The 226,321-nt window shown below is 70.4% G+C and carries 196 protein-coding genes, 4 tRNA genes and 1 pseudogene (2 of these 201 cut by a window edge); 113 read left to right on the plus strand and 88 right to left on the minus strand.

All coding sequences use genetic code 11. The annotated features are described in order from the left end of the window. Positions 1–1,341: the 3' portion of a bifunctional lysylphosphatidylglycerol flippase/synthetase MprF gene (locus tag AC1DCT_RS14385; protein WP_477429995.1), read on the plus strand. 1,122 nt of this gene lie to the left of the window's left edge; 1,341 of the gene's 2,463 nt are visible here — the last part of the coding sequence; the start codon falls outside the window, past its left edge; it ends in the stop codon at positions 1,339–1,341. Positions 1,342–1,469: 128 nt separating this feature from the next. Here the strand turns inward: AC1DCT_RS14385 and AC1DCT_RS14390 are convergent, their stop codons facing one another. The 4 genes from AC1DCT_RS14390 to AC1DCT_RS14405 are packed head-to-tail and all read right to left on the minus strand — an operon-like array spanning position 1,470 to position 5,441. Next, the gene (locus AC1DCT_RS14390; protein ID WP_477429997.1) at positions 1,470–2,558 is read right to left on the minus strand and encodes an ABC transporter ATP-binding protein; all 1,089 of its coding nucleotides are present in this window, start codon (positions 2,556–2,558) and stop codon (positions 1,470–1,472) included. Continuing rightward, positions 2,555–3,352, minus strand: a complete 798-nt coding sequence (locus tag AC1DCT_RS14395; RefSeq protein WP_440734898.1) for an ABC transporter permease — start codon at positions 3,350–3,352, stop codon at positions 2,555–2,557. The genes AC1DCT_RS14390 and AC1DCT_RS14395 overlap by 4 nt, the downstream gene beginning before the upstream one ends. Then, a complete protein-coding gene (locus tag AC1DCT_RS14400; protein WP_477429999.1) occupies positions 3,349–4,299 on the minus strand; it encodes an ABC transporter permease in 951 nt (316 codons plus the stop codon). Before AC1DCT_RS14400 ends, AC1DCT_RS14395 begins: the two co-directional genes overlap by 4 nt. After that, positions 4,296–5,441, minus strand: a complete 1,146-nt coding sequence (locus tag AC1DCT_RS14405; RefSeq protein WP_441975665.1) for an ABC transporter substrate-binding protein — start codon at positions 5,439–5,441, stop codon at positions 4,296–4,298. The genes AC1DCT_RS14400 and AC1DCT_RS14405 overlap by 4 nt, the downstream gene beginning before the upstream one ends. A 274-nt stretch (positions 5,442–5,715) precedes the next feature. Here AC1DCT_RS14405 and AC1DCT_RS14410 point away from each other — a divergent pair, with 274 nt between their 5' ends. After that, positions 5,716–6,177: a hypothetical protein gene (locus tag AC1DCT_RS14410; RefSeq protein WP_440734901.1), complete on the plus strand. Its 462-nt coding sequence runs from the start codon at positions 5,716–5,718 to the stop codon at positions 6,175–6,177. Between the two features lie 16 nt (positions 6,178–6,193). Here the strand turns inward: AC1DCT_RS14410 and AC1DCT_RS14415 are convergent, their stop codons facing one another. Both AC1DCT_RS14415 and aspS read right to left on the minus strand, forming a co-directional pair. Continuing rightward, on the minus strand, positions 6,194–6,712 hold the full coding sequence (locus AC1DCT_RS14415) for a GNAT family N-acetyltransferase (protein WP_477430001.1): 519 nt from the start codon (positions 6,710–6,712) through the stop codon (positions 6,194–6,196). A gap of 117 nt (positions 6,713–6,829) precedes the next feature. After that, positions 6,830–8,629, minus strand: coding sequence for an aspartate--tRNA ligase (gene aspS / locus AC1DCT_RS14420; protein ID WP_441975667.1), 1,800 nt, complete (start codon positions 8,627–8,629; stop codon positions 6,830–6,832). Between the two features lie 137 nt (positions 8,630–8,766). Here aspS and AC1DCT_RS14425 point away from each other — a divergent pair, with 137 nt between their 5' ends. Then, positions 8,767–9,162 (plus strand): DUF5684 domain-containing protein, encoded by a 396-nt coding sequence (locus tag AC1DCT_RS14425; protein ID WP_440734904.1) that lies wholly within the window; start codon positions 8,767–8,769, stop codon positions 9,160–9,162. A gap of 19 nt (positions 9,163–9,181) precedes the next feature. Next, positions 9,182–9,805: a histidine phosphatase family protein gene (locus AC1DCT_RS14430; RefSeq protein ID WP_440734905.1), complete on the plus strand. Its 624-nt coding sequence runs from the start codon at positions 9,182–9,184 to the stop codon at positions 9,803–9,805. Positions 9,806–9,844: 39 nt separating this feature from the next. On the opposite strand, the gene AC1DCT_RS14435 is transcribed toward AC1DCT_RS14430, so the two are convergent. Together AC1DCT_RS14435 and AC1DCT_RS14440 are read right to left on the minus strand one after the other, a co-directional pair. Beyond that, positions 9,845–10,753 carry an amidohydrolase family protein gene (locus tag AC1DCT_RS14435; RefSeq protein WP_477430003.1) on the minus strand — a complete coding sequence of 303 codons (909 nt, stop codon included), beginning with the start codon at positions 10,751–10,753 and terminating at the stop codon, positions 9,845–9,847. After that, positions 10,750–11,544 carry a tryptophan 2,3-dioxygenase gene (locus AC1DCT_RS14440; protein ID WP_477430501.1) on the minus strand — a complete coding sequence of 265 codons (795 nt, stop codon included), beginning with the start codon at positions 11,542–11,544 and terminating at the stop codon, positions 10,750–10,752. Before AC1DCT_RS14440 ends, AC1DCT_RS14435 begins: the two co-directional genes overlap by 4 nt. Before the next feature lie 304 nt (positions 11,545–11,848). On the opposite strand from AC1DCT_RS14440, the gene AC1DCT_RS14445 reads away from it, so the two are divergent. After that, positions 11,849–12,739 (plus strand): EamA family transporter, encoded by an 891-nt coding sequence (locus AC1DCT_RS14445; RefSeq protein WP_477430005.1) that lies wholly within the window; start codon positions 11,849–11,851, stop codon positions 12,737–12,739. A 31-nt stretch (positions 12,740–12,770) separates the two neighbouring features. Here the strand turns inward: AC1DCT_RS14445 and AC1DCT_RS14450 are convergent, their stop codons facing one another. Then, positions 12,771–13,517, minus strand: a complete 747-nt coding sequence (locus AC1DCT_RS14450; protein WP_441975672.1) for a GntR family transcriptional regulator — start codon at positions 13,515–13,517, stop codon at positions 12,771–12,773. A gap of 173 nt (positions 13,518–13,690) precedes the next feature. Between AC1DCT_RS14450 and AC1DCT_RS14455 the strand changes: the two genes are divergently transcribed. From AC1DCT_RS14455 to AC1DCT_RS14490, 8 genes are all read left to right on the plus strand, one after another. Then, positions 13,691–14,617 carry a phosphate/phosphite/phosphonate ABC transporter substrate-binding protein gene (locus AC1DCT_RS14455; protein WP_477230387.1) on the plus strand — a complete coding sequence of 309 codons (927 nt, stop codon included), beginning with the start codon at positions 13,691–13,693 and terminating at the stop codon, positions 14,615–14,617. 75 nt (positions 14,618–14,692) lie between these two features. Then, a complete protein-coding gene (gene phnC, locus AC1DCT_RS14460) occupies positions 14,693–15,550 on the plus strand; it encodes a phosphonate ABC transporter ATP-binding protein (protein ID WP_477430007.1) in 858 nt (285 codons plus the stop codon). Next, entirely contained in the window at positions 15,547–17,286 is a 1,740-nt protein-coding gene (gene phnE, locus AC1DCT_RS14465; protein ID WP_477430009.1) for a phosphonate ABC transporter, permease protein PhnE, read from the plus strand. The genes phnC and phnE overlap by 4 nt, the downstream gene beginning before the upstream one ends. Next, positions 17,283–18,554, plus strand: a complete 1,272-nt coding sequence (locus tag AC1DCT_RS14470) for a TIGR03364 family FAD-dependent oxidoreductase (RefSeq protein ID WP_441975676.1) — start codon at positions 17,283–17,285, stop codon at positions 18,552–18,554. The genes phnE and AC1DCT_RS14470 overlap by 4 nt, the downstream gene beginning before the upstream one ends. Next, on the plus strand, positions 18,551–19,273 hold the full coding sequence (locus tag AC1DCT_RS14475) for an HAD-IA family hydrolase (RefSeq protein WP_477430011.1): 723 nt from the start codon (positions 18,551–18,553) through the stop codon (positions 19,271–19,273). Before AC1DCT_RS14470 ends, AC1DCT_RS14475 begins: the two co-directional genes overlap by 4 nt. 1 nt (position 19,274) lies before the next feature. After that, on the plus strand, positions 19,275–20,432 hold the full coding sequence (locus tag AC1DCT_RS14480) for an alcohol dehydrogenase catalytic domain-containing protein (RefSeq protein WP_477430013.1): 1,158 nt from the start codon (positions 19,275–19,277) through the stop codon (positions 20,430–20,432). 123 nt (positions 20,433–20,555) lie between these two features. After that, positions 20,556–21,488, plus strand: coding sequence for an EamA family transporter (locus tag AC1DCT_RS14485; protein ID WP_477430015.1), 933 nt, complete (start codon positions 20,556–20,558; stop codon positions 21,486–21,488). A gap of 157 nt (positions 21,489–21,645) precedes the next feature. After that, on the plus strand, positions 21,646–22,689 hold the full coding sequence (locus AC1DCT_RS14490; protein ID WP_477430017.1) for an NAD(P)H-dependent flavin oxidoreductase: 1,044 nt from the start codon (positions 21,646–21,648) through the stop codon (positions 22,687–22,689). A 15-nt stretch (positions 22,690–22,704) separates the two neighbouring features. Here the strand turns inward: AC1DCT_RS14490 and purU are convergent, their stop codons facing one another. The 3 genes from purU to AC1DCT_RS14505 all read right to left on the minus strand — a co-directional run bounded on the left by purU (position 22,705) and on the right by AC1DCT_RS14505 (position 27,356). Further along, the gene (purU, locus tag AC1DCT_RS14495; protein WP_440734918.1) at positions 22,705–23,568 is read right to left on the minus strand and encodes a formyltetrahydrofolate deformylase; all 864 of its coding nucleotides are present in this window, start codon (positions 23,566–23,568) and stop codon (positions 22,705–22,707) included. 177 nt (positions 23,569–23,745) lie between these two features. Continuing rightward, positions 23,746–26,145, minus strand: a complete 2,400-nt coding sequence (locus AC1DCT_RS14500; protein ID WP_477430019.1) for a discoidin domain-containing protein — start codon at positions 26,143–26,145, stop codon at positions 23,746–23,748. Positions 26,146–26,327: 182 nt separating this feature from the next. After that, a complete protein-coding gene (locus tag AC1DCT_RS14505) occupies positions 26,328–27,356 on the minus strand; it encodes a LacI family DNA-binding transcriptional regulator (protein WP_440734920.1) in 1,029 nt (342 codons plus the stop codon). Between the two features lie 119 nt (positions 27,357–27,475). Here AC1DCT_RS14505 and AC1DCT_RS14510 point away from each other — a divergent pair, with 119 nt between their 5' ends. Next, positions 27,476–27,961, plus strand: coding sequence for a glutaminase (locus AC1DCT_RS14510; RefSeq protein ID WP_477430021.1), 486 nt, complete (start codon positions 27,476–27,478; stop codon positions 27,959–27,961). 99 nt (positions 27,962–28,060) lie between these two features. Here AC1DCT_RS14510 and AC1DCT_RS14515 read toward each other — a convergent pair whose 3' ends face one another. Then, positions 28,061–28,789 (minus strand): glutamine amidotransferase-related protein, encoded by a 729-nt coding sequence (locus tag AC1DCT_RS14515; RefSeq protein ID WP_441975683.1) that lies wholly within the window; start codon positions 28,787–28,789, stop codon positions 28,061–28,063. Positions 28,790–28,907: 118 nt separating this feature from the next. On the opposite strand from AC1DCT_RS14515, the gene AC1DCT_RS14520 reads away from it, so the two are divergent. Next, on the plus strand, positions 28,908–31,460 hold the full coding sequence (locus AC1DCT_RS14520; RefSeq protein WP_477430023.1) for an ATP-dependent Clp protease ATP-binding subunit: 2,553 nt from the start codon (positions 28,908–28,910) through the stop codon (positions 31,458–31,460). Positions 31,461–31,611: 151 nt separating this feature from the next. On the opposite strand, the gene AC1DCT_RS14525 is transcribed toward AC1DCT_RS14520, so the two are convergent. Further along, positions 31,612–32,391 (minus strand): LysR family substrate-binding domain-containing protein, encoded by a 780-nt coding sequence (locus AC1DCT_RS14525; RefSeq protein ID WP_477230379.1) that lies wholly within the window; start codon positions 32,389–32,391, stop codon positions 31,612–31,614. A 152-nt stretch (positions 32,392–32,543) separates the two neighbouring features. Here AC1DCT_RS14525 and AC1DCT_RS14530 point away from each other — a divergent pair, with 152 nt between their 5' ends. After that, the gene (locus AC1DCT_RS14530) at positions 32,544–32,951 is read left to right on the plus strand and encodes a transferase (protein ID WP_440734925.1); all 408 of its coding nucleotides are present in this window, start codon (positions 32,544–32,546) and stop codon (positions 32,949–32,951) included. A gap of 198 nt (positions 32,952–33,149) precedes the next feature. On the opposite strand, the gene AC1DCT_RS14535 is transcribed toward AC1DCT_RS14530, so the two are convergent. The 3 genes from AC1DCT_RS14535 to AC1DCT_RS14545 are packed head-to-tail and all read right to left on the minus strand — an operon-like array spanning position 33,150 to position 39,680. Next, positions 33,150–33,923: a DNA-formamidopyrimidine glycosylase family protein gene (locus AC1DCT_RS14535; protein ID WP_440734926.1), complete on the minus strand. Its 774-nt coding sequence runs from the start codon at positions 33,921–33,923 to the stop codon at positions 33,150–33,152. After that, a complete protein-coding gene (locus AC1DCT_RS14540; protein WP_477430025.1) occupies positions 33,916–34,725 on the minus strand; it encodes an EI24 domain-containing protein in 810 nt (269 codons plus the stop codon). Before AC1DCT_RS14540 ends, AC1DCT_RS14535 begins: the two co-directional genes overlap by 8 nt. Positions 34,726–34,772: 47 nt before the next feature. Further along, positions 34,773–39,680, minus strand: coding sequence for an Lhr family ATP-dependent helicase (locus AC1DCT_RS14545; RefSeq protein WP_477430027.1), 4,908 nt, complete (start codon positions 39,678–39,680; stop codon positions 34,773–34,775). A 118-nt stretch (positions 39,681–39,798) separates the two neighbouring features. Here AC1DCT_RS14545 and AC1DCT_RS14550 point away from each other — a divergent pair, with 118 nt between their 5' ends. After that, a complete protein-coding gene (locus tag AC1DCT_RS14550; protein WP_477430029.1) occupies positions 39,799–40,227 on the plus strand; it encodes a DUF6157 family protein in 429 nt (142 codons plus the stop codon). A 19-nt stretch (positions 40,228–40,246) separates the two neighbouring features. On the opposite strand, the gene AC1DCT_RS14555 is transcribed toward AC1DCT_RS14550, so the two are convergent. The 3 genes from AC1DCT_RS14555 to AC1DCT_RS14565 form a co-directional block, all read right to left on the minus strand. Next, positions 40,247–40,429 (minus strand): PspC domain-containing protein, encoded by a 183-nt coding sequence (locus AC1DCT_RS14555; protein ID WP_477230373.1) that lies wholly within the window; start codon positions 40,427–40,429, stop codon positions 40,247–40,249. A 150-nt stretch (positions 40,430–40,579) separates the two neighbouring features. Next, on the minus strand, positions 40,580–41,221 hold the full coding sequence (locus tag AC1DCT_RS14560; RefSeq protein ID WP_477230372.1) for an NADPH-dependent F420 reductase: 642 nt from the start codon (positions 41,219–41,221) through the stop codon (positions 40,580–40,582). Positions 41,222–41,341: 120 nt separating this feature from the next. After that, a complete protein-coding gene (locus AC1DCT_RS14565; protein WP_477430031.1) occupies positions 41,342–43,078 on the minus strand; it encodes an ABC-F family ATP-binding cassette domain-containing protein in 1,737 nt (578 codons plus the stop codon). A 364-nt stretch (positions 43,079–43,442) separates the two neighbouring features. On the opposite strand from AC1DCT_RS14565, the gene AC1DCT_RS14570 reads away from it, so the two are divergent. Beyond that, complete coding sequence (locus tag AC1DCT_RS14570; RefSeq protein WP_477430033.1) at positions 43,443–43,709, plus strand: hypothetical protein; 267 nt, start codon at positions 43,443–43,445, stop codon at positions 43,707–43,709. Here the strand turns inward: AC1DCT_RS14570 and AC1DCT_RS14575 are convergent. Continuing rightward, a complete protein-coding gene (locus AC1DCT_RS14575; RefSeq protein ID WP_477430035.1) occupies positions 43,673–44,350 on the minus strand; it encodes an alpha/beta hydrolase in 678 nt (225 codons plus the stop codon). The genes AC1DCT_RS14570 and AC1DCT_RS14575 overlap by 37 nt on opposite strands. Positions 44,351–44,455: 105 nt before the next feature. Between AC1DCT_RS14575 and AC1DCT_RS14580 the strand changes: the two genes are divergently transcribed. Further along, positions 44,456–45,079, plus strand: coding sequence for an NUDIX hydrolase family protein (locus AC1DCT_RS14580; RefSeq protein WP_440734935.1), 624 nt, complete (start codon positions 44,456–44,458; stop codon positions 45,077–45,079). 42 nt (positions 45,080–45,121) lie between these two features. Here AC1DCT_RS14580 and AC1DCT_RS14585 read toward each other — a convergent pair whose 3' ends face one another. Then, complete coding sequence (locus AC1DCT_RS14585; protein WP_441975692.1) at positions 45,122–46,189, minus strand: threonine aldolase family protein; 1,068 nt, start codon at positions 46,187–46,189, stop codon at positions 45,122–45,124. A gap of 105 nt (positions 46,190–46,294) precedes the next feature. Here AC1DCT_RS14585 and AC1DCT_RS14590 point away from each other — a divergent pair, with 105 nt between their 5' ends. After that, entirely contained in the window at positions 46,295–47,731 is a 1,437-nt protein-coding gene (locus tag AC1DCT_RS14590) for an MFS transporter (protein WP_477430037.1), read from the plus strand. 60 nt (positions 47,732–47,791) lie between these two features. Further along, on the plus strand, positions 47,792–48,502 hold the full coding sequence (locus AC1DCT_RS14595; RefSeq protein ID WP_477430039.1) for a TMEM175 family protein: 711 nt from the start codon (positions 47,792–47,794) through the stop codon (positions 48,500–48,502). A gap of 63 nt (positions 48,503–48,565) precedes the next feature. Here AC1DCT_RS14595 and AC1DCT_RS14600 read toward each other — a convergent pair whose 3' ends face one another. Beyond that, positions 48,566–49,255: an SDR family NAD(P)-dependent oxidoreductase gene (locus AC1DCT_RS14600; RefSeq protein ID WP_477430041.1), complete on the minus strand. Its 690-nt coding sequence runs from the start codon at positions 49,253–49,255 to the stop codon at positions 48,566–48,568. Between the two features lie 218 nt (positions 49,256–49,473). Beyond that, entirely contained in the window at positions 49,474–50,904 is a 1,431-nt protein-coding gene (locus AC1DCT_RS14605) for a DUF6421 family protein (RefSeq protein WP_477430042.1), read from the minus strand. A gap of 72 nt (positions 50,905–50,976) precedes the next feature. Here AC1DCT_RS14605 and AC1DCT_RS14610 point away from each other — a divergent pair, with 72 nt between their 5' ends. Further along, positions 50,977–51,435, plus strand: coding sequence for an Lrp/AsnC family transcriptional regulator (locus AC1DCT_RS14610; protein WP_440734941.1), 459 nt, complete (start codon positions 50,977–50,979; stop codon positions 51,433–51,435). A gap of 90 nt (positions 51,436–51,525) precedes the next feature. Here AC1DCT_RS14610 and AC1DCT_RS14615 read toward each other — a convergent pair whose 3' ends face one another. Beyond that, a complete protein-coding gene (locus AC1DCT_RS14615) occupies positions 51,526–51,828 on the minus strand; it encodes a hypothetical protein (protein ID WP_477430044.1) in 303 nt (100 codons plus the stop codon). A 110-nt stretch (positions 51,829–51,938) separates the two neighbouring features. Then, entirely contained in the window at positions 51,939–53,330 is a 1,392-nt protein-coding gene (locus AC1DCT_RS14620) for an HNH endonuclease signature motif containing protein (RefSeq protein ID WP_477430046.1), read from the minus strand. 233 nt (positions 53,331–53,563) lie between these two features. On the opposite strand from AC1DCT_RS14620, the gene AC1DCT_RS14625 reads away from it, so the two are divergent. The 9 genes from AC1DCT_RS14625 (at position 53,564) to AC1DCT_RS14665 (ending at position 63,270) form a co-directional block, all read left to right on the plus strand. Beyond that, a complete protein-coding gene (locus AC1DCT_RS14625) occupies positions 53,564–54,868 on the plus strand; it encodes an aminotransferase class I/II-fold pyridoxal phosphate-dependent enzyme (RefSeq protein ID WP_477430502.1) in 1,305 nt (434 codons plus the stop codon). Positions 54,869–54,909: 41 nt separating this feature from the next. Next, a complete protein-coding gene (locus AC1DCT_RS14630; RefSeq protein WP_477430047.1) occupies positions 54,910–55,893 on the plus strand; it encodes a 1,4-dihydroxy-2-naphthoate polyprenyltransferase in 984 nt (327 codons plus the stop codon). Between the two features lie 152 nt (positions 55,894–56,045). Further along, entirely contained in the window at positions 56,046–56,666 is a 621-nt protein-coding gene (locus AC1DCT_RS14635) for a TlpA family protein disulfide reductase (protein ID WP_440735085.1), read from the plus strand. A 91-nt stretch (positions 56,667–56,757) separates the two neighbouring features. Continuing rightward, positions 56,758–57,519 carry a cytochrome c biogenesis CcdA family protein gene (locus tag AC1DCT_RS14640; RefSeq protein WP_440735086.1) on the plus strand — a complete coding sequence of 254 codons (762 nt, stop codon included), beginning with the start codon at positions 56,758–56,760 and terminating at the stop codon, positions 57,517–57,519. A gap of 117 nt (positions 57,520–57,636) precedes the next feature. Further along, complete coding sequence (gene resB, locus AC1DCT_RS14645; RefSeq protein WP_477430050.1) at positions 57,637–59,523, plus strand: cytochrome c biogenesis protein ResB; 1,887 nt, start codon at positions 57,637–57,639, stop codon at positions 59,521–59,523. Positions 59,524–59,532: 9 nt separating this feature from the next. After that, a complete protein-coding gene (gene ccsB, locus AC1DCT_RS14650; protein WP_440735088.1) occupies positions 59,533–60,528 on the plus strand; it encodes a c-type cytochrome biogenesis protein CcsB in 996 nt (331 codons plus the stop codon). Between the two features lie 25 nt (positions 60,529–60,553). Further along, positions 60,554–61,732, plus strand: coding sequence for an SLC13 family permease (locus AC1DCT_RS14655; RefSeq protein WP_477231108.1), 1,179 nt, complete (start codon positions 60,554–60,556; stop codon positions 61,730–61,732). A 27-nt stretch (positions 61,733–61,759) separates the two neighbouring features. Then, positions 61,760–62,056, plus strand: coding sequence for a DUF2277 domain-containing protein (locus AC1DCT_RS14660; protein WP_233310275.1), 297 nt, complete (start codon positions 61,760–61,762; stop codon positions 62,054–62,056). A gap of 92 nt (positions 62,057–62,148) precedes the next feature. Continuing rightward, on the plus strand, positions 62,149–63,270 hold the full coding sequence (locus AC1DCT_RS14665) for an AI-2E family transporter (RefSeq protein ID WP_440735090.1): 1,122 nt from the start codon (positions 62,149–62,151) through the stop codon (positions 63,268–63,270). A gap of 66 nt (positions 63,271–63,336) precedes the next feature. Here the strand turns inward: AC1DCT_RS14665 and AC1DCT_RS14670 are convergent, their stop codons facing one another. Beyond that, positions 63,337–65,325 carry a YhgE/Pip domain-containing protein gene (locus tag AC1DCT_RS14670; protein WP_477430052.1) on the minus strand — a complete coding sequence of 663 codons (1,989 nt, stop codon included), beginning with the start codon at positions 65,323–65,325 and terminating at the stop codon, positions 63,337–63,339. Further along, positions 65,322–68,114: an MMPL family transporter gene (locus tag AC1DCT_RS14675; protein ID WP_477430054.1), complete on the minus strand. Its 2,793-nt coding sequence runs from the start codon at positions 68,112–68,114 to the stop codon at positions 65,322–65,324. Before AC1DCT_RS14675 ends, AC1DCT_RS14670 begins: the two co-directional genes overlap by 4 nt. A gap of 140 nt (positions 68,115–68,254) precedes the next feature. Here AC1DCT_RS14675 and AC1DCT_RS14680 point away from each other — a divergent pair, with 140 nt between their 5' ends. Beyond that, positions 68,255–68,875: a TetR/AcrR family transcriptional regulator gene (locus AC1DCT_RS14680; RefSeq protein ID WP_477231105.1), complete on the plus strand. Its 621-nt coding sequence runs from the start codon at positions 68,255–68,257 to the stop codon at positions 68,873–68,875. A gap of 89 nt (positions 68,876–68,964) precedes the next feature. Here the strand turns inward: AC1DCT_RS14680 and AC1DCT_RS14685 are convergent, their stop codons facing one another. Next, positions 68,965–69,948, minus strand: coding sequence for an o-succinylbenzoate synthase (locus AC1DCT_RS14685; RefSeq protein WP_441977093.1), 984 nt, complete (start codon positions 69,946–69,948; stop codon positions 68,965–68,967). Positions 69,949–69,975: 27 nt separating this feature from the next. Next, positions 69,976–70,989: an N-acetyltransferase family protein gene (locus AC1DCT_RS14690; protein ID WP_477430056.1), complete on the minus strand. Its 1,014-nt coding sequence runs from the start codon at positions 70,987–70,989 to the stop codon at positions 69,976–69,978. Between the two features lie 71 nt (positions 70,990–71,060). Between AC1DCT_RS14690 and AC1DCT_RS14695 the strand changes: the two genes are divergently transcribed. The 6 genes from AC1DCT_RS14695 (at position 71,061) to AC1DCT_RS14720 (ending at position 76,586) form a co-directional block, all read left to right on the plus strand. Then, positions 71,061–71,408: a PadR family transcriptional regulator gene (locus AC1DCT_RS14695; RefSeq protein WP_477430058.1), complete on the plus strand. Its 348-nt coding sequence runs from the start codon at positions 71,061–71,063 to the stop codon at positions 71,406–71,408. Further along, the gene (locus tag AC1DCT_RS14700; protein ID WP_477430060.1) at positions 71,405–72,427 is read left to right on the plus strand and encodes a permease prefix domain 1-containing protein; all 1,023 of its coding nucleotides are present in this window, start codon (positions 71,405–71,407) and stop codon (positions 72,425–72,427) included. The genes AC1DCT_RS14695 and AC1DCT_RS14700 overlap by 4 nt, the downstream gene beginning before the upstream one ends. Before the next feature lie 30 nt (positions 72,428–72,457). Beyond that, the gene (locus tag AC1DCT_RS14705) at positions 72,458–73,393 is read left to right on the plus strand and encodes a 1,4-dihydroxy-2-naphthoyl-CoA synthase (RefSeq protein WP_477430062.1); all 936 of its coding nucleotides are present in this window, start codon (positions 72,458–72,460) and stop codon (positions 73,391–73,393) included. Positions 73,394–73,493: 100 nt separating this feature from the next. Then, positions 73,494–74,639: an AMP-binding protein gene (locus AC1DCT_RS14710; RefSeq protein WP_477430064.1), complete on the plus strand. Its 1,146-nt coding sequence runs from the start codon at positions 73,494–73,496 to the stop codon at positions 74,637–74,639. Then, positions 74,636–75,868, plus strand: a complete 1,233-nt coding sequence (locus AC1DCT_RS14715; RefSeq protein WP_440735097.1) for a sensor histidine kinase — start codon at positions 74,636–74,638, stop codon at positions 75,866–75,868. The genes AC1DCT_RS14710 and AC1DCT_RS14715 overlap by 4 nt, the downstream gene beginning before the upstream one ends. Positions 75,869–75,947: 79 nt before the next feature. Continuing rightward, positions 75,948–76,586 carry a response regulator gene (locus tag AC1DCT_RS14720; RefSeq protein WP_441977098.1) on the plus strand — a complete coding sequence of 213 codons (639 nt, stop codon included), beginning with the start codon at positions 75,948–75,950 and terminating at the stop codon, positions 76,584–76,586. Between the two features lie 40 nt (positions 76,587–76,626). On the opposite strand, the gene AC1DCT_RS14725 is transcribed toward AC1DCT_RS14720, so the two are convergent. Next, positions 76,627–77,496 carry a LysR family transcriptional regulator gene (locus AC1DCT_RS14725; protein WP_477430066.1) on the minus strand — a complete coding sequence of 290 codons (870 nt, stop codon included), beginning with the start codon at positions 77,494–77,496 and terminating at the stop codon, positions 76,627–76,629. 86 nt (positions 77,497–77,582) lie between these two features. Here AC1DCT_RS14725 and AC1DCT_RS14730 point away from each other — a divergent pair, with 86 nt between their 5' ends. The 3 genes from AC1DCT_RS14730 to AC1DCT_RS14740 all read left to right on the plus strand — a co-directional run bounded on the left by AC1DCT_RS14730 (position 77,583) and on the right by AC1DCT_RS14740 (position 79,355). Further along, complete coding sequence (locus tag AC1DCT_RS14730) at positions 77,583–78,083, plus strand: carboxymuconolactone decarboxylase family protein (protein WP_440735100.1); 501 nt, start codon at positions 77,583–77,585, stop codon at positions 78,081–78,083. A gap of 137 nt (positions 78,084–78,220) precedes the next feature. Further along, positions 78,221–78,565 (plus strand): helix-turn-helix transcriptional regulator, encoded by a 345-nt coding sequence (locus AC1DCT_RS14735; RefSeq protein ID WP_477430068.1) that lies wholly within the window; start codon positions 78,221–78,223, stop codon positions 78,563–78,565. A 1-nt stretch (position 78,566) separates the two neighbouring features. Then, positions 78,567–79,355, plus strand: coding sequence for a hypothetical protein (locus tag AC1DCT_RS14740; RefSeq protein ID WP_477430070.1), 789 nt, complete (start codon positions 78,567–78,569; stop codon positions 79,353–79,355). Between the two features lie 60 nt (positions 79,356–79,415). On the opposite strand, the gene AC1DCT_RS14745 is transcribed toward AC1DCT_RS14740, so the two are convergent. Then, a complete protein-coding gene (locus AC1DCT_RS14745; protein ID WP_477430072.1) occupies positions 79,416–80,267 on the minus strand; it encodes a helix-turn-helix domain-containing protein in 852 nt (283 codons plus the stop codon). 101 nt (positions 80,268–80,368) lie between these two features. Between AC1DCT_RS14745 and AC1DCT_RS14750 the strand changes: the two genes are divergently transcribed. The 3 genes from AC1DCT_RS14750 to AC1DCT_RS14760 all read left to right on the plus strand — a co-directional run bounded on the left by AC1DCT_RS14750 (position 80,369) and on the right by AC1DCT_RS14760 (position 84,173). Continuing rightward, complete coding sequence (locus tag AC1DCT_RS14750) at positions 80,369–81,808, plus strand: MFS transporter (protein WP_477430074.1); 1,440 nt, start codon at positions 80,369–80,371, stop codon at positions 81,806–81,808. Positions 81,809–81,921: 113 nt separating this feature from the next. Continuing rightward, positions 81,922–82,716 (plus strand): ABC transporter ATP-binding protein, encoded by a 795-nt coding sequence (locus AC1DCT_RS14755; protein ID WP_440735105.1) that lies wholly within the window; start codon positions 81,922–81,924, stop codon positions 82,714–82,716. After that, positions 82,713–84,173, plus strand: coding sequence for an ABC transporter permease (locus AC1DCT_RS14760; protein ID WP_477430076.1), 1,461 nt, complete (start codon positions 82,713–82,715; stop codon positions 84,171–84,173). The genes AC1DCT_RS14755 and AC1DCT_RS14760 overlap by 4 nt, the downstream gene beginning before the upstream one ends. 23 nt (positions 84,174–84,196) lie before the next feature. Here the strand turns inward: AC1DCT_RS14760 and AC1DCT_RS14765 are convergent, their stop codons facing one another. From AC1DCT_RS14765 to AC1DCT_RS14780, 4 genes are all read right to left on the minus strand, one after another. Then, complete coding sequence (locus AC1DCT_RS14765; RefSeq protein ID WP_477430078.1) at positions 84,197–84,715, minus strand: hypothetical protein; 519 nt, start codon at positions 84,713–84,715, stop codon at positions 84,197–84,199. Then, a complete protein-coding gene (locus AC1DCT_RS14770; protein ID WP_440735108.1) occupies positions 84,712–85,200 on the minus strand; it encodes a SprT-like domain-containing protein in 489 nt (162 codons plus the stop codon). The genes AC1DCT_RS14765 and AC1DCT_RS14770 overlap by 4 nt, the downstream gene beginning before the upstream one ends. Positions 85,201–85,306: 106 nt before the next feature. Next, entirely contained in the window at positions 85,307–85,834 is a 528-nt protein-coding gene (locus AC1DCT_RS14775) for a hypothetical protein (protein ID WP_477430080.1), read from the minus strand. A gap of 164 nt (positions 85,835–85,998) precedes the next feature. Continuing rightward, complete coding sequence (locus tag AC1DCT_RS14780) at positions 85,999–86,865, minus strand: spermidine synthase (RefSeq protein ID WP_477430081.1); 867 nt, start codon at positions 86,863–86,865, stop codon at positions 85,999–86,001. Between the two features lie 156 nt (positions 86,866–87,021). Here AC1DCT_RS14780 and AC1DCT_RS14785 point away from each other — a divergent pair, with 156 nt between their 5' ends. From AC1DCT_RS14785 to rpoC, 3 genes are all read left to right on the plus strand, one after another. Continuing rightward, positions 87,022–88,530 (plus strand): glycoside hydrolase family 3 N-terminal domain-containing protein, encoded by a 1,509-nt coding sequence (locus AC1DCT_RS14785; RefSeq protein ID WP_477430083.1) that lies wholly within the window; start codon positions 87,022–87,024, stop codon positions 88,528–88,530. 241 nt (positions 88,531–88,771) lie between these two features. Continuing rightward, positions 88,772–92,272 (plus strand): DNA-directed RNA polymerase subunit beta, encoded by a 3,501-nt coding sequence (rpoB, locus tag AC1DCT_RS14790; RefSeq protein ID WP_440735112.1) that lies wholly within the window; start codon positions 88,772–88,774, stop codon positions 92,270–92,272. Between the two features lie 80 nt (positions 92,273–92,352). Next, positions 92,353–96,219, plus strand: coding sequence for a DNA-directed RNA polymerase subunit beta' (gene rpoC, locus AC1DCT_RS14795; RefSeq protein WP_440735113.1), 3,867 nt, complete (start codon positions 92,353–92,355; stop codon positions 96,217–96,219). 179 nt (positions 96,220–96,398) lie between these two features. Here the strand turns inward: rpoC and AC1DCT_RS14800 are convergent, their stop codons facing one another. After that, entirely contained in the window at positions 96,399–97,022 is a 624-nt protein-coding gene (locus AC1DCT_RS14800) for a hypothetical protein (protein ID WP_441977108.1), read from the minus strand. Between the two features lie 96 nt (positions 97,023–97,118). Here AC1DCT_RS14800 and AC1DCT_RS14805 point away from each other — a divergent pair, with 96 nt between their 5' ends. Further along, positions 97,119–97,850 carry a hypothetical protein gene (locus AC1DCT_RS14805; RefSeq protein WP_441977109.1) on the plus strand — a complete coding sequence of 244 codons (732 nt, stop codon included), beginning with the start codon at positions 97,119–97,121 and terminating at the stop codon, positions 97,848–97,850. A 101-nt stretch (positions 97,851–97,951) separates the two neighbouring features. Here AC1DCT_RS14805 and AC1DCT_RS14810 read toward each other — a convergent pair whose 3' ends face one another. The 4 genes from AC1DCT_RS14810 to AC1DCT_RS14825 all read right to left on the minus strand — a co-directional run bounded on the left by AC1DCT_RS14810 (position 97,952) and on the right by AC1DCT_RS14825 (position 105,488). Beyond that, positions 97,952–99,376, minus strand: coding sequence for a rhamnulokinase (locus AC1DCT_RS14810; protein WP_477231091.1), 1,425 nt, complete (start codon positions 99,374–99,376; stop codon positions 97,952–97,954). Between the two features lie 64 nt (positions 99,377–99,440). Beyond that, positions 99,441–101,492 (minus strand): bifunctional aldolase/short-chain dehydrogenase, encoded by a 2,052-nt coding sequence (locus AC1DCT_RS14815; protein ID WP_477430086.1) that lies wholly within the window; start codon positions 101,490–101,492, stop codon positions 99,441–99,443. Between the two features lie 52 nt (positions 101,493–101,544). Then, entirely contained in the window at positions 101,545–102,711 is a 1,167-nt protein-coding gene (rhaI, locus tag AC1DCT_RS14820) for an L-rhamnose isomerase (RefSeq protein ID WP_477430088.1), read from the minus strand. After that, complete coding sequence (locus tag AC1DCT_RS14825; RefSeq protein ID WP_477430090.1) at positions 102,708–105,488, minus strand: family 78 glycoside hydrolase catalytic domain; 2,781 nt, start codon at positions 105,486–105,488, stop codon at positions 102,708–102,710. The genes rhaI and AC1DCT_RS14825 overlap by 4 nt, the downstream gene beginning before the upstream one ends. A gap of 225 nt (positions 105,489–105,713) precedes the next feature. On the opposite strand from AC1DCT_RS14825, the gene AC1DCT_RS14830 reads away from it, so the two are divergent. The 4 genes from AC1DCT_RS14830 to AC1DCT_RS14845 all read left to right on the plus strand — a co-directional run bounded on the left by AC1DCT_RS14830 (position 105,714) and on the right by AC1DCT_RS14845 (position 110,576). Then, entirely contained in the window at positions 105,714–107,021 is a 1,308-nt protein-coding gene (locus AC1DCT_RS14830) for an MFS transporter (RefSeq protein ID WP_477430092.1), read from the plus strand. Between the two features lie 40 nt (positions 107,022–107,061). Beyond that, positions 107,062–109,305 (plus strand): alpha-L-rhamnosidase, encoded by a 2,244-nt coding sequence (locus AC1DCT_RS14835; protein ID WP_477430094.1) that lies wholly within the window; start codon positions 107,062–107,064, stop codon positions 109,303–109,305. Between the two features lie 74 nt (positions 109,306–109,379). After that, on the plus strand, positions 109,380–110,384 hold the full coding sequence (locus tag AC1DCT_RS14840) for a LacI family DNA-binding transcriptional regulator (RefSeq protein ID WP_477430096.1): 1,005 nt from the start codon (positions 109,380–109,382) through the stop codon (positions 110,382–110,384). Between the two features lie 110 nt (positions 110,385–110,494). Beyond that, positions 110,495–110,576 (plus strand) — tRNA-Tyr (locus tag AC1DCT_RS14845). Between the two features lie 51 nt (positions 110,577–110,627). Here AC1DCT_RS14845 and AC1DCT_RS14850 read toward each other — a convergent pair. Further along, a complete protein-coding gene (locus tag AC1DCT_RS14850; RefSeq protein ID WP_477430098.1) occupies positions 110,628–111,182 on the minus strand; it encodes a Dps family protein in 555 nt (184 codons plus the stop codon). Positions 111,183–111,607: 425 nt separating this feature from the next. Between AC1DCT_RS14850 and AC1DCT_RS14855 the strand changes: the two genes are divergently transcribed. The 7 genes from AC1DCT_RS14855 (at position 111,608) to AC1DCT_RS14885 (ending at position 115,768) form a co-directional block, all read left to right on the plus strand. Next, the gene (locus AC1DCT_RS14855) at positions 111,608–111,919 is read left to right on the plus strand and encodes a DUF7882 family protein (RefSeq protein WP_477231083.1); all 312 of its coding nucleotides are present in this window, start codon (positions 111,608–111,610) and stop codon (positions 111,917–111,919) included. Positions 111,920–112,059: 140 nt separating this feature from the next. Further along, positions 112,060–112,551, plus strand: coding sequence for an FBP domain-containing protein (locus tag AC1DCT_RS14860; protein ID WP_477430100.1), 492 nt, complete (start codon positions 112,060–112,062; stop codon positions 112,549–112,551). A 138-nt stretch (positions 112,552–112,689) separates the two neighbouring features. Further along, positions 112,690–113,481, plus strand: coding sequence for an enoyl-CoA hydratase/isomerase family protein (locus AC1DCT_RS14865; RefSeq protein WP_477231081.1), 792 nt, complete (start codon positions 112,690–112,692; stop codon positions 113,479–113,481). A gap of 149 nt (positions 113,482–113,630) precedes the next feature. After that, entirely contained in the window at positions 113,631–114,698 is a 1,068-nt protein-coding gene (locus AC1DCT_RS14870) for a hypothetical protein (RefSeq protein ID WP_477231080.1), read from the plus strand. Then, entirely contained in the window at positions 114,695–115,489 is a 795-nt protein-coding gene (locus AC1DCT_RS14875) for an inositol monophosphatase family protein (RefSeq protein WP_477430102.1), read from the plus strand. The genes AC1DCT_RS14870 and AC1DCT_RS14875 overlap by 4 nt, the downstream gene beginning before the upstream one ends. 109 nt (positions 115,490–115,598) lie before the next feature. Beyond that, a tRNA-Thr gene (locus AC1DCT_RS14880) sits at positions 115,599–115,670 on the plus strand. A 24-nt stretch (positions 115,671–115,694) separates the two neighbouring features. After that, positions 115,695–115,768: transfer RNA gene (locus AC1DCT_RS14885), tRNA-Met, on the plus strand. An 80-nt stretch (positions 115,769–115,848) separates the two neighbouring features. On the opposite strand, the gene AC1DCT_RS14890 is transcribed toward AC1DCT_RS14885, so the two are convergent. The 3 genes from AC1DCT_RS14890 to AC1DCT_RS14900 form a co-directional block, all read right to left on the minus strand. Next, positions 115,849–118,425: a PEP/pyruvate-binding domain-containing protein gene (locus AC1DCT_RS14890; protein ID WP_477430104.1), complete on the minus strand. Its 2,577-nt coding sequence runs from the start codon at positions 118,423–118,425 to the stop codon at positions 115,849–115,851. Positions 118,426–118,507: 82 nt separating this feature from the next. Next, positions 118,508–119,338 (minus strand): class I SAM-dependent methyltransferase, encoded by an 831-nt coding sequence (locus tag AC1DCT_RS14895; protein WP_477231077.1) that lies wholly within the window; start codon positions 119,336–119,338, stop codon positions 118,508–118,510. A gap of 121 nt (positions 119,339–119,459) precedes the next feature. After that, positions 119,460–120,683 carry a DNA polymerase domain-containing protein gene (locus AC1DCT_RS14900; protein ID WP_477231076.1) on the minus strand — a complete coding sequence of 408 codons (1,224 nt, stop codon included), beginning with the start codon at positions 120,681–120,683 and terminating at the stop codon, positions 119,460–119,462. 136 nt (positions 120,684–120,819) lie between these two features. Here AC1DCT_RS14900 and AC1DCT_RS14905 point away from each other — a divergent pair, with 136 nt between their 5' ends. Further along, positions 120,820–121,704 carry an alpha/beta hydrolase gene (locus tag AC1DCT_RS14905; RefSeq protein ID WP_477231075.1) on the plus strand — a complete coding sequence of 295 codons (885 nt, stop codon included), beginning with the start codon at positions 120,820–120,822 and terminating at the stop codon, positions 121,702–121,704. Between the two features lie 53 nt (positions 121,705–121,757). Here AC1DCT_RS14905 and AC1DCT_RS14910 read toward each other — a convergent pair whose 3' ends face one another. After that, positions 121,758–121,937, minus strand: a complete 180-nt coding sequence (locus tag AC1DCT_RS14910) for a hypothetical protein (protein ID WP_440733590.1) — start codon at positions 121,935–121,937, stop codon at positions 121,758–121,760. 234 nt (positions 121,938–122,171) lie between these two features. Here AC1DCT_RS14910 and AC1DCT_RS14915 point away from each other — a divergent pair, with 234 nt between their 5' ends. Further along, entirely contained in the window at positions 122,172–122,813 is a 642-nt protein-coding gene (locus AC1DCT_RS14915) for an MIP/aquaporin family protein (protein ID WP_477231074.1), read from the plus strand. A 73-nt stretch (positions 122,814–122,886) separates the two neighbouring features. On the opposite strand, the gene AC1DCT_RS14920 is transcribed toward AC1DCT_RS14915, so the two are convergent. Next, a complete protein-coding gene (locus AC1DCT_RS14920; RefSeq protein WP_477231073.1) occupies positions 122,887–123,558 on the minus strand; it encodes a TetR/AcrR family transcriptional regulator in 672 nt (223 codons plus the stop codon). Positions 123,559–123,702: 144 nt separating this feature from the next. Here AC1DCT_RS14920 and AC1DCT_RS14925 point away from each other — a divergent pair, with 144 nt between their 5' ends. From AC1DCT_RS14925 to AC1DCT_RS14945, 5 genes are all read left to right on the plus strand, one after another. Beyond that, positions 123,703–124,890, plus strand: coding sequence for a thiolase family protein (locus tag AC1DCT_RS14925; RefSeq protein WP_477430106.1), 1,188 nt, complete (start codon positions 123,703–123,705; stop codon positions 124,888–124,890). After that, positions 124,890–125,645, plus strand: coding sequence for an enoyl-CoA hydratase/isomerase family protein (locus tag AC1DCT_RS14930; protein ID WP_477430108.1), 756 nt, complete (start codon positions 124,890–124,892; stop codon positions 125,643–125,645). The genes AC1DCT_RS14925 and AC1DCT_RS14930 overlap by 1 nt, the downstream gene beginning before the upstream one ends. Next, positions 125,642–126,526: a 3-hydroxyacyl-CoA dehydrogenase family protein gene (locus tag AC1DCT_RS14935; RefSeq protein WP_477231070.1), complete on the plus strand. Its 885-nt coding sequence runs from the start codon at positions 125,642–125,644 to the stop codon at positions 126,524–126,526. Before AC1DCT_RS14930 ends, AC1DCT_RS14935 begins: the two co-directional genes overlap by 4 nt. Position 126,527: 1 nt before the next feature. After that, positions 126,528–128,582 carry a phenylacetic acid degradation bifunctional protein PaaZ gene (gene paaZ / locus AC1DCT_RS14940; protein WP_477430110.1) on the plus strand — a complete coding sequence of 685 codons (2,055 nt, stop codon included), beginning with the start codon at positions 126,528–126,530 and terminating at the stop codon, positions 128,580–128,582. Between the two features lie 151 nt (positions 128,583–128,733). Continuing rightward, positions 128,734–129,021 (plus strand): GIY-YIG nuclease family protein, encoded by a 288-nt coding sequence (locus AC1DCT_RS14945; RefSeq protein WP_440733583.1) that lies wholly within the window; start codon positions 128,734–128,736, stop codon positions 129,019–129,021. Positions 129,022–129,177: 156 nt separating this feature from the next. Here AC1DCT_RS14945 and paaK read toward each other — a convergent pair whose 3' ends face one another. After that, positions 129,178–130,479, minus strand: coding sequence for a phenylacetate--CoA ligase PaaK (paaK, locus tag AC1DCT_RS14950; protein ID WP_477430112.1), 1,302 nt, complete (start codon positions 130,477–130,479; stop codon positions 129,178–129,180). After that, positions 130,476–130,898 carry a hydroxyphenylacetyl-CoA thioesterase PaaI gene (gene paaI / locus AC1DCT_RS14955; protein ID WP_441977135.1) on the minus strand — a complete coding sequence of 141 codons (423 nt, stop codon included), beginning with the start codon at positions 130,896–130,898 and terminating at the stop codon, positions 130,476–130,478. Before paaI ends, paaK begins: the two co-directional genes overlap by 4 nt. A 136-nt stretch (positions 130,899–131,034) precedes the next feature. Between paaI and paaA the strand changes: the two genes are divergently transcribed. From paaA to AC1DCT_RS15035, 16 genes are all read left to right on the plus strand, one after another. Further along, positions 131,035–132,003 carry a 1,2-phenylacetyl-CoA epoxidase subunit PaaA gene (gene paaA / locus AC1DCT_RS14960; RefSeq protein ID WP_477430114.1) on the plus strand — a complete coding sequence of 323 codons (969 nt, stop codon included), beginning with the start codon at positions 131,035–131,037 and terminating at the stop codon, positions 132,001–132,003. Then, the gene (gene paaB / locus AC1DCT_RS14965; protein ID WP_233310351.1) at positions 132,000–132,305 is read left to right on the plus strand and encodes a 1,2-phenylacetyl-CoA epoxidase subunit PaaB; all 306 of its coding nucleotides are present in this window, start codon (positions 132,000–132,002) and stop codon (positions 132,303–132,305) included. The genes paaA and paaB overlap by 4 nt, the downstream gene beginning before the upstream one ends. Further along, positions 132,302–133,162: a 1,2-phenylacetyl-CoA epoxidase subunit PaaC gene (gene paaC / locus AC1DCT_RS14970; RefSeq protein ID WP_477430116.1), complete on the plus strand. Its 861-nt coding sequence runs from the start codon at positions 132,302–132,304 to the stop codon at positions 133,160–133,162. Before paaB ends, paaC begins: the two co-directional genes overlap by 4 nt. 53 nt (positions 133,163–133,215) lie before the next feature. Then, positions 133,216–133,752 carry a 1,2-phenylacetyl-CoA epoxidase subunit PaaD gene (gene paaD / locus AC1DCT_RS14975; protein ID WP_477430503.1) on the plus strand — a complete coding sequence of 179 codons (537 nt, stop codon included), beginning with the start codon at positions 133,216–133,218 and terminating at the stop codon, positions 133,750–133,752. Continuing rightward, positions 133,752–134,975 (plus strand): 1,2-phenylacetyl-CoA epoxidase subunit PaaE, encoded by a 1,224-nt coding sequence (gene paaE, locus AC1DCT_RS14980; RefSeq protein WP_477231066.1) that lies wholly within the window; start codon positions 133,752–133,754, stop codon positions 134,973–134,975. Before paaD ends, paaE begins: the two co-directional genes overlap by 1 nt. A 66-nt stretch (positions 134,976–135,041) precedes the next feature. Next, positions 135,042–135,812, plus strand: coding sequence for an enoyl-CoA hydratase/isomerase family protein (locus AC1DCT_RS14985; RefSeq protein WP_477231065.1), 771 nt, complete (start codon positions 135,042–135,044; stop codon positions 135,810–135,812). Between the two features lie 218 nt (positions 135,813–136,030). Further along, a complete protein-coding gene (locus tag AC1DCT_RS14990; protein ID WP_477430504.1) occupies positions 136,031–136,807 on the plus strand; it encodes a sulfite exporter TauE/SafE family protein in 777 nt (258 codons plus the stop codon). 82 nt (positions 136,808–136,889) lie between these two features. Beyond that, the gene (locus AC1DCT_RS14995) at positions 136,890–137,831 is read left to right on the plus strand and encodes an Lrp/AsnC family transcriptional regulator (protein WP_441977140.1); all 942 of its coding nucleotides are present in this window, start codon (positions 136,890–136,892) and stop codon (positions 137,829–137,831) included. 205 nt (positions 137,832–138,036) lie between these two features. Then, positions 138,037–139,458: an amidase gene (locus AC1DCT_RS15000; protein WP_477430118.1), complete on the plus strand. Its 1,422-nt coding sequence runs from the start codon at positions 138,037–138,039 to the stop codon at positions 139,456–139,458. A 74-nt stretch (positions 139,459–139,532) separates the two neighbouring features. Continuing rightward, the gene (locus AC1DCT_RS15005) at positions 139,533–139,850 is read left to right on the plus strand and encodes a hypothetical protein (RefSeq protein ID WP_441977142.1); all 318 of its coding nucleotides are present in this window, start codon (positions 139,533–139,535) and stop codon (positions 139,848–139,850) included. After that, positions 139,847–141,292 carry a sodium:solute symporter family protein gene (locus AC1DCT_RS15010; protein ID WP_441977143.1) on the plus strand — a complete coding sequence of 482 codons (1,446 nt, stop codon included), beginning with the start codon at positions 139,847–139,849 and terminating at the stop codon, positions 141,290–141,292. The genes AC1DCT_RS15005 and AC1DCT_RS15010 overlap by 4 nt, the downstream gene beginning before the upstream one ends. Before the next feature lie 17 nt (positions 141,293–141,309). Then, the gene (locus AC1DCT_RS15015; RefSeq protein WP_441977203.1) at positions 141,310–142,455 is read left to right on the plus strand and encodes a CaiB/BaiF CoA transferase family protein; all 1,146 of its coding nucleotides are present in this window, start codon (positions 141,310–141,312) and stop codon (positions 142,453–142,455) included. After that, positions 142,452–143,966 carry a carboxyl transferase domain-containing protein gene (locus AC1DCT_RS15020; RefSeq protein ID WP_477430120.1) on the plus strand — a complete coding sequence of 505 codons (1,515 nt, stop codon included), beginning with the start codon at positions 142,452–142,454 and terminating at the stop codon, positions 143,964–143,966. The genes AC1DCT_RS15015 and AC1DCT_RS15020 overlap by 4 nt, the downstream gene beginning before the upstream one ends. A gap of 48 nt (positions 143,967–144,014) precedes the next feature. After that, positions 144,015–144,485 (plus strand): FAS1-like dehydratase domain-containing protein, encoded by a 471-nt coding sequence (locus AC1DCT_RS15025; RefSeq protein ID WP_477430122.1) that lies wholly within the window; start codon positions 144,015–144,017, stop codon positions 144,483–144,485. Next, complete coding sequence (locus tag AC1DCT_RS15030) at positions 144,482–144,883, plus strand: MaoC/PaaZ C-terminal domain-containing protein (protein ID WP_441977146.1); 402 nt, start codon at positions 144,482–144,484, stop codon at positions 144,881–144,883. Before AC1DCT_RS15025 ends, AC1DCT_RS15030 begins: the two co-directional genes overlap by 4 nt. 1 nt (position 144,884) lies before the next feature. Next, positions 144,885–146,021: a UDP-N-acetylmuramate dehydrogenase gene (locus AC1DCT_RS15035; RefSeq protein WP_477430124.1), complete on the plus strand. Its 1,137-nt coding sequence runs from the start codon at positions 144,885–144,887 to the stop codon at positions 146,019–146,021. A gap of 69 nt (positions 146,022–146,090) precedes the next feature. On the opposite strand, the gene AC1DCT_RS15040 is transcribed toward AC1DCT_RS15035, so the two are convergent. The 4 genes from AC1DCT_RS15040 to AC1DCT_RS15055 are packed head-to-tail and all read right to left on the minus strand — an operon-like array spanning position 146,091 to position 150,960. Next, entirely contained in the window at positions 146,091–147,788 is a 1,698-nt protein-coding gene (locus tag AC1DCT_RS15040; protein ID WP_477231056.1) for a glycoside hydrolase family 36 protein, read from the minus strand. 8 nt (positions 147,789–147,796) lie between these two features. Then, entirely contained in the window at positions 147,797–148,639 is an 843-nt protein-coding gene (locus tag AC1DCT_RS15045) for a carbohydrate ABC transporter permease (protein ID WP_477231055.1), read from the minus strand. Next, positions 148,636–149,562: a carbohydrate ABC transporter permease gene (locus AC1DCT_RS15050; RefSeq protein WP_477231054.1), complete on the minus strand. Its 927-nt coding sequence runs from the start codon at positions 149,560–149,562 to the stop codon at positions 148,636–148,638. The genes AC1DCT_RS15045 and AC1DCT_RS15050 overlap by 4 nt, the downstream gene beginning before the upstream one ends. 51 nt (positions 149,563–149,613) lie before the next feature. Then, positions 149,614–150,960 carry an ABC transporter substrate-binding protein gene (locus AC1DCT_RS15055; protein ID WP_477231053.1) on the minus strand — a complete coding sequence of 449 codons (1,347 nt, stop codon included), beginning with the start codon at positions 150,958–150,960 and terminating at the stop codon, positions 149,614–149,616. A 129-nt stretch (positions 150,961–151,089) separates the two neighbouring features. On the opposite strand from AC1DCT_RS15055, the gene AC1DCT_RS15060 reads away from it, so the two are divergent. Together AC1DCT_RS15060 and AC1DCT_RS15065 are read left to right on the plus strand one after the other, a co-directional pair. Then, entirely contained in the window at positions 151,090–153,213 is a 2,124-nt protein-coding gene (locus AC1DCT_RS15060; RefSeq protein ID WP_477430126.1) for an alpha-galactosidase, read from the plus strand. Between the two features lie 2 nt (positions 153,214–153,215). Next, complete coding sequence (locus AC1DCT_RS15065; protein ID WP_477231051.1) at positions 153,216–154,601, plus strand: hypothetical protein; 1,386 nt, start codon at positions 153,216–153,218, stop codon at positions 154,599–154,601. 70 nt (positions 154,602–154,671) lie between these two features. Here AC1DCT_RS15065 and AC1DCT_RS15070 read toward each other — a convergent pair whose 3' ends face one another. The 3 genes from AC1DCT_RS15070 to AC1DCT_RS15080 all read right to left on the minus strand — a co-directional run bounded on the left by AC1DCT_RS15070 (position 154,672) and on the right by AC1DCT_RS15080 (position 159,662). Then, on the minus strand, positions 154,672–155,721 hold the full coding sequence (locus tag AC1DCT_RS15070) for a LacI family DNA-binding transcriptional regulator (RefSeq protein WP_477231050.1): 1,050 nt from the start codon (positions 155,719–155,721) through the stop codon (positions 154,672–154,674). Between the two features lie 81 nt (positions 155,722–155,802). Beyond that, entirely contained in the window at positions 155,803–156,747 is a 945-nt protein-coding gene (locus tag AC1DCT_RS15075; RefSeq protein WP_477231049.1) for an aldose 1-epimerase family protein, read from the minus strand. Continuing rightward, a complete protein-coding gene (locus AC1DCT_RS15080) occupies positions 156,744–159,662 on the minus strand; it encodes a DUF5107 domain-containing protein (RefSeq protein ID WP_477231048.1) in 2,919 nt (972 codons plus the stop codon). The genes AC1DCT_RS15075 and AC1DCT_RS15080 overlap by 4 nt, the downstream gene beginning before the upstream one ends. A gap of 85 nt (positions 159,663–159,747) precedes the next feature. Here AC1DCT_RS15080 and AC1DCT_RS15085 point away from each other — a divergent pair, with 85 nt between their 5' ends. Beyond that, positions 159,748–160,635, plus strand: a complete 888-nt coding sequence (locus tag AC1DCT_RS15085) for an AraC family transcriptional regulator (RefSeq protein WP_477430128.1) — start codon at positions 159,748–159,750, stop codon at positions 160,633–160,635. Between the two features lie 47 nt (positions 160,636–160,682). Further along, positions 160,683–161,081: a VOC family protein gene (locus tag AC1DCT_RS15090; protein ID WP_477430505.1), complete on the plus strand. Its 399-nt coding sequence runs from the start codon at positions 160,683–160,685 to the stop codon at positions 161,079–161,081. Between the two features lie 48 nt (positions 161,082–161,129). Here the strand turns inward: AC1DCT_RS15090 and AC1DCT_RS15095 are convergent. The 5 genes and pseudogenes from AC1DCT_RS15095 to kynU all read right to left on the minus strand — a co-directional run. Beyond that, positions 161,130–163,544, minus strand: a pseudogene (locus tag AC1DCT_RS15095) (glycoside hydrolase family 32 protein); the annotation flags it as partial. Between the two features lie 136 nt (positions 163,545–163,680). Then, the gene (locus tag AC1DCT_RS15100; protein ID WP_477430130.1) at positions 163,681–164,721 is read right to left on the minus strand and encodes a LacI family DNA-binding transcriptional regulator; all 1,041 of its coding nucleotides are present in this window, start codon (positions 164,719–164,721) and stop codon (positions 163,681–163,683) included. A gap of 6 nt (positions 164,722–164,727) precedes the next feature. Beyond that, the gene (locus tag AC1DCT_RS15105) at positions 164,728–165,930 is read right to left on the minus strand and encodes a pyridoxal phosphate-dependent aminotransferase (RefSeq protein ID WP_477430132.1); all 1,203 of its coding nucleotides are present in this window, start codon (positions 165,928–165,930) and stop codon (positions 164,728–164,730) included. A 164-nt stretch (positions 165,931–166,094) separates the two neighbouring features. Further along, positions 166,095–166,544: a hypothetical protein gene (locus tag AC1DCT_RS15110; protein WP_477430134.1), complete on the minus strand. Its 450-nt coding sequence runs from the start codon at positions 166,542–166,544 to the stop codon at positions 166,095–166,097. A gap of 114 nt (positions 166,545–166,658) precedes the next feature. Further along, a complete protein-coding gene (gene kynU, locus AC1DCT_RS15115; RefSeq protein ID WP_477430136.1) occupies positions 166,659–167,924 on the minus strand; it encodes a kynureninase in 1,266 nt (421 codons plus the stop codon). A 164-nt stretch (positions 167,925–168,088) separates the two neighbouring features. Between kynU and AC1DCT_RS15120 the strand changes: the two genes are divergently transcribed. Next, positions 168,089–168,559 (plus strand): Lrp/AsnC family transcriptional regulator, encoded by a 471-nt coding sequence (locus AC1DCT_RS15120; RefSeq protein WP_477430138.1) that lies wholly within the window; start codon positions 168,089–168,091, stop codon positions 168,557–168,559. Here the strand turns inward: AC1DCT_RS15120 and AC1DCT_RS15125 are convergent. From AC1DCT_RS15125 to aceB, 6 genes are all read right to left on the minus strand, one after another. Then, positions 168,546–169,301, minus strand: a complete 756-nt coding sequence (locus AC1DCT_RS15125) for a methyltransferase family protein (protein ID WP_477430140.1) — start codon at positions 169,299–169,301, stop codon at positions 168,546–168,548. The genes AC1DCT_RS15120 and AC1DCT_RS15125 overlap by 14 nt on opposite strands. Before the next feature lie 22 nt (positions 169,302–169,323). After that, a complete protein-coding gene (locus AC1DCT_RS15130) occupies positions 169,324–170,931 on the minus strand; it encodes an HD domain-containing phosphohydrolase (RefSeq protein ID WP_477430142.1) in 1,608 nt (535 codons plus the stop codon). Further along, on the minus strand, positions 170,931–171,695 hold the full coding sequence (locus AC1DCT_RS15135; RefSeq protein ID WP_477430144.1) for a hypothetical protein: 765 nt from the start codon (positions 171,693–171,695) through the stop codon (positions 170,931–170,933). Before AC1DCT_RS15135 ends, AC1DCT_RS15130 begins: the two co-directional genes overlap by 1 nt. 88 nt (positions 171,696–171,783) lie before the next feature. Further along, positions 171,784–172,248 carry a ribonuclease E activity regulator RraA gene (rraA, locus tag AC1DCT_RS15140; RefSeq protein WP_477430146.1) on the minus strand — a complete coding sequence of 155 codons (465 nt, stop codon included), beginning with the start codon at positions 172,246–172,248 and terminating at the stop codon, positions 171,784–171,786. Positions 172,249–172,400: 152 nt separating this feature from the next. Continuing rightward, entirely contained in the window at positions 172,401–173,996 is a 1,596-nt protein-coding gene (locus AC1DCT_RS15145; protein WP_477430148.1) for an isocitrate lyase, read from the minus strand. Between the two features lie 44 nt (positions 173,997–174,040). Next, complete coding sequence (gene aceB, locus AC1DCT_RS15150) at positions 174,041–175,726, minus strand: malate synthase A (RefSeq protein ID WP_477430150.1); 1,686 nt, start codon at positions 175,724–175,726, stop codon at positions 174,041–174,043. A gap of 162 nt (positions 175,727–175,888) precedes the next feature. Between aceB and AC1DCT_RS15155 the strand changes: the two genes are divergently transcribed. The 7 genes from AC1DCT_RS15155 (at position 175,889) to AC1DCT_RS15185 (ending at position 185,125) form a co-directional block, all read left to right on the plus strand. After that, positions 175,889–177,340 carry a helix-turn-helix domain-containing protein gene (locus AC1DCT_RS15155; RefSeq protein WP_477430152.1) on the plus strand — a complete coding sequence of 484 codons (1,452 nt, stop codon included), beginning with the start codon at positions 175,889–175,891 and terminating at the stop codon, positions 177,338–177,340. 480 nt (positions 177,341–177,820) lie between these two features. Further along, the gene (locus AC1DCT_RS15160) at positions 177,821–178,801 is read left to right on the plus strand and encodes an ABC transporter substrate-binding protein (protein WP_441977160.1); all 981 of its coding nucleotides are present in this window, start codon (positions 177,821–177,823) and stop codon (positions 178,799–178,801) included. A gap of 55 nt (positions 178,802–178,856) precedes the next feature. Further along, a complete protein-coding gene (locus AC1DCT_RS15165; RefSeq protein ID WP_441977161.1) occupies positions 178,857–180,422 on the plus strand; it encodes a sugar ABC transporter ATP-binding protein in 1,566 nt (521 codons plus the stop codon). Beyond that, positions 180,419–181,519: an ABC transporter permease gene (locus AC1DCT_RS15170; protein ID WP_441977162.1), complete on the plus strand. Its 1,101-nt coding sequence runs from the start codon at positions 180,419–180,421 to the stop codon at positions 181,517–181,519. Before AC1DCT_RS15165 ends, AC1DCT_RS15170 begins: the two co-directional genes overlap by 4 nt. Then, on the plus strand, positions 181,519–182,538 hold the full coding sequence (locus AC1DCT_RS15175; protein WP_477231033.1) for an ABC transporter permease subunit: 1,020 nt from the start codon (positions 181,519–181,521) through the stop codon (positions 182,536–182,538). Before AC1DCT_RS15170 ends, AC1DCT_RS15175 begins: the two co-directional genes overlap by 1 nt. Positions 182,539–182,583: 45 nt before the next feature. Continuing rightward, the gene (locus tag AC1DCT_RS15180; RefSeq protein ID WP_441977163.1) at positions 182,584–184,098 is read left to right on the plus strand and encodes a sugar ABC transporter ATP-binding protein; all 1,515 of its coding nucleotides are present in this window, start codon (positions 182,584–182,586) and stop codon (positions 184,096–184,098) included. A gap of 1 nt (position 184,099) precedes the next feature. Further along, positions 184,100–185,125, plus strand: a complete 1,026-nt coding sequence (locus AC1DCT_RS15185) for a LacI family DNA-binding transcriptional regulator (protein WP_440733549.1) — start codon at positions 184,100–184,102, stop codon at positions 185,123–185,125. A 91-nt stretch (positions 185,126–185,216) separates the two neighbouring features. Here the strand turns inward: AC1DCT_RS15185 and phoA are convergent, their stop codons facing one another. The 3 genes from phoA to AC1DCT_RS15200 all read right to left on the minus strand — a co-directional run bounded on the left by phoA (position 185,217) and on the right by AC1DCT_RS15200 (position 188,580). Beyond that, positions 185,217–187,094 (minus strand): alkaline phosphatase, encoded by a 1,878-nt coding sequence (phoA, locus tag AC1DCT_RS15190; protein ID WP_477430155.1) that lies wholly within the window; start codon positions 187,092–187,094, stop codon positions 185,217–185,219. Between the two features lie 191 nt (positions 187,095–187,285). Further along, positions 187,286–187,942, minus strand: a complete 657-nt coding sequence (locus tag AC1DCT_RS15195; RefSeq protein WP_477231030.1) for an amino acid deaminase — start codon at positions 187,940–187,942, stop codon at positions 187,286–187,288. A gap of 74 nt (positions 187,943–188,016) precedes the next feature. Next, positions 188,017–188,580 (minus strand): TetR/AcrR family transcriptional regulator, encoded by a 564-nt coding sequence (locus AC1DCT_RS15200; protein WP_477430157.1) that lies wholly within the window; start codon positions 188,578–188,580, stop codon positions 188,017–188,019. Between the two features lie 95 nt (positions 188,581–188,675). Between AC1DCT_RS15200 and AC1DCT_RS15205 the strand changes: the two genes are divergently transcribed. Further along, positions 188,676–189,374, plus strand: a complete 699-nt coding sequence (locus AC1DCT_RS15205) for an MBL fold metallo-hydrolase (protein ID WP_477430159.1) — start codon at positions 188,676–188,678, stop codon at positions 189,372–189,374. A 600-nt stretch (positions 189,375–189,974) separates the two neighbouring features. Here AC1DCT_RS15205 and AC1DCT_RS15210 read toward each other — a convergent pair. Continuing rightward, a complete protein-coding gene (locus AC1DCT_RS15210; protein WP_441977168.1) occupies positions 189,975–191,468 on the minus strand; it encodes a helix-turn-helix domain-containing protein in 1,494 nt (497 codons plus the stop codon). 109 nt (positions 191,469–191,577) lie between these two features. On the opposite strand from AC1DCT_RS15210, the gene gabT reads away from it, so the two are divergent. From gabT to AC1DCT_RS15235, 5 genes are all read left to right on the plus strand, one after another. Further along, positions 191,578–192,951: a 4-aminobutyrate--2-oxoglutarate transaminase gene (gene gabT / locus AC1DCT_RS15215; protein WP_440733543.1), complete on the plus strand. Its 1,374-nt coding sequence runs from the start codon at positions 191,578–191,580 to the stop codon at positions 192,949–192,951. Between the two features lie 123 nt (positions 192,952–193,074). Continuing rightward, on the plus strand, positions 193,075–194,475 hold the full coding sequence (locus tag AC1DCT_RS15220; RefSeq protein WP_440733542.1) for a flavin monoamine oxidase family protein: 1,401 nt from the start codon (positions 193,075–193,077) through the stop codon (positions 194,473–194,475). After that, entirely contained in the window at positions 194,475–195,359 is an 885-nt protein-coding gene (locus AC1DCT_RS15225; protein WP_477231025.1) for a universal stress protein, read from the plus strand. Before AC1DCT_RS15220 ends, AC1DCT_RS15225 begins: the two co-directional genes overlap by 1 nt. A gap of 56 nt (positions 195,360–195,415) precedes the next feature. Then, positions 195,416–196,879, plus strand: a complete 1,464-nt coding sequence (locus AC1DCT_RS15230) for an NAD-dependent succinate-semialdehyde dehydrogenase (protein WP_477231024.1) — start codon at positions 195,416–195,418, stop codon at positions 196,877–196,879. 85 nt (positions 196,880–196,964) lie between these two features. Beyond that, a complete protein-coding gene (locus AC1DCT_RS15235; RefSeq protein ID WP_441977170.1) occupies positions 196,965–198,326 on the plus strand; it encodes an NAD-dependent succinate-semialdehyde dehydrogenase in 1,362 nt (453 codons plus the stop codon). A 110-nt stretch (positions 198,327–198,436) separates the two neighbouring features. On the opposite strand, the gene AC1DCT_RS15240 is transcribed toward AC1DCT_RS15235, so the two are convergent. After that, a complete protein-coding gene (locus AC1DCT_RS15240) occupies positions 198,437–199,084 on the minus strand; it encodes a hypothetical protein (RefSeq protein WP_477430161.1) in 648 nt (215 codons plus the stop codon). A 60-nt stretch (positions 199,085–199,144) separates the two neighbouring features. Beyond that, positions 199,145–199,747, minus strand: coding sequence for a TetR/AcrR family transcriptional regulator (locus tag AC1DCT_RS15245; protein WP_477231022.1), 603 nt, complete (start codon positions 199,745–199,747; stop codon positions 199,145–199,147). Positions 199,748–199,799: 52 nt separating this feature from the next. Between AC1DCT_RS15245 and AC1DCT_RS15250 the strand changes: the two genes are divergently transcribed. Continuing rightward, on the plus strand, positions 199,800–200,423 hold the full coding sequence (locus tag AC1DCT_RS15250) for an NAD(P)-dependent oxidoreductase (RefSeq protein ID WP_477231021.1): 624 nt from the start codon (positions 199,800–199,802) through the stop codon (positions 200,421–200,423). Positions 200,424–200,491: 68 nt separating this feature from the next. Next, entirely contained in the window at positions 200,492–202,216 is a 1,725-nt protein-coding gene (gene poxB, locus AC1DCT_RS15255) for a ubiquinone-dependent pyruvate dehydrogenase (protein WP_477231020.1), read from the plus strand. Positions 202,217–202,264: 48 nt separating this feature from the next. Here the strand turns inward: poxB and AC1DCT_RS15260 are convergent, their stop codons facing one another. Beyond that, positions 202,265–205,087 carry a hypothetical protein gene (locus AC1DCT_RS15260; RefSeq protein ID WP_477430163.1) on the minus strand — a complete coding sequence of 941 codons (2,823 nt, stop codon included), beginning with the start codon at positions 205,085–205,087 and terminating at the stop codon, positions 202,265–202,267. 81 nt (positions 205,088–205,168) lie between these two features. Then, positions 205,169–207,031, minus strand: coding sequence for an HSP90 family protein (locus AC1DCT_RS15265; protein ID WP_477430506.1), 1,863 nt, complete (start codon positions 207,029–207,031; stop codon positions 205,169–205,171). Positions 207,032–207,288: 257 nt separating this feature from the next. Here AC1DCT_RS15265 and AC1DCT_RS15270 point away from each other — a divergent pair. The 5 genes from AC1DCT_RS15270 (at position 207,289) to rplA (ending at position 210,253) form a co-directional block, all read left to right on the plus strand. Next, positions 207,289–207,361, plus strand: a tRNA-Trp gene (locus AC1DCT_RS15270). Positions 207,362–207,400: 39 nt separating this feature from the next. Further along, positions 207,401–207,676: a preprotein translocase subunit SecE gene (gene secE, locus AC1DCT_RS15275; protein ID WP_045250801.1), complete on the plus strand. Its 276-nt coding sequence runs from the start codon at positions 207,401–207,403 to the stop codon at positions 207,674–207,676. Positions 207,677–207,731: 55 nt separating this feature from the next. Beyond that, the gene (nusG, locus tag AC1DCT_RS15280) at positions 207,732–208,862 is read left to right on the plus strand and encodes a transcription termination/antitermination protein NusG (protein ID WP_477430165.1); all 1,131 of its coding nucleotides are present in this window, start codon (positions 207,732–207,734) and stop codon (positions 208,860–208,862) included. Between the two features lie 258 nt (positions 208,863–209,120). Next, positions 209,121–209,552 (plus strand): 50S ribosomal protein L11, encoded by a 432-nt coding sequence (gene rplK, locus AC1DCT_RS15285; RefSeq protein ID WP_045250755.1) that lies wholly within the window; start codon positions 209,121–209,123, stop codon positions 209,550–209,552. Positions 209,553–209,563: 11 nt separating this feature from the next. Then, positions 209,564–210,253 carry a 50S ribosomal protein L1 gene (gene rplA, locus AC1DCT_RS15290; RefSeq protein WP_440733532.1) on the plus strand — a complete coding sequence of 230 codons (690 nt, stop codon included), beginning with the start codon at positions 209,564–209,566 and terminating at the stop codon, positions 210,251–210,253. 96 nt (positions 210,254–210,349) lie between these two features. Here the strand turns inward: rplA and AC1DCT_RS15295 are convergent, their stop codons facing one another. Next, a complete protein-coding gene (locus tag AC1DCT_RS15295) occupies positions 210,350–210,823 on the minus strand; it encodes a DUF1772 domain-containing protein (protein ID WP_477430167.1) in 474 nt (157 codons plus the stop codon). A gap of 56 nt (positions 210,824–210,879) precedes the next feature. Between AC1DCT_RS15295 and AC1DCT_RS15300 the strand changes: the two genes are divergently transcribed. Beyond that, a complete protein-coding gene (locus tag AC1DCT_RS15300) occupies positions 210,880–211,446 on the plus strand; it encodes a TetR/AcrR family transcriptional regulator (RefSeq protein WP_477430169.1) in 567 nt (188 codons plus the stop codon). 18 nt (positions 211,447–211,464) lie between these two features. On the opposite strand, the gene AC1DCT_RS15305 is transcribed toward AC1DCT_RS15300, so the two are convergent. Genes AC1DCT_RS15305 through idi form a run of 7 tightly spaced genes read right to left on the minus strand, consistent with a single transcriptional unit; the run spans position 211,465 to position 217,071 of the window. Beyond that, complete coding sequence (locus AC1DCT_RS15305) at positions 211,465–212,358, minus strand: prenyltransferase (protein WP_477430171.1); 894 nt, start codon at positions 212,356–212,358, stop codon at positions 211,465–211,467. Beyond that, on the minus strand, positions 212,355–212,720 hold the full coding sequence (locus AC1DCT_RS15310) for a lycopene cyclase domain-containing protein (protein ID WP_441977179.1): 366 nt from the start codon (positions 212,718–212,720) through the stop codon (positions 212,355–212,357). Before AC1DCT_RS15310 ends, AC1DCT_RS15305 begins: the two co-directional genes overlap by 4 nt. Beyond that, positions 212,717–213,046, minus strand: a complete 330-nt coding sequence (locus tag AC1DCT_RS15315; protein WP_441977180.1) for a lycopene cyclase domain-containing protein — start codon at positions 213,044–213,046, stop codon at positions 212,717–212,719. Before AC1DCT_RS15315 ends, AC1DCT_RS15310 begins: the two co-directional genes overlap by 4 nt. Then, positions 213,046–214,593 (minus strand): phytoene desaturase family protein, encoded by a 1,548-nt coding sequence (crtI, locus tag AC1DCT_RS15320; protein WP_477231014.1) that lies wholly within the window; start codon positions 214,591–214,593, stop codon positions 213,046–213,048. Before crtI ends, AC1DCT_RS15315 begins: the two co-directional genes overlap by 1 nt. Beyond that, positions 214,590–215,468, minus strand: a complete 879-nt coding sequence (locus AC1DCT_RS15325; protein ID WP_477430173.1) for a phytoene/squalene synthase family protein — start codon at positions 215,466–215,468, stop codon at positions 214,590–214,592. Before AC1DCT_RS15325 ends, crtI begins: the two co-directional genes overlap by 4 nt. Next, entirely contained in the window at positions 215,465–216,520 is a 1,056-nt protein-coding gene (locus tag AC1DCT_RS15330) for a polyprenyl synthetase family protein (protein WP_477231012.1), read from the minus strand. Before AC1DCT_RS15330 ends, AC1DCT_RS15325 begins: the two co-directional genes overlap by 4 nt. Then, a complete protein-coding gene (gene idi, locus AC1DCT_RS15335; protein WP_441977205.1) occupies positions 216,517–217,071 on the minus strand; it encodes an isopentenyl-diphosphate Delta-isomerase in 555 nt (184 codons plus the stop codon). The genes AC1DCT_RS15330 and idi overlap by 4 nt, the downstream gene beginning before the upstream one ends. Positions 217,072–217,183: 112 nt before the next feature. Here idi and AC1DCT_RS15340 point away from each other — a divergent pair, with 112 nt between their 5' ends. Next, on the plus strand, positions 217,184–217,705 hold the full coding sequence (locus tag AC1DCT_RS15340; protein WP_477430175.1) for a MarR family winged helix-turn-helix transcriptional regulator: 522 nt from the start codon (positions 217,184–217,186) through the stop codon (positions 217,703–217,705). A gap of 53 nt (positions 217,706–217,758) precedes the next feature. Here AC1DCT_RS15340 and AC1DCT_RS15345 read toward each other — a convergent pair whose 3' ends face one another. After that, positions 217,759–218,451 (minus strand): LysE/ArgO family amino acid transporter, encoded by a 693-nt coding sequence (locus AC1DCT_RS15345; RefSeq protein WP_477430177.1) that lies wholly within the window; start codon positions 218,449–218,451, stop codon positions 217,759–217,761. A 71-nt stretch (positions 218,452–218,522) separates the two neighbouring features. Between AC1DCT_RS15345 and AC1DCT_RS15350 the strand changes: the two genes are divergently transcribed. Beyond that, positions 218,523–219,413: a LysR family transcriptional regulator ArgP gene (locus AC1DCT_RS15350; RefSeq protein WP_477430179.1), complete on the plus strand. Its 891-nt coding sequence runs from the start codon at positions 218,523–218,525 to the stop codon at positions 219,411–219,413. 68 nt (positions 219,414–219,481) lie between these two features. Further along, positions 219,482–220,543: a non-homologous end-joining DNA ligase gene (ligD, locus tag AC1DCT_RS15355; protein ID WP_477231008.1), complete on the plus strand. Its 1,062-nt coding sequence runs from the start codon at positions 219,482–219,484 to the stop codon at positions 220,541–220,543. A gap of 9 nt (positions 220,544–220,552) precedes the next feature. Here ligD and AC1DCT_RS15360 read toward each other — a convergent pair whose 3' ends face one another. Further along, the gene (locus tag AC1DCT_RS15360; RefSeq protein ID WP_477430181.1) at positions 220,553–221,596 is read right to left on the minus strand and encodes an ATP-dependent DNA ligase; all 1,044 of its coding nucleotides are present in this window, start codon (positions 221,594–221,596) and stop codon (positions 220,553–220,555) included. Positions 221,597–221,636: 40 nt separating this feature from the next. Next, positions 221,637–223,100 (minus strand): phytoene desaturase family protein, encoded by a 1,464-nt coding sequence (locus AC1DCT_RS15365; protein WP_477430183.1) that lies wholly within the window; start codon positions 223,098–223,100, stop codon positions 221,637–221,639. 60 nt (positions 223,101–223,160) lie between these two features. Between AC1DCT_RS15365 and AC1DCT_RS15370 the strand changes: the two genes are divergently transcribed. Beyond that, positions 223,161–223,664, plus strand: a complete 504-nt coding sequence (locus tag AC1DCT_RS15370; protein WP_440733518.1) for a hypothetical protein — start codon at positions 223,161–223,163, stop codon at positions 223,662–223,664. A 42-nt stretch (positions 223,665–223,706) separates the two neighbouring features. On the opposite strand, the gene AC1DCT_RS15375 is transcribed toward AC1DCT_RS15370, so the two are convergent. Together AC1DCT_RS15375 and AC1DCT_RS15380 are read right to left on the minus strand one after the other, a co-directional pair. Then, positions 223,707–224,939, minus strand: a complete 1,233-nt coding sequence (locus tag AC1DCT_RS15375; protein ID WP_477430185.1) for an acyl-CoA dehydrogenase family protein — start codon at positions 224,937–224,939, stop codon at positions 223,707–223,709. A gap of 125 nt (positions 224,940–225,064) precedes the next feature. Beyond that, on the minus strand, positions 225,065–225,736 hold the full coding sequence (locus AC1DCT_RS15380; RefSeq protein ID WP_477430187.1) for a TetR family transcriptional regulator: 672 nt from the start codon (positions 225,734–225,736) through the stop codon (positions 225,065–225,067). 198 nt (positions 225,737–225,934) lie between these two features. Between AC1DCT_RS15380 and sucC the strand changes: the two genes are divergently transcribed. Then, on the plus strand, positions 225,935–226,321 hold the beginning of the coding sequence (gene sucC / locus AC1DCT_RS15385; protein WP_440733515.1) for an ADP-forming succinate--CoA ligase subunit beta. It continues 780 nt past the right edge of the window; the window shows 387 of its 1,167 coding nt (coding positions 1–387); the start codon lies at positions 225,935–225,937; the stop codon falls past the right edge of the window.

The following is a 226,321-nucleotide window of genomic DNA, read 5'->3' on the forward strand; positions in this document are numbered from 1 at the left end:
CGCCGGTTCGCGGTGCGCGCATCGCGCCGCGCGGTACGGCGGTTCTCGCTCACGATCGGGATCGCCTTCGTCGTGCTGGCCACCGCGAACATGATCCTGGTGTCGGTCGTCTCGCACTCGCCGTCGTTCTGGTCCGCCCTGGGCACCACGCTGCGTCGCTTCCTGCCCACCATCATCGGCCACCCCGGCGGGCGCACTCCGCTCACCGGATTCGCGCTCGCGCTGCACCGCGATGTGGGAGCGCTGTTCTGGCTCGTCTTCGCGATCGCCATGGTGGGGCTCCTGCTCGGACGCTCGCGCAGGACGGCGGACCACGCGGAGCGCTTCCGCACCCAGCTGCGCACCACGGACGGCGGCACCCTCGGGTTCATGGGCACGTGGGAGGGCAACGAGCACTGGTTCACGGCGGACGGCCGCGGTGCCGTGGCCTACCGCGTGGTCAACGACATCGCGATCGCGGTGGGGGATCCGGTCTGCACCGCGGGAGACACCGCGCAGACCATCCGCGGGTTCCTGGACTTCTGCGACGCGAACGCCTGGACGCCCGTCTTCTACAGCACGCATGAGGAGTTCGCCCCGGCCTTCCGGGAGCTCGGCTGGAAGAGCATCTCGGTGGCCGAGGAGACCGTGGTGCCGCTCGAGCGCTTCGAGCTCACCGGCAAGGTGTGGACCAAGGTGCGCCAGCCGTACAACCGCGGACAGCGCGACGGGCTGACCACGCTGTGGACCACGTGGGAGCAGCTGCCCGCCGGGCTGGTCGCCCAGTTGGACGCGCTCAGCGAGCAGTGGATCGCGGAGAAGGCGCTGCCGGAGATGCGCTTCACCCTCGGCGGCATGGACGAGCTCAGGGATCCGGAGGTCGAGATCCTGCTCGCGATCGGACCGGAGGGCGAGCTGCAGGCGGTGACGAGCTGGATGCCCGTATGGCGCGAGGGGCGGCTGATCGGACGCACCCTCGACTTCATGCGCCGCGCGGATGGTGCGATGCCGGGCGTGATGGAGTTCGCGATCGCCTCGGCGGCGCTGCACATGAAGGAGCAGGGGCTCGAGGTCATGAGCCTCTCCGGTGCGCCGCTCGCGCAGACCGTCGACGGCGACGCCGACGCGGACCCCGCGATCACCCGGCTGCTGGGCTGGTTGAGCCGGGTGCTCGAGCCCGCCTACGGCTTCGCCTCGCTGCTGCGCTACAAGGGCAAGTTCAACCCCGAGTACCGCCCGATGCGTCTGTTCTACGCCGACAACGGGCAGCTGCCCGCGATCGGCCTGGCGATCGGCCGTGCGTACCTTCCGAACGCGTCGCCGGCCGAGTACATGGCGCTGGCGCGGTCGCTCGCGGGCTGAACCTCGGGCGGATTCGAGACGCAGGTGTTCACGGTCCCGGGGGAGGACCACGTCGGATCTCTCCCCCAGGGGCTGCTGATGACGTTCGGCGCGCTCTACCCGCACCTCGGCCTCGCGCCTGCCGCAGGCTAGCCGGCCTGACGCACCGCCACCGGTTCGGGATCGACCGCGAGTCCCACGATGTCGCCGTACTGCGGGTGGATCCGCGCCGCGTGCTGCACGCGCACGAGCAGGCCGTCCTCGGTGCGCACCAGCGTGCGTCGCATGCTCCCGAGGAACATGCTCTCCTCGACCGTTGCGGTCACGGCGGCCCCGGCGGGCTCGACCAGGCGCACGTTCTCCGGCCGCAGCAGCACGTCCACCTCGCCGGTCGCCGGGAGCTGCAGCGGGATCTCGGCGCCCCACACCCGCACGTTCGCGCCGTCGGCGACACCGCGCGCCACGCTGGACAGCCCGACGAAGGATGCGACGTGCGCCGTGGCGGGGCGCAGGTAGAGCTCCTCGGGTGTGCCGATCTGATCGATCCGGCCGGCGTTCATCACGGCGATCCGGTCGGAGACGCTCAGCGCCTCCTCCTGGTCGTGCGTGACGAACACCGTCGTGATCCCGAGTCGCAGCTGCAGCCGGCGGATCTCGTCGCGCAGCTGCACGCGCACCTTGGCGTCCAGCGCCGAGAGCGGCTCGTCCAGCAGCAGCACGCGGGGCTCGGTCACGAGCGCCCTGGCGAGGGCCACGCGCTGCTGCTGACCGCCCGACAGCTGGTGCGGGTACTTGTCGGCATGCGCGTCGAGCCCGACCAGGGCCAGCGCATCCAGAGCTCGCCGCCGGGCCTCGGCGGTGGCGACCTTGCGCCGGCGCAGGCCGAACGCGGTGTTGTCCACCACGCGCAGGTGCGGGAAAAGCGAGTACGACTGGAACACCATGCCCAGGTCGCGCTTGTTCGTCGGCACGCCGGAGACGTCCTTGCCGCCGAGCAGCACGGCGCCGCCGTCCGCCTCCTCGAGGCCTGCGAGCACGCGCAACAGGGTGGTCTTGCCGCAGCCGGAGGGGCCGAGCAGGGAGACGAACTCGCCGGGCGCGATGTCGAGGTCGATGCCGTGCAGCACCTGGGTGCGGCCGTAGCTCTTGACGATGCCGTCGAACTGGACGCGGGTGCCGTCGGCTCGATCCGCGAGCAGGGGGTTGTCCGCGGTGCGGGGGAGCGCGATGTCGCTCATGAGTCGGCCTTTCCAGACCGGCCGCGGGCGGCCCGTCCGATGATGAGGAGCAGGAGGAAGCTGAACGTCAGCGCCATCAGGGCGAACATCGCCGGGGCCCAGCCGTCCTGCTTCTGCACGACGACGAGCGCGGTCTGCAGCACATCGCGGTTCAGCAGCGACGCGATCGTGAACTCGCCGAGCACGACCGCGATGGACAGGAGGGATGCGGCGAGCAGACCCTGGCGCAGATTCGGCGCGAGCACGCGCAGCACGACCGTGCCCCACCCGGCGCCCAGGGAGCGGGCCGCCTCGGCGAGGGTGGTCATGTCGACGGCGTCGATCGACGCCTGGATGGAGCGGTACGCGAAGGGCAGCACGGTGATGCCGTACGCGAACGCGAGCGTCCAGGCGCCGGTGCCGAAGGAGCGTCCGATCTGCAGGTAGATCGGCGTGAGGCCGACCACGAGCACGATCGCCGGTATCGAGAGCGGCAGCAGCACGACGAACTCGAACACCGGACGCAGCCGGGGGAACCGCAGGTTCACCAGGATCATCGTCGGCGCGAGCACGAGCAGCACGATGAGGACGGTGACGATCGCGAGGATCAGCGAGTTGCCGAGGCCCGTCCAGATCGGCTGGTAGACCGCAGCCTTCGCGGGATCGCCGAGGCCGGCCCAGTGCGCGAAAGTGAACGCGCCGTCCTCGCCCCGGAACGTGTAGGCGAGCGTCGCGACGAGCGGGATGAGGAAGAACAGCCCGACCAGGATCCCGATGATCCATCGGGTGAGCGCGGATGGGGCGAGCCGGTTCATGCCTGCCACCTCGCTGCCCGGCGCTGGACCAGTGAGTACAGCCACATGACGATCCCGACGACGACGATCATGCCGAGCGCCAGGGCGCCGGCGAGGTTCTCCCTGCCCAGCACGGTCTCGCTCGTGAGCGCGGCGCGGATCTGCAGCGGCACGATCTGCGATCCCTGGCTCGCGAGGGCGGCCGCCGTCGCGTAGGACGAGAACGCGTTGGCGAACAGCAGCAGGAAGCTCGCGAGGAACGACGGGGCGAGCACGGGGATCCCGATGCGGAGCCAGAAGCTCGCGCGGGTGCCGCCGAGGGTGACGTTGGCCTCGGCCCACTGCGGCTTCAGCGCCGAGAGGGCGGGCATGAACGTGATGACCATGAGCGGGATCTGGAAGTAGAGATAGGGCAGGATCAGTCCGGGCAGCTCGTAGATCCATGGGCCCCGGGCGAACAGGTCGATGCCGAACGCGTCCTTCATGAGCCCGGTGAGCACGCCGCGCAGTCCGAGGGTGGCGATGAACATGAACGCGAGCATGACGCCGCCGGTCTGCGCCAGCACGCCGCTCGCGGCATCCACCACCGTGCGCACTCCGCTGTCTGCGCGCAGACCCAGCAGGGCGTAGCAGACGAGGGCGCCGACCACCGCGCCGATCGCGGCAGTGAGCAGGGAGAGCCCGGCGGAGTTCGCGAAGGTGAGCATCACCGTCGGATCCCACAGGGCGGAGACGTTGCTCCACGTGAACGCTCCGGCCCGGGTGAAGAATCCCGTCGCGACGGCGAGGATGGTCGGCAGCACGAGGAACAGCAGCAGGTAGGCGGCGAAAGGTACGAGCCCGATGGCGGCGAGGCCGCGACGGAACAGGCTCGTCCAATGCCTTCCGGACGACCCGTGCCGGGCCGGAGCGCGCAGCTCCGACCCGGCACGGGATGCGGCGGGTGCCGCAGCGGTGTCGGAGATCACTGGACGGCCGCAGCCCACTTCTCGCCGAGGAGCTTGCCGGCAGCGGTGCTCTGCGCCTCCGTCGGCACGACCGTCTCCTTGGGAGCGGCGGGCAGGGCGGCGGCGAGCGTCTTGTCGACCGTGCCGGCCTTGGTCATCGCGTCCATGCGCACGGGGCGGGCGCCGCCCTTGAGCCAGAGGTTCTGGCCCTCGTCGCTGTAGAGGAACTCCTGCCACAGGCGCGCGGCGGCCGGGTGCGGGGCCGCCTTGTTGATCGCCTGGTTGTAGTAGCCGGCGTAGCCGGTGCCGGGCAGGACGACCGTCTTCCAGTTCTTGTTGTCCTTGACGTGCGCGGCGTTCAGGTAGTCCCAGTCGAAGACGACAGGGGTCTCGCCACTGGCGACGGTCGCCGTGGTGACGTCCACCTTGAGCAGGTTGCCGGCCTTCTGCATCTCGGAGAAGAAGTCGATGCCCTTCTGGTAGTCGTCGAGCTTCCCGCCCGACTGCACCGTGGCGAGGCCCACGGCGGCGAAGGCGGCGCCGGCCTGGGTCGGGTCGCCGTTCAGCGCCACGGCGCCCTTGTACTCGGACTTCTTCAGGTCGGCCAGAGTCTTCGGCTCCGGGAACTTCGAGGAGTCGTAGCCGATCGACATGTAGCCGCCGTAGTCGCCGGTGAACAGGCCGTCCTTGTCCTTCAGCTCGGCCGGCACCTCGTCCCACTTCTCGACCTTGTAGGCGGCGAACTTGTCGGTGTTCTGCAGGGTCACGGTGAGACCGAGGTCGAACACGTCGGGAGCCGTGTCCAGGCCTTCGTTCGTCTTCGCGGCCTGGATCTCTTCGGCGCTGGACGCGTCGGGGGTGGCCTCGTTCACGGTGATCTTCGGGTACTTCTTGGTGAAGGCCGCGAGGATCTCGCCGTAGTTGGCCCAGTCGTGGGGGAGTGCGATCACGTTGAGCTTGCCCTCGGCCTCGGCGGCCTTCTCGAGGTCGGCCAGGGTGCCGAAGTCCTTGAGGGAGGTGGCGGTGGCGGCCTTGACGCCCGAACCGCCCGAGCTGGTCGGGTCGGCGGAGGCGGATCCGGAGCAGGCGGAGAGCAGGAGCGCGGCGCTGGTCGCGAGCGCGATGCCGGCGCCGATGCGCGCACGACGGTTGCTGATGAGCATGTTTTCCTCTCGGTGTCCGGCGCAGCCGCCGGGGTCGGGTCGAGAGGGAATGTACGGCGGTGGAGTTACCGGTGAGGCGGACCGGGGTGAATGCGGGGTGAACGATTCGAGTCCAGGGCGGGTGGGACCCGGATCCGTCGTCGTGCCTGATCCTTCGTCGGGCCGGGTCCGTTGTCGGGCCGGGTCCGTTGTCGGGCCGGGTCCGTTGTCGGGCCTGATCCGTTGTCGGGAACGGCGCACTGCATGTCGGGGCCCGGTCTGGTTGGATCGGAGCATGAGCACTCTTCCCGACGCCATCGAGCTCGACGGCGCCACCCTGATCCGGATCGACGCGCCGGAGGACATCGCCTGCTGGACCGCGGGGGTCGAGGGCGGGGAGGGCGGCTGGACGGTGAGCATCATCGCGGAACCGGCCGAGGAACCCAGCGCGGAGGCGCGCGAGACGGCCCAGGGCGTCGTGACGGAGTTCGCGGCGCTCACCGAGTCCGCGATCCGCTACCTGGTGGACGAGTTGGCGGGGCCGCGCGGCGCGCTGTCGGACGCCGATCGGGCGCGGCTCGCAGAATCGGAGCCGCCGTTCGGTGCGCCCGAGGCGGTCGTGTGGCAGGACGGGACGTGGATGATGCGGTTCGCGGAGTGCGGCCTGAGCATCGGCGACGAGTACGGCGTGGGCGTCATGTTCGCCGGCCGCACCCCCGTCGCGGTCGAGGACCTGTCGGATCCGGACGAGGCCTGAGCGCCGGTCGTCTTCGTCACCCCCTGAGGGGTGCGTTGTACTTGAAGCCCTTGTGGGATCCGGCGAATCCGAGGCGCTCGTAGAAGCGGTGCGCCTCGACGCGCTGCGCATCCGAGGTGAGCTGCACCAGCGGGCTGCCCAGCTCGACGGTCGCGACTTCCATGATCCAGCGCATGAGGGCGGATCCGACGCCGCTCGAGCGCAGATCGGAACGCACCCGCACCGCCTCGACCAGCAACCGGGTTGAGCCGCGGCGGGACATCCCGGGGATGCGCGTCAGCTGGAAGGTGCCGACGACCGCGCCATCGTGCTCGGCCACGAGCAGGTCGTTGGAGTCGTCGGCGAGCACCGACTCCAGGCCCGCCGCGTAGGCAGGCAGGTCATCGTCGGAGGCGGTGTCGCCGCGCGCCGCGCTGATCGCGTCGTCGGCGAGCAGTGCGACGATCGCGCTTGTGTCGTCCGTGTGCGCCCGGCGCAGCGTCACCGGCCCGATCCGGGTGTCGAGCGGGACCGGAAGCGTCAGATCGGCGAGCATGGTCCGATCCTTTCACGCCCGATCGCGGGCGCTCTGCACGGAGAAAAGCGCTTCGCTCGGACGGAATCCGGGGATCCGTCCGAGCGAAGCGCGCAATTCCGCTGTGAAGCGACCGGCTCAGGCCTCCGCGAGTGCCGGTGCGTCGACCGGCTCGGCCACGGCGTCGACGCCGGCCTCCTTGCGCTGTTCCGGGGTGATCGGCGCCGGGGCTGCGGTCAGCGGGTCGAAGCCGTTGCCGGTCTTCGGGAACGCGATGACCTCGCGGATCGACTCGGTCTTGGACAGGTGCTGCAGCACGCGGTCCATGCCGAGGGCGATGCCGCCGTGCGGCGGAGCGCCGAACTTGAACGCGTCGAGCAGGAAGCCGAACTGCTCCTGCGCGACGTCGTCGGCGAGGCCCATGACCTCGAAGACGCGCTTCTGGATGTCCTCGCGGTGGATGCGGATGGATCCTCCCCCGAGCTCGGAGCCGTTGCAGACGATGTCGTACGCGTAAGCGAGAGCGGATCCGGGGTCGGTGTCGAAAGTGGCCTCGAACTCCGGCTTCGGCCCGGTGAAGGCGTGATGCACGGCGGTCCAGGCGCCGGCACCCACGGCGACGTCGCCCGAGGCGACCGCGTCGGCGGCCGGCTCGAACATCGGCGCGTCGACGACCCAGGTGAAGGCGAAAACGTCGGGGTCCAGCAGGCCCAGGCGGCGGCCGATCTCGACGCGTGCGGCGCCGAGGAGGGCGCGGGAGTCCTTGACCGAACCGGCGGCGAAGAACGCGCAGTCGCCGGGCTTCGCGCCCACGAACTCCGCGAGACCAGCCTGCTCGGCCTCGCTCAGGTTCTTCGCGACCGGGCCGCCCAGGGTGCCGTCCTCGTTGAACAGGACGTAGGCGAGGCCGCGGGCGCCGCGCTGCTTGGCCCAGTCCTGCCAGGCGTCGAGCACCTTGCGGGGCTGCGAGGCGCCGCCGGGCATCACGACCGCGCCCACATAGTCGGCCTGGAAGACGCGGAACGTGGTCTCGGAGAAGTACTCGGTCGCCTCGACGAGCTCGAGTCCGAAGCGCAGGTCGGGCTTGTCGGACCCGTACTTCGCCATCGCATCGGCGTAGGTCATCCGCGGCAGCGGGGTCTGCACCTCGACGCCGATGGTGGCCCACATCGCGCGGATGACGGCCTCCATCATCTCGATGACGTCCTCCTGGTCGACGAAGGACATCTCGATGTCGAGCTGGGTGAACTCGGGCTGCCGGTCGGCGCGGAAGTCCTCGTCGCGGTAGCAGCGCGCGATCTGGAAGTACTTCTCAACGCCGCCGACCATGAGCAGCTGCTTGAACAGCTGCGGGCTCTGCGGCAGGGCGTACCAGCTGCCCGGGTGCAGGCGCGCGGGCACGACGAAGTCGCGGGCGCCCTCCGGGGTGGAGCGGGTCAGCGTCGGCGTCTCCACCTCGACGAAGTCGCGCTCGTGCAGCACATCGCGCAGGGCCTTGTAGACCTTCGAGCGCAGCTGCAGCGGCGCGATCGCGGCGGGGCGGCGCAGGTCGAGGTAGCGGTGCTTGAAGCGCACGTCCTCGCCGACCGGGTCGGTCTCGGCGAGGCCCGTGGAGACCTGGAACGGCAGCGGCGCCGATTCGTTCAGCACGACGACGTCCTGCGCCACGATCTCGATCTCGCCCGAGGGCAGGTTCGGGTTCTCGTTTCCGGCCGGGCGGCGCGACACCTCGCCGGTCACCTGCAGCACGAACTCGCTGCGCAGCGGGTGCGCGATCTCCTCGTCGCGGATCACGATCTGGGCGATCCCGGATCCATCCCGAAGATCGATGAAGGCCACTCCTCCGTGATCACGACGGCGATCGACCCACCCCGCAAGGGTGACGGTCTGACCGATGTGCTCGGCTCGCAGTGAGCCTGCCGTGTGGGTGCGAAGCACGGAATACGCCTCCAACTAGGGAAAAGGGAACCCCGCCATTCTACGGGGACGCGAGGAATCCCTCGTGGGGAGGACGAGCGCATCACTAGACTCGCGGCAGGCACCACCCATCGAATCGACCCTGGAAGGCGCTACACATGCACATCCTCCCCACCGAAGACCCGACCGACGCCGCAGGCAACATCTACGCCGCGCTGTTCTCCGGCGCGAATATCACGGTCTCGCTGATCTTCTACGTGATCGTCGTGATCGCGCTGTGGAAGGTCTTCACCAAGGCCGGTCACCCCGGCTGGCTCGCGATCATCCCGATCGTCAACCTGATCTTCCTCATCAAGATCGCGGGCCTGAGCGGCTGGTTCGTGCTGCTCTACCTGATCCCGATCGTGAACATCGTGATGTCGATCATCGTGGCGATCAAACTCGGCAAGAACTTCGGCAAGAGCGGCGTGTTCTCGTTCTTCCTGCTCTGGCTGTTCTCGTTCATCGGATACTTCATCATCGGGTTCGGTTCGGCTCAGTACCGCCGCGCCTGAGCGGACGTCATCCGAGCTGATGCCCGCGGAACGTCTGCACCTCGTACGGCACGGCGAGGTCTTCAACCCTGCGCACGTGCTGTACGGGCGACTGCCCGGCTATCACCTCAGCGAGGCGGGTCGGCGGATGGCCCAGGCCGCCGCCGACCACGTCGCGGCGATGGACCGTCCTGTGACCGCGCTGCGGTGCTCACCGCTCGAGCGCACGCAGGAGTCGGCCGAGCCGTTCACCGCCCGTTTCGGACTGGTTCCAGGGCTCGATGAGCGCATCATCGAGCCCTGGAACGTGTTCGAGGGCACGCAGATGCGCCGCGCCCTGATGAACCCCTGGAACTGGCGGCATCTGCGCCGACCCTCCGTGCCGAGCTGGGGCGAGCCGTACGTCGCCGTGGCCGCACGGATGCGCGCCGCCATGGACGAGGCGTGGCACGAGGCCCCGGGCGGCGACGTGGTGTTCGTCTCGCATCAGGCGCCGATCTGGATCACGCACCTGTCAGTCGCGGGTCTGCCGTTGCGGCACGACCCGCGCACACGCCGGTGCGCGCTGTCGAGCGTCACGTCCTTCGAGCGCGTCGGCGACGTGTGGCGCGAAGTCGCCTACGCGGAGCCGGCCGCGGCCGGCATCGACCTGGGGGCGGTCTGACCCACGCCTGCGGCGTCGCCCGAAGCGCGGGCTGGGCGACTACCGGGCGCCCTCAGGCGATGTCAGATGCTCGGACCGCGTAGGTCCGTACGCGTGGGTGCGCCCGTGTGGGCGCGCCGCCCCGTGCGGGTGCGGCACGGGCTCGAGACCGAACGGATCCGCGTCGCGGGCGGGAAGCAGGAACCGGCGTTCCGTGGTCGCCGCGACCGGGACGAGCGCGCGGATCAGGGCAGCCCCGCGCACGCCGGCCTCGCGCAGCGCCTCGACCTCGGCGGGGTTCAGGCCGACCGGCTGATCGCCGTTGCCGAGATCGGTCCCGTAGCGCACCGTGCCCCCGTGCGCGTGGAAGCGGCGCAGGTTGTCCAGGGCGATCGCGCGGGCCTCGCCCTCGTGGATCGCCAGTGTGGAGATCCACGCGATCCGGCCGGCCTGGGCGGACACCTCGGCGTTGCTCAGTCTCTCGGTGAACGGGGTGTGCGCGAGGGCTCTGACGCCGAGCCGCGGCATGCGCTGCGCCTCGCCGGGGCCCTCGGCATGCGCGACCACCGGCAGGCCGTGACGATCGGCGATGCGCACGATCGTCTGGAGCAGGTCATCGCCGAAGACGGGGCCGGCCGTGCTGTTGCTGGCGACCTTGATGACGGAGGCTCCGGTCGCCTTCATCAGGGCGACGGCGGCTTCGGCCGCGTCGGTGTCGGCGATCTCGCGGAAGGATCCCTCCGGCGCCCAGCTCCGGTCGGAGGGGTACCCGCCGACCGGGGTCAGGAACGCTCCGGCGAAGGAAACCGCGACGCCCGGCGGATCGGCGGCGATCGACGCGATCGTCGCGGGAGCGGATCCGAGATCCAGCACCCGGCCGAGCAGACCGCCCCTGAGGCGTTCGTGATCGGCCAGTTGCAGGTGCACGTGGTGGTCGGTGAAACCGCCGATGTAGGAGCCCTCGGTCACGGCTGCCTGATCTCCGTGCGCACCGCGTAGAGCTCGGGGAAGAACGTCAGATCGAGGGCGCGCTGCAGGAAGTCGACGCCGCTGGACCCGCCCGTGCCGACCTTGCGTCCGATCGTGCGGGTCACCGTGCGCAAGTGCCGGAAGCGCCAGAACTGGAAGTTGTCCTCGACATCGACGAGCTCTTCGCACGCCTCGTACAGATCCCAGTGATCGTGCGGGTTCTCGTAGATCTCGGTGAGCACCGGCACCAGCGAATCGTGCATGCGGTACGGCTGGCGCACGTCGCGATCGAGGATCTCCGTGGGGATCGGCAGGCCGCGGCGCGCGGCGAACCGCAGGAACTCGTCGTACAGAGTCGGTCGCTCGAACTCCGCGGTGAGCATCGCGAGGTTCTCGGGGTGGAAGCGGAACACGCTCAGCATCCGCTCGTTCTTGTTGCCGAGCGCGAACTCGACGGCGCGGTACTGCACGGACTGGAACCCCGAGGAGTTGCCGAGGTCGCCGCGGAACTGCGCGTACTCGGTGGGCGTGAGCGTCGCGAGCACCGACCACTGCTGGGTGAGCACCTCTTGGATGTGCTTCACCCGCGCCATGTGCTTGAGAGCCGAGCGCAGGTCGTCCTCGGCGAGCCGGTCGCGCGCGGTGCCGAGCTCGTGCAGCACGAGCTTCAGCCACAGCTCGGTGGTCTGATGCTGGATGATGAACAGCATCTCGTCATGGTGCTGGGGCACGCTGACCGGGTGCTGCGCGCCGAGAAGGCGATCCAGGTCGAGGTAGGACCCGTAGGTCATCCGATCCTTCAGATCGGTGACGATGCCCTCTTCGAGCGCGCGCTCGTTCTCGGTCCTCGTGTCCGGCACAGGGCGACCTCCTTGTCGTGGAACCTGTTCAGTATTTCACCGGCGGTTCGGAAGCGTCTGTGACCGGTGCCTCCGGCGCGGCTAGGCTGATCTCGACAGCGCCTAGGGTTCCGGGGTCCGCCCGACTGGTCCGAGCGGCGCCACGTCGGGCCTTCGTGGGCCTGGCGTCATCTGAACGGACAAAAGCCTGGAGGAACCACGTCCGTCGCGCCCGCGCCGGACCGAAGGTTCCCCCATGTCTCTTCTCGCATTCGTCCTCGTCTTCTCCGCGGCTGTCGCGCACGCGAGCTGGAACGTGCTCGCCCACGGCGTGAGCCGCGCCGGCTACCCGTTCCTGTGGTGGGGCGCGGTCTCCAGCACCCTCGTCTGGCTCGGCGCCGTGCCGCTCACCGGCGGCATCGGCACGGGGGATCTCGGCGGGTTCGTGCGGGGCGTACTCGTGTCGAGCGTGCTGCACGTGGCCTACATGGTCGTGCTGCAGCACGGCTACCGCGTCGGCAACCTCTCGACGGTCTATGCCACGGCGCGCGGGACGGGGCCGTTCCTGTCGGTCATCATCGCGATGGTGCTGTTCGGCGAGCGGCCCGCGCCGATCGCGCTGGTCGGCGTCGCCGTGGTCATCGCAGGGATCGTCGCGATCGGCTTCGTGGATCGGGCGGGATCGGCCGACTTCGGCAACTCGGGCGTGCGTTTGGCTCGCCGCCGGATCGATCCCGGGCTGCTGTTCGGCCTGCTCACCGGAGTCGCGATCGCGGTCTACACGATCTGGGACGCCTTCGTCGTGCGCTCTCTGGCGCTGAACCCGGTGGCCTTCATGGTCGGCACCACCCTCGTGCAGATCCCGTTCTACACGGTGGCGGTGCGCGGGCGCTGGGCGGCGCTCGCCGCCTTCGGGCGCAGGGAGTGGCGCCGGATCCTGGCCTTCGGGATCCTCTCGCCGCTGTCCTACATCCTCGTGCTCCACGCGATCAGGATCGCCCCTGTCGCCCTCGTCGCACCGCTGCGCGAGGTGAGCGTGGTGCTGGTGAGCCTGTTCGGCGCGTTCGTGCTGCGCGAAGGACGCCCGGGTTGGCGGGTCGGCGCCTCGGCCGTCGTCGTCGTCGGGATCGCGCTGCTCGCCGTGTGAGGCCGCGCGGTCTCGACCGTCGGCGACGCGCTCAGCCACCCACCGCGCGGAGATACTGGCCGTCGGGGGAGATGCCGGATCCGGAGACCGTGAACCGTACGATGCTGGAGAGGTAACGGTCCTCGCTGGCCTCGAAGATGCGGCCTTCCGCATCGCGCGAGGTGCGGCTGAGGCGCAGGATCGGAGTGCCCTGCGGCACCTCGAGCAGCGCCGCGTCCTGTTCGTCGGCGGCGACGGCGTCGATCTCGTGCTGGAGGCCCACGATCGGGTGGCCCTGCGAACCCAGGAACTCCGTGATCGAGATCGCATCGGTGTCGACGCTGAAAAGCAGGCGGCCGACCTCCTCGGTGTAGAACAGTCGCTCGAGCATCGTGGGGCGGTCGTCGAGGAAACGGAGCCGCACGACGCTCACGATCGTGTCGCCGGGGTCCACGCCGAGGGCCTGGCCCTTCTCGGTTCCCGCCCTCCGCAGACTCAGCTCCTGGGTGCGGGCTCCGGGCCGGGCGCCCAGATCGCGGGCCCAGCGCGTGAACGGCACGGACACGTCGACGGCCTGCGTCGCCTTGCGCTCCACGACGCGCGCGGGCCTTCCTCGGGCGGTTTCGATGAGCCCCTCCGCGCGGAGAGCGGCGAGAGCGTTGCGGATCGGGCCGCGCGACGTGCTCCAGCGCTCGGCGAGCTCGGCCTCGGTCGGCACGGCATCGCCGGGGCGCAGCGCACCGGACGCGATCCGGGCGCGCAGATCGTCGGCGATCTGGGTGTAGACAACTTCAGGCACGTAGGCATACTACTTCGTCGCGCCGGCCGGGCGCGCCCCTGTTCCTGTGGAGTTCACTCAAGCGAATCGCGGGTGAACAGTCGGCGAACAGTGCCGAGGTAGGTATACATCTCGGCCGCGGCCTTGAGAGAGTCTTCGAGGATTCCCTCCGCACCTGAACCCGAAAGGTCCTCATGAAGCTTCGCGCTCTCACCGTCGCGGCCGGCGCCGCCGTGCTCGCTCTCGGTCTTGCCGCGTGTTCCGGCACCGCCGGCGCCGCCACGGGCACCGATGCGCCCGCCGCCGCGAACGGCGGCTACGCCGTCGACGCGAACACCCTCGTCTTCGGTGTCGTGCCCGACTCGGTCGACACGCAGACCAACTACCAGCCGCTCATGGACTACATCGCCAAGGAGACCGGCAAGAAGGTCGAGTACCACGAGTCGACCGACTACGCCGCGCTCATCGAGGCCGCCGTCGCCGGCAAAGTCGACGTCGCGTCCTTCTCCGGCTTCACCTACATCACCGCCACCAACGCGGGCGCCAAGCTGACCCCGATCTCCTCGATCGTCACCAAGCAGGGCCAGGAGCCGGGCTACTACTCCGAGGCGATCGTGCCGAAGGGATCCTCGATCACCTCGATCAAGGACTTCAAGGGCAAGAAGGTCTGCTTCGTCGATCCGTCCTCGACCTCGGGCTACCTGTTCCCGAGCTACAACCTGCTCAAGGACGGCATCGACCCGAAGACGGGCGTCTCCCCGGTCTTCGCCGGAAAGCACGACGTCAGCGTGCAGAAGGTCGGCGAGGGCACCGAGTGCGAGGCGGGCTTCGCCGAAGACTCCGAGGTCGCCAAGAGCGACAAGGTCACCGTCGTCGACAAGACGATGGTCCCCGGCGCCCCGCTGGTCTACAACTCGGCCCTGCCGAAGGAGACCGCCGACAAGGTCGTGACCGCCCTCAAGGAGATCACGATCGACGACATCGTGAAGGCCGGGATCAAGGGCGCGGACAGCGACGCGTTCAAGGCGACCTTCTACGCCACCAAGCCGGTCGACGACAAGTACTACGACATCATCCGCGACATCTGCGAGAAGACGAAGGCCGACCAGTGCAAGAAGTGATCTGAGGATCCCTTCCCGGGCCGCCGGCATCGTCCGGCGGCCCTCCTGCCTACCCCGAACCAGGAGCGCAACATCATGAGCACCCCCGCCTCGTCCGAGCCGGTCATCCACCTCGCCGGCGTCACGAAGCAGTTCGGCGCCACCACCGCCCTCAAGGGTGCGGACCTCGAGGTCGCGCGCGGCGAGATCGTCGTGCTCCTCGGGCTCTCCGGATCCGGCAAGTCGACGCTGCTGCGGCACCTCGACGGCCTGGAGACTCCGACGTCCGGCACCGTCGAGGTGCTCGGATCCTCCGTGCCCGTGCCCGCGCTCAAGGGCAAGGCGCTGCGGAGCCTGCGCAGCCGGGTGGGCTTCATCTTCCAGCAGTTCGAGCTGGTGCCCTCGCTGACGGTGCTGGAGAACGTGCTGACCGGCTCGCTCTCGTCCGTGCGCGGCCCGCGTCTCGGCCTCTGGGGTTATTCGAAGGATGCGAAGCTGCGCGCCCTCGGCCACCTCGAGCGCGTGGGCCTGCTCGATCGGGCCTACCAGCGCAGCGACACCCTCTCCGGCGGCCAGCAGCAGCGTGTGGCCATCGCCCGCGCACTCATGCAGCGTCCCGAGATCCTGCTCGCCGACGAGCCGGTCGCCTCGCTCGATCCCGAGTCCAGCGACCAGGTCATGGCGCTCATCCGCGAGATCGCCGCCGACCAGGGCCTCACCGTGGTGTGCAGCCTTCATCAAGTCGACCTCGCGATCAGCTGGGCCGACCGCATCGTGGGCCTCCGTCATGGCGAAGTCGTGCTGAACACCTCGACCAACGGTCTCAGCAAGGCCGAGGTGATGGAGATCTACGGCCGCGTCGCCACCACCACGGCCGACCTCACCGCGGTGACCACCGAGCTCATCGAGCAGGGGATTGCGACGCCCGCTGCGCCTTCCGGAGCGCGCTCGTGACCGCAGTCGCAGCCCCTCGTCGCGAGGGCTATGTCGGCGGCCTGCTGGCGCGCGCGCCGAAGCGCCCGGTGTCGCCGGAGCGCATCGCGGCGGCGCTCACACTCATCGTGCTGGTCGGGCTCGGCATCGCCTCGCTGGTGCAGAGCGGCTTCTCCCTCGCCGGCGTCTTGTCGAGCTGGGGGAATGCGCAGCGCTTCATGACCCGTGTGGGGGCCCTGACGTTCCCCGCACCGCTCGACCTGCTCTGGCTGATCGCTCTCACGGTGGGCCTGGTGCTGGTCGGCACGCTCGTCGCCGCGGCGCTCTCGGTGCCGATCGCCTATCTCGCCGCCTCGAACACCACTCCCGGCCCCGTCTGGCGCGGCATCGCCCGGTTCATCGGCGTGCTCACGCGCTCGATCCCCGACGTGGTGCTGGCGATGGCCTTCGTGCTCATGTTCTCGCTCGGCACGCTGCCCGGCATCCTCGCGATCGGGATCCACTCGATCGGGATGATCTCCAAGATGTTCGCCGACGCGATCGAGCAGATCGACGAGGGCCCTCGCCTCGCGATCCGCGCCGCCGGAGGCACGAAACTGCAGCAGTTCACGGCGGGCGTGCTGCCGCAGGTGCTGCCCAGCTGGGTCGCGACCGTGCTGCACCGCAATGACATCAACCTGCGCGGCAGCGTCGTGCTCGGTTACGTCGGCGTCGCGGGCCTGGGCCTGGAGATGTCGTACGCGTTCAAGGCGCTCAACTACGGCCGCGGACTGGGCATCGCGCTCGTGATCTTCGTGCTCTGCGTCGTCATGGAGATCGTCTCTAGCGCCGTGCGCGGCGCGATGCTCGGCGAGACGGCGCAGACGCGTTCGTGGATCGACCGGATCCTGCACCCGCGCCTCCGCGCGGAGGCCGGGAGCGGGGCGGCCACCGCGACTGCGGCCAAGCCCGCCTGGGCAGCGTCACCGGCGACCGCCGTGCGCCGCCCCTGGACCCGCGAGCGCCGCCGCAACGCCATCGCCGGCTGGGTCGCCGTCGCGATCGTGATCGGCAGCCTGATCGTGTGCCAGATCCAGTGGGGCGACCTGATCACGGTGTGGGCGAAGATCCCGGAGACCGCAGCGAAGTTCTGGCCGCCCGACTTCGGCAACTACGACACGGCCGTGATGCTCGGCGCCATGCGCGACACGATCGCGATCGCGCTCGCCGCCACCGTGCTGACGCTGCTGCCCTCCCTGCTGCTCGGCTCCTTCGCCGCCCGCAACGTCGCTCCGAACGGCACCGTGCGCGGCATCGCCCGGTTCCTGCTCGTCGGCATCCGCGGCATCCCCGAGCTCATCCTGGCGATCGTGCTGATCGTGGTCACCGGCCTCGGGCCGACCGCGGGCATCGTGGCGCTGGCGATCGGTGGCATCGGCCTGCTCGGCAAGCTCGTCGCCGACTCGTTCGAGGAGGTCGACCGCGGCCCCGAGCGCGCGCTCCGCGCGGTCGGCGCGACCCGGATGCAGACCTACGCCGCCGCGACCGTGCCGCAGGGCACGCGCGCGCTCATCGGGCACAGCTTCTACATGCTCGACACGAACATCCGCGCGGCGACGATCCTCGGCATCGTCGGCGGCGGCGGGGTGGGCTACTACCTGCTGAACGCCGGGCAGGGCTCGCGCTACGAGGTCGTCACGGCGATCGTGCTGATGATCCTCGCCACGGTGCTCGTGGTCGAGGGCCTCGCGATGTGGATGCGGCGGGTCTTCCGATGAGGGACGTGAAGGCCATGACCGTCACGCCGGACGATCGGTTCGACGTCGCGATCGTCGGATCCGGCATCGTGGGCCTCGGCGCGGCGTATGCCGCGGTGCGTCGCGGGTTGCGCGTCGTGGTCGTGGACCGCACCGACCGGCCGGTGGGTGCCACGATCCGCAACTTCGGCCACCTCTGCATCGGCGCGCAGGACGGACCCGCCCGCGTCTACGGTGAGGCGTCGCGCAGCATCTGGTTGCGCCTCGCGGCCGACGCCGGCTTCTGGGCGCGGGAGAGCGGCACGCTGGTCGTCGCGCGTGCGCAGGACGAGCTGGCGCTGCTGGAGGAGGCCGCCCGGGCGGAGGATGACGAGGCCGCGGGGATCCGCGTGCTCTCGCCCGCCGAGGTGACCGCGCTCGCCCCCGTGCGCCCGGAGGTCGTGCGCGGTGGTGCGCTCGTGCCCGGCGATCTGCAGGTGAACCCGCGTGAGGCCGCCGGTGCGATCGTGCGGCACCTGGCCGCTCTCGGCGTCGAGTTCCGCTTCCGTACCGCGGTCACCGCGGTGCAGACAGGGCTCGTGCGCACGACCCGCGGCGACATCGCGGCGGCCGACGTGGTCGTGGCCGTGAACCACGACGTCGACCAGCTGCTGCCTGCTCTCGCCGAGCGCGCGGGTGTGGTCCGCTGCGCGCTGGACATGATGCGCGTCTCGGCCGATCTGCCGTCGCCGCTGCAGGCGCCTCTGCTCACCGGCTGGTCGCTCGTGCGGTACCGCCGCTTCGCCGGTCTGGGTTCGGCGGCGGGGCTGCGCGAGCGTCTGCACGCCGAGCGCCCGGAGCTGGCCGCGCTCGATCTGAACCAGATGTACACCCAGCTGCCCGACGGGACGCTGCTGCTCGGCGACTCGCACCACAAAGCCGTGCAGCCGGATCCGTTCCAGCCCGAGGCCGCGTTCGACGCGTTCCTCGCGGAGGCGCGCGAGCTCTTGGACGTCGGCGGCATGCGCGTGCTCGAACGCTGGCAGGGGGTGTACGCCGCCGCGGCCGAGGAGTTCCTCATCGAGGAGGTCGCACCGCGCGTGCTCGCGCTCGCCGCGACCACCGGCATCGGCATGACCACCGGGCTCGGCCTCGCCGAGATCGAGACCGCCCGCGTCTTCGGCTGGGGCGGATCCGGATCCGCGAATGTCGGCACGTCCGCCCTCGGCGGCACCCAGACCCCCGCCATCGTCGGCGGCGCAGGAACGACCGCCATCGTCGGCGGCATCGCACAGGAGGAGAACGCATGAACCCGCACACCCCGATCGAACTGGTCGTGCTCGACATGGCAGGGACCACCGTGCTCGATGACGGCGTCGTGGAGCAGGCGTTCCAGCGCGCTGCCGAGCGCACCGGGGTGGCCGCGCGGATCGGCTGGGACGAGGCGCTGCAGTACGTGCGCGACACCATGGGGCAGTCCAAGATCGACGTGTTCACGCACCTCGCCGACGGTGACGTGGAGTCCGCCGAGCGCGCCACGGCCCAGTTCGAGGCCGCCTACGCCGAGATCGTGACCGAGCAGGGCGCGACCGCGATTCCCGGTGCGGCCGACGCCATCCGCGCGCTGCGCGCCGCCGGCCTGAAGGTCTGGCTGACGACCGGGTTCGCCCCGGTCACCCGCGATGCGCTCCTGGATGCGCTGGCCTGGCACGACCTCGTCGACGGCGTGCTGAGCCCGGTCGACGCGGGCCGCGGTCGCCCCGCGCCCGACCTGGTGCTCACCGCGCTGCTGCGCGCGGGCGTCTCCTCGGTGCAGGCCGTCGCGGTCGCCGGCGACACCGTCAGCGACGTGCAGTCGGGTCGGCGTGCCGGCGCCGGCTTCGTGGCCGGCGTGCTGAGCGGCGCGCACGACGCCGTGGCGCTGGAGAGCGCCGACCCGGATGTGGTGCTACCCGACGTGACCACGCTGCTCGCGGCGCTCACCGAGCGCGGGCTCGTCCCGGCTCTCGCGCCGATCGCGGCCGGCTGACATGCGTGCGGCGCTGGTCCGCCCCGCCGACGAGGTGCATCGGCACGACGTACCGCTGCGCCCTGCCGCCGTCGCGATGGCCTGGCTCGGCGTCGGCCTCCCGCATGAGGCGCTGGCCGTGCCCGGCGTCGCCCTGGCACCGCACGACGTGCTCGTGGCGGTGGAGATGTCGACGATCTGCGGATCCGACATCCACACCGTGCAGGGCCGCCGCCATGCGCCGACGCCCCTCGTGCTCGGGCACGAGAGCGTCGGCCGCATCATCGCGATCGGTGACGAGGGCGCACGCGCGGTCGACGGCGGGGAACTGCACGTCGGCGATCGCGTGGTCTGGTCGGTGACCGTCTCGTGCGGGCACTGCGACCGCTGCCTCGCGGGGGTCACGCAGAAGTGCCGCCATCTCGCGAAGTACGGGCACGCACGCATCGAACCGCGGTGGGAGCTCACCGGCGGCTTCGCCGGGCACGTGCACCTGCGCGCGGGCACCGGGATCGTGCGCGTGCCGGAGGCGCTGCCGGCCGCCGCGCTCGCACCGGTCTCGTGCGCCACGGCGACCGCCTGGGCGGGCGTCGCGCGCGGGGTTGCGCTGCGCGGACGCCGGCTGCCGGATCCGTCCCCCACCGCGGGGGAGGACGCGGAGGTGCTCGCGTGCGAGCGGGTGCTGGTGCTCGGTGCGGGCCTGGTCGGGCTGACCGCGGCGGTGATCGCCGCGGAGCTGGGCGGCCGCGTGCAGATCGCGGATCCGGATCCGGCTCGGCGCGCGTTCGCCGAGCGGTTCGCGCTCGCTGCGCTCGCCCCGGACGATGTCACGGAGGAAGGGTTCGATCTGGTGATCGAGGCTTCGGGGCACGCCGTGGGGGCGGCGCTGGACGCCGTCGATGTGGGCGGCGCCGTGGTGCTGCTGGGCAGCGTCTTCCCCGCGGACCCGGTGCCGCTCGACGCCGAGCGCATCGTCCGTGGGCTCGTGACGGTGGCGGGGGTGCACAACTACACCGGTGCCGAGCTGCATGCCGCGGCTGCGTTCATGGCGGGCCGCGGGCGCGCGCACCCGTTCGCCGACGCCGTGGGGGTCGTGCATCCGCTTGCCGCGGTGGACACCGCCCTGGTGCAGGCCGCTGCGCCGGGGGCTCCGCTGCGGGTCGGGCTCACTCCGCGCTGAGAGCCGGCTCGCTGCGCCGCTCCCGGTTGCGGGCGGGCGATCGCGGGCGGCGTCACGGGCGACTCGGCGGGTGCGGCGGGTGCGGCGGCGTGGTGCGGGCCCGGACCGTGCCAGGCTTGAGAGGTGAACTCCCCGGAACCGCGGCAGCAGCCTGCGCTCGGCGTGCTGCTGGTCGTCGGATCCTGCCTCTCCCTGCCGTTCGGCGCGGCTGTCGCCACGACCATCTTCCCCGCCCTCGGATCCTGGGGTGTCACCGGCCTGCGCGTGCTCATCGCCGCGGTCGTGGTGTGGATCATCGCGCGCCCGCGCCTGGGCCGGTGGAACCGCGCGCAATGGACTGCCGCAGTCCTGTTCGGCGTCTCGATCGCCGCCATGAACGGCACCTACTACGCCGCGATCGACCGCATCCCGCTCGGGCCCGCGGTCGCGATCGAGTTCCTCGGCCCGCTCGTGCTGGCCGCCCTTCTCACGCGCCGCCTGGCCGACGCGATCTGGGTGGGGATCGCCCTGGTCGGCATGGCGCTGCTCGGGGTCGACGGGCTCACCGGCGCGGAGGCGCTGGACCCCTGGGGCGTGCTGTTCGCCCTGGTCGCGGCGGGGTTCTGGATCATGTACATCCGGATGAGCACCCGCGTCGGCGCGCTCACCACAGGGACCGAGGGGCTGGCGGTCGCGCTCGCCGTGGCCGCCGTACTGCTGCTGCCGTTCGGCGTGCCGGCTGCCGTCACCGCGGTCGGCGATCCGCGGGTGCTGGGCCTCGCCGCGCTCACCGCGCTGCTGGCGTCGGTCATCCCGTACATCCTCGAGCTGGCGGCCCTGCGCCGGCTGCCGCAGCGGGTGTTCGGGATCCTGCTCAGCCTGGAGCCGGTCTTCGCGACGATCGCCGGGCTGCTCGTGCTCGGCCAGCAGGCGTCGCCGCTGCGGCTCGCCGCGATCGCGCTGGTCGTGGTCGCGAGCATCGGGGTCACGGCGGGTGCGCGGCGTCGTCGCGGCGCCGGACCCGACGAGGAGCCGCCGTCGCCGCTGACCGGATCCATCTCGGTGGTGCCGGACTGAACCGACCGTGGGCGACGATCGCCGCCGGTCTGCTCGCTGGTCGCAGAATGCGGTTCTGGCGGCCGGATGACCGCACTTCGCGACCAGTGAGCGGAGGGGAAGCCGCCGTGCCGTCACACTCGCCGAGGCGCCCACGGCCAGGCGTAGCCTCGGGAGCATGACCTCCCTGACCGACGTCCTCGGCATCCGCACGCCCATCCTGCTCGGGCCGTTCGGCGGGCTCAGCTCGATCCCGCTCGTCGCGGCGGTCAGCGCCGCGGGAGGCCTCGGAGCGTACGGGCTGTACGGCTACGACAGCGAGCGGATCCGCACGACCATCGCGGGGATCAGGGCGGCCACCCGCCGGCCGTTCGCGGTGAACATCTGGCTGCCCCGGGGCAACGAGGTCGAGCCCGGTGCCGAGCACGACGACTATGCGGCGGCGCTCGCTCCGTTCTTCGCCGAGGTCGGCGTCGAGGTTCCGGCCCGTCCCGAGGCGTATCTGCCCTCGCTCGACGAGCAGCTCGGCGCGATCCTCGAGACGGCCCCCGCCGTGCTCAGCGTCGTGTTCGGCGTGCCCTCGGCGTCGCTCGTCGACGACGCGCACGGCCGCGGGATCCGCGTCGTCGGCACCGCGACCACGGTCGCCGAGGCGCGCGCCCTCGCCGAGGTCGGGGTGGACGCGATCGTCGCCACGGGCGCCGAGGCCGGGGGACACCGGGTGTCGTTCCTGCGGCCGGCCGAGGAATCGCTGGTCGGGCTGTTCTCGCTGCTGCCGCAGGTCGTCGACGCGGTCGACGTGCCCGTGATCGCCGCCGGCGGGATCTCGGATCGGCGCGGTGTCGCCGCCGCCTTCGCGCTCGGCGCACAGGGCGTGCAGGTCGGCACCGCCTTCCTCGGCACGGCGGAGTCGGCCGCGAACGAGGCGCATCGGGCGGCGATCCGGGCGACGCCCGCGGAGGGCACCATGCTCACCCGCGCGATGAGCGGCCGGCTCGCCCGTGGCGCACGCAACAGGGTGGTCGCCGAGATCGAGGCCGCCGGATCGATCGCCCCGTTCCCGGCGCAGAACTGGATCACCGGCCGCTTCCGCACCGCTGCCGGGCAGCAGAACAAAGGAGAGCTGCAGTCGCTGTGGATGGGGCAGTCGGCGTCGCTGGCCCGTTACGAGACCGCCGCGGAGGCGTTCGCCGAACTGGCTGCAGGGGTGCCGAGCGTCTGAACGAGGCGTCCGGCCTCAGAGGATGACGGTCGAGCGGCCGTGCACGATGACGCGGTCGTCGGCGTGCCACTGCACGGCGCGCGCGAGCACCAGGCGCTCCACATCGGCGCCGCGGGCCTGCAGCTCGGCGGCCGAATCGGCGTGGGTCACGCGGGTGACGTCCTGCTCGATGATCGGCCCCTCGTCGAGGTCGGCCGTGGCATAGTGCGCGGTGGCGCCGATCAGCTTGACGCCGCGGTCCTTGGCGCGGGCATAGGGGTTCGCCCCGATGAACGCCGGCAGGAACGAGTGGTGGATGTTGATCACCGGGGCGCCGAGGCTCCCGATGAAGTCGTCGGTGAGGATCTGCATGTAGCGCGCGAGCACGACCAGATCCACGTTGCCCTGCAGCAGCTCGAGCTGGCGCCGCTCCATCTCGGCCTTGCCCTCGGCACCCGAACCGGACGGGATGTGCACGAACGGCACGCCGAACGAGCGCACCGATTCGGCCAGATCCGGATGGTTGGAGACGACCATGGTGACGTCGATGTCGAGCTGGCCGCGCTGCGTGCGCCAGAGCAGCTCCATGAGGCAGTGGTCGTACTTGGACACGAAGATCGCGACGCGCTTGCGCTTGGAGGCGTCGTGCAGCGACCACTCCATGCCGAAGCGCTCGGCGACCGCAGCCAGGTCCGCCTCGAGCGCCGGGCGTGCGGCGGCGAGCCCGTCGCGGTGGATCACGGTGCGCTGGAAGAAGCGTCCGCCGGCCGCGTCTGTCGAGTGCTGATCCAGGGAGATGATGTTCGCCTCATGCGCGGCGAGCACTCCGGCGACGGCGGCGACGATTCCGGGCTGGTCGTCGCACGCGATGAGCAGTCGTGCGGTATCGGGCTGCGCCATGGCGTCGTCTCCTTGCAAGCGGGTGTGCGTCGATTCTGCCGCGCCCCGGGGCGCGAGGCGAATCGTGCCCGCCCTTCGCGTGCCGAGTGCCGGGGCGGATCCGCAGACGCAGAGGGGGCCCGAGCGCATGGCCCGGGCCCCCTCCGTCGAGGATCCTTCGTCAGAGCACCTCGCTGATCAGTTCCCGCCGCCGGTGAACTCCGCGAGGCTCAGCGTCTGGTCGCCGGGCCGGGTGAACAGCCCCGCCTGCGCGGTGCTCGAGGCACCGTGCGACGCCGGCTTGTCCCAGGTGCGGCCCGGGGTCGTCGCCGCGGCGGAGGTGTCGATGCCCAGCACGAGCCCCGAGTAGCGGTTCACGAGCCGGACGGATCCGGTCGCCTCCCCGCTGGTCGGATCGGTGTTCGGCACGACGAACCACTGCTGCCCGATGCCGGCCGCCGCCTTGTCGGTGAGCGTCAGCCCGGCGCCCCATGCGCGACCGACGGTCGAGGAGGCATCGACGCCCAGGAGCGAGCCTGCCTGCGTCGCGATCGTGTACGCGCCGTCGCCGGTCGCCGTGAAGGTCCAGGCGCCGTTCTTGCGGTTCACGGATCCGGCCGTCGTCACCTTCTTTCCGTTGCCGGACGCGGAGAGCTTGCGCCCGTCCGCGTTGGCGATCGTGTACGCCTTCGTCGTGTCGACCGCAGACGCAGGCGAGACCGAGGAGCCGGCGTCGATCGTGACGTTGGCGAGCTGTGCGTAGGCATCGCCCATGCACCCGAACGAGCAGTACGACCGGAAGGACTTGCCCACGATCGCCGAGCTCGTCTTGTTGGCAGGATCCACGAACCATCGGTACCAGGAGGCCGTGGTGTACGCGGATCCGGTGTCGCCGAGGCGGAACCACTTCTGCGTCGCCAGATTCTTCGTGGCGTAGAACTCCTGCGGTGCGTTGCCCGACTGGTCGGGGTTCTGCGGCTGTCCGATGTACAGCCCGAGGTAGGCGTCGTAGGTGATATCCATCACGAACAGCGGCGAGGTCGGGGGCATCTGCCCCTTCTTGATCTGCTGCTGCGCGGTGCCGGGCGTGTTCGGGTCGTACTCCTCGTCGACCGGCGTGTAGCCGGTCTCGGTGTCGTCGGCGACCGGGACCATGTTGCTCTCCTTGCCGGAGATGCCGGGCTCGGTCCAGGCGCCGTCGTACCACTTCTGCCAGGTGCCGGTGGCCATCTTGCCGGAGATCGGGGCACGGGCGACGTGCTCGTAGAAGGCCACCCACCCGCCGGTCTTGTTCACGACGCGGGAACCGTAGAACGCGTAGAAGTACCCGGAGGCGTGGTCGACGTAGAGGCGGGGATCGCCGTCGCCGTAGTAGTAGGTCTGCTGCGGGAACGCCGCGGTGTCGCCGCGGGTCGTGCTGTACGGCGAGGTGATCGCGTGACCGGGGATGGTCCAGGTCTTGCCCTGGTCGGTCGAGACGGCGTAGTCGATCGCGTCGTAGTGCAGTCCGTCGCCGAAGGGCTTGGGGGTGAACTCGTTGTGCACGAGGCCGTACCAGTCGCCCGAGTCGGGGTCGACCCACATCTGGGTGATGTCGCAGTAGTTCGGCTGCGTGTAACTGGATCCGGCCGGCGCCTTGGTCGACTCCACCCCGGTCGGGCTGGCGTTGCAGAAGTCCGTGGTGTCCGGGTTGGTGCCCGCGGCGTTGAGCGCGCCGTTCGGCTTCGCTGTGTCGAAGTTCGTGCCCGTGTACCAGTTCCACTGGCGGATGTCGCCGTTGCTGCCGTCGGGCTCGTTGTAGTAGTTCGCGTGAGACTCACCGAAATGGAACGTGCCGTCGGCATCGATGAACGGGCTGGCCGGCGTGTCGTCGGGGTACTGCCACGTGCTGTCGTCGACCGAGTCGGTGGTGACCGTCGCGGCGGTGGGCTTGGGCGTGGGGGTGGGAGTCGGCGTCGGGGTCGGCGTGACGATCGGGTCGGTCGTGTAGACGACGATCTCGGAGGCCGAGGCGTTGTTCGACCCGTTCACGGCGTCGAGGACCTTGAACTCGACGTAGCGCGCCGACACCGGGTGGGCGAAGGCGACGTACTGGATCTGCGTGTTGCTGGTCGGCTGCGAGAACGTTGCCGTTCCGGCGGGTGTCCAGCCGCTGTTCCTGCCGTCCTTCGCGACCGCCGGGTCGTTCGTGGTGAGCACCTGGACGTCCTTCGCGGGACCGTTGCCCTGCACCTTCACCGAGTACCCGAGGCCGGTGAGGGGGTGCTCCGCGCCGATGTCGAACGTGAGGTAGTGCGGCATCGGATCGGGTGTGCCGCCGTTGTAGTTCGACGCCCACTGGGTCGAGTAGTCGCCGTCGAATGCGCCCTTCGCGGTGCCGTCCAGAGAGGGCGGCGCGGGGTACGGCGCGGACTCGGAATCGACGTCGAGCAGGGTGTAGCCCGCGTCGGGGATCGCGGCGCCGGCGGGCGGGGAGGTGTCGGCGTGCGCCGAGGAGACGGCGCCGAGGCTCAGCGTCGTCGCGGCGATCGCGAGCGCGGCCGCACCGGCGAGGAGGCCTCGCGAGGTTCGGGGGAGGGACAGGATCTGTGGGGGCATCGGTCTTCCTTGCTGCGTCGTCGAGGCGGGGAGAACATCGGCCACGGTACCTGCAAGTTATCGCTAACATCAAGGATATTCTGAGAATTGCGCCGCAGCTTGGTCGTAACGAGATAGCGCAAACATCACCGCGTGCGCCGTGTCGGCTGCGCGCAGGGTGCGGACGCGGCCGCGGTGCGCGGTCAGTGACGAGGAGCCTGGGTCGAGCTGCGCACGACGAGGCGAGGCGTGATCGACTCCACCGGCGGTACCGCGCCCGGGTGTGAGATCGCGTGCAGCAGGTGCTCCACGGCGATGCGGCCGACCTCGCCGAACGGCTGCGCGACCGTGGTGAGCGCGGGGGAGCAGAACTCGGCGAGCGGGATGTCGTCGACACCCACGATCGACACGTCGTCAGGGATCGACCGGCCCAGCTCGGCGAAGGCGCGGGCGAGGCCGAACGCCATTTCGTCGCTCGACACGAACACCGCGGTGGCCTCGGGGATGCGTGCGAGGATCCGGCCCGCGCGATGGCCCGACTCCGGGGACCAGTCCCCGTCGATCTCGGGCGGTGCCTCCCGGCCGGCATCGGCGAGCGCCTCACGCCAGCCCTGGGTGCGGCTCGAGGCATCCAGCCACTGCTGCGGACCCGCGACGTGCCAGACAGTCTCGTGGCCGAGATCCAGCAGGTGGCGGGTCGCGATCCGTCCCACCTCGCGCTGGTCGACGGCCACCACCTGGGTCGACGCCGTGCGCGAACCGTCGATCGTGATCGTCGGCAGCGTGCGCGTCAGCTCGTCGATCGCGCGCGTGGTCGAGATCAGCGGCACCGCGAGCACGATGCCCTCGACGCCCTGGTCGGCGAGACGCGACATGGCGCGCTCGATCTCGCCCGCATCGAGGGAGGGCGTCGTGACGGAGTTCACGATATAGCCGGCCTCGGACGCGGTGGTCTCGATGCCGACCGCCACCGCTGTGCGCGAGTAGAAGCCCGTGCGCAGCGATACGACGCCGATCGCCCTGCTCCGCCCGGACGACAGTGCGCGGGCGGCGTTGTTGCGGCGGTAGCCGAGCTGCTCGACCGCCGCGAGCACCTTCGCTCTGGTCTCGGGCTGCACGCTCGGGTTGCCGCTCAGCGTGCGGGACACGGTCTGCGCCGAGACCCCGGCCAGGCGCGCGACGTCGGCCATTCCCGGGATGCGGCGGGGATCCGGCGTCGCTGCGGTCGTCATGGGGTCCGATCGTGGGTGGGCGCGGGCGGTCGTCCCGGCACACGTGCATGATATCGATCACATGCGCGGAGGTGTGCGACGCCGGACGGTGGTCGCCGCGCGGGCATAGCCTTGAGCGCGTGATCTCCTCCGAACCGGACGCCCCGCTCGGCGCGCTCCTGGATGACGCGCGCACCGCTCTCTCCGGCGTGCCGCAGGAGGCGCTCGGGCGCGAGAAGACCGGGCGGTGGCGGGCACCGCGCATCGTGCGGGTCGGATCCGCCTGGCACGTCGGCGTGCTGCTCATCGCCGGTGATGCCTTGTACGCCACGGCCGAGGTGCTGCGCGCCGCAGCCCCGGTGCGTCGGGGCTATGCGGCCGAGTCGGCACGAGCCAGGGCGGAGCGCCGGGCGGAGGCCTCCCGCGGTGGCTTCGACGACGGCGAGACCGTGCACGTGGGCTGGACGCCGATCGACCTGGACGCCGTGGCGGCCGGGGGATCCTCCGGCCCGCTCGCGCTGGTGGACGGCGTGCCGTCGGTGCGGTGGTCCGCGGCCGGTTCCCTCATGCCGCTCTCCGCCTACCTCGACGACCGCATCGCCCTCCTCCGTTCCGCCTCCCTTTAGACCGCGAGACTCCATCTCCGCGACGAGACTGCGCTGATTTGGTGCAGTCTCGTCGCCCAGTTGCAGTCTCGCGGTCAGAGGTCAGAAAGCGGCGGCGGGTCAGCGGGCCAGTGCGCGCTCGCCGAAGCGGTGCAGGATGCGCGCCGGCTCGGTGACGACGGATTCGAGCACGGCCTCCTGCACGGTGTGGAAGGCGTCCGGATCGAAGTAGCCGGTGGTGCGGTAGAAGACCATCCGATCGGCGAAGTCGCGCGGCGACGGCTCGGGATGGAACTGCGTGGCGTACAGGTCCGCACCCACGCGGTACGCCTGCACGGGGCAGGTGTCGTTGCCGGCGAGCAGCACCGCGCCCGATGGCACGGCGACAGCGCTCTCCTTGTGCGCGGTGAAGGCGTGGAACACAGGCCCGGCAGGACCGAACAGCGGATCCGCGACGGCGTCGGCCGTGGTGCGGATCTCGGCCGCGGTCGCCTCCTCGGGGTTGTCCATGCCGACTTCTCCGCCGAGGAGGCGCGTGATCACGCCGATTCCGAAGCAGGTGAAGAACGCGGTGGTGGCGCCGTCGATCGCGCGCTCCGCGATGCGCTCCAGGTCCGATTCGACCCGCCGCTGGGTCTCGGACTTGCGAACGTCGGTGACGTTGAACGGAGAGCCGCCGATCACGAAGCCGGCGTAGCGGTCGAAGACGTCCTCGGGCAGGGCGGTGGTGGTGAGGTCGATGCGGTCCAGTGCGTCAGCATCGACGCCGAGGGCGACACGGAACGACGCGCGCTCCGCCGTCGCCGCATCCAGCTCAGGGCGCACGCCGACATACAGGAGCGAGGCCATCCCTGGATTCTAGGCGAGCGGCGGAGGCCGTCGAGGTCCGGATGCAACGGACGGGAATATGAAGGAAGGAGTCGCGTTGAACTTGACAGCACAACGCTCAAGTTTGAGAGGAAGCGAAATGCCCAACGATTTCACCGACGCGGGTTCGGGCTCGTTCGACGAGTTCCTCGCCCGCTACCTGGCCGGTGAGCAGGCCCGGCAGACCCGGTCCATCGACCTCAGCCGGTTCCTGACCGTGCGCACCCAGCGCATCCTGCAGCGCGCCGGCCGCTTCGCGCTCGAGCGCGGCCAGACCGAGCTCGACGCCCTGCACGTCCTGCGCACCATCGTCGAGGACGACGCCGTCGACCAGGCGATCCGCAACATCGGGGTGACCCCGCAGGCCATCGTCGACGCCGTCGGCACCCGCCTGCCCGCCCCTGGCGACGCCTCTGACATCGACGCCGCGACCATCACCCCGAGCGCCAGCCGCGCGCTGTTCCACGCCTACCAGGTGGCGCGCTCATCGGGTGCGACCTACATCGAGCCGGAGCACGTCTTCTTCGCGCTCGTGCTCGGACAGGACGCCCCCGCGGGCCAGATCCTCGCGCGTGCCGGCGTCACCGCCGAAGCGCTCACCCAGAGCCTGCGCGAGCCCGTGACCGCGGGCGCCGCGCCAGAGGCAGAGAACACCCAGTCGGCGTCCGAGACCCCGATGCTCGACCGGTTCGGTCTCGACCTCACGGCCCGTGCCCGCTCCGGCGAGCTCGATCCGGTGATCGGCCGGGCCTCGGAGATCGAGCAGACGATCGAGATCCTCAGCCGGCGCACCAAGAACAACCCGGTGCTGATCGGCGAGGCGGGCGTCGGCAAGACCGCGATCGTCGAGGGCCTTGCGCGCGCGATCGTCGACGGCGCCGTGCCCGCGCAGCTCAAGGACCGTCGCGTCGTGGCGCTCGACCTGCCCGCGATGCTCGCCGGCACCCGCTACCGCGGCGACTTCGAGGAGCGTCTCACCCAGACCATGGACGAGATCGCCGCGCACAAGGGCGAGATCATCGTCTTCATCGACGAGGTGCACACCGTCGTCGGTGCGGGCGGATCCGGAGAAGGCGGCGGCATGGACGCCGGCAACATCCTGAAGCCGCGCCTCGCGCGGGGGGACCTGCACCTGGTCGGCGCGACCACGCTCGCCGAGTACCGCCGGATCGAGAAGGATCCGGCCCTCGAACGCCGGTTCCAGCCGGTCAAGGTGGCCGAGCCCTCGATCGAGGACGCCGTGCGCATCCTCGAAGGGCTCAAGCCCGCGTACGAGCAGCACCACGCCGTCGCCTACACGGACGACGCGATCCGCGCCGCCGTCGAGCTGAGCGCGCGGTACCTGCCCGACCGGGTGCTGCCGGACAAGGCGATCGACCTCATCGACCAGGCCGGCGCCCGTTTGCGCCTCCGCCTGGGCGTCGTGACCGATGTGGCGGCGCTGTTCGCCGAGCTGGCTGACCTCGAAGCGCGCAAGAACGCCGCGGTCGGCGCCGAGCACTACGAGGAGGCCTCGCGGATCCGCGACGAGATCGCCGCGGTCCAGGCGCGGATCGACGACGCCGGCAGCACCGCGCGCCTTGTCGACGCCGAGCCCGCTGTCGTCGGCGAGGCCGAGATCGCCGCGGTGATCGCGCGCGCCACAGGGATCCCGGTCAGCCGGGTCTCCGAGAGCGAGCGGGAGCGTCTGGCGGGCCTCGAGGCCGACCTGCACGCTCGCGTGATCGGGCAGGACGACGCGGTCGCCGCCGTGGCACGGGCCGTGCGCCGCAGCCGTACCGGCATGGGCGACGCGCGTCGGCCGGTCGGATCCTTCCTGTTCCTCGGCCCCACCGGTGTCGGCAAGACCGAGTTGGCCAAGGCGCTCGCCGACCGTCTGTTCGACGACGAGACCGCCGTGATCCGCTTCGATATGAGCGAGTTCGGCGAGCGGCACACGGTGTCGCGGCTCGTCGGCGCCCCTCCGGGATACGTCGGCTACGACGAGGCGGGGCAGCTCACCGAGCGCGTGCGGCGCAACCCCTACGCGATCGTGCTGTTCGACGAGATCGAGAAGGCGCACCCCGACGTGTTCAACCTGCTGCTGCAGGTGCTCGACGACGGTCGCCTGACCGACGGTCAGGGGCGCACGGTCGACTTCCGCAACACGGTGATCGTGATGACCTCGAACATCGGATCCGAGTTCCTCGCGTCGCGCTCCGGTGCGCTCGGGTTCGTGGCCTCGCAGGACGGATCCGCGAACGGATTCGCCTCGCAGGAGGATCTGCGCGCCCGGGTGATGGGCAAGCTCCGCGAGGCCATGCGGCCGGAGTTCCTGAACCGCATCGACGAGATCGTGCTGTTCCAGAAGCTCAGCCGGGAGGAGCTGGGTCGCATCGTGCGGCTCCTGCTGCAGGCGACGTCTCGCCGCCTTGCCGGCCGCGACGTGACGCTGGACGTCACCGACGCGGCCGTGGCCTGGCTCGGCGAGCACGGCTACGAGCCCGAGTACGGTGCGCGGCCGCTGCGCCGCCTGATCCAGCGCGAGGTGGACGACCGCATCGCGGACCTGTTCGTCTCGGGCGAGCTGGGTGACGGCGGCCGTGTGGTCGTGGACGCGACGGGCGACGTGCTGCAGGTCACCGCGACCGCGGAGCTGGCGCAGGCGGCCTGACCGCAACGGTCGTTGAGCGAGGACGGCGAAGCCGACCGAGACGAAACGCGGTGCTCTTTCGAGGGCGCCGCGTTTCGTTTCGCGGAGACCCGCACTGAGCGAGCGCAGCGAGTCGAAGTGTCGCTCGACGGCCCTAGGACTGGCCGCCGAGTCAGCGGGACGAGTTGGCGCGGCGGCCGCGCACAACCCCCACGAACGCCTCGATGTCGGGCGTGGTGGCGTCGGCCGGCCAGGCCAGCAGCACCTGGGAGACGGGAGCGTCCCGCAGGATCCGGTATTCGACGTCCTTGCGGTGATGCAGGCGCGCGAGCGACATCGGCGCGACCAGGATCCCGGCGCCCGAGGCGACGGTCTCGACGGCGTCCGCCACGGTGTCCAGCGGGGGGATCCGCGACGGGACGGTCGGCAGGTCGAGGTCGCCCAGCACGTCTTCACGTGTGGCGAGCAGCGTCTCGCCCTCCAGGTCTGCGGGGGAGAGCTCCTCGGCGGCGAGGAGATGCGACTCGGCCGAGGCGATGACCACGGGGAGCTCCTCGTAGAGGGGGATCGCGTGCATGCCGTCCTTGTCGAACGGGGCGCGCACGAGCGCGAGGTCGACGACGCCGTCGGTCAGCGCTGAGCGCTGCGCGTCGAACGCGACCGGCACGAGCTCGAGGGTCACGAGCGGCATCCGCTCGTTCCACGTGTCGATCCAGCGTCCCGGGGTGGCACCGGGGACGGCGCCGAGGCGCAGCGTGCGTGGCTCCTCCGCGATCGGGGCCGGAGCGTCGAAGACGACCTTCTCCGCCTTCTTGCCGCGAGACGCGGACTTGCCGGATCCTTTGCCCGCGCTCTTGCCCTTACCGGCCGGACCTGCGGCCGTACTGCGGGCGCCGCCCTTGGCGGAGCGCACCGCGGGCTTGCGTCCGCCGGATGCGCCTCGCTTGCTCATGCGTTCAGCGTACCGGCGGGTGCGCGACGATCTCGGCGGGATCGCGACCACAGCCCCGCAGCGACACGCGCGAAGTGCGTGCGCGGGAATAGATCCGCCTCGTTCGCGGTTGCAGATGTATCCGGGGAAAGTCCCGGGCACGGGAGGTTTTCGTGGGTAAGAACTACGTCGACATCGAGGACGGCCGCGGCGGCACCTTGCGCTATCGCAAGCACGCCAACGGCCGTGGTCTGATCGCGCACGGTGCCAAGGTGCACCCGCAGGCGGTCGTGGAGGCCGGCGCCTATGTCGAACCGGGTGCGAAGGTCGGTGCCGGAGCGCATGTCGCGCGCGGCGCCTGGATCGAGCCCGAGGCGATCGTGGGCGTGAACGCCCGGATCGAGGCCCATGCCCACATCGGGCAGGGGTCGGTGATCGGCGACGGCGCCACCATCGGGGTGCGCACCGAGGTCGGGGCCGGCGCGCACATCGCGCGCGGCGCGAAGATCGGCGACGACGAGACGGTCGCCGCCGGCATGACGCTGGACACCGACCGCAAGGGCCTGTGGCTCGCGGCCTGAACACCGCGGCCTGGCCGTGGTGAGAACCGACGGCACCGTCGCAGGCACAAGACGCGCATCTCCCAGAGGGGTGCGCGTCTTCGCGTTCCGGCCGCCGCCGGCCTGCTCAGTGGTGCAGATTGCGGTTCTGCTGTGGCGATGACCGCAACCTGCGACAAGTGAGCGGATGGGATCCGGCAGGCGCAGCCGGCGTCCTGCTCAGCGCTGGCAGCGGGGGCACCAGAAGGTGCGGCGCTCCTCGGTGGGATCCGCGCCGAGCTCGCCGCTCTCGATGAGCGCGCCGCAGCGTCGGCAGGTGCGGTGCGCCCGCCCGTACACCCAGGTCGTGCGCCCGCGCTGGGCGACGCCGGTGAAGGTGCGGTCGAGCCGGTCCCTGTTGGCGCGGATCGTGCGCGCCCCCAGCTCCAGCAGCGGGGTGACGTCGACCTCGTTCGCGGGCGTCGTGGGGCGCACCCCGCGCAGGAACAGCAGCTCGGCGGCGTACTCGTTGCCGAACCCGGCCACGTTGCGCTGGTCGAGGAGGGCGACGTGGATCGGCCGCCGGTCCGCGCCGAGGCGTCGTGCGGCCTCGTCCAGGTCCCAGTCGGCAGAGAGCGGATCCGGTCCGAGGTGCGCCACGAGCGTGTCCTCCTGCGCGGTGGGGACGAGCGCCAGCATCGAGACGTCGAAGCCGACCGCCTCCGCCTCCGCCGTGCTCACGATCGCGCGGGCGGTGTAGCCGGGCGCTCGCCAGCGCTCGCCGGGGCGGTACAGATGCCAAGCGCCATCCATGCGCAGGTGCGAACGGAGTGTGGAGTCGCCGATCCGCATGAGGATGTGCTTGCCGCGCGGCACCACGGCGTGCACGACGGATCCGGTGAGGTCGGCGGTCGCCAGCTCGGGCACGCGCAGGTCGAAGCGGGTGACGACGCCGCCCCGCAGCGCGGCGTCGAGGCGCTGCGCCACCCGGTAGACGGTGTCGCCCTCAGGCATGCGCGGATGTCCCTCCGCTGGCACCCGCGGGCCGGACCTCGTCGGCGGGCGCGGAGATCTCCGCACCGCTCGCGGCGCGGTCGGTCAGGGTCCTGGCGAGCATGGTGGATCCCGCGACAGCGGCCGGCATGGTGATGACCGCTCCGAGCGGCACCCGGTAGCAGAGCTGCGTGGCGACGCCGAAGCCGAGAACGCGCCCCCTTCCGGAGGCGAGGAGCCGCTGCCGTTCGTCGTGGCTGAGGCCACGGGCGTCGAACGCGCGCCCGGTCAGCTCCCGTGCGAGCAGCCGCCCCGACAGCAGAACGCCGACGACGGTTGCGATCGCTCCGCCCACGAGCGGGATGAAGCCCAGGACGAGGGTGAGCAGGGCGACGAGAATCCCCAGCACGATCAGCCGCAGGCCTTCGCCGACCGTGGTCCAGAACCCGGTTTCGCCCACAGGCGCCGCGCCGCCCAGCGACTGTTCCACCCCTCGCCAGATGCGCTGGTAGAACGGGTCGCCGATCGTCAGCGTCAGAGCAGTGAAGACGAGGCCCGACAGCACCGCGGCGGCGACGAACAGCACGATGCCGATCGCGATGCGCAGCGCCTCGCGCCATCCTGCGATCCATCCATCGGCGAACGGCGTCATCCAGGCGGTGATGGAGCCCAGCGAGAAGCCGAACGGGATGAGCACGGCGACCAGGACCGCGAAGCTGATCAGGGCAGGGACGAGCCCGAGCGCGAGCAGCCGCGGGTGCGTGCGCCACAGACCGAATCCCCGTATCAGGGTGCCGAATCCAGCGGCGAACTCACGGATCATGCCACCAGAGTAGGCGTCCCGCCGACCCGCAGCGGATCCGGGTCGGCTCACAACGTCTTCCGCAGGGTGTAGCCACGTGGAGTCGCGACGAATCCTGCCTCCTGCAGCAGCCGTCCGAGCAGAGTTCCCGCGGCGGTGCCGTACATGCCCTCGCCGTTCACCTTCTCGATGGTCAGCGTCTCGAGCCGGCGTGCCTTCGCGGTCGCAGCGAGGTCGGCCGCCGCGGCGCGCAGCTCGTCCTCGTCGTCGGTGAAGGCGAGCACGGTCTTTCCGCCGCGTTCGAGATAGAGGGCGAGTGCTCCGTCGACGAGGACCACGAGAGCGCCCGCCTTGCGGCCGGGCCGGTGCGAGACGTCGTCCCTGCGGGGCCAGCCGAGAGCGGCGCCGTAGGGGTTGGCCGGATCGGTCGCGGCGAGGGTACGCGCCGTGCGCGGCGGCGGATCGGCGAGCCCGGCGAAGGTGCGGAGCCGGTCGATCGTGGCGGAGGCGGCGAACTGGGCGGCGCCGAGCTTCTCGATCACGTAGCCGCGCCGGCAGTGCCCTGCCTCCTCGAACCCCGCCAGCACGCGGTACGCCTGCGCGAACCCGCCCGGCAGCCCCTCCGATTGCACGGATCCACGTGTGACCACGCCGTAGCGGTCCAGCAGCAGGCCCGCCGAGACCGTGGCGCGCCGGGCCGGATCCGTCTCCGCCTCCGGAAGCAGCGACCAGCGCCCTCCGACGTTCAGAGGTCGCGGCGTGGAGGCGGGGCGGGCGAGCGACATGCCACGGAACGTGCGCGTGCGCGGGGCGCGGCGCGCCACCTTGTGCGCCTGGTTGCCACCGCTCAGCAGAGACCGGATCGGAGCGAAGGTGTCGTTCGTGACGTGGCCCGACCAGGCGAGGTTCCACAGCGCCTCCACCACGGAGGCCTCGTTCTCAGCCCCGGTGGCCTCGCGCAACTGGGCGGCGAAGTATGCGCCGCCCGAGGCCAGGGCGGCCAGCAGCTGGGCGTCGAGGGATCCGGGCTCAGGGGCCTCCTCGGCGAACGGCACCGTGAACGGCGCGAGGTCGACGGGGTGCAGCGAGACCCAGCCGTCCCGGCCGGGCAGGGCTCCGTGCCCGGCCCAGACGACCTCGCCCGAACTGGTCAGCTCGTCGAGCATCGCCGGCGTGTAGTCGCGCACGCGCTGGGAGAGCACGAGCGACTCCCAGGCGCTGGCCGGGATCGGCACGCCCGCGAGCTGCTCGATCACGGTCGCGACGCCGTCGATGCCTTCGAGGGGCCGCGACAGGTGCTGCCATTCCGGGAGGAACCGGGCGAACGCTGCGGGCGGCACCGGCTCGACACTGCCGCGGATCGCCGCGAGCGAGCGCATCCGCAGCCGGCGCAGCACCTCGGTGTCGCACCACTCCGTCTCATCGGGCCCGGCGGACGTCGCGGATGCCCGCGGTCCGGTCTCTCGAGCACTCGACGGGTCCGGCAGGAAGTACCCGCTCGTGACCCGTCCGTCGGCCTCGAGCCGCTGCAGGGTCTGCCGCACGATCGCGGTGCCGAGTCCGAATCGGGTGGCGACGACGGATCCGAGGAACGGTCCGTGCGTGCGGGCATGCCGGGCCACGAGGTCGCCGAGCGGGTCCGTGACGGGCTCCAGGAACGCCACAGGGATCCCCACGGGCAGGGGAACGCCGAGGGCGTCGCGCAGACGTCCAGCATCCTCGATCGCGGCGACCCGTCGCGCGCCGCCGATCGTGACCTCGATGGCGCGGCGGGCGTCGACGAGGGCGGCGAGATGAGCGGCGGCCTGATCGGTCGTTGAGCGAGCGAAGCGAGACGAAACGCGGTGATCCGACAGAGGCAGCGTTTCGTCTCGGTCGGCTTCGCCGTCCTCGCTCAACGACCCGGAGGGATCCGACGCTTCCGTGGGTTCGAGCCGCTCCGCGACCTCGGTCGCGTCCAGCGGCCCGAGGAGTCGCAGCAGATCCGCGACGCCCTCGACGCCTCGCGCCCGCCGGGTCGGATCCAGCCGCTGCGCCTCGCGCTCGAACTGGGCGATGACCTCGGGGTCCAGCAGCTCGCGCAGCTCGACCGTGCCGAGCAGTTCGCCGAGCAGGGCCGGATCCACCGACAGCGCAGCGGCCCGGCGCTCGGCGAGCGGGGAGTCGCCCTCGTACATGAACGCGCCGACGTAGCCGAACAGCAGGTCGCGGGCGAAGGGCGAGGGCTGCGCGGTCTGCACCTCGACGAGCCGGATGCGCCGCTCGGCGATGCCGGTCGCGAGACGTCGCAGCGAGGGCAGATCGTAGACGTCCTGCAGCACCTCGCGCAGCGTCTCCAGGATGATCGGGAACGTCGGATGCTTGCGGGCGACCTCGAGCAGCTGCGCCGAGCGCTGCCGCTGCTGCCACAGCGGCGTGCGCCGGTTGGGGTTCATCCGCGGCATCAGCAGCGCGCGCGCCGCGCACTCCCGGAAGCGCGAGGCGAAGAGTGCGGATCCGCCCACCTCGTCGGTCACGATCCGCTCGAGCTCCTCGGGCTCGAACACGAACAGCTCGGCGCCGGGCGGCTCCGCGTCGGCGTCGGGCACGCGCACGATGATGCCGTCGTCGCTCGCGACCGCCGAGCCCTCCACGCCGAGGCGCTCCCGGATGCGCGCGTTCACGGCGAGGGCCCACGGTGCGTGGACCATCTGCCCGTAGGGGGAGTGCAGGATCACGCGCCAGTCGCCGATCTCGTCGCGGCTGCGCTCGACCGTCAGGGTGCGGTCGGTGGGCAGCGTGCCCGTCGACTCCTTCTGCTCGTTCAGATGCGCGAGGAGGTTCGCCTGCGCCAGCTCGTCCAGCCCCGCGGCCGCGAGACGCTCCCGGGCCTTCGCGGGTGTTGCGCCGTGCACCTCGCGGTTGAAGACGCCGAGCGCCTCACCGAGTTCGAACGGTCGGCCGAGGCCGTCGCCGTGCCAGAACGGCACCTTGCCGGGCTGCCCGTACGCGGGGATCACGTTCACCCGGTCGTGCGTGATCTCGGCGATCCGCCAGCTCGTGGTGCCAAGGGTGAACACGTCGCCGACGCGCGACTCGTAGACCATCTCCTCGTCGAGCTCGCCGACGCGGGCGCCCGTGGTCTCGCCGGCCACGAAGACGCCGAACAGGCCGCGATCGGGGATCGTTCCGCCGCTCGTGACCGCGATCCGCTGCGCGCCGGGGCGTCCGGTGAGCGTGCCGGCCTCGCGGTCCCAGACGAGGCGCGGGCGCAGCTCGGCGAACTCGTCGGAGGGGAAGCGCCCGGCGAGCAGGTCGAGGGTCGCCTCGTACGCCGAGCGGGGGAGGGCGGCGAAGGGCGCGCTGCGGCGCACCGTGTCGAACCACTGCTCGACGTCGAGCGGTTCCAGCGCGCAGGCGGCGACGGTCTGCTGCGCCAGGATGTCCAGCGGGTTCCGGGGCACGCTGATCGACTCGATCTGCCCGGCGAGCATGCGCTCGGTGACGATCGCGGTGTGCAGCACATCGCCGCGGTGCTTGGGGAACAGCGACGCGCGGCTGATCTCGCCGACCTGGTGCCCGGCGCGGCCCACGCGCTGCAGTCCGGAGGCTGCCGAGGGCGGCGCCTCCACCTGGATCACGAGGTCCACCGCGCCCATGTCGATGCCGAGCTCGAGACTGCTCGTCGCAACGACGCAGCGCAGCACGCCCGACTTCAGCTCCTCCTCGACGATCGCCCGCTGCTCCTTGGAGACCGAGCCGTGGTGCGCCTTCGCGAGCACCGGATCCGCACCGGCGGTGGATCCTGCCTGCGCCATCATCGCGGCCGGCGGTCCCTGAGCCGGGGCCCCGCGCCCCGGAGGCTCCGGGCGACGCGAAGCGGCGTTTGGAGTGGGGCGGGGGGAGCGAAGGGCCGCCGCCGGCAGATCGAGTCCGATGCGCTCGCTGTAGATCTCGTTCAGCCGCCCCGTGAGTCGTTCGGCGAGGCGCCGTGAGTTGGCGAACACGATCGTCGAGCGGTTCTGCAGGATCCGGTCGACGATCGCCTCCTCGACGTGCGGCCAGACGGATCCGGTCATCTCGGTGTTCTCGCCGAACGCGTCCGCGCCGCCGACCGCCGGGTCGATCCGATCCGCCCCGAACGGCCGCGGCGTCTCCTCCGTGCCCGGAGGCGGCGGCGGGTTGAGCATGTCCTCGATCGGCACGACGACCTGCAGGTCGAACGTCTTCGACGCGGGCGGTGCCACGATCTGGACCGGCTGCGCGCCGCCGAGGAAGCGCGCCACCTCGTCGATCGGGCGCACCGTCGCAGACAGGCCGATCCGCTGCACGGGCGTCTCCGCTCCCGCCGCCCGTCGCAGCTGGTCGAGCCGCTCCAGGCTGACCGCGAGATGGGCGCCGCGCTTGGTCGCCGCGACGGCGTGCACCTCGTCGATGATGACCGTGTGCACGTCGCGCAGGGTGTCGCCGGCGCGGCTCGTGAGCATGAGGTACAGCGACTCGGGAGTGGTGATCAGGATGTCCGGCGGATCCACGACGAGCCGGCGCCGGTCGGACGAGGTGGTGTCGCCCGAGCGCACGCCCACCGTCACCGCGGGCGCGGGGATCGCGAGCCGTCGGGCCGACTGACCGATGCCGATGAGGGGCGAGCGCAAGTTGCGCTCCACGTCGACGCCGAGGGCCTTGAGCGGCGAGATGTAGAGGATCCGGGTGCGTCCTGGTCGCTCGGCGTCGTTCTTCTTGCGACCTTTCGCGCTGGCGGGCGCCGGCGCCGCAGGCGCGGATCCTGCCTCCGCGGCGCGCTCGCGGAACACCCGGTCGATCGCCCAGAGGAACGCCGACAGCGTCTTTCCCGACCCGGTCGGGGCGACGACGAGCGCGTGCTTGCCGCCGGAGATCGCCTCCCATGCGCCCGTCTGCGCCGCTGTGGGTGCGCTGAACGCCCCGCGGAACCAGTCCTGGGTCGCCGGGGTGAAGCGGTCGAGCACATCGCTCATCCGTCCATCTTCGCGGCTGCCGCGGACATTAGGGGGCGGATCCGCCCTCGGCGCAACGACGAGGGATCTGACGCGGATCTCCAAGCCCGGCGCCGCCGGCGGATGCGAGCATGGATGCATGGCCGAGCACACGACGAACTACATCAGCACGTTCATCGAGGTGGCCGAGGACTGTCCCGTGGAGCACGCACAGGAGCCGCCGGCGGGCCCTTCGACGAGCTCAGCGACCGTCCCCACGATCGCCGCGCTGCACTACCGGATGATCGCGGAGCACCCTTTCGAGCGCACCTCCGATGACGTCATCTTCTCCACGTGGGCGCTGCGTCGGGGCATCGATCCGGATGACAGCGGGGCGCGGGAGGAGTTCTTCGCGAAGGGGCAGGCCTGCCTGCGCGCCTCGCCGTTGGGCAAGCGCTACGGCTGGGGCGTGCTCAGCGACGCGGAGGGACGGGTCGCTCTGGTGCCGCGGGAGTCGGAGGAGTACGCCCTGCTCGCGGCGGACCCGGCGCTCGGGCACACCCGGGCGATGCGGTCGAGGCGCGCCTGAATCGCAGGAGCCGGGGAGGTCACTTCTCCTTCGGGATGAGGATCCACAGCACGATGTAGACCCACAGCGGAAGGCCCGCGAACACCATCAGCAGGATCGCGAGCAGACGCACGAGGAGGACGGGCCAGCCGAACCGGTGCGCGAGAGCGGCGCAGACGCCGGCGATGATGCGGCCCTTGCGAGGGCGGACCAGGGTGCTCATGCCCTCATCCTGCCCCCGTGCCCTGGACGCCCGCTGGATGCACGTCTGGTTTCGAAGCGCGCAAATGGCCGCATTTCGAGGTGAAATCGAGCCATTTGCGCGCTTCGAAACGAGGTCACCGATCAGGAGCCACGCCGAGCCGCCGGCGCGTCAGGGCAGGCGGTTCGCGATGGCGAGGTTGGCGCGCAGCTCCTCGGCGTTCTGCCGCGTGACGTAGGCGGGACGGTCGCGTTCGAGGCGCCACGACTCGCTCAGCGGGCCGGCGCTCACGGTGTCGAACCCGAGCCGGTCGTAGAGGTCGGTCACGAACGCGATCGCGTCATCGTCGTCACTCGCCGTGCCGAGAGCGCGCCGATCTGGTGAGCCGGCCGGAGCTCCGGTCGTCAGGATCTCGGCGGCCCGGATCTGGTTGAACGCCTTCACGACCTTCGAGTCGGGAAGGTGGTCCTGCAGGAGCTGCGACGTGGTGGTCTCGCCGCGGTCGAGGGCCTCGATGTGCCCGTCCCGCTCGAAGTAGTAGTTGTTCGTGTCGAGCACGATCTTCCCGGCGAGCGGCGCCACGGGAATATCGTTCACCGCCTTCAACGGGACGGTGACCACCGCGATGTCTGCGGCCTCGGCGGCTCCGGTCGCGGTGGATGCCGTGACGCGCGGCCCGAGTCGCGTCACGAGCGCGTCGAGGGTCTCCGGACCGCGCGAGTTCGCGATCACGATGTCGTAGCCGAGACCCGCCAAAGCCTCTGCGACGGCGCTGCCGATGTGTCCTGCTCCGATGATTCCGATTGTCGTCATGACGAGCGCAACAGCGGGATCAGGCGGCCGCATTCCCGATGTGTCGGAGATGCGTTCACGGGGCGCACCCGACCGGCCCCGAGGGATCCGGCCGGGTGCGCCTCGCGTCGGGCCGCGCCGTCAGGCTCCGAGCGCGACTTCCGTGAGCGAACCTTCGGCGTCGAGCTCGAGCGTCAGATCCAGGTCCAGGCGCCGCAGGAACGCGTCGTCGTGGCTCACGATCAGCACCGCCCCACGGAACGCGCGCAGCGCCTGCACGACCTGGCCGACGGTGTCGAGGTCCAGGTTGTTCGTCGGCTCGTCCAGCACCACGAGGTGCGGTGCGGGGTCGGCCAGCAGCAGCGTCGCCAGGGCGACTCGGAAGCGCTCCCCGCCGGACAGTGCGCCGACCTGACGGTCCATGGCCGCGCCGCGGATCAGGAACCGGGCCAGCCGGTTGCGCAGCTCCTTCTCGGGGATCTCCGGGGCGCGCTCGGCGACGTTCTCCACGACGGTCGCGGTCTCGTCGAGCCCGTCCATCCGCTGCGGCAGGTATCCGATGCGGTCCGTGTGCGCGACGCAATTCAGGCTGGATTCCGTGGATCCGCGGAAATCCGCGGTTTCATCCGCTGAATCGGCAATCGAACCTGAATTCGGGACGGGCACCGGATCCGCGACTGGGACGGTGGTCCAGCCTGAGCTCGGCGCGCCGTCGTCCGGAGCCTTGCGGGCGCCGTCGACGAGCCGCCGCAGCAGCGTGGTCTTGCCGACCCCGTTTCGTCCGATCAGAGCCACCCGCTCCGGGCCCTGGATCGTCCAGGACCGCTCGGCGTCGCCGATCGTCGCGATGCGGCGGCTCCGGGAGACGCCCGGATCCGGCAGCTCGATCTTCATCGTGGCATCGTCGCGGATCCGCCGTCCGGCCTCGTCGAGCGCGGCGCGGGCCGAGCCCTCCTTCTCGGCGACCTCGGTGCGGAGCTTGCCGGCCGAGACCTGTGCCGCCATCTTCCGGCCGTTCATGACGATCTTCGGTTCGCGCTTCTCCTCGAAGGCCTTCTTCGCCATCTGGGATCGGGTCGCGAGCTTCAGCTCGGCCTCGATGCGCTGCCGCTTCTCTTTCTTGAAGGCCTGCTTGGCGTCCCTCTCGGCCTGCCGGGCGGAGTCCTGCTCGGCGTCCAGCCAGGCTCGCCACTGCGAGTACGGACCGCCGAACACGCTGAGTTCGCGGCCGTACAGCTCCGCGGTATCGTCCATGAACTCGAGCAGCCCGACATCGTGGCTGACCACGATGAGCGTGCCGCGCCAGGAGCGCACCATCTCGCCGAGCCGCGCCCGCGCGTCGCGATCGAGGTTGTTGGTCGGCTCGTCGAGCAGGGTGATCGGGGCTCGCCGTGCGCGGATCCCGGCGATCGCGACGAGCACCGCCTCGCCGCCGGAGAGCTCGCCGACGGTTCGGTCGAGGAAGGACGGATCCAGGCCCGCTTCGGCCAGGGCCGCGGCGGCGCGGGCCTCCACGTCCCAGTCGTCGCCGACCTCGTCGAACCGGTCGGGGTCGACGTCGCCGGCCGCGATGGCGCGCACGGCGTCGAGCGCACGGGCGACGCCCAGCAGCTCGGCGACGCGTGCGTGCGTGTCGAGCGTGAGGCGCTGCGGCAGGTACGCCACGTCGCCGTTCGCGCTGATGTGGCCGGACGTCGGCGTGAGCTCTCCCGCGATGAGGCGGAGCAGCGTCGACTTTCCGGATCCGTTGCGTCCGACGAGTCCTGTGCGGCCCGCACCGAAGGCGCCGGAGACGGCGTCGAGCGCCGTGGATCCGTCGGGCCAGGTGAAGGTGACGCGGTCGAGCACGACCGCGGAGGAGGTGGTGAGCAATGACATGGGCGGCTCCCTGAAGATGTTCGGGTGCGCTGATGCCGGACCGGTTCGTGAGCCCGTCGAGGGGCGGGACCGTCGCAGAAGGACGGATCCGGAGGACCGGAGATGCCTGTGCCGAGAAGTGCGAGGGCAGGAAGGAGTGTCGGATCAGCGCGTGGATGGAACGCGGAGGCGACGACTCAGATCAAGGGACTTCCTTACACGGCGGACAGGACCCGGACGACGATACCGGGCCCCCGGGATTCGTGCAACCCGGGCGTGTCGCGAGCATCTAACCGCGTCGATCGAGCCCCGACAGTGGCGGATCCGGATCAGGATCCGTCCTACGGCGGATGCCGGCCCGCCGCAGGAGATCTAGCCTGGAGGCATGGAAGAACAGCGTCCGGCGTCCGGTGAGACGCTCCGCCGTGTGGGGCTCGGTGCCGGGCTCGCGATCGGCATGGGCGTCGGGGTGGCCCTCGGCGTCGCGCTGCACAACATGGGCACCGGGATCGCACTCGGACTCGTGATCGGCGCCGCCGTCATGGTGCTGTTCACCTGGGCGGGCATGCGCATGCAGCGCGAGGAGCAGCGGCGTCGAGCCGGTGAGCAGCCGGATCAGCCCTCCGGCGACTCCGGCGCCTCCGGAGTCTGAAGGCTCTCCAGCCAGCCGTCGAGGAACCGGCGCACGTCGGCCAGCTCCTCCTCGGACACGCTGTGCGTGAGACCCGGATACACGCGCCCGGTCAGCTCCGCATGATCCGGCAGCCACTGCGCGGTGTGCACGATGAGGGCGGGCGGGATGACGTCATCCCGCGAGCCGCGCCCCCAGAACATCGGGGTGCGCCGCTCGCGCAGCTCGGCGTCGCCCGGCAGATCCCCGGGGGCCGCGTAGCCGCTGAGGTTCACCACCGCGGCGATCCGCTCCGGATCCTGGCGGGCCGCCTGTAGCGCCACCGATGCGCCCTGCGAGAACCCGAGCAGCGCGATCGACGACGCATCGGCGGCCTCGGCGTCGATCCAGCGCAGCACGGCATCCGCAGCGGCGGTCACGGAGGCCGGGTCGCGTCGCTCCAGTTCGTCGATCGAGTACCAGGACCGTCCGGACATCGGCCACGGTGCGGGCAGCGGTGCGGGCAGCGACGCCACGGTCGCACCCTCGGGCAGGAACGGCACGAGCGAGAACAGGTCGCGCTCATCGGATCCGTACCCGTGCAGCAGCAGGAGCAGTGGCAGCTCCTCGCCCTGTCGCGCCCAGTGCACGGCGCTGCGATCGATCTCCACGGATTCGGCCATGGTTCCATCCTGCCGCAGGCAGCGACAGGGCGGATGCGGCACCCGCCTCGGACGAGAAACCGCGGCAGTCCGACACTCACGGGGAGACGCTGGTAGAAAGAGACCATGGCGGTACGCACACCCGATCCCGATCCGGCCGACGACGACGGTCTCCCCGACGCGCTGTCCGGGCTGTCCGGCGGGCTCGACGGCCTCGGAGCGTCGGGCGGGGCGAATCCCGGCTGGCTGACCGACTTCGAACTCGCCCAGGCGCGTCGCCGCCTGCCGATGCTCTACGTCGAGGCGGTGCCGGTGCGCACCGACGGAGCAGGCGTGGTCACCGACATCGGGATCCTGCTGCGCGCGACACCGCTCGGCGAGATGACCCGCACGATCGTGTCCGGTCGTGTGCGCTACGGCGAGACCGTGCGCGATGCGCTGTTCCGGCACCTGGAGAACGATCTCGGTCCGATGGCGTTCCCGATGCTGCCGCCGTCGCCCGCCCCGTTCACCGTCGCCGAGTACTTCCCGCTCCCCGGTGTGAGCGCGTATCACGACGACCGCCAGCATGCGGTGTCGCTCGCGTTCGTGGTACCCGTGACCGGCACCTGCGAGCCGCGTCAGGACGCGCTCGAGGTGACCTGGTTCAGCCCCGAGGAGGCGGCCAGCGATGCGCTCGCCGCCGAGATGGAGGGCGGTCGCGGCACGCTCATCCGCCAGGCGCTCGCGCACCTCGGCCTGCTGCGCTGAGCGTGCTGCGCTGAGCCGACCGAGGCGCGCGGATCCGGATCCCTACCGGCTGGTCTCCTGCGCGACGAGCGCGACGAGCGCGTCGATGTCGGACTCGGCGGTGTCGAAGCCGCACATCCAGCGCACCTCGTTGCGAGCGGCATCCCAGTCGTAGAACCGGAACGTGTCGCGCAGGCGGTCGGCGACGCCGTCGGGCAGCGTCGCGAAGACGCCGTTCGACTGCGTCTGCTGCGTGAAGCCCACGCCCTGGATGGATCCGTCGGCGATGCCCGCTTCGAGCGAGGAGCGCAGCCGCTGGGCCATCGCGTTGGAGCGGCGGGCGTTGCGCAGCCACAGGTCGCCTTCGAGGAGCGCGATGAGCTGCGCCGACACGAAGCGCATCTTCGAGGCCAGCTGCATGTTGAACTTGCGGGAGTAGACCAGGCCGTCGGCGGCCCCCGGGGTGAGGACGACGATCGCCTCGCCGAGCATCGCGCCGTTCTTGGTGCCGCCGAAGCTCAGCACGTCGACGCCGGCGTCGCGCGTGAAGGCGCGCAGCGGCAGGTCGAGGGCGGCGGCGGCGTTCGAGAGGCGGGCGCCATCGAGGTGCAGCTTCATGCCGCGTTCGTGCGCGTGGTCGGCGAGCGCCCGGATCTCGTCCGCGGTGTAGAGCGTGCCGACCTCGGTGGACTGCGTGATCGAGACGACCAGCGGCTGGGCGCGGTGCTCATCGCCCCAGCCCCAGGCCTCCCGGTCGACGAGCTCGGGCGTGAGCTTGCCGTCCTCGGTGGGCACGGAGAGGATCTTGAAGCCGCCGATGCGCTCCGGCGCCCCGCCCTCGTCGACGTTGATGTGCGCGGTCGACGCCGAGATCACGGCGCCCCAGCGGGGCAGCATCGCCTGCAGGCCGGTCACGTTGGCGCCCGTGCCGTTGAAGACGGGGAAGGCCTCCACGCCCTCGCCGAAGTGCTGCCGGAAGACCTCCTGCAGCCGCTCGGTGTACTGATCCTCGCCGTAGGCGATCTGGTGGCCGTCGTTGGCCTCCACGATCGCCGCGAGCACCTCGGGGTGGATGCCGGAATAGTTGTCGGACGCGAAGCCGCGCAGGGCTGTATCGTGCAGAACGCTCACCGCCCCAGTCTATTCTGCGGCGGTCCGCTCAAGAGGCCGCGGGGCGCTGCCACCGAAGCGCTGCCTGGGTTCCGGATGTCCCCACCCCGCCCTACGCTCGAGCACATGAAGGGCACCGTCGCCTCACGGGCATTCGTCAGCGTGCTCGTCAACACGCTGATCGCCAACGTGACGACCAGCTTCCTCTGGTTCGCCCTCACGTTCTGGGTCTACATCGAGACGCGCTCGGTGCTCGCCACGGGCGTCATCGGCGGCGCGTACATGCTCTTCATCGCGTTCTTCGCCATGGTGTTCGGCACGATCGTCGACCGGCACCGCAAGCACACGGTGATGGTGCTGTCGAGTGTGGTCTCCGCCGCGGCCTTCCTCGTCGCGGGAGCCATCTACCTGGCGCGCCCCGAGGCCTCGCTGCTGGACCTCGGCGGACCCTGGTTCTGGCTGTTCTCCGCGGTGATCCTGTTCGGCGGAGTGATCGAGCAGCTGCGCAACATCGCCCTCTCCACCACGGTCACGCTGCTCGTACCGACGGAGAAGCACGCCAACGCGAACGGGCTGGTCGGCACCGTGCAGGGCATCGCCTTCCTCGTCACGAGTGTGTTCTCGGGCCTGTCGATCGGCTTCCTCGGCATGGGATGGACCCTCGCGATCGCGATCGCCGCGATGGTGCCCACCCTGCTCCACCTGCTGTTCGTCCGGATCCCCGAGGATCGGCCGCAGCAGGATCCTGACGCATCCGGCGCGCTCGACTTCCGCGGCAGCGCGAAGGCGATCCGTCAGGCTCCCGGACTGTTCGCGCTGATCGTGTTCTCCACGTTCAACAACCTCATCGGGGGCGTCTATATGGCGCTCATGGATCCCTACGGTCTGACCCTGTTCGATGCGCAGACGTGGGGCTTCGCGCTCGCGTTCTCGTCGACGGGCTTCCTGATCGGCGGTGCCGTCGTGGCGAAGTACGGGCTCGGCACGAAACCGATGCGCACCATGCTGCTGGTCGTGATGGCGATGGGGCTGCTCGGAGCGATCTTCATGCTGCGGGAGTGGTGGCCGCTGTACTTCGTCGGCATGTGGATCTACATGGCCCTGGTGCCGCCGGTCGAGGCCGCCGAGCAGACCGTGATCCAGAAGGTGGTGCCGTTCGCGCGCCAGGGGCGCGTGTTCGGGGTCGCGGCCGCGATGGAGGCGGCGGCCGCTCCCATCACGGCGTTCCTGATCGCCCCACTGGCGGAGTTCGTGATCATCCCCTATATGAAGGGCGACGCCGGGCAGCGGCAGTGGGGATGGCTGCTCGGAGAGGGCGAGGCTCGCGGCATCGCCCTGATCTGCCTGTGGGCGGGACTCATCATGGTGCTGGCCGGCGGGCTCGCCTTCTTCACGCGCTCGTACCGCAGGCTCACCGAGCTGTACGCACAGGCTCCTGAGCAGGCGCCTTCCACGGAGCGTCCTCTGGACGGCCCCGCGACCGATAGCGGTCCTGCGGTTGCGCGCGATGACGGAGCCGGGACCGGAACACCCGTGACCGAGGACGCCGATGAGCGAGGGTGACGACATGGCGGGCGGGCGCGGCGCCTTGACCGGATCCGGCGAGTACGGGAGCATGCGGGAGTGAGCCAGCCTGCCGTGGATGCCGAGACGCCGACGCCAGAGGATGAGATCAGGCCGATCCTGTCCGCGGAGCGACTCAAGGCCTTCATCGATGCCGTGGTGGCGATCGCGATGACGCTGTTGATCCTGCCGCTGCTGGAGAGCGTTTCCGAGCTCGCGCGCGAAGGCAAGAGCTCGCTCGAGTTCGTGCAGGAGGAGAACAGCCAGCTTTTCAGCTTCGGTCTGAGCTTCCTCATCATCGCCGTCTTCTGGATGACCCATCATCGTGTTTTCGACCGCGTGGAGAGGGTCACCTCTCCGCTCGTCTGGCTTCAGGTCGGGTGGATGCTCACGATCGTCTGGTTGCCGGTATCGACGGCGCTGCTCGGAGCGATGGATCCCGACACGACGCAGAAGCTGCTCTACATCGGGGCGCTCATGGCGTCATCGCTGCTCATGCTGGCGACCCGGCTGTATCTGCGCAACCATCCGGAGCTCCATCGGATCGACCCGGAGTCGCTGCGTCGCGGCATCATCGCCGAGATCGTGACGAGCGCGATGTTCGCGATCGCTCTGCTCATCGCAGTGCTGGTCCCCGCGATCGGCTATGGGGCGATGTTCCTGCTGATGCTCTCGGGGCCCGTTCAGGCGCTCTTCGCCCGCCGGGGCGGCGCGCGGAGGAGCAGTGCTCGGAAGGACCCCATCGCGAAGGAAAGAGCCGCACGCGACTAGCGGGATCCGGGGTCTGGATCCTGGCGGTCTGGATCTGGCGGCCGGATCCGGTGACGGATCCGGTCAGGCCACGTCGATGACGCGGTCGTTCAGCTCCGCCGCATCCTCGGCCCACAGCGCGACGATCCGCGCGGCGACCGCATCGATGACGTCGTCGAGGCCGCGCACGCGCAGCACCACGGCGGCGGCGCGCAGCGGCTGCTCCGCGTCTCGGGCGGACTTGGCGAAGCCCTGCGCGACGGCGCGGGTCCAGGCCTCGCTCGCTGCCTTCACCGCGGCGTAATTCGCGCCGCCGGCGAGCGGCCGGCCGACAGCAGTGGAGGAGACGATTGCGAACCGGCCCGCCTCGGAGGCGCGCAGGTCGGCGTCGAACGCGCGGCTCGTCACGCGCACCGCGGTGAAGGCCTGTTCGAGGAAGCGGTAGTCCTCCTCGGTCTGCCCGGCGAGGCCGCCGCCGCCACGCCAGCCCCCGACCAGCGGCACCAGCCCGTCGACGTGTTCCCCGCCATCCGCGAGCCGGGTGGCGAGCATGGCCACCTCGGCCTCGTTCGTGAGCGAGCACCGCTCGGTACGGATCGACCCCGCACCGGTCGCCGCGCTGGGATGCGCAGCCGCCGCGAGTGCGTCGAGCTTGCCCTGGTCGCGTCCCACGGCGATCACGCGCGCCCCGGCAGCCAACAGGGCTCGGGCGATGGCCAGGCCCGAGGGGCTGGTGGCCCCGGCAAGAAGAACGGTGCGTCCCGTGACGGTCATGTCGTTGCTCCTCTGAGAAGTCGAAGACGAAGTGGATAAGAAGTCGAAGGCGAAGCGGATCCGGAATCTCTGCGGATCCGCGCGCCATTGTTGCAGTGCGTGCCCCGTCTCGGGGTGCCTCCCGACGAATCGGGGCACATCTCGCCACAGTTCTGCGGTGAGACGCGCCCCGAATGACGGTCAGACGTCGATGCTGGCTGGCTACTGATCGGTGCCGGTTACTGATCGGTGCCGCGGATGCCCACGGTCGACTCGATGACCGGCTTCATCTTCTTGTCGAGCGTCTCGAAGAACATCGACAGCGGGAACTCGTCGTCCAGCACCGCGTCGGTGTAGCCCTTGGGCGCGCCGGCGAGGATCTCGTCGGAGAGGCCGCGGGCCCACTGCGAGGCGGGGTGCGGCGTCAGGGTGCCGCGGACCAGCTCGTAGGCGGCGAGCCAGTGGGCGGTCTTCGGGCGGTCGATCGAGTGCCAGTACAGGTCGTCGATCGCGTCGCCGAGCGCGACCACGGCGTCCGGCACGTTCTCCCAGTCGAAGGCGAGCGCGGTGTCGGTCCAGTGCAGCACGCCGCGCTGGTGCAGCCAGGCGAACAGCAGCTGTCCGCCGACGGCGTCGTAGTTGCGCGTGCGGGTGCCGGTGATCGCGAAGCGGAAGATGCGGTCGAAGATCACCGCGTACTGCACGAGGTGCGCGTAGTCGTGCATCTCCTGCTCGCTGTCGGTGAGCTGCTCGCCCGCCGCGACGCGCGCGTCGAACGCCCGCTCGATCTTGACCGACTCGCGGAACGCGGTCATGTCGCAACGCATCTCCTCGAGCGAGTAGAGGAAGAACGGCATGCGCTGCTTGATCATGAACGGGTCGAACGGCAGGTCGCCGCGCATGTGCGTGCGGTCGTGGATGATGTCCCACATCACGAACGTCTTCTCGGCGAGCTCCTGGTCCTCGAGCATGGCGGCGGCGCGCTCGGGCAGCTCGAGGTTGGTGATCTCGCTCGCCGCACGCACGACGCGGCGGTAACGGGCGGCCTCGCGGTCCTGGAAGATCGCGCCCCACGTGAACGACGGGATCTCGCGCATCGCGACGGTCTCGGGGAAGAGTACCGCGGAGTTCGTGTCGTAGCCGGGGGTGAAGTCGACCAGGCGCAGCGAGACGAACAGCTTGTTGCCGTAGTCGCCGGCCTCGAGGTCGGCGATGAACTCGGGCCAGATGGTCTCGACGATGAGCGCCTCGACGAGGCGGTCGCTCGAGCCGTTCTGGGTGTACATCGGGAACACGACGAGGTGACGGATACCGTCGACGCGGTGCTGCTGCGGCTGGAACGCCATGAGCGAGTCGAGGAAGTCCGGCACGCCGAAGCCCTCATCGGCCCAGCGCTCGAAGTCCTTCACCGAGGCCTTGAGGTACTCGGCGTCGTGCGGGAAGGCGGGAGCCAGGGCGCGGATCCCGGCGACGATCGCGGCGACGTGTGCGCGCGCGGCGTCGTGGTCCTCGGCGTTCGGGACGGAGCCGTCCTTGATCTGCAGAGGGCGGATCGCGATCGCCGCGTCCTTGAGGAGCTTCCACGCGGCGGACTGCTCAGCGGTGGACGCGTCCTCGACGACCTCGGGTTCGCCGATGAGAGCGTTGCTGTGGGTGGAAATGAGGGACATCGGGACCTCCGATCGGGGATAGCGCAGGAAATATTCCTGCGGAACTTCTCTGACTCCGATATTATTCCATGCATGGACGATCCTGTCGACCTCGCTATCCTGGCCGCCATCTCTCAGGACGGGCGCGCCACGCTGGCGCAGCTCTCAGAGACCGTGGGGCTGTCGGTCTCGGCTGTGCAGGCGCGGCTGCGCCGGCTCGAGTCGCGCGGCGTCATCTCGGGTTACCGCCCCGTCATCGACGCCGAGGCGGTGGGAAAGCCGCTGGCGGCGTTCATCGAGATCACCCCGCTCGACCCGGCCCAGCCCGACAATGCGCCGGAGCTGCTTGAGCACCTCGACGCGATCGAGGCGTGCCACTCGATCGCAGGCGACGCGAGCTACATGCTGTTCGCGCGGGTCGCTTCGCCGAGGCACCTCGAGCAGCTGGTGCGTGACATCCGCCTCGCTGCGAACGTCAGCACGAGGACGACCGTCGTACTGCAGACGTTCTATGAGCACCGTCCGGTCGTGCCCGCGCTGACCGAGCGCTGACCTCGGGCATTGCCCCAGTTCAGGTCGCTACGAGAGGGGCCGAATCGTTCCGGTTGTGCGCCCGACGTTCCGTGCGGACTCGCCCCCGGGTCAGTCGGCGGCTTCCGTGAACGAGACCGACTTACCGGCGGTGCGTGCGTAGTCGATCTCTCTGCGAGTGGACTCGCCGATGTACCCGCCGGGGTTGACGACCAGAACGCGATCGGCCAGATCGATCTTCCGGAGATGCAGCGCATCCAGCAGCGCCTTCTGCTCGATCGTGATCACCTCGCCTGCCTCTCCCGGTGCGAGGACGATGGCGCCCGCGAACGTCAGCTCGCGGTTCGCCGCACGCATCTCCTCGACGAATCGGAGGGAACCGCAGATGCAGACGATCTCAGGCCTGTCAGGCATGGGGCCAGTCTCCCATCTGAGCCTCCTTACCTGAGGGGCGTCACCGCACGGGGCGTCGCTGCAGGGACGGGAGAGGCTCGGATCCTGACCTTCGCCCTTGCTGCGGTGCCTCAGAACGGTGCGGCTTCATCGGGCGGTGGATCGGGATTCGGATCCGGTTCGTCGATGGTGAAGGTGACGGGTGCGGGTGGTTTGTCGATGTAGGTGGATCCGGCGGGGCTGGTCCATTCCAGAACCCCGGCTCCCCGTTGCTTCACTTTCCACGCGGCCTGGTGCTTGAGTACATGGTGGCGTCTGCAAAGACCCCCGAGATTCCCTTCCTCGGTCGCGCCGCCGTAGGCGGCGTCGATGGTGTGGTCGAGGTCTTGGGCGGCGGGCGGGAGTCCGCAGGTGGGGAATCGGCAGCGGGAGTCGCGGGCGTGCAGGAGCCGGCGCAGGTGAGCGTTGGGCCGGTAGTGGTCGACGGCGAAGATCGCCCCAGTGACGGGGTGGGTGAGCACCCGTTCCCAGGCCGTGGCACCACCGGCGAGGATCCGGGCGGTATGCGTGTCGATAGGTTGCCCGCCGGCGAGTTCGCCGGGCTGCTCCACCCGGACACCGTAGGCGGAGCCAACCGTTGTGCTGGTGGTCATCACCGTGAAGACGGGGACCGTGACTTCGACCCGGGCCTGGATCGCGGACAGCAACCCCTCGGTCGTGTCATGGCCAGACGCGGCACCCGTGAGGAGCGTGTCCGCGCAGAGGTCGGCGCGGAGCTGGTCGATGGTGCGGTCATCGTCCGGGTCGCCGAGCCCTTCCGGATCCGATTCCGACCCTGCGTTCGCGTTCGCCTTCTGCACCATCCGGGCCTGCTGGGTGAGCCGGTCGTAGATCCCATCGATCACGGCGGCCGCATGGATCAGCCCGAGCATCTTCTGCCCGTCGGGGAGTTCTTCGCGCCACACGGTGCGCTTCTCCTGCGCCTCCCGATGCCGTTCCGTCAACGACCGCGGGGCGAGCCGTTCCGCGACGCGTTCCACGACTCGCTTGGCCCGGTGCGGGGTCTCACCCTCGCAGGCCGCGACGGCCGCCCGTTCGAACTCGGCACGCACCTGATCGTCCAGCCGTGTCCCGGCATCCTGGATGAGGCGCACGTGGGCGGCGTTGATCCGCGCGTCGGTGAATGCCTGCATCGTGGCGGGGAACTTCGTCATCAGTTCCGCGGCCCGCACCATCCGCCCTTGCACGACCCGGTCCGACATGTGCAGCACCGCCGCCAACTCCGCTGCAACACTGCGGGACGCGAGATCCACCGACTCGCCCCGCACCCCGGACGCACCGTCCGCGGCGGCGAGGTCTTCCGCGAGCCGCTGCGCGACGGCCAGGTGCGCTTCCTTCAACGCTTGCAGGCGGGTGATCGTCGCCTCGGTCGTCGCCAACCCGTCCACGAGCGCGGCCAGCACAGCGACCGGATCCACCGGGTCAATCCCGGGATCCACCGCCGTGCCGGTCGAGCTCGTCATACCTCCATTCAACCCGGGGGCACCGACATTCGAGGCTCGAAAAGGGCCAGATCAGATCCGGAAAAGATCACAAAACGGTCACAGGATTCGACGGTCGCATCCCGGGGTCCGAGCGCTCTGAGCGTCTCGTGAACGATGCTCACGGCGTGGCCTTCGACGATCGCGGGTGGCCACAGATCCGGCGCCGCCTCCGCTGCGGGGACTCACCCTAGGCTTGGTCCGTGGCGGAACCGATGATCCAGGGCAGCACGGCGCATGAGATCGCCGATTCGATCCGCGCCCAGATCGGATCCGGCGTGCTCGCCGTGGGGGAGGGGCTGCCCACCGTGCGCGCCCTCGCCGACCGCCTCGGAGTAAACCGCAACACGGTCGCCGCCGCCTACCGTGCGCTCGCCCGGGCCGGCGCCGTGGAGAGCCGCGGTCGCGGCGGCACCGTGGTCGCGGGACCCGTGCGCACGGAGGAGGAGGGCTTCGCGGCGGAGACGGTGCTGCGTGACCTCGGCAGCGGCAACCCGGATCCGGATCTGCTGCCCCTTCCGGTGCTCGCCGAGGTCGACCTGCGCACGCCGGCGCTCTACGGCGACGCGCTCATCGACGAGGGGCTGCGCACCTGGGCGACGCGGTGGCTGGCGGAGGCGCAGCCGCGCGGCGCGGAACTGTCCGTGACCTCGGGCGCGGTCGACGCGCTGGAGCGTCTCCTCGTGGCATCGCTCGCCCATGGCGACGTGGTCGGACTCGAGGACCCGTGCTTCCTCTCCAGCATCAACGTGGTCCGACTCGGCGGATACCGCCCGGTCGGCATCCCCCTCGACGAGGAAGGCATCACGGTCGCGGGGCTGCAGGCGGCGATCGATGCAGGTGCCCGCACGGTGGTGTGCACGCCTCGGGCGCACAATCCCACGGGCATCAGCCTGAGCTCGGAGAGGGCGGCCGAGCTCCGCGCGGTGTTCGCGGAGGCGCCGCACGTGCTCATCATCGAGGACGATCACTACTCCCTGCTCTCGCGACGGCCCTACCACACCGTGATCCCCGAGGGGCATCCGCGCTGGGCGCTGGTGCGGTCGATGTCGAAGTTCCTCGGTCCGGATCTGCGCCTCGCGCTGCTCGCGTCGGATCCGGACACTGCGGCTCAACTGCGCACTCGGCTCTCGCCCGGCAAGACCTGGGTGAGCCGGATTCTGCAGCGGGTCGCCGTCGGCATGCTCGATCATCCGGACACACCGGCGGCGCTCGAGCGCGCCGGAGCGCACTACGCCGAGCGCGGCGATGCCCTGCGCGCGCTGCTGCGCGAGCGCGGCATCACGGTGCGCGGCGACGACGGTCTGAACGTCTGGGTGGAGTGCGGCGTCGACGGCCGCGCCGTGTCCGAGGCGATGATGCGCCGCGGCTGGCTGGTGCGCACGGGCGGCGGATTCCTGCTCGAGCCGGACGAGGCCTCGCCGCAGATCCGGCTCACCGCGCACACCCTCGGCGACGCCGAGCTGCGCACCCTCGCCGACGACCTGCAGGCCGCGATCGCCGACGCGCGCCGGCGCTGAGGGGATCCGGGCGCCATAACCGCCGCCGCTAGGATTCCTGCGTGGCTAACCGCAAGACCAAGAAGACCGCACCCGCGTCCGCTCGCCCCGTGACGCGCGCCCGCTCCGGCAACCCCGCGAAGCGCCCGGTCGAGCAGCTGCCGCCGGTCACCCTGGGCGACTGGATCGGCGCCGCCCGTCCGCGCACCCTGCCCCTGGCGATCGCTCCGGTGCTGGTCGGCACGGGGGCCGCGCGGCTGGGGGATCCGCAGTTCCACTGGGTGATCGCGCTCGCGTGCCTCGCGGTCGCCGTGTGCCTGCAGATCGGCGTGAACTTCACGAACGACTACAGCGACGGCGTGCGCGGGACCGACGCGCACCGGGTCGGCCCCGCACGCCTCACCGCCTCGGGCCGGGTGAGCGCCAAGAGCGTGCTGTACACCGGGCTCGCGTTCTTCGCGCTCGCGGCGATCGCGGGCCTCGGCATCACGATCCGCACCCAGCAGTGGTGGCTGATCGCGGTCGGCGCGGTGTGCATCGTCGCCGCCTGGTTCTACACCGGCGGCAAGCGCCCCTACGGCTACAACGCGCTCGGCGAGGTCTTCGTCTTCGTGTTCTTCGGGCTGGTGGCGACGCTGGGCACGACCTGGGTGCAGTCGCTGAAGCTGCCGCAGGAGGCCTGGATCGGGGCCGTCGCGGTGGGGCTCTTCGCGTGCGCGGTGCTGCTGGCCAACAACCTGCGCGACATCGACCAGGACCGCGTGGTAGGCAAGCGCACGCTGACCGTCCTGATCGGCAAGCGGGCCACGCAGGTCGTGTACACGCTGTTCGTGATCCTGCCGTTCCTCGCCCTCGTGCTGCTCGCCCTGTTCTACCCGGTCGCCTGGGTCGGGCTGCTGGCGCTGCTGGCGTTCCTGCCGGCGCTCGTGATCGTCTGGGCGTACCGGGAGCCCAGGGAGCTCGTGGTAGCCCTGGCGCTCATCTCGCTCGGCACGCTCGCCTATGCCGGAGCGCTGTTCTGGGCGTTCATCTCGCCCACCGTATGAGCGGATCCGGATCCGCTCGGGTGAGCGCCGTCCGGCGCCCGCCCACCGTGTGCATAGGGTCTTTTCGTAGGATTCGGAGCATGCCTCTGAGTTCGTCGCGCCCGTCCGCGCCCACCGGCTCACTCGGTGATGCCGCTCTCGGAGACCGATCGGTGGCACGCTCATCCCGACGTTCGCGCCTTGTCCGGACCACGGCTGCCGTCCTCGGCGTCGCGCTCGCGGCCGGTCTCGCGGCCTGCTCGAGCGATCCCGTGGCCGATCAGTACCGCAACGGCGACAACAAGGGCTACATCGGCTCCGACGGCATGCGCGTCGAGGAGATCAAGCCGGCCGACCGCAGCAAGCCGGTCGCGTTCGCGGGCACTCTCGAGAGCGGTAAGAAGTTCAGCAGCACTGAGATCGCGGGTGATGTCACGGTCGTGAACTTCTGGTACGCCGCGTGCGGCCCCTGCCGCGTCGAGGCGAACGACCTCCAGTCGGTCTGGCAGAAGTTCGACGGCAAGGGCGTCTCGTTCGTCGGCGTGAACACCTACGACCAGGCCGGCACTGCCACGGCGTTCAACGACAAGTACGGTGTCACCTACCCGAGCATCATCGATGTGAACACGGGCGACGCGAAGCTCGCCTTCGCCGAGGTCACCTCGATCCAGGCGACGCCCACCACGCTCGTGCTCGACAAGCAGGGCCGCGTCGCGGCGCGCGTGATCGGCCCGATCGGATCCGCCTCGATCCTGGAGACGCTCGTCCAGGACGCACTGGACGAGAAGGCATGAGCGTGCGCGCACCTCGCACGTCTGTCGTCCCGGTGAGGCCGATGCCGACGGCTTCCGTCCCGGCGACTCCCGCCCCGCGGAGGTCGCGGGCGTGAACATCGACGCGATCGTCGGATCCGGCGCCCTCTGGGCGGCCCTTCCGGTCGCCATGCTCGCAGGGCTCCTGTCCTTCCTCTCGCCCTGCGTGCTGCCGCTCGTGCCCGGCTACCTCGGGTTCGTCGGCGGTGCGGTCGGCGGATCCGCGCCCCAGCAGGACGGAACCACGAAGGCGCCCACGCGTCGCCAGATGGTGCTCGGGGTGCTGCTGTTCATCCTCGGCTTCACGGTGGTCTTCATCCTCATGGCGGTCGTCGGCGGCACGGCGGGCGTGTTCCTGCTGCGCTGGGGCGACCTGATCACCCGCATCCTCGGCGCGGTCATCATCGTCATGGGCCTCGTCTTCATCGGCGTCTTCGGCTTCGCCCAGCGCACCGTGCGGATGAACGTGTCCGGCCGCGCGGGGCTCATCGGCGCCCCGCTGCTCGGCATCGCGCTGGGCATCGGCTGGAGCCCGTGCCTGAGCCCGACGCTCTCGGCGATCGTCGCGCTGTCGGTCAACGTCGGCGATGTGAGCCGCGCGGTGTGGCTCGGCGTCGCGTACTCGCTGGGGCTCGGGATCCCGTTCCTGCTCGTCGCGCTGGGCTTCGGCTGGGCTACGCGCTCGCTCTCGTTCCTGCGCCGCCACGTGCGCGTCGTCAACATCGTCGGGGGCGCACTGCTCATCGTGCTGGGACTGCTGATGGTGACCGGCGTCTGGAAGGCGATCATGTCGAGCATCGGGGCGGTGGTCGGCAGTGTCGAACTCCCGCTCTGACTCCTCGTCGACCGTGCTTCGACAGGCTCAGCAACCGTGCGACCGCGCCGAGGCGGCCGCGACCACGACCGTTCGAGCCCTTCGACAGGCTCAGGAACCAAGCCGCAGGGATCGAGAATGAACAAGGACAGCTCGAAGAAGGACGCGGGCGCTGATCGTTCGACCGACCCGCTGCGCCCGAGCGACCACATCGACGGCGACGGCGATTCCCGTGGCGACGGCGTCGACTCCCCGAAGCTGAACGTCGTCGGCTGGCTGCGCTGGGGCTGGCGGCAGCTGACCAGCATGCGCACCGCGCTCGTGCTGCTGCTGATCCTCGCGATCGCCGCGATCCCGGGCTCGATCTTCCCGCAGCGGATGGCGGATCCGAACGGCGTCACGCAGTGGAAGGCCGATCATCCGGATCTGTTCCCGATCCTGGACGGCATGCAGCTGTTCGACGTCTACCTGTCGGCATGGTTCTCGGCCATCTACCTGCTGCTGTTCCTGTCGCTGGTCGGCTGCGTGATCCCGCGCATCAAGCACCACCTCAAGGCGCTGCGCGCGCGCCCGCCGCGCACCCCCGTTCGGCTGGCCCGCCTCGACGATCACCGCGTCCTCGAGCGCGCGGTCGCCGGCGATGCTTCGACAGGCTCAGCACAGGCGCGGGCCGCGGCCGAGCAGAGCATCGCGATCGCGGAGAAGCAGCTGCGCGCCCTGCGCTACCGCGTGGAGCGCTACGACGACAAGCGCGGTTTCTCGGTGTCGGCTGAGCGCGGGTACGCCCGCGAGACCGGCAACCTGCTGTTCCACCTCGCCCTGCTCGGGGTGCTGGTCTCGGTCGGCATCGGCGGCAGCTTCGCCTACACCGGTCAGCGCGTGGTCGTGCAGGGCACGAGCTTCGTGAACACGCTGCTGGACTACTCGTCGATGAACCGCGGCCGCTTCGTCTCCGACGATGCGCTCGCGCCCTACCGGATGACGCTGGACTCCTTCGACGTCACCTACCAGCCCTTCGAGCAGGGCAAGTCGTCCTCGGGCCAGGCCGGGAACTTCGCCGCGAACGTCACCGTCTCCGAGCCCGGACAGGATCCGCACAAGGCCGAGGTGAAGGTGAACCACCCGCTCGGCATCGCGGGAGACCGGGTCTACCTGCTCGGCAACGGCTACGCCCCGACCATCACGGTGCACGACGCCAAGGGCGACGTCGTCTTCCACGACTCCGTGCCGTTCCTGCCGCAGAACAACAGCACGATGATGTCGATCGGCATCGTCAAGGTCGCCGATGGTCTGCCCCAGCAGCTCGGCCTGCAGGGCTTCTTCTACCCGACCTCGGCGAAGCTGACCTCCGGCGCGCTCACCTCGGTCTACCCGGCCCTGGTGAATCCCACGCTGACGCTGAACGTGTTCGCCGGCGACCTCGGCATCGACGACGGGACTCCGCGCTCGGTGTACGTGCTGGACACGGGCTCGATGACGCAGCTCACCGGCGGCAAGACCGGGGTGAAGTCGATCGAGCTCGCCCCGGGCGAGACCACCGCGCTGCCGAACGGTATGGGCACCATCACGTTCGACAACGAGGCCCCCAAGGACGCGAAGGACTACACGCAGTCCGTCAAGCGCTACGTCTCGCTGCAGATCCACCACGACCCCTCCGAGCAGTGGGTGCTGGTGTTCGCCGCGCTCGCACTGGTCGGACTCGTGCTGGCGCTGTTCGTGCCGCGCCGCCGCATGTGGGTCAAGGCGACCGTGGTCGACGGCCCGGGCGGAGCGAAGACAGTCCGCCTCGAGTACGCCGGCCTCGCACGCGGTGAGGATCCGACCCTCGCCGCCGCCGTCGAGGACCTGCGCGACGGACATGCCCGCCTTCTCGACGCCGACGGCATGACCGCAGCGGTTCCCGAGGAGGGGCCGATTCCTGATGCGGATCCGGTTCCCGGTACGGATCCGGCTGCAGCGGACGTTCCCGACGCCGCCACCCTCGACGAACCAGAGCCCGATGACAGCGGAAATCCGCGGAAGTAGGCTGACAGCATGAACTTCGACTCCCTGTCGATCCTGACGATCTGGACGGCGGTGGCGATCTACGCCGCCGCGTTCATCGCCTACGCGTTCGACCTCGCCAAGCGCTCGCAGCTCGCCGCCGACGCCAAGGCCGTCGTACCGGAGCGCGAACTGGTCGGGGCGACGGTGGGCGCATCGGCGTCCTCACCGGCACGCACCGCGGGCTCCGCCGGGGCGGGAGCAGGGCCGACCGCCCCGCAGCGCTTCGTCATGGCGCGGATCGGCACGGCGCTGACCACGCTCGGATTCCTGTTCCACCTCGCCGGCGTGGTGCTGCGCGGCATCGCCGCAGGCCGGGTGCCGTGGTCGAACATGTACGAGTTCTCCATGACGGGGACGCTACTGATCATCGCGGTGTACGTCGGGGTGAACATCTGGTTCGACCTGAAGTACCTCGGCACCTTCATCGTGGGCCTGGTCGTCGTGCTGCTCGGCGGCGCCGCCACCGGCTTCTACGTCGAGGTCGTGCCGCTCGCGGATCCGCTGAAGAGCGTGTGGCTGGTGATCCACGTGTTCGTGGCGTCGCTGGGTACCGCGTTCTTCGCGCTCGCCTTCGCGCTCAGCGTGTTCCAGCTCATGCAGGCGCGCCGCGAGGCGAAGATCCTCGCGGACGCGCCGAAGGCGGGACCGCGCTTCCTCGCGACCCTGCCCTCCTCGGAACGGCTGGAGGGCCTCGCGTACCGGTTCGCGACCGTGGGCTTCATCTTCTGGACGTTCACCCTCATCGCGGGATCCATCTGGGCCAACGACGCCTGGGGCCGCTACTGGGGCTTCGACACCAAGGAGACCTGGACGTTCATCATCTGGGTGCTCTACGCGGGCTACATCCACGCCCGCGCGACGCGGGGCTGGCGCGGATCCCGTTCGGCGTGGCTGTCGATCGTCGGCTTCGCCGCGGTGCTGTTCAACTTCACCATCGTGAACCTGTTCTTCAAGGGTCTGCACGTCTACTCGGGCCTGAGCTGAGCGCGTCGTCCCAGGGGGCCCGGCGGTGACCGCGCGGCGGGCCTGGCTGCGGCCCGGCGCGCTGGCCGTCATCGCCCTGGCCCTGATCGCCACGGGAGTCGTCGTCAGCGGACTCCTGCCTCTCGCGGACGCGGGCTCGCTGGCCGGGCGCACGGCTCCGGTGCTCGGCTTCGTGATCGCGATCACGATCGTCGCCGAGCTCGCGCGTGATGCCGCCGTGTTCGACGTGATCGCGCAGCACCTGGCCCGATGGGGGCGCGGCCGGGTGATCGCGCTCTGGGGCGCTGTGATCCTGCTCGCGGTGATCAGCACGATCTTCCTCTCTCTCGACACGACCGCGGTGATCGTCACACCCGTCGTCGTGCTCCTCGCGCAGGGCGTGGGGGTCTCGCCGCTGCCGTTCGCGCTCGCGACGGTCTGGCTCGCCAACACGGCCTCGCTGCTGCTGCCGGTGTCGAACCTGACGAACCTGCTCGCCGCGCCGACCATGGGCTCGGATCCGCTCGCCTTCCTCGCGCTGAGCTGGGCACCCGCGCTCGCCGGCGTGCTCGTGCCGGTCGTGATCCTCACCCTCGCGCACCGGCGCACGCTCTTCGGCCGGTACTCGGCGCCTGTGCGGGCTGAGCCCGCCGACCGGGTGCTGTTCGTCGTCTCAGCCGTGGTGCTCGTCGCCCTGCTGCCGCTGCTCGCGCTCGTCCGCGATGTGTGGATCCCGGCCTCGGCCGCCGCCGTGATCCTGATCGTGCTGTTCGCGGTCCGCCGGCGGCGCGCCCTGCGCCTCTCACTGGTGCCGTGGCAGGCGCTGGGGCTCGCCGCCGCGCTGTTCGTGATCGTCGAGACCGCTCACGTGCGCGGGCTCGCGGCGCTCCTCTCACCGCTCGCCGCGAGCGGGCACGGTCTGCTCGAGATGCTTCGCGTGGCGGGCATCGGCGCACTCGCGGCGAACGGCATCGACAACCTTCCCGCCTACCTCGTGCTCGAGCCGATCGCCGGGCACGACCCGGTCGCGCTGATGGCGCTGCTCATCGGCGTCAACCTCGGCCCTCTGGTGACGCCCTGGGCCTCGCTGGCGATCCTGCTGTGGCACCACCGCGTCTCCGCGCTCGGGGTGTCGATCTCGTGGGGGCGCTTCGCCCTGTGGGGTCTCGTCGCCGCAGTTGCCACGGTGGGCGCGGCCGTGCTCGCGCTCGCCGCCGTTTCCTGAATCGCGAATCAGGGTTATCGTCGCGGCATGTGCCGCAACATTCGATGCCTCCACAACTTCGAGCCGCCGACGAACGATGACGAGGTGCGCGAGGCCGCGCTCCAGTTCGTCCGCAAGGTGAGCGGATCCACGCATCCGTCGCGCGCGAACACCCCTGCCTTCGAGCAGGCGATCGACGAGATCGCGCTCGCGACCCGGCGCATGCTCGACCAGCTCGTCACGAACGCCCCGCCCAAGACACGCGAGGCCGAGGCGATCAAGGGGCGCCAGCGGCACGAGAAGCGGATGGAGCGCGAGGTCAGGATCCGCACCGCGAGCGCTTAAAGGATCGGCGTCGCCACGGGCGGGGCCTTTCGCGGGCGGGCTTCCGGCACCGTACGCTCGACGAGAAGCACGACAGTGCAAGAGGGGGCATCATGCGCAGACGTCAGGTGACGATCATCACGGGGGAGCCCGGCCCGGCGGCCGGCGGAGTGCGGATCGAGCCGTTCACGTTCGGCCTCGTCGGCGCGCTCGGCGTTCTGGTCGCGCTGCTGATCGGCGCGATCGTGGGGCAGCTGTCGACGGTGCTCGTGTACATCGGGATCGCACTGTTCCTCGCCCTGGGGCTCGACCCGATCGTGCGAGTGATCGAACGGAAGCTGCCGCGCGGAGCCGCAGTGGCGATCGTGGTCATCGTCGTGGTGCTGGCCTTCGCCGGCATCCTGCTGGCGATCGTTCCGATCGTGGTGCAGCAGATCGCCCACCTCGTCGAGACCGGACCGAAGATGATCGATGACATGCTGCGTAGCGACTGGTACCGGCAGCTCGCCGCGCAGTACGGCGACTCGTTCAGTCAGGCCGTGGACGGGATCGCGAAGTTCTTCAAGGATCCTGGCAACATCACCAAGATCGGCGGCGGAGTGCTCGCGGTCGGCGCCGGCATCGCGGGCGGCTTCACCGGCTTCACGATCGTGCTGATCCTGACGCTCTATTTCATGGGATCGCTGCGCACGATGAAGCGCACCGCCGCCCGGTTCGTGCCCGCCTACCGGCGCCCGCGGTTCACGGAGATCGTCGAGGACGTCTCGGGCGCGGTCGGTCGTTACGTGATCGGTCAGGCGAGCCTGGCGCTCATCAACGGCGTGCTGAGCCTGTTCTTCCTCACGATCATCGGGGCGCCGCTGCCGGCTCTGCTCGCCCTGATCGCGTTCATCGGCTCGCTGATCCCGCTGGTGGGGACCCTGTCCGGATCCATCATCATCTCGCTCATCTGCCTGTTCGTCTCGCCGGTGACGGCGCTGATCGCGTTCGCGTACTACCTCGTCTACATGCAGATCGAGGCCTACGTCATCAGCCCGCGCATCATGAGCAAGGCGGTGGCCGTTCCCGGTGCGCTCGTCGTGATCGCCGCCGTCGGCGGCGGCGCACTCGGCGGGATCCTCGGTGCGCTGGTCGCGATCCCGGTCGCCGCGAGCGCGATCATCATCATCCAGAAGGTGCTCTTCCCCGCGCAGGATGCCAAGGTCGTCGCTCCGGAGGACGCGCGCACGGCGTGAGCGCCTGACGACGCGAAGACAGGCGCGGCCCCGGGGGAGGTGGGGTCGCGCCTGCCGCTTCCAAGCTCAGATCGCCGGAGCCAGTATCGCGCGGACCGAGGTCGTGCGCCGCGCCGCCACGGCCAGCGTCGTCGCGATCAGTGCGAGCGCGGCCCAGACCAGCAGCGCCGCGATCGCGGATCCGATGCCGTCCTCGCCCAGCAGCGCGGTCGCCGCGGACGAGGTCGGCAGGAACCCGGCGATCGTCGCGAGCCACCCGGGCAGCGTCGAGATGATCCCCGCGCCGAGCGCGGCCACGCCCATGACCGCGGAGATCCAGCGGCCGACGCCGCCGAGTACGGCGACCAGCGCCTGGTTCACGGCGGCGAAGGCGATGCCGGCGAGCACGGCGACGCCCGCGAAGCCCCACCACCGCGACGGGTCGTACTTCGCGACGATCTCGACCACGAGGGCGACCAGCAGGCCCTGTCCGGCGCCGATCGCGGCAGCCGGAGCGAACCCGCGCAGCGCGAGCGAGCCCGAGGCGCGGCGGGAGGTGAGGGCTCCCGCGGTGAACGCCCGCATCACGAGGAACGTCACGAGGCCGCCGAACCACAGCACGACCGCCGCGAGCAGCGGGATCGCGGTAGGGCCGAACATGCCGCCCGAGGTGTCGGCCGTCACCGGGTTCGCCACGACCTCGGCGAGCGACGACGCCTCGGAATCTTTGCGCTTCGGCAGCGAGTCGGCAGCCTGGTGCAGACCCGACGCGAGGCCGGACGTGCCCGTCGCGAGCGAGCCGATGCCGGTGCTGAGCTGGGACGCGCCGTCGGCGAGCTGGGTCGCACCGGACTGCAGCCCGGTGGCGCCCGTGGCGAGCCCCTCCGCGCCGGTGGCGCTCTGGGACGTGCCGTCGGCGAGCTGGCCCAGGCCCGCGGACAGCTGGTTGACGCCGTCGGCCGCGGTGCGGAACTGGCCGGCGAGAGTGGAAGTGGCGGCCGTGTTGAACGCTGTGAGGCCGGAATCGGCGCCGTCCGCGTAGCCGCTCGCCTTGCCCGCTGATGTCGCTGCTGTCTCAGCATCTTGGGCCGCGGCGCCGACATCGAGGCAGAACGCCGACGAGGCCAGAGTCGAATCCTTCGCGCAGTCCTGTGCGAGTTCTCCGAGCTTCTGCGCGAGCGCCGCCGTCTCAGCGGCCGAGGTCTTCGCATTGCTCGCCGCCGTCGCGGCAGCGCCACTGAGTTCCGCCGGAACGAGCCCCTGTGCCTGCAGTGCATCTGCACCCTGTGCGAGTCCCGCGCCGGCCTGGTTCGCTCCGGTCTGCGCCGACGTGATCCCCGAGGTGATCGTGCCGAGGCCGTTCGAGAGCTGCGAGGCGCCGTCGGCGAGCTGGCCCGCACCGTCGGCGAGTTTGGTCGCGCCGTCCGGGAGCGCGGCCGCCCCGGTCGCGGCGGAGGAGGCGCCCGCGGCGAGCTTGTCGGCGCCGTCCGCCGCCTCGCCGATCTTGTCGCCGAGCGTGCCGAACCCGACCAGCACGTTCTGCAGCGTGTTCTTGGAGATCTCGGCGCCCATGGTCGACGCGGCGGTCGCGGCGATCTGGTTGGCGATGAGGCCGTCCGCGGCGCGAGCCTGCGGAGCGGTCGTCACCGAGATCGTCGCCTTCTCGGCGGGCTTCGCCGGATCCTGCACGGCACTGCCGCCCGAGATCGCGGCGGCGGAGAAGTCCTTCGGAATACGCACGACGGCCTGGTACGTGCCGTCCTTGAGGCCCGCGGCAGCGTCCTTCTCGTTCGAGATGACCCAGGTGAGGTTCTCATCCTTCTTTCCGGTGCCGTCGACGAGGCCGGCGGAGAGCTGGCGCCCGAGCGGGGCGAGCTGTCCGTTCACCGTGACCGGCTTGTCGTCGTTCACGATCGCGGCGGTCATCGTGTCGAGGCGCTGGGTGGGGTCCTGCAGGGCGGCCACGAGCACGCCGCCGAGGACGGCCGGCAGCAGCAGCACGCCGATGAGGGTGAGGGCGGTGATCGGCTTGTGCGAACGGGCGCGTTCGATCAGCGCGGACAGGCGATTGGTCATGCGGTCACCTCGTCGAGGTCGGTGGTGGGCGCGTCGGGGGCGAGCGGTTCTGGTCGGACCTGTGGATGGTCGAGGTCATGCGTCTGCGGGGCGGCCCAGCCGGCGTCGGCCAGCAGCCGGACGGCGGCGGAGGCGTCGGCGGACGTGGTGACCACGGCGAGAGTGCCGCGGCGCGCGGCGTCGCGCAGCATCGCGACGGCCTGCTCGCTCTGGGCGAGCGTGAGGCGGTCGGCGCCGTCGATCACGACGAGCGTGGTGCGCCCGCGCAGGGCGTCGCGCAGCTCCCGCAGCGGATCCGCCCCCGTCCGGCCGTCCACGATCACGCAGCCGACGTGCGCACGCACCCAGGCGGCGCGCCCCGGCAGGAGGTGCCCCGCCACACGCAGGCGTCCCCCGGAGGGCACGCGCGCCGTGAGCGCGAGCGCCACCGCACGACGCACGGCCTGGTCGGCGCCGGTCAGCACGAGCGCGGATCCGGCCGGCACGCGCAGATCCCGTCCTTCCACGGCGCCCGCCACGGTCAGAGCATCCGCGGCGATCACCGAGTCGTCGCCCGGCCAGGCCGCCAGGTGCCGCTCGCGCTCCACGGCCTCGCCCTCGATGTCGACGCTCGGCAGGACCTTCTCGAGCCACGCGGGGATCTCCCACGCGCGCTCGCCGAGGATCGCCATGAGCGCGGGGATCAGCGTCATCCGCACCAGGAACGCGTCGATCGCGATGCCGGCGGCGAGGCCTAGCGCGATGGGCTTGAGCGAGGAGTCGCCCTCGGGCACGAAGGCCACGAACACGGCGAACATGATGAGCCCTGCCGCGGTGACGACCTTCGCGGATCCGGCGAAGCCGCCGCGCACCGCGCGCAGTGCAGCGGCCCGGCGCTCGGCGTGGTCGGCGCTGCGGGAGCCGGCATCGTGCACGTAGTCCTCGCGCATCCGGGAGACGAGGAAGACCTGGTAATCCATGGCCAGGCCGAACAGCACGCCCATCAGGATGATCGGCATGAAGCTGATGATCGGTCCGACCCGGGCGACGTGCAGGGCGTCGGCGAACCAGCCCCATTCGAAGACGGCGGAGACCACGCCGAACGCGGCCACGATCGAGAGCAGATAGCCGAGCGCCGCCGTGACGGGCACCCAGATCGAGCGGAACACGATCGTCAACAGCACCAGCGACAGACCGATCACGAAGATGCCGAACGGCAGCAGCGCGGCGCCGAGCTGGTCGGAGATGTCGATCGCGACGGCGGTGAACCCCGTCACCTTCACGTCGATGCCGAACTTCTTGAGCCACTCGTCATGGTGCGAGCGCAGCTCGCGCACGAGGTCGGCGGTGGCCGGAGCGTCCGGCGCGGTCGTGGGGATCACCTGGACGATGCCGGTGTCGGCGGTCTGGTTCGGGGTCGCCAGTGCGATCTCGGCGACGCCGGGGAGCTTGGCTACCGCATCGCCCAGATCCTTCATGAGGCCGACAGGATCCTTCGACGTCACGATGGTGCCGGTGAGGATGAGCGGTCCGTTGAACCCGGGGCCGAAGTGCTCCGCGGTGAGGTCGTAGTTCTCCCGCGCCTCGGATCCCTTCGGTTGCACGCCCGAGTTCGGCAGGGCGAGTGCGAGGTTCGCGGCGGGCACGGCGACGACGCCCAGTCCCAGGACGATCGCGAGCGCGACCAGCACCGGGTGCCGGGTGACGCCGCCCACCCAGCGCTCGGAGAACCGGCGACGGGGCGCCGCCTCGGACGCGCCCTTCTTGGCACGGCGGGGCTTGGCGAGGCGGCCGGCCGCTCGGGCCTTGAGGAAGCCGAGGATGGCCGGCGTCAGGGTGACGGCGATGAGCACGGCGATCATCACGGCGACCGCCGCCGCGATGCCCATCGTGGTGAGGAACGGGATCCCGGCGAAGCCGAGGCCGATGAGAGCGATCAGCACGGTGATGCCGGCGAAGACCACCGCGGATCCGGCCGTGCCGGTCGCGCGAGCCGCCGACTCCTCGGGATCCACTCCCGCGCGCACCTGATCCTGATGTCTCGCCATGATGAACAGCGCATAGTCGATGCCCACGGCGAGCCCGAGCATGAGCGCGAGCAGCGGGGTGGTCGAGGAGACCGAGGCGAACGCCGTGGCGGCGAAGATCGCGGCCATCGAGACGCCCACGCCCAGCACGGCCGTGAGCAGCGGCATGCCCGCCACGACGAACGAGCGGAACGTCACGATCAGCACGAGCAGCGCGATCACCAGGCCGATCCCCTCGGTGATCGAGATCGCGGGGATCGACATCGAGAACAGGTCGCCGCCGATCACGGCGTGCGCGCCCTGCGGCAGATCCTTCTCGAGATCGCTCACCGCGGTGCGCAACGTGTCCTTCGTCGCGGCGGAGACGTCTGAGGCCTGGCCGTCGAACTGGAGGCGGACGATCACAGCCGAGCGGTCGTCGGAGACCATGCCCGTCACGTGCTCGTCGTAGGGGCTCGTCGCGGCGAGCACCCCGTCGACCTTCCCGAGGTCGGCCACGGTGCGCTCGATCGGCGTCTTGTAGTCTGCGGCGGTGACGCTGTCGCCGTCGGCCGCCACGACGATGAACTGCGCGCTCGTGCCGCTCACCTGGGGGAACGTGCGCTCGAGCTGCTCCAGACCGGCCTGCGACTCGGTGCCCGGGATCGTGAAGGCGTTGTCCGTGCCCTTGCCGAGGGCGAGCGCCGCGCCGCCGGCGATGCCGAGCACCAGCAGCCAGGCCACGAGCACGCGCCACGGGTGCCGGAAAGACCAGCGGCCGAGCGAGGAGAGCAGTGTGGACACGGGTTCCTCCGAGGGGGTGCACGGGGCGAATTCGATACACTCGTGTATTCGATACGTCAATGTATCGTAGATCGAAGAGTGCGGGATAATCTGTGCGCGGGATGTGAATCGCGCAGTGGCGCGCGACGACGGAGGTGCGGATGACCGGCAATGCGACCAGGAGCCGGGAGAACACGCGGGCACGGTTGCTCGAGGCGGCGGCGCTGGTGTTCGCCGAAGAGGGGCTGGACGGCGCGACCGTCGAGGCGGTGTGCGAGCGCGCGGGCTTCACTCGGGGCGCGTTCTATTCGAACTTCGAGTCGAAGGACGAGCTGTTCCTCGAACTCGCCGGCACCGTGTCGGCCGAGCGCCTGACGGCCGTGCGGGCGCGGGTGACCGAGCTGAACGAAGCGGGGGCGCTCGCCCAGGACTGCGACGCGACGTCGCTTGTGCAGCAGGTGATGGACTCGGGCAAGGACGACCGACTCGGCGTCATGCTGCTCAGCGAGATCCGCCTCCGCGCCCTGCGCGATCACGCCTGGGGTAAGGCCTATCTCAAGCAGGAGCAGGAGATGGTCGCCGGCATCGCCCGGATCATCGACGACATCGCTGCGACCGGCACGATCTCCCTACGGGTCGACTCCGAGGTCGCTGCCCGCATGCTGCTGATCATCTGGGAGGGCACGACCGTGCGCGGCGCGATGGCCGGCAAGGACGACGCCCAGCTCCGCCGCACGGGCAGCGTCGAGCTCGGCCGGATGGTGTCCCTGCTGCTCGGCTGAGTGCTCGTCTTCGGCTCACTGGGCGCATCCTGCGGCCATCCGCCATCGGAAGCCGCATTCTGCGACCAGCGAGCAGATCCGGAATGTGCCTATCGGGCGGTCAGCAGCGCATGGCAGCGGGTCACGCGCTCGAGCCACCACTCCCACCGCTCTGCCGGTGCCTCCAGCCGTGCCAGCGCGCCGGGATCCGGCGTCACTCGGGCTGCGGACACCACCCCGCCGCGCGGGCGGGCATCCGCGACGTCGTCGGCGAACAGCGACGCGGTGCCGAGGCCGCAGTCGTGGTCGAGAACGGGCAGGGCCGCAGCCAGGGCGGCGCCGAGCGACAGGCCGACCGCGGTGTCGAGCGCGCTCGAGACGACCACGGGCAGCCCCGCCTCGGCGACGATCCGCAGCGCGCGCTCGATGCCGCCGAGCGGCTGGGCCTTGATGACGAGCAGATCCGCCGCACCCGCGCGGGCAACGGCCAGCGGGTCCTCCGCCTTGCGCACGCTCTCGTCCGCCGCGATCGGGATGTCGAGGTAGCGGATCCGCTCGCGCAGCTCGGCGAGCTCCTCGACGGTCGCGCAGGGCTGCTCGGCGTACTCCAGGTCGAACGGGGCAAGGGCATGGATCGCACGTTCGGCCTCGTCGACGTTCCAGCCGGCGTTCGCATCGATCCGGATCCTGCCCTCCGGCCCCATCTCCGCCCGCACGGCACGCACGCGGGCGACGTCGTCGGCGAGGCTCTGCCCCGCTTCGGCGACCTTGACCTTCGCCGTGCGGCAGCCGTCGAACAGGGCGAGCACATCGGGCACCCGGTCCGCCGGCACGGCGGGGATCGTCGCGTTCACACGGATCTCGGCGCGCACCGCGGCCGGCCGCGGGTGCCAGGCGTCCGCGATCGCGGCGGCCAGCCAGGTCGACGCCTCGGCGTCGCCGTACTCGGTGAAGGGGGAGAACTCGGCCCAGCCCTCCGGGCCCTCGAACAGCAGCGCCTCGCGGACGTCCACGCCGCGGAACCTGGTGCGCATCGGGAGCGCGACCACCCGCGCGGAATCGAGGATATCGGCGAGCGCGGGGAGGTCGGTCATGCCCCCATCATGCACCCGCGCATGCCGTCAGCCGATCCGCTTCTGCAGCTCCGCGAGTCGCCCTGAAGGGCGGAATCCGAGGGCGACGTTGAGGGCCAGCATGTGCTCGTTCGACTCGGCGTTGTAGGTCACGACCCGCGGCGTCCGCGGCAACTCCTGCTGCAGTCTGCGCAGGTTCTCCAGCTTCACCCGCATGCCGAGCCTGTGGCCGCGGTCCTCCCGGCGCACGAGCGTGCCCCACTGGTACGCGGAACTGTCATCCCCGGAGACCACGAGCTGCGAGTAGGCCTCGACCTGACCGTCCGGGCTGAGCGCGACGACGCAGAATGAGGTGCGGCCCTGCGCGGCCACGAGCTCCTCGCTCTCGCGGACCTCCGCCACGCTGGGGGTCCCGGCCTCGATGTCGAGGTCGCCCATGGGCGCTTCGGTGTCGAGTGAGCTGGAGAGCGCGGCCCACCCCGCGACGAGGTCCTCGGGCACGGGGCCGGTCCAGCTGCGCAGCACGTAGCCGTCGTCGGGGGTTCCCGCGCCCAGGCGATCGAGCAGCTCCGGGGCCACGGGCAGATCGAGCACGCTCTCCCGGTCGCCCAGCGCGAGCGCATACCCGTGCCGGCGGCCGAACTCGACGCCCGGATGCCCTGTGCCGTCGGGGGGCGCGGAGGCGGCCCAACTCGTCTCGGCCAGGAACGTCCGCCGGGAGCGCGCGATCGCGCGCGCCTCGATTTCGTCGAGAAGCGCGGATCCGACACCGGTCCTCCGCGCGTCCGGCACCACGTACACCGCGACATCGGCGAGATGGGTGTTGTCCTTGAGTGGCAACCCGAGTCCGGCCGCGCCGACGGGACGGTCTTCGAGCCGGGCGAGGAGTACTTGCCGTTCGAACACGGCGGAGGCCTGTTGCAGCTCCTGACGGGTCTCCTCGAGCGACCACAGCACGGCGTCGTCACCGCGGTCGGCGCGCAGGGCGGCGGCGTAGACCTCCCACCAGGCGTCCACCGCCGCGACGTCGAAGGGGTCGACGGGCTGGATCTCGATCGTCATGCCTCCACGCTACGGGAGTGCGATCGACAGGAATGTGCCATTGACAATAGTGTGCGACATACAATATCGTGATGGACGTGAGCGAAGACGAGTTCGACGGACACCTGCAGGAGCTGCGGCGCGGCACGGTCGTGCTCGCAAGCCTGCGGCTGCTGCGGGAGCCCGGGTATGGCTACGGTCTGCTCGAGCAGCTGAGCGCCGCGGGCTTCCCCACCGACTCCAACACCCTCTATCCGCTGCTGCGACGACTCGAGAAGCAGGGCTATCTCGCGAGCGAGTGGAACACCGAGGAGGCGCGACCGCGCAAGTTCTACCGCACCTCCGACTCCGGGCTCCGTCTGGCCGACACCCTCGCCCGCGACGTGCAGGCCATCGCCGCGGCCACCGCCGCCCTGACCGAAGGGGAACGCCGATCATGACCGCCACCGCATCCACCTACGCAGACCGCTACCTCGCCGCGGTGGGCCGCGCCGTTCCGGCTTCCTCGCGGGCCGAGATCCTCGCCGAGCTCGAAGCGTCCATCGCCGAGCAGGTCGAGCCCCGCGTCGCCGAGGGGGAGGACCGAGTCGCCGCCGAGCGCGAGGTCGTCGCCGGTCTCGGTGAGCCGATCGCCTACGCGTCCTCCCTCATCGATCGCCCGATGTGGGTCGTCGGCCCTCGCTATTACGCGGCCTGGCTGCGCCTGCTCCGGCTGCTGCTCTGGATCGTTCCGCTGTGCGCGGTGGGCGGGGTCGTGCTCGGCCAGCTCATCGCCCGTGCGTCTGCGGGCGCGATCTTCGGCAGCGCCATCGCTGTGCTGATCCAGACCATCGTGCATGTGGGCTTCTGGACGACGCTGGTCTTCTTCGTGCTCGAACGCACCGGATCCACGGGCCACACGATCCTGGACTGGAACCCCGACCACCTGCCGCAGGCGGCTGACGCCCGCTCCGGCCGCACGGATCTGATCGCCTCGCTCGCGTTCCTGGCGGTGACTGCCGGGGCGATCGTATGGGATCGCGTCCTCGGGTTCTTCCCGACCGGCGGCGCACCGATTCCCATCCTGGACCCGACGCTGTGGCCGTTGATCGTGCTGTTCGGCTTCATCGCGCTGGAGGCGGCGTTTGCGATCGTGTTGTATCTCCGCCGCCGCTGGACGACGAGTCTGGCCGTGCTCAACACGGTGCTCGCCGTGGCCTTCGCCGCGGCGACCCTGACCCTGCTCGTGCGCGGCGAGCTCATCAACCCTTCGCTGCTCTCGTTCATCACGGAGAAGGGCGGTGAGGGCTTCGCGCAGGGCCAGCGGGGATCGGCCGCACAAGGCGGTGTCTTCAGCATCCTCAGCGTGATCCTCGGCTTCTGCCTCGTCGCGTTCCCCGTCTGGGACATCGCCGACGGCTGGCTCAAGCTGCGCAGGCTGCGGCACAACGGGGTTCCCGTCGTCGTCGCCGAGGTCTGATCCCCCGAGCACCCGGAATAGGCTGGATCCGTGACTGACAAGCTCGTCTCCGACCTGTTCGATCCCGCTGAGTGGACGCTCGCTCCTGGCGCGGGGGAGTACACCGACATCACGGCCCACGTCTCGAACGACGGGCGGATCGCCCGCATCGCCTTCGACCGGCCCGAAGTGCGCAACGCCTTCCGCCCGCACACCGTCGACGAGCTGTACCGTGCGCTCGACGAGGCCCGACAGGATCCGCGCATCGGCGTCGTGCTGCTCACCGGCAACGGACCCAGCCCGAAGGACGGCGGCTGGGCGTTCTGCTCGGGAGGTGATCAGCGCATCCGCGGTCGCGACGGCTACAAGTACTCCGAGGATGAGAACACGGTCGTTGAGCGAGCGCAGCGAGACGAAACGCAGCAGGCGCGGGCGGGTCGCCTGCACATCCTCGAGGTGCAGCGGCTGATCCGGTTCATGCCGAAGGTCGTCATCGCGGTCGTGCCCGGATGGGCGGCCGGCGGCGGACACTCGCTGCACGTGGTGTGCGATCTCACGATCGCGAGCGCGGAGCACGGCCGGTTCAAGCAGACCGACGCGGATGTCGGATCCTTCGACGCCGGCTACGGATCCGCCTACATGGCCCGCCAGACCGGGCAGAAGTTCGCCCGGGAGGTGTTCTTCCTCGCCGAGGAGTACTCCGCCGAGCGCGCGATGCAGGCGGGGGCGGTGAACCGCGTCGTGCCGCACGCCGAGCTCGAGCGCGAGGCGATCGCGATGGCCCGCACGATCCTGACCAAGTCGCCGACCGCGATCCGCATGCTGAAGTTCGCCTTCAACGCCGTCGACGACGGGCTGGTCGGGCAGCAGGTCTTCGCGGGCGAGGCGACCCGCCTGGCCTACGGCACGGACGAGGCGGTCGAGGGCCGCGACTCGTTCCTCCAGAAGCGCGAGCCGGACTGGTCCCCGTACCCCTGGCACTTCTGAACATGGCCTCTTCGGGTTTCGAAGCGCGCAAATGGCTCGATCCGCACCGCGGATGGGGTCATCTGCGCGCTTCGAAACCGGGCGGAACGGGCGGCCGGGGGTGAGGCTGCGGGTCGCCGACGGTGCGGATCCGGTTGCGGTCGGGGCTGCCGTGCCCGGGGCGCTCGACGGGGCTGCACCCCTCGCGCTCGGCTTCGTGCCGGGTCCGGATGACGAGGTCGCAGAGGGCACCGCCGTCGTCATCGCGACCTCCGGCTCCACGGGCGTACCCAAGAAGGTCGTGCTCTCCGCCGCCGCTCTGCGCGCGAGCGCGGAGGCGACTGCGCTCCGTATCGGATCGGGCCGCTGGCTGCTCGCGCTGTCCGCCGGCTATGTGGCGGGGCTCCAGGTGCTCGTGCGGGCGCACCTCGCGCGCACGACACCAATACTCCTGGACGGGCGGTTCACGCCGGCCTCGTTCGTCGCGGCGACGCGCGAGTTCGGCGCAGAGCCCCGGTACACGTCGCTCGTGCCGGCGCAGCTGGCGACGCTGCTCGATGCCGCCGATGACCGCGACGTACAGGCCGCGCTGGCGTCGTACGAGGCCGTGCTCATCGGCGGCCAGGCGCTTCCGCCCGCCCAACGGGAACGCGCCCGGGACCTCGGCGCCAGGATCGTGCGCACCTACGGATCCAGCGAGACCGCCGGTGGCTGCGTGTACGACGGCCTCCCGCTGGACGGTGTGCGCGCCGCTGTCGTCGACGGCGAGATCCGTCTCGCCGGGCCGACACTCGCCGACGGCTACCTCGGCGACCCCGACCTGACCGCGCGCACGTTCGTCGCCGACGGGGCCGGCGACCGCTGGTACCGCACGGGCGACGCCGGAACCGTCTCCGACGGCGCGGTCGCCGTGACCGGGCGCATCGACAACGTCATCGTTTCCGGCGGCGTCAACGTATCGCTGGACCGGGTCGAGCGCGCCGTGCGCGCCGTGCCGGGCCTCGAGGGCGCGATCGTCGTGGCGATCGATCACGACCGATGGGGCCAGGCGTCCGCGATCGTCGCCGCCGGCCCGGACGGCGCGGCGGGCGCGCTGCTGTCCGCCGCGCGGGACAGGGTCGCGGCCGAGGTGGGAGCGCCCGCCCGGCCGGACCGGATCCTGCTCGTCGCCGACCTTCCGCTGCTCGCCTCCGGCAAGCCCGACCGCCGCGCGATCGCCGCGCTGGCCGGGGGTCACGCGGCGACGGATACATCTCCCGGCGGATGACCGCATCGGATCCGGTCGCGTACCGTGAGGGGGTGTTCCGCACCATCCCGCGCTTCTGGCTCGTCTTCGACATCGTGGGCAGCGCCATCGGCCTCCTGCTGACGCTGCCGCTCACGTACACGTTCGAGGCCGGCACCATGAGCCGGTGGATCCCCGACGGGCCGGTCTCGGTCGTGCTGGTGCTGCTGGTCGCGGTGATCCTCTGGGGTGCGGCCGCGATCAGCCGGCTCTCTCCGGTGCTCGCCCTGATCGTGGCGTGGATCGGCGCCCTGCTGCAGATGGCGTGCGGATTCTCCCCGGGCGCCTACGACCTCGCGATCCTCGCCGTGGTCTTCGCGACCTCGGCGTGGGGCTCGATGCGCCTGCTCTGGATCGGCGGCGCGTCGGCGCTGGGCGGGGGGATCCTCGCGGGCGGCTACATGTCGCTGATCAACGAGGAGGCGCTTCTCCAGGACACCGAGACGGGCCTGCGCATCGCGCTGGTCGCCGTGCTCCTGGGCACGGTGTCCGTGCTCACCCTGGTGATGGCATGGGGTGCCGGCCTGCTGTGGCGGGTCGTGCTGAACGGTCGTCGCACGCGCGACGCGCAGGTGCGCGCCGAGGCCGTCGCCGTCGCGGAGCAGGAGCGGGTGCGGATCGCCCGCGACATGCACGACGTGGTCGCGCACTCCCTCGCGGTGGTGATCGCCCAGTCGGACGGTGCGCGCTATGCCGCGGCCGCGGATCCGGCGCAGGCGACCGCGGCGCTCACCACGATCGGGCAGACGGCGCGGGCGGCCCTCTCCGATGTGCGGCTGCTGCTCGCGCAGCTGCGGCACAGCGAGGGGCAGGGACCGCAGCCCACACTGGCCGACCTCGAGACGCTGTACACGCAGGTGCGCGCCGCCGGGATCGAACCGCGCGTCACGGTCGACCCGATGCCGCCGGGGGAGCCGCCGGCCGGCATCCAGCTGGCGGTGTACCGCATCCTGCAGGAAGCGCTGACCAACGCGATCCGGCACGGCACCGGCGATGTCGACATCTGGCTCGGCTGGCATCCGGACGGCGTGCAGATCACCGTCCGCAACGGTGTTCCGCCGGTGCCGCGGCAGGCGCACACCGAGCGCGGACACGGCCTGATCGGCATGCGCGAGCGCGCACAGCTGGTCGGCGGGACGCTCAGCGCCGAGCTCGAGGCGGAGGGCTTCGTCGTGCGTGCCGCGCTCCCGATCGGGCCGACCGCGCCCTGATCTGCGGTCCCGGGCCCGCGCCGGAGGATGACAGACTCTCTGGAGGCGCGGATCCCAACGCGCGGAACGAGGAGGCAGGATGATCCGGGTCGTGCTGGTCGACGATCAGGCGCTGTTCCGTGCCGGAATACGCATGCTCGTCGCGTCCCAGCCCGACCTCGAGGTCGTCGGCGAGGCGGGGAACGGGCAGGAGGCCATCGAGGTCGTGCGGGCGACGCGCCCCGACGTCGTGATGATGGACATCCGGATGCCGGTCATGGACGGGCTGACCGCCACGGCGCGCATCCTGGAGGAGGCGGATCCGCCGCGCATCGTGATGCTCACGACCTTCGACCTCGACGAGGCGGCCGCGCGCGCGATCCGTCAGGGGGCGAGCGGCTTCCTGCTGAAGGACGCGGATCCGGAGTTCCTGCTCGCGGCGATCCGCACGGTGCACTCGGGATCCAGCGTGATCGCGGCTTCCGCCACCCGCGACCTCTTCGCGCACTTCGCAGCGCCCGCGCAGACTCCGGTGCCGGCGAGCTACGGCGATCTCACCGAGCGCGAGAAGGAGATCTTCGCGCTCGCGGCGCGCGGCCTGTCCAACGCCGAGATCGCCGCTCGCGAGTTCCTCTCCGAGGCCACCGTGAAGACGCACATCAGCCGCATCCTCGCCAAGCTCGCCCTGCGCGATCGGGTGCAGCTCGTGGTGTTCGCGTTCGAGCACGGCCTGAACTGACCCGCCCTCAGCCCGCTTCCTGCTGCTGTCCTGCTCGCGCTCAGTCCGCCTCGCGCAGCAGCTCCCACAGCGCGCGTGCGGCGCGGGTCGGCGTCGCCCGCCACACCACGCCGAGGCGCGAGCGCACGTGCGGAGCGTCGATCGGGATCGCTCGGATCCCCTCCCAGCGTCGGCAGGTGGCGGCACTGACGACACCGACGCCGAGGCCGCGCACCGCGAGCTTCTCGACCGCGGAGGGCGTGGACACCTCCCAATGCGGGGTCCCCGCGCCCGGGCGTCCGGCGAGTAGGGCGTCCAGAGCCGCCCGGTCGCCGGTGCCCTCCGGGAGGGCGATGAGGTCCATGCCGATCAGCTCGTCCGGGCGGATACGACGCCGCGCCGCCCAGGGATGGGAGGGCGCCACCACGGCGACCATCGGATCGTCGAACACGACCTCGGACCCCAGACCCTCCGGCGCCTGCTCAGCCCAGGCGACGAGCGCGATGTCGATCTCGCCGCGGCGGACCGCGCCGGTGAGCTGGGCGGACGTGTCCTCGCGCAGCCTCAGCTCGAGCCCCGGATGCGCAGCGCTGATCTCGGCGAGCGCGTCGTAGAACCGCGGCCAGGTGAGGCCGAACACGGTGCCGACGCGGAGCGTCCCGAGCAGCAGTCCGCGCAGGTCGGCGGCGGTGGCGCCGATCTCGCCGATCGCCTCGAGCGCCGCCCGGATCGCGGGCATGAGCCGCTCGCCCTCCTGGGTGAGAGCCACTCGGCGCGAAGTGCGGTCGAACAGGGCGATGCCGAGCTCGCGCTCGAGCTTCTGCACCTGCGTGCTCACGCCGGACTGACTCACACGCACACGTGCGGCGGCCGCGGTGAAGGAGCCGGTCTCGACGACGGCGAGGACGTAGCGCAACTGGTGGATTTCCATCTCTCAGACAGATGATAGCGATAGGGATCAGCTGTTGGACGGATGGATCCGCATCGTCGATTCTGAAGAGGACGAAAGGAAACACCATGACCATCACCGAGACCTCGACCCAGACCGAGTCGACCGTCCCGATCCCCGTCCGTCTCGACATCGACACGGTCGCCCCGCGCTTCTCCCGGGCGCTCGCCGGGCTCGACGCGGCGATGGTCCGCGAGCTCGACGCCGCGGGCATCGACGCACGGCTGCGCGAGCTGGTGCGGCTGCGGGCGTCGCAGATCAACGGCTGCAGCTACTGCGTCGACCTGCACGCGGGCGACGCCGCCAAGGCCGGCGACACCGCCGCCCGGATCGCCGCGGTCGCGGTGTGGCAGGAGTCGCCGTTCTTCACCGCGCGGGAGCGTGCCGCGTTCGCGCTCACCGAGAGTATCACCCGCCTCTCCGAGACGCATGTGCCGGACGCGGACTGGGCGGCCGCCGCCACGCGCTTCTCGCCGGAAGAGCTCGGTGCGCTCGTCTCGCTCATCGTGGTGATCAACGCCTGGAACGCGGTCGGCGTCTCCACGCACGCCTGGACCGGATCGATGTGAGTCGCGAGCCCGATCGCGCCGGGCGGGTCGCCCTGGCCGTCAACCGGCCGGGGTGACCTCGGATCGATCTCGAGCCCTCGGCGAACTCACAGCGACCTAGACTGTCTATGCATCGACTGTCTAGGTAAAGTCGGCTCATGGCAGACGAACGACTCCGAGGCAATCTCGAGATGCTGATCCTGGCGACGCTCGCGCGCGGATCCGCCCACGGCTACGCGCTCGCCGAGGCGCTGCGCACGGCGAGCGGCGGCGAGTTCGACGTGCCGGAGGGCTCGCTGTATCCGGCGCTGCACCGGCTGGAGCGAACCGGTTCGATCGCGAGCGAATGGGTGCACGACGGTCGGCGGCGCCGTGTCTACGCGATCACGCCCGTCGGTGCGGCTCAGCTGACCCGGGAGGCCGGAGCGTGGCAGCGTTTCGCCGACGGGGTGGCCTCGGCGCTGGCGGCGCCCGCGATCCGGCCGGCCGTGCAGGGGGCGTGAGATGACCGACGCGATCGATCGCTACGTGACGCAGCTCGCCGACCGCCTGGGCGCGGGCGAGGACACCTGGCGCCTGCTCGCTGAGACGGACGGGCACCTGCGCGATGCGCAGGCGGCCCTTCAGGCGCAGGGCGTGGAATCCGCCGAGGCCGCGGAGGTCGCCGTGCGACGATTCGGAGACCAGGCCGCCGTGGCCAGGACGCGTTCTCCGCGGCGCCGGGGCCTGGGACTTCTCAGCGGAGGATGGCTCGTCGTCGCCCTCGGGTTCATCGTGATCGGGCTCAGCGGGCTGGTGTCCTGGGCGCTCGAGGCGATCTGGGGGCCTGCATTCCTCGCCGGCGACACGTACGGCGTGACGTACACGGCTGCGCGATGCGGCGACTTCCTGGGGTTCTTCCCGCAGGCGGGCAGCTGTGCTGCTGCTGCGGCGATGCACCACTCCGACGAGATCGTCTCCGAGCGGCTCGCGGCCGGAGTCCTCGGCGTCGTCCTGCTCGCCGTCTGGTTGTTGGTCCGGCGTCTCCGCGGGGCCGTGCCGATCGCTCGGGAGGACCGGCGCATGCTTCTCATCGCGAGCGCCGTGGCCTTCCTCGGCGTGGGTCTGGCCGGGTTCGGCTCGGGTGCGCTCTCGGTCGCCCTCGACCTCGTGCGGGGCCTCGCCGTGGCCGGGGTCGGCGTGCGCCTCAGTGACGGCGCGATCGCCCTGGTCGCGGGCGTCGTCGCCCTCGTCGTTCTCGCTCGCTTCCTCCGCCACGGCGTCTCCGCACCCGCCGCGCCGGCTCCTGCCTGAGCTCCTCCTCCTTCGCCCTGGAGGCGGAGACGGCGGTGGGCGCCAAGACGACGGGTGCGCTCAGCGGAGGAGTTGAAGCGCGTCAGCCGCCGGGCTGCCGGGAGCGGCGATGTGGGTGAGGAGGCGCTGACCGTTGCCGTCAGGCAGGTGCAGCGCTTCGTAGTGCAGATCGACGTCGCCGACGAGGGGGTGGTGCAGCTTCTTCTCGCCGCTCGAGCAGAGTCTGACATCGTGCTTCGCCCAGAGTCGGGCGAAGTCCGCGCTCCGCATCGCGAGGTCGCCGACGAGTTCGGCGAGCATCCGGTCGTCCGGGTACTGCGCGGCGATGTAGCGCACTGAGGAGACCGCGAGCGCTGCCTCGTCGGCCCAGTCGCGATGGAGCTCGCGAGTGTGAGGGTCGAGGAAGAGCATCCGCATCTGGTTGGGTCGCGTCGCGGGGGCGTCCGGCGCCGTGAAGGGGAGATGCCCGGCCAGCAGAGCATGCCCCAACGGGTTCCAGGCCAGGATGTCGTTGCGTCGGCCCAGGAGCAACGCGGGAACCGCGGGCATCGACGCGAGCAGCGCGAGCGCGCCGGTGTTCGGAACCTCCGCGCGGGTGCCGCGTCGGCGCGGGGCGGGAGTCGGCCGCGCCAGCTCGAAGAGATGCGCGCGTTCTGCGTCGTCGAGGTCCAAGGCTCGGGCGAGCGCGTCGATGATCGAGTCGCTCGCGTTCGCGGAATGGCCCTGCTCGAGCCGGGTGTAGTAGTTCACCGAGATGCCCGCGATCTGGGCGAGCTCCTCGCGTCGCAGTCCCGGCACCCTGCGCGCACCCCACATGCTGATCCCGACGTCGGCCGGCGCGACGGCGTCCCGCCGGCTGCGGAGGAAGTCACCGAGTTCGCTCGCCGGGCGGGCGTGTTGGCGGGTGCTCATCGTTCCAGTGTGGCGGACTGCTCGACGTGCAGGGTGCCTCTGTCGGTGGTACCCAGCGCAGGATCTGGTTGAGAGTCATGTCGCGTTTGAAGGTTGACGACATGACTGCTCATCCCTCGCTCACGCCCGCTGGTCCGCGCGCGCCGCGCTCCGTCTTCAGTATCAGACAGCGCGTCGCGCTCCTCGTCCTGCTCACAGCGAGCTTCACGCTGGCCGTGGACTTCTCGATCCTCAACGTCGCTCTGCCGCGCATCGGCGTCGACGTCGGGTTCGGCCTCGCCGACCTGCAATGGATCTCGACCGCCTTCGCCGTGTGCGCTGCAGGGTTCACGTTGCTCTTCGGCCGCTTCGCCGACCTGTTCGGGCGGCGACGTCAGTTCCTCGCCGGGATCGCGCTCCTCGGCGCGGCCTCCCTGGTCGGTGGACTCGCCGACGAACCGTGGCTGCTCCTGATGGCGCGCGTGGCGCAGGGCATCGCCACCGCCGCGGTGACTCCGGCGGCACTGTCGCTGCTGACCACTTCTTTTCCGGAGGGAGCGATGCGGGAGAGGGCCCTCGGCATCAATGGGGCGCTGATGGCTGCGGGCTTCACCACGGGGGCGATCCTCGGCGGTCTCCTCACTGACCTGATCAGCTGGCGATGGGCGTTCTTCGTCAACGTGATCGTCGCGGTGGCCGTGCTGGTGATCGGTCCGGCGGTGCTGAAGGAGACCAGGGCGCCGCAGCGTCGACGGCTGGACGCGGCGGGAGCCGTGACGGTGACCTTGGCGCTCGTCGCGGGAGTGTACGGCCTGACCCAGGCCGGCCAGCATTCCTGGGGTGACATGCGGAGCTGGGGGCCTCTGGGAATCGCCGCCGTCCTGGTCGTCGCGTTCCTTCTCATCGAGCGTGCGGTGCCGGAACCGTTGGTGCCGCTGCGGGTGCTGTCGCGGCGGACGACCGGCTGGGGCAATGTCGCCGGCATTCTCGCCTTCGCCACGCAGACATCCGTGGTCTTCCTGCTGACGGTCTTCCTCCAGGAGGTGCGCGGATACACCGCGCTGCAGGCGGGGCTCGCATTCGCGGTGATGGGCATGGGCACCGTGATCGGAGGGGTGATCGCACCGCGGATCATCGGCTGGATCGGGGGCAGGCGCGCCATCGTCGCCGGCCTCGTGATCCAGGGGCTCGCCACGATCCCGCTCGCGTTCCTCGGCGATCTGCAGGCATGGCTGGCCGTGCTCCTGATCGCGACCTTCATCGGCGGCGTCGCCAATCTTGTCGCCATCGTCGGGTTCATGGTCACCGCCACCTCTGGCCTGCCGGACGCCGAGCAGGGGCTGGCGACAGGGCTGGCGACCATGAGCCAGCAGATCGGCATCGCCCTGGGCACGCCCGTCATGTCGGCGATCGTGACCGCAGCCGCCGGGGCCGCGGTGGTGGGGACCCTCCCGGTGCTGACAGGGGTGTCGACCGCTCTCTCGATCAATGCGGCCGTCTGCTTCGCGGGCGCGGTCGTGACGGCATTCGCGATTCCGCGCGCACCGAAGAAGGCGGCCTGAGTCTCCCGCAAGGTGGCGACGCGCGAGAGGAGGCGCGGATCATCCTTGCGATGTACGGGGATGGATCCGCAGGCCGACGCGGAGGGCCGATGCGGATCCTTAGCGTCGAAGGCATGGAGATCACGACGACCGACCTGGGTCTTGCGGCCCGCGTCCAGCACCTCACCAAGACCTACGGATCCGGCGAGGGCGCGGTGCGCGCCCTCGACGATGTCAGCGTCGGCATCCGCCGTGGCCAGTTCACGGCGATCATGGGCGCCTCAGGGTCCGGCAAGTCCACGCTCATGCACATCATGGCGGGGCTCGACACCCCCACCCAGGGTCGCGCCTGGATCGGCGACACCGAGATCACGGGGCTCGGCGACCTCGACCTCACGATCCTGCGCCGTCGCCGCGTGGGCTTCGTCTTCCAGGCCTTCAACCTGATTCCCACCCTCGACGCGCTCGGCAACATCCTGCTGCCGTTCGAACTGGACGGGCGCCGTCCCTCCGCGATCGAGCGGGCGCGGATCGACTCGCTGGTCGACATCCTCGGGATCGGGCCGCGCCTGCGGCACCGCCCGCACCAGCTCTCCGGCGGTCAGCAGCAGCGGGTGGCGATCGCCCGGGCGCTGGCCACCGCACCGGATCTGGTCTTCGCCGACGAGCCCACCGGAAACCTCGACTCCGCCTCCGGTCGCGAGGTGCTGCAGTTGCTCTCCACCGCGAGTCGTGAGCAGGGCCAGTCGATCGCCATGGTCACGCACGACGCGGTCGCCGCCAGCTACGCCGACCGCGTGCTGTTCCTCGGCGACGGCCGGATCGTCGCCGACCACCCTCGTCGCAGTGCCGACGAGATCGCCACGCTCATGCTCTCCGGCGGGGCTCCTGCGCCCGTGGGTGCGCACTCGGCGGGGGTGCCGGCATGACCGCCGTCGCCCCGACCCTGCTCGAGACTCCGCTGACCCCGTCGCGGCTCGCGTTCCTGCGGGAGCGCGGCATGGGCTCGAGCGTGTTCGTCGCCGCCCTCACCGCCGCCTTCGGTGTGATCCTCGTCGACACCACGTTCTACCTGGGCGCCCTGCTGCAGAACGATCCGTTCCTCGGCGATAGCGAGACCCTCGCCTACGTGGTGCGGATCCTGTCGGTGCTGCTCACCGCCGTGGCGATGTATGTCGCCGCGATCGTCACCGCCAACACGTTCGCGACCATCGTCGCCGGCCGCACTCGGCGCATCGCCCTGATGCGGCTGATCGGCGCCTCGGCGCGGGCGCAGCGGTCGGAGGTCGCGAGTCAGGGACTCGCGGTCGGCGTCATCGGCGCCGTGCTGGGGCTCGCCGCGGGCGTCCTGCTGAGCTGGGCCGGTGCCGCGATCGGATCCCTCGCCTTCGCCCACCCGCCGCAGGGCTTCTCGCCGCTGCAGCCGGGGGCGCTGATCCCCGCCGTCGGCGTGGCGCTGACCACGTGGCTCGCCGCCTGGGCCGGATCCAGGCGGGTGCTGACCGTCACCCCGCTGCAGGCACTGGCGGGCTCCGCAGAGCGCTCGGTCGCCGAGACCGCGGCCGGAGGCACCAGGCACCTCGGCGCGATCACGATGTTCGTGCTCGGCGGCGTGCTGCTGGCCGGCGGTGTCGTGGTCGGGCTGTCCTCGCCGCTCGGCGTCGTGGTGGCCTTCTTCGGCGGAGTGTTCTCGTTCAGCGGGCTCGCGATCGGATCGGTGCTGGTGATGCCGCCCGTGCTGCGGCTGGTGGGGCGCCTGTTCGGCCGCGGTGCGACGGCCCGCCTCGCCGCCGAGAACGCGCTGCGCCATCCCGAACGCTCGAGCCGCATGGCGATCGGCGTGGTGATGGGGGTCACGCTCGTGACCATGTTCGCCGTGGCGCTGGAATCGGCGAAGGCGCTCATGGTGCGCTCGAGCGCCGAGGAGCTGCCGCCCGGGTTCTTCGCCCCGTTCGACGCCTTCGGCACCGTGATGATGGTGCTGGTCGCGGTGTCGGCGGTGATCGCCGCGGTCGGGCTGGTGAACCTGCTCACGATCGGCGTCGTGCAGCGCCGGCGCGAACTGGGCCTGCTGCGCGCGATCGGGCTGAGCAGCCGCCAGGTGCGCCGCATGGTCCTGCTCGAGGCCGCGCACGTGACGATCGCCGCTACGGCGACGGGCCTCGTGCTGGGTGTCGCCTACGGCTGGATCGCTGCGCAGTCGCTGCTCGGATCCGTCCCGTCGATGCCCGACTTCCAGCCCGCGGGGCTCATCCCGCCGGTCGTGCCGTGGATCCCGGTCGTCGCGATCGTGGCCTGCACTGCTGCGCTCACGCTCGTGGCCTCCGCCACCCCGACCCGGCTCGCGACCCGCGTCGCCCCGGTCGAGGCGCTCGCCGCGGACTGAGGATCGGCTCGCCGCAGACGGAGTCAGACAGGGCCGCGGGACTGCTCCGCGGCCCTGCCCCAGCCGCGCGCGAGTCGGCGGATCCGCCACCCGCGCCATTGCCATGCCGCCCACAGCACGGGCAGGAGCAGAGCGGATCCGGGGCCTGCGAACACGAGCCGGTCACGCCAGAGCGCCCGACCGTCCGGCAGGGCGGAGACGGCCATCCGGTGGTCCCAGACGTCGAGGGAGGCGAGCGGACCGGTGAGCGGGATGCCGCTGTCGCGCAGGATCCGCACGGTCTCGCCCTTGTGCTCACGGGACTCGTCGTACGCCCCGATCAGCTGGGTGCCCACGGTGATCAGACCGAACAGGCGCAGCCGCACCGCGCTGTGCAGCAGGGAGCCCTCGTCGGCGTGCGTGAGGGGTTCGACGACGAGCACGGGTGCGTATAGTGCGGTGAGCACGGCAGGGGAGTGCAGAGCCGCCCACGCGGCGTCCGCACTCGCGGAGATCCGGAACTTCAGCTGCACGTGCCGCAGCTTCAGATTCGTGGTCGTCATCGCGGCAGCACCGCCGCCCGGCGGTCCGCGGCCGTGATCTCGCGGCGGGTCCAGACCAGCAGGAAGCGGTCGTCGTAGCGACGCGAGCAGCGCGCGCACGAGGACGCCCGAGTGGGGCGCCGGTGCCGGTACGTCACATGGCCGGTCGGACAGCGGCCCACCCACGGCGCCAGCTCGGTCGCCGTCTCGCCATGGTGCGTGGTGCCGCCCACGTATCCCAGCGTGCGGGCGACCCGCTTCCAGGCGGCTCCATGCGCGGCGTCGTGGCCGGCCACGGCGTGGGCCACCTCGTGCAGGAGCACCTGGTGGATCTCGTCGTCCTCGAACCGCGCCGCGAGATAGCGGGAGACGGTGATCCGCTTGTCGCGGTAGTTGCAGGCGCCGGCGCGGCGCTTGGCGTTGTCGAAGCCGAACGTCCAGGTCGGATCCAGATGCAGGCGGATCAGGGCTTCGCCCCAGATCCGCACTCGCTCCAACTCGGCCATGCACTCACGTTAGGCGATGCCGCGGACACTCCGGCGCGCAGCACGCGCAGCACGCGCAGCACGCGGATCCATGCCCGGGTCCGCGTCGGCCGTGCTCGGTCCCGCGTCAGCCGTTGACGGCCACCGGGTCGCGCCGGCGCTCGACCGTGTCGACCGCGAGCAGCGCGGCCTCCAGCGCCGCATCGTCGGCGCCGGCCTCGCGACGCAGGAACACGGTGCGCTTGAAGCTCTCCCTGGCCTGGTCGAAGTCCCCGGCCTCGAACGCGTTGCGGCCGCGGTGCTGGTGCGCGAACGCGGCGATCGGCACCCAGCCCTGGCCCTCGGCCTCGGCCACGCAGGCCGCCAGCTCGTGGTCGGCGGCGGCGTGCGCGCCGCGGTACTGCTGCACCGTGGCGCGCAGCACGCGAGCGCGCAGCAAGTCCTTGCGGGTGCCCGCCATACGCGCCTGCCGCACGGCCTCGTCGGCCAGCACGAGTGCGTCGTCCAGGCGGTCGAGCACCTTCAGCAGCCACACCCGCTCGAGCATCGACGGGAGGCTCCGCAGGTCGGAGATCTCGACCAGTCGCGCCTCGCACTCGGCCGGATCCACCAGCTCGCGCAGAGAGTCCGGGTCGTATCCCTTGATGTAGCCCACGCGCCCGTCCTCCTGCACTGCCTCGCCGTGTCCTCCAGTCTGCCTGCGTCTGCGGCGCATCCGCGAAGGCCCCAGGGCGTGCCGTGAGAAACCGGTGCTTCGGGCTGAGCGATGCGACCGGATCCTGAGAGCATCCGGTGTCCGAGGGCCGTGCGATCAGACGCTCAGCGCAGGAAGAGGCCGGCATCCGGCCGGGGCGAGGCCACCGCGGTGGCGTCGGTGACGATCGCCGCATCCTTGGCGAACGCGGTCACCTCGGCGCCGTGGGCCAGCTTCGCCGGATGCGGACCCGCAGCGAGGATGCGCGGCAGCGCGTCGGCCGGGAGCGGCGCGTTCGACGCCGCGAGCACGAGGTTGCCGAACCGGCGGCCCTTCAGGATCTGGGCGTCGGCGAGGATCGCGACCTCCGGCAGCACCGCGCGGATGGTCGCCACCTGGCGTCGGGCGAACGCGAGGCCGGGGCCGTCGGCGACGTTCACGAGCAGCACGCCAGCCGGCGCCAGCAGCTGGGCGAGCTCGGCGTAGAACTCGACGCTGGTCAGGTGCGCAGGAGTCTGCGCGCCCGAGTAGACGTCGGCGACCACCAGGTCGACCGACCCGCGCAGCGCCGGCGGAAGGCGGCGCACGCCTTCGCGGGCGTCGCCGATCCGGATGCGGATCGCGGCCCCCCGCGGCAGCGGAAGATGTTCGCGCACCAGCTCGACCAGCGGCGCCTCCAGCTCGATCACCTGCTGCCGGGATCCGGGGCGAGTGGCCGCGATGTAGCGCGGGATGGTCAGCGCGCCGGCTCCGAGGTGCACGGCGGTGATCGCCGCGCCGGGGGAGGCGAGCTGGTCGATCAGGGCGCCCATCCGCACGATGTACTCGAAGTGCAGATGGGTGGGATCGGCGAGGTCCACGTGCGACTGCGGGGTCTCGTCGATGAGCAGTTCGAACCCCCCGCCGAACTCTGCGGGGATCACCCGCGCGATCCCGCCGGATCCCAGACGTGCCGCCGGATGGTCGGTGTCCTTCGCCCGCGCTCTGCCCATGACACGAGCGTAGGGCGATCCGCGGCGACCTGCGCGCCGGCGCCGATCGTCGCCGCGGAGCAGGCGCACGGCAGCCGTCGCATGCTTGCACCAGTTTTGTTAGTAGTGGATGCTTAATGCGGCGCGACGACGCCGACGGATCGACGAGGAGACCCCATGACGCCCGACCGCAGCGCCGCCCATGCCGACGATCTCTCCCGCCTCGCCAACGGCGTGCTGTGGCCCGGCTTCTTCGGCGCCGAATTGCCGGACTGGCTCGCCGCGGAGCTGCGGGGCGGCCTCGCCGGCGTCGTCTACTTCGCGCAGAACCTCTCGCCGCACCTGGACCGCCTGAGCGCGGCGATCCACGACGCCAACCCTCGTGCGCTCATCGGCATCGACGAGGAGGGCGGCAGCGTCACCCGCCTCGAGGGCCTCACCGGGTCGACCGTCCCGGGCGCTGCGCAGCTCGGCGCCCTCGACGACCTCGCCGCCACGCGCGCGACCGGAGTGGAACTCGCCCGCCGCGTCCGCGAGGCGGGCGGCGACGTGCTCATCGGCCCCGTCGCCGACGTCAACACCGATCCCCGCAACCCCGTCATCGGGGTGCGGGCGTTCGGAGCGCAGCCCGGGCTGGTGTCCCGGCACGCCGCGGCGGAGATCGAGGGCATCCAGGGATCCGGCGTCGCGGCATGCGTCAAGCACTTCCCCGGCCACGGCGACACCGCGGTCGACTCGCACCACGGTCTGCCGCGGATCGCGGGGGATCCGGCTGAATTCGATCGGGTGCACGTCGAGCCGTTCCGCGCCGCGATCGCGGCGGGGGCGCTGTCCGTGATGACGGCGCACATCGTCGTCCCTGCATGGGGGGAAGCGCCCGCCACGCTCAACCCCCGCGTGCTCGGGATGCTCCGCGCCGAGGGGTTCGACGGCGTGATCGTGACCGACGCCCTCGACATGGCGGCGATCCGGGAGTCGGTCGGCATCGGCGGGGGAGCGGTCGGCGCGCTTGCCGCGGGGGCCGACCTGCTCTGCATCGGCAACCCGACCAACCCGGGGGACGCCGCGGCGGTCGATCAGGATCAGCGCGACTTCCATGCCGCGAAGGACGCGATCGTCGAGGCGCTCGCCGATGGAACGCTGAGCGTTCAGCGCGTCGCCGAGGCGGGAGCGCGGGTCGCGCGTCTGGCCGACCTGCTCGCCGCGGAGCGTGCCGGCGCGGACGCGGTCCCGCCGGCCGACATGCGCGACATCGTGCGCCGTTCGCTCACCGTGCGCGGCGACCTCGGCGCCGCGACGGGCGGACTCGCGGTGCTGGATGCGCGTCGCCGCGCGACCCTCGCCGTCGACAGCGCCGCGCCGTACGTCGTCGACGCGCTGGCGGCCGGCGGCTGGTCACGTCGGGTCGATGTCGAGCGCGCCGGTGCCGCGGAGATCGCGGGAGCCGTCGACGAGGCCCGCTCCGCGGCCTCCGCGAGCGGATCCCGGATCGCGGTGCTGGTCGACCGGATCGATACCGACGAGGCGCAGCGCAGGTTCGTCGCGGCGGTCGCGGACGCTGCTCCCGGTGCGGTCGTCGTGAACGTCGGCCTGCCCGGCGCCGACGTCGCACTGCCCGTCGTGGACGTGCGCGCCAGCAGCAGGATCGCTGCCGAGTTCGCCCGAGAGCTGCTCGTCCGCGCCTGACGCCCGTGGTTATACCCCCCTCGGGGCAGAAGGTCAAGAATCGCGCTTGCCATGTCGCGATTTCGGAACTATAGTTGATCTTTGCGCCTCGCTCCTCCCTGCCCTCATATGGTGGTCGGCAGAACTCCGTACGTCCTCGCTCCTCGACAGAGCGCCTTCGGCGTGCGGCCGTGTGACGCGGCGCACTCCACCTGACGACGAGGAATCGAGACGCCCTTCGGGGCTCACGGAGGTTATTCCCTTGGCTGCTGCTCGCAACGCATCCACCCCCACCACCAACAAGAACGGACGCGGCCACTCCCGCCTCTCGTTCGCCAAGATCTCCGACACGCTGACGGTCCCCGACCTGCTCGCCCTGCAGACCGAGTCCTTCGACTGGCTCGTGGGCAACGAGGCCTGGAAGAAGCGCGTCGCCGACGGCAAGAAGTCCGGCCGCAAGGATCTGGCCGAGGCCAGCGGCCTCGAGGAGATCTTCGAGGAGATCTCCCCGATCGAGGACCTGAGCGAGACCATGCAGCTCTCGTTCACGAACCCGTACCTCGAGCCCGAGAAGTACTCCATCGAGGAGTGCAAGGAGCGCGGCAAGACCTACGCGGCCCCGCTCTACGTCGAGGCCGAGTTCATGAACCACCAGACCGGTGAGATCAAGACCCAGACGGTCTTCATGGGCGACTTCCCGCTGCAGACCGCCAAGGGCACGTTCATCATCAACGGCACCGAGCGCGTCGTCGTCTCGCAGCTGGTCCGCTCCCCGGGCGTCTACTTCGACAAGACCGCCGACAAGACCAGCGACAAGGACATCGTGTCCGCGCGCGTCATCCCGTCCCGCGGCGCCTGGCTCGAGTTCGAGATCGACAAGCGCGACCAGGTCGGCGTGCGCATCGACCGCAAGCGCAAGCAGTCCGTCACCGTCTTCCTCAAGGCGCTGGGCCTGACCAGCGAGGAGATCCTCGCCGAGTTCGCCGGCTTCGCCTCGATCGAGGAGACCCTCGCGAAGGACACGATCCTCACCAAGGAGGACGCGCTCCGCGACATCTACCGCAAGCTCCGTCCGGGCGAGCAGGTCGCCGCCGAGGCCGCCCGCGCGCTGCTGGACAACTTCTACTTCAACGCGAAGCGCTACGACCTCGCCAAGGTCGGCCGTTACAAGATCAACCAGAAGCTGGGTCTCGACCTGCCGCTGGACGAGTCGGTGCTCACGGTCAAGGACATCGTCGAGACCATCAAGTACCTGGTGCGCATTCACGCCGGCGTCGAGACCTTCGAGGGCATCCGCGGTGGCAAGAAGGCGGAGATCCGTCTCGCGACCGACGACATCGACAACTTCGGCAACCGTCGCATCCGCGCGGTCGGCGAGCTCATCCAGAACCAGGTCCGCACCGGTCTGTCCCGCATGGAGCGCGTCGTCCGCGAGCGCATGACTACGCAGGACATCGAGGCGATCACCCCGCAGACCCTGATCAACGTGCGCCCCGTCGTCGCCGCGATCAAGGAGTTCTTCGGCACCTCGCAGCTGTCGCAGTTCATGGATCAGAACAACCCGCTCGCGGGTCTGACCCACAAGCGCCGCCTCTCGGCCCTCGGCCCCGGTGGCCTCAGCCGCGACCGCGCCGGCGTCGAGGTGCGCGACGTGCACCCCTCGCACTACGGCCGCATGTGCCCGATCGAGACCCCGGAAGGCCCGAACATCGGCCTGATCGGCTCGCTCGCCACGTTCGCGCGGATCAACTCGTTCGGTTTCATCGAGACCCCGTACCGCAAGGTCGAGGACGGCAAGGTCACCGAGCACATCGACTACCTGACCGCCGCCGAGGAGGTCGACTTCAACATCGCGCAGGCGAACGCCCCGCTCGATGCCGAGGGTCGCTTCACCGAGGCGCACGTGCTGGCGCGCCCGAAGGGCGGATCCGGCGAGGTCGACATGTTCCTGCCCGCCGAGATCGGCTACATCGACGTCTCGCCGCGCCAGATGGTGTCGGTCGCGACCTCGCTCGTGCCGTTCCTCGAGCACGACGACGCGCAGCGCGCGCTCATGGGCGCCAACATGCAGCGCCAGGCCGTGCCGCTGCTCCGTTCCGAGTCGCCGTTCGTCGGCACCGGTATGGAGGGCTACGCCGCCATCGACGCGGGTGACGTGATCACCGCCGACAAGGCCGGTGTGGTCTCCGAGGTCTCCGCCGACCGCGTCGTGGTCATGCTCGACGAGGGCGGCACGCAGGAGTACTACCTGCGCAAGTTCGACCGCTCGAACCACGGCACCTCCTACAACCAGAAGGTCGTCGTCTCCGCCGGTGAGCGGGTCGAGGTCGGCGAGGTCATCGCCGACGGCCCCGCCACGGAGAACGGCGAGCTCGCGCTCGGCAAGAACCTCCTCGTCGCGTTCATGACGTGGGAGGGTCACAACTTCGAGGACGCGATCATCCTCAGCCAGGACCTGGTGAAGGACGACACCCTCTCCTCGATCCACATCGAGGAGTACGAGGTCGACTCGCGCGACACGAAGCTGGGCAAGGAGGAGATCACCCGTGACCTCCCCAACGTCAGCCCTGAGCTGCTGAAGGACCTGGACGAGCGCGGCATCATCCGCATCGGCGCCGAGGTCCGCCCCGGCGACATCCTCGTCGGCAAGGTCACGCCGAAGGGCGAGACCGAGCTGAGCGCCGAGGAGCGCCTGCTCCGCGCGATCTTCAACGAGAAGAGCCGCGAGGTCCGCGACACCTCCCTGAAGGTGCCGCACGGCGAGCAGGGCACCGTCATCGCGGTCAAGGAGTTCAACGCCGAGGACGGCGACGACGAGCTCGGCTCCGGCGTCAACCGCCGCGTCGTGGTCTTCATCGCCCAGAAGCGCAAGATCACCGAGGGCGACAAGCTCGCCGGCCGCCACGGCAACAAGGGTGTCATCGCGAAGATCCTGCCCGTCGAGGACATGCCTTTCCTCTCCGACGGCACCCCGGTCGACGTCATCCTGAACCCGCTCGGCATCCCGGGCCGCATGAACTTCGGCCAGGTGCTGGAGACCCACCTCGGGTGGATCGCCAAGCAGGGCTGGAAGATCGAGGGCAACCCGGAGTGGGCCGCGCAGCTGCCCGAGGAGGCGTTCGACGTCGCCCCCGGCACCAAGGTCGCGACCCCGGTGTTCGACGGCGCTCACCAGGAGGAGATCGAAGGTCTCCTCGACTCGACGCTGCCGACCCGTGACGGCGTGCGCCTGATCGACTCGTCCGGCAAGACCACCCTGTTCGACGGCCGCTCCGGCGAGCCGTTCCCGGGGCAGATCTCCGTGGGCTACATGTACATCCTGAAGCTCCACCACCTCGTCGACGACAAGATCCACGCGCGCTCGACGGGCCCCTACTCGATGATCACCCAGCAGCCGCTCGGCGGTAAGGCCCAGTTCGGTGGCCAGCGCTTCGGTGAGATGGAGGTGTGGGCGCTCGAGGCCTACGGCGCCGCGTACGCGCTGCAGGAGCTCCTCACGATCAAGTCCGACGACATCCTCGGCCGCGTCAAGGTGTACGAGGCGATCGTCAAGGGCGAGAACATCCAGGAGCCGGGTATCCCGGAGTCGTTCAAGGTGCTCATGAAGGAGATGCAGTCGCTCTGCCTGAACGTCGAGGTCCTCTCGGCAGACGGCACGGCGGTCAACCTCCGCGACACCGATGACGAGGCCTTCCGCGCCGCCGAGGAGCTGGGGATCAACATCTCCAGCCGCTTCGAGTCCGCATCCATCGACGAGATCTGAGCATTCGGGGGATCCGGATCCGTTCCTGATCCCCCGAGGCCCTGACTTTTCCTTAAGAGAATTTCGACACAGGAGAACTAGTGCTCGACGCAACAACCTTCGATGAGCTTCGCATCGGCCTCGCCACCGCAGACGACATCCGCAAGTGGTCGTACGGTGAGGTCAAGAAGCCCGAGACCATCAACTACCGCACGCTGAAGCCGGAGAAGGACGGCCTCTTCGGCGAGCAGATCTTCGGCCCTTCCCGCGACTGGGAGTGCGCCTGTGGCAAGTACAAGCGTGTCCGCTTCAAGGGCATCGTCTGCGAGCGCTGCGGCGTGGAGGTCACCAAGAGCTCCGTCCGTCGTGAGCGCATGGGCCACATCGAGCTCGCCGCACCCGTCACCCACATCTGGTACTTCAAGGGCGTGCCCTCGCGCCTCGGCTACCTGCTGGACATGGCGCCGAAGGACCTCGAGAAGGTCATCTACTTCGCCGCTTACATGGTCATCTCGGTCGACGAGGACGCGCGTCACCGCGACCTGGCGACCCAGGAGAACAACATCCGCCTCGAGCTGAAGACGCTCGGCGACCGCCGCGACGCCAAGATCGCGGAGCGCCTGGCCAAGCTGGAGGAGGAGCTCGCGGCCCTCGAGGCCGAGGGCGCCAAGGCCGACGCCAAGAAGAAGGTCAAGGACGCCGCCGAGAAGGAGATGTCCCTGATCCGCAAGGGCGCTGACGAGGCGATCGTCAAGCTCGAGCGCGTGTGGGAGGACTTCCGCACCCTCGAGGTCGGAGCCCTGCGTCCTGAGGACGACGTGTTCCACGAGCTGCAGGACCGGTTCGGCCAGTACTTCGAGGCGCACATGGGCGCCGAGGCGATCCAGCGTCGCCTCGCGGCCTTCGACCTCGCCGCCGAGTCGGAGAAGCTGCACCTGCAGATCTCCGAGGGCAAGGGTCAGCGCAAGATCCGCGCGATCAAGCGCCTCAAGGTCGTGAACTCGTTCCTGGAGACCGGCATGAGCCCGGCCGCCATGGTGCTCGACGTCGTGCCGGTGATCCCGCCGGAGCTGCGCCCGATGGTGCAGTTGGACGGTGGCCGCTTCGCGACCAGCGACCTGAACGACCTGTACCGCCGCGTGATCAACCGCAACAACCGTCTTCGTCGTCTGATCGACCTCGGCGCCCCCGAGATCATCGTCAACAACGAGAAGCGGATGCTGCAGGAGGCCGTCGACGCGCTGTTCGACAACGGCCGCCGCGGTCGTCCCGTCACCGGCACCGGCAACCGCGCCCTGAAGTCCCTCAGCGACATGCTGAAGGGCAAGCAGGGTCGCTTCCGCCAGAACCTGCTCGGCAAGCGCGTGGACTACTCGGGCCGTTCGGTCATCATCGTCGGCCCGCAGCTCAAGCTGCACCAGTGCGGTCTGCCGAAGACGATGGCGATCGAGCTGTTCAAGCCGTTCGTGATCAAGCGCCTGATCGACCTGGGCCACTCCCAGAACATCAAGGCCGCCAAGCGCGCCGTCGAGCGCATGCGCCCCGAGGTCTGGGACGTGCTCGAGGAGATCATCCGCGAGCGCCCCGTGCTGCTGAACCGCGCCCCCACGCTGCACCGCCTGGGCATCCAGGCCTTCGAGCCGCAGCTCGTCGAGGGCAAGGCCATCCAGCTGCACCCGCTCGTCTGCGCGGCGTTCAACGCCGACTTCGACGGTGACCAGATGGCGGTGCACCTGCCGCTGTCGGTCGAGGCCCAGGCCGAGGCCCGCGTGCTGATGCTCGCCTCGAACAACATCCTCAAGCCGTCCGACGGCCGCCCGGTCACCCTGCCCTCGCAGGACATGATCATCGGCCTGCACCACCTGACCACGGTCAAGAGCGGTGCGCTCGGCGAGGGTCGTGCGTTCGGCTCCGTGGGCGAGGCGATCCTGGCCAAGGACGAGGGCACCCTCGACCTGCAGGCCAAGGTCCGCATCCGCATCCCGGGTCTGACCTTCCTCGAGGGCGAGGCCCCCGAGGGCTATGCGAGCCACGGCCTCGTGGACGCATCGCTCGGCCAGGCGATCTTCAACGACACCCTGCCCAAGGGCTACCCGTTCGTGCGCGAGGTCGCCGACAAGGGCAAGCTCTCGCAGATCGTCAACAAGCTCGCCGAGGAGTACCCGAAGGTCGAGACCGCCGCGTCCCTGGACCGCATCAAGGACGCCGGCTTCTACTGGGCCACGCGTTCGGGTGTGACCGTCGCGCTCAGTGACGTCATCACCCCGCCGAACAAGGCGGAGATCGTCGCGGGCTACGAGAAGCAGGCCGAGAAGATCCAGGCGCAGTACGACAAGGGTCTGACCACCGACGCCGAGCGTCGTCAGGAGCTCGTCGAGCTCTGGACGAAGGCGACCAACGAGGTCCAGGCCGAGATGCAGGCGAACTTCCCTGAGGACAACACCATCAACCGCATGGTGTCGTCGGGAGCGCGTGGTAACTGGCTGCAGATCCGTAACATCGCCGGTATGCGTGGTCTGGTGAACAACACCAAGGGTGAGTTCATCCCGCGTCCGATCATCTCCTCGTACCGCGAGGGCCTGTCGGTGGCGGAGTACTTCATCGCCACGCACGGTACCCGTAAGGGTCTCGCCGACACCGCTCTGCGTACGGCCGACTCGGGCTACCTGACCCGTCGTCTGGTCGACGTCTCGCAGGACGTCATCATCCGTGAGGACGACTGCGGCACGTCGAAGGGCCTGGAGCTGCCGATCGCCGCGCCGAACAGCGCCGGCGAGCTGGTGCGCGACGCGAACGTGGAGAACTCCGTGTTCGCCCGTACGCTCGCCTCCGACGTCGTGAACGCGGCCGGAGAGGTCGTCGCGACGGCCGGTGAGGACGTCGGCGACGTGCTCATCGACAAGCTCGTCGCGGCGGGCGTGGAGTCGATCAAGGTCCGCTCCGTGCTGACCTGCGACTCGGCTGTCGGCGTCTGCGCGCAGTGCTACGGCCGCTCGCTCGCCACCGGCAAGACGGTGGACATCGGCGAGGCTGTCGGCATCATCGCGGCCCAGTCGATCGGTGAGCCCGGTACCCAGCTGACGATGCGTACCTTCCACCTCGCTTCGGCCGGTGACATCACCCAGGGTCTGCCCCGTGTGCAGGAGCTCTTCGAGGCCCGTACCCCGAAGGGCGCCACCCCGATCGCCGAGGCCGACGGCCGCATCACGATCGAGGAGACCGACAAGTCGAAGAAGGTCATCCTCACGCCCGACAACGGCGACGAGGAAGTGGTCTACCCGGTGCTGAAGCGTGCGACGCTTCTCGTCGAGGACGGCCAGCACGTCTCGGTCGGCGACCCGCTGCAGGTCGGCACGCTCGACCCCAAGGAGGTCATGCGCGTCATGGGCGCCCGTGAGGTGCAGCGCTACCTCGTCAGCGGCGTGCAGGACGTGTACCGCTCCCAGGGTGTGCCGATCCACGACAAGCACATCGAGGTCATCGTGCGCCAGATGCTCCGGAAGGTCACCGTGGTCGACCACGGCGACACCGGTCTGCTGCCCGGTGAGATGCTCGACGCGCGTCGGTACCAGGACGTCAACCGTGCGACCGTGGCCGCGGGCAAGCGCCCCGCGTCCGGCCGTCCGGAGCTGATGGGTATCACGAAGGCGTCGCTCGCGACCGAGTCGTGGCTGTCGGCCGCGTCCTTCCAGGAGACGACCCGCGTGCTCACGCAGGCCGCCATGGAGGGCAAGAGCGACCCGCTGGTCGGCCTCAAGGAGAACGTCATCATCGGAAAGCTGATCCCCGCGGGGACCGGTCTGCGCCGCTACCGCGACATCACGGTGGAGGCGACCGAGGAGGCCAAGAGCGAGCGCTACCCGAACCGGATCTTCGCATCCGACGGCGCGTACGCCGAGGGCGACTTCGGCTACGTCGACTTCGACGCGTTCTCGACCGACGACATCACGCCCGGCACCTACAACTGAGTGACGGACTGATCGTCTGACGAAGACCCCCGGATCCACACGGATCCGGGGGTCTTCGCGTTTCCGGATCCGCGAACCCGCACCTTCCAAGGAGGAGAACTCGCGTTCGGGAGGAGGATACGCGTGCGTTCCTCCGCCGATCCGCGAGTTCTCCTCCCGAACGCGAGATGCGTCGGAGGTCAGGATCCGAAGATGCTCGCCACGATGCTCGACGTGTAGCCGTTCGGGGAGAGGTTGGAGTACCGCGTGTCGATGAGCACGTCATCGCGCCAGAACAGGGTGCGCCCGTCGGTGACGGGGTACTTGGGATCCGCCCATTCCTTCTCACAGCGCGTGCCCTTGTCCGGTGTGTAGCAACTGAAGCCGTCGGTCTTGACGAGGCCGTTCAGCATGTCCAGAGCCTCACCGCGGTACTTGCGCGAGATCGTGGTGGTGATGTTCGTGGTGTCGGCCTTCGGATCCGCCCAGATGCAGATCAGGCTGCCGTCGGACTGCACGCCGCTCGGCCCGTACACGGGGGAGTTCAACGGGGTGTCGCCGAGCTGCGAGAGCACATCGGCGGACAGGATCGCCCTGCAGTCGGTCGGCAGGGCGACCGGCGTCGACGTCGGACTGGGCGTGGGTGAGCTGCTGGTGCCGGGGGAGGGGCTCTTCGTCGGGTGCGCCGGATCCGATCCGGCCGCGGTGCCGCCTGCGGAGGCGGACGGGCTCGAGGCGGTACCGGGCATCGTCGGGGTGCACGCGGCCAGCGCGGCGACGAGGGTGAGGGCGGCGAGGGCGACCGCGGCGCTGCGTGTCTTCATGGCGTCAGGATAGGGCCAGGGCTTCGCCGGTCCGGGCGGCGCTCCGGAGTAGCCTGGGGAGACCTGCGGAGCGACTCCGCAGGGAAGGGGGGCGGCATGGCCGAACAGCGGGTGGTGATCCTGGGAGAGGCGTGGGTCGACGAGATCCGTGACCCGGGCGGGATGCGTGAGCGCGTGACCGGCGACGCCGTGGAGCTCGCGACGGCCCTGCGCGGCGACGGCCTCGTCGTGACCGTCGTGACGCCGCTCGGAGACGACGCCGACGGAGAACGGGTACGCACCGCCCTGCATGATCGCGGGATCCGCCTCGTCCCCGTTCCCGCGCCCGAGGGCACCCTGCGCCGTTCGATCGTGCGGGACCGCGCAGGCGCCGAGATCGAGCTGCGCCGGGGCAACGGTGCGTTCCCCGACACGCGCCGGTCGCTGGCCGCGCAGACCGAGGCCGACGTGATCGTGGATCTCCGCGATCGTGCGATCACCACGGTCGCCGAAGCTCGCGACGAGGTGCTGGCAGCCCTCGGGCTTGCCGTCGTCGCGCCGGCGTCGCTCCCGCAGGAGTCGGTGCTGCGGGAAGGGGATGCGGTCGAAGAAGCGGCCAGCGACGGGGCACTCGCCGATGCGCCTGCCGACGGTGCACTCGCCGACGCCTCGGCAGAGAACCCGATGGTCGTCGAGGCGCCAGGGCGTCCGCTGCTCCTGCCCGCCCCGATCGTCGCGGGGACGTACCGCCACTCCCCGGTGCAGCTCCTGCCCGCGCCGCCCGCGGCACACGCACCGGCACCCGACTGGTACGGCCTCGAAGCCCGGATCGCGCGCGTCGCGACCTGACCTCGCGGGCGCTGCCTGACCCCGTACATGCTCGTGTTGCGCGACCATTGACCGCAGGAGCGCGCCGACGAGACGTGTACGGGGCGCAGAGTCCGATCCGGTCAGCCGCGGGGCACCCAGCGCGTCGGCGGGTGCGTGCGGCGCACGAGTCCCCGCAGCTCTTCGAGGGGGGCATCGGCGCCGAACGCCCCGACTGCCCGCGCCTGCACGAGCACGTTCCCGAGTGCGGTGGCCTCAACGGGGCCGGCCAGCACCGGCAGTCCCGTGCGGTCGGCCGTCGCCTGGCAGAGCAGCCGATTGAGGGATCCGCCCCCGATGAGGTCGATCGCCTCGATCGCCGTGCCAGTGAGTGCGGATGCCGTCGATACGGCGTCCGCGAACGCCTGCGCGATCGATTCGACGATCATGCGCACGAACGCCGCCCGTTCGGATGGCGGCTCGGCTCCCGTCGCACGCACGACTGCCGCGATGCGCGCGGGCATGTCGCCCGGACTGCCCACTGACGGGTCGTTCGCGTCGAACAGCGGCACCTCCGGACTCGCGGCAGCGGCGTCGAGCAGCGCGGGCAGATCGATCGGCGCGCCGTCTTCGCCCTCCCAGGCGCGCACGGTCTCGCTGAGCAGCCACAGCCCGGCCACATTGTGCAGGAAGCGGATCCGTCCGTCCACGCCGAGCTCGTGCGTGAAGCCGGCATCGCGTGCGGCGTCGGTGAGCACCGGCTCGGTGGTTTCGAGCCCGACCAGCCCCCAGGTGCCGCAGGAGATGTACGCCGTGGACGGGGAGGCGAGGGGTGCGGCAGCGACCGCCGAGGCGGTGTCGTGCGAGCCGACCGCGACGACGGGCAGATCCGCGCCGATCCGCGCGGCGATGGCGGGGAGCAACCGTCCGATCCGCGCGCCAGGATCGACCAGCGGCGGCAGCAGTGCCGGACGGATGCCGATCCGTTCCGCGAGCGCGAGATCCCACTCCCGGTCGTGCACGCCGAGCAGCCCCGTCGTGGAGGCATTCGTCCGCTCGGCGACCCTGGCGCCCGTCAGACGATGCGCGAGGAGGTCGGGGATGAGCAGCAGGGTCTCCGCCTCGGCGGCGCGCTCGTCGGCGGCGAGCTGGTACAGGGAGGTGAAGGGGAGGAACTGCAAGCCGTTGCGGGGGTACAGCTCGGCGAACGGCACGCGCGCGTGCACGAGGTCGGCCCCGCGCGCGCCGCGCTCGTCGCGATAGTGGAACGGCTCGGCCAGCAGCGCGTCGCCCCGCAGCAGGCCGTAATCGACCGCCCAGGTGTCGATGCCGATGCTCTCGATCGCGGGCTCGCGGCGCACCGCTTCGGCGAGACCCGCGATGACATGATCCACGAGCATCTCGAAGTCCCAGTGCAGACCGTCCGCGCACCGCACGGGCCCGTTCGGGAAGCGCGCGACCTGCTCGAGCTCGAGCACGTCCGTCCCGACGCGGCCGATCATCACCCGCCCGCTGGTGGCCCCGAGATCGACCGCGGCGAAGGCGCGCGGGCGGTGCGCGGCGTTCACAGAGCCGGCTCCTGCACTCGACGAGCCGTGCGCGTCCGCAGGCCGCGTGCGTGCTGCGGCGCGGTCATCGCAGGAACGCGGCCGCGACGCCGGAGTCGACCGGGATGTGCAGGCCCGTGGTGCGGCTGAGCTCAGGGCCGGTGAGCACGTAGACGGCGTCCGCGACGTTCTCCGGCACGACCTCGCGCTTGAGGATCGTGCGGTTGGCGTAGAACTGGCCGAGGTCCTCCTCGGCGACACCGTAGGTGGCGGCCCGGTTCGCGCCCCACCCGGAGGCGAAGATGCCAGATCCGCGCACCACGCCGTCGGGGTTGATGCCGTTCACCCGCACGCCGTGCTCGCCGAGCTCGACGGCCAGCAGTCGCACCTGGTGGGCCTGGTCGGCCTTCGTGGCGGAATAGGCGATGTTGTTGGGGCCGGCGAACACGCTGTTCTTGGAGGAGATGTAGACGATGTCTCCACCGAGCTTCTGATCGATGAGGATCTTCGCGGCGGCCTGCGAGACGAGGAAGGATCCCTTCGCCATCACGTCATGCTGCAGATCCCAGTCCTTCTCCGTGGTCTCCAGCAGCGGCTTGGAGAGCGAGAGCCCCGCATTGTTGACGACGAGGTCGACGCCGCCGAACGCGAGCACGGCCTCGTCGAGAGCGGCCCGCACGGCGTCGGCGTCGGCGACGTTCGCCGCGACGCCGATCGCGACGTCGGTGTTGCCGAGCTCGGCGGCCGCGGCCCGGGCCTTGTCCAGGTCGAGGTCGGCGACGACCACGCAGGCGCCCTCCGCCGCGAGACGGGTCGCGATCGCCTTCCCGATCCCGGATGCGGCTCCCGTGACGAACGCGATCCGTCCCTGGTGCGAGCGCGGCTTCGGCATCCGCTGCAGCTTGGCCTCCTCGAGGGCCCAGTACTCGATGCGGAACTTCTCCTCGTCGGAGATGGGGGAGTACGTCGATAGCGCTTCGGCGCCGCGCATCACGTTGATCGCGTTGACGTAGAACTCGCCGGCCACGCGCGCGGTCTGCTTGTTCGCGCCGTAGGAGAACATGCCCACCCCGGGGACCAGCACGATCAGCGGATCCGCTCCCCGGATCGCGGGAGAGGCGGCGTCGGCGTGGGCGTCGTAGTACGCCTGGTAGTCCGCGCGGTACGCGGCGTGCAGTTCGTGCAGGCGCGCGATCTGCTCCTCGACGGTCGCCGTCGCGGGCAGGTCGAGGATGAGCGGCTTCACCTTGGTGCGCAGGAAGTGGTCGGGGCAGCTCGTGCCGAGCGTGGCGAGGGCCGGCGCCTTCTCGGAGGCGAGGAAGTCGAGCACCGCGTCGGTGTCGGTGAAGTGGCCGACCATGGGCTTGTCGGTCGAGGCGATCCCCCGGATCGTCCCGGCGAGGGCGGCGGCGCGCTTGCGGCGCTCGTGTTCGGGAAGCGCCTCGAACCCGGCCCGGACGCCGCCGAACGGCTCGGCCTTGCCGTGCTCGGCGATGTGGGCGGCGGCGGTCTCGATGATCCAGAGCGAGTTCGCCTCGGCCTCCTCGGACGTGTCGCCCCACGCGGTGATGCCGTGCCCGCCCAGGATGCAGCCGATCGCGTCGGGGTTCTCGGCCTTGATCCGTGCGATGTCCAGGCCGAGCTGGAATCCGGGGCGCCGCCACGGCACCCACGCGACACGCTGTCGCCCTGCAACATCGCCGAAGATCTCCGCGGTCAGCGCCTCCCCATCGGCCGCGGTCGCGATCGCGATGCCGCTGTCGGGGTGCAGATGGTCCACGTGCACGGCGTCGACGAGCCCGTGCATCGCGGTGTCGATCGACGGGGCCGCCCCGCCCCTGCCGTGCAGGCAGTAGTCGAACGCGGCGACCATCTCGTCCTCGCGCTCAACGCCGGGGTACACATCCTGCAGTGCACGCAGGCGGTCCAGACGCAGCACGGCCAGGCCCTGCTCGGTGAGGGTGCCCAGGTCGCCGCCCGAGCCCTTCACCCACAGGAGCTCGACGGGCTGCCCCGTGACGGGATCCGTGTCGGTGCCCTTCGCGGAGGTGTTCCCACCCGCGTAGTTCGTGTTCTTCGGGTCGGCGCCCAGGCGGTTGCTGCGCTCGATGAGTGCGGCGGCGGTGGGGGTGGTCATGTCGGTTCCTTGGTCGCGGTGATCGTTCGGGATGCAGTGGGGGAGGGTGCGCTCAGGCGCCCCAGCCGGCCTGGGCGCCGCCGAGGCGCTCGGCGGCGATCTTCTCGAGATAGCCCGAGGCTCGGAAGGCCGCCATCGGGTCCGCGGGCAGGCCGCGGTCTTCGCGCCAGGCGGCGAGGGCAGGACGGACGTCCGTGTAGAACGCGTCCATGAGCACGCCGTTCGCGGCCAGCACGTCGTTCGCGCGCTGGGCTGCGGCCAGCGCCTCGCGGTCGATCAGCAGGGCGCGTGCCGTCATCTCCTGCACGTTCAGCACCGAGCGGATCTGTCCGGGGATCTTCGCCTCGATGTTGTGGCACTGGTCGAGCATGAACGCGACGGCGGGGTTGTTCAGGCCACCGCCGCGGATCACCTCGGCGAGGATGCGGAACAGCTGGAACGGATCCGCTGCCCCTACGATGAGGTCGTCGTCGGCGTAGAAGCGCGAGTTGAAATCGAACGAGCCGAGCTTGCCGAGGCGTAGCAGCTGCATCACGATGAACTCGATGTTCGTGCCGGGGGCGTGATGCCCGGTGTCCAGGCACACCATCGCCCGCTCGCCGAGGGCGGACACCTGCGCGTAGCTGGTCCCCCAGTCGGGCACGTCGGTGTGATAGAACGACGGCTCGAAGAACTTGTACTCCAGGACCAGACGCTGCTCGGCGCCGAGCCGCGCGTAGATCTGCTGCAGCGAATCCTGCAGGCGGTCCTGCCGGGAGCGCATGTCGTTCTGGCCGGGGTAGTTGGATCCCTCGGCGAGCCAGATCTTCAGATCCCGGGATCCGGTCGCGTGCATCACGTCGATGCAGGCGAGGTGGTGGTCGATCGCCTTCTGCCGGATCCGGTCGTCCTCGTGCGCGAGGGCGCCGAACTTGTAGTCCTCGTCCTGGAACGTGTTGGAGTTGACCGTGCCCAGGGCGACGCCGTGGTCCTCCGCGTGCCGACGCAGGTCCTCGAAGGAGTCCACCAGATCCCACGGGATGTGCAGGGCCACGGTTGGCGCGAGAGCCGTGTGCGCGTGCACCTGGGCGGCGTCGGCGATCTTCTCGAACGGGTCGCGCGGCGTGCCCGGGGTGCCGAACACGCGGAAGCGGGTGCCGGAGTTGCCGAACGCCCAACTGGGCAGCTCGATCGCCTGCTTCTCGAGTTCGGCGAGGATCACTGGGGAGAGCGTGGTCATGATGCGGTGCTTTCTTCGATGCGGGTGGCGCGGAGGGTGTGCGTGCCAGGGGTGAGCTCGGTGGGTCCTTCCAAGATCCAGCCCGGGGCAAGGGCGATGTCGGCCGTGACTCCGAACGGGACCTCGACCGTGAGATCCGCGCCGGCGGCGTCGCGCCGCCAGTCCACCGCGATCCGCCCGGCGGGGGCGTCCACGTGCGCCTGGCAGTGATCGAGCACGCCGTCGAGGTCGGGGGCGATGCGCGTACGCCGATACCCGGGCTCGATGAGCTCGATCCCCGCGACGCGGCGCATCATCCAGTCGACGACGCAGCCGAAGGCGTAGTGGTTCATCGACATCCGCTCGACCGTGCCGTCCTCGTGCACGGCTTTCCACGCCTCCCAGATGGTGGTGGCGCCGTGGTCGACCTCGTACAGCCAGGAGGGCGCCGTGTCCTGCACCAGCAGTGCCCGTGCGAGGTCGGCGTGCCCCTCGTCCCACAGCACGTCGAGCAGGAACGGCACGGAGACGAAGCCGGTGTCCAGATGCACGCCCGCCTCGTGAACGAGCTCGACGAGCCGGGCGACGACGCGCGGGCGGAGATCATCGGGCACGGCGTCGAAGGCGAGGGCGAGCACGGCGATGCCCTGCATGTCCGGCCCGATCCGGCCGTCGTCGCCCACGTACTCGGCGGCGAAGGCGGCGCGCACCGCGGCGGCGTGCTCCCTCGCCTGAGCGGCGGTGGCCGTATCGCCGAGCGCCTCCGCGGAAGCGGCGTAGAGATCCAGAGAGCGGATCTGGAACAGCGGTCCCGTGAGCTCGGCCGTCAGCTGCGGGGCGAGCATGATGGCCGCGAACTCATCGAGGCCTTCCGACTCGGGACGGGATCCGTCCAGGGTCGACGGCGCGAGCCAGTCGCCGAAATTCATGCGCCCGTTCCAGAGCAGCCGCTGCCGGGCCAGGCGCTCCGCGGAGAGCGTCTCCGGATCCAGGTGCGCCGGCAGCGCGGCGGCGGCGTCGGCCGTCTGGTGCTCGACCCAGGCGCGCATGGCGTCGATGTTGTCGCGCAGGAAGCGAGGATCGCCGTAGTGGCGGTACAGCTCCCAGGGAGCGATCGTGATCGCGTCACTCCATCCCGCGGCGTCGGTGATGTCGCCGAGGCCCGCGTTCGGGCGGTCCGGATCGTCCATGGCCGGCGGCATCGGCACGATGATGGGCACGATGCCGTCGTGAGCTGCCTGGTCGACGCGGACGTTGCGCAGCCAGCGGTCCAGGAACGAGGCCACGCCCATGAGGGTCGCCGCGGTCGGCGTGAAGATCTGCAGGTCGCCGGTCCATCCGGCGCGTTCGCGCTGCGGGCAGTCGGTCGGCACCGCGAGGAAGTTGGAGCGCTGCGACCAGATCGTGTTCTCCACCAGGCGGTCCAGCCGCGCGTGAGACGAGGAGAAGGAGGCGGTCTGCGCGAGGTCGTTGGCGATGACGACCGCGGTGAAGTCCTCGGGCGCGGGCGTTCCGGGGTAGCCGATCAGCTTGACGTAGCGGAACCCGTGGAAGGTGAACAGCGGCTCCCATTCCTCGCCGTCCGGGTGGCCGGCCAGCACGTACTCGTCGGCCTGGTCCTTGTTCACCCCGAGGATGTTGTCGAGGAAGTTGCCCTCCGCATCGACCACCTCGGCATGTTCGAGGCGGACGACGGTGCCGCGCTCGCCGCGGACCCGCATGCGCACCCGGCCGGCCATGACCTGGCCGAAGTCGATCACGGTCTCGCCGGCCGGCGTCGTCAGGATGCGCTGCGCCGGCAGCTCGCGGACGCGCCGGATCGGCTCTCCGACGAACGGCACGAGGGGCACGGACACGGGGACGAGCGCGCACGGCGTCCACTCCTGGGATGCCACGGCGTCGGCCGACGGCTCATCCCACCCCGGCATCTCGGCACGCGCGTCATGGCGCTCCCCGATGAAGATGTCCGACCAGTCGATCGGGCCGCGGGAGCTGCGCACCGACGCATCCGGGCGGATCACGCGCCGGGTGCCGTCGGGGAGGTCGATCTCCAGCCGCCAGGTGGCGCGGAGGATGTCGCCGTACTGGGCGCTGCGCCCGAGGATGGAGATCCGCCCGGCGTACCAGCCGTCGCCCAGGATCACGCCGAGCACGTTGGCGCCTTCGCCCAGCAGCGAGGTGACATCGTGCGTCATCACCGAGATCTCGTGCTGATAGCTCTCGTAGCCCGGCGCCAGCAACCCGTCCCCGACCGGGCGGCCGTTGAGCGACGGCTGGTGCACGCCCTGGCTGCTGATCCGCAGACGTGCCGAGACCGGCGCGGCGGGCAGATCGAACTCCTGGCGCAGATGCCGTGGCGGGTGCAGGCGCTCGCCGGGCGGCGTCGCGTCCGCGGCAGGGGCGAAGGTCTCTGGACCGATCGCGAGCGGTCCCTCGACGAGCACGCGCTCCTGCTCGGGCTCGGCCCACGGCGCGTCCCATTCGGAGAGACCGATGCCGAAGCCGGCGGACGCCTCGACCACGCCGCCGTCCGCATCGCGCACGGCGAGCTGCCAGCGGTAGTCCGTCCCGCAGGCAGCGACGAAGCCGTCGGGTTCGAGGGCGAGGTCGTCCGATTCGATCCATCCGGAATCGTGCGCGAGCTCGCCGTCAGCCGAGGTGATGCGGATCCGGTGCGCGCGGGGCGCGGACGCCGCTTCCTCGGTGCGCACCCGCCAGGTGAGCCGCGGGGTGGTGCGGCGCAGCGCGAGCGGGTTCTCGAGGTGATCTGCGCGGAGGTCGGAGAGAACGAGAGGCATCGATGGGGCTCCTTTGCTCTGAATCGATTCAAAAGTCTGAACTTGACGATACGACCTCCCCACCGAGTCGTCAAGTAACCCGTACCTGCGCAATGAGCGTCTCGCAAATGGGATCCGACATCGGGCTTGTGAATCGATTCAAAGCTTGCTAGCGTGCAAGCATCCCGGATCCGCAGCGCCTGCCCGGCCGCCGCGCTCCGCATCGCTCACGTTCAAAGGAGAACCATGACCGTCGAAGCCCCCGCCGTCCGTCATCCGAACCCCTGGTGGGTCGGCATCGTGTGCGGCATGGCGTCGTACATCGATGCCGCCACGATCGTCGCCACCGGCATCGCGCTCGTCATCTATCAGCACACGATCGGCATCACGCCCGATCAGATCGGCGTCCTCTCCGGGATGCTCACGCTCTCCATCGCGATCGGCGCGATCTTCGGGGGACGGCTCGGCGACGCGCTCGGTCGTCGCACCATCTTCCTCGTCACGATGCTCATCGTGATCGGCGGCATCGCCCTCCTCGTGTTCGGGGCCTCCTTCCCCGCGCTGCTCGCCGGTGTCATCCTGGCGGGACTCGGCACGGGAGCAGATCTGCCCGTGTCGCTCTCGACGATCTCGGAGGCGGCGTCGGAGAAGAACCGGGGCGCGATCATCGGGCTCTCCAACATCCTGTGGGTCGTGGGGATCCTGGGGACCATCCTGATCGCGACGTTCGCCGGCGGTCTCGGGCGTCTCGGCGGTCAGCTGCTGTTCGGCCAGGTCGGGATCGTCGCGGCACTCGTCTTCCTCGCGCGGCTCACGATCCCGGAGTCGCCGTTCTGGCTGGCGGCGCGCGATGAGCGACGTCGCGGTGCCGTGACCGTGCGGGCCGACCGCGCCTCGGTGCGCGACCTGCTGCGCAAGCCCTACCTCGGCCCGTTCGTCGCCCTGCTGATCTTCTACGCGCTCACCAACGTCGGCGCCAACACCGGCGGCCAATTCGGCACGTACCTGGCGGTCAACGTCGCGGGCATCCCCGTCCAGCTGAACTCCGCGATCGGTCTGGCGTCGTTCCCGATCGGGTTGCTCGCGGGCCTCTGGTTCATGCGCATCGTCGACGGCAAGCGCCGGATGACCTACTTCGTCTTCGGGGCGGTCGTGCTCCTCCTCGGGTATCTGACGCCCGCGGTCCTCGGCTTCAGCCTGCCCACGATCATCGCCATGAACCTGTTCATGGGCGTCGGCGGCGCCTTCGCGTTCGAGGGCATCATGAAGGTGTGGACGCAGGAGTCGTTCCCGACGCTGCTGCGCACGACGGCGCAGGGCGCCGTCATCGCGATCGCCCGAGTCGTCGCTGCGCTGCTCGCCTTCGTCACCCCCGCCCTCATCGCTGTCAGCCCGCAGGGACTGTACGCGGTGCTCAGTGCGGTCGTGGCCATCGGCCTCGTCGTGGCCTGGTTCGCCTTCCGTCACGCGGGCGAGAGTCAGTTCGTCACGGAGTCGCTGCCCACCGTCGTCGTCGAGGCGGAAGCCGAGGCCGCCGCGCCGATCGATTCCTGACTGCTCGACCACACGCCGACCCCGATCCGGAAGGACCGAGATGCACACCCCTCTCCACCACGCCGACTTCCTCACCGCGGTGGCTCCGCGCGAGGCCGCGATCCGCTTCCGGCGGGCCGTTGCGACTGCCCAGCCACGCGACGCCGTCGCCTCCGCACGTCTCAGCGCCACGGCGCTGGGCGTGTACGAAGCGCGACTCGACGGAGCACCGGTCTCGGACTCGGTGCTCGACCCGGGCTGGAACGCGTACGAGTGGCGGCTTCCGTTCCAGAGCTGGGACGTCACGGAGGCGGTGCGCGGCGGATCCGGGGATCTCTCCCTCGAGGTTCTGCTGGGCAACGGCTGGTACCGCGGCGACCTCGGGTTCGAGGGTGCGAACGCGAACTACGGGGAGGAGATCGCGGTCGCGCTCGCCCTGGAGCTCGTCTTCGACGACGGCACCGTGCAGACAGTCATGACCGACCCGGAATGGACGGCCGAGACCTCCGAGGTGCTGCGCAACTCGCTCTACAACGGCGAGACCATCGACGCGCGTCTTCGCGACGAGCCGGGGGAGGCGCTGACCGTTCAGGCGGTCGACGTGGACCGAACCCGGCTCGTCGCGCAGGCGGGCCCGCCGGTGAAGAGGCAGGAGACCCTGCACCCGGAGCGCATCTGGGTCTCGCCTTCGGGCCGCACGCTCGTCGACTTCGGCCAGAACCTGGTGGGCTGGGTGCGGGTGAACGTGCAGGGGCCGAGGGGCGCCGAGATCGTGCTGCGGCATGCCGAGGTGCTCGAAGACGGTGAGCTCGGCACGCGTCCGCTGCGCGCCGCGCAGGCCACCGACGTGTTCGTTCTGTCGGGCGGGCAGGACGTGTTCGAGCCGACGCTGACCTTCCACGGCTTCCGCTACGTCGAGGTCACGGGCTGGCCGGGGAAGTTGCGTGCCGAGGATCTGGAGGCTGTGGTCGTTCACTCCGAGATGCGCCGCACCGGGTCCTTCGAGTGCTCGGAGCCGCTGGTGAACCAGCTGGTGCAGAACTCGGTGTGGGGGCAGAAGGGCAATTTCCTCAGCGTTCCGACCGACTGCCCGCAGCGCGACGAGCGCCTGGGCTGGACGGGTGACATCGCCGCCTACGCGGCGTCGGCGTCGTTCCAGTTCGACACCGCCGACTTCCTGCACGACTGGCTCGAGGACCTGCACGCCGAGACGCGCAACTCCCCGGCCGGGATCGTCCCGATCGTCGTGCCCGACGTGCTGAAGTACGCGCAGTTCGGCGAGGACTTCGCGTTCCCGGAGTTGGGTGCGACAGCGATCTGGGGGGACGCGGCGGTGTGGGTGCCGGAGGCGCTGTGGCGCGCTTACGGCGACCGCGAGCGGCTGGCGGCGCACTATCCGGCGATGGTGCTGCACCTCGAGTCCGTCGAGCGGGTGCTCTCGCCGACCGGCCTGTGGGATCAGGGCTTCCAGTTCGGCGACTGGCTGGACCCGGACGCACCGCCGGAGAACCCGGCCGCGGCGAAGGCGGATCCGCATGTCGTCGCCACCGCGTGCCTCTACCGCTCTGCCGCGTTCGCCGCGGAGGCGGCGGGAATCCTGGGGCGCACCGAAGAAGCCCGACGCTGGCAGTCGCTGGCGGATCGGGTGCGCACGGCGTTCCAGGAGCACTACGTCGAGGACGGCCGGGTGCGCTCCGACTGCGTCACGGTCTACGCGCTGGCGATCTGCTTCGGGCTGATGAAGGACGCGGACAGGGAGAAGGCCGCTGACCGTCTGGCCGAGCTCGTGCGGGCCGGCGGCTATCGCGTCACCACCGGGTTCGCCGGCACTCCGTTCGTCACCTGGGCTCTGTCCGAGACCGGGCACGTGGAGGACGCCTATCGACTGCTGCTCGAGAAGGAGAACCCCTCCTGGCTCTACCCCGTGACGATGGGCGCGACGACGGTGTGGGAGCGGTGGGACTCGATGCTGCCGGACGGATCCATCAATCCGGGCGAGATGACGAGCTTCAACCACTACGCGCTCGGCGCCGTCGTGGACTGGATCCATCAGGTGGTGGGCGGCATCCGTCCGGCCGAGCCCGGCTACGCGAAGCTGCGCATCGAGCCGGTTCCGGGGCCCGGCATCAGCTGGGCGCGCACGCAGTACGACGCCGCCGCGGGCGAGGTCGCCGTGCACTGGCGCACCGACGAGGACGGTTTCGTGCTCGAGGCCCGGATCCCCGATGGCGTGCCCGCGGAGATCGTCCTGCCCGACGGATCGACGCACGAGGTCGTCGGAGGCGAGCACCGCTTCGTCGCATGAGGCGGCCGCGCCCGGAGGTCCCGGGCGCGGCTGCACCCATGCCCTAGGCTCGCTGTGCGGGAGAGGGGACGGCGATGGTCGTGAGCGTCCGGGAAGTGGCCGAGGACGCCGGTGTGTCCGTCGGCACGGTGTCGAACGTCCTGAACCGTCCCGATCGCGTCGCCGCTGAGACCGTGACCCGCGTCCAGGCCTCGATCGCGCGCCTCGGATACGTGCGCAACGACGCGGCCCGGCAGCTGCGCGCCGGACGCAGCCGCACCATCGGGCTCGTGGTGCTGGACATCCGCAACCCCTTCTTCGCCGAAGTCGTCCGCGGTGCCGAGCAGCGCGCCGACGAGCACGGGATGTCGGTGCTCGTCGCCAATAGTGACGAGAGCGCACGCCGCGAGGGCATGCTCCTGGACCTGTTCGAGGAGCAGCGAGTGGCGGGGGTGCTCATCACGCCGGTCGCCGAGGCGCTGCCGCGGCTGCAGCAGATGCGCGATCGCGGCACCCTCAGCGTCCTCGTCGACCGCGAATCGCGCGATCCCGGGTTCTCCTCCGTCGCCGTGGACGACGTCGAGGGCGGGCGGATCGCCGCCGCGCACCTGCTGGAGAGCGGACGCCGCCGGCTCGCGTTCGTCGGCGGACCGGTCTCCCTGCGACAGGTCTCGGACCGATTGAGTGGAGCGCAGGCCGTGGCCGCCGCGGCCGGGGTGGGCCTGGAGTTCATGGCGACGGGAGCGCTCAGCGTGGAGGAGGGTCGTCGCGCGGGGAGGCTCCTCATGGATCGTCCCGCGGCGGAGCGCCCGGACGCCGTGTTCGCGGCGAACGACCTGGTCGCGCTGGGCATGCTGCAGAGTCTGGTGATGGCCGGAGACGCGCGCGTCCCGCAGGACATCGCACTCATCGGATACGACGACATCGACTTCGCCGAAGCCGCGGTGATCCCGCTGAGCTCGATCCGCCAGCCCGCCGAACTCATCGGATCCACGGCGGTCGACCTTCTGCTGGGCGCGTCCGACGGCGGCGCAGCGGCCGCCGAACGGGTGCTGTACCGGCCGGAACTCGTCGCCCGCGCCTCGACGCTGGGCACCTGAACGCGGGCCTCGGGGCGGCTCCGGCCGCTCGATTTCTCGTGGCCGGATCCGCCGGGTATGCTTGATCTTCGCGCCCCCGGTCGGCTGGAAAAGCGGGACGGGCGTGCATTGGCAAGTTGCCCGAGCGGCCAAAGGGAGCTGACTGTAAATCAGCCGCGTTATGCTTCGGGGGTTCGAATCCCTCACTTGCCACATCGATCGAAGGCCTCCGCAGCGCGGAGGCCTTCGTCGTTCGCGGATCCCTCAGCGCTGGGCGGTCTTCGGCGTGCGGTTCTCCGCACTGACCATCCAGGAGAGCTGCTCGATCCGCTCCAGGATCGTGTGCAGGATGTCGGCCGTGGTGGGATCCTCCTCGTCCACCTGGTCGTGCACCTCGCGGCAGGTCGCCGCGACGCCGTCGAGGCGTTCCGTCATCAGGTCGATCGCGTCACTGGTCGCGATCTCGCCCTGGGGGCATTCGGGCAGTGATGTCGTCTCGGCGACCACGTCGCTGCGGCCGTCGGGCAAGGCATGGAGCGCACGCATGCGCTCGGCGACCGTGTCGGCGAACACGCGGCTCGCCTCGATGATCTCGTCGAGCTGCAGGTGGGTGTCCCGGAAGTTGGTGCCGACGACGTTCCAGTGCACCTGCTTGCCCTGCAGGGACAGCTCGATGAGATCGACGAGCACGCGCTGCATGTCGTCGCTCAGCGTCTGGGACGCCGTGAAGCCCTTCTCGGCGTTCTCCTCAGCGGTGCGCTGCGCGCCGCGCGCGGGCTTACGACGGTTCTTCGTGGCGGTCGATGCCTGGGGGCTCATGGGACTCCTCACTGTCACGGCGGCGCGGCATCCGCGCGCCCGTCTGCTCATACGCCCCGCACGCTAACCAAGCGCGTGCGGGAACGGTACGGGCTTGCGCCTCGCCACGGTGAGCATTAGGGCAACGGACGACCGTTCCCCGGAGCGGCGCGCACGCGCTACCGGACTTCGATGGCACCGTCAAGCCCCTCCACGCCGACGCCGTCGATGTCTACATTCGACGCTGTCAGCAAGAATGCGCTCCCGGCGCATGCGGGGTCCCCCAGGCCTACGGGTCGCCCGCCAAGCCGCGGAACGCTGAGGGGTCCGGCCGGGTTCGCCTCCGGTCGGACCCCTCTTGTCAAGGGTTCTGAGAACACTGGGCATCCCATGCGAGAAAGGCGCGATCCCTGCGGGCATCGGCTGCGAGGCGTAGCGTCCGGAGCATGTCCACTCTCTATTACGGAAGCGCAGAACACGCCATCGAGATCGAGGATGTCACCCTCGCTCACCTCAAGGTCGTGATCGCCACGAAGCTCCGGCGGAACGAGAGTTTCACCCTGTCCTGGCAGCATGACGGCGACCAGCCGCTCGGCCGCACCACGGTCTGGCTGCACCCGTCGATCGAGCTCCGCTTCGAGTTCGCCGACCCGAACCCGCCGGAGCTGGACCCGGCGAGGATCCAGGCGATCGCCAATTCGGCCAACACCTCGGGCGGGATCCTGATCCCCTACGAGCAGATCCTCGAGGCCGCCTGACGCTTGCCGAGACGAACTCTCACGCGACCCGAGACGAAGGGGCCCCGCTGCGGGCCCCTTCGTCGTCCCCCGGATGCGTGTGGCGGTGCCGGGCGCGAGTTCCGAGCCCTGCCGGACATGTGCTTCTTAGACTGGTCCTCATGCGTGCGCTCACCGAAGACCAGATCCGGGCGTCGTTCCGCAACGCCGAGCCCGACGAGGCCGCCGAGATCGCGATGCCGCACGACCTGTTGCTCGCCGAGTGGGATTACCTCGACTTCTTCGCGTGGCGGGATCCGATCGCATCCCGCAGCGGTTACATCGTCATCGAGCAGGCCGGCGAGCCGGTCGGGATCGTGCTGCGGGCAGCGGATCCGTCCCGGGTGCGCTCCGGCATGTGCAACCTCTGCCACACGATGCAGCCCGGCAACCAGGTCGCTCTGTTCGCCGCTCGCCGCGCAGGGGAGGAGGGACGCAAGGGATCCGTCGTGGGCACCTACATCTGCGCCGACCTCTCCTGCCATGAGAGCGTGCGGATCGTGCCTCCACTCGCGCCCAACGAGATCCGCGCGGATCAGCACGCCGACCGGCGCCTGGACGGCACGCATCGGCGCGTGTACTCCTTCGTCGCCTCTGTGCTCGGCGACGCCTGACACCGGCGCGGCCCGAGGCGCGGCGCTGAGCCTCAGGTTCACGAAGGTTGAGACTGGGTACCACCGGGGGTGGTGCCGCGGGTAGGCTGGACGCGCGGCTCACGGCCGCATGATCGCCGTCGATCCCGAAGGAGCACCATGTCCGAGCCCCTGCTCTACCGCGTCGAGGACGGCCTGGCCCGCATCACCCTGAACCGGCCGCAGCGACTGAACGCCTTCAACGCCGAGCTCGCGCACGCGTGGGCCGATGCGACGGCCGCCGCCGTGGGCGACAGCGCGGTGGGCGCGATCCTGATCGAGGGCGAGGGGCGTGCGTTCTGCGCGGGCGGCGATGTCATCGACATGGCCACGGGCATGGGCGGGAATGAGGAGATCGAGCGGCTCGCGCAGGTCATCCACGCCGGCATCACGTCTCTGACGACGTCCGCGGTGCCCGTCGTCGCCGCCGCACACGGCACCACCGCCGGCGGAGGGCTGGGGATCCTGCTCGCGAGCGACTACGCCGTCGTCGGATCCGATTCGCGCTTCGGTAGCCTGTACGCCAACGTCGGGCTCACCCCCGACCTCTCCGTCAGCGCCCAGCTGGCCGCAGCGGTCGGCCAGCGCCGCGCGCTGCAGCTCCTGCTCACCGACCGCATGCTCTCCGCCGCCGAGGCGATCGAATGGGGCATCGCTGCGGAGGCCGTCGGCGAGGGCGACGCGGAGGCGGTCGCTGCCGCGGTGCGCACCCGAGCCGAGGAGGTCGCGCGGTTCTGGCTCACGGGAGCTTTCGGCGCGTACGGACAGGCGAAGCGCCTGATCCGCTCCCGGCCGGAGCGCACGTTCCCGGAGCAGCTGGACGAGGAGGCCCGCACGATCGCGGCCGCGTTCGGAGGATCCGAGGCGCAGGGGCTGATCGCGGCGTTCGCGCAGCGGTCCTCCGGACGCTGACGGTCCCGCCGACCCGGCGCGACGCGCGTCCCCGCATCGCATCCGCCTGCACAGAGTCCCGCGGAGACGAGTTCTCCCCTGATCGTGCATCGCCCGCAGAAGCCGCGACATCGCGTGCGAGGATGAGAGCACGACAGACGGGGGACCCCATGGCGAACACGACGACGGCCAAGTCCGGGCCGAACACTTCACTGCTCATCCGAGGAGCGATCTGGATCGCGATCGGAGCCCTCATCGCCGCCGCCCTGGTGTGCGTCGTGTGGGTGCTCATCGGCGATCAGCAGGGCCTGATCGGACGGGCGTTCCTCACGATCGTGCTGCTCGCCGGGTTCGCGGCGATCGCGATCCTCGAGGCCAGTCTCGCGCCGAACCGTCAGGACTGGCTCGCGCTGCTCAGCATGATCACCTGGATCGTGGCGCTGCTGGTCGGTGCGGTGAAGATCTGGCTGCCGGATGACAGCTACTTCGGTGGCGTGGAGCGCTTCTTCCAGCTGATCCTCGTCGTCGGCATCCTGCAGCTCGCGCTGCTGCACGTACGGCTGTTCCAGAAGGCGGCGGCCCGCCACGAGACCGCGTTCACCCGGGGGATCGTCTGGGTGACGTACGCGTTCCTCGCGTCCCTGGTCGTGATGCTGGTGTTCTACCTGACCTTCCCGCACACGTTCGACTACCAGGAGCTGTACTGGCGGATCGTGGTCGCCCTCACGATCCTCACCGCGGTCGGCACGATGCTGATCCCGCTGCTGAACGCGTTGTTCGCCCCGAAGCGCCCTGCGCCGGGCGCACCGGCCCTCGTGGCCTACGCCGCGCCGGCCGCCGTGGCGTACCCGGCGGCCGAGCCGCAGCCGTGGCCCACTTATGCCGACGGGCGCACGCCCCTGCCCTTCTTCGCGGACGGCAGCCCCGATTGGAACGCGTACTACACGGGCGTGCCTTCGCCGGGAGCGACGATCCCGGGGCAGCCGGCCGCGGCGACCCCGCCGGCGTCCGCTGTGCCGACTCCGTCGCAGCCCGCGATCCCCGCGGAGTCCGCGGCCGAGGCTGCCGCGGCGGCTCCCGAGGCTGTCGCGGGTGGCCACGGCCTGACGGGCGCACTGCACTCGGAGACTGCGGCGGCCGAGACGGATCCGGCTGCTCCGTCGGCGCCGGCGATTCCGGCGTTCCCGCCCGCGCCGCCTGCTCCGTCTGCCGGGCCGACGCCGCCGGCCGCCTCGTGACCGCCGTCGAACTCCGCGACCTCGCGATCGACATCGCCCGCGAGGCGGGGGAGCTGGCTCGACGTCGGCGGGCTGAAGGTGTCTCGATCGCGGCGAGCAAGTCGACACTGGCCGACATCGTGACCGAGGCGGATCGCGAGGTGGAGGCGCTGATCCGTGCGCGCCTGGATGCTGAGCGTCCGGGGGACGGCTTCCTCGGCGAGGAGACCGGCGGTGGCGAGGGGACCACGGGCATCACCTGGGTCGTCGACCCGATCGACGGGACGGTCAACTACGCATCGGGGATCCCGCTGTACGCGGTGAGCATCGCCATCGTCGAGGGCGGCAGCGATCCCGATCGCTGGACGGCGCTCGCCGGCGTGGTGCAGTCACCGGTGCTGGGGGAGACGTTCTCCGCGGTTCGCGGTGAGGGCGCCTACCTGAACGGCGAGCGCCTCCGCATCGCCGAGCCCGGGGCCGCCGGCGCCCTGCTCGCCACGGGTTTCGGGTACGACCCGAGCACCCACGCAGGAGACCTCGCCACGGTCGGCCGGGTCATGCCCGTGGCCCGCGACCTTCGCCGCGGGGGCAGCGCCGCGACCGACCTCGCGTATGTAGCGGCGGGACGTCTCGACGGATACTTCGAGCGCGGCCTGAGCCCGTGGGACTTCGCAGCGGGAGCGCTTCTCGTGCAGGAGGCGGGTGGCGTGTTCGCCCGCCCGGAAGGGCCCGATGTCGCACGCCGTCTGAACCTCGCCGGCAGCGCGGATCTCGTCGCGGAGCTGCGCAGACGCATCCTCGAACCTCGCTGAGATCGGCCGGGGCGAACGCGGACACGCCCGTGTGACGGCGGGGTCGCCTCGATTCGGCCACGCGCCGATTCTTTGGTATTCTCGTCTGGTTGCCCTCTGAGGGCAGCACGCCCCGATAGCTCAGTGGCAGAGCACTTCCATGGTAAGGAAGGGGTCGTCAGTTCAATCCTGACTCGGGGCTCGCAGTATCCATCGGATGCCGTGCGGCAGGGTAGCTCAGTTGGTGAGAGCGCACGACTCATAATCGTGAGGTCGCGGGTTCAAGCCCCGCTCCTGCTACAGACAAAAACCCCCGGTTGCCCCGGGGGTTTTCGCGTACTCGGCCACGCGGCTCGGCTGCGCGGGGACGGCTGGTCGCGCTAATGGGAGATCACGCCCGCCGCGCCGTCGACAGTCACCTCATCTCCGGTCGAGATCAGTTCGGTCGCGCGGGCGACGCCGACGACCGCGGGGATGCCGTACTCGCGGGCGACGACCGCGCCGTGGCTGTTCGCGCCCCCCATCTCCATGACCAGGCCGCCGGCCGTGAGGAAGAGTGGCGTCCAGCCGGGGTCGGTCGACGGCGCGACGAGGATCTCTCCCGGCTGCAGCTCGGCGCCGACCGGATCCACGATGACGCGGGCGATCCCCGTGACTGTTCCTGCCGATGCGGGCGTGCCGCTCAGCGCGCCCTCCGCGACCGCTGCGGCGGTGCCGATCGCTTCAGGCTCTGTCCCATCCGACAGCAGCACGCGCGGCACATGCCTGCGCTGCAGTTCAGTGTCGTAGCGGGCGCGACGCTCATGGATCACGGCGCGCAGATCGTCGCCCGCGGCGACGCGCTTCGTCTCCTCGAAATCGAGGAAGAACACGTCCTGAGGGTTCGCGAGCGTACCGGTCGCCGCGAGCTCGTGCCCGATCCCGAGCATCGTCTCGTGCGCCCGCCGCAGCGCCAGGATCACCAGATACTTCGGCGCTTCCCGCATCCCCACGAGTGCGCGCGCCCGCCGCAGGCAGCCGCGCGCGACGCGGGCGCGAATCCGCCGGTGCGGGCGCGCACGACGGTACAGCGTCTCGATCATGGCTGTGGCCTCGGCTGCGCCCTCGGCGAAGTGCTGGGCCGGGGTGTCCGCGTCTGCACCGAGGCGGAGATAGCCGGACAGCACGCCGAACAAGTGCGCGGGATCGTCGGCCCATCGCGGCATCCCCAGGTCGATCTCGGCGACCGCGCGATGACCGAAACGATCGAGGAAGGCGGCCATCGCGTGCTGCAGCACGGGCGGCAGCACGCCGTCGAGGAAACCGTCGGCGAGTTCTCGCGCAGAACTGGTCTCCAAGGCGACGGCCGAGTCGGCGTCAGCACGCGCGCGCACGGCGAGTTCCCACAGGTCGAGATCCATCTGCGTCGTCACGTTGTCCGGTGCACTGCGCAGTACCGCCTGGATGTCGCCCGGCCGGATCGCCGGGCCCAGCAGGCGCTGTGCGAGGCCCAGCATCGCGAAGCCGGCGGCTGCGCCGGGAAGGCTGCGCGGTGCGTACGGCATCGCCCGGAAGATGAGGTCGACCACGCCGTCGACACGATCCGCGATCGTGCCCGATGGGGCGTCGAACGCGCGCACTTCGGCCTCGAGACGGCGCACGCGACGCTGTGCCGCACGCGGTTCGGCGAGCGCCTGTGCGACCACGAACGGAGCACGGATACGGGCGGCGGCATGGAGGAACGCGCGCAGGAAGCGCCGGCGCGAACCGGGGGCGACGGCGAACCGCGGATCCTCGAACAGGCCGCGCAGCACGACCGCAGACCGCGCCTCCATGACGTCGAGGGCCCGCGGAAAGATCGCGCGCCCCGCCGCAGAGCGGACGATCGGGGTCGCGTCGACGAACAGGCGATCGCCGCCCACGGCGAGGCCTCCGGGGCCGTCGACGATCCGTGCCGGACGGCGGCCGATGAGGTCCAGGAAGCCGGCACCGATCACGCGGAACGCCGCGATCCCCATCGGCGTGATCGGCCGACGCAGCCCTTGGGCCAGGCTGATGCAGAAGAAGGCGCGGATCTCATCCGGCGGCTTGGGCGCATCGCGCACCGGAACCGGATACAGAGTCGTGATCGGCCGCGACTGCGTGAGCCACAGCTTGCCGTCGCCGTCGGTGGCCCACTCGATGTCCTGCGGTGCCCCGAACGCGCGCTCCACGCGATCGCCGAGGGACGCGAGCGCCACGACCTGCGCGTCGGTGACGCTCACGGCATCGCCGCCACCGCGCCGGCGTTCGAGGATACGGCCCGTGGCGGTGTCGATCACGAAGTGATCCGGATCCACGGATCCGGAGACGACCGACTCGCCGAGCCCGCGCGCCGCATCGAGCACCGCTTGGCGATGCCGGCCTGTCACGGGGTCCGCGGTGAAAAGCACTCCGGCGGACTCGGCCTCGACCATCGTCTGCACCACGACAGCCAGGGCAATGCCCGCGCCGCCGATGTCGTGCGCATTGCGGTACGCCACGGCGCGGTCGGTCCAGAGCGATGCCCAGCAGCGCTGCACGGCGCTGAGCACGTCGTGGATGCCCGTGACGCCGAGGTACGTGTCCTGCTGGCCGGCAAAGCTCGCGCCGGGGAGATCTTCAGCGGTGGCGGAGGAGCGCACCGCGACCGGCCCGGCGCCGAGCCGGGAGTAGGCCGCGCGGACGGCGCTCTCCACTTCGGCCGGGATCGGTGCCGCCATGACGGCGGCGCGTGCGGCCGAGGCGTCGGTCATCGTTCCCTCCTCGATGACGGTGCCGTGCACCGTGCGGCGATACGCCGCGGTGGTGATGCAGAACCCCGAGGGCACGTCGAAGCCGGCGCGGATGAGTTCGCCGAGATTGGCCGCCTTCCCGCCCACCGCCAAGAATTCGGCGGCCGAGAGCTGCGCGAGATCGAGGACGAGGGATGCGCTCGGCTGGGGTTCGTCGCGGTCCACGGATGATCCTTCCACTAATTCATCAATTGAGGAATTAATGGAAGGATCGCACCTCGCGGGCCGGGCCGCAAGGCTCGCCAGATCAGCGGTGCGCGGTCGCCACGAACGCGCGGATCGGCGTGCGGATCGGTCCAGGGCCGAAGCGCTGCTCGAGCAGCTCCGCCGCGATCGCCTCGATGCGGGCACGCACCTCGTCCCCGTACGGCTCGAGCTCTGCACGCATCGGTGTACCCCGCGGGATCGCGACCGCGGCAGCTGCCGCCGACTCCGCCGTCCCGATCAGGTCGACCGCCTCCACCGCGTCGACGATGAGGCCGCCGGCCTCGGCGTCCCGGCGGATGGTCTCCGCGTCGTGATACCCGTGTGCGACGCGGGTGACCACATTCGGCGGCGCGTCCGGGAGCACCCGGCGATAGGCCTCATCGACCGCCAGGGCGACGGCGTTGGTGGCGATCGAGTCCCATGCCGAGAACAGGTAGGTGCTTCCGGGTCGCAGCACTCGTCGCACCTGAGCGTGTGCGGCCGGCCGATCCGGGAAGAACATGACGCCGAACTGGCACACCACGAGGTCGAAGGTCGCATCGTCGAAGGGCAAGGCCTGGGCATCGGCGGGCTGCCAGACCACGGCGGGGGCGCCTGCCGGCCGGGGCGCGCCGCGAGCTTCGGCGACGGCGAGCATGCCGGCATTGAGATCGGTGGCGACCAACGTGCTGCCGGTTGGCAGCGCGGTCGCGAGCCCGCGCGTGACTGCACCGGTCCCCGCGGCCAGCTCGAGCACCGCAACAGGATTGCGTGCCACGGCCCGGGCGACCATGTCGTCGGCAAAGGGCCGGAACATGAGGGGCACCATGAGCTGCTCGTAGGCGTCGGGGACCCCGCCCCGGAACAACTTCGCGGCCGCGTCCTCGGGCATCTCCGCCCCTTCCTCTGCCGACTGTTCTACGCCCGCTCGCAGAGTGCTGTCCAGTGTGCGACGGAGCGGGAGGAGCAGGCCCTCCGCGAAACGCTGGAACGGATGATGACGGCCGCGCCCGTCAGCCCTGCCAGCTCTTCCCGGCCCACGGGTCGTAGTCGGCGAGCAGCGGCTCCTGCGCTGGACGCTGCTCCTCGGGCACATGCTGCAGATTGACCCGCACGCGGTACCAGAGCGAGCTCGATCCGCGCATCCCGTCGATCAGGACATCGGCCGGATGCAGCATCGACGCCACGGACGCATGCGTCTCACGCCACTGCTCGAGCGCAGCGAGCGCCTCGGGCTTGGTCTTCGTGCGGGCGATCTCGATGAGCGGCATGGTCGAAGCGCGGCGCCCGGATCCATCGGATCCGCGCGGTGGCTTCTCCGCCGGACCCAGCTTTTCGGCCAGAGCGAGCAGCGCTGACAGCGACCCCGCCTCCCGATCGATGCCCCGATGCGGATCGCCGATCTCGGCGAAGCGCGTGCGCACGGTCGGCACCGTGAACTCGTCCGGGCGGCGTCGGCGCACCTCGTCCCAGGCGAGCGGAGTCGACACGCGCGCATCCGGCAGGGCGCGGATCGAGTACGCGGAGGCGACGGTGCGGTCCTTCGCGTTCTGGTTGAAGTCGACGAACACGCTCTCGCCGCGCTCCTCCTTCCACCAGCGCGCGGTGGCGAGCCCGGGCGCCCTGGCCTCCACCTCGCGCGCCAGCGTCTCGGCAGCGAGGCGCACGGCGGCGAAGTCCCACTCGGGCTGGATCCGGACCAGGATGTGCATGCCCCGGGAGCCGCTGGTCTTGGGCCAGCCCACGAGCCCGCAGTCATCGAGCACCTCGCGCACGACGAGGGCCGTGTCGACGATCTGCGACCATTCGACGCCGGGCATCGGATCCAGATCGACCCGCAGCTCGTCGGGGTGCTCCAGGTCGGCCGCGCGCACCGCATGCGGGTTGAGATCGAGGCAGCCGAGATTCACGATCCAGGCGAGCCCCGCGGCATCGGTGAGGACCGCCTCCTCCGCGGAATTGCCCGACGCATAGCGCAGCACCGCGGTGCCGATGTAGTCGGGATGCTCGGGCACCCGCTTCTGGAAGAACGGCTCGGCGTCGATGCCCTTCACGAACCGCTTGAGCACCATAGGACGCCCGCCGGCTCCGCGCAGCGCTCCGTCCGCCACCGCAAGGTAGTACTCGACGAGGTCGAGCTTGGTCAGCCCCGCCTGCGGGAAGACGACCTTGTCGGGGTGCGATACGCGCACCTGGGCGCCGTCGATCTCGAGGAAGGTCTCGGCTCTGCCTGCCATGGATCCACGTTAGATCGTGAGCGTCGTCGCGGCGAGAGCAGCGGACGATCCGAGACGGGGCGATGCGCTCTTGCGGTTCCCGCAGACGCGACGTAATCTACAACCAATCAGTTGTATTTAATCTCGAGGAGGAAGCATGTCGGACAGCGCAGCACGGACCGTCGTCACCCGCACGGTCGGCGAGGGCGATGACGCGATCACGTACGACATCCATGGTGATCTCGCCACGGCGAGCGTCGAACGGCCGGCGCTGTTCCTGTTCGGTGCGCCGATGGACGCGACGGGATTCCAGATCCTCGCCTCGCATTTCGGCGACCGTCCGGTCGTCACCTACGACCCGCGCGGCGCGGGGCGCAATCCGGTCGGCACCGCGGACATCACGGTGCAGCGGCACGCTGACGACCTGCACCGCGTGATCGCCGCGCTCGGCGTCGGACCGGTCGATGCGTTCGGCAGCAGCGGCGGAGGCGTGAACCTGCTCGCCCTGCTCGCTGCGAATCCCGACGATGTCCGCATCGCTGTGGTGCATGAGCCTCCCGTGGCCGACTTCCTGCCTGACCGGGATGCCGTGCTCGCGGTGACGGCCGACATGAAGCGCACCTTCGCAGCGGAGGGGAGCGGCCCGGCGCTGGCGAAGTTCATCCAGTTCGTGATGCTCGACGGCCCGGTGCCTGAGGGGTACCTCGACGGCCCGGCACCCGACCCCTCGATGTTCGGACTGCCGACGGCCGACGATGGCAGCCGGACGGATCCGCTCTTCCGCAACATGCCGGCGACTCTCGCCTACCTGCCGGAGATCGCGGCGCTCCAGGGTCTCGGCGAACGCCTCGTGATCGCGTTCGGTGCCGAATCCGGAGAGACCATTCCGGCGCGCGCGGCACGGGCGGTCGCCGCCGCGCTCGGGATCGAGGCGACCGTCTTCCCGAGCAACCACGGCGGATTCACCGAGCAGCCGGGGTTCCCCAGCGATCCGGAGGGTTTCGCCGCGCGCCTGCGCGAGGTGCTGGGCGAACGAGGCTGACAGCGCGGAACGGTGCGCGATCGCGGGGCCCGCGATCGCGCACCGTTTCCGTGTCAGGAGGCCTGCGGCAGGATACGCAGCGCCACGAGCATCCTCGTGAGGGCGCCCTCGCGGCGGGCCGGAATGTGGAAGTCGGGGTCGACGTCGATGAGCGGGTAGATCGCCGCGCGTCGTGCGACGTCGCCCTGGCGCTCGGGGCGGTGGTTCTGCGTGCCGGGGGTCTGGGGCATCATCGCCTCTTCTCTCGCTCTGTATTCCGAATGATGGAATTGCTCTATCGAATAATGAAAGAATATGATGATCCGGCTCGAGGGTCAAGAGTTTTCCGCCTGGATCCGTCGGAATGTTGCTTCGGTTCCCAGCTGATTGACAGGAACCCGGTATTCTGGCTCGGCAATCCAGGGTGCGCCGGCCGGCGTGCGGGAGATTCCGCCCTCACCCTCGACCTGACAGAAAAGGCATTCAAAATGACTGGTACTGCTGGAAAGGCGCTTACTGAGGCGATCTCGACGTTCCTCTTCGTGTTCAGCATCATCGGCGCGGTCAACAGCAAGAGCCCGCTGACGCCGCTGGCGATCGGCCTCGCGCTGACGGTTCTCATCTACGCCTCGGGGCACATCTCCGGCGGCCACCTCAACCCCGCCGTGTCGTTCGGCGCCCTCATCCGCGGTGCCATCGGCGTCACGGACTTCGTTGCGTACATCGTTGCCCAGTTCATCGGCGGCGCGCTCGCGGCACTGGTGAGCTTCGTGGTCTGGCCGCACGCCGAGAAGGCGACCGAGATCAAGGTCGGTCCGGCCTTCCTGGTCGAGGCGCTGTTCACCCTCGTCCTCGTCTGGGTCGTGCTGAACGTCGCGACCTCGAAGGACAACGACAACAACTCGTTCTACGGCCTGGCCATCGGTGGCACCGTCTTCGTCGGCGCCGTCTCGGTCGGCGGCGTCTCGGGCGGTGGGTTCAACCCCGCCGTCGCACTCGGCCTCTCCATCAGCGGCCAGTTCGCCTGGAGCAACCTGTGGCTGTACATCGTGGCCCCGCTGGTCGGCGCCGCGATCGCCGCACTGCTGTTCCGGGTGCTGAGCAGCAACGACAAGAAGGCTGCTGCCTGACCCGCACCGCTTCTGGAACGCCCCGTGCTCGACGAGCGCGGGGCGTTCTGCTGTCCGGGGTCGGAGGCTTCTCTCAGCGCGCGCGGAGGCCGTCGAAGATCACGCGAGTGACGTCGTTCACCAGCTCCTCGGGGGTGAGTGACGTATGCGCGGGCCGATACCACTCGATGATCGAGTTGATCATGCCGAACATGAGCCTCGTCGTCACCGAGGGGCGGATGTCGCGACGCAGGGCGCCCTCCTGCTGCGCCTGCCCGACCAGGTGCGCGACGCGCTGATCGAAGATGCGGCGGCGCTCCAGGGCGGCGCGCTCGACCTCGCTGTTGCCGTGCACGCGCAGCAGCAGCGTCACCTGGGGCAACCTGCTCGTGAGCACGCGCACGGCCCCGGCGATCACCGTCACCAGCCGCGTGGCGGCCGTGCCCTCGTCGGCCAGCGCCCCGTCGAGCACCGACTCCAACCCGCCGAGCGCGTCGTCGAGGGCGATCTCGAGGATCTGCTCCTTCGATGTGAAGTGGTGATACAGCGCGGCTTTGCTGAGTCCGAGCGCGGTCGCCAGCGATGACACGCTCGTGCCGTCGTAACCCTGCTCGTTGAAGAGACGCACGGCGATCTCGAGCACCTGCGCGCGGTCGTAGCCGGGGCGTCCACGGCGTGCGCGCGGTGCGGCGTGCTCGGCGTCGGCGATCTCGGGCGCGTCGGCGACGCTCGATTCATCGGCGGCGTGCGCGGATCCGGTGCTCATCCGCATCATTCTCCCTCATCGGCCTCGCGGGCGGACTTGCCCGCTCGGGATCCGTCTGACATTCTTTTACTGAACGATCGGTCGGGAAACAGTCGGATCCCGATCCGAAGCACCCCTGTCGACGACGACCCCGGGAGGACGAGCATGTCGGAGGCCTACCTCATCGGCGGTGCGCGCACGCCGGTCGGACGATACGGCGGCGCTCTCGCCGGCGTTCGGCCCGACGATCTGGCCGCGCTCGTCATCCGCGAGGCCGCCGAGCGTGCCGGCGTGCCCGATGACGCGTTCGATGAGGTGGTCCTCGGATCCGCGAACCAGGCGGGGGAGGACAACCGCAACGTCGCGCGCATGGCCGTGCTGCTCGCCGGTTTCCCCGATGCGCTGCCGGCCTTCACGGTGAACCGGCTCTGCGCCTCAGGGATGACGGCCACAGCCCTCGCCGCGCAGGCGATCCGAGCCGGCGACGCCGACGTGATGATCGCGGGTGGCGTGGAGTCGATGACGCGCGCCCCCTGGGTGCAGGCCAAACCCGAGCGCGCCTGGGCGAAACCGGGTGAGGCGTTCGACACCTCGATCGGCTGGCGGTTCACGAATCCGCGCCTCGCCGCGCGTGACAAGGCCACCTACTCGATGCCGGAGACCGCGGAAGAGGTCGCGCGCCTCGACGGCATCACCCGCGAGGATGCCGACGCGTTCGCCCTGCGCAGCCACCAGCGGGCGATCGCTGCGATCGATGCCGGGCGCCTTGCTCCGGAGATCGTGCCGGTGCCCACGCCGCGCGGCGGACTCGTCGACACCGACGAGGGCCCGCGCCGCGACACCACGCTCGAGGTGCTCGCGGGGTTGCGGCCCGTGGTCGCGGGCGGCAGCGTGGTCACCGCGGGCAACGCCTCCTCGCTGAACGACGGGGCCTCCGCGATCGTCGTGGCCGGATCCGCCGCGGTGGATCGGCACGGACTGACACCGAGGGCGCGCATCGTCGCCTCTGCGTCGGCCGCGCTCGCCCCGGAGATCATGGGGCTGGGCCCGGTGCCCGCGACGGAGAAGGCGCTCGCGAAGGCGGGGCTCACCGTGGCCGACCTGGGCGCGGTCGAGCTGAATGAGGCGTTCGCCACGCAGTCGCTCGCCTCGATCCGAAGGCTCGGCCTCGACCCGGACATCGTGAACGCCGACGGCGGCGCCATCGCGCTCGGTCATCCACTCGGCTCCAGCGGCAGCCGGATCCTGATCACGCTGCTCGGCCGAATGGAGCGCGAGGGGGTCCGGTACGGGCTGGCGACCATGTGCGTCGGAGTCGGACAGGGCACCGCGATGATCGTGGAGCGGGTCTGATGGCCGACGCATCGACGGCTCGGCGCCTGCGCATCGAACGCACGGAGACCAGGGTCACCGCGACGCTCGACCGGCCCGAGACCCGCAACGCGATCGATCAGGCCATGATCGATGAGCTGCACGCGCTGTGCGCCGAGCTCGAGGAGGATCCGCGGATCCTGATCCTGATCGGATCCGGCGGGATCTTCGCCTCCGGCGCCGACATCGCCCAGTTGCGCGACCGCCGCGCACAGGACGCGCGGGCCGGCATCAACACGACCGCGTTCCGGCGCATCCGGCAGCTGCCGATGCCCGTGATCGCGGCGGTCGACGGCTACGCCCTCGGCGGCGGTGCGGAGCTGGCCTACGCGGCGGACATCCGCATCGGCACCCCGTCCACGCGCATCGGCAACCCGGAGACCGGGCTCGGCATCATCGCTGCGGCCGGAGCGACCTGGCGGCTGCCGCAGATCGTCGGCGAGGCGCGTGCCACCGAGCTGCTGCTGACCGGGCGCCAGCTCGGCGCGCAGGAGGCGCTCGCCTGGGGGCTGCTGTCGTCGCTGCACGAGTCGGAGGATCTGCTCGCGGCGGCACATGCGGTGGCCGACCGCGTCGCCGCGAACGATCCGCTCGCCACCCGGCACACCAAGACGGCCCTGCTCGCCCCGCCCGACCGGCATCCCGAGATCGAGCTGGAGCTGCAGGCCGAGCTGTTCGAGAGCCCGGAGAAGCACCGGCGGATGACCGCCTTCCTGGAACGGAGGAGCCGCCGATGAGCGGACAGGATCCCCACGCGCTCGAGCTGACGGCGGCTCCCGACCGGGTCGGTGTGCTGGGCGGGGGACGGATGGGCGCCGGCATCGCGCACGCGTTCCTGCTCGCCGGATCCCAGGTCGTCGTGGTCGAGCGGGACGAGGCCGCAGCGGCAGCGGCGGGAGAGCGGATCCGCACGAGCCTGCAGCGCTCCGTCGACCGCGGGAGCACCGAACGCACGATCGCCGCGCTCGAGGGAGCTTTCGAGACGAGCATCGACGCCGCCGCGTTCGCCGATGCCGGACTCGTCGTCGAGGCCGTTCCCGAGGACCGTGCCCTCAAGGTAGAGAGCCTGCGCCGCATCGAGGCGATGGTCGAACCGCGCGCCGCGATCGCGTCCAACACGTCCTCGATCTCGATCGACGACCTCGGCGCGGAGCTCGCTCACCCGGAGCGGTTCCTCGGCCTGCACTTCTTCAACCCCGTGCCCGCCTCTTCGCTCGTCGAGGTGGTCGTGGGAGCGTCCACGAACCAGGAGCTCGTCGACGACGCCCGGGGCTGGGTCGCCGCCCTGGGAAAGACCGCGGTCGTGGTCGCAGACGCACCGGGGTTCGCATCGAGCCGGCTGGGCGTGGCGATCGCGCTGGAGGCGATCCGGATGCTGGAGGAGGGCGTGGCGACCGCCGCCGACATCGACGCCGCGATGGAGCTCGGCTACCGGCATCCGACCGGGCCTCTGCGCACCACCGACATCGTCGGCCTCGACGTGCGGCTCGGGATCGCCGAGGAGCTCGAGGCGAAGCTCGGGGCGCGGTTCGCGCCGCCGCAGCTGCTGCGCGATCTGGTCGCCGATGGACACCTGGGCCGCAAGACCGGCCGGGGATTCTACGAATGGAGCGAATGACATGACCGAGCTGCTGCCCAGCTATCTGCAGGGAGCCTGGTGGACCTCCGCGTCCGAGGCCGGCACGATCGTGCGCGACGCATCGACGGGCGAGGAGATCGTCCGGGTCGACTCTGCGGGCATCGACCTCGCCGGCGCCATGGACTACGCGCGCACCGTGGGCCAGCAGAGCCTCGGCGTGCTCACCTTCCACCAGCGGGCGATGCTGCTCAAGCAGATGGCCGTGGAGCTCACCGCCCACAAGGAGGAGCTGTACGAGCTCTCCAAGCGCAGCGGATCGACGGTCCGCGACTCCTACGCCGACGTCGACGGCGGCATCGGCGTGCTGTTCACGTACTCGTCCAAGGGGCGTCGCGAACTGCCGAACGCGAAGGTCGTCCTGGACGGCCCGGTCGAGCCGCTCTCCAAGGACGGATCCTTCCTCGGCCGGCACGTCTACACGCGCCTGCCCGGCGTCGCCGTGCAGATCAACGCCTTCAACTTCCCGATGTGGGGTGCGCTGGAGAAGTTCGCCCCGGCCTTCCTCGCCGGCGTGCCCTCGATCGTGAAGCCCGCGACCCCGACGGGCTACATCGCGGAGGCGTGGGTGCGGATCCTCACCGACTCCGGACTGCTGCCGGACGGTTCCCTGCAGCTGGTCAGCGGATCCCTCCCCGGGATCTTCGACCTGCTGCGCCTCGGAGACCTCGTCGCCTTCACCGGAAGCGCTTCGACCGCGGCGGGTCTGCGCGCCCAGACCGCCGACGGGGTGCGCTTCACGAGCGAGACCGACTCGATCAACGCCTCAGTCCTCGGTCCCGATGCGACGCCGGACACCCCGGAGTTCGACGCCTACGTGAAGCAGCTCATGATCGAGCTCACCACGAAGGCAGGGCAGAAGTGCACGGCGATCCGCCGGGCGATCGTGCCGGCGCCGCTCGTGGACCCGCTCGTCGAGGCGCTTCGGGCGAAGATCGCCGAGCGCGTCGTGATCGGCGACCCGCATGCCGCGTCCGTCACGATGGGACCGTTGGTCTCGATCGCGCAGCGCGACGAGGTGCTGCGCCAGGTCGCGGCGCTGCGCGAGGCCGGCGGCGAGCTGCTCTTGGGATCCGTGGACGCACCGGACGTCGTCCACGCCGACGGCACGACCGGCCCCGCCCCGGAAGGCGCCTTCATCGCGCCGATGCTGGTGGGCTTCGCGGACACGACGTCGCCTGCCGTGCACGAGATCGAGGCGTTCGGCCCGGTCTCGAGCGTGCTCGGGTACACGACCGTCGCCGAGGCCGCCGAGCTCGTCGGACTCGGCGGGGGATCGCTGGTGACCTCTGTCGCGACCAGGGATCCGGAGGTCGCGACCGAGCTGCTCACCCGTATCGCTGCGTACAACGGACGCGTGCTGTTCCTGAACCGCGACGACGCGAAGACCTCGACCGGGCACGGCTCCCCGGTGCCGCACCTGGTGCACGGAGGCCCGGGGCGCGCCGGCGGCGGTGAGGAGCTCGGCGGGATCCGCGCGGTCACGCACTTCATGCAGCGCACCGCGATCCAGGGCACTCCCGAGATCCTCACCGCGATCACGGGCGTCTGGCACACCGGCGCCGGCACGGACCGCGCGGTGCACCCGTTCCGGAAGTCGCTGGCGGAACTGCGACTCGGCGACCAGGTCGAATCGGGGCTGCGCGAGCTGTCGCTCGCGGACATCGAGGCGTTCGCGTACTCGACCGGCGACACCTTCTACGCGCACATGGACGAGGAGGCCGCCGAGGCGAACCCGTTCTTCGGCGGGAGGGTCGCGCACGGCTACCTGCTGGTGTCCTGGGCGGCCGGGCTGTTCGTCTCGCCCGAGCCAGGGCCTGTGCTCGCCAATTACGGACTGGAGAACCTGCGCTTCGTGACGCCGGTGAAGCCCGGTGATGCGATCCGGGTGACCCTCACGGCGAAGCAGATCACGCCGCGGGAGACCGACGAATACGGCGAGGTGCGCTGGGACGCGGTGATCCACAACCAGCGCGACGAGATCGTGGCGACTTACGACGTCCTGACGCTCGTGGAGAAGGAGCTGGCCCCGGCCTGACGAGGGCTTCACCCCCCGGGGTCGTTGAGCGAGGACGGCGGAGCCGACCGAGACGAGACGCGGTGCTCTCACGAGGGCGCCGCGTTTCGTCTCGCTTCGCTCGCTCAACGACCCCAGGTGGGGTGTCCGTGGCTCGGGCTAACTTCGCTGGATGACGGGTTACGCGTACATCCTGAGGTGCAGTGACGGCACCTTCTACGCGGGCAGCACGAACGATCTCGAGCGCCGAATGGAGCAGCACGCCGCGGGGGAGGGCGCCGCATACACACGCAGACGACTGCCCGTGACCTTGGTCTGGCACGCCGAGTTCGAGCGCGTCGACGAAGCATTCGCCTGGGAGAAGCGGATCCAGGGGTGGAGTCACGCGAAGCGTGCCGCCTTCATCGAGGGCGGTCTGGATGCGATCCGCGGCTGGAGCGCCAGAACCCGGGGTCGTTGAGCGAGGACGGCGGAGCCGACCGAGACGAAACGCAGTGCTCTTGTGAGGTGCGGCGTTTCGTCTCGCTACGCTCGCTCAACGACCGGGGGTGTGGTGTCCTTGCGGGGTGCCGCGTTTCGTCTCGCCTTCGGGTCGCTCAACGACCCCGGGTGCGGCTCAGCGGAGGTCGTACAGGCGCTTGTACTTGCCCTCGCTGCGGGGGAGGGATCCGGGCTCCTCGACCTGCACCTCCACCGACGTGCCGATTGACGTCTTGATCCGCAGCTTCAGCACCTCGGCGGCGGCTTGCGCTGCGGCGGGGTCGATGTCGGGGTGCCGCTCGATCCGCACTGTGAGGGAGTCGAGGTGGCGCTGCCGGGTGAGCTCCAGCACGAAATGCGGGGTGAGCGTCTCGATGCCGAGCGCGATCTCCTCGATCTGGGTGGGGAACAGGTTCACGCCGCGCAGGATGATCATGTCGTCATCGCGGCCGGTGATCTTCTCCATCCGCCGCATCGCCGGGAACGCGGATCCGGGCAGCAGCCGGGTCAGATCCCTGGTGCGGTAGCGGATCACGGGGAACGCCTGCTTGGTGAGCGAGGTGAACACCAGCTCGCCCGGCTCGCCGTCGGCGACGGGCTCGCCCGTTTCGGGGTCGATGATCTCGGGCAGGAAGTGGTCCTCCCAGATGTGCGGGCCGTCCTTCGTGGCCGCCGCCTCCATCGCGACGCCCGGGCCCATGACCTCGCTGAGCCCGTAGATGTCGACGGCGTCGATGTTCAGCCGCTGCTCGATCTGGTGGCGCATCTCATTGGTCCAGGGCTCTGCGCCGAGGATTCCGACCTTGAGTGAAGTGGAGCGCGGATCGATCCCCGCCGCCTCCATCGCATCCGCGATCGTGAGGAGGTAGGTCGGCGTGCACATGATCGCGTCGGGCTCGAAGTCGCCGATGAGCTGCACCTGCTTGGCGGTCTGCCCGCCCGACATCGGGATCACCGTCGCGCCGAGGCGCTCGATGCCGGCGTGCGCGCCAAGGCCGCCGGTGAATAGGCCGTAGCCGTAGGCGTTGTGCACCTTCCAGCCGGGCTGGACTCCGGCGGCGCTCAGCGAGCGGGCGATGAGATCGGCCCAGTTGTCCAGGTCGGTCTCGGTGTAGCCGACCACCGTCGGACGGCCCGTGGTACCCGATGAGGCGTGGATCCGCCGCACATCGGCCATCGGCACCGCGAACATGCCGAACGGGTAGTACTCGCGCAGGTCGTTCTTGGTGGTGAACGGGAGACGCGCGATGTCGGCGAGGGTACGGATGTCATCGGGATGGATCCCGGCGCTCTGAAAAGCCAGGCGGTAGAACGGCACGTTCTCATACGCGTGGCGCACGGACCACTGCAGGCGCTCGAGCTGCAGCGCGCGCAGCTGCTCGGGATCCAGCCGTAGCGCGTCGGCGTTCGTGACCCGGTCCGTCGCGATCTCGGTCATGCGTTCTCCTTCGGGAAAGGACGGTTCGTAGTGAGGGAGCGGCCGCGGAACTCGGCGACGATGTCGCCGGTCTCGTCGGTCACCGTGATGTCGTACAGGCCCGTGCGGCCGTTGCGCGCGCGGCGCGACCCCGTGGCGGTGAGCACCTGGCCCTCCCTCGTGGACTTCAGGAACGTGATGTCCGCACCGGCGGCGACGGTCACCTGCTCGTCCTCGTTGCAGACGATCGCGAATGTCGTGTCGGCGAGCGCGAAAACCAGCCCGCCGTGCGTGATGCCGAAGCCGTTCAGCATGTCGTCGCGCACGGTCATCGAGACCACGGCGCGGCCCGGCTCATCCACCTCCACGCGCATGCCGAGAGCGGTCGACGCGCGATCGCGTCGCATCATCGGGCGAAGTTCGGTGACGGGTTCTGCCATCGGTTCTCCTTCGAACGGGCGGGCATGGATCCGGTTCGAGAAGAGCCGTTCTTCTGCGAACGTTTCGAGTGTGCCATAATTACTGTACGAACGGTAGGTAATTCACACACTGTTGAACCAGCACAGGGAGTCGACGATGACTGTTCCACCGGTGGCCGAGGTGCGGGACCTCGACGCGCAGGCCCTCTTCGACGAGCTCGTCGAGAACGAGCAGCGCATCGAGCCGCGCGACTGGATGCCGGAGGCGTACCGCAAGACGCTGATCCGGCAGATCTCCCAGCACGCGCACTCCGAGATCATCGGGATGCAGCCCGAGGGCAACTGGATCACGCGCGCTCCGAGCCTCAAGCGCAAGGCGATCCTGATGGCGAAGGTGCAGGACGAAGCGGGGCACGGGCTCTACCTCTACTCCGCCGCCCAGACGCTGGGCATCACGCGCGATCAGATGATGCAGCAGCTCATCGACGGCAAGGCGAAGTACTCCTCGATCTTCAACTACCCGACGCCGACCTGGGCCGACATGGGCGCGATCGGCTGGCTCGTCGACGGCGCAGCGATCTGCAACCAGGTGCCGCTGTGCCGTGCGTCGTACGGGCCGTACGGGCGCGCGATGGTGCGCATCTGCAAGGAGGAGTCCTTCCATCAGCGGCAGGGGTTCGAGATCCTGCTCACCCTCATGCAGGGATCCGAGGAGCAGCGCGCCATGGCACAGGACGCGGTGAACCGCTGGTACTGGCCGGCGCTCGCGATGTTCGGCCCGCCCGACGACCAGTCGCCGAACTCGGCCCAATCGATGCAGTGGAAGATCAAGCGCTTCTCGAACGACGACCTGCGCCAGCGCTTCGTCGGCATGCTCGTGCCGCAGGCCGAGATCCTCGGCGTGACGCTGCCGGATCCCGAGCTCCGCTTCGACGAGGAGACCGGGCAGTACGCGATGGGCGAGATCGACTGGGACGAGTTCTTCGAGGTGGTGCGCGGCAACGGCCCGTGCAACGCCGAACGGCTGCAGCGTCGCCGCGACGCGCACGAAGAGGGCGCGTGGGTGCGCGAGGCGGCCGCGGAGTACGCCCGCAAGCAGGCCCTGCGGCAGGAGGTGGCGGCATGACCACTCCCGGAGCATCCCCCGAGGAGACCTGGCCCATGTTCGAGGTCTTCGTGCGTGCGAACCGCGGACTCAGCCACGTGCACGTCGGATCCCTGCACGCCCCCGACGCCGACATGGCGTTGCGCAACGCGCGCGACCTGTACACCCGGCGCAATGAGGGCACGTCGGTCTGGGTCGTCCCGGCCGACGCGATCACCACGAGCGACCCCGACGACAAGGGTGCGTTCTTCGAGAGCCCGGCCGGCAAGAACTACCGGCACGCCGTGTACTACACGGCCTCCGAGGGGGTGCCGCACCTATGAGCGCCCTTCGACAGGCTCAGGGACCGGATCTGGACGGCGCGATCGACCCGCACGGCGACGTCTCGGTCGACGCGCTCGCGCTCGCCGAGGAGCTCGCCGGTTCGGGGGAGCGCGCCGGATCCGCCGACATCGCGGAGTACGCGCTGTGGCTGGGCGACGACGCGCTGATCCTCTCGCAGCAGCTCGGCGCGTGGATCACCTACGCGCCCGAGCTCGAGGAGGACGTGGCGCTCGGCAACATCGCCCTGGACCTGCTCGGGCACGCCCGCTCGTTCCTCCGGTACGCCGGATCCTGGGACGGGCGCAGCGAGGACGACCTCGCCTACTTCCGCGACGAGGCGGAATTCCGCAGCTGCTGGCTCGTGGAGCAGCCGAACGGCGATTTCGCGCAGACGATCGCGCGGCAGTTCCTCGTGAGCACCTACATGCTCGAGCTGTACTCCGCGCTGCGCTCCAGCACGGATCCGACCTTCGCCGCGATCGCCGAGAAGGCGGTCAAGGAGGTCGACTACCACCGCGACCACGCCGTGCAGTGGGTGCTGCGCCTGGCCGGCGGCACGGAGGAGTCGCGTGCGCGGATCATCCGGGCGTTCGGCGACGTCTGGCCCTACGCCGCCGAGCTGTTCCGCGACGAGGAGCTGATCGACCGCCTCGGCGACGCGGCCGTGCGCCCCCCCACGTTGCGGGCGGGCTTCGACGCTGTGGTCGCGGCGGTCTTCGCCGAGGCCGAGCTGAAGATCCCCGCCGGACCGACCTCCGCCGGTGGTGGCCGGCACGGCTCCCACGCCACGGAGCTCGGGCATCTGCTGTCCGAGATGCAGGTGCTCGCCCGTCGGCACCCGGGGGTGACCTGGTGACCGCGTCCGCCTCTCGGCCCACCCCGCTCGCTGGTCGCGAATTGCCGCCATCGGTGCGGAATCAGGGCAATTCGGGACCAGCGAGCGGACTCGGCGACCCCGGGTCGCGCGAGCGCGCCTGGGAGGCGGCGGCCGCGGTGAAGGATCCGGAGGTGCCGGTGCTGACCATCGAGGACCTCGGCGTGCTGCGCGATGTCGTCGTCGACGGCGACCGGATCCGCGTCGACATCACCCCGACCTACAGCGGCTGCCCGGCGATGGATGCGATCCGGGACGACGTCGAGCTCGCCCTCCTTCGCGCGGGTTTCGACAGCGTCGAGGTGCGCCTGGTGCTGGCTCCCGCCTGGACGACGGACTGGATGAGCGACGAGGGCAAGCGCAAGCTCACCGAGTACGGCATCGCCCCGCCCAGCGGCCACGCGGCCCTGCGACGGGCGCAGGGGCCGGTGCGCGTCTCGCTCGGCGTGCGCTGTCCGCGCTGCGGATCCCTGGACACCCGCGAGCTCTCCCGCTTCGGCTCCACGTCGTGCAAGGCGCTCTACGAGTGCCGCGCGTGCCTCGAGCCCTTCGACCACTTGAAGGCGATCTGATGACGCTCTGGCACCTCGACACGCCGTCGCCCGCCCGCGCCACCGATGCCGCCGCCACCGAGCGGGTCGCCGGGGCGCTTCTCAACAGCGTGGTCGGCGGCTCCTCAAGGGGCGCAGGCGCCCCGGCATCGCCCCGCCGGCGCACCCGCTTCCACACCCTCGCTGTGCAAGAGGTGCGACCGCTCACCGATGAGGCCATCGAGGTGACCTTCGCGGTGCCGGAGGAACTGGCAGGGGAGTTCGACTACCTCGCCGGGCAGCACGTCGCCCTGCGCGCCGAGCTGGACGGGCACGAGGTGCGACGCTCCTACTCCCTCTGCCGTCCGCCGTCGCCCGGATCCGTCAGCGTCGCGATCAAGCGCGACCGCGGAGGCCGCTTCTCCACGTGGGCGCAGAGCGAGCTGCACGCGGGCGACCGCATCGACGTGATGAGTCCGCAGGGGACCTTCACCTCGGCGCTCGCCGCCCTCGACGAGGCGCACGTCGTCGGCATCGCCGCGGGGTCGGGCATCACGCCGCTCATGGCGCTCGCCGCGACGGTGCTCGCGCGCTCCGAGACCAGCCGCTTCACCCTCGTCTACACGAACCGCCGGGCGACCGACGTGATGTTCCTGGACGACCTCGCCGACCTCAAGGACCGCTATCCGGCGCGCTTCGCGGTGCACCACGTCCTCACCCGCGAGCAGCGCTCGGCTCCGCTGCTGTCGGGCCGCATCGACGAGGAGCGCCTGCGCGGCATCCTCGACGCGCTCGTGCTGCCGGCGACCGTCGACGAGTGGTTCCTGTGCGGGCCGTTCGATCTCGTGCAGCTCTGCCGCGACACCCTCGCCGACATCGGCGTCGAGTCCGCGCACGTGCGCTACGAGCTGTTCACTACGGGCGAGCCGGGGCAGGAGCGGCCGGAGGCGGGACGCCCGATCGAGGTGCGCGAGGACGAGCCGGTGCGCACGATCGAGTTCACCCTCGACGGCCAGTCCGGCTCCGTGGACACCCCGGTGTCCGCGAACGAGTCGATCCTGAACGCGGCGCTGCGCGTGCGTCCCGACGTGCCGTTCGCCTGCGCAGGCGGCGTCTGCGGCACGTGCCGGGCGCGCCTCGTCGACGGATCCGTCACGATGACCGAGAACTACGCGCTCGAGCAGGACGAGCTCGACCGCGGCTACGTGCTCACCTGCCAGTCCCACCCCACGACGGATCGCGTCGTGGTCGACTACGACGTCTGAGCGCGCGGGCCCTGCCTCTTCGACAAGCTCAGCCCGTTCGACAAGCCCAGCGACCAAGGAGGAACCATGATCGACCTCGCGATCGACGGCGCCGTCGCCCACATCACGCTGAACAATCCCGCCAAGCTCAATGCCCTCGACGAGCAGGCCGTGCGCGACCTCGGAGACGCCTACGCCGAGGCGGAGCGCGCCGGAGTGCGCTCGCTCGTGCTGACCGGCGAGGGCCGGGCGTTCTGCGCGGGGCGCGACATCTCGGGCGTCGACCCCCGGGACGACGACGTCATGGGCTATCTCGACGGGATCGTCACGCCCGTGATGCAGCGCATGTCGGCGTTCCCGGCGCCCACCTTCGCGGCGGCGCAGGGTGCGTGCCTCGGGGTGGGCCTGGGCCTGCTCATCGCGACGGATGTCGTCTATGTCGCCGACACCGCGAAGATCGGATCCCCGTTCGCCGCCCTCGGCGCGACGCTCGACTCGGGCGGGCACGCCCTGTTCGTGGAGCGGCTCGGCGCGCACCGCACCCTCGACCTCATCTACTCCGGCCGGCTGATGAGCGGATCCGAGGCGGTGACCGCGGGGCTGTTCTCGCAGGCGATGCTCCCCGAGATGGTGCACGACGCCACCCTCGAGGCTGCCGCGCGCGCGGCGAAGGGCGCGACGGCCGCTTTCGTCGCGAGCAAGCGCCTCGTCGCCGCTCTCCGCGATGAGCGTCTCGGGCTGTGGCAGTCGATGCGCCAGGAGAACGCGGCCCAGGCGGCGCTCTGCGACACGGATGACTACCGCGAGGGCTTCGCCGCGTTCCAGGAGAAGCGCCCGCCGCTGTTCGAAGGGCACTGAGCTCGCGCGAGATCGCGGGCCGCAACGATCTGCACAGCCTGCGACGATCTGCACACGCCGTGCGGGCTATCCGTGTGCAGATCGTCGCGCCGTGTGCAGATCGTCGCAAGGCGGAGGGGAGCCGATGGGCGGCTCGCCCCCTCGGACTACGCTGGACCGTGCTGCTCCGCCAGGAACGGCGGACAGGAGCGAGTGTGGGCGAGGGCGCCGTCGAGCGGATGCGAGGGCCGCGCGCCTACGCGTCGTTCGTCGGGATCGGCGTGGCCGCGGGCCTCCTCTCCGGGCTGTTCGGCGTCGGCGGCGGGACGATCATCGTCCCCTTGCTCGTGCTGCTGCTCGGCTTCAATCAGCGCCTCGCGGCGGGCACCTCGCTCGCGGCGATCGTCCCCACCAGCATCGTCGGCGTGACCAGCTACGCGCTGCACGGAGCCGTGGCATGGATCCCCGCGCTGATCCTCGCGGCGGCGGCTGTCGTCGGCGCGCAGGTCGGCACACGGGTGGCGACGCGGATCTCGCAGCCGGTGCTGCGCTGGTGCTTCGTCGGGTTCGTGGTGATCGTGGTCGTGAGCCTGTTTCTGGTGATCCCCTCCCGTGACTCGCAGTTCCTGCTGAGCTGGTTCTCCGGCGTGGGCCTGGTGGTTCTGGGGTTCGGCACCGGCGTGCTGGCGGGTCTCATCGGGGTCGGCGGCGGGGTGATCGTCGTACCGATCCTGATGCTGCTGTTCGGGTTCAACGATCTCGAGGCCAAGGGCACGTCGCTGATGATGATCATTCCGACGGCCATCTCCGGAACGGTCGGAAACCTGCGCCACCGCAACGTCGATCTCCTCGCCGCGACGATCATCGGGCTCTCCGCGTGCACCATGACCGCGCTCGGCGCCTGGCTCGCGACGCAGTTCGATCCGAAGGTCGGGAACATTCTCTTCGCCGTCTATCTCGCCGTCATCGGCGTTCAGATGGGGCTCAGAGCCGTTCGAGACCGCCGGAAGGCCTGAACCGCGGTGCGTTGCGGTTTCCTCCCGGCTGGGCCGGGACGACAGTGCGGCGATCGCATGCTTCCGGCGGCATACTGGCTCCATGGCGTTGGATGAGATCGACCGCCGAGTGATCGGCGCATTGCAGGTCGACGGTCGCGCCTCGTGGCGGCGCATCGCCGGCATCATCGGCGTTCCCGTCAGCACAGTGGTGCGCCGCGGCAACGCTCTGCTGGAGTCGCAGGCTGTTCGCATCGGCGTGGTGCGGTCGACGCGCACGGTGCTGCTGGAGGTGCAGGCGAACGCCGCCGATGTCGACGCGATCGCGCGCGCTCTCGCCGCACGGGAGAGCAGCATCTTCGTGTACGTGCTGGGATCCCCGCTGCGCATCCTCGTCGAGGAGCAGGCGCCCCCCGAGTACGCCGATCTGATCCTGCGCGACATCCCGTCGATCCCCGGCGTGACCGGCATGGCCGTCATCCCCATGCTGGAGTACTACCGCACCCTGTCGGGCTGGATGCCGGGCCAGCTGACCGGGGACGAAGCGCACGCGCTGAACCCGGACTTCGGGCGCCCGCCGCTGATCGATCAGCCTCTCCTCGAGCTCGACGACGGCGACGAGGCGATCCTCGCCGCGTTGGAGCGGGACGCCCGTGCGTCGGCGATCGACATCGCCGAGATCGTCGGACTCAGCGAGTCGGCCGTCCGGCGGCGGTTGAGCGTGCTGATCGGCGGCGCCGTCGACGTGCGCGCGATCATCGCCCCGTCCACCCTCGGGCTCCCGATCGCAGGGTTCGTCTGGCTGCGCGTCCCTCCCGCCGCGGTGGCGTCCGTGTCCGCCGCGCTGCAGGCCTCGCCGTTCGTGCGGTACGCGGCGTTCATCCTCGCCGACGAGCAGATCCTGGTCGACGTCGCGGTTCCCACGGTGACTGAGCTGCGCCGATTCCTCACCGAGAGCCCGTGGTCGACCCAGGTGGACGGCATCCGCGCGGCCTCCGTCGTCGCTGCCTACAAGCGCAGCGGAGTGCTGGTCCGCGAGGCCTGATCGCCGCTCCGCCGGATACGACGATCGCACCGGCGTGCGATCGTGCGCGGATGACGCATTCCGTGCGTCGAGATCGATGATCTGGTGCGTTCCGGTCGTTATTTTCCGATTTCTTCTTTACTTCGCTCGTCGAGTCCGTTACTTTGGCCCAAACGATGCATCAAGGCATCGAATCTGGCACAGAGCGGTGCGAAATGGAGTTGAAGTGGTTGAATCCGGCGATGTCGTGGAACTCAGCGCCAAGGAGCAGGCCCGTCTGACACGCAGCGGCGAGCTCACGGCGGTGGAGTTGCTCGACGCGCACCTCGCCGAGGTGTCCAGGCGCAACGGTGAGATCAACGCCGTCGTCGCCCTCGACGAGGAACTGGCGCACGAGCATGCCCGCCGCGTGGACGGCCTGGCACCGGAGCGTCGCGGCGTGCTGCACGGTGTGCCGACCGCGGTGAAGGACTTCGGGCACGTCACCGGTTTCCCGAACACCCTCGGACACCGCCATTTCGCCGGCAGCATCTCGGACCATGACGATCTGCACATCGCACGGATGCGCGAAGCCGGAGCGGTGTTCTACGGCAAGACGAACATCCCCGAGCTCGCGGCCGGATCGCACAGTGCCAACGAGGTCTACGGTGTCACCCGCAATCCGCATGATCCGTCCCGGTCGGCCGGCGGTTCGAGCGGCGGAGCCGCCGCCGCGCTGGCCGCGCGGTTCACGGCGATCGCCGACGGCAGTGACATGGGCGGATCCCTGCGCAATCCCGCCGCGTTCTGCGGCGTGGTGGGTATGCGTCCGACGCCCGGGGTCGTCCCGAACGCGGACAGCCCGAACGTCTTCGACCCGCTGGCGACCGCGGGGCCGATGGCGCGCACCATCGACGACACCGCACTGCTCCTGTCGGTCATGAACGGCGAGACGCGGGACGTGCCGTGCGCTCCGGAGCTCGATCGTGCCCGCCTGCGCGAGCTCCGTGAGCGCGATCTCGCCGGTGTCCGCATCGCCTATGCCGCCGACCTCGGCGGTCGCGTGGTCGTGGAGCCCGCCGTGCGCGCAGTGCTCGACGAGGCGGCCCGTGCACTGGAGGCGGCCGGGGCGATCGTCGAGATCGGCTGTCCCGATCTGAGCGGCGCGGATGAGGCGTTCCGCACCCTGCGCGCCGCGGCGTTCAACGCCGGCTGGGGCGCGCTGCTGGAGGCCGAGCCCGAGAACTTCAACGACTTCGTCGCCGGCAACATCCGCGAGGGCGAGAAGGTGAGCGGACCGGACGTGATGCGCGCCTACGGCGAGGTCACGCGTCTGACCAGGGCCGCGGCGCGTTATTTCGCCGACACGGATGTGGTGCTCGCCCCCGTCACGCAGATGCTTCCGTTCCCCGTCGAGCGGGACTGGCCCCGTGAGGTCGCGGGCACGCCGATGACCGACTACCTCGACTGGATGCGCGCCGCCTGGCTGTTCACGCCGCTCGGCGTTCCTGCGCTGTCTCTCCCGGCCGGCTACGCCGGTCGCCTGCCGGTCGGCGCCCAACTGCTCGCGGGCCCCCGCCAGGACGTCGAGCTGCTCGAACTCGCGAAGGCCATCGAGACGCTGCTCGCGGTTCCCGCCGCAGCATCGGCATCGCACGCCGCCTCCTGACGTCCGACTCATCCCGATCCCTCAGATCCTCAACCCCACCCGACCGTTCCACCGTTGTTCGAAGGAGAACACCCATGACCCCGTCCACCTCCGGCGCTGAGACGCCGGATACGCCCACCGGCGCGATCCGCGTCACCGGGCGCATCGCGACCCCCGCCCGCGTGGCGGTCGCCGGCATCCCGGTCCTGCTGATCCTGATCACGCCGTTCCTGCCGTTCGCCGTGACGCCCACGCTGTGGTGGGGTGTGCCCGCCGTACTGGTGTGGATGGCCTTCAACGTCGTGCTCACCGTCGCCCTGCTGAACGTGGTCGACGCCGGCATCCGGCGTCAGGTGCGCGAGCACGGTGAGTCGACGCCCGTCGAGTCCGCGATCGGTGGTGAGCACGCATGATGACCGTCATCATCGTCGCCGGCATCGTCTTGATCGGTCTCATCGGCGTCGCCGGGCGCCGCCGGGAGAAGAGCATGTCCGGGTGGTTGGTCGCCGGGCGCAAGCTGCCGGTGTGGACCTCGTGGTTCCTGCAGGCGGGAGAGTCGCTGACGACGTTCAGCTTCCTGGGCCTGGCCGGGCTCGCGTTCGTCGGCGGCGTGAGCGCGACCTACGCGATCGGCTACCTCACCGCGTGCCTGTCGATCCAGTACTTCGTCTCACCGCGGATCCGCAACATCGCCGCGTCGCGCGGCTATCTCACGATGGCCGACTTCTTCCGCGACCGTTTCCGCTCGCGGACGCTGAGCGTGATCGTCGCCGTCGTCGGTGCGCTGTTCCTGATCCCGTACCTGGAGCTGCAGCTCACGGGTCTCGGACTGATCGTCCAGCTCGCGACCGGCTCCGCCTCGGCCCGTGGGCTCAGCATGGTGCTCGCCAGTGCCCTGGTGATCGTGTTCGTGCTGTGGGGCGGCATCCGCGGCATCGCCCGTGTTTCGATCTTCAAGGACTTCGGGATGCTGATCGCGCTGGTCGTGGTCACGGTCGGCGTGGTCGCGGCAGCCGGCAGCTTCCCCGAGGTGTTCGCGCAGGTCGCGAAGGCGAACGACACCCTGCTCACCACGCACGCGCCCGGCTTCGACGCGATCTGGTGGGTCACCTCGGTCGCGATCACGGTGATCGGTGCCGGCTTCCAGACCTTCCCGCACCTGTGGCCGCCGATGCTCGCGGCGAAGAGCGGCAACGTCGTGCGCAGCAACGCCAAGTGGCTCGCCGTGTACCAGCTGCTGCTGTTCCTGCCGGTCACCGTCGGCATGGTCGCGGTGCTGAAGATCCCGGCCACGACGATCCCGAACCAGGTGCTGTTCACCGCCGCGCAGCAGGCGTTGCCCGAGTGGCTCGTGGCAGTGGTCGCCGTGTTCGGAGCTGCTGCCGCGATGGTGCCCGCTGCTGCGATCTCGATGGGCATCGGCTCCCTCGTCGCCAACAACGTGACCTACCGCCTCTCCGAGCGCGGCCGGTTCATCACCACTCGGGTCGTGATCGTCGCGGCGATGGGGCTCGCTCTCGCCTTCGGCTTGATCAAGAGCGACATCGGCGCACTGCTGCTGCTCACGTACGGAGGGCTCGCGCAGATGGCTCCGGCGGTGGCCGCCGGTCTCGGCCGACGGGTGCGCGTGAGCACCGTCGCGGTCTCGTCCGGTCTCGTCGCCGGCACCCTGTTCGTCGCCGTCACCACGTTCGCGAACATCCCGCTGGGCTCCTGGGACAACGGCTTCCTGGGCCTCGTACTCAACGTCGTCGTGTTCGGCGTCGTCGAGGCGATCGTACGGATCACTCGTGGGCCGCGTGCGGGCATCGCGACCGACGAGATCCCGGCGGAGGAAGTCGAGGTCGGTTCGTGAGCGGTCCCCTGGACGGGATGCTGGTCGTGGATCTGTCCCGTGCGCTCGCCGGACCGCACGCGGGCATGATGCTCGGCGACCTGGGCGCTCGGGTGATCAAGGTGGAGCGGCCGGACGGCGGCGACGACTCCCGGGCCTGGGGTCCGCCGTTCGTCACGGCAGGGGAGGAGCAGGTGTCCACCTACTTCCTCTCCTGCAACCGGAACAAGGAGTCGGTGGCCCTCGATCTCAAGGACGACGCCGATCGGGCGATGCTCACCGAGCTGGTCCGACGCGCCGATGTCCTGATCGAGAACTTCCGGCCCGGAACGCTGGACCGGCTCGGCTTCGATCCGGCCCGGCTGGAAGAACTGAACCCGCGGCTCGTGCTGCTCTCGATCAGCGGATTCGGCCACGACGGCCCCGAGGCGCGTCGTGCCGGGTACGACCAGATCCTGCAGGGGGAGGCGGGGCTGATGTCGCTGACCGGTGCAGACGCCGCGACTCCGCAGAAGGTGGGTGTACCCATCGGGGATCTCCTCGGCGGGATCCACGGCGTGGTCGGCGTGCTCGCCGGCCTCGTCGAGCGCGAGCGCACCGGCCGGGGGAGTGTCGTGCGCACCTCGTTGCTGTCGTCGATCGTCGGAGTCCTGGCGTTCCAGGCGACCCGATGGACCGTGGGCGGGGAGTCTCCCCGAGCGATCGGCAACCAGCATCCGTCGATCGCGCCGTACGGCGCCTTCCGCTGCAACGACGGCGTCGTGCAGATCTCGGTCGGATCGGACGCGCTGTGGCGGGCGTTCGCACCGATCGTCGGCGTGGATCCCGAAGAGGAGCGCTGGGGGACGAACGGCCGGCGGGTGGCCGACCGGGACGCCCTGATCGCCCACATCGAGGCCGCGTTCTCGAGCCGCTCGCGTGATGAGCTGCTCGAGACGCTCGGCGCCGCGGGCGTGCCCGCGGGCAAGGTGCGCACGGTCGACGAGGTGTTCGCCTGGGATCAGGCGCTCAGTCAGGGCCTCGCCCTGGGCGTGCACCACGACGTCCTGGGGGACCTCACCCTGCAGGGCGGGCCGTTGCGGATGTTCGACTTCGACGGCACCGAGACCGGGCGCGTTCAGCACGATGCGCCGCCGCTGCTCGGCGAGCACACCCAGTCGATCAGGGAATGGCTCGCGTCGTGAGCACGGCGGACGGCTGGCTCGACGACGTCCTCGACCCCGGGTCGTTCTGCTCCTGGGATATCGCGATCGGCGTGCCGGCCGACGCGGATTACCGCGACGTGCTCGCGCGGGCAGCCACGCGGACCGGCGCGGACGAGGCGGTGCGCACCGGCAGCGGATCCGTCCGGGGCCGCGCGGTCGCGGTGATCGTGAGCGAGTTCGGGTTCCTCGGCGGCTCGATCGGCGTCGCGACGGCCGAGCGCATCGTCGCGCTGTTCGACCGCGCGCGCCGAGAGCGGATCCCGGTGCTCGCCGGGCTCGCGTCGGGTGGCACCCGCATGCAGGAAGGCGCCGCTGCCTTCCTGACCATGCGCACGATCACCACCGCGGTCGGGGCCTACCGCGCCGCAGGCCTGCCCTACCTCGCTCATCTGCGGCACCCCACGACGGGCGGCGTGTACGCATCCTGGGCGTCGCTCGCACACGACGTGAGCGCGGAGCCCGGCGCGCTGGTCGGGCTGCTCGGCCCCAGGGTCGTCGCGGCACTCGCCGAACACGGCGGTGCGCCGCCGATCTCCGAGGGCGTGCAGACCGCGGAGAACCTCCGGGCGCACGAGCGCCTCGACGCGGTTGTGGACGCCGCCCGGTTCCGCGACCGCGCCGCGCGCCTGCTCGCGGTCTTCGAGACCGCGGACGGTGCGGTCGCACCAGACCCTGTCGGCGACGCCGTCTCGCCGGCCGCAGCCACGAGGACAGGGGTCCCGTCCGGCGCGGATTGGGCGGCGGTGCAGAACGCAGCGCGTCCCGGCCGGCCTGCGCTGGGGGAGTTCATCGCGGCCTGCGACGAATTCGTCGGCCGCCGCGGCGGACCGGGTGAACTCATCACCGGGTGGGCGCGATCGGGGAAGGCAGCCTTCCTCCTCATCGGGCAGGATCGCACCCGCCGCACGGCGACCACGGTCGCGGACGTCGTCGCCGCACGCCGGGCCATGGCGCTCGCCGCCGCCCTGGGCGTCCCGGTGGTCGCCGTCGCCGACACATCCGGTGCCGAAGTGTCCACCTCGGCGGAGGAGGAAGGGATCGCCCAGGAGGTCGCGCTGACCCTCGCCGCATCCGCATCGCTGCCGGTGCCCTCGGTCACGCTTCTGCTCGGCGAAGGCACGGGGGCGGCCGCCATCGCGCTCTGCGGAACGGATGCGCTGGTGGCCGTCGAGGACTCCTGGCTCGCCCCGCTCCCGCTCACGGGGGCTGCGGCTCTCCTCGCCGGGGACCGGGCAGGCGGAGAGGAGGCCGTGCGTGCGCAGCTCGCCGGGCAGCAGCGGATCGGCGCGGCGTCGCTGTTCGCAGACGGCCTGATCCAGGGGATCGCCGGTCGTGACGGCGTCACGATGTCGGCGCTGCTGGACGGGTGCAGGGCGCGTCCGCTGGCTGCGCGCGTGCTGGCGATCGCGGCCGGTCTCGTCTCGTCCGAGCCTCAGGCCACGCCGCGTGGTGCTCCGATCTCGCCTGCGCTCATCGGCGGCCGCGGCTGAGGCGCCCCTGCTCGGCGAGGGATCAGCCCCGCTCGGTAGGATCGAGGGGTGCCCGTGAATCCTGAACTGGTCGGCCGGGAGTTCCCGCCGACGGCCCCGTACCTCGTCGGTCGTGAGAAGGTGCGCGAGTTCGCGCGCGCCGTCTTCGCCGATGCTCCGCAGCACACCGACGTCGAGGCAGCTCGGGTGCTCGGGTTCGCCGACGTCGTCGCTCCGCCCACCTTCGCGATGGTCATCCAGGACCTCACGCTGCAGCAGCTGCTCGGTCTGGAGGACTCCGGGATCGTGCTATCGCGCACGATCCACGCCGAGCAGCGCTTCTCCTACACGCGTCCGATCGTCGCCGGGGACGAGCTCACCGCTCAGCTGACCGTCACCGGCATCCGCGCGATGGGCCCTGCCGCGATGATCACCAGTGACGCCGAGATCCGCGACGCCGCGGGCGAGCACGTCGTCACGGCCACGTCGGTGCTGCTCGTGAGCGATGCGCCCGCCGAGGAAGAGGAGGCCGCCGCGTGAACGTCGGAGACATCATCGCCGAGCGCACCGTGCATCTCACGCGCGAGTCGCTGGTGCGCTACGCCGGCGCATCCGGCGACTTCAACCCGATCCACTACCGTGACGACGTCGCCGCCGAGGTCGGTCTGCCGGGCGTGCTCGCACACGGCATGCTCACCATGGGCGTCGCCTCGTCCGTCGCGATCGCCGCGCTTCCCGGCACCGCACGCGTGCTGGATTACGGTGTGCGCTTCGCCCGCCCTGTCGTGGTCGACCCGCAGGACGGCGCTGACGTCGCGATCACCGCGAAGGTCGGTGCGCTCGACGAGACCGCAGTGCGGATCGACCTCGTCGTCAAGCACGCCGACACCACGGTGCTCGTCAAGGCGCAGCTGCGCGTCGCGGCGGACTCGCTCTGACATGGCGGAGATCTTGTCCGTGCGTCTTGCCGAGCTGACCACGCTGCAGACCGGTGCGGCGCCGGCGCGGATGATCGATGCCGCCACCGAGGACGAACTGGTCGCCGTGCTCCGCGACGTGTGGGCGACCGGTGACGCATGGTTCGTGCTGGGCGGCGGATCGAACCTCTTCGCGGGGGACGCGCCCTTCGACGGCACCGTGATCCGCATCCGCACGAGCGGCATCGAGGAGCTCCCGTCTCCGCATCCCGGTCGGATCCGGCTGCGCGCGCAGGCCGGGCACGACTGGGACGCGCTGGTCGCCTATGCGGTCGAGCACGGCTACGCGGGCGTCGAGGCGATGTCCGGGATTCCCGGCACCGTCGGCGCAGCCCCCGTGCAGAACATCGGCGCGTACGGCCAGGAGATCCAGGAGACCCTCGTCGAGGTCGAGCTGCTCGACGAGCACTCGGGCGAGGTCGTCGTGACTCCGGCCTCCGAGCTCGGTCTCGGCTTCCGCACCTCGGTGCTCAAGCACCACTACGGATCCGTCGCCGAACGCCGCGCCGTGATCCTCTCCGTCACGCTCGATCTCGCAGTCACGGGCGACGCCGGACGCGAGGTGCGCGGCGAGCAGCTGCGCCGTGCGCTGCAGCTCACGAGCGACGAGCCGGTACCGCTGGCGTGGGTGCGGCAGCGGATCCTCTCCACTCGTGCGGCCAAGGGAATGCTCTTCGACCCCGCGGATCCGGATACCCACGGCGCCGGATCCTTCTTCCAGAACGCGATCGTCTCCGAGGCGACGGCACGCACGCTTCCGCCCGAGTGCCCGCGCTGGCCGGTGACACCCGACCTCGACACGGTCACGGTGATCCCCCTGGACTCGTACTACGGCCTCGCCCCCAAGCCCGAGGCGCCGCCGAGCGACGTGAAGGTGAGCGCGGCCTGGCTCATCGAGCACGCCGGCATCCGCAAGGGATTCACGCTGCCGCGTTCGCGCGCCGGGGTCTCCACGAAGCACGCGCTCGCGCTCACGAACCGCGGCGGGGCGACGGCGGGGGAGATCGCCGAGCTTGCCCGGTTCATCCAGAACCGGGTGCATTCCGAGTTCGGCCTGCTGCTGCAGCCCGAGCCGGTGCTCGTCGACGTCGAGCTCTAGGCGCGAGGACGCGAGGCTCCGCACAGGTCCCGCCCGTCGCCTCGGCGGGGGACGGGACCTGTGCGCCGCTCAGGGACGGGTCAGATCGTGCACGTTCCAGGTCGGGAGACGCAGGTATCCGGCGCGGTCGAGGTCGAATCGCGCCGCGTCGCCCGAGCTGACGCGGTACGGCAGGAGATCGTTCGCCGTCGCGTTCACGATGACGAGTCGCTCCACGCCGGCCAGCTCCAGCTCGAGCACGCGCGGCTGATAGGCGGCGACGACGAGCACACCGTCGAGTTCGGCCGTCACGACGGGGTACCCTTCGCCGGGAAGAGCCGCCCGGATCCTGCCTCGCACGAGCACCTCGCGCAGCTCGTGCCAGGCTCTCAGGAGTTCGGCCGCGACGGCGACCTGCTCCGGTGGCAGGGCATCCATCGGCATCGAGAACTGCGGCACCGAGAAGAACGCGTTCAGGATCTGCCGCGCGGCAGCATCGGCACCCGCCCGAGGGTCCCACATCATCGGATCCGAGTGCACGACCTGGGAGGAGTCGAGCAGTCGCAGATCCACGGTCGAACGACGGTTCTGGTCCGCGTCGGCCGGGCAGTCGTTCGCACGGATCACGTCCGCGAAACCGGCGATCTCGGGTGAGACGTAGGGCTGCCGGAACTCGATCAGAGCACCGGGGAGCACCGCGTCGACGGCATCGGCGATCTCGCGCAGGAGGGTCTTCATCGCCTCACCGACGTCGGCGATGTCGCCCGGGGAATCGGTGCCCGCGTAGACCATCGCGTTGTTCAGGAAGTCGATCTTCAACCCATCCAGTGCGTAGTCGGCCATCAGCCGGGCACAGGTGGCGACGATGTGCTCTCTGACGGCAGGGATCCGCGGATCCAGCACGTGCGCGCGCAGCCCCTCGGAGATGAACGGGGCATGGCCGGAGAGCGTCGCGTAGGCCTCGCTCTGCTCGCCGAGCAGGAGAGGCGCGATCCAGGCGATGACCCCGAGCCCGCCCTCGTGCAGCTCGCCCACACTGGCGCGCAGATCCGGGAACTTGGCGGTGTCCGGCACCCAGTCGCCGCAGCCGGCGTACCAGCGGCCGTCGCCGAACGCCTGCCAGCCGTCATCGATGAAGACCGACCGGCAGCCCAGCCTGCGCGCGTCCAGCCCGTGCGACCGCACGATCTCGGCGTCGATCCGCTGCGAGAACGCGTACCACGTCGAGTACACGGGCTCCAGCGCGTAGGACGAGGCGGGACGCACGGGCAGACCCTTGCGCAGCTCGGCGGACAGCAGGCGGATCGCGTCCTCATACGGTTCGCGCTCCGCGACGAGGAGCAGCCGGAACACTCCGTCGCCGGCGTCGAGAAGTGCGTCGTCGACGGCGAACCGTGCCACGTAGGACTTGAACTCCTCCGAGACGCCGTACTCGATCAGGCCCACGGCGGTCATGCAGTCCAAGCCGAACGCGATCTGCGCACTGCCGTCGACATCGCACAGTACGTTCACCGGCAGCGACCAGACAGCACTGAACTGTTCTTTGCCAGCCCAGTCGGCGGGGAGACCGCGGATCGGGTCGTAGCCGGCGTGCCAGACGCCCGACGCGTTGCCCAGGGGGCCGTTCAACAGCACCTGGCCGGGGGCGGAGGCCACGACGGCGACCTCGATCAGGGCGCCGACGCGTTCGACGGAGCGGATAGCGCAACCGCCGCTGACGCCGAGGACGATGTCCCGGCCCAGAGCGGTCCACTGGACCTGGTCGAGCTGATGGTCTTCGAGAAGCACAGGGATCCTTACTGCTTGACGGCGCCGGCGAGGATGCCGGCGACGAACTGGCGCTGGAGGAAGAGGAACAGGATGAGGATCGGCACCATCGACAGCATGGTTCCGGTGAGGAGCTGGCCGTAGTCGGTGGTGCCGACGCCCTGTAGCGTCGCCAGGGCCACCGGCGCCGTGTACGCCTCGGGGGTTCGCAGCACCACGAGCGGGAACACGAACGCGTTCCACTGCGCGAGGAACAGGAAGATCGCGAGAGCGGCGAGCGCAGGCCGAACGGTGGGCACGACGATCCGGGCGAACGCGCGGAACTCACCGGCGCCGTCTACGCGGGCGGCCTGCAGTAGTTCGTCGGGCACCGACATCATGGTCTGGCGCATCAGGAACACCCCGAACGGCAGAGCGAGGCTGGGCAGGATGATGGCCTGATAGGTGTCCAGCCAGCCGAGCCACACCATCATCTGGAACAGCGGCACCAGGGTGACCTGCGAGGGCAGCGCGAGTGTGACCAGCAGGACCGCGAACATGGCCGACTTGCCGCGGAACTCGAACTTCGCGAACGCGTACCCCGCGGCCGTGCACACCACCAGGCCGAGCAGCGTGTAGACGCCGGAGACCACGACCGAGTTCCACAATGCCTGCCCGAATCCGGTGTCGCCGAAGAGACCGCGCACGTTGTCGAGGAACGCGTTGCCTGGGAGCAAGCGGGGCGGGGCGGAGAACATGTCGTTGCCGCGGTAGGTCGACGCGATGATCAGCCAGTAGAACGGCAGCGCCATGAGCACGGCGCCGGCGGCGATCACGGTGGTGAGCACGAGGGAACGGGCGCGCTGAGGCGGGCCTGCGAGGGCGGTGGTCATCGCTTCTCCCGGAAGAGTCGCAGCTGCAGCAGGGAGATCAGGCCGATGATGATGGTCAGGGCGTAGCCGATCGCCGAGGCGTAGCCGAAGTCGAAATACTTGAAGCCGTTCTGGTAGAGGTACATCCCGACCGTCAGGGTCGCGTTGACCGGACCGCCGTTGGTCAGCACGTAGGGCTCGTCGAAGAGCTGCAGCGTGCCGATGGTCGACAGGATCACGGTGAGCACGAGCGCGGGGCGGAGCCCCGGCAGAGTCACGTGCCAGAACCGCTGACGGGCGCCGGCGCCATCGACCGAGGCCGCTTCGTACAGCTCCGTCGGGATCGACTGCAGCTGCGCGAGATAGATGATCGCGCTCTGACCGGTGTAATGCCAGGTCATCGCGATCACGATCGTGATCTTGGCCCAGAACGGATCCGACAGCCACGGGATCGGGCCGATCCCCACGGCGCCGAGGATCTGGTTGACGAAGCCGTCCTCGGAGCTGAACAGGGCGCGGAACAGGATCCCATAGGCGACGAGGCCCATCACGATCGGGACGAAGTAGAGCGTTCGCCAGAGGGCACGGAACTTCAGCAGCACCGAGTTGAACGCCACGGCCAGCAGCACGGCCAGCGCCAGCATGATCGGGACCTGCACGATGAGGATCACGAAGGTGTTCCACAGCGCAGTGTAGAAGAGCGGATCCTGTGCAAGGCGGACGTAGTTGTCGAGTCCGGCGAAGAGGGTCTGCCCGCCCTGCGATCGGGTGAGGCTGAGCCACAGCGCGTACACGTACGGGTAGCACGTGAAGACGGCGAACAGCAGGATCGTGGGCAGCAGGAACAGGTACGGCGTCGCACGCGGGTGCGCGGAGAAGCGCCGACGTGTCGGGGCGGGCCGCGCTGGGGCGCGGGTGGGGTGCGGTTCTGCGATGGCAGTCATGATCGGCTGCGGTCCCGAGGGCCAATCCCTCGGGACCGCGATCCTCTTTCCTCAGTCCTTGGCGATCTTGCGGCCGGTCTGCTGTGCGAGAAGCTTCGCCGCCTCGTCGAGCGCCTTCTTCGGATCCGCGCCCTTCAGCAGTACCTCGGTCTGGGCGTCGGTGTAGACCTTGAGAGCGCGGGCGTAGTCGCTGGTGTAGTTGACGACGGGAGTCTTCTCTTTCAGTTGCGCGATGAAGATGTCGTTGACCTTGGCGTTGTCGTAATAGGGCATCGGCGTCGAGAAGTCTTTGGACCCGATGAACGGCTCAAAGCCGGGGAACATCCCGCCGGCGTCATACGTCGCCTTCTGGCCCTCGACCGTTCCCATCGCGTACTGGACGAACGCGGCTGCGGTCGCCTTGTTCTTGCTCGTGTTCGAGACGGAGAGGTACGTCCCGCCGTTGATCGCGGCCGTGAGCCCGCCGGGCCTGACAGCGGGAGGCTTCTGCACGCCCCACTTCCCTGCCATGTCGGGGGCGTCGTGCGTGATCTCGCCGGCCATCCAGCCGCCCGCGGTGAACGTCGCGACGGGCTTGTCGCCCTTCATCGCGGCGACCAGATTGTCCCAGGTCCCTGGACGGTCCTCCACGATGCCGGCGTCGTTCGCCTTCTTGATGATTTCCAGCGCCGTCACTCCGGCGGCGTTGTTGATCGTGATCTCGCCCTGGGCGTTGAAGTAGAACGAATCCTGCTGGTTGGCGAGTAGCTGCCACAGGCCACCCGAATCGCCCTGGGTCGCGGCCTTGTCCATCGACATCAGCGGGACGCCGGTCTTGTCCTTGATGGTTTTGCCGGCCGCGAGCAGGTCGTCCCAGGTCTTGATGGAGGACGGATCCACCCCTGCCTGCTGGAAGATGTCGGTGCGGTAGAAGAAGCCGGTGGCGTTCACCTCGTAGGGGATTCCGTAGACCTTGCCATCCGCGCCGGTGCCGCTCTTCCACGCGCCCGCGGGGAAGTCCTTCGCGAGCTTGTCCGCGCCGTACTGGCTCAGGTCCACAAGCTGATTCGGGAACTTCTCCACGTAGTTGCCCATGTAGTCGATGCCGATGTTGAGCACGTCGGCGAGGCCTGCGCCGCCCGCGGCCATGCCGGTGGTGATCTTGTCCCAGATCGCGGGGTTGCCGACATCCTGCACGTCGATCTTCACGCCGGGGTGCAGTTTCTCGAAGTCGGTCGCTGCGGCGCGCAGACCCTTGGCGGGAGCGGTCCAGGACCACACGGTGATCTTTCCGTCGATCTTTCCGTTGTCGGCGGCTGTGGACCCGCCGTTCGTGGAGGAGCAGGCACTGAGCGTCAATGCCGCCACGCCGGCGATCGCCAGCGCGGTGAGGCTGCTCTTTCGTGCAGAGAACGTCATCGTTCGAGTTCCTTTCGGGGCGGGGGACATCGCGACATCGCGATGGGTCACACACTACCGGATATCAGCAAATGTGCAAGAATCTATTGCAAGATTGCAGAACGTGCCGTGAAGACTCGAAGGAGAGCAATGAGCGCCGAGACCGTGCACCTGACCGCTGGAGGTGTGAGCGTCGTGCTGGCGCTCGACGTGGACGCGATGCCCGTCGTCGTGCACTGGGGCCGCGCGCTCGGCCCCGTCGATGACGAGATCCTGGCCGCGCTCGCCCGCAACGGGCACCGTCAACGCGTGGTGGACGAGCCCGACGCACCACGGCCCGTCGGTGTGGTTCCCGAAGCGCGGCAGGGATGGCTCGGCTTCCCTGGCGTCGCCGGTCTGCGCGAGGGGCGAGCGCCGTTCGCGGCGTTCGCCCGCGTCGAGGCCACCGTGGCGGGGGAGCGGGCGGTCGTGACCGGGCGCGACGACGCGGCAGGGCTCATGCTGCGGCAGGAGATCGAGCTCACCGGAACAGGGGTGCTCCGAATCCGCGCTGCTCTGCGCAACATCGGCGAGGATGCGTTCACGGTTTCCGGGCTCGACATCGCGGTGCCGATCCCGGCCAGGGCCGCCAGCCTCCTCGACTTCACCGGGCGGCACAGCGCGGAGCGGCGACCGCAGCGTGCGGAGATCGTCGACGGCACGCACCTGCGCGAGAGCCGACACGGGCGGACAGGGCCGGATGCGGTCACGCTGCTCGTCGCGGGTGAACCCGGGTTCGGTCCGGCGCGTGGAGAGGTGTGGGCTGCGCATCTGGCGTGGTCCGGCAACCAGCGGGTCTGGGCTCACCGGACCAACGGCGGGTACTCCTTCCTGGGCGCCGGCGAGCTGCTGGACGCCGGCGAACTCGTGCTCGAGGGCGAGGAGGAGTACACCACCCCGTGGCTGGTGCTCACGTACGGCGAGGGCCTGGACGAGGCGTCGGCGCGGATCCATGAGATGCTGCGGGCCCGTCCCGAGCATCCTGCCGTCGGACGCCCGATCACGCTCAACACCTGGGAGGCGGTGTACTTCGACCACGAACCGGCGCCGTTGTTCGCCCTCGCGGACCTCGCCGCCGGGATCGGCGTGGAGCGGTTCGTGCTGGACGACGGCTGGTTCCGCGGGCGTCGGCACGACCGTGCCGGGCTCGGCGACTGGTACGAGGACGAAACCGTGTGGCCAGAGGGCCTCGCACCTCTGGTTGATCACGTGCGCGCGGCGGGGATGCAGTTCGGGTTGTGGTTCGAGCCGGAGATGGCCAATCCGGACTCGGACCTTGCGCGGGTCCACCCGGAGTGGATCCTCAGCCCGATCGACCGCGACGCTCCGCTCGCGCGCAATCAGCTCGTGGTCAACGTCGCGCATCCCGACGCGTTCGCGTACCTGCGTGAGCGACTCGTCGACATCATCACCCGCCATCGTGTGGACTACGTGAAGTGGGATCACAACCGCGACCTGATCGAGCCCATCGACCGGCGCCTCGATCGCCCGGGGGTGCATCGGCAGACGCAGGCCGTGTACGCGCTCATGCGCGCGGTGAAGGACGCCTGCCCGTGGCTGGAGATCGAGTCGTGCTCCTCGGGCGGCGGCCGCATCGACCTCGGCGTCGTCGAGGTCGCCGACCGATTCTGGACCAGCGACTCCAACGACCCGCTGGAGCGGCAGCGCATCCAGCGCGGCACGAGTCTCCTGGTGCCGCCGGAGATGCTCGGTTCGCACGTGGGTGCGCAGGTCGCGCATGTCACCGGCCGGGCCTCATCGATGACGTTCCGTGCGATCACCGCCCTGACTGGCAGCTTCGGCATCGAGTGGGATCTGCGCGAGGCGACCGATGCCGAGCGGGCGGAGCTCGCCGGATGGATCCGCATCGTGAAGGATGTCCGTCCGGTCGTCGAGCGCGGGCGCCTCCATCGCCTGGAGACCGAGGACGCGTTGATCGCACAGGCCATCGTTGCTCCCGGGAGAGAGCGGGCGATCGCGACGCTCACCGCGATCGACTCGCCCGCGCACGTACCCGGCGGATTCCTGCGGATTCCCGGCCTGGATCCCGCTGCACGCTACCGGGTCCGGCGGATCCTGCCCGACGGCGCGGACGACCCGACGCGGCGCCGCGCGCAGCCGGGATGGTGGACCGAAGGAGCGAAGCTGCCGGGCGGCATCATCGCCGAGATCGGATTGCCGCTGCCGACACTGCGCCCGCAGGATGCCGCGCTGGTCGAGTTCACGAGGATCTGATCGTGCTCGCCCTGCGCACGGATGACGGGGAACTCCGCGACATCTTCGAGACCGCGCGTGCCGATGCGCTCTCCCACCTCGTGGCGGGCGGGCAGCGCGGTCCGCGCGATGTCTCCGAGCAGTGCCCGGCAGGAGCCGGCACGGTGCTCTACCGGGACTCGTATCGGGCCGGATACGGGCACCGCAGCGGGTACTATCTGCGCGACCTCGCGCATCAAGCCGTCGGCGCACAGATCCTCGGGCTCGGCATGCGCACGGCGGCCATGATCGAGTCCTTCCTGCGCTCGGCCGACGAACGACGGGGTGGCTGGCCGTATTGGGCCGTCAACTTCGACCACGAGACGCCCCTCGCGATCGACTACCGGGGGCCGGACGACTTCGTCCGCGAGCTGCCCGCGGTGTTCGAGCTCGCGGAGACGGTGCAGGTGCTGCACCGCTGGGGCGCCGACCCGCGCTGGGCCGCCGAGGCGGATGCCGTGCGCCGCATCGTCACCGCCTTCGTCGACCGGCACGACCAGGCGCCGCGCAACGGAGTCGCCGAGGCGAGCGGCGCGGGGATCTTCGAAGGCACAGCCAGCTACAACGAGCTCCCCGGGATCGTGCTGCGCGAAGCCGGGGACGGCTTCGCGGCGCAGTATGCGGCGACGCGCCATGTCGCTGCGCTCGCCGGAGGCGCCGGGGCGCCGGATCCCGAACTCGAGCAGCAGGCCCGGCTCCTCCGTCACCACTACCGAGACGTCTGGAGCAGGCATCCTTCGGGCGACGTCGTGTGCGGCTGGACCGCGGAGGGGGAACCGGTGCGCGCCTGGTCGCGGGAGTCGACGTGGTTCCCGCTGCTCAAAGGGCTGCTCGTGGACGAGCGCGCGGGGTACGAGCTGGACCGTGTCGATCGCCTATGCCAGGCGCCCGAAACGGCGCCGAGGAACGTGGAGGCGCTGACGTACCTGCCCGACCTGTATTTCCGGCATGCGCGTCCCGAGCAGGCCTGGGACTGGATGCGCCGGATCCACGCCCTCCGCGGACAGCCCCACGAGGTCTCTGCGCAGGGGACGAACGGCAGCTATCCGGAGGTGCCGTTCACGCTGCTGGCCCAGATCGTGCTCGGCCTGGTCGGGCTCGAGCCCGATGCGCCTCGGCGCACGCTCACCCTGCGTCCCGGGCTGCCGTCCGCCATCGGCGAGATAGAGCTCGCCGATGTACCGTTCGGGGACGGCGCCGTCACGGTCGCGGTGACGCCGGCGGAGTGCCGCGTGATCAACCGGACGTCGACGTACCTGCGTGTCCGGCTCGCGGATGCTCGGGGCTTCCGGGATCCGCACCTCGGCGGCGCGGCGCGCGAGGCCGGTGCGGTCGCGCCGGAGGGCGAGATCCGGATCGCACGGCACTAACTATCGCGAGGAACATGCGCGGCGCCGGTCAGCGGTTGATCGGATGCGTCGGGCGTGCGCCGACGAGTGGTCAGGGCTCCGATCCGGCGGCCCGGACTGGTCCGGTCGACCGGCGCACTCGCAGCTCCGGCTCGACCAGTACTTCCTCGGTGCGGATCGGGCGATCCTGCACCATCGTGACCAGTGTCCTGGTGCAGATCTCGGCGATCGTCTCGATCGGCTGGCGCACGCTGGTGAGGGGCGGGTCGGTGAAGTCGAGCACGTACGAATCGTTGTATCCGATCACCGACACGTCCTGAGGTACGCGCAGCCCGCGTCGGGTGATCGCGCGGTACGCGCCGAGCGCCATGTCGTCGCTCGACGCGATGATCGCGGTCGCGCCTGCGGAGAGCAGCTCGTCGGCGGCGCTGCGCCCGCCTTCGATCGAGTAGTGCACGCGCACCACGAGCTCCTCGGCCGCGGGTATGTCGCGTGCGTCCATCGCGTTGACGAAGCCCTCGACGCGGCGATCGGCGGGGATGTTGCTCGTCGGTCCTGCGATCAGCCCGATCCGACGATGGCCGAGATCGTACAGGTGCGCGACGGACAGCTCGGCCGCGTGCCAGTCGTCGGTGGAGACCGTGGGCGCGTCGGCATCGGCGAACGGGCCGTTCACGGTGAGGAACGGAACTCCGCGGGATTCCAGCAGCTGATGCGCGACCGGATCCGAATTGCGCATCGTGTTGCTGGAGGAGAGGAAGATCGCGCCCGCGATCCCCTTGTCGATCATCATGTCCACGTAGTCCTGCTCCACGATGGAGCCGGGAAAGACGGGGCAGATCACCGCGCGCAGGCCGTACGGCGAGAGATACGTCTCGATCTCGTTGCACATCTCCGCGAAGATCATCCCCTTGAGGCTCGGCACCAGGATGAGGACGATCTCGCCCTTGACGGAGCGTTCGTACCCGACCTCGCGCAGCGCCGCCTCGACCTGCTCACGCGTCTTCTGGGCGACGCCGTACTTTCGGTTCAGGACGCGGCTGACCGTCGCCTCGCTGACTCCCGCGATGGTCGCGATCTCGGACAGCCGCATGGAACCGGCCGGAGAGCGCGTCTTGCGCGCCGCGGAGTCAGAGGACATTCCTCCATCATGCATGAGCGCGACGCGCCGTGCGGTTCTTGGGCGGAAGCGCTGCGGACACGTTCGCGCGTCGGCAGCGGCTCAGCCCACGGCTCGGAGGATGAAGCCGATCCCGGCCGTCTCGCCGCGGGCGAGGACGCGCAGGTCGGTGCCGGAGTTGAACGCATCGGGTGCACAGGTCATCGGCTCCACTGCCACGGCGTCCCGGTGGGCCTCGTCCGTCGACTCGTCGGCCGTGTACACCTGGATCCAGCGCGTCCGCGCATCCCACTCGATCTCCGAACCGCGCCCTTCGGCATCGAGCAGGCGTGCCACGAGACGTCCGTCTGTGCTGGCGCGGAGGGCCGTGAACGCGTTGTTCACGGAGAGGTCGCCGATCCGCCGCGGACGCCGGAAGTCGAATCCTCGCCCCTCGCGCTCGACGGGGACCAGCCGGAACGGCAGCATACGCGGAAGAGAAGTGAGCATGACCTCGTCTGCAGGAAGCTCGAGGAAGCACCCGTCGATCGACCCGCGTCCTGCGTCACCCGCGCGCAGGTAGGGATGCGCGCCGAGGCCGACCGGAGCCGGATCCTCCGACAGGTTCGTGGCGCGGATCTCCTGAGCCAGCCCGTCTGCGGTCAACGCGAAGGAGACGTTGATGCGCAGCCGCCACGGATACCCGGGGCGAGGTTCGACCGTCGCGGAGAGCTCGAGCTCTGCCGGCCCCTGACGCAGGAGGGCGAACCGGGTCCCGGCGATCAGGCCGTGCGCGGCGCACCCCGTCGCGGGCTCGGTGATCGGGAGCTCGTGCACCTCGCCGCCGAACCGATAGCGTCCGTCCGCGAGCCGGTTCGGCCAGGGCGCCAGCACTGCGCCGCTCATCCGGGGCCTCGACTCGTGCGCCGAGTACCCTGCGATGATGTCGCGCCCCCGGTGCCGGAGTTCCCGCAGGGATGCCCCCGTGCTGTCCACGCACGCGGAGTATCCCGCGGCGCTCAGGGCGAACTGCCCTCTCGGTGGTGCAGGGGAAGCGGGAACGATCATCGGTCCTGCATCGAACGGGAGAACAGCTGCATCTCCGGGAGGCTCGTCGCGAAGTAATCGGTCTCGCCGTCCTGGCTGCGCGCGATCGGAGCGACGTACTGCGCGCGCTTCTCGCCGAGGGTCGCCGGCGGGTCCGCGGGGGACAGCCCCATCGCGGCGTGCACCGCATCCCACGCGGCGATCGCGAGCCCCTCTCCGCCCTCCCACGGGTGGAACCGGCGGGTCGTCAGGATCTCGTATGCCCGCGCGGGATCGGATCCGGCGAGCAGCGTCGAATACGCGATCGTGAGGTCGTCGCGCTCGAGCACCACGACCTCCGCCGCACGGAGCCGGTTCAGACGATCCAGGTCGGAATGCCCGAGAAGGGCGGCGAGCTGGTCCTGCTCGTACAGCAGGCGCGCGTCCGCGGGTGCGGCAGCCACGGCGCGGGCGTAGAGCCGCCACGCCTTGGTGTCGTCCTGCTCTGCCGTGTACGCCGCCAGCGCGGCGTTTCGCAGCAGCACGGGGTCGCCTGCGCCGAGCGCGAGCGCGCGATCCCAGTGCACGGCGGCCTCCGCCCGTCGTCCGTTCCCGTACAGCAGCATGCCGAGGAGGGAATGCGCGACGGCGTCATCCGGCTCCGCGGTCAACGCGGCGGTGAGCACGTCGAGCGCATCGAGGCCGGAGGGGAAGACGTAGGTCAGGTCGGCGCGGCGCGCGGCAGCGCGCGCCCTTCGAGCCGCGTCCGCTTCGCCTCGAAGACTATGGATCCCGGCTGCCGCATAGTGCGCGATCGGTGCGAAGCCTCCGCCCTCCGTGGCCGGCGCCGATGCCGCCTCGGAGAGTAGGCGCAGCGCTTCGTCGAACGCCCCCGCGTCGCGGAAGTCGATGGCGGCGTCGAGGAGCAGTCCGGCATCGGAGAGCGGTCGCCCGGCGAGCACCCGCAGCGCGACGTCCAAGGGATCCTTCTGGAGCGCCGCACGCACGAGTGCGTCCGCTGCGCCCTTCTCGCCGAGTCGCTGCAGCAGGATGGCTCGGAGCGCGATTCGACGGGTGTCGTGTCCCACCGTCGCATCCAGCGAATCCAGAACGCGCAGTGCGGCCCGGTTCTGTCCCCGGAACGCCAGGGACCGCGCGAGAGCGAAGCCTGACGCCGCGGCCCAGGTGCCGTCCCATCCGGCCTTGCCGAACGCGCGCTCGGCCTCGAGGTCGTGGCCGAGCCGCCGGAGCACCAGCCCGAGCAGGTGATAGGCCTCGGCGTCGACCGGATTGGCGTTGCGTCGCGTGAGCCGGTCCAGCGCGCGCCGGACGAACGCGAGTGCGAGATCGTAGCGGCCGGATCGATAATGCCGTGCGGCGACGGCGATGTTGGTCCTGACATCGCCGGAGTCGCGGGACAGCGCTTCGTTCCAGTAATTCATCGGCGACCTCGTCGGGTGCCGATACTGATCGAGATGAACCCCGGTGAGGTAGAGCTCCTCCACCGACTCGATGTCCTGGGGCGCCGGAGGCGCGGTCGCCACCCGGGGCTCCTCGTCGGCGGCGGTCGACGGCGTCCAGCGCACGAGAAGCCGTCCGGAGGCGCTGCGGAGCTCCACGGAGTCGTCTGCGCCGAGATCGGCGGAGGAGTGCAGGCGAGCCACGTCCCCGGGGCGCAGATCCTTCGTCTCGGACGCGACGACGTCGGTTCCGCTCAGGATGCGCAGCACGGCCCCGGACTGCGCGCGGGTGACCGCGAAGGCGGCCGTCGTGCCAGGCCCCCGTTCCACGTGCACCGCCGCGTCCGGCGTTGCCTGATGGGCGACGCCGATGGCCGGGATCGGGAACCAGTGCTGTGTGAACGTCTTCGTCTCGCCGGGCAGGATCCAGCTGAAGTCCGGTTGATTGTCCGTGTAGACACCCGCCATGAGCTCCACATACGGCCCGTCGTCGTCCGTCAGCTGGTCGTCCCAGGCGTGGCCGAACGGTGCGTCTCCCCAGGTCCAGAGCTTCTTGCCCGGAGACACGCGTCGCTCGGCCCAGTGCACGAACCCTGCGCCCGCCGCGTGGTCGTACCCGCCGAAGAAGTCCTGCTGCGAGTCGACGATCATGTAGGACGTCGGAACCGGGATGTTCCGGTACCAGTCGATTCGGTCGGCCCCCGGACTCTTCGCACTGCGCTCCGGGTAGTCGACGCCGTAATACGAGCGATCCGCCGCAGGAAAGGCAGTGAGCGCCCGACGGGCGTGATCGGCGACGTGGCGAACGTCCTCGGGGAAGAACGACTGGTAGTCGTCACCGACCTTCGCGGCGACGTTCGCCCACCAGAGGAAAGACTGCCGCTCATCCGTGCGGTTGTGCAGGCGCACCGCGAGCTCCACTACCGAGCTGCCGGGGCGCAGTCGTACACCGTGCTGGGCGGACATCCGCGTGAACGGGTCGTGGTCGTGGCACCACACGGTCACACTCCCGTCGTCCGCGTACTCGATCGAGGTCTGCACGGGAAGGAAGGTCGCAGGGCGATGGTGCTGCGGCCAGTTGAACTCCACTCCGCCAGAGATCCAGGGGCCCGCGAGCCCGACCAGCGCCGGCTTGATCACGGTGTTGCGGTAGAAGAAGTCATAGCCGGTCGTCTTGTCGTACCCGACGTGGATCCGGCCACCGAGCTCGGGGAGTACCACGAGGCGGAGGAACTCGTTCTCGAGATGGATCGCATCCCAGACCCGTGGCTCCGCGTGGTCCGCGACGCTTTCGATGAACGGCAGCGGGTAGACCTTGCCACTCGACCCCTGATAAACGCGCTGATCCAGGTACATCGGGTACTCGCACGGGGCGCCGGGGGCATAGGTGCGGATCGTGACCGCCTCCCGCCAGGCGACGGCACGTCCCCGACGGATCCTCTCGGCGAGGTCCGCCGGGGCGTCGGGCAGTAGGGGATCGGTGCGGTCGCTTGTCATCGGTCATCCTTCTTCGCAGTGCGTGGGGCGACTCAGACGCTACGGGCCGCCGAGCGGAATGGGTATGGTGAGAACGGGGGGAAACATGGACGAATCGACGGCATCGGGTGAGCCAGCGCGCGCCGAGGGGTTCCTCGGGCAGCGGCTGTGCGTGGTGCCTCGGCCTCTCGTCGCGACGGCGCTGCGCGCACCGGTCACCCGCCGCCTCACGGTCACGGACATCGGCCTGTTCCCGCACGCGGCCGGTCATCGCCGCAGCCGAGATCACGGCGCGGCGGAAACCATCGTCATCCTCTGCATCTCCGGATCCGGCAGCGTACGGATCGGCGACGTGCGCTATCCGATCGGGCCGTCCGATGCGATCGTCATCCCGGCAGGGGCGGAGCATGAATACGGTGCGGATACGGCGGATCCATGGACGATCTGGTGGATGCATGTGCGCGGCGAGGACGTCGCAGAGCTGACTGGACCGGTGCTCGGGGCGCGGTCTCCGCTGCATCGGCTGAGCGCTCCCGACCGGGTCATCGTGCTGTTCGACGAGATCCTGACCCTGCTCGAGCGCAGACTCTCGCCGGGTCACCTCCTTTCGGCGTCCGGCGCCGCGTGGCAGCTTCTCGCGAGGATCGCGGCCGACGCGGCGCTGCCCGTCGACGACTCGCCCCTGGACCGCGCCATGCAGTTCCTCGAGTCACGGGTCGAGGCGGACATATCGGTCTCCGAGCTCGCCGCGATCGTCGGGCTCTCGCCGTCGCACCTCAGTGCGCTGTTCCGCAGAGCGACCGGCAGCGGCCCGGCCGCGTTTCACACGACCCTGAAGCTGGCCCGCGCGCGGGCGCTGCTGGATTCCTCCTCGCGCACCATCGCCCAGGTCGCCGCGGCGGTCGGCTACACGGATCCGTTGTACTTCTCCCGGCAGTTCCGCCGCGTGCACGGCATGAGCCCGTCCGCGTATCGCGCGCTCGACAAGGGGTGAGGTCGTCTCGACCGTGCCTCGCCGGAGCCGGGGCGTACGCTCGCAGCATGACCGGACTCGTTCCTTACATCCTGTTCCCCGGGACCGCCGCCGATGCGCTGCCGTTCTATCAGGCGATCTTCGGCGGGGAGGCGGTGATGCACACCTACGCCGAGTTCGGTCGTGCGGACGGCCCGGGCGATGCGATCGCGCACGGCATGCTCGTCCGCGGCCCGGTCGAGCTCGCCGCCGCCGATGCCGGGCCCGACGACGACGCCGTGCACATGAACGGCCTGTTCTTCTCGCTGCTCGGCACCGCGGATCCGGAGACCCTCACGCGCTGGTTCGCGCAGCTCGGCGACGGCGGCCGTGTGATCGACCCGCTGCAGCAGCGCCCGTGGGGCGATCACGACGGCACCCTCGTGGACCGCTTCGGCGTGCGCTGGCTCATCGGCTACGAGGGCTGAAGGCGCGGCGTGATCCCGTCGTSCGGCCGGGGCGCGGCCCTCCGGGAACACCTGGTCCGTCAGCGTCACCTGCCCCTGATCGGCGTATACCTCGACCGTGTCGCGATCGACCAGGATCCGCAGCGTCACCCCGCCGTGGTCGAGGGCGAGGGGAGCCGTCTTGACGTTCGGGAACGCCGAACTGAAGCTCGCATCCCCTGATTCCGTCCGGTCGAGGAACAGCCGGCCGTTCACGGTGTCGTATCCGATCCGGGTGCGCTGCCCGTTCCCCGTGCGCACGTCGAGCCCGAAGGTCTTCGCGTCACCGGCGCTCAGGTGCGTCGTGAGGTCCAGCGTCGACCCGCTGATCGCGAGCGGCGCCGAGCCGTCCGACGCGGTGACCCCGCGCGCCTTCACCGGCGCACCCGTGCGCAGCGAGGCGATGTCCGCCACGGGTTGCTGCACGAGCTGCACCCTGCCGTCGATCGTGGCCAGCTTCATCGTGCGAGGCAGGCTCTCCGCGCCCATCCACGGGCTGGTCGGCACCTGACCGGCGTAGTCCCAGTTGCTCATCCAGGCGACGCCGATCCGCTGCCCGCGCGGTGCGCCGTCCCAGGTCGCGAAGGCGTAGAAATCAGAGCCGAAGTCGACCCAGTGCGCCCGCTCGTTCGTGCTCAGAGCGGGCTGATCGCTCAAGCTGAAATCGTCCGCGAGGATGTGGCCCCAGCCGCCGGTGTTGTCGTCCACGATCTGGAGCTGCGCCCGCTTGCCCTGCAGGTCGCTGAGGTTCCACGACGTCCAGTCGAGCGCCTCGCTGTTCGCACCGCTCGCGGAGCGCACCACTTGGCCGTCCACAAGGAGATTGACGCTCGTCTGGACCTCCCACGGCTGCACCGCGCTGTCGGCGAACAGGATGTCGCCCACCATCAGATGGCCCCAGCCGGTCGAGCCGTCGCTCTGGTCCACCACCTGGATCTGTGCCTGCTGGCCCTGGTACTGCGAGACATCCCAGTTGTTCCACCCGAGCGAGCCGCTGTTGTTGCCCGTCGCGGTGGCCACGACCTGGCCGCCGACGAGGAGGTTCACCGCGGTCGGGTTCGCGCCGCCCCACGGGTGCTCGCCGCCGGCCGTCTGCAGGTCGATGAAGGGACTCGACACCGTGAAAGTCGGCGAAGTGATCGTGCCCGTGCCGCCGTCGCCGTCCGGCGGCCACGTGTCGAGCGCCTTCGCGGCGATCTGGCCGCCCAGCGGACCGGTGGACGGACCCGAGTTCGTGAACGAGCCTGTTCCCGTCCAGCCGAGGTCGGCGTAACTGCTGGTGCCCGGGGTCGACCAGTCGGCGAACACCGTGTGCGCGGGCAGGGTTCCGGCCGGTACCGCGCCGGTGACGTACGGGTGGTTCCCGCCGCCGACCTGGAAGTTCAGGTGGTTCTTCGCGATCGTGAACGCCGGCGAGGTGAGGGTTCCTGTGGATCCGTCGCCGCCGTTGAAGCTGTTCACGAGGTGGGTGCCGTCGAAGCCCGTGACCGGTTGCTGGTCTGGCAGTGCGCCGGTCGCGGGCTCGGCCCCGAACGCCGTACCGGTCGTGGTCCAGTCGCCGTAGCTCCCGGAGTCGAACGCGTCGAGTGCCGTGCCGGCGGGCGGGGTGTACGTCGCCGGGTCGTCGGACGTGAACGTCGTGCCGTCGAAGTCGCCGGTGAAGTACTGCACACCGGTGCTGCCGACGCTGACGCTCATCACCCACTTGAGGTTCTTCTTGTCGCCGTCCACCGGCATCGGGTACAGGTCTGGGCACTCCCACACCCCGCTCACTGAGCCGCCGGGACCGAAGTCGCTGAGATGGCTCCAGTTCTTCAGGTCTGGCGAGGAGTAGATCGCCACCTTGTGCTGGTCGGAGAGGCTGACCACCATTCGCCAGGCGTGGGCGGGCTCGTACCAGAACACCTTCGGGTCGCGGAAGTTCACCGAGTTCAGGTCGAGGACGGGGTTGCCGTCGTAGCGCGTCCAGGTGCGCCCTTTGTCCGTGCTGTAGGCGATCGACTGCTTCTCGACGTTCGTGCCGTCCTGCACGCTGGTGTACATCGCGACCATCGGCGGGTTCTTCGCCGTGCCGAATCCGCTCGTGTTGCCGGTGTCGATCACGGCGCTGCCCGAGAAGAACGTGCTGCTGCCGGCATCATGCGCGGGCCCGCTCACCGGGATGTCTGTCCAGTGGACGAGGTCGGTGCTCGTCGCGCCCTTCCAGGTGCCGAAGCTGAACAGGTAGTACTGGCCGGCGTCGTAGACGAGCCCGTTCGGGTCGCCGATCCATCCGGTCGGCAGGGTGTAGTGGAACTGCGGGCGGTAGGGCTCGTCATATCCCGCTGAGCCGGGCGAGGGTGGTGCGGCGGCGGCGGCGCTGAGCGCTGGCGCGGTGAGTGCCGCGGCGACCAGGGCGGACGCCACGGCGACGGCGGTGCGACGCCGTCGGGGGGAGTTCGACATCGGGGGAACCTCCTTGTTCGGAACCGGGGAAGTGCTATTTCGAATAAGCGCTAATTCGATTTAACACAGGGTTCATCGTGGCTCGTTTCCGCTGTCGGCGCAAGGGTGGATCCCGCGGGGCCGCAGCGGATCCGGATCAGGGAGACCGAGGGGCGGCGACCGAATCCCGTTCGACGAGTTCGCCGCGCACGTCCTGGCGCGGCGGAACGGGCGAGCCGGAGATCAGCGCGAGCAGAGCGTCGGCGCCTTTCAGCCCGAGCTCGTAGAACGGAAGGCGCACGGTGGTCAGGGCGGGCCGCACGCTCCCGGCGAGCTCCTCCTGGTCGTCGTAACCCACCAGCGACACGTCGCCGGGCACATCGAGTCCCTGCGACTGCGCGGCCAGGAGGGCGCCCAGTGCGATGCGATCGTTGCCGCACAGCAGAGCCGTGGGGCGATCCTCGGCCTGCAGCAGGGCCAGGGCGCGATCGTATCCGGAGTCGATCGTGTACGGGCCGGGGACGATCGAGCCGCGGCGTACAGCGAGGCCGGCAGCGCGCATCTCCTTGCGGAACGCGGTCGTGCGCTCCTGCGCCGCCCAGTCGCCGTCACCGGGAAGGGCGACGATGTTGCGATGGCCCGCGGCGAGCAGGCGGCGGATGGCCAGAGCTCCGCCGAAGCGCTCTGCGGGGCGGACCGACGGGATCCGCGGTTCGCCGGGCGCGGGGAAGCAGTTCACGAGTACAGAGGGGACCGACGCCAGCTCAGGCAGGGGTGCGATCTCGCGCGTCACGGTGGAGGCGAAGATCAGGCCGTCGACGCGACGATCCAGTAGTTCGCGCGCCGCGGCGCCGCCGAGGTCGGCATCGCCCCGCGTGTTGACCAGCAGCAGTACGCGCCCCGAGCGACGAGCCGCGTCCTCCACGGCGCGAACGATCTGGCCCGCGAACGGGGACGACGCGATCCCGTCGGTCAGCATCCCGATGGAGTGGGTCTGCTGCAGTCTCAGCTGTCGTGCAGTCAGGTTCGGGCGAAAGCCGAGTTGCGCGGCCGCTTCCAGGACCTTTGCCTGCGTGGCCGCGGAGATACGGCCGTCCTTGCGCTCGTTGAGCACGAAGGACACGGCAGTCGGCGACACCCCCGCCGCGCGAGCGACGTCTCGCATCGTCGGGCGGCGGGAGGTGCCGTCATCTGGCATCGAGGCTCAGGAGGCGAACAGGCGCTGCAGGCGCTGCACGCCCTCGAGCAGCTGGTCGTCGCCGAGCGCGTACGACATGCGGATGTAGCCGGACGGGCCGAACGCCTCGCCCGGGACCACGGCCACCTCGGCCTGGTCGAGGATGAGGTCGGCGAGCTCGAGCGAGGTCGTCGGGGTCACGCCGCCCCAGGTGCGTCCGAGCAGGCCCTGCACGTCGGGGTAGACGTAGAAGGCGCCGGTCGGGTTCGGCACCACGAGGCCGTCGATCTTGGACAGCTCGGCCACGATGAGCTTGCGGCGGCGGTCGAACGCCTCGCGGAACTGCTCGGCCTCGGTCTGCGGGCCGTTGAGGGCGGCGATCGCGGCGCGCTGGGCGACGTTGTTCACGTTGCTCGTCAGGTGGGACTGCAGGTTGCCGGCGATCTTGATGGCGTCGGCGGGCCCGACCATCCAGCCGACTCGCCAGCCGGTCATCGCGTACGTCTTGGCGACGCCGTTGACCAGGATGGTCTGACCGGCGACCTCGGGCAGCGCCTCGACGACGGATGTCGCCTTGACGCCCTCGTAGGTGAGGTTCTGGTAGATCTCGTCCGAGATGATCCAGATCCCGTGCTCGAGCGCCCACGCGGCGATCGCGGTGGTCTCCTCGGGGGAGTAGACGGATCCGGTCGGGTTGGACGGCGACACGAACACGAGCACCGTGGTGCGATCGGTACGCGCGGCCTCGAGCTGGTCGACGGTGACCTTGTACTCCTGGTCCGCGCCGGCGAAGACCTCGACCGGCACGCCGTCGGCGAGGCGGATCGCCTCGGGGTAGGTCGTCCAGTACGGCGCCGGCAGCAGCACCTCATCGCCGGGGTTCACGACGGCCTGGAACGCCTGGTAGACGGACTGCTTGCCGCCGTTCGTGACGATGACCTGGCTCGGCGAGACTTCGAGGCCGGAGTCGCGCAGCGTCTTCGCGGCGATCGCCTCGCGCAGCTCGGGCAGGCCGGCGGCCGGGGTGTAGCGGTAGTTCGCGGGGTTCGCGAGGGCCTCCGCCGCCGCGTCCACGATGAACTGCGGGGTGGCGAAGTCGGGCTCACCCGCGGCGTACGAGACGACGGGCTTGCCCTCGGCCTTGAGGGCCTTGGCCTTGGCATCCACCTTCAGCGTGGCGGACTCGGCGATGGCGGAGAGTTTGCGGGAGAGAGGTGCGCGTTCGGTCACGCCACCAGCGTACTCGCGCGCCTGTCGTGAGAAATGGCCATGACGTACAAAGCACAGGCGTCGTTCTCCGTCGTGGCGAACAGGTGCGTATGTCGGATCGGGCATACGTCGGCGACCGCCGGATCCGGCATTCGTCAGCGTCTGCGGGGGCTATCCGGTCGCCGTCACGTCAGGAACGACGGCGGGACGGCGCAGTAGTCGGCCAGGCGCCGGGTGGGCGCTTCGGGATCCGTCACGTCGACCAGCGCGGTGGCCGCCGTATGCGGCACCTCGTCGCCGTCGATGAGCCAGATCGAGAAGTGCCACAGTCCGCGGGTGCGCTCGGCGAGCAGGCCGGTCGTGCCGGAGACGATCTGGACGACGTCCGCACCAGCGGCGCGGAAGGGCGCCACGATGTCAGACCGCAGGCCGGCCTCGTCGCGGTCGTCCTGGGCGGCGACGGCCACCTCGATGCCTCGGGTGCGCAGCACATCGGCGAGTTCCTCGGCGAAGGCGGCCGAGCGCTCCGCGGATGGGCTGGCGACCGCGAGCAGCCGCGCTCCACGGGGATAGTCGCGGAGGAACTCTTCGGCGAGGTCGTCGAAGAGGGGGCGCATGGCAGGCCGGGCGGTCATGCCTCCAGCGTAGGCGCGGTCACCGCCCATGCGGCGCGATCCCGGTCTGCGGGCTCCGGCGCTCGGATCCGGGCCCGCACGGAGGATCTCGGCGCGCGGATCCGGCCGGGCTGATCAGGTGACGGCGTCGCGCTCCTGGAACTCGGGAGCGCGCCACAGCTCCTCGTCGAGCACCCGGCGCAGGATCTCCACGGCGTCCCACACGTCGGCGTGTCCCAGATACATGGGGGTGATCCCGAATCGCAGCACCTCCGGTTCGCGGTAGTCGCCGATCACGCCATTCGCGATGAGCGCCTTCATCACCGCGTAGCCCTCGGGGTGGCGGAAGGAGACGTGGCTGCCGCGCTGGGCGTCGTCGCGCGGCGTGATGAGCGTGAGCGGGTGGTGCGCGAGCCGGGTCTCCACCAGCCGGATGAAGAGCGTCGTCAGCGCGAGGGACTTGCGGCGCAGCGCTTCCTGGTCGACTTCGAGGTGCATGTCGAGCCCGACCTCCATAGTGGCCATCGACAGGATCGGCTGGGTGCCCACGAGGAAGCGCCGACCACCCGGAGCGGGGGCGTAGGAGTCGGTCATCGCGAACGGGCGATCGTGCCCCCACCAGCCGGTGAGCGGCGTCTCGACCCGGTCGAGGTGGCGTTCGGCGACCCAGAAGAACGCAGGGGAGCCGGGGCCGCCGTTGAGGTACTTGTAGGTGCAGCCGACCGCGAAGTCCGCGCCGGCATCGGCGACGGCGACGGGCACCGCGCCGACCGAGTGGCAGAGGTCCCAGACGGCCAGGGCGCCCGCATCGTGGATCTGCGCCGTCGCCCCCGCCATGTCCCACAGGTGGCCCGTGCGGTAGTTGACCTGGGTGAGCAGCACCACGGCGACGTCCTCGTCGAGCGCCGCGTCGAGGTCCTCGGGCGCGTCGATCAGCCGCAGGGAGTAGCCGCGGTCGAGCAGGGCCATCAGTCCCTCGACGATGTAGAGGTCGGTGGGGAAGTTCTCCCGCTCCGACACGATGACCCGGCGCTCCGGGGCGTCCTGCTGCTGCAGCCGGATCGCGGCCGAGACCGCCTTGAAGACGTTGATCGAGGTGGTGTCGGTCGCGACGCACTCACCTGCGCCACCGCCGATGAGCCGGCCGATCTTCTCTCCGATCCGGAGGGGCAGGGCGAACCAGTGGTTCTTGTTCCAGCTGCCGATGAGGTCCGCGCCCCACTCGCGGCTGACCACGTCGGCTGCACGGGCGACGGCGTCGCGGGGGAGCGCGCCGAGCGAATTGCCGTCGAGGTAGACGATGCCCTCGGTGAGGGCGAAGCGCTCGCGGAGGGATGCCAGTGGGTCGATCCGGTCGGCTTCCTGGCACTGCTCGCGGGTGATCGGCGCGGTATCCGTCATCGTGGAATCCTCCTCGGTCGTGGATCCGGCTCGGGCAGCCGGGATCCGGAGATCACGTTCCATGATGACGAATCGTCGACACAGCACCTAGGATTCCGACAGATATCCGAGATTCCCGTTGAATTGCGATGGATCACCGGATCGATGACGCCTCAGGAGGCACGATGGCGGACGGAATCCGGCTCACTGCGACGGATCGGCGGATCCTCGAGGAGCTGTCCCGTGACGGGCGGCTGTCGAACAAGGAGCTTGCCGCGCGGGTCGGCCTGCCCCGCTCGACCTGCCACGGACGGGTGCGCGCGCTCGAGGAGGCCGGCGTGATCCGGGGCTATCACGCCGAGCTCGACCCCGTGGCGGCCGGCGCCGGCGTCGAGGCGCTCATCATGGTCGCGGTCAAGGAGGACGCGCGGGATCAAGTGCCCGCCATCACGGCCCGCCTCCGCACGATCCCCGGTGTGCAGCGCGTCTACCTGATCGGAGGCGTGCACGACCTCGTCATCCACGTCGCCTGCGAGAGCGTCCCGGGGCTGCGCGACTTCCTGCGCACGCATCTCGGATCCGTGCCGGCGCTGGGGCAGACCCAGACCCAGCTCATCTTCGAGCAGCACGCCGGTGCCGCGGTCATTCCGGGGTGAGCAGCGAGCCGCTGCGCCGCCGCACGGCCGGACGCAGCCCCGGCACGAGCGCGGGCGTGCGCTCGGCGTAGCGCGCGTAGGGCTCGCCGAGCTCCGCACGCAGATCGCGCTCCTCGAACCGGATCCCGATCGCGATGTAGCCGCTGAACGCCGCAGCGAACAGCGCGTGGCCCCAGGTCATGATCGGCGTGACCCAGAACGCCAGGAGCAGGCCCAGCATGAGCGGGTGCCGCACGAGCGCATAGAGCCAGCGAGCCTGGAAGGCGGAGGCGGGCGGACGCCCCGACACGGCCTGACGGAGCCCGACGAAGCCCAGGTGGTCGATCAGGAACGTGGAGCCGATCGCGATGAGCCATCCCAGTGCGCAGACCGCCCACAGCGCGGTGCGCCAGGGCTCGGCGCCCACGTCCCAGATCACCGTCGGGATCGGCCGCCATTGCCACAGCACGAGCGCCAGCAGCGCACTCGCCGCCAGCACGTACGTCGAACGTTCGACTCGCACGGGGAGCATCCGGGCGAACCGTCGCTTGGTCGAGGCGCGGGCGAACACCGAGTGGTGCAGCGCGAACACGGCCACCAGCAGCAGGTCGATGGCCGCCGCGATCGGCCAGGCCGTGGCGGGCCCGCGGTCGACGGCGGTGGCGGGTCCGATATCGGAGAGGAACGCGACCGCCCGGACGATCACGGCCAGGAAGGCAAGATAGGCGACGGTGGCGTAGGCCGTGGCGAATACTCGCGTCATGACATCCCCGATCCGCGGTTGCTCACACCGGACGGCCGATGAAGCCGTGATCGATCGCGAACAGGCTCGCCCCGACCCGGTTCGCGACGCCGATCTTCGCGTAGGTGTGCTCGACGTGATTGCGTACGGTCTTCTCGCTGAGCGTCAGAACCGCGGCGATCTCGCGGTTGCTCCGCCCCTGCGCGACGAGCGTCAGGATCTCCGCCTCGCGAGGGGTGAGTCCGGCGGGAAGGGGCGGTCGTGTCCTCCGTGCACCGGTGCCGCCCGCCGCCGCCGCCGCGACCGCGGCGACCGCCTCCCCGTCGAGGTGCCCGGCGGCCACGCGCCGGCGCAGGCGCTCGATCGCCTCACCCGGTTCGAGCGCGGCACGGTACGGGCGCGGCTCGATCGCCGCCCGGAACGCGACGGCGGCGGCGAGCAGGCGGTCGGACCGGGTGAGGCTCGTCCCGGGCACTCCGGCCGGATAGCCGCTGCCGTCCAGGTGCTCGTGATGCGCGCGCACCAGGGCCGATTCGGCAGCGAGGCCCGGGATGCGCGCGAGCACGCGTCCCCCGAGGTACGGATGCATCCGCACCCGCTCCCAGTCGCCGTCGTCGAGCACGTCCGGCTTCGACCAGATCAGGTTCGACACGCCCAGTCGCCCGATGTCGTGCAGATGCGCCGCCCGCCGGAGGGTCGCGACCTCGTCGGCGGGCACGCCGATCTCCCGGGCCGCCGCACCCACGATCTCGGCGACCCCGCGCGAGTGCCCCAGCAGGAACGGGCACTTCAGGTCGGCGAAGTCGCCGATGGCGGCGACGGCGGCGTCGAGCGCATCGCCGTGCAGCACGTCGTCCCGATCGGGCGCGCACTCCAGGGCGGCGCGCCACGCGGCGGATCCGTGGGGGATGTCGAGCAGCGCGGCCGCATCGGCGGTGAACGCATCGACGATCAGGGGATCGAACTGTCCGCCTCGGCGCTCGCGGGCCATGCGGACCGCCGCTTCCGCTCCGCCGAGTCGATCGTGCACCTCGGCCGTGTCGGCGAGCTGCGCGATCCGCATCGCGATCGGGATCTCCTCACCTGCGAGCCCGCGCGGCAGGCCACGACCGTCGTATCGTTCGAAGGCCGCGGACACGGCCTCCTGCACCGCGCGCGGGAGGCCCAGGCGCTCGGCCAGCAGCGCAGCCGAAAGGCAGTGCGAGTGCAAGAGCGCGCCGAGTCGTCCGCGGGAGTCGATCATCAGCTCGGCGAGCGTGGCCGCGCGCCGGACGGGGGAGCGCCCCTCGGCGACGTGTTCGACGAGGAAGCGCAGGAACGGCAGCCCCGACCAGTCCACGAGGTAGGAGGCGCTGCGCACCGCGATGTCGTCGCCGAACCAGCGCGCGTACTCCTGCGAGTCGGCCGTGCAGCCGATCCACATGAGCAGCGTCGCCTGATAGGCGGTGCCGCGCTGCCCGTCGTCCAGGCCCAGGCGCGCGGCGAGGCGATCGGCGAGGAGCGCGGCGCGCATCATGTGCTCCGCCGGCTGGCCGAGGCCCAGGTCGATCGCGACGGAGACCGCCGCGATCATCTCGCCCCGGGTCGGAGCACCGGCTGTCGCGCCCACAGGTCCATTGTCGGCGACGCGGTCCTGCAGGGCCAGAGACATCAGCGCGGCCGCGCATCCTCGGTGCGGCCGTCCTCGGGCACGATCACGGCCGTGTGCTCCGCGGGATCGAAGGCGCTGAACCGCGCGTCCCCGACGTAGAACAACCCCCGCTGCGGCATCCAGAAGTCGCCGAGACTGCTCTGCCGGTCCAGCGCCCCGATCGGGCCGAGGTCCCGGCCCTGGATGGACGCCGTGCTCGCCGCGACGCGCCAGATCCTCGTCGGAACGACCTGGAAGCGCTGCCGGTTGGGGGCGGCTCCGGCCATCCGCATGCGGCCGGCGCGCAGCATCGGACGTGCCATCGGCCCCATGGCGCGCAGCATCGGGTCGCTGCGGCGTGCGGCCGTGGGAAGAGCGGATCCGAGCGCGGACATCGTGCGGGTCGCCGGCGTCGCCCGCAGCGTGAGCTCCCACTCCAGCACCCCGGGGATCCGCACGTGCAGATGCCTCGGATCGGGCCAGTGCAGGTCGATCTCGGGCACGCGCTCGAACGTCGCGGCCGAACTGAAGTAGCGCGGGCAGCTGTGCACCGGATCGGTGGTGGTGAACATGTGCCAGGCGCCGTCCGGAGTCCGGTGCCAGACCGCTCGGTACGCGGGACCGATGCTGGTCCGGGTCATCACCCGCAGCGCAAGGCAGTCGCCGCCGCGGAACGCCAAGCCGAGCACGCCGAATCCGGTGAACCGCTCGTCGTCGCCCTCGGGAAGGCGAGGGTGGCCCGTCACCTGGACTGAGGCGGCCTGAGGAGTGCTGGGGGTGGACATGGATCCACCTTCGCGCGGCGGGTGTGCCAGCGCATGAGGCATCCGCCCCGACTTCCGGCGCGGATGGAGCCGACCCACGCGGGACGCGTCAGCGCTCGACGAGCACGCCGTCCTCGTCGGCGTAGAGCCGTGCGCCGGGACAGAACTCCACGTCGCCGAAGCGCAGCATCACGTCGACCTGTCCGATCCCTGCCTTGGCGCTCTTGCGCGGGTTGGTGCCGATGGCCTTGACGCCCAGGGGAAGCCTGCCGATCGCCGCGCAGTCGCGGATCGCGCCGTGGACCACGACGCCCGCCCAGCCGTTCGCGACCGCGCTGGACGCGATCATGTCGCCCATCAGCGCCGTGCCGAGGGATCCGGATCCGTCGACGACCAGCACGGCGCCGTCGCCCGCGGTCGCGAGCAGGTCCTTCACGAGCTGGTTGTCCTGGAAGCAGCGCACCGTGCGAATCGGGCCTTCGAAAGCCGTGCGCCCGCCGAAGTCACGCAGCTGCAGGGCGAGGGACTGGAGGGTGTCACCGTGCTCGTCGTAGAGGTCAGCGGTGGAGGTCATGCGGTGGGTCCTTTCATGTTTCTCTGGGGCCGTTGAGCGACGACGCGCGGAGCGCGACGGAGACGAAACGCGGTGATCCGACGAGCATGTCAGATCACCGCGTTTCGTCTCGGTCGCCTTCGGCGTCCTCGCTCAACGACCCCTGCGGGGTGTCAGCTGAACTGGTTCATCGTGTTGTGCTGACCGCCGGCCTTCAGGGCCGCGTCGCCGGCGAAGTACTCCTTGTGGTTGTCGCCGAGGTCGGATCCGGCCATGTTCTGGTGCTTGACCGTGGCGATCCCGCCGCGGATCTCGCGGCGCTGCACACCCTTGACGTAGGCGAGCATGCCCTCGTCGCCGAAGTAGCCCTTCGCGAGGTCATCGGTCGACAGCGCGGCCGTGTGGTAGGTCGGCAGGGTGATGAGGTGGTGGAAGATGCCGGCGCGGGCGGATCCGTCGCGCTGGAACGTGCGGATCTTCTCGTCCGCGAGACGCGCCAGCTCGGTGTCGTCGTACTCGACGCTCATGAGGGCGTTGCGGTCGTAGGCGGAGACGTCCTGGCCCTGCTCGGCGAGGAGGTCGTACACCTGCTGACGGAAGTTCAGCGTCCAGTTGAACGACGGGCTGTTGTTGTAGACCAGCTTCGCGTTCGGGATCACCTCGCGGATGCGGTCGACCATGCCGGCGATCTGCTCGACGTGCGGCTTCTCCGTCTCGATCCACAGCAGGTCCGCGCCGTTCTGCAGCGACGTGATGCAGTCCAGCACGCAGCGGTCCTCTCCGGTGCCGGGTCGGAACTGGTACAGGTTGCTCGCCAGGCGCTTCGGGCGCAGCAGCGCGCCGTCGCGCTTGATGACCACGTCGCCGTTGCCGAGCTCGGACTCGGAGATCTCCTCGACATCGAGGAACGAGTTGTACTGGTCGCCGAGGTCGCCCGGCTCGTGCGTGACGGCGAGCTTCTGGGTGAGGCCGGCACCCAGGGAGTCGGTGCGGGCGACGATGATCCCGTTGTCGATGCCGAGCTCGAGGAACGCGTAGCGGACCGCGTTGAGCTTGGCGATGAAGTCCTCGTGCGGCACGGTGACCTTGCCGTCCTGGTGACCGCACTGCTTCTCGTCCGAGACCTGGTTCTCGATCTGGATGGCGCACGCGCCCGCCTCGATCATCTTCTTGGCGAGCAAGTACGTCGCCTCGGGGTTGCCGAAGCCGGCGTCGATGTCGGCGATGATCGGGACGACGTGGGTCTCGTAGCCGTCGATCTGGGACTGGATGAACTCGGCCGCCGTCTCGTCTTCGGCTGCGCGCGCCGCGTCGAGCTGCGTGAAGAGCAGGTCCAGCTCCCGGGCGTCGGCCTGACGGAGGAACGTGTAGAGCTCCTCGATGAGCGCGGGCACCGCGGTCTTCTCGTGCATCGACTGGTCCGGCAGGGGCCCGAACTCGGAGCGGAGCGCGGCGACCATCCAGCCGGAGAGGTAGAGGTAGCGCTTGTTCGTCGTCTTGAGGTGCTTCTTGATCGAGATCAGCTTCTGCTGCCCGATGAAGCCGTGCCAGACGCCGAGCGACTGCGTGTACAGCGACGAGTCGGCGTCGTACTCCGCCATGTCGCGGCGCATGATGTCGGCGGTGTACTGCGCGATCTCGAGGCCGGTGCGGAAGCGATTCTGCGCCCGCATGCGGGCTGCGGACTCGGGGTCGATGGCGTTCCATCCGGATCCGGCCGCCGCCTTCAGCGCCTGGATGGCGTCGATGTCGTCCTGGTAGCGAGTCATGGTCATTCCTTCGTTCGTGGGCGATGGGTCGGGCGTCGAGGGGATCAGGCGGTCTCGACGAGGAAGCGGGAGTAAGCGGGCAGCGTCAGGAACGCCGGGAACTCGGGCTGCAGCGCCACCTCGCGGAACACCGCCGCGGCGTCCTCGAAGCGGTCGTCGGTCCCAGAGCCCGTCGAAGGGCGGGGGGTCTCGGCGAGCACGTCGGAGATCAGGCCCTCGACGTACTCGGCCGTGATGGGGGTGCCGTCCTGGGTGGACTGGCCCTGGTGGATCCACTGCCACACCTGCGAGCGGCTGATCTCGGCGGTCGCCGCGTCTTCCATGAGGTTGTCGATCGCCACGGCGCCGAGGCCCCGCAGCCATGCCTCGATGTAGCGGATCGCCACGGAGACGTTGTCGCGCACGCCCGAGGCCGTGATCGGCCGGCCGATGTGCACGTCGAGCAGCTGCTCCGCGCGGACCTGCACATCGTCGCGCTGCCGATCGAGCTGGTTGGACCGCTCGCCCAGCACCGCGTCGAACTCGGCCTGCGCCGTGGGGATCAGGTCGGGGTGCGCCACCCAGGTGCCGTCGAAGCCGTCGCCGGCCTCGCGCTTCTTGTCTGCGGCGACCTTCTCGATGGCCCGGGCGGTCACCTCGGGGTCGCGCCGGTTGGGGATGAAGGCGCTCATGCCGCCGATCGCGTAGGCGCCGCGCCTGTGGCAGGTCTGCACGAGCAGCTCGGTGTAGGCCCGCATGAACGGCACGGTCATCGTGACCTCGCTGCGGTCGGGCAGCACGAACCGGGCGCCGCGACCGCGGTAGTTCTTGATGATCGAGAAGATGTAGTCCCAGCGTCCGGCGTTCAGGCCGGCGCAGTGCTCGCGCAGCTCGAACAGGATCTCCTCCATCTCGAACGCGGCCGGCAGCGTCTCGATCAGCACGGTCGCGCGGATCGTGCCGCGGGGGATCCCGAAGTACTCCTCGCTGAACGTGAACACGTCGTTCCAGAGCTTCGCCTCCTCGCTCGACTCGAGCTTGGCGATGTAGAAGTACGGCCCGCGACCGGCTTCGATCAACGCCTGCGCGTTGTGGAAGAAGTAGAGGCCGAAGTCGACCAGCGAGCCCGAGGCGTCCATGCGGCGACCGGTGCGGTCCGTGAACTCGAGGTGCTTCTCGGGCAGGTGCCAGCCGCGGGGGCGCATCACGATAGTGGGGGCCTGCTCGGCGGTGACTCGGTACTCCTTGCCGTCCTCGCTCGTGTGGGTCAGCCGGCCGCGGATCGCGTCGCGCAGCGACAGCTGCCCGCCGATCACGTTGCGCCACGTCGGGCTCGTCGCGTCCTCCTGATCGGCCAGCCACACCTTGGCGCCGGAGTTCAGCGCGTTGATGGTCATCTTCGGATCCGTCGGGCCGGTGATCTCCACGCGGCGGTCCTCGAGGCCGGGGCCGGCGCCGGCCACGCGCCAGTCGGCGTCCTCGCGGATGTGCCGGGTGTCGTCGCGGAAGCGCGGGTCGTGCCCGTTGCCGATCTCGAAGCGGCGGCGCATGCGGTCGGCGAGGCGATCGTGCCGGCGTCCGCCGAAGCGGTGGTGCAGCTCGGTGAGGAAGGCCACGGCAGCGGGGGTGAGGATCTCGCCGAAGCGCTCGTGCATGGGGCCGGTGATGCGGATCGCCGGGCCCTCGGTGCCGGAGACGGCTGCGCCGACGGTCCGGATCGGGGCGGTCGGCGACGCAGTGGGAATGGTCATGATCTGTCTCCTCCGTGAGTGGATCCGGTCCGGCTCGGTTGCTGAGCCTGTCGAAGCAGCCGGGGTGGCTTGAGACCACTCTGAGTGAAGATCTGGATTCGGCCAGACCAAATCGATGGAGAAGTTTGGTCAGATTTCTGTTTTCGTGACAGAATCGGCGCCATGGTCACCGCAGACACGGCAGAAGAGGTCGACGCTCTCACGATCGGGCGCCGCATCCGGCAGCTCCGCACGGCGGCCGGGCTGACCCTCGAGCAGCTCGCGACCGCGATCGACCGGGCGCCGAGCCAGGTGTCCATGATCGAGACCGGCAAGCGCGAGCCGAAGCTCACCCAGCTGCAGCTGATCGCCCGCGCGCTGGATACGACGATCGACCAGATCCTCGCCGAGCAGCCCCTCGATGAGCGCGCTGCGATGGAGATCGCGGTCGAGCGCGCGATGAAGGGGCAGACGTTCCAGGCGCTCGGGATCGCGCCGTTCCGGATCGCGAAGACCGTGCCGGACGAGGCGCTCAAGGCGCTGCTCGCCCTGCACAGCGAGATCGACAAGCTCCGCGACGAGCGTGCGGCGACGCCCGAGGAGGCCCGGCGGGCGAACGTCGAGCTGCGTCACCTCATGCGCCGTCAGGACAACCACTTCGCAGACCTGGAGAAGAAGGCGGCGGAGATCCTCGCCGCCGTGCACCACCCGGGCGGCCCGCTGACGCAGCGCAGCGCGAGCGACATCGCCGCACACCTCGGCTTCACCCTGCACTACGCGCCCGATCTCCCGCAGTCGACGCGCAGCGTGGCCGACCTCGCGCATGGGCGGCTCTACCTGTCCAGTCGCGTGCCGGGGAAGGGCGATGCCCGCACCGCGGTGCTGCAGGCGCTCTCCAGCCGGATCCTCGGCCACTCCGAGCCGCGCAGCTACGCCGAGTTCCTGCGTCAGCGCGTGGAGACGAACTACCTCACCGGCGCGCTGCTGATGCCGGAGGAGCACCTGGTGCCGGCGCTGAAGGATGCGAAACAGCGCCGGGCGATCTCGATCGAGGACCTCCGCGACGCCTACTCGGTGTCGTACGAGACCGCCGCGCACCGGTTCACGAACCTCGCCACCCGGCACCTGGACATCCCGGTGCACTTCCTCAAGGTGCACGAGTCGGGCACCATCACGAAGGCCTATGAGAACGACGACGTGAACTTCCCGACCGACCGGCTCGGATCCATTGAGGGGCAGATGTGCTGCCGGCGGTGGACCAGCCGAGTCGTGTTCGAGGAGGAGGACCGGTTCAACCCGTACTACCAGTACACCGACACCGGCAACGGCACGTACTGGTGCACCGCCCGCGTGGAGGCGTCGAGCGAGGGCCTGCACTCGGTGAGCGTGGGCGTGCGCTTCGACGACACGAAGTGGTTCATCGGTCGTGACACGCCCAACCGCGGCGTCTCGAAGCACTCGGTCGAGGTGTGCTGCCGGCGCGCTCCGGCGGATCTCGAGAAGCGCTGGCGGGAGCAGTCCTGGCCGAACGTGCGCACGCCGCGCACCCTGCTCGCCACGCTGCCGACCGGAGCGTTCCCCGGTGTCGACACGACCGACGTGTACGAGTTCCTCGAGGCGCACGCCCCGGACTGAGGCGCGCCATCCGCGACGAACAAGCTGCCGGGCATCGCCCAGCGATATCCGGCTGTGTCCGCCGCGAGCTGAGCTGAGCTGAGCTGAGATGAGCACAGCGAAGACTTCACCTTCCGCGAAATCGCCGTCGTCTCATGCTCCGGCGATTCGCATCGCAGCGCACGGGAACGGTGGCGAACGCGGGACTCACTCGACTCCCGATCGAGCCATCGGCTGCATTCCGGAGGGATCCGGTCCCATCCGACGATGCGGCGGCGCGTGCGTCCTCGACGAAGAGGAAGAAATGTTATCGCTCACGGCTTGAAGGCCATGAGGCGACGGCTGCTCGATGCAAAGCGCCCATGCTGACAGCCTTGTTATCAAATTGTGATCGCTCACAACGTGGCGCTGGGAGAAATGTGAAGGCTAACATTTCGGCACAGGCCTCCCAGGCCCACACGAGACTCCGGCGAGGATGCCGGATTGAACAAGGAGGTTCCAGTGAAGAAGGGCATCATCGCGGGCATCGCGCTGCTCGGCGCCGTGGCCATGGCGGCCACCGGTTGCTCCGGAGGATCTTCGGCCGCATCCGGCGGGTCGAAGGGGGACGGGGTCGTCACGGTCGGCTTCGCGCAGACCGGGTCGGAGAGCGGATGGCGCAGCGCCAACACGGAGTCGATGAAGGACGCGTTCTCCGCCAAGAACGGCTTCAAGCTGATCTTCAACGCCGCCGACAACAAGCCGGAGAACCAGATCGCTGCCGTCCGCAACTTCATCAACCAGGGCGTGGATGCGATCGTCATCGCCCCGGTCGTCACCACGGGATGGGACGACGTGCTCAAGGAGGCGAAGGATGCGAACATCCCGGTCATCCTCGAGGACCGCACGATCGATGGCTCCAGCGATCTGTACAAGGCATGGATCGGCGACGACTTCAAGAAGGAGGGGGAGACCGCGGGCACCTGGGCGAAGCAGACTCTCGGCGACAAGGCCACCAACATGGTCGTTCTCGAGGGCACCACTGGTTCCGCCCCCGCCATCGATCGCGCCACCGGCTTCGATGACGCGATCAAAGGCAGCCAGATCAAGAAGCTGGACTCGCAGACGGGCAACTTCACGCGCGCCGATGGCAAGACGGTCATGGAGGGGTTCCTGCAGAAGTACGGCAAGAGCATCAACCTGCTCTTCGCGCAGAACGATGACATGGGCCTCGGCGCCCTCGACGCGATCAAGGCCGCGGGCCTCACGCCGGGCAAGGACATCCAGATCGTGACGATCGATGCGACCCACGATGGTCTTCAGGCCGCCGCCAACGGCGAGTTCAACTACGTGGTGGAGTGCAACCCGCTGCTCGGTCCGACCGTCGCCAAGACCGTCAAGGACGTGCTGGCCGGCAAGGACGTCGAGAAGAAGCAGACCGCCGTCGACCAGTCGTTCACCCCGGAGCAGGCGAAGACGGCCTTGCCCGACCGCAAGTACTGAGGATCCGAGGGGAGGGCGCCTCGCGTCCTCCCCTCGCCTCGTGAGAAAGGCAATCATGGTCACTGGCGACCACCGCAGCGTCATCGAGATGCGCGGCATCAACATCTCCTTCCCGGGCGTGAAAGCACTGCAAGATGTCGACTTCACCCTCAGGGCCGGCGAGGTGCACACCCTCATGGGCGAGAACGGCGCGGGCAAGTCCACCCTCATCAAGGCGCTCACCGGGGTGTACCGGATCGACACCGGCCTCATCCGGGTCGACGGAACGGACAAGGTGTTCGGCGGCACCGCCGACGCGCAGGATGCGGGTGTGTGGACCGTGTACCAGGAGGTCAACCTCTGCGCGAACCTCTCCGTCGGTGAGAACGTCATGCTGGGGCAGGAGATCCGCGGTCCGTTCGGCATCGACTGGCGGCGCACGCACGATTCAGCGAGCAGGCACCTGCGCAGCCTCGGTCTGACGATCGATCCCCGTTCGCCGTTGTCGTCGCACTCGATCGCCGTGCAGCAGCTGGTCGCGATCAGCAGGGCCATGGTCTCGGACTGCAAGGTTCTCGTGCTGGATGAGCCGACTTCGAGCCTGGACCGCGACGAGGTCGACCAGCTCTTCGCCGTCATGCGCGATCTGCGCGATCGGGGCGTCGCGATCCTCTTCGTCACGCACTTCCTCGATCAGGTATACGAGATCTCCGACCGCCTCACGGTGCTGCGCAACGGTTCGCTCGTGGGCGAGTACGCGGCGTCCGAAGTGGACCGCACCGAGCTCATCGGGCTCATGCTCGGCCGCGAGCTCCAGGAGCTGGAGTCCATCGACACCGCAGAGCGGCATGTGGATCGCTCCGGCATCCCCGTGCTGCGCGCGACCGGCATCGGCCGTCGCGGAGCCATCGAGCCGGTCGACCTCGAGGTCTTCGACGGCGAGGTCGTGGGGCTCGCCGGTTTGCTCGGGTCCGGTCGTACCGAACTGGTGCGACTGCTCTCCGGCGCCGACACCGCCGACAGCGGGCAGATCGCGGTGCACGGCGAACGGGTACGCATCTCCGCGCCCCGCGACGCGATCGATGCGCGCATCGCGTTCACCTCCGAAGACCGCAGGGAGGAGGGGATCGTGGGAGACCTCACGGTCGCCGAGAACATCGTGCTCGGCATCCAGGCGCGCCGCGGCTGGATGCGCAAGGTGCCCCAGGCCGAACAGGACGTCGTGGTGGGCGAATACATCACGGCGCTGGGCATCCGGCCTGCGGACCCGAATGCTCGCGTCCGCAACCTCTCCGGGGGCAACCAGCAGAAGGTCGTCCTGGCGCGCTGGCTCGCCACGGCACCTGAGCTGCTCATCCTGGACGAGCCGACCCGCGGCATCGACGTGGGCGCCAAAGCGGACATCCAGCGTCTCGTCTCACGGTTGTCCTCGGAGGGGCTGTCGGTCGTCTTCATCTCCTCCGAGCTGGAAGAGGTCCTGCGCCTGTCGCAGCGCATCGTGGTGATGCGCGATCGCCGTAAGATCGGCGAACTGACCACCACCGCCGACACCGAGGTCGACGAACTCGTCGGCATCATCGCCAGGGGATCGACGGACGCCGCGGATGTCCTCGACGAGATCACGAAGGAGCACGCGGCATGACCGATGCGGCACGCGGCATCTCGCTGAAGAAGATCCTGACGCACCGACTCGCGCTGCCCATCGGCGCGTTGCTGGCGCTGGTGCTGCTGAACACCATCGCACGGCCATCCTTCCTGGCCGTCTCCCTGCGGGACGGCCAGCTGTACGGCTCGCTCATCGACATCATCCGCAACAGCGCGCCTCTCATGCTCGTCGCGCTCGGCATGATGATCGTGATCGCCACCCGCGGCATCGATCTTTCGGTCGGCGCGATCATGGCGGTCTCGGGCGCAGTCAGCCTCACCATCATCAAGGGATCGCCGAACCCGAACGACCTCGGCGTCATCGCCCTGGCGATCCTCGCGGGCCTGATCACGACCCTGCTGTTCGGGGCCTGGAACGGATTCCTGGTCGCGGTGCTCGGGATCCAGCCGATCATCGCGACTCTCGTCCTCATGCTGGCCGGGAGAGGCATCGCCTTCCTCATCACGCAGGGCAACATCACCACGATCAACAGCGCGCCGTACCAGTTCATGGCACAGGGCTACGTGATCGGACTTCCCTTCGCGTTCCTCGTCGCGGTCGTGGCGATCGTCGTGGTCGCGCTCGTCGAACGGCGCACCGCCCTCGGCATGCTCACGGAGGCGGTCGGCATCAACCCGACCGCGAGCCGGATCGCCGGCGTGCGAGCGCGCGGCATCATCTGGGGTGCCTACGCGGCCAGCGGGCTCCTCGCCGGCATGGCAGGCGTGCTCTACACGTCCAACATCATGGCGGCTGACGCGAACAACGCCGGCGTGAACATCGAAGTGGACGCGATCCTCGCCGTCGTGCTCGGCGGCGCATCGCTCATGGGCGGGCGCTTCACGATCGCCGGCACGGTGATCGGCGTCTACACGATCCAGACGCTCACCTCGACCATCACCTTCCTCGGCGTCCCGCCGGCTGTCACGCCGGTGTTCAAAGCTGCGGTGATCGTGATCGTCTGCCTGGCGCAGTCCACCCGCATGCGCGCCTGGTTCCGGGGCCGGGCATTCCGATCCGCCGGATCGGGACCGATCCGGCGCGAGTCGGCAGAGACGCCCGCCCTCGTCGGCGCGGGGGAGGGGAAGGCGTGATGAGCGCCACTGTCACGGGGCTGTCCCCCGAAAGCGATCTGACCGGCCGCCTGCGCGCCTTCGCCGTACGACACAGCGGATGGGTGCCGGTGCTGGCCGCAGCCGCGATCTTCGTCGCGATGCTGATCGGCGGGCAGGTGTACTTCGGCACCTTCGTCTCGCCGCGGCTGCTGTCCTCGCTGCTGCTCGACAACGCCTACCTGCTGATCCTCGCGGTCGGCATGACGTTCGTGATCCTCAGCGGCGGAATCGACCTCTCGGTCGGGGCGGTCATGGGCTTCACGGGCATCCTGGGCGCCAAGCTCCTGCTCTCCGGTGTACCGCCGTTCATCGCGGTACCCGTCATGATCGCCGCCGGCGCCGTGATCGGCCTGTTCATCGGGGTGCTCGTGCAGTACTTCGACGTGCAGCCGTTCATCGCGTCTCTGGCCGGGATGTTCCTGGCCCGTGGCCTGGCGTTCGTGGTGAGCCTGGACACCCTGCGCGTGTCGGATCCATTCCTCGGCGCTCTGCAGTCCTCCCGGTTCCGCCTGCCCGGCGGCTGGTACATCACCCCGACCGTCATCATCGCGCTCGTCGCCGTCGTGATCGCGGCGTGGGTGCTGGGCTGGACCCGGTTCGGTCGCACCGTCTACGCGGTGGGCGGCAACGAGCAGTCGGCGCGCCTCATGGGCTTGCCGGTTGCGCGCGCCAAGCTGCTCGTCTACGCCATCAGCGGCACGTGCGCGGGCCTCGCCGGGGTCGTCTTCACCGCCTACACGAGCTCCGGGTACAGCCTCAACGGTATCGGTACCGAGCTCGACACGATCGCGGCGGTGGTCATCGGCGGGACGCTGCTCAGCGGTGGCAGCGGCTATGTGCTCGGCTCGCTGTTCGGTGTGCTCGTCTACGGTCTGATCAAGACCGTGATCAGCTTCCTCGGTGTCGACACCTCCTGGATGCGGATCACGATCGGCGCCCTGCTGCTGGTCTTCGTCGTGGTGCAGCGCTTCCTGGTGATGAGGGCGCGCCGACGGTGAGCCCGAATGCGGAAATCGGGCGACGACATCGGACACGATAGGAACATGTCGAAGCCTGTCGAGCCGCTCGTCGAGATCCGGGGCGCCACCGTGCGCTTCCAGGGCTCGACGGCGCTCGCCGACGTCGATTTCCGGATGTTCCCCGGCGAGGTGCATTCGCTCATGGGGGAGAACGGGGCGGGCAAGTCGACGCTGATCCGCGCGCTCACCGGTGCGCTCGCCCTGGACGCCGGCATCATCCGGCTGGACGGGACCCGGGTTCGCTTCGCCACCCCGGCCGATGCGTTGCGTCACGGGATCAGCACGGTGTACCAGGAGATCGATCTGCTGCCGAACCTGTCCGTCGCAGAGAACATCTGGCTCGGCCGGGAGCCGCGCCGGTTCGGTGGGATCGACTTCCCGCAGATGCGGCGCCGCACGGCGACGGTCCTGGACGACCTGGGGGTGGCGATAGATCCGGCCTCTCCGCTGGGAGCGCATCCGCTCGCCATCCAGCAGCTGGTCGCGATCGCGCGGGCGATCGCGACCGACGTCAGGATCCTGGTACTGGACGAGCCGACCTCGAGTCTGGATCTCGACGAGGTCGCCGAGTTGTTCCGAGTGATCCGCAAACTCAAGAAGCGCGGAGTGGCGATCCTCTTCGTGTCCCATTTCCTCGACCAGGTGTACGAGATCTGCGACCGGGTGACCGTGCTGCGTGGTGGGCGTCTCGTCGGCGAGTATCTGACGACAGAGCTGCTGCGGATCGACCTTGTCGAGAAGATGCTCGGCCGGTCCCTGCCCGCCCACCTCGCGTCCCCGCCGGAAGTGGTGGAAGATGACGAGGTCGCTCTCCTCGCCGCCGAGGGGCTCACGGTCGGCAGAGGCATCGTGGACGCCGACCTGCGCATCGGGGAGGGCGAGGTGCTCGGCGTCGCCGGGCTGCTCGGCTCCGGGCGGACCGAACTTGCCCGGGCGCTCTCCGGCGTCGACCGCCTGGATGCCGGGATTCTGCGCGTCGAGGGCACGGCGAGGACGTGGCGTTCTCCGCGGCAGGCGATCGATCTCGGCATCGTGTACTCGTCCGAGGACCGTCGGACCGAGGGAATCGTGGGCGGCCTCAGCGTCCAGGACAACATCACGCTCGCGGTGCAGGCGCAGCGCGGCATACTGCGCCGTATGCGCCGGTCCCGTCAGCGCGAACTGGCGATGAGCTGGATCGAGGCGCTCGGGATCCGCCCCGCTGATCCGGATCTGCCCGCCGGAATCCTGTCCGGAGGCAATCAGCAGAAGGTGCTGCTCGCGCGCATGCTGGCGCTGTCTCCGCGCGTGCTGGTGCTGGACGAGCCCACCCGCGGCATCGACGTCGGCGCTAAAGTCGAGATACAGAAACTCGTGGGCGAGTTCGCTGACAACGGGCTGTCGGTCGTGTTCATCTCCGCCGAACTGGAGGAGGTGCTGCGCGTGGGCCATCGCGTCGTGATCCTGCGCGGGGGGCGCGTGGTCGACAGCGCCGCCACGGCTGACCTGACGGTGGATTCGCTGCTCGCTCTCGTTGCGCGCCCCGAGGACGAGGAGTGACGTGACCGACGACATTCCCGCCCGCGCTGCGAACATCTTCGACGTCGCGCGGCTTGCCGGCGTCTCGCACCAGACCGTGTCGCGTGTGATCAACGACCTGCCCAATGTGCGGCCTGCGACGAAGGCCCGCGTCGAGCATGCGATCGCGCAGCTGCGCTACAGCCCGTCGCCTGCGGCCAGGGCGCTGGTCACCCGACGCACCAGGACGATCGGGCTGGTGACGCCCGGGGTGCCCGACTTCGGCCCGTCCGCGATCGCGATGCATTTCAACGCCGCCGCCCGAACCGCCCGGTACACGGTGGACTCGGTCAGTCTTCTCGATGAGGACCCGGCGATCGGCGTGCGCTCGGCGGTCGAGGGCCTGCTGCGCCAGCGGGTGGATGCGATCGCCCTCGTGGTCGTCGATCTTGCGGCGTTGGAGACGGTGCGCAGCATCGAGCTGTCCATCCCAATGGTCGCCTCGGCGGCCACGCCTCGCCGGCACGCACGGCTGGTCTCGATCGATCAGTATCGCGGGGCGCGGCAGGCGGTGCGGCATCTCGCCGAACTCGGCTACACCCGGATCCTGCATCTCGCCGGTCCCCAGCAAGCGCCGGACGCCGTGGAGCGGGTGCGGGGCTGGCGTGATGAGCTCGCCGAGCGTCGTCTGGAGATCGTCTCGCCGGTCGCCGGGGACTGGAGCGCCGCGAGTGGATACCGCCTCGGGTCAAACCTGGACATCGCGCAGGGCATGGCCGTGTTCGCCGCGAACGATCAGATGTCGATCGGGCTGCTCTCCGCGCTGCGGGAGCGGGGCCTGCGCGTCCCCGAGGATGTCAGCGTGGTGGGCTACGACGACGTCCCCGAAGCGGCCTTCCTGTATCCGGCGCTGACCACGGTGCGGCAGGACTTCGCGGCCCTCGGCGAACTCATGATGCAGAAGCTGCTTCTCGCGTTCGAGGAGCCCGATCGCATGACCGAGGACACCCCGATCCCGACCAGGCTCATCGTGCGTCAGTCCACCCGCGCGGCGCACGCACCGGACTGAGGCTTCGGGTGGCCGCGGTGCGCTGACCCCGTCCGACACACGGATGGCGCCGGCCCCGAAAGGCCGACGCCGTCCGGCGTTTTCTAGCGCGTTACGCGCGCCGGACCCTGGCGCGCGCGAGTAGCAGGCCGCCCGCGATCAGTGCGAGGGCGACGAGCGCCACCGCGCCGATCGTGCCACCCGTGAGCGCCAGGCTGCCGCCGTCGTTCCCGCTGCCCGGCGGGAGCGCGACGGCCGGAGCGGTCGGGCCGGGCGACGCGGTCGGGGTGGTCGGTGCGCCCTCGGCGACCGTGAACGTGACGCTCAGGGCCTTGCCGGTCTGCTCACCGGTCACGGCGATCGTGTACTCGCCCGGCTCGGTCGGCGCGGTCAGCGGCACCGCCACGCCCCCGTCGATGACATCCGTGCGGCCGATCGTGGTGGCGGCGGCGCGTGCGGTCGCCCCGGACGCCGAGACGGATCCGTTCACCTGCCGGTCGCCGTTCAGGCCTGCGGCCGTGATGGTGAGCGTGCCGCCGGGGGTGACCTTCTCGGGTGCCGTGAGGGTGGCGCCGGCCGACAGCGCGACGAGGTCCCGGTTCAGTTGCAGGGCGCCCGCGATGGTGAAGAAGTTGTCGGTCTGGTCCGTGAGTCCCACGACGTTCGCCGCCCCCGGACCGTAACCCGCGATGCGCACCTGGGTGCCCGTGTGCTGCTGCGAGCCGCCCGCCCCTGCGGTGCCGTAGGAGACCTTCATCGTGGAGCCCTCGGTGGTCTTCAGCGCGATCGAGAGCGAGGTCGGCGGGGTGCTGTCCACGATCTGCGAGGTGTGCGCGTGATCGGCGGTGACGATCACGAGCGTGTTGCCGTCGGCCTTCGCGAAGTCGAGCGCGACCTGCACGGCCTCGTCGAGATCGATGGTCTCGCCGATCTGGCCGCAGGCGTTGGCGGCGTGGTCCTGCTTGTCGATGGACGCGCCTTCGACCTGCAGGAAGAAGCCCTTGTCGCCCTTGAGCAGGTCGATCGACTTCTGGGTGAGCGCCGCGAGCGAGAGCGACGAGTCCAGGCGGTCGACGCTCTCGGTGCAGGCGACAGGCGCTGCGTCGGCGCCGCCGACGGTGGCGGTGGTCTCGGCGAATCGGGTCGGGAAGTTGCCGGGGGTGAACGTGCCCAGCACCGGCCGGGTCTGGTCCGCGGCGCTGATCGCGGAGAGATCGGCAGCCGTGCGGGCGACCTGGTAGCCGCGGGTCTCCGCCTGCTGGAACAGGGTCGCGCCCGGCCAGGCGCCCGCCTTCGCGATCTGCTCGAAGGATTCGGATCCGCCGCCCAGCGTGACGTCCGCGCGGGTGTCCAGGATCTGCTCGCTGATCGAGCCCTTGCCGCCGTTCTCGAGCAGGTCGGCGCCGCACTGCTTCACCGAGTCGGGTCCGTAGCACTTGCGGCCGGCGACGTGCGCGGCCTGCACGGCCGGGGTGGCATCCTGCAGCTCGGCCGTGGAGACGTTGCCCGTCTTGCGCCCGTTCGCCTTGGCCAGCTCGACCAGGGTGTCGTGCCCCTTGCCCGCGATGTCGACGGAGATCGCGCCGTCGTAGGTCTTGGTGCCGGTCGCCCAGGCGGATCCGGTCGCGGCCGAGTCCGGCACGTAGTCCGCCGAGCCGTCCTTGTTCAGCGAGTACGTCGTGTACGAACCGGTCAGCGGCAGTGCATCGATGCCCGGCAGTTGTCCGCCCGCGCCGTACTGGTAGTCGCGGGCGACCGTGATCTCGGAGTCGCCCATGCCGTCGCCGATGAGCAGGATCACGTTCTTCGCGGGGCCGTCGACGATCGCGTCGCGCAGGGCCGCCGTGCGGTCGCCGTCGTTGCGGGTGGCGCCGCCTGGGGCGGACGGGTCGACGGGCGCGGCCGCGTAGGCGGCAGGTGCGGCCAGCGCGGCGCCGGCGACGAGGGTGAGCGCGATCGCGGAGCGCGCGATCGTGGTTCTGGCAATCATGGCTGTCTTCCTCTGGGGAGCGGGGGACGGCCCGGCGGCTCGCTGGTGCGCGTGCCGGATCCGAGCTCCCTCAGCCCACCAGCGCGGGCGGTACGGCGGGTGACGGCCAGGTGACGAATCGATGAATCCGCTGAGTGACGACCATGAGAAAGCTGGATCCGCAATGGATCCGGATCGGTTGGCGCCGTGGATCAGGCGGCGTTCCAGCGCAGGCGCGACGCGGCGTCGTCGAGGTCTCGACGGATCGGCTCGGCCTGTGCCACGGGCAGCAAGGCGACCAGGAGCGGCGACGTCCCCGGGGCTGGCGCCACGGCGTAGGCGAGAGCGCGGGATCCGTCGTGCTCGTGGCTCAGCACGGCGCGGGTCGCCCTGCCCTCGGCGAGCGAGTACCAGGAGAACTCCCCGCCCGAGGCGAGCAGGACGGAGGCGGCGTGCGTCGCGCGGGCGAGCAGCGTGCCGGATCCCTCCCACGGAACGAAGTGCGCGCCGTCGAGACCCAGGCCCCTTGCCAGATCCGCGCCGAGCCAGCGTTCGCGGTTCCGGTCGGCATCGACGGCCGACAGCAGAGATGCGTAGGTCTGCAGCAGGCCGGCGTTGCCGATCGGCCACGCCGCCCTCAGCCCTGCCCGCTCGTGCAGGGCCTCGAACAGCGCCTTCGGGACGAGCGCCTCACCCGTGCGTGCGTCGATCGCGGTGGCCGCACCCCAGCGGCCGAAGAGCCCATTGGTGCGGTCCGCATCGATCGCGGCGATGAGCCAATCGATCGTGGTGAGCGCCTCGGCGGGCGCCTCCTGGGTGGAGCCCGAGGCTGCGGCTGCCGCCCGGTCCAGCTCCTCGATGCGTCCCATGTCGCCACCTTACGCCGGTGCGCAAGGGCATGGGCAGGGCCGTGGCAGGGGAAAGCCGTGCCGCGGGACAGGGATCAGCGGTGCGCGGTGAGCGCGTCCGCGAGCGTGGTCAGGCCGAACTCGAACGCCTCGTCCACGTCGCCGCCGAGCTGGAACGCGCCGGCCTGCTCCATGGTGCAGAAGCCGTACGCCCAGGCTGTCAGCGTGCGTGCCGCGGGGAGTGGGTCGCCCGGCGCCGCGGCGCGCACGGCGTCCAGCAGCGTCCGGGTCAGCGCGACCATGCCATCGGACTGGGGTTCGGCGCTGAGCGCAGCGCCCGAGAACAGCAGCGAGGCGGCGTGGGGGGAGCGGGTGCTGAACGCCCGGAATGCGCGGGCGATCGCGGCGAGCGACGCGGCGGAGTCGGTCGCGGATCCGGCCAGAGCCGTGACATCCTCGTCGAGCTCGCGGGCGGCGTCGTCGGCGATCAGCCGCAGCAGATCGTGCCGGTGCGCGACGTGCTTGTACAGGCTCGGCGGGCGCACCCCGACGGCGGTGGCGACCGCGCTGATCGTGACGGCGTCGATGCCCTCCTCCTCAGCGATGGCGCGCGCGGCGGCGGTGAGCGCGACGCGGGTGACGCGTTGCGGTGCGGGCATCGGGTCCTCCTCTGTGTCGACCGCAGATGCGGGTCGGCGCTTTTCGATCATAAGGCTATTGACAATAGCCATGATAGCTATCTAACGTAGCCATCATGAACGCAGAGCTCATCCGGATCGGCGACGACATCGTCGCCATGCACGCCGTCGTCACCGACGAGGGCGTCACGCTGATCGACGCGGGCCTGCCGGGTGACCGGCGGATCCTGCAGCAGGCGCTCGCCGCAGCGGGCCGCCGACCTGAGGACATCCGCGGCATCGTGCTCACCCACGGCGACAGTGATCACATCGGCATCGCCGAGTGGTTGCGCACCGCCTACGGCGTGCCGACCTTCGTGCACGAGGCGGATGCGGGCAGGGCGCAGGGGGAGAAGACGCCGGGCGCCTCGGGCGGCGCCATGAAGCTGGGGCCCGCGCTGCAGTTCTTCGCGGCCGCGCTGCGCCGCGGCGGCCTGCGCACGAAGCACCTCGGCGCCGTGCGCACGATGGGGGACGGGGATGTCCTGGATCTGCCCGGGGCGCCCGAGATCATCGGCCTGCCGGGGCACTCGCCCGGATCCGTCGCCATCCGCGTCCCCGCGGTCGACGCGATCTTCGTCGGCGACGCCCTCACCACCCGGCACGTGCTGAACGGGTCCACCAACGTGCAGCTCGGACCGTTCAGCGATGCGCCCGAGGAGACGCCGGAGAGCCTCGAGCGCCTCCGCGCCCTGCCCGAGCGCACGATCGTGGTCGGGCACGGGCCGATCTTCCACGGCACCGCGGCCGAGATGATCGCGGCACGCACGCGCTGAGCGGCTCGCACGCGCGCTGACATCGGTGCGCCGACACGGATGTCGGTGCGCCGGCACGGACTTCGGCGGGCTGGCCGCCTGTTGCGATGTTCAGGTGACAGTTGCTTCGTTCAGGTCGCAGTTGTCTCGTTCAGGTCGCAGTTTTTGCTGCTTCGGGACTGTTGTCGGAGCACATTCTGCGACCTGAACGGATCCGGTCCGCTCGCTGGTCGCGAAATGCGACTTACGGAGCCCCTTGACCGCAATATGCGACCACTGAGCGGGGATGGGGTGCGCGGATCCGGCCGGTCATACGGATCCGATCCGCTCACTTGTCGCGAAATGCGGCTCACGGAGCCCCTTGCCCGCAATACGCGACCACTGAGCGGGGTGGGGCGCGCGGGAGTCCGGCCACGCGCGGATCCGAGCGGTCACGCGGATCCGGCCGGTCATACGGATCCGATCCGCTCACTTGTCGCGAAATGCGGCTCACGGAGCCCCTTGACCGCAATATGCGACCACTGAGCGGGGTGGGGCGCGCGGGAGTCCGACCACGCGCGGATCCGAGCGGTCGCGCGGATCCGGCCCGGCGGGATCCGGCCAGCAGGGAGACGCCGGGGGTCAGTCGCCGGCGGTACGTAGCGCGGCCCAGAGCTCGGCGCGCGCGGGGAAGGATCCCAGGTCCGCGCCGAGGATCGACGCCGCCTGTGAGATCCGGGTCCGCAGCGTGTGCCGGTGCACGCCGAGGACGGCCGCGGCGGATTCCAGGCGGGTGTCGTGCTCGAGCCACACCCGCAGCGATCGCTCCAGCTCCGCGCCCTCCTGTGCGTCGTGCTGGCGCAGCGGGGCCAGCAGGGACTCGGCGATCAGTCGCGCCTCGTCTGTCGCGAACGCCGCCAGAACACTCGACTCCGCGCTGTCCGCGTAGTGGGTCACGCCGTCGTCGCCCCGACGCAGCGCCGTGAGCGCCTGCGCGTGCGCCCGCGAGAATCCGCTGTACTCCTCGGGTGCCGAGACGCCGATGCGCACCTCCGTGCGCGCGGCGACCTCGTCCAGCACCCCCGCGTCGGCGACGCTCAGGCACATGACGAGCCCGTCGTCGGACTCCGCGAGGAACGCCGACGGGGCGGCATCGCCGCGCTGCCGTTCCCACCACTCGATGACCGTGCCCTGGCGCTGTCCCGCGGCGACGGCGACCACCACGGGTGCCGGCGGCAGGGCGCCGAGCACGCGCCGGGCCAGGGTCGGATCGTCCGAGAGCAGGGAGGTGAGCAACTGCCGATGCAGGCGTCGGCGGCTGCGCGCGAGCTGCTCGCTCTGTTCCAGCGACAGCCCGGCCATCGCGATGACCGAGGTCACCACGGTGCGCGTCTCGGGATCCAGTGTGTCGCTCGCGATCGCGACGACCCCGCGCAGGTGCCCCGCGCGCCCCACGGTGAGCAGCGTGTGCGCGGTCTCGCCGTCCTGCACCACGCGGTTCGCGGATCCACCACGGGCGAGGAGATCGGCCGCGGCATCGGCGACGACGGGGGACGCGCCGCCCGCGGGATGCTCGTGCACGAGCTGCCCCGCGGCGTCGTACATGCCCACCCTGCAGCCGAGACGGCGTGACAGCTCGGTGAGCGTCGACTCGAGCCCGTGGGGACGGAGGGCTGCGACCGAGAGTGCGCGCTGGGTCTCCAAGGCCCAGGTGCGCCGGGCGTAGGCCTGTGCGGCGATCGCCTCGGCGTGCGCCCGCGCGACGGCCAGGAACGGCGTGCCGTAGGGCACCTCGAACAGGGGCAGGCTCGCGGCGGCGCAGGCGTCGGCGAGGTCGGCGGGGATGCCGCTGCGATGCACCTCCGTGCCGAAGCCGAGCGCCACCACCCCGCGATCCACGAGCCGGTGCACGTAGGCGCGTACGCCTGCCGCGTCGTCGTCGGCGAACTGCGTGCCGGTCGTCAGCAGGGCCAGGTCGTCGGTGAGGAACGGGGTCGGATCCACGAGGTCGGAGTTGTGCACCCAGCGCAGCGGGTGATCGAGGGATCCCGTGGGCAGCGCCGATTCGTCGCCGACCAGGCGCAGGTGCAGGTCGCGCCGGCGCAGCAGCGTGCGGAGGGTGGGATCCTGGTCCACGGGTGCTCCTTCCGCGCCGGCATCGTCATGGCCGCACCGGCGAAATCGTGATCCAGATTGTACGCCACGGCGAATGCTCTCGAGCGGTCGCCTCCGTAGTCTCGACGCCATGACCACCATCGACGCGCAGGCTGACACCCTTCCCCTCGGCGGCCCCTCCCTTCCCCAGGAGCGCCGCCTCGTCACCGAGCTCCCCGGCCCGCGTTCGGCCGAGATCCTCGCCCGCAAGGCTTCGGCCGTGCCCGCCGGCGTGGGTCACACCGTGCCGGTCGCCGCGGTCGCAGCCGGTGGCGGCGTCGTCGTCGACGCCGATGGCAACTCGCTCATCGACCTGGGCTCCGGCATCGCCGTGACCACGGTCGGCAGTGCGCACCCGAAGGTCGCCGCGGCCATCGCCGCGCAGGCCGCGCAGTTCACGCACACCTGCTTCATGATCTCCCCGTACGAGTCCTACGTGGAGGTGGCCGAGGCCCTCAACCGCCTCACGCCCGGTGCCTTCGCCAAGAAGACCGCGCTGTTCAACTCGGGCGCCGAGGCCGTCGAGAACGCGATCAAGATCGCGCGCAAGCACACCGGTCGTCAGGCCGTCGTCGCCTTCGACCACGGCTACCACGGCCGCACCAACCTGACCATGGCGCTCACGGCCAAGGCCATGCCCTACAAGAGCGGCTTCGGCCCGTTCGCCCCCGAGGTGTACCGCGCGCAGGCCTCCTACCCGTTCCGTGACGGCCTCTCCGGCGCCGAGGCGGCGGCACGCACGATCCTGCAGCTCGAAAAGCAGATCGGCGCCGACAACCTCGCCGCAGTCATCATCGAGCCCATCCAGGGCGAGGGCGGTTTCATCGTCCCGGCCGACGGCTACCTGCCCGCGATCGTCGAGTGGTGCCGCGCGAACGGCGTCGTCTTCATCGCCGATGAGGTGCAGACCGGCTTCGGCCGCACCGGCGCGATGTTCGCCAGCGAGATCTTCGGCATCGAGCCCGACCTCATCACCACCGCCAAGGGTATCGCCGGCGGCATGCCGCTGGCGGCCGTGACCGGCCGTGCCGAGATCATGGACGCCTCGCACTCCGGCGGACTCGGCGGCACCTACGGCGGCAACCCGGTGGCGTGCGCTGCGGCACTCGCCGCGATCGACGCCTACGAGACCGAGGGCCTGCTGGAGCGCGCGGTCGAGATCGGCGCGCTGCTCAAGGACCGCCTCGCCGTCATCCAGGCCGCGGATCCGCGTCTGGGCGACATCCGCGGACACGGCGCGATGATCGCGGCCGAGTTCGTGGACCCGGCCACCGGCGCCCCGGATGCCGCGCTCACCGGTGCGGTCGCCAAGGCTGCGATCGCGCAGGGCGTCATCGTCCTCACCTGCGGCACGTTCGGCAACGTGATCCGCTTCCTCCCGCCGCTGACGATCGGCGACGACCTCCTGAACGAGGGTCTCGACGTCATCGCCGCCGCACTCGCGGCCTACCCCGCCGGGGCCTGATAAACGTCCGGGCGCGATCGGGATCGGGGGATGCTGGATCGCGCCCGGCAACTTTCTGCATGAAAACCGCAGGGGAACCTGCACAGCGCACCAGACGGTGCGAGACCGATGAAGGAGTCGAAATTGGCCGATATCACCCGTGACGTGCTCATCGTGGGAGCGGGCGCCGCTGGCACCACCGCCGCGAACGAATTGCGCAAGGCGGGCTTGTCGGTCGTGGTGCTGGAGGCCCGTGACCGGGTCGGCGGCCGGCTCTGGACCGACGTGATCGACGGCGCCATGCTCGAGATCGGCGGCCAGTGGGTCTCGCCCGACCAGGATGCGCTGATCGAGACCATCGACGAGCTGGGCCTGGAGACCTTCAGCCGGTACCGCGAGGGCGACAGCGTCTACGTCGGACCCGACGGCGCCCTGCACCGCTTCACGGGCGAGATGTTCCCGGTCGCCCCGGAGACCGAGAAGGTCATCGCCGAGATCACCGAGCGTCTCGACGCCATGGTCGCCGAGATCGACCCCGACCGCCCCTACGCGCACCCGAAGGCCGCCGAGTGGGACTCGATCACCTGGGATGCATGGCTGCGCGAGCAGAGCGACGACGACGAGGCCGTGCGCAACCTCGCGTTCGCGACCGGATCCGCGATGCTCACCAAGCCGACGCACGCGTTCTCGCTGCTGCAGTCGTTGCTGATGGCGGCATCCGCCGGCTCGTACTCGAACCTCGTCGACGCCGACTTCATCCTCGACAAGCGCGTCGTGGGCGGGCTGCAGCAGGTCCCGCAGCTGCTCGCCGAGCGCCTCGGCGATGATGTGCTGCTGAACCAGCCGGTGCGCACCCTCGAGTGGGACGAGCACGGCGTGACTGCGACCACCGACTCGCTCACCGTGCGCGCACGCTACGCGATCCTCGCGCACGCCCCGGTGCTCTACGACCGGATCTCCTTCGTGCCGTCGCTGCCGCGCCGCCAGCACCAGATGCACCAGCACCTGTCGATGGGCTTCGTGATCAAGGTGCACGCCGTCTACGACCGTCCGTTCTGGCGTGAGCAGGGCCTGTCAGCCACGGCGTTCAGCCCCTACGAGCTCGTGCACGAGGCGTACGACAACACCAACCACGGCGACGAGCGCGGCACCCTGGTCGGCTTCGTGAGCGACCAGAACGCCGACGACGTGTTCGAACTGAGCGCCGAGGAGCGCAAGGAGCGGATCCTGGAGTCCCTCGCGCACTACTACGGCCCCGAGGCGAAGAACACGGTCGTCTACTACGAGAGCGACTGGGGCTCCGAGGAGTGGACCCGCGGCGCCTACGCGGCGAGCTTCGACATGGGCGGTCTGCACCGCTACGGCAAGGACCTGCGCACGCCGGTCGGCCCCATCCACTTCGCCTGCTCCGACCTGGCCGGCGCCGGGTATCAGCACGTCGACGGCGCGATCCGCATGGGTCGCCTCGCCGCGTCGCAGATCCTCGACGCGGACCGCGGCGAGGAGGCCGGCGAGCTCATCGCCGCAGAGGCGGCCGAGGTCTGATGACCACCTCCATCGTCGTCGGCTACACGGCGACGGAGACCGGTTCCGACGCGCTGGCGCTGGGCGTGCGACTCGCCCGTGCCACGCGGCGGCACCTGCACGTGCTCATCGTCCTGCCCGGCCACGGCGAAACCGCCGGCGCGGAGCAGGACAGCCCGGCCCAGGGGCAGGCGGCACAGTGGCTCGACGAGGCGCAGGAGATGATCCCCGCGGACGTCGCGCACACGGCGCACGTGCGCGTGCACGACTCCTTCGCGGAGGGGCTCGTGCTGGCGGGCGAACAGCTCGAGGCTGCTCTGATCGTCGTCGGTGCGGCGAACGGGGCGACCATCGGTCTGCACCGGATGGGCAGTATCGCGCAGGCGCTGCTGCACTCCTCGCCGATCCCGGTGGCGCTGGCGCCGGCCGGCTTCGCGCACAGCGTCGACGTGCAGGCACCGATCTCGCGGATCACCGCCGCGATCGGCAATCGCCCCGGCGCCGACGCACTGCTGGAGACGGCGGTGGCGCTGTCCGGCGCGACCGGCGCGACGCTGCGACTCGTCTCGCTCGTCGCGTTCGACGTGCCGCGCGGGTTCGACCCGAACTCCATCCGCCTGGTGAGCGCGGCGCACGGTGACGACGTGCTCGCCCGTGCGGAGATGGAGCTGCCGCGGGGCGTGCGCGCCGAGCTCGAGCGGGCTCCGGGGGACACGGTCGAGGAGGCCGTGGCGCAGCTGGCATGGCTGCCGGGGGAGCTGATCCTGGTCGGATCCAGCCGGCTCGCGCAGCCGCGGAGGCTGTTCCTCGGCTCGACCGCGGCGAAGATGCTCGACATCATCCCCGTACCCATGATCGTCGTTCCGCGCACACGCCTGGACGACAGCGCAGACTCTGGGTCCTGACCGGACCCGCACCACCCGATTGCATGAGAATCGAAGCATCTGACAAGGAGGATCGTATGACCGATCTGGAGAAGACCCTGCTGGAGAGCGTGCCCACCGGGCTCTACATCGCCGGCGAGTGGATCGCCGCCGAGGGCGACAAGACCTTCGACGTGCGCGACCCCGCCACCAACGAGGTGGTGCGCACGATCGCCGACGCCTCGCCGGCCGACGGCATGCGGGCCCTCGACGCGGCCGTCGCCGCTCAGGACGCCTGGGCCGCGACCCCGCCGCGCACCCGCAGCGACATCCTCCGCCGCGCGTTCGACCTCGTGCAGGCGCACAAGGAGGACCTGGCGCTGCTGATGACCGTCGAGATGGGCAAGCCGCTGGCCGAGGCCCGTGGCGAGGTCGTCTACGGCGGCGAGTTCCTGCGCTGGTTCAGCGAGGAGGCGGTGCGCATCTCCGGCCGCTACGGCCTGAACCCCGAGGGGACCGGCCGCATGGTCGTCTCGCAGCGTCCCGTGGGCCCGTCGTTCTTCGTCACGCCGTGGAACTTCCCGTTCGCGATGGCCACCCGCAAGATCGCGCCCGCGCTCGCCGCCGGCTGCACCGTGGTCATCAAGCCGCCGGCACTGACCCCGCTCACCACGATGTACTTCGTGAAGCTGCTCGAGGAGGCGGGCCTGCCGGCCGGCGTCGTGAACGTCGTTCAGACCTCGCGCTCGTCGGCCCTGTCGGCGCCGATCATCGCCGACCCGCGTCTGCGCAAGCTGTCCTTCACCGGATCCACCGAGGTCGGCCGCAAGCTCATCGCCCAGGCGGCGGAAGGCGTGCTGCGCGTGTCGATGGAGCTCGGCGGCAACGCCCCGTTCGTGGTCTTCGAGGATGCGGATCTGGACAAGGCCGTGGAGGGTGCCCTGGCGGCGAAGTTCCGCAACATCGGCCAGGCGTGCACTGCGGCGAACCGCTTCATCGTGCACCAGGACGTTGCGGACGAGTTCGCCCGCCGCATCACCGAGCGCGTGAACGCGATGAAGATCGGGCGCGGCACCGAGGACGGCGTCTCGATCGGCCCCCTGATCGACCACGACGCTGTGGCCAAGGCCCAGGAACTCGTCGGCGACGCCGTCGAGCGCGGCGCGACGCTGCTCTCCGGCGGCAAAGCGCTGGAGGGTGTCGGATCCTTCTACGAGCCCACCGTTCTCGCGAACGTGCAAGCCGGCAGCGAGATCCTCCGCGAGGAGATCTTCGGCCCGGTGCTCGCGATCGCGACCTTCGCCGACGAGGCCGAGGCCGTGCGCCTCGCGAACGACACCGAGTACGGCCTGGTCTCCTACGTGTTCACGCAGGACCTCGCGCGCGGACACCGGATGATCGACGCCCTCGAGACGGGCATGATGGGTCTGAACGTGGGCGTCGTCTCCAACGCGGCCGCTCCCTTCGGCGGAGTCAAGCAGTCCGGCGTGGGGCGCGAGGGCGGCTTCGAGGGCATTCACGAGTACCTCTCGACCAAGTACACGCTGATCCCGGTCGACTGAACGCCAGCATCGGCGGGCTCGGGTTCCGCACGGATCCCGAGCCCGCCGGGACACCCCACAATGATGTGACACCGAAAGGAACGACATGACCGATTACGCCGTCGTCAACCCGGCAACGGGCGAGACCGTCGCCACCTACGAGACCTTCACCGATGCGCAGATCGAGGATGCCGTCGCGCGTGCGCACGGCGCCGCTGCGGTCTGGGGGCGCACTCCCGTCGCCGAGCGCGCGGCCGTGATCCGCCGCATCGCCGAGGGGCACCGCGCCCACCGCGACGAGCTCGGCGCGATCATCACACGTGAGATGGGCAAGCCCCTCGCCGCTGCTGTCGGCGAGGTCGACTTCGCCGCCGACATCATCGAGTTCTACGCCGACAACGCCGAGAAGATCAACGCCGACCAGCCTCTGGACATCCTGGGCGACGGCACCGCGGTGATCCGCAAGGCTCCGCTCGGCGTGCTCTTCGGCATCATGCCGTGGAACTTCCCGGCCTATCAGGTCGCGCGATTCGCCGGCCCGAACCTCGCGGTCGGCAACACGATCGTGCTCAAGCACTCCGAGCAGTGCCCGGAGTCGTCGGCCCTGCTCGAGAAGATCTACGAGGAGGCCGGGCTCCCCGACGGCGGCTACGTCAACGTCTACGCATCGATCGAGCAGGCGGCCACCATCGTCGCCGACCCGCGCGTGCAGGGCGTGTCCGTGACCGGATCCGAGCGCGCCGGTGCGGCTGTCGCGGAGAACGCCGGCCGCAACCTGAAGAAGGTCGCGCTCGAGCTCGGCGGCTCCGACCCGTTCATCCTGCTCTCCACCGACGACCTCGACGCGACCGTGCAGGCCGCGGTCGACGCGCGCCTGGACAACAACGGCCAGGCCTGCAACGGCGCCAAGCGATTCATCGTCGTCGACGGGCTCTACGACGCGTTCGTGGAGAAGGCCGTCGCCGCGCTGTCCGCGGTCACGCCGGGCGACCCGACCCAGGAGGACACCGTGTTGGGCCCGCTCGTCTCGGAGGCGGCCGCGGTCAACCTGCAGAATCAGGTCGACACCGCGGTGGCACAGGGAGCGACCCTGCTCACCGGCGGCACCCGCGACGGCGCGTTCTACACGCCGACGCTGCTCGCCGACGTCACGCCCGAGATGGACGTGTACCGCCAGGAGCTGTTCGGCCCCGCCGCCGTGGTCTATCGCGTCGCGGACGAGGACGCGGCGGTCGCGCTCGCGAACGACACCTCCTTCGGTCTCGGCTCGTACGTGTTCACCACCGACGACGCCCAGGCCGAGCGAGTGGCGAACGGCATCGACGCGGGCATGGTCTACGTCAACGTCGTGCTCGCCGACAGCCCGGAGCTGCCCTTCGGTGGCGTGAAGCGCAGCGGCACCTCGCGCGAACTCGGTCTGCTCGCTGCCGACGAGTTCGTGAACAAGAAGCTCGTCCGCGTGGCCTGATTCCGGCAGCTCGGATTCGTCCCGCCGCACTCAGCGGGAGAGAAGGGGCGGGCGTCGCATATCCTGCGGCGCCCGCCCCTTCGTCATGCCAGGGAAACCCGACGGGAGCGTCAGGATCCGCTCTGCGCGCGGGCGGCGAACACGGTCAGCGCCTCGGCGTAGCGCTCCGGATCCGCCCGCGTCTCGGCCGTCACGAGCAGCGCGGAGGGGCCGGCGATGCGAGTGAACTCGCCGCGGCAGGGGATCTCGATGACCCGGGTCATACCTGCCCTCCACGCCAGGATCAGGGCGTCGAGGGCGCGCCGCTCCGGGTGCTCCTGCACTGGCGCGCGGTATCCGGCGATGCGCTCCTGGACGCGACGCGAGACCCAGTCGGAGAAGGAGGCGTCGAACGCCTCTGCGCCGAAGCGGTCGCGCCACGTGGGGCCTCTCAGCTGCTCGAACAGTGCGCGCCGCTCGTCCGAGCCCGGCGCGGTCGATTCGATCTTGGCGATCGGCGGCAGCGGGTCCAGATCGGCGAGATGAGTTAGGGCCCCGCGCCACAGCTCGGACCACGCGTTCGACGATGCGGTCGCGTCCGTCGGCGAGCGGCGTGCCGTGGGCGGATCCGTCAGCGGGGGCGGCACATCACCCGGCGGTCGCAGCCCATAGACATCACGCACCCAGAGCAGCTCGAGCAGGGCGTGCGGATCGTCCTCCACGCTGATCGACATGTCGTGCGGCCAGGGGTTGCCGGGGATGGGGCGGGCGGAGCGCATGCCCTCAGGGTGCTCGCCGCTCCGGGCCGGGTCAAGGCCGGCTCCGCGGGCGGAGCAGGTTCAGCCCGCCACGGGGAGGAGCCCGGGGAGCACCACGTCCACGATCCCGGTGGCGATCCGCTCGGCGTCGGGCACCCCGTCGAGGCCCTCGAACGCTGCGAGGAACCCCTGATGGAACGCCGCCCCGACGAGCACGCGTGCGGCAGAGGCGGTGTCGGCATCCGCGCGGATGCGCCCCGCGCTCTGCTCTGCGGCGAGGCGGGCGCGGACGCCGTCGATCACGGTCGCGGGACCGCCGCCGTACGAGCCGACCCCTTCGCGGTGCTCAGTCAGCAGCGTCGGTGAGCCGAAGATCGAGGCCGCGATCGGGAAGGTGCGGGTGAAGAACGCCATGAGGTCGGCGACCAGCGCGGCGAGCCCGGCGGCGAGGTTCTCGCCGCCGGCATCCCCCTCGAAGCGGGCGCGCGGAGCGCGCTCCCGCAGCACGCTGAGGAACAGCTGCTGCTTGTCGGCGAAGTGCTTGTAGAGCATCGCCTCGGACAGGCCCGCCTGCACGGCGATCAGCTTCGTCGTGGTGTTGGCGAGTCCGCGTTCGCGCATCACGAGGAGTGCGGCGTCGAGGATCCGCTCGCGGGACGACGCGTGAGGTATGACCGGAGGCATCCTCCGAGTATAGTGAGTGAGTAATCACTAACCCGGGCTGAAGGAGAAGCGGATGCGCGTCGTCATCGTCGGAGCATCGGGTCGATCGGGCAGAGCCGCGGTCGCGCACGCCCTCGCCGCCGGGCTCGAGGCCGTCTCGGTCGTGCGCAGGCCCGCCTCCGCGCCGGAGGGGACGATCGTGGCGACCGCGGACGCGCGGGACGTCGCCGCGCTCACGACGGCCCTGCGCGGCGCCGATGCGGTGATCTCCACGATCGGGCACGTCCGCGCCGACGGCGATGTCGTGCTGCTGCAAGAGGGCATGGCGGCACTCCTCGCGGCGATGGAAGCCGCCGGGGTGTCCCGCGTGATCGCCGTCTCCGCATCCGGGGCGTACGTGGCCCAGGACGATCCGCTCTCCCGCTTCGTCGCGAAGCCCATCCTCGAGCGCGTGCTGAAGGCGAACAACTCCGACACCCGCGCCATGGATGCGGCGCTCGCCGCCAGCGACACGGAATGGACGAGCCTTCGCCCTTCCCGGCTCATCCCCGGAACGGGCGCTGCCGACTACCGTGTGGGCATCGATCGCACGGTGCGCTGGCACTACAGCACCCGCTTCGACACGGTCGGGCGGGCCGCAGTGGAGGCTCTGTCCCGTCCGGAGTGGATCCGGCACGCCGTCTACATCACGGAGTAGCGGGCCGCCCCACCCGCGGCCCGCGGGCGTAGCCTCGAGATGTCCTGTTGCTTTCACGAGAGGCCGCCATGACCACCGTCGCCGAGAACATCGTCAGCACCCTCCGCGCGAACGGTGTGAAGCGCGTGTACGGGATCCCGGGGGACTCCCTGAACGGCTTCACCGACGCCCTGCGCAAGGACGGCGCCATCCGCTGGGTGCACGTTCGTCATGAGGAGACGGCCGCGTTCGCCGCGGCCGCGGAGGCCGCGCTCACCGGAGAACTGGCGGTCGCGGCCGGATCCTGCGGCCCGGGCAACCTGCATCTCATCAACGGGCTCTACGACGCCAACCGTTCGCGTGTGCCGGTGCTCGCGATCGCCGCGCACATCCCGACCAGCGAGATCGGCACCCAGTACTTCCAGGAGACCCATCCGCAGGAGCTGTTCCGCGAGTGCAGCGTCTACGTCGAGTACGTGTCGGATCCGGCCCAGATGCCGCGGTTGCTGCAGATCGCGATGCGTCAGGCGATCGAGAAGCGCGGGGTGGCGGTGCTCGTCATCCCCGGCGACATCGCGCTCGCGCCGGCCGAGGACGACCGCGTCACCGTGATCGAGCGCAGCCGGCCCGTGGTGGTCCCGAGCGGTGCAGAGCTCGAGCGCGCGGCGACCCTGCTGAATGCGGCGTCCAAGGTCACCATCCTCGCCGGCGCCGGAGCGGAGGGCGCACACGACGAGATCGTGGCGCTCGCGGATCGGCTCGCCGCGCCCGTCGTGCACGCCCTCCGCGGCAAGGAGTTCGTGGAGTACGACAACCCCTTCGACGTGGGCATGACCGGCCTGCTCGGCTTCGCGTCCGGCTACCGGGCGATGGACGGTGCCGACGCCCTGCTGATCCTCGGATCCGACTTCCCGTACCCGCAGTTCTACCCGGCGAACGCGACGACGATCCAGGTCGACATCCGCGGCGAGAACCTGGGGCGGCGCCATCCTCTGGATCTGGGTCTGGTCGGAGACGTCGGCGCGACCGCTGCGGCGCTGCTGCCGCGGCTCAAGGCCGACCGTCGGCGCACCCACCTCGACGATGCCACCGCGCACTACCGCAAGACGCGCGCCAAGCTCGACGAGCTCGCGGTGCCCTCGCGCGGCAAGGCGCCGATCCACCCGCAGTACCTGGCCCGGCTGCTCGACGAGGCCGCCGCGGATGACGCCGTGTTCACCGCCGATGTCGGCTCGCCCACGGTCTGGGCCGCCCGCTATCTGCACATGAATGGCCGGCGCCGGCTCATCGGATCGTTCAACCACGGTTCCATGGCGAACGCCCTGCTGCACGGCATCGGCGCGCAGGCGAGCGAGCCGGAGCGTCAGGTGGTGGCGCTCGCGGGCGACGGCGGGCTCACCATGATGCTCGGCGAGCTCATCTCCCTCACCCAGAACCAGCTTCCGGTGAAGACGATCGTGGTGAACAACTCCTCGCTCAACTTCGTGGAGCTGGAGATGAAGGCGGCCGGTTTCGTGAACTACGGCACCGACCTGCGCAATCCCGACTTCGCCGCCGTCGCGGAGGCGATGGGCATCTTCGGGCGTCGCGTGGAGCGCAGCGAGGATCTTCCCGGCGCGCTCGCCGAGGTGCTCGCGCACGACGGGCCGGCGCTCCTGGACGTCGTGACCGAGCGGCAGGAGCTGTCCATGCCCCCGGCCGTCAACGCCGAGCAGGTCAAGGGCTTCGCGCTGTACGCGATCCGCACCGTGCTCTCCGGACGCGGCGACGAACTGCTCGACCTGGCGAAGGCCAACTGGCGTCAGCTGTTCTGACCGGTGCCGGATCCGGTCCCGTGCCGTGCCGCCGGGACCGGATCCGTCTCAGTCCTCGGCGAGCCGACGCACCTCGGCGGCCTCGGCATCGCGCCCGAGGCCCTGCAGCACGTCGCCGAGTTCGAGGGCCGCGATCTGGCGCAGAGGTGGGATGTCCGCAGCCTGGTCGAGCACCGCGCGGTAGGCGGCGACGGCATCGGCCGAGCGCTCTGCGCCATTGAGCGCCCTCGCGGCGAGCAGCGCGGAGCCGCCCGCCGACTGCGCATCGCCGACGGCGGCGAAGGCATCCGAGGCGGTGAGCGCCGCAGCGACGCCCTCGTCCACCCGCTCGGCCGATAGCAGCGCCCGCGCGCGGGAGTCCGCCACATCGGCGATCACCCAGTCCGCGTCGTTCGCCCGCGCGACGGCCTCCACTTCGTCGAACAGTGCGAAGGCGCGAGGATCCTGCTGCGCGCCGTACGACTGGCCGAGGTTGTGCAGCACCTCGACCACCGCGGCCGGCGCATCCTCGGCCGTGCGGACGATCGCCGCGGCCTCCTCGAGCGTCTCGACGGCCTGGTCCCGCTCGTCGTACTGGGCGAGGATCTGCGCTCTGTTCATCAGGGCGAGCGCCTGATCGGCGGGGTTCTCGGCCTCGCCGAACAGCTCGGCCGCATAGCCGAAGGCGCCGTACGCCTGCCCGCCCTCGCCCGCGGCTCGCAGCGACCGCGCCAGCATCAGCGCGGTCATCGCCCTGCTGCCCGCGGGGACCTCGTCCGCCTCCTCGAGCTGCAGCACCTCGCCAAACAGCTCCGCCGCCTCCTCCACGGCTCCGGAGTTCAGCATGCTGCGCGCCACGCGGTACTTCGCGCCCGGGACGTCGCCGCCGATCTGCTCCAGCAGCCGAGCGCCGACGCGGTAGCGCGCGAGCGCCTGCTCCGGCTCCTCCGCGTCCTCCCAGAGTGCGCCGGCGAGCATCTGCGCCCCCGCGAAGCCCGACCTGCTGCCGAGCTCGGCCAGGATGCGGCCGGCCTCGTCGGCGTCGGCCGCGCCTTCGGCGAACGCGCCGCGTCCGCCGTGGACGCGTGCCCGCATCTCGAGCGTCCGCGCACGCACGCCGCGGGTGATCGCCGCGTCGGCCAGCAGGGCGTCGATCCGTGCGAGCGCCTCGTCGCCGCGGTCCGCCCGCAGCAGCGCCATGGCCGCCGCGATCTCCGCGCCGTGCCCGAGGCGGGCGTCTCCTGCCTCTGCGAACAGGTTGGCTGCCTGCTCCGAGAGCGCGAGGGCAGCGGCCGGGTCGTCGCCGAGATCGAACGCCAGCGTCAGCGCGATGTCGCCGCGGGTCGCAGGCGGCAGCGCGCGGGGGCCGGACGGATCCGCGGACGCCGCGAGCAGGTCGGCGAGGGCCGCGTTGTCGGCCTCGGTCGCGGTGCCGAACAGAGCCAGCCCGAATCGCTCCTCGACGCCGGCCTGAGCATCGAGGCCGGCGGCGCGCAGGGCCTGGATCCGGTCGGGCAGGAGCGCCGTCGCCTCGTCGATGCGCTCGAGGTTCACCAGCGCGGCGAGCCGCTGGCCGGTGAGCACCGCGCGGCGTTCGGCGTCGACGCGGTCGATCACGTGGGCCAGCGCATCCAGTGTGTCGGCGGCGGCGCCGTAGCCGGCGAGATCGAGCACACGGCGGTACCAGCCGTCGTCGTCGGTCGGGGCGGTGTCGACTACCGGCGCGGCGAACACGTCGCTGCGGATCGGCACGTCGTAGCGCTCCGCGGCGGTCTGCCGGGCGAGGCGCAGGCGCTGCGCATGGTTGTCGGTGCCGTCGCGCTCGTCGAAGCGCGCCCCGATCCGCTCGGCCGCGGCCCAGGCCGCCGCCGCGAGCCCGCCGGCGGACCACGACCCGCCGTCCGCGCCGTCGCGCACGCCGAAGAAGCGCTCGAGATCGGGGGAGTCGGCCCCGCGCACCGGCGTGGCTCCGTGACCTGCCGCCGTGACTGCGTCGAGAGCCGTGCCGATCGCGGTGAGCATGCGGAAGTGGCCCTGTGCGTTGAGCGCGTCGTGGGCGAGCCAGGGCAGATGCCGCTCGACGAGCGCGAGCGCGCGGGCCTCGTTGCCGCTCAGGGCGCAGAACCGGATGCTGTTCGCGATCGCCGTGAGCAGATCCGGGTTGTCCTTCGCCAGCCGGTAACTGCGCAGATGGGCCGCACGAGCCTGCTCGCCGCGGCCGAGGCGCAGGTACGGCAGCAGGGACACCGACAGCGCGTGCTCCGGCTCCTCGCCGCAGGAGAAGCCGCCCTCGAGCATCTCCTCGACGAGGCGGATCGCGTCCTCGTCGCGGTCCGTGTCGGCGAAGAACCCGGCGATCTGGCTCCGGCCGCAGGCATCGCAATGGCTGTGCGAGTCGCGCGGCGTGGCTTCCAGCTGCACGCGCAGCCGCTCCGCGTCGTCCATCCGCCCCGCCGCGTGCGCATCCTCGAACCGCGCCATCAGCACGCCGCTCATGCCGAGCCCTGCGGTGCGGTAGTGCGCCTCCATGTCGTCCAGCACCGCCGCGATCTGCTCCGGCGCGAAGGCGGGCGAGCTGCGCAGCGAGGAAGCCATCCACTTGAACTGCCACATCAGATCGGCCGCGCCGTTGTCGATGTCGGCGGGGAACCGGACCGGATCCGCGTCGTGGTGCGCGAGGCACCAGGCGAACGAGCTCAGCATCAGGTCGGTGAGCCCGCCCATGTTCGCAGAGGCGGTCTGCCGCATGCGGGCCTGGTACTCGAGCTGCGCGTCGCCGATCTCCTGTGCGAGCGCGACGGCCTCGGCGACGAGGGCGCGCTCCTGGGGCCCCCAGGGGGTGCGATCGATCTCCTCGAAGAGACGGTCCAGCTGCTTCTTCGGTCCTGCCATGTCGTCCTCCGGGTGTGTGCGGCCTCGCGGTCTCCGCGAGGGAAGTGCTCCCGCCGTCGTGCGGGATCCTGGCCCCCGTCGTCAGGACGGGGTGAGGGGATCGGGTTCGTCGGCCAATGGGGGCAGCTCGAGGCCGGTCACTCCGGCCGACAGCGCGACGAGATCGGACAGTGCGCCGGTCATCAGGGCCCGGTCGGCGTCGCCGAGCGGACGGTGCCCGGCGAGCAGCGCCTGGATGTACAGCAGCTGCACGGTGCGCGCGAACACCGCGTCGTCGGCGACCGCGCTCAGCGAGCGCACCACACGATTGCCCCAGTTCAGGCACAGCCGGGCCGTGAGGTCGTCGTTCCGGTCCTCGCCCACCGCGCCGTCGATGCGGTCCAGCACGCCGCCCCAGAGGGAGCCCGTGATGTCCTTGGTCCTGGTGCGGTCGATGCGCCGCAGGACGGCGGGGTCCGCGACGTACAGCGAGGGCAGCTCTGGCTGGTCGATGGTGCGCACCACGACGGCGCACCCGACGTCGGCCAGCACGGCGCCCGCACGATCCTCCAGCGCGACCGCGGCGGCCCTGTCGTCCAGCGGAGGCGGGTCCAGCCGGTCCAGTTCGCTCACGACGTCGACCCGCTCGACGGTGACCGCCGGAAACAGCTCCGGGAGGCGGCGGATCAGATCCGCGTCGTACAGATAGCCGCCGTTCACCAGGATCTGCTCGGCCCGGCTGATGCCGGCGACCTGGCGGAATTCGTCCACGGTCTCCGCGTAGCGGATCCGCTCGTAGCGTTCGACGAGGTCTCCGACGCTCAGCGTGCCGTGCGTCGTCTCCACGGTGAGCCAGCGCGTGATGAACCGGGCGAGCTCGTCGTCGTGCCGGATGAGCGACTTGAGCCCCACCTCGTGCACCGCAACGAACTGCGCGAGCCGGTGCGGTTCGCGCAGTCCCAGCTCCAGCACCCAGCGCCGCAGCGCCGCGCCGAGCTGCTCCCGCACGAGGGCGAGCGCCTCGTCGTCGACCAGCGACTCGCGGCTGGCCGTGGGGTTCAGGCCGTTGGAGTCGATCACGGCGCGCACGAAGAACGCCCAGTCCGGCAGCACGTCGTCCGCGCGCTCGGACAGCAGCATGCGGCCGAGGTACATCCGCGTCGCCTGCCGGGCGCCGGGCGGGGGAGCGAAGGGCAGCACATAGGCGACACCGCGCGTCCCGGTGGCGGGCTCGGTGAGCTCGATGATGTCGAGCGGAGCGGATCCGATGATCTCGCGGCCGTAGGCGGCCGTCGCGGCCGGATCCTGCCGCGGGTCGAGGAACGGCGCCTCGTGCGTGATCCGCACGTCGCCGCCGGGCAGCTCCAGCAGCACGGTCGTGGGCAGGAACTCGGCGAAGGTCGTGGCGAGCTCGCGCACGGCATCCGCGCGCAGCAGGTCGCCGGCGTCGAAGCGCGGCACCAGGTGCACGCTGGTTCCGATGGGCAGGTCCTCGTCGAGCTCGCGTACCCGGAATGTGCCGTCGGCGGATCCGATCCACTCGACCGCCCGACCGCCACGGGCGCTGCGGGAACGGATCACGATCTCGTCCGCCACCATGAAGCAACTGAGCAGCCCGATGCCGAACTGGCCCAGGTAGTCGCTGCGGGGCAGGTCGAAGATGTCGCGCTTGGAGCTGCGTCCGACCGTCGCGAGCAACTCGGCGACCTCGTCGGCGGTGAGGCCGACGCCGTCGTCGCTGAGCACGAACTCGCCGCCCTCGGCAGGGAGCGGACGGATCCGGATGGTGCCGCCGAGCCCGTCGACCTCGCGCCGCGCGGCGAGGGCGTCCCGGGCGTTCTGCAGCAGCTCGCGCAGGTAGACCCGGGGTCCGGAGTAGATGTGGCGGCTGAGCAGGTCCACGACGCCGCGCAGGTCCACCTGGAACTGCTGCGCGTCCGCGGGTGCCGGATCCTCCGCCGCCATCGACTCTCCCTCCGCGGGCGCCGATCCGTGGAGGTTCGTCGACCGCATGCCGAGCCTAACAAGCACGGCTCGGGTCGACGGGCGGCCGCCGCGCGGGGGAGTCCGGTGCCCATGTGCCGCGCCCGGGATGCAGCCCCGGTTCGGAGGGCCGGTGCGGATGCCGTACACTGGACGAGCAGTTGTTGTCTGCATTCTTTCGCCGTGCCCCGGGTCTCCCGGAACGCGGAGAAGATGCGGACAGAGATCCTCGGATCTCTAGGGCGGTAGCTCAATTGGCAGAGCAGCGGTCTCCAAAACCGCAGGTTGCAGGTTCGATTCCTGTCCGCCCTGCGCGTCGGCGCGCAGCCGGCACACGAAAGGTACTCCAGGATGGTTCAAGACGCATCGGGCGCCGTGGTTCCCACGGCGAACGGCGGCGCGAGCCGCGACAAGAAGCTGGGCTTCTTCGGTCGCATCGCGCTGTTCTTCCGTCAGGTGATCGCCGAGCTCCGCAAGGTGGTCACCCCCACGCGCAAGGAGCTCGTCAAGTACACCCTGGTCGTACTGGGCTTCGTGATCGTGATGATGGCCCTCGTGTACGGGCTCGACATGGCCTTCTCGTGGCTGACGACGCAAGTCTTCGGGGTTCCCGGGAAAACCGCGTGATCCCGCGGCCCGGTGGCAACTGACCCCGGGCCGAACCTGAAGGAGAGAAGAACCAGTGTCCGAACGCGAACGATACCTCGGAGACGACGTCGACTGGGCGACCGCCGCCGAGCAGTCCAGTGAGGACGACGAGGCCCAGGAGGGCGACGTGCTCGCCTCCGAGGAGCGCGCCGTCACCGCCGCCGAGCGGGTCGCCCTGCACATCGAGGGCGACGAGGACGACGTGGACGACGAAGACATCGAATTCGAAGATGACCCGGAGGCAGACGCGATCGTGAACGACGCTCTCAACCTGGACCAGGCGGCCGAGTCCGAGGCCGCAGCAGAGGTCCTCAACGACTCGGTGGCCGAAGAGGCCGCAGACCGCAAGGCCGCTGCTGCTGACGAGGTCACGCCGTACGACGGCCCCGACGTGAACGGCGAGGAGGACGCCCCCGTCCTCGACCCCGAGGAGGTCGCAGAGATCGACGCGGCCGCCGGCGTCGTGGACGCGGTCGAGTCCGAGCTCGATCCTGCCGACGCAGCGAGCGCGCCGAGCGACGCCGACGAGGCCGACGCGGAGGAGGACCCGTACGAGGCCTTCCGCATGGACCTGCGGATGCTCCCCGGCAAGTGGTACGTGATCCACTCCTACGCCGGCTTCGAGCGCAAGGTGAAGGCCAACATCGAGCAGCGCAAGTCGACGCTCGAGGTCGAGGACGACATCTACCAGATCGAGGTCCCGATGGAGGACGTCGTCGAGATCAAGAACGGCCAGCGCAAGATGGTCACGCGCGTCCGGATCCCCGGCTACGTGCTCGTGCGCATGGAGCTCAACGAGGACACCTGGTCCGTCGTGCGCCACACGCCCGGCGTCACCGGCTTCGTCGGTAACGCGCACAACCCGACTCCGCTGCGCTTCGAAGAGGCCTTCAACATGCTGAAGTCCCTCGTCGAGGTCAAGGACGTCCCGACCGCCAAGGCCGTCGCGGCCAAGGGCGGCGTCGCCGTGGCCCGCCCGCTCGCGGCCGAGGTCGACTTCGAGATCGGCGAGACCATCACGATCAAGGAGGGCTCGTTCGCGGGTCTTCCCGGTTCGATCTCCGAGATCAAGCCGGAGAGCGGCAAGCTCACCGTGCTCGTCTCGCTGTTCGAGCGCGAGACCCCGGTCGAGCTGTCGTTCGACCAGGTCACCAAGATGATCTGACGCTTCCCCGGAAGCGCACGCGGAACGGCCGTCCCCTCGGGGGCGGCCGTTCTCGCTTCGTCATCGGCGTGGTCGCGGGCCCCATGTCGCGCCGGCGTCCTGGCCCGGTGGCTGCCTGTGCGCGGACGCGCCCGGGATCCGGTAGACTTCTATGGTTTGTGCGCCGCCTCGTCGTGCGCGCGAACGCCACCGCGTTCCGGAGATGCCGGATCCGCGGGAGAGGGATGCCTCCGGCATCCGCTCGAGAAAGGAATCACTATGGCACCGAAGAAGAAGGTGACCGGCCTGATCAAGCTCCAGATCAACGCCGGTGCCGCCAACCCGGCGCCGCCGATCGGCCCCGCGCTCGGTCAGCATGGCGTCAACATCATGGAGTTCTGCAAGGCGTACAACGCGGCGACCGAGTCGCAGCGCGGCAACGTCATCCCCGTCGAGATCACCGTCTACGAGGACCGCAGCTTCACGTTCATCCTGAAGACCCCGCCGGCCGCCGAGCTGATCAAGAAGGCCGCGGGCGTGCAGAAGGGCTCCGCCACTCCGCACACCGTCAAGGTCGCGAAGATCACCGCCGAGCAGGTCCGTCAGATCGCCGAGCAGAAGCAGGCCGACCTGAACGCGAACGACATCGACGCCGCGTCGAAGATCATCGCCGGGACCGCCCGTTCCATGGGCATCACGGTCGAGGGCTGAGGGAGATAACAATGGCTACCAAGTCCAAGGCTTACAACGCTGCTGCCGCGAAGATCGAGGCAGACCGCTTCTACACCCCGACCGAGGCCGTGGTCCTCGCGAAGGAGACCGGCTCCGCGAAGTTCGACTCGACCGTCGAGGTCGCGCTGAAGCTCTCGGTCGACCCGCGCAAGGCGGACCAGATGGTGCGCGGCACCGTCATCCTCCCGCACGGCACCGGCAAGACCGCCCGCGTCATCGTGTTCGCGACGGGTCCGGCCGCTGAGGCCGCGATCGCCGCGGGTGCGGATGAGGTCGGCGGCGCCGAGCTCATCGAGAAGGTCGCCGGCGGCTGGACCAACTTCGACGCCGCGGTCTCCACCCCGGAGCTCATGGGCCAGGTCGGCCGTCTCGGCAAGGTGCTCGGCCCGCGTGGTCTGATGCCGAACCCGAAGACCGGCACCGTGACCCCGAACCCGGCCAAGGCCGTCGAGGAGATCAAGGGCGGAAAGATCGAGTTCCGCGTCGACAAGCACGCCAACGTGCACTTCGTCGTCGGCAAGGCATCGTTCTCGGCCGAGCAGCTCGACGAGAACATGAAGGCCGCGCTCGAGGAGATCGTTCGCCTCAAGCCGTCCAGCTCGAAGGGCCGCTACATCCAGAAGGGTGCGGTGTCGACCACGTTCGGCCCCGGTATCCCGCTGGACGTCAACGCCATCTGAGCCTGACGCTCATTACGAAGACCCTCGCCCCTCGGGGCGGGGGTCTTCTGCGTTGCTGATCGTTTCGCGGGTGGCGCTGACCGTCGCGGTCGCCGTTCAGCGCACCACCAGCGCGACGCACAGCAGCACCAGGGCGAGTCCCTGCAGCGTGGCCCGCAGGGGGATGATCGACTCCCACCGATCCTGCAGGGCCCGGACGTCGGTCGGCACGGTGCCTCCGAATGCAGCAGCGGTGAGCGTCGTGTTGATCGGTTTCGCGATCGTGCCGAACAGCACGAGCCAGAGCAGCAGGGCCACGAGCGCGACGGTCGCGAGGACGGCGGCGGCGAGGCTGCCCCAGAATGCCGAGAGCGCGGCGGTCGCCACCGTGAGCACCACGCCCGCGATGCCGACGCCCGGCAGTCGGCGATCCCCGTAGTAGTGGCCGCGGCCGACCACCTGTACGAGGGTCGGTTCATCGACCTCGGCGTAGACGGCGCGCAGCACGACGGCGGCGAGCACGTCGGTGCCGAAGATGACGGCGATGGCGGTGATGGCGCCGATGGCGGTGGTGATGATCGCAAGGGACATGGCTTCTCCTTCTTTGGGTTAGCGATGCTAACAGTTAGCGATGCTAACATCGTGCCATGACCCCGTCAACGCCCCCGCGCGCCGATCCCGCGGAGCGCTCCCGTGCCATCGTCGACGCCGCCCGACGCGTCGCCGAGACGGAGGGGTGGTCGGCCGTGACCGTCCGGCGGCTGGCGGCCGAGATCGGCTTCAGCCAGCCGATCCTCTACCGCAGCTTCCCCGGCGGGAGGGACGAGATCGTCGAGCGGGTGATGATCGAGGGGTTCGCCGCGATGGCGGACGAGCTTGCGGACCCAGTCGGCGAGGGCGACCGTCTCGCGCATGTGGTGCACACGTATCTTGCGTTCGCCCAAACGCATCCGGCGCTCTACGAGGCGATGTTCGAGGCACGCACCCGCATCGTCTTCGCGACTGTGCAGACCCCGGAGCCGTTGCGTGCGGCGTTCGGGGCGTTCCTCCGCGCGGTGTCGGCCGCGGGCATGGCCGAGCAGGATGCCGTGGTGCGTGCGGAGCTGCTGTGGAGCACGCTCCACGGTGTGGCGAGGCTGGCGGCGTCGGAGAGGCTCGACCCTGCGCTGGAACAGGCGCGTCTCGGCGCGATCATCGCGCTGTTCGTGTCCTGACGCCTGAAGCGGCCCCGCTCAGAACGCCGCACCGCCCTGGGCCGCCCACCAGATGAGCAGCATGGTGGCGAGGAAGCCGCACACGTAGTTCAGCAGGAGGAAACGGCGCCATCCTCGGTTCGTCGCTTCCGATCCCTCGTCCGAGACCGAGCGGAACGGCCAGACGGCGCCGATGTACGGCAGCACGAGGACGGCCCCGAGCGGGCCCGGCCACGACGTGAAGAGCATGAGCGCGCCAGCGAGCGCCCACATCGCCGACGCGAAGCGCACGGTCCGCGTCGCGCCCAGCACGGTCGCGATCGAGGCGATCCCTGCCGCTCGGTCCGGGACGACGTCCTGCACCGCGCCGAACGCGTGGCTCGCGACGCCCCACGCGAAGAAGGCGAGTAACAGCACCACGAGCGCCGGCGTCGGTGTCGCGCGCGCCAGCACGAGCCCGTAGACGGCGGGAGAGACGAAGTGGAGGCTCGACGTCGCCGAGTCCAGGAAGGGGATCTCCTTGAACCGCAGCCCTGGCACGGAATAGGCGATCACGGCGAACAGGCTGATCGCCAGCACGAGCCAGGACACCGGATCCCCGATCGCGACGAGGAAGACGATGAACGGCACCGGGAGCAGCAGTGACCATGCCATCACCACGCGGTGCAGAGTCGGAGAGAGCACGGCGCCCTCCGCACCGCCCTTGCGCGGGTTCGCGAGGTCCGACGCGTGGTCGAAGACGTCGTTGATGCCATACATCGTGAGGTTGTACGGCACGAGGAAGAACAGCGTGCCGATCGCGAGGGCAGCGTCCACGCGGCCGGTCGTCAGGATGTAGGCGGCCGCGAAACCGAAGGCGGTGTTGATCCAGCTCAGCGGGCGCGAGGTCAGCAGCAGATCGAGTGGCAGGGATCGTGCTGTGGTCATGCTCATCGTGGTCGGTCCTCAGGGGTGCGGGCGTCGGGATCCGGTTCAGCCCTCTGCAGCCGCTCCTCGGGTGACGAGCGGCGCAGGTTCCACGCGGCCGAGCCGAGCAGAGCGGCCGCGATGGGATACGCGAGGTCCTCGATCGGGGCCAGGCCGATCCTGATCCCGCTGATCAGGCGCGGCGCGTACGTGAACAGGCCTGCGGCGATCATGAGCGAATCGAAGACGGCGGTGAGCAAGACGAGGCCGAAGGTCGCGAGGACGAGCGCCGCGCCGTGACCTGCAGGCGCCCGACGCCAGGTGAGCCACTGCATCACGATGCAGGGGACGAGGAAGGTCGCGTCGACCATCAGATACGTGCCGTTCATCGACGGTGCTCCTCGCGTGCACGCAGGATCCGCAGTGCGCCCGTGTAGAGCACCATGGTCAGCTGTATCAGGAACACGAGGAACACCGGCTCCTCGATCGGCAGATGAGGCAGGAGCAGGACGCCGGTGGAGAGCGGGTTGGTCTCACGCGTGAATATGCCGGTCGCGATCCCGACGACATCCCAGAGCAGCAGCACGCCGGCGCCTGCGGCCAGGATGAGCAGCGCTCGCCTCGGCTCCGCCCAGAGGAACAGTCGCCAGCGCCGATCGATGACGCCGACGCCGGCGATCGACACCAGCAGCAGCGCGAGATGGAGGAAGCCCATCACGTTTCCGCCGGCACGGGCAGCGGTCCGCTCGTGCGATCGTCGCGGAACGCCTTCAGCACGAGCTCTGCACTGATGAGGCACATGGGCAGACCGATCCCCGGCAGCGTCGTCGCGCCCGCGTAGAACAGTCCGCGGGTCGTGCGGGAACGCGTGCGACCCCGTAGGAAGGCACTCTGCCGCAGCGTGTGCGCGGGGCCGAGCGCCGACCCGCGGTAGGAGTGCAGGTCGCGGGCGAAGTCGGCAGGACCCACGGTGCGCCGTACGACGATGCGCTCCGCGAGATCGGGCGCGCCCGCGTGCGCCGCGAGCTCGGAGATCGCCCGATCGGCGATGCGTTCCACCGCGGCGGCGCCGCGGCCGTCGAGACCTCCCGCACCGATCGCCGGATCCGCGGGCACGGGGACGAGCAGGAACAGGTTCTCGTCACCCTGTGGCGCGACCGTCTCGTCGGTGGCGCTGGGCATGCACGCGTAGAACGACGCCGGTTCCGGCACCCGCGGGGCGGATCCGAAGATCGCGTCGAAGTTGGCGTCCCAGTCCTCGGTGAAGACGAGGTTGTGGTGGGCGAGCCCGGGCAGGCGTCCGCGGACGCCCAGCATCGCCAGCACCGCGCCGGTTCCGGGGTTCATCCGCCGCCAGCGCCCGGGCGAGCGTTCGCGGGCCGCCGAGGGCAGCAGTGCCATGTCGCTGTGGTGCATGTCGACCGTGCTCACGACGCGATCGAACAGCTCCTCCCGGACGACGCCGTCCCTGGCCACGGCGATGCCGTGCACGGCCCCGCGTTCGATCAGGATCCGGCGCACCTGTGCACCGGTGTGCAGCCGGGCCCCGGCGGCGCGCGCTCGCCGCGCGAACGCGTCGATGACCGTGGTGAAGCCGCCCTGCGGGTACTGCACGCCGTCCTCCAGATCGAACGTGCTCATCAGATGGAACAGCGCGGGGGCGATCGAGGGCGCCCCGCCGAGGAAGACCGCGGGGTACTGCAGGATCTGCCGCAGCCTCCGGTCCGAGAAGGAGGACTCGACCATGCTCTGCAGCGAGGTGCCCAGCAGCGTGGCCAGGCGCGGCAGCTCGCGGACGTCGCTCCCGGGGAGGAACGCTCGCGGGTGCGAGAAATCGGTGTACAAGAAGCGGTCGGTGGCGATGCGGGCCGTGCGCGCCGCGGAGTCGAGGTGGCGGGCGAGGGCGGCCCCGGCGCCGGGCTCGAGTGATTCGAACAGGGCGAGTGAGCGGTCGCGGGCGGAGTGCATGTCGAGCGGCGCCTCGTCGTCGGAGAACACCCGGTAGGCGGGATCGAGGCGGATGAGATCGAGCTCCTTCTCGGCGCTCGTGCCCAGAAGGCGGAAGCAGTGGTCGAACACCTCGGGCATGAGGTACCACGAGGGGCCCGTGTCGAACCGGAAACCCTCCCTCTCCCAGCTCCCCGCACGTCCGCCGAGTCGGTCGGACTGCTCGAAGAGGGATACGTCGTGGCCGTCCGTGGCGAGCAGCGCCGCCGCCGCGAGGCCGGAGATCCCCCCGCCGAGAACCGCGACGCGGCTCACCGGGCGCCCCCGCCGCGGAGCATCGCGCGGCCGAACAGGGCGGCCTTGCGCGAGCCGGGTACGCGGATCCGTCGGACGACCAGTTCCTGCGCGGGCGTGCGCCGCAGCCGGGTGGAGAGATCCGCATAGAGCAGGTGCGCGGCCGCCACTGCCCGGCGCGAGGACGAGGGCAGCTCGCCGATCACGGCGTCGGCGATCGAGAGATCCGCGTCCACCCGATCCAGGATGCTGTCGCGCTGCGCGTCAGTGAACGAGTGCGGGTCGACGCCGGGGAAGTAGGCGCGTCCGAGCGCGTCGGCATCCTCGCCGAGGTCGCGGAGGAAGTTCACCCGCTGGAACGCCGATCCGAGGGCGATCGCTCCTCGATCCCAGCGCGCATCGCGCACAGGATCCGGCTCCAGCCCGCGGCGGAACGAAGCCAGGCACATGAGTCCGACCACTTCGGCGGATCCGTACACGTACTCGTCGAGCTCGCGCTCGTGCGTGAAGACGACGGGGGTGAGATCGCGCCGCATCGATGCGAAGAACGGGCGGGTCAGGTCGGTGCCGATCCCGGTCGCGCGCGCGGTGGCGGCGAACGCGTGCACGACGAGGTTCGCGCTGTATCCGGCGCGCAGTGCGGTCTCGAGCTCGCGTTCGAGCCCGTCCAGCACCGCACGGCACTGCGCAGCGGAGAGCCCGGCACCAGCGGCGCAGCCGTCGACGATCTCGTCGGCGACCCGCACCAGCGCGTAGATCGCGGCGAGGTCCGCGCGCACGACGGGTGAGCACAGCCGGCTCGCGAGCCGGAAGGACGTGGAGTAGCTCACCAGGATCTGGGCCGATCCGCGCGCGGCGGCTCGATCGTAGAGGGCCAGCCCCGTGTTTGCGGTCATCGGCGGCGCTCCGTCGCGCCGACGATCAGGTGCTCCAGGTCGTCCCTCAGGCGTGCGGGAAGGTCGGTGAGCAGCATCGAGGCGCGCGCCTCGACGACGAGGCTCGAGATCACCGCTTCGGTGCGGGCGAGCCCGCCCGAGCACTCGATCGCGGTGCGGATCTCGGCCGCACCCCGCTCATCGAGCTCGGGATCGCCGAAGAGATCCGCCACGGCCCGCCATGCCGGATGGGTTCGCGAGTGCGCGATGAGCAGGGTCAGCTTGCCCTCCCGGAGGTCGGAGAGGACGGACTTGCCGGTCTGGCGAGGGTCGCCGAAGACTCCGAGCACATCGTCGCGTGCCTGGAAGGCCAGGCCGATGGTCGTGCCGATGAAGCCGAGCGCCTCCACGGTGGCGGCCGGAGCACCGCCTAGCAGCGCTCCGATCCGCAGGGGTGCGCTGAACGAGTAGCGGGCGGTCTTGTGCTCCATGGTGCGCAGGATCGCCGCCTCGCCCGCCTCGCCCCGGATGCCGAGCCGGATGTCCGCATGCTCGCCGACCGCAGCGGCGTCGATCGCATCGGCCAGGATGCTCGGGAGCGCACCGCGCGGCGCTGCGGAGGCCCCGAGGCCGGCGATGAGACGGTGCGCGGCGGACAGGAGCAGGTCACCCGTCAGGATCGCGCAGCTCTGGCCGTAACGGAGAGCGGTCGCCTCGTCGGCGCCGTCGGCGAGGGCCGCATCACGGCGCAGGGCGATCAGGTTGGGTCCGCCGCGGCGCACGAGGTCGCGGTCGATGACGTCGTCGTGCAGCAGGAACGCCAGATGGAGCAGTTCGACGGCGGCTGCGGCGCGGATCGCGTCGTCGGAGGGCTCGTCGGCGAAGGCGCGATGCGCGGCGAGCACGAGCCGGGGGCGCAACATCTTGCCGCCCTGTGCGCCGCGGCGGGCCTGAGCCCACACCGTGTCGAAACCTTCGATTGCGCCGATGCGCTCGGCAACGTCGTGGAAGCACTCGTCGACGACGGCGCCGACCTCGGCGAGCACGTCCGCCGAGAGCATGCGGTCGCTCACGATGCCAGCTCCTCGAGCCCTCTGCCTCCGCCGAGGAACGGGAGTAGCTCGGCCTGGAGGACGAGCCAGGGGCTGAACGCCCACGGGGTGCGGCGCACGGACGCGGCGAGATCGTCAGGGTCGACCCAGCGGTGCTCGATCACCTCGTCGGGGTGCGCGCGGGGCGGCTGCGTGGTCGTCGCGATGTACACCGGGCAGATCTCGTTCTCGACGATGCCGGACGCGTCCGTCGCGCGATAGCGGAAGAACGGCAGCACCGGTTCCACGGAGTCCAGGTGCAGTCCGAGTTCGTGCTCGGCTCGTCTGCGCACGGCATCCACGAGCCCCTCCTCCGGGGCGGGGTGTCCGCAGAACGAGTTGGTCCAGACGCCCGGCCAGGCGGTTTTCGTCAGCGCGCGGCGGGTGACGAGCAGGCGCCCTCGCGTGTCGAACACGTGGCAGGAGAAGGCGAGGTGGAGCCGGGTGGCGGCACCGTGGATGCTGCTCTTCGGCGCGACGCCGATCCGGGTGCCGTCGGCGTTCAGGAGCACAACCATGTCGGCGTCAGGGATCACGATCATCCTTTTGCTAACTAAGAAACTAACTAACCAAGTTAGCGGTAACTCTATGGCATAGAGTCCTCCCGTGGAAGTCCGCGAATCCGAACCCCGCCTCGATCGAGCGATGATCGATCCTCGGCTCATCGATCCCGCCGCGGAGCTCGTGCGGCGCGACCACCTGGCGGACGGGGAGGTCGACGAGATCGTCGAGCTGATGGCGGCGCTGCGCGCGTGGCACGGCGCGGCCGAGCGCATGAGCGCGGCCTCCCGGCGGTACATGAACCTCAATCAGAACGACATGCGCGCCGTGCGCTTTCTCATCGCGGTGGAGAACGCCGGGCAGGTGGCGACCGCCCGCGCAGTGGCCGACCATCTCGGGGTCAGCACCGCGGCCACGACGAAGATGCTCGATCGACTGGAGCGCGGCGGGCACATCATCCGGCGGCCGCATCCAGCCGACCGGCGATCGATCGTGCTGCAGGTCACCCCTGCGACGCGTCAGGCGGCCCGGGAGGGGGTCGGGCGTCTGCATGCGCGGCGCTTCGACGTCGCTGCCCGGATGTCGTCAGCCGACCGCCGCGTCGTCACCGGCTTCCTGCGTGATCTCGCCGCCACGGAGGCCGAGACCGCGGGCGGCGAGGAGTAGCGCCCGGACGTCGCCGTCGCCGACATGTCCCGCGGCCCGACGCGGATCAGCGCTCAGCCGAGGAAGACCGGCAGCACCAGGCTGACCCCCATCACCACCAGCAGCGCGGCGATCACGGTGTCCAGGATCCGCCAGGCGCGCGGCGTGCGCAGCCATCGGCCGAGATGGCGCGCGCCGAAGCCGAGCGCGAAGAACCAGGTGACGCTCGCGATGATGGCGCCGGCCGCGAACAGCCACCGGCCATCGCCGTGCGTGGCGGCGATGGATCCGATGAGCAGCACCGTGTCGAGGTACACGTTGGGATTCAGCCAGGTGAAGGCGAGCGTCGCCAGGATCACGGGCGCGAGCGGGGCCGTGCGGGCCAGGGTGGTGGTGCCGCCGGATCCGTTCTCCGGAGATGCCGCGGAGGTGACGCGGGCATCCGAGGCGACAGCGGTGGCAGGCTCGGCGAGCAGTGCTTCGCCGCCGGCCCTCCACGCACGGCGGGCCGCCAGCACGCCGTACACCACGAGCGAGATCGCCCCGGCCCAGCGCGCGACCACGATGAGCCAGGGCAGGGTCTTCACGAGGTAGCCGAGCCCTGCGGTGCCCGCCAGCACGAGGGCCGCATCGGAGGCCGCGCAGATCAGGACCACGGGCAGCACGTGTTCGCGGCGCAGCCCCTGGCGCAGCACGTACACGTTCTGTGCGCCGACGGCGATGATGAGCGAGAACATGAGACCGAGGCCGGAGAGCAGGATGAGCACGGATCGAGAGTATGGCCGGGATCTGATTCAGCACCAGCGAAGATTCCTTAAGTCAGATTAGAATCGCTCATGTGCAGGTGGATCCGGAGTCCGCGCGGACGGTGGCCGCGGTGCTCGACGAGGGCAGCTTCGAGGCGGCAGCCCGTCGGCTGCTGCTGACGCCCTCGGCGGTGAGCCAGCGGATCAAGACCCTGGAGCAGCAGCTCGGCCGGATCCTGCTGGTGCGCAGCAAGCCCGTGAGAGCCACCGAGGCGGGGGAGGCCGTCGCCCGGTTCGGCCGTCAGATCGCTCTCCTCGAGCGCGATGCGATCGCCGGCTTCGGCCTGTCCGCGGAGGGGGAGGGCGCGCGCATCAGGATCCCGCTCGCGGTCAACGCCGACTCGATGGCGACCTGGTTCCTGGCCCCGCTCGCCCGGCTCGCCGAGCGCTACGACGTCGAGTTCGACCTGCATCGCGACGATCAGAACTTCACCGCACGGCTGCTCGAATCGGGCAGCGTGATGGCGGCGGTGACGAGCGAGTCGGAGCCGGTCGGCGGGTGCAGGGTCGAGGCGCTCGGCGCGCTGCACTACGTGGCCGCGGCGTCTCCGGGCTTCGCTCGACGCTGGTTCCCTGACGGCGTGACCGCCGAGTCGCTCGCGCACGCGCCGTTCGTCGACTTCGACCGGCGCGACCTGCTGCAGCAGGACTGGCTGCGTGAACGGGGTGTCGACCCGTGGCCGGTTCCACGGCACCATGTGCCGGCCTCCGCGGACTTCTCGGTCGCCGTGGAGCTCGGGCTGGGCTGGGCCTTGCTACCGGTCCCGCATGCGCAGGCGGGCCTCGCGGACGGGCGCCTGGTGCGGCTCGATGACGAGGAGTTCTCCTCGCCGCTGTTCTGGCAGCAGTGGAACCTGCGCTCCGAGCTTCTGGACGCGATCGCGGCGGAGATCCGCGCGGAAGCCGATCGCGTGCTGCGCTGACGGCGAGCTGCTCGCGGTTTCTCACGGATCCGTGGCGCCGCGTCGGCGGCGCACCCTAGGGTCGAGTCATGGCATCCGAGCGCATCACGCTGACCGTTCCCGGACCCGACGGCGACCGGACCCTGGACCTTTCCAGCCCGAATCGCGCGGTCTGGCCGGCTGCGGAGGGCGGCCCGATCACGAAGGGCGAGCTCGCCGACTACGTGCAGACGGTGTCGACGCCGTTCCTCACCTCGACCGGCAACAGGCCCGTCTCGCTCGAGCGCTATCGGGACGGCATCGACGGTGAGAGCTTCTTCTCGAAGAACCCGCCCAAGGGCACGCCCGACTTCGTGCAGAGCGTGATGTGCACGTACAACAGCGGACGCAAGCATCCGCAGATCGTGCTCACCGAGACCGCCGCGATCGTCTGGGCCGTGCAGATGAACACCGTCGTCTTCCACCCATGGGCCTCGCTCGCGTCCGACACCGACAATCCGGTGGAGCTGCGCATCGACCTCGATCCGCAGCCGGGCACGGGCATCGCCGAAGCGATCCCCGCGGCGCATGAGCTGCGCGCCGTGCTCCGTGAGGCAGGACTGGAGGCGTTCATCAAGACCAGCGGCAACCGCGGGCTGCACGTCTTCTGCCCGATCGTGCCGGAATGGGAGTTCCTCACGGTGCGGCACGCGGTGATCGCCGCGGGCCGCGAGCTGGAGCGGCGGTTGCCCGATCGCGTCACCACGGCGTGGTGGAAGGAAGAGCGCGGGGAGCGCATCTTCGTCGACTTCAACCAGGCCAATCGCGACCGCACGATGGCCGGCGCCTACAGCCCGCGTGCGCTGCCGGCTGCGACGGTCTCGACGCCGATCGAGTGGGACGAGCTGGACGACGTGGATCCCACCCGGTTCACGGTCCGCACCGTGCCGCAGCGTCTTGCCGATCTCGGGGACCCCTGGGCGCGCATGCAGGAGAGCCCCGGACGCATCGACACGCTGCTGAGCTGGTGGGATCGCGACGTGGAGAACGGTCTCGGCGAGATGCCGTTCCCGCCGGAGTTCCCCAAGATGCCCGGGGAGCCCCCGCGCGTGCAGCCTTCGAAGAAGGTCGCCGCGAACTGGGACGAGAACGGCGAGCGCGTCGGGGAGTGAGCCCCGTCGTCAGTCGATGACGTCGGCGAGGTCGTAGCCGGCCACGGTCTCCAGCTGCTCATAGCTGCAGGAGCGCGCATCCCGGTCGTCGCGCCAGCGTTCGAACTGCACGGTGTGCCGGAACCGCCAGCCCTCCAGCTGGTCGTAGCGCACCTCGAGCACGCGCTCCGGACGCAGCCGCACGAACGACGTGTCCTTCGCGCCGCTGAACCGCGAGCGCTCGCCGTCGCCCGTCAGGGGGGCGCCGGATTCGTCGCGCTCCACGAGAGGCGCGAGGTCCTCGACGAGCTGCTGGCGCATCGCGTCGCTCCACGCGGCGACGCCGCCGACCTGGCGCAGCACGCCGTCGTCGCCGTACAGACCCACGAGCAGGGATCCGACTCCGGATCCGCTCTTGTGGATCCGGTAGCCGAGCGCGACGACGTCGGCGGTGCGGGCGTGCTTGACCTTGATCAGGGTGCGCTTGTTGGGCGCGTAGGGCTGATCCAGCGGCTTGGCGACGATGCCGTCGAGGCCGGCGCCTTCGAACTCGGCGAGCCAGCGCCGGGCGGTGCCGGGATCCGTCGTCGTGCGGGTCAGGTGCAGGGGATGGGGCACTTCGGCGAACAGGCGCTCGAGCCGTGCGCGGCGCTCGCCGAACGGCAGGGCCTGCAGGTCGTCATCGCCCTCCGCGAGCAGGTCGAACGCGATGAACATCGCAGGGGTCTCCGCCGAGAGCTTCTGCACCCGTGAGGCGGCGGGGTGGATGCGCTGGCTCAGAGCCTCCCAGTCCAGGCGCTGCGATCCCGCAGGTCCGGTGGCGACCACGATCTCGCCATCGAGTAGGCACGGACCCGGCAGCAGCCGCGGGATCGCCTCGACGAGCTCCGGGAAGTAGCGGGTCAGCGGCTTCGCCCCGCGAGAGCCGATCTCGACGTTCTCGCCGTTCCACGACACGAGTCCGCGGAAGCCGTCCCACTTCGGCTCGTACAGCAGGCCGTCGGGGAACTTCGCCGGATCCGGCACAGCGGCGGCGGCCTTCGCGAGCATCGGTGCGGGGATCTCGTAGCGCATGGATCCCATCCTGCCGCCCGACGGCCCTCCATGGCCATCGTCAGCCCGCCGGCGTGGATCCGAACAGGTCTCCTAGATCGACGCGCTCGCCGGCGTCGGCCAGCGCGGTGCGGGCGGCGTGCCAGCCCGCCATGAAGTTTACTCCGGGCCCTGGCGGTGTCGCGGCCGAGGCGAGGTAGACGCCCGGCATCGGCGTGCGCCACGGCGCGGGGGAGAGTACGGGGCGCACCACGGCCTGGCGCATCGTGAACGCGCCGCCGAAGATGTCGCCGCCGATCTCGGCCGGGTTGAGATGCGCGCGCTGGCGCGGAGTGACCGCGTGGGTGGCGAGGATGCGGTCGCGGAAGCCGGGGGCGTATCGCTCGATCTGCCGCACGACCAACTCGGTCGCGTCGACGTCGGAGTTCGCAGGGGCGTGGATGTAGGCCCACAGCACCTGCTTGCCGGCCGGGGCCCTGGTGTCGTCCAGTACCGAGGGCTGCGCGACGAGCGCGTACGGCCGCTCGGAGACGCGCCCCTGGGCGACGGCATTCTCGCTCGCCCACACCTGAGCGCGGGTTCCGCCGACGTGCACGGTCGGGGCGAGGGCGACCTCGGGATTGGCCCACGGCACCGGCCCGTCGAGGGCGAAGTCCACTTTCGCCGCCGCCGCGCCGTAGCGGTACGCGCGCACCGCCTTCGCGTAGTGCGGCGGCACGTCGCACAGCGTGAGGGCCAGCCGTGGCGACGTGTTCAGCAGCAGCAGATCGCCGCGGTGCGGATCCCCCCAGTCCAGTGCGGAGAGGTCGACCACGCGCGTGCCGGTGCGGATCGTGCCGCCGTGCGCACGCAGATCCTCGGCGAGCACGTCGGCGATCCGCTGCGCACCCCCGCGCGGATACGCCCAGCCGCCGGCGTGCGCCTGGGCCATGAGCAGCAGGCCCGCCGCGGCGCCGCTCAGCGCCGGCAGAGCGGTGTTGGCGTGTGCGACCACGCCGGCCGCGAGCGCCGCCGCCTCCGGGGTGCGGAAGGTGCGCGTCGCCATTGCGGAGCCCTGCTCGAGCGCGCGCAGCCCGTAGCGCACTGCGGTGACCGGGTCGCGGGGGAACCGCAGCAGGGACCCTCCGGTGAAGTCCAGCACGCCCTCGATGTGCGAGCTCAGGGGGCGCAGCAGCGCACGCCAGGCCCGGGCGTCGGGGCCGAGCCCGTCGGCCGTGCGCTCCAGGTCGTGCCAGGCGATCCCCGCCCGCCCGTCGTCGAGGGGATGCGCATATGCCGCTTCGGGAATGATCCAGTCGATCCGGTCGCGGCCGAAGGCGCGCAGGAACGGGGAGGAGTAGGCGGCGGGATGCACCGCCGAGCAGACGTCATGCACGAAGCCGGGCAGGGTGACCTCGGCGCTGCGCACCCCGCCGCCGATCGTCGCGCCGGCCTCGACCACCTCGACGACGTAGCCGGCCCGGGCGAGCGAGACGGCCGCGGCGAGCCCGTTCGGCCCGCTTCCGATGACGGTGGCGCGGGGCATGCGGCCAGTCTTACACGCACGCAGGTCGCGCAGAGCAGAACGTGGGATGCTTGGAGCAATATGAATGAAGTCCAGGGTCCCACCCCTACTGGCACCTCCCGTCCTTACAAGTCCCTCGCGGACGCCCTGCGCGCGCACCGCATGGACTCCGCGAACTACGACTTCATCCGTGCGATCGTGGAAGCGGTCGGCATCAGCAGCCTCATCGATCGCGGCCGCTACATCGAGGCGATCCGCCTCGGCGAGGGCGCGGCCCTGCACATCGGGCGCACCTACACCAACGGCTTCGCCGAGGGCGAGCAGGTCGTCGTGGCCGGACGTGTGCTTCCCCTCGCTCCGAGCGAGGGCAGGGCGCCGTACTTCTACGTCACCCACCCCAGCGAGCTGCTCGGTGGACCGGCCGGCGTCTCGCGCCCGGCGCGCTCCGCAGGCACCCGCACCCCGGCGAAGCCGAAGCCGGAGCCGCGCGCCCCGAAGGCGACTGCGCGCGAAGATCGCGACTACGGCATCTGCGACGTCTGCTTCATGGTGAAGACGCCTTCCGGAGGCTGCGGCTGCGACTGAGTCGCAGCGCGGGCCGTGCGTCTGGGACGAACGGCCCGCTCGTCAGGCGAAAGCGCTCATCCCGGTGATGTCGCGGCCGATCAGCAGGGCCTGCACGCTCTCGGTGCCCTCGTAGGTGTGGATCGCCTCGATGTCGGCCATGTGCTGCATGACGCCGTTCTCGAGCAGGATCCCATTGCCGCCGAGCAGATCGCGCGCCGTCGACGCGATACGTCGTGCGGCGCGGGTGTTGTGGAACTTCGCCAGCGACGCCTGCGTCGGGCGGAGTGTGCCGGCCTCGTCCATGTCCGCCATGCGGCGGCAGTACAGCTGCATCGCGGTGAGCTCCTCGAGCATGTGCGTGAGCCGCTCCTGGACCATCTGGAACTTCGCGAGCGGCTTGCCGAACTGCACCCGGGTCTTCGCGTAAGCGAGGGCGGCCTCGTAGCAGGCGGTGGCGTGCCCGAGCGCCGACCAGGCGACGCCGGAACGCGTGGCGTACAGCACGATCGAGGCGTCCTTGAAGCTGCGCGTGCCGGGCAGCACCGCGTCCAGCGGCACGCGCACGTCGTCCAGGCGGATGTGCGCCTGGTGGATGCCGCGCAGCGACACCTTGCCCGTGATGACGGAGCCGAGGTATCCGGGGCGATCCTGCTCGACGACGAAGCACCGCACGGATCCGTGCTCGGCCGCGCCCTCGTCGTCGATGCGCGCCCAGACGAAGGTGATGCCGCCAGAGGCGCCGTTGCCGATCCATTTCTTCGCGCCGCGCAGGACCCACGCGTCGCCGTCGCGCCGCGCGACGGTCTCGAGCGAGACGGAATCGGATCCGTGATCGGGCTCGGTGAGTGCGAAGGATCCGAGCACGGATCCGTCGGCGAGCGGGACGAGCCAGCGGTCCTGCTGCTCGGGGCTGCCGAACAGGGCGAGCGTGCGCAGGGCGAGCCCGCCCTGCACGGCGAGGACGGTGCCGAGGGAGCCGTCGCCGCGGGAGATCTCCATGTTCACGAGCCCCGCGGCGAGAGGGCTCATGCGAGTGAGGGCGGGGTGGACGATGCCGTCCACGACGAGGTCCATCTCGCCCATGCGGCGCGCGACGGCGAGCGGGTACTCGGCACGATCCCACGCGTCCTGCATCTGCGAGCCGACCTCGTCGACGTAGGCCTGCGCCCGCTCCCAGTGCGCACGGTCGGCGGAGGGGATGTCGGAGAAGACCTCGTAGTAGTCGGTGCCGCAGCGTCCGGTCACGTCGTAGGAGGTGACGGCTTCGCCGGGGAAGAGGGCGTCGTTGCTCATGGGGTCTCCATCCGGGGAGTGAGACTCAGTCTCAAGATTCATGAGACAGCGTACCGTCTATCGACTGCTTTCGCGCACCCCGACGGCGCCGCGCTGCGGCGGGCGGGAGGTGGGCCGACTGCGGGTCAGCCCAGCTCGTCGCGCAGGCGGCGGGTGATCTCCGCCATGGGCATCGAGCGTGGGAACACGGCGACGACCACCGAGTCCTCACCCGGATCCGCCGCGGCGTCGGGATGCACGCCGTAGCGGCGCAGCACGTCGTCGAGTGCGCGACGCAGAGCTGCGGCCGAGGTACGGGATCCGCGCAGCAGCCGGCGCAGCACGTGGTTGTGCACGGCCGTCACGAGCGCGGCGAACCCGACCGCGTCGAGCGGATCCAGATCCGGCAACGAGCGGCGCAGGTACTCGTCGAACAGGCGCTCGTAACGGAACACCGTCACGATCTCGCGGTCGCGCAGCGTCGGAACGTCGCGGACCACCTGGTAGCGCAGCCGGGCCATCTCCGGGTCGGCGGCGAACGCGCGGAACACCATCAGCGACCCATCGCACACCGCCGTCCAGGGGTTGGCGTGCGGGCGCTCGAGGTAGCGGCGCAGGCCGTCGAGGAGCTCCTCATGATCGGCGAAGACGACGTCGTCCTTGCCCCCGAACTGCCGGAAGAAGGTGGAGCGGGAGATGCCTGCGGCCTTGGCGATCTGTTCGACCGAGGTCGAATCGAAGCCCTGGGCAGAGAACAGCTCGAGCGCAGCACGCACCACGGCGGTGCGAGCGGGGGACACGTCGGCGTGCTCGGTCATAGAAGGAGAGCCTAGTTGTCAGGATCCTGCGCCGGGAATGCTGAGTCATCGGACGTCGCGGGGCCTCGGCCGATGGCTGGGTGCGCGGTCAAGAAGCGCGATTCCGCGGTAGTAGGCTGGCCTATCGGGTCGACTCACATCGACACCCGACAGAATTCCTGTCGCGTCCCATTCGTCGCAACCAGCGAAGGACTGCACGTGGACCTCTACGAGTACCAGGCACGAGACCTTTTCGAGAAGTACGGGGTGCCGGTTCTCGCCGGCATCGTCGCCGACACCCCTGAGGAGGTGAAGGCAGCAGCGGAGAAGCTCGGTGGCGTGGTCGTCGTCAAGGCGCAGGTCAAGACCGGTGGCCGCGGCAAGGCAGGTGGTGTCAAGGTCGCCAAGAACCCCGACGAGGCGTACGAGGCCGCCAAGGCGATCCTGGGTCTGGACATCAAGGGCCACGTCGTCAAGCGCGTCATGGTCGCCGCCGGCGCCCGCATCGCCCGCGAGTTCTACTTCTCGGTGCTGCTGGACCGCTCCAACCGCTCCTACCTGAGTCTCGCCTCGGTCGAGGGCGGCATGGAGATCGAGCAGCTCGCG

The organism is Microbacterium sp. 10L49 (genome assembly GCF_056395125.1).

Excerpts from the sequence above, each read along its gene's own strand:
- AC1DCT_RS15120 (WP_477430138.1), top strand. The coding sequence starts at position 168,089 with ATGGCGGACGGAATCCGGCTCACTGCGACGGATCGGCGGATCCTCGAG.
- AC1DCT_RS15250 (WP_477231021.1), top strand. The coding sequence starts at position 199,800 with ATGCGCGTCGTCATCGTCGGAGCATCGGGTCGATCGGGCAGAGCCGCG.
- AC1DCT_RS15090 (WP_477430505.1), top strand. The coding sequence starts at position 160,683 with ATGACCGGACTCGTTCCTTACATCCTGTTCCCCGGGACCGCCGCCGAT.
- AC1DCT_RS15315 (WP_441977180.1), bottom strand. The coding sequence starts at position 213,046 with ATGGGCTTCCTCCATCTCGCGCTGCTGCTGGTGTCGATCGCCGGCGTC.
- AC1DCT_RS15310 (WP_441977179.1), bottom strand. The coding sequence starts at position 212,720 with ATGAACGGCACGTATCTGATGGTCGACGCGACCTTCCTCGTCCCCTGC.
- AC1DCT_RS14665 (WP_440735090.1), top strand. The coding sequence starts at position 62,149 with ATGCGCAGACGTCAGGTGACGATCATCACGGGGGAGCCCGGCCCGGCG.
- resB (WP_477430050.1), top strand. The coding sequence starts at position 57,637 with ATGAACAAGGACAGCTCGAAGAAGGACGCGGGCGCTGATCGTTCGACC.
- AC1DCT_RS15245 (WP_477231022.1), bottom strand. The coding sequence starts at position 199,747 with ATGCCTCCGGTCATACCTCACGCGTCGTCCCGCGAGCGGATCCTCGAC.
- AC1DCT_RS14755 (WP_440735105.1), top strand. The coding sequence starts at position 81,922 with ATGGAGATCACGACGACCGACCTGGGTCTTGCGGCCCGCGTCCAGCAC.
- poxB (WP_477231020.1), top strand. The coding sequence starts at position 200,492 with ATGACCACCGTCGCCGAGAACATCGTCAGCACCCTCCGCGCGAACGGT.
- AC1DCT_RS15110 (WP_477430134.1), bottom strand. The coding sequence starts at position 166,544 with ATGACCGCCCGGCCTGCCATGCGCCCCCTCTTCGACGACCTCGCCGAA.
- AC1DCT_RS14850 (WP_477430098.1), bottom strand. The coding sequence starts at position 111,182 with ATGAGCCCCCAGGCATCGACCGCCACGAAGAACCGTCGTAAGCCCGCG.
- AC1DCT_RS14575 (WP_477430035.1), bottom strand. The coding sequence starts at position 44,350 with ATGGCCGAATCCGTGGAGATCGATCGCAGCGCCGTGCACTGGGCGCGA.
- AC1DCT_RS14695 (WP_477430058.1), top strand. The coding sequence starts at position 71,061 with ATGGACGTGAGCGAAGACGAGTTCGACGGACACCTGCAGGAGCTGCGG.
- AC1DCT_RS15170 (WP_441977162.1), top strand. The coding sequence starts at position 180,419 with ATGACCGATGCGGCACGCGGCATCTCGCTGAAGAAGATCCTGACGCAC.
- phoA (WP_477430155.1), bottom strand. The coding sequence starts at position 187,094 with ATGATTGCCAGAACCACGATCGCGCGCTCCGCGATCGCGCTCACCCTC.
- AC1DCT_RS14440 (WP_477430501.1), bottom strand. The coding sequence starts at position 11,544 with ATGACCTACGGGTCCTACCTCGACCTGGATCGCCTTCTCGGCGCGCAG.
- AC1DCT_RS14715 (WP_440735097.1), top strand. The coding sequence starts at position 74,636 with ATGACCGCATCGGATCCGGTCGCGTACCGTGAGGGGGTGTTCCGCACC.
- AC1DCT_RS15060 (WP_477430126.1), top strand. The coding sequence starts at position 151,090 with ATGAGCGCCGAGACCGTGCACCTGACCGCTGGAGGTGTGAGCGTCGTG.
- phnC (WP_477430007.1), top strand. The coding sequence starts at position 14,693 with ATGAGCACCCCCGCCTCGTCCGAGCCGGTCATCCACCTCGCCGGCGTC.
- paaK (WP_477430112.1), bottom strand. The coding sequence starts at position 130,479 with ATGACCGAGATCGCGACGGACCGGGTCACGAACGCCGACGCGCTACGG.
- AC1DCT_RS14430 (WP_440734905.1), top strand. The coding sequence starts at position 9,182 with ATGCCCGCGGAACGTCTGCACCTCGTACGGCACGGCGAGGTCTTCAAC.
- AC1DCT_RS15045 (WP_477231055.1), bottom strand. The coding sequence starts at position 148,639 with ATGACCACCGCCCTCGCAGGCCCGCCTCAGCGCGCCCGTTCCCTCGTG.
- AC1DCT_RS14615 (WP_477430044.1), bottom strand. The coding sequence starts at position 51,828 with ATGCCTGACAGGCCTGAGATCGTCTGCATCTGCGGTTCCCTCCGATTC.
- AC1DCT_RS14525 (WP_477230379.1), bottom strand. The coding sequence starts at position 32,391 with ATGAGCAAGCGAGGCGCATCCGGCGGACGCAAGCCCGCGGTGCGCTCC.
- rhaI (WP_477430088.1), bottom strand. The coding sequence starts at position 102,711 with ATGACCACGCTCTCCCCAGTGATCCTCGCCGAACTCGAGAAGCAGGCG.
- AC1DCT_RS15130 (WP_477430142.1), bottom strand. The coding sequence starts at position 170,931 with ATGTCTCTGGCCCTGCAGGACCGCGTCGCCGACAATGGACCTGTGGGC.
- AC1DCT_RS14405 (WP_441975665.1), bottom strand. The coding sequence starts at position 5,441 with ATGCTCATCAGCAACCGTCGTGCGCGCATCGGCGCCGGCATCGCGCTC.
- AC1DCT_RS14515 (WP_441975683.1), bottom strand. The coding sequence starts at position 28,789 with ATGGCCTCGCTCCTGTATGTCGGCGTGCGCCCTGAGCTGGATGCGGCG.
- AC1DCT_RS14565 (WP_477430031.1), bottom strand. The coding sequence starts at position 43,078 with ATGTCATTGCTCACCACCTCCTCCGCGGTCGTGCTCGACCGCGTCACC.
- AC1DCT_RS14560 (WP_477230372.1), bottom strand. The coding sequence starts at position 41,221 with ATGACGACAATCGGAATCATCGGAGCAGGACACATCGGCAGCGCCGTC.
- AC1DCT_RS15145 (WP_477430148.1), bottom strand. The coding sequence starts at position 173,996 with ATGACTCGCTACCAGGACGACATCGACGCCATCCAGGCGCTGAAGGCG.
- AC1DCT_RS14740 (WP_477430070.1), top strand. The coding sequence starts at position 78,567 with ATGACCGACGCGATCGATCGCTACGTGACGCAGCTCGCCGACCGCCTG.
- AC1DCT_RS15070 (WP_477231050.1), bottom strand. The coding sequence starts at position 155,721 with ATGTCCTCTGACTCCGCGGCGCGCAAGACGCGCTCTCCGGCCGGTTCC.
- AC1DCT_RS15035 (WP_477430124.1), top strand. The coding sequence starts at position 144,885 with ATGGCGGAGATCTTGTCCGTGCGTCTTGCCGAGCTGACCACGCTGCAG.
- AC1DCT_RS14945 (WP_440733583.1), top strand. The coding sequence starts at position 128,734 with ATGACGGGTTACGCGTACATCCTGAGGTGCAGTGACGGCACCTTCTAC.
- AC1DCT_RS15155 (WP_477430152.1), top strand. The coding sequence starts at position 175,889 with ATGGTCACCGCAGACACGGCAGAAGAGGTCGACGCTCTCACGATCGGG.
- AC1DCT_RS14925 (WP_477430106.1), top strand. The coding sequence starts at position 123,703 with ATGTCGGAGGCCTACCTCATCGGCGGTGCGCGCACGCCGGTCGGACGA.
- AC1DCT_RS14520 (WP_477430023.1), top strand. The coding sequence starts at position 28,908 with ATGCCCAACGATTTCACCGACGCGGGTTCGGGCTCGTTCGACGAGTTC.
- AC1DCT_RS15305 (WP_477430171.1), bottom strand. The coding sequence starts at position 212,358 with ATGAGCATGACCACAGCACGATCCCTGCCACTCGATCTGCTGCTGACC.
- AC1DCT_RS14700 (WP_477430060.1), top strand. The coding sequence starts at position 71,405 with ATGACCGCCACCGCATCCACCTACGCAGACCGCTACCTCGCCGCGGTG.
- AC1DCT_RS14760 (WP_477430076.1), top strand. The coding sequence starts at position 82,713 with ATGACCGCCGTCGCCCCGACCCTGCTCGAGACTCCGCTGACCCCGTCG.
- AC1DCT_RS14750 (WP_477430074.1), top strand. The coding sequence starts at position 80,369 with ATGACTGCTCATCCCTCGCTCACGCCCGCTGGTCCGCGCGCGCCGCGC.
- AC1DCT_RS14480 (WP_477430013.1), top strand. The coding sequence starts at position 19,275 with ATGCGTGCGGCGCTGGTCCGCCCCGCCGACGAGGTGCATCGGCACGAC.
- AC1DCT_RS14780 (WP_477430081.1), bottom strand. The coding sequence starts at position 86,865 with ATGGGCAGAGCGCGGGCGAAGGACACCGACCATCCGGCGGCACGTCTG.
- AC1DCT_RS15195 (WP_477231030.1), bottom strand. The coding sequence starts at position 187,942 with ATGGGACGCATCGAGGAGCTGGACCGGGCGGCAGCCGCAGCCTCGGGC.
- AC1DCT_RS14455 (WP_477230387.1), top strand. The coding sequence starts at position 13,691 with ATGAAGCTTCGCGCTCTCACCGTCGCGGCCGGCGCCGCCGTGCTCGCT.
- paaB (WP_233310351.1), top strand. The coding sequence starts at position 132,000 with ATGACCACTCCCGGAGCATCCCCCGAGGAGACCTGGCCCATGTTCGAG.
- AC1DCT_RS15165 (WP_441977161.1), top strand. The coding sequence starts at position 178,857 with ATGGTCACTGGCGACCACCGCAGCGTCATCGAGATGCGCGGCATCAAC.
- AC1DCT_RS14985 (WP_477231065.1), top strand. The coding sequence starts at position 135,042 with ATGATCGACCTCGCGATCGACGGCGCCGTCGCCCACATCACGCTGAAC.
- secE (WP_045250801.1), top strand. The coding sequence starts at position 207,401 with ATGGTTCAAGACGCATCGGGCGCCGTGGTTCCCACGGCGAACGGCGGC.
- AC1DCT_RS14745 (WP_477430072.1), bottom strand. The coding sequence starts at position 80,267 with ATGAGCACCCGCCAACACGCCCGCCCGGCGAGCGAACTCGGTGACTTC.
- paaI (WP_441977135.1), bottom strand. The coding sequence starts at position 130,898 with ATGGCAGAACCCGTCACCGAACTTCGCCCGATGATGCGACGCGATCGC.
- AC1DCT_RS15005 (WP_441977142.1), top strand. The coding sequence starts at position 139,533 with ATGACCCCGTCCACCTCCGGCGCTGAGACGCCGGATACGCCCACCGGC.
- AC1DCT_RS15230 (WP_477231024.1), top strand. The coding sequence starts at position 195,416 with ATGACCGATCTGGAGAAGACCCTGCTGGAGAGCGTGCCCACCGGGCTC.
- AC1DCT_RS15300 (WP_477430169.1), top strand. The coding sequence starts at position 210,880 with ATGACCCCGTCAACGCCCCCGCGCGCCGATCCCGCGGAGCGCTCCCGT.
- AC1DCT_RS15075 (WP_477231049.1), bottom strand. The coding sequence starts at position 156,747 with ATGATCGTTCCCGCTTCCCCTGCACCACCGAGAGGGCAGTTCGCCCTG.
- AC1DCT_RS14765 (WP_477430078.1), bottom strand. The coding sequence starts at position 84,715 with ATGACGACCACGAATCTGAAGCTGCGGCACGTGCAGCTGAAGTTCCGG.
- purU (WP_440734918.1), bottom strand. The coding sequence starts at position 23,568 with ATGGCGCAGCCCGATACCGCACGACTGCTCATCGCGTGCGACGACCAG.
- AC1DCT_RS14735 (WP_477430068.1), top strand. The coding sequence starts at position 78,221 with ATGGCAGACGAACGACTCCGAGGCAATCTCGAGATGCTGATCCTGGCG.
- AC1DCT_RS14910 (WP_440733590.1), bottom strand. The coding sequence starts at position 121,937 with ATGATGCCCCAGACCCCCGGCACGCAGAACCACCGCCCCGAGCGCCAG.
- AC1DCT_RS14415 (WP_477430001.1), bottom strand. The coding sequence starts at position 6,712 with ATGCTCGCCGATCTGACGCTTCCGGTCCCGCTCGACACCCGGATCGGG.
- AC1DCT_RS14410 (WP_440734901.1), top strand. The coding sequence starts at position 5,716 with ATGAGCACTCTTCCCGACGCCATCGAGCTCGACGGCGCCACCCTGATC.
- AC1DCT_RS15085 (WP_477430128.1), top strand. The coding sequence starts at position 159,748 with ATGGACGAATCGACGGCATCGGGTGAGCCAGCGCGCGCCGAGGGGTTC.
- AC1DCT_RS14860 (WP_477430100.1), top strand. The coding sequence starts at position 112,060 with ATGCGTGCGCTCACCGAAGACCAGATCCGGGCGTCGTTCCGCAACGCC.
- aceB (WP_477430150.1), bottom strand. The coding sequence starts at position 175,726 with ATGACCATTCCCACTGCGTCGCCGACCGCCCCGATCCGGACCGTCGGC.
- AC1DCT_RS15050 (WP_477231054.1), bottom strand. The coding sequence starts at position 149,562 with ATGACTGCCATCGCAGAACCGCACCCCACCCGCGCCCCAGCGCGGCCC.
- AC1DCT_RS15360 (WP_477430181.1), bottom strand. The coding sequence starts at position 221,596 with ATGCGCTACGAGATCCCCGCACCGATGCTCGCGAAGGCCGCCGCCGCT.
- AC1DCT_RS14855 (WP_477231083.1), top strand. The coding sequence starts at position 111,608 with ATGTCCACTCTCTATTACGGAAGCGCAGAACACGCCATCGAGATCGAG.
- AC1DCT_RS15260 (WP_477430163.1), bottom strand. The coding sequence starts at position 205,087 with ATGGCAGGACCGAAGAAGCAGCTGGACCGTCTCTTCGAGGAGATCGAT.
- AC1DCT_RS14995 (WP_441977140.1), top strand. The coding sequence starts at position 136,890 with ATGGCGTTGGATGAGATCGACCGCCGAGTGATCGGCGCATTGCAGGTC.
- AC1DCT_RS14805 (WP_441977109.1), top strand. The coding sequence starts at position 97,119 with ATGGCCGAACAGCGGGTGGTGATCCTGGGAGAGGCGTGGGTCGACGAG.
- AC1DCT_RS15240 (WP_477430161.1), bottom strand. The coding sequence starts at position 199,084 with ATGCGCTCCGCCCGCCCCATCCCCGGCAACCCCTGGCCGCACGACATG.
- AC1DCT_RS15180 (WP_441977163.1), top strand. The coding sequence starts at position 182,584 with ATGTCGAAGCCTGTCGAGCCGCTCGTCGAGATCCGGGGCGCCACCGTG.
- AC1DCT_RS14490 (WP_477430017.1), top strand. The coding sequence starts at position 21,646 with ATGACCTCCCTGACCGACGTCCTCGGCATCCGCACGCCCATCCTGCTC.
- rplA (WP_440733532.1), top strand. The coding sequence starts at position 209,564 with ATGGCTACCAAGTCCAAGGCTTACAACGCTGCTGCCGCGAAGATCGAG.
- AC1DCT_RS14620 (WP_477430046.1), bottom strand. The coding sequence starts at position 53,330 with ATGACGAGCTCGACCGGCACGGCGGTGGATCCCGGGATTGACCCGGTG.
- AC1DCT_RS14600 (WP_477430041.1), bottom strand. The coding sequence starts at position 49,255 with ATGACCGTCACGGGACGCACCGTTCTTCTTGCCGGGGCCACCAGCCCC.
- AC1DCT_RS14445 (WP_477430005.1), top strand. The coding sequence starts at position 11,849 with ATGTCTCTTCTCGCATTCGTCCTCGTCTTCTCCGCGGCTGTCGCGCAC.
- AC1DCT_RS14725 (WP_477430066.1), bottom strand. The coding sequence starts at position 77,496 with ATGGAAATCCACCAGTTGCGCTACGTCCTCGCCGTCGTCGAGACCGGC.
- AC1DCT_RS14505 (WP_440734920.1), bottom strand. The coding sequence starts at position 27,356 with ATGACGACCGCAGCGACGCCGGATCCCCGCCGCATCCCGGGAATGGCC.
- AC1DCT_RS14720 (WP_441977098.1), top strand. The coding sequence starts at position 75,948 with ATGATCCGGGTCGTGCTGGTCGACGATCAGGCGCTGTTCCGTGCCGGA.
- paaZ (WP_477430110.1), top strand. The coding sequence starts at position 126,528 with ATGACCGAGCTGCTGCCCAGCTATCTGCAGGGAGCCTGGTGGACCTCC.
- AC1DCT_RS14540 (WP_477430025.1), bottom strand. The coding sequence starts at position 34,725 with ATGATCCGTGAGTTCGCCGCTGGATTCGGCACCCTGATACGGGGATTC.
- rraA (WP_477430146.1), bottom strand. The coding sequence starts at position 172,248 with ATGACCTCCACCGCTGACCTCTACGACGAGCACGGTGACACCCTCCAG.
- AC1DCT_RS14535 (WP_440734926.1), bottom strand. The coding sequence starts at position 33,923 with ATGCCTGAGGGCGACACCGTCTACCGGGTGGCGCAGCGCCTCGACGCC.
- AC1DCT_RS14815 (WP_477430086.1), bottom strand. The coding sequence starts at position 101,492 with ATGACCACCCCCACCGCCGCCGCACTCATCGAGCGCAGCAACCGCCTG.
- AC1DCT_RS14870 (WP_477231080.1), top strand. The coding sequence starts at position 113,631 with ATGGCGAACACGACGACGGCCAAGTCCGGGCCGAACACTTCACTGCTC.
- AC1DCT_RS14610 (WP_440734941.1), top strand. The coding sequence starts at position 50,977 with ATGGACGATCCTGTCGACCTCGCTATCCTGGCCGCCATCTCTCAGGAC.
- AC1DCT_RS14475 (WP_477430011.1), top strand. The coding sequence starts at position 18,551 with ATGAACCCGCACACCCCGATCGAACTGGTCGTGCTCGACATGGCAGGG.
- paaC (WP_477430116.1), top strand. The coding sequence starts at position 132,302 with ATGAGCGCCCTTCGACAGGCTCAGGGACCGGATCTGGACGGCGCGATC.
- AC1DCT_RS15015 (WP_441977203.1), top strand. The coding sequence starts at position 141,310 with ATGCTGGTCGTGGATCTGTCCCGTGCGCTCGCCGGACCGCACGCGGGC.
- AC1DCT_RS15365 (WP_477430183.1), bottom strand. The coding sequence starts at position 223,100 with ATGCCCCGCGCCACCGTCATCGGAAGCGGGCCGAACGGGCTCGCCGCG.
- AC1DCT_RS14920 (WP_477231073.1), bottom strand. The coding sequence starts at position 123,558 with ATGAGCACCGGATCCGCGCACGCCGCCGATGAATCGAGCGTCGCCGAC.
- AC1DCT_RS14785 (WP_477430083.1), top strand. The coding sequence starts at position 87,022 with ATGACGCCCGACCGCAGCGCCGCCCATGCCGACGATCTCTCCCGCCTC.
- AC1DCT_RS15340 (WP_477430175.1), top strand. The coding sequence starts at position 217,184 with ATGATCGATCCTCGGCTCATCGATCCCGCCGCGGAGCTCGTGCGGCGC.
- AC1DCT_RS14470 (WP_441975676.1), top strand. The coding sequence starts at position 17,283 with ATGAGGGACGTGAAGGCCATGACCGTCACGCCGGACGATCGGTTCGAC.
- AC1DCT_RS14730 (WP_440735100.1), top strand. The coding sequence starts at position 77,583 with ATGACCATCACCGAGACCTCGACCCAGACCGAGTCGACCGTCCCGATC.
- AC1DCT_RS15325 (WP_477430173.1), bottom strand. The coding sequence starts at position 215,468 with ATGACCGCAAACACGGGGCTGGCCCTCTACGATCGAGCCGCCGCGCGC.
- AC1DCT_RS15375 (WP_477430185.1), bottom strand. The coding sequence starts at position 224,939 with ATGAGCAACGACGCCCTCTTCCCCGGCGAAGCCGTCACCTCCTACGAC.
- AC1DCT_RS14895 (WP_477231077.1), bottom strand. The coding sequence starts at position 119,338 with ATGCCCGAGGACGCGGCCGCGAAGTTGTTCCGGGGCGGGGTCCCCGAC.
- AC1DCT_RS15135 (WP_477430144.1), bottom strand. The coding sequence starts at position 171,695 with ATGTCCACCCCCAGCACTCCTCAGGCCGCCTCAGTCCAGGTGACGGGC.
- AC1DCT_RS14800 (WP_441977108.1), bottom strand. The coding sequence starts at position 97,022 with ATGAAGACACGCAGCGCCGCGGTCGCCCTCGCCGCCCTCACCCTCGTC.
- kynU (WP_477430136.1), bottom strand. The coding sequence starts at position 167,924 with ATGACGGATACCGCGCCGATCACCCGCGAGCAGTGCCAGGAAGCCGAC.
- AC1DCT_RS14830 (WP_477430092.1), top strand. The coding sequence starts at position 105,714 with ATGACCGTCGAAGCCCCCGCCGTCCGTCATCCGAACCCCTGGTGGGTC.
- AC1DCT_RS15010 (WP_441977143.1), top strand. The coding sequence starts at position 139,847 with ATGATGACCGTCATCATCGTCGCCGGCATCGTCTTGATCGGTCTCATC.
- AC1DCT_RS15225 (WP_477231025.1), top strand. The coding sequence starts at position 194,475 with ATGACCACCTCCATCGTCGTCGGCTACACGGCGACGGAGACCGGTTCC.
- AC1DCT_RS15125 (WP_477430140.1), bottom strand. The coding sequence starts at position 169,301 with ATGACGCGAGTATTCGCCACGGCCTACGCCACCGTCGCCTATCTTGCC.
- AC1DCT_RS14555 (WP_477230373.1), bottom strand. The coding sequence starts at position 40,429 with ATGAGCACCCTGGTCCGCCCTCGCAAGGGCCGCATCATCGCCGGCGTC.
- AC1DCT_RS15080 (WP_477231048.1), bottom strand. The coding sequence starts at position 159,662 with ATGACAAGCGACCGCACCGATCCCCTACTGCCCGACGCCCCGGCGGAC.
- AC1DCT_RS14590 (WP_477430037.1), top strand. The coding sequence starts at position 46,295 with ATGAAGGGCACCGTCGCCTCACGGGCATTCGTCAGCGTGCTCGTCAAC.
- AC1DCT_RS14825 (WP_477430090.1), bottom strand. The coding sequence starts at position 105,488 with ATGCCTCTCGTTCTCTCCGACCTCCGCGCAGATCACCTCGAGAACCCG.
- gabT (WP_440733543.1), top strand. The coding sequence starts at position 191,578 with ATGACCACCATCGACGCGCAGGCTGACACCCTTCCCCTCGGCGGCCCC.
- AC1DCT_RS15205 (WP_477430159.1), top strand. The coding sequence starts at position 188,676 with ATGAACGCAGAGCTCATCCGGATCGGCGACGACATCGTCGCCATGCAC.
- AC1DCT_RS14545 (WP_477430027.1), bottom strand. The coding sequence starts at position 39,680 with ATGAGCGATGTGCTCGACCGCTTCACCCCGGCGACCCAGGACTGGTTC.
- AC1DCT_RS15295 (WP_477430167.1), bottom strand. The coding sequence starts at position 210,823 with ATGTCCCTTGCGATCATCACCACCGCCATCGGCGCCATCACCGCCATC.
- AC1DCT_RS14395 (WP_440734898.1), bottom strand. The coding sequence starts at position 3,352 with ATGAACCGGCTCGCCCCATCCGCGCTCACCCGATGGATCATCGGGATC.
- AC1DCT_RS15100 (WP_477430130.1), bottom strand. The coding sequence starts at position 164,721 with ATGCCAGATGACGGCACCTCCCGCCGCCCGACGATGCGAGACGTCGCT.
- AC1DCT_RS14990 (WP_477430504.1), top strand. The coding sequence starts at position 136,031 with ATGCGAGGGCCGCGCGCCTACGCGTCGTTCGTCGGGATCGGCGTGGCC.
- AC1DCT_RS14550 (WP_477430029.1), top strand. The coding sequence starts at position 39,799 with ATGGCCGAGCACACGACGAACTACATCAGCACGTTCATCGAGGTGGCC.
- AC1DCT_RS14930 (WP_477430108.1), top strand. The coding sequence starts at position 124,890 with ATGGCCGACGCATCGACGGCTCGGCGCCTGCGCATCGAACGCACGGAG.
- AC1DCT_RS15235 (WP_441977170.1), top strand. The coding sequence starts at position 196,965 with ATGACCGATTACGCCGTCGTCAACCCGGCAACGGGCGAGACCGTCGCC.
- AC1DCT_RS14660 (WP_233310275.1), top strand. The coding sequence starts at position 61,760 with ATGTGCCGCAACATTCGATGCCTCCACAACTTCGAGCCGCCGACGAAC.
- AC1DCT_RS14835 (WP_477430094.1), top strand. The coding sequence starts at position 107,062 with ATGCACACCCCTCTCCACCACGCCGACTTCCTCACCGCGGTGGCTCCG.
- AC1DCT_RS15200 (WP_477430157.1), bottom strand. The coding sequence starts at position 188,580 with ATGCCCGCACCGCAACGCGTCACCCGCGTCGCGCTCACCGCCGCCGCG.
- AC1DCT_RS14390 (WP_477429997.1), bottom strand. The coding sequence starts at position 2,558 with ATGAGCGACATCGCGCTCCCCCGCACCGCGGACAACCCCCTGCTCGCG.
- AC1DCT_RS14770 (WP_440735108.1), bottom strand. The coding sequence starts at position 85,200 with ATGGCCGAGTTGGAGCGAGTGCGGATCTGGGGCGAAGCCCTGATCCGC.
- AC1DCT_RS14670 (WP_477430052.1), bottom strand. The coding sequence starts at position 65,325 with ATGACCAATCGCCTGTCCGCGCTGATCGAACGCGCCCGTTCGCACAAG.
- AC1DCT_RS14905 (WP_477231075.1), top strand. The coding sequence starts at position 120,820 with ATGTCGGACAGCGCAGCACGGACCGTCGTCACCCGCACGGTCGGCGAG.
- AC1DCT_RS15055 (WP_477231053.1), bottom strand. The coding sequence starts at position 150,960 with ATGACGTTCTCTGCACGAAAGAGCAGCCTCACCGCGCTGGCGATCGCC.
- AC1DCT_RS14935 (WP_477231070.1), top strand. The coding sequence starts at position 125,642 with ATGAGCGGACAGGATCCCCACGCGCTCGAGCTGACGGCGGCTCCCGAC.
- AC1DCT_RS15175 (WP_477231033.1), top strand. The coding sequence starts at position 181,519 with ATGAGCGCCACTGTCACGGGGCTGTCCCCCGAAAGCGATCTGACCGGC.
- AC1DCT_RS14685 (WP_441977093.1), bottom strand. The coding sequence starts at position 69,948 with ATGACCGACCTCCCCGCGCTCGCCGATATCCTCGATTCCGCGCGGGTG.
- paaA (WP_477430114.1), top strand. The coding sequence starts at position 131,035 with ATGACTGTTCCACCGGTGGCCGAGGTGCGGGACCTCGACGCGCAGGCC.
- AC1DCT_RS14425 (WP_440734904.1), top strand. The coding sequence starts at position 8,767 with ATGCACATCCTCCCCACCGAAGACCCGACCGACGCCGCAGGCAACATC.
- AC1DCT_RS14605 (WP_477430042.1), bottom strand. The coding sequence starts at position 50,904 with ATGTCCCTCATTTCCACCCACAGCAACGCTCTCATCGGCGAACCCGAG.
- AC1DCT_RS14865 (WP_477231081.1), top strand. The coding sequence starts at position 112,690 with ATGTCCGAGCCCCTGCTCTACCGCGTCGAGGACGGCCTGGCCCGCATC.
- AC1DCT_RS15370 (WP_440733518.1), top strand. The coding sequence starts at position 223,161 with ATGAATGAAGTCCAGGGTCCCACCCCTACTGGCACCTCCCGTCCTTAC.
- ccsB (WP_440735088.1), top strand. The coding sequence starts at position 59,533 with ATGAACTTCGACTCCCTGTCGATCCTGACGATCTGGACGGCGGTGGCG.
- AC1DCT_RS15265 (WP_477430506.1), bottom strand. The coding sequence starts at position 207,031 with ATGGCGGCGGAGGATCCGGCACCCGCGGACGCGCAGCAGTTCCAGGTG.
- paaE (WP_477231066.1), top strand. The coding sequence starts at position 133,752 with ATGACGCTCTGGCACCTCGACACGCCGTCGCCCGCCCGCGCCACCGAT.
- AC1DCT_RS14840 (WP_477430096.1), top strand. The coding sequence starts at position 109,380 with ATGGTCGTGAGCGTCCGGGAAGTGGCCGAGGACGCCGGTGTGTCCGTC.
- AC1DCT_RS15380 (WP_477430187.1), bottom strand. The coding sequence starts at position 225,736 with ATGACCGAGCACGCCGACGTGTCCCCCGCTCGCACCGCCGTGGTGCGT.
- ligD (WP_477231008.1), top strand. The coding sequence starts at position 219,482 with ATGGCATCCGAGCGCATCACGCTGACCGTTCCCGGACCCGACGGCGAC.
- AC1DCT_RS14900 (WP_477231076.1), bottom strand. The coding sequence starts at position 120,683 with ATGGCAGGCAGAGCCGAGACCTTCCTCGAGATCGACGGCGCCCAGGTG.
- AC1DCT_RS14680 (WP_477231105.1), top strand. The coding sequence starts at position 68,255 with ATGACCGGCAATGCGACCAGGAGCCGGGAGAACACGCGGGCACGGTTG.
- AC1DCT_RS14570 (WP_477430033.1), top strand. The coding sequence starts at position 43,443 with ATGGAAGAACAGCGTCCGGCGTCCGGTGAGACGCTCCGCCGTGTGGGG.
- AC1DCT_RS14500 (WP_477430019.1), bottom strand. The coding sequence starts at position 26,145 with ATGCCCCCACAGATCCTGTCCCTCCCCCGAACCTCGCGAGGCCTCCTC.
- AC1DCT_RS14580 (WP_440734935.1), top strand. The coding sequence starts at position 44,456 with ATGGCGGTACGCACACCCGATCCCGATCCGGCCGACGACGACGGTCTC.
- AC1DCT_RS14915 (WP_477231074.1), top strand. The coding sequence starts at position 122,172 with ATGACTGGTACTGCTGGAAAGGCGCTTACTGAGGCGATCTCGACGTTC.
- rplK (WP_045250755.1), top strand. The coding sequence starts at position 209,121 with ATGGCACCGAAGAAGAAGGTGACCGGCCTGATCAAGCTCCAGATCAAC.
- AC1DCT_RS14625 (WP_477430502.1), top strand. The coding sequence starts at position 53,564 with ATGATCCAGGGCAGCACGGCGCATGAGATCGCCGATTCGATCCGCGCC.
- AC1DCT_RS14690 (WP_477430056.1), bottom strand. The coding sequence starts at position 70,989 with ATGACGATCGAGATCCAGCCCGTCGACCCCTTCGACGTCGCGGCGGTG.